Raw genomic sequence first — 165840 nt, 5'->3', positions numbered from 1 at the left:
GAACGAATAACGCACGCCCAGGGTCGCGGTGTGATCCTGGTAGTCTACGTCATAAGAACCAGCGGTCCCTGCTTTGCCATCAAAGTTGAGGTCTTCAACAGTGAAGTACTTGTAGCCGACGTCCATGGTGAGACGCTCAGACAGCTTGAAGCCGACGCCCAGCAAGCCCTGATAGGCGATGCCGGAAGCTTTGTCGGAGAAGCCGTTTGCTGCGGCGCCAGCCGCAAACGTACGGTTGGATGCTTTTGCATCCACGCGCGCGCCACCAACACCGAGACCGATGTAAGGCTGGATCGAGCCACCTTTGTTGAAGTCGTAAAGGCCATTGACCATCAGGTCAGTGACGCTGGCGTAGCCAGCAGGCGCAGCCGTTGCGCCGGTCAGCGTGCCGTTGATGCCGTTCGGGACATCAAGATCACCGCCGCGCTGGCCGAGCACGCCCTCAAGGCGCAGACCATTGGCGAAGCCATAACCGAGGCCAACGCTGAGGCCGAGGTTTTCGGAAACCGACGAGTCGCCGACCATCGAGCCGTTGAAGGCTGCCGTCGGATCGTGATCAACAGTGCCGTCGAAGGAATACTGGATATCGGCGCGCGAATACCAGCCGTCTTCGGCGTGCGCCGTGGCGCCAGCAGTCGCAAAAGCGGCCGCGGCAGTCGCGCACAACAGAGTTTTCTTCATACTCAATCCCCTTTTGTGTGCCGAATGACGGGATTGTCCTCGGCCGCAGGTTCATAGCGGGTATCAACCGCATGCTTTGGTGTTAAACGTTTTTTCCGCCGTCCGCGAGCATTTTTAGTCCGATTACCCCCGAATGCGGTGGAAATTTTCGCTTACCGAGACCCTTTTGCAACAGGTCACCATAGCCGTCAAACAACGCATTGTTAACGTACGCTGAACGACAAATCACAAACGCCGTGATCCGGGCGTTGGTTCCAGCCCGGAGACAAATTTTTTGATTTTCGGCCGCATTCCACAGCCTCCGCTCGAGAGACCGGATTTCGTGCCAGAAGCAGATTCGCCGCCGAATCAGCCCTGCAGCCGCTTAACGGCTGAGCCACGACTTCTGTTCCGGAAAGAAGGCTGCTGAAGCGGCAGTGATCGAGGATCCACATCAGGCAAAACCATCGGCCGCCTCGCCGCAGAACAGAGACGGGAAATACCCCGCGCAGCGCTAACCCAAACCCGCATACAGGGTCGGCAACCTAAGCGAGAAAGCTGAGCCCCAGATGGTTCGCCGCCCTGCCCGCGACAGAGCAAGGCGCTGGCCAGACGATCCGGCACTTACATCAACAAAACTGGAAGGAAGGGGAGAGATGGTACCGCCTCTCCGGCTTGAACGGAGGACCTCTGGTTCCACAAACCAGCGCTCTAACCAACTGAGCTAAGGCGGCATCTGTTCCGGCGACATACAGCTACCGGAAAAGGGTTTCAAGCAGAGAGAAGCGGCCCGAAGCCTCTCCCCTGCCGAAAAATGATCAAATCTTCACAACCTGGTCGAACTCAAGATCAACCGGGGTACCCCGGCCGAAGATCGAAACGGTAACTTTCAGGCGGCCATGCGCCTCGTCGATTTCCTCGACAGCCCCTTCGAAGCCCTGGAACGGACCATCATTGACCTGAACCTGCTCACCGATCTCGAAGCTGACCTTCGGACGCGGACGCTCGGCCGAGGTATCGGTCGACTTGCCGAGAATGCGGTCAACTTCCTTCTGACGGACCGGCAGCGGCTTTTTCCCGCCTTCAGCACCGAGGAAGCCGGAAACCTTCGGCGTGTCCTTGACGAGGTGATAGATATCGTCGGTCAGCTGGGCCTTCATCAGCACATAGCCGGGGAAGAACCGCTTCTCGACCGTCTTCTTCTTGCCGCGGGCAACCTCGACGACTTCTTCAGTCGGCACTTCGATCTCTTCGATCAGGTGCAGCAGGCCCTTGCGCTCCGCCTGTTCGCGAATCGTGGCGGCCACCTTCTTTTCGAAGTTGGAATAGGCGTGGACAATGTACCACTTGGCATCAGGCATGGGGCGAACGCGCTCCGGAAAGTCTGTTAGCGTCACGGCAGCCATCAGGCGCCGCGTACGAAATTCACGAACAGGGTTATGACTGTATCGGTCAGGAAAAGGAATATCGCGATCAGGATCGACATGATGAGCACGAAAATCGTCGCCTGGATCGTCTCCTGGCGCGAGGTCCACGTCACCTTGTTACCTTCCGCACGCACCTGGCGCAGGAATGTAACCGGTCCAACCCGCTTTTTCTTTTCCTTCTGGTCCTTAACGGCCATGTCACCACTCACTTGAAAGGCGGGCGATTAGCCCTTTTGGGCGCCCGCGTCCACGGCAAATATGCATGGAACTCCTCTTCAGGAGCGCCAACCCGCTGCAGATGTGCGGTGAGTTGCCCTCCGAAACAAGCCCCGCCCTGCCCTAAACCTTGCCGAAAGCCCTGGGTGGCAGGCCGGGCACATCGACTTCCACAGCAAACAGACTGCCAGAGAGTGGGCGTGCGTCCAGCTGCGGGAAGCTGAGCCCGGTTCTGGCCGTCGTGATGAAAAGGGTGCGCATGTCCTGCCCTCCGATGACGCAGCCGGTAGGCAGCGGCGCGGCGAGGATGATGACCTTGTCGAGCATTCCATCCGGCGCAAACCGTGCCACGCGGGACGCGCCATGCAGGCACACCCAGAGGCCCCCTTCGCTGTCAACCGTCGCGCCATAGGGCAGGCCGCCCAGCTCATGCGTAAACGCAAAGGTCCGCCGCCCTGAAAGCGCGCCCGTCTCGGGGTTCACGTCGAAGGCCAGGATTTCCGCCTCGGCACTGTCGCAGGTGTAGAAGGTGCGCCCGTCCGGCGAGAACTGCAGGGTCTTGGTGACCAGCACCGATGGCAGGCGCAGCGGCGCCACCGTCTTGTCGGGGCCATAGCGGTAATAGACCCCGCTCGGGTCGCGCTCGGCCTCGTCCATCGTGCCGAACCAGAAGGAGCCATCCGGCGCCACGCCGCCATCACTGGTGCGGTTGGTGGGCGGTTCATCCGGCAGGGTGCAAAGCCGCTCATAGGCTTCGTTGGCCGGATCAAAGAACCCGATCTCCCGGTCAGCCGCCATCAGCAGATGGCCGCCATACAGCGCCAGGCTGCTGGCCTTCACCGGCAGGTCATAGCGGCGGGTATTGCCGGTCTTGGGATTGTAGCGGTGCAATTTTGCCCGGCGGATATCGACCCACCAGAGGAAGCCCTCGGAGGGGCTCCACAGCGGCGCCTCGCCCTGCATACAGCCGGTTGGCGCAACGCATTCAGGGGAAAGGATCATGGCGGAGAGACCGTCGCAATGGATGGAAAGGGCGAATTAATCCTCGCCGAGAAGGCCTGCAAGATCGGCAAGTTCAAACAAGCCCTCCCGCAGCGCCTCACTGGCGGAAATTTCATCAACGTCAGCGCCGAGGGCATCCAGGGCGAGGCCATAGGCCTCCCGCAGCGGACCATCAGCCACCAGCAGCACTTCATCGCCGGGATCGTAATGGGCCGCCACATCGGCGCCGATCAGCAGGCCGACAATCGCCGCCGCCTTGCAGGCAGGGTCAAGCTGACCGGTGAAGATCGCCGCCTCGACCGCAAAGACCGGGGGCGCGTCCTCGGTATCGAGCGCGCGCTCTACCCATTCGCGGAAGACGCGCGGATCGAAGATCTGGGCGGGGCTGTCCTTCAGCGCCAGAGCGCCGGCCGTGAGCAGCAGGTCTCGCAGCTCGGAGGTGATTTCGGTGGAGAGGCCAAGGATGCGGCCATGTTCCAGATCATAGTGGCGCGTGTGGCGGCCGGCGATGCAGACAGCGGCGTGATCTTCGCCGAGCCCCGCAAGAATGGTCTCGGAGCCGCACGAGATATCCGGCGGAGAAAGCTGGCGCAGCCAAGGCACAATCCAGATGCCATCGCGCGCCATCAGGTGACCCGGCAGGGCCATCAGGGGACCAGGAATGGACACGTTGGTGACAGATTGGGACAGAATACCCACATCGCCGGACACGATGACCGGCACGTCCGGCCACGCCCCCAGCCATTCGCTGACATGGAAGCGGATGCGCGAGAGATATTCGGACGCAGCGATTCGCTCCGGCTCGTGCATCACGGCAGAGGACAGGATCTCTCCCTCCTCATCATAGGCCCAGGCCGAGAGCCGGGAGCCTGACCAGTCCAGGCCAATCAGCGCGAGGCTGTCTTTCATCTCAACTGCTTTCCGATGACCGACGCATCTGACGTTTCTCATCCGGTGTGGGCCAGCCAATGCTCCGGCGCAAGACGCAAGATGCCCTATTGCTCTTGCTGCGGCGCAGCGGCGGCCTAAACACGGGGTAGCAGGATCAGCCAGGCGGAGCAGCAGCCATGTCTTCAAACGAGTCCAGACCCGCAGAAGCCGCGCAGGCGCTTCTGAAGCTGGTGGACATCATGGCCCGGCTGCGCACGCCGCAAACCGGCTGCCCCTGGGATCTGGAACAGACCTTCGCGACCATCGCGCCCTATACGATCGAGGAAGCCTATGAGGTGGCCGACGCGATCGAGCGCGGCGACATGAGCGACCTGCGGGAGGAGCTGGGCGACCTGCTGTTCCAGGTGATCTTCCACAGCCGCATGGCCGAGGAGGCCGGGGCCTTTGCGCTGGCCGATGTGGTGGGGGCCATCAATGACAAGATGATTCGCCGCCACCCGCATGTGTTCGTCGCCGCCGATGGCCGGGACGCAGAAGGCCAGACGGTGGCCTGGGAAGAGGTGAAGGCCGCCGAACGCGCGGCGAAAGGCAAGAAGGCGGAGGACACCAGCGCGCTGGCCGGTGTGGCGCTTTCCCTACCCGCCCTGCTGCGCGCCGAAAAGCTGCAGAAGCGGGCGGCGCGGACAGGCTTTGACTGGACAGAGGCCGCCCACATCTTCGACAAGCTGGAGGAGGAGACCGCCGAAGTGAAAGAGGCGATGGCCAGCGGGGACGCAGACGCCATCGAAGACGAGATCGGCGACCTCTTGTTCGTGGCCGCCAATCTCGCCCGCCGGCTATCGGTTGACCCAGAACAGGCCCTGCGCCGGGCAAACGCAAAGTTCGAACGCCGCTTCCGTGCCATGGAGGCGGCAGCGGCAGAGGCGAGCGTGGACTTTGCGTCGCTCAGCCTGGAGGAACAGGAAGCTTACTGGCAGAGCGTGAAAAAGGCAGAGCGGGGGTAAACGGGCCTACGATTGCTCCAGCGACGCGCTCGCCGCCAGTTCGGGAAACTCTGCGCGGAACTGGCCGAGGCGTTCAGACGAGACACGGACAGAAACTTCCGTACCGCCATCGTCGAGCTGGTTTTCCGCGGTGACTTCGCCATGCTGATGCAGCCAGGCGCGCGCCTTGCCATCTGCAGGGCTGAGCGTGAGGCGGATTTCCGTCCGCCCCCGGAGAAGTGATTTCTCGATCAATTCCAGCAGGCCGTCGACGCCCTCGCCCGTGAGCGCGGAAACAGCGGCTGCAGGTGGATCATCCGTGATCGCCGCAAGCGCGCACAGGGATTCGGCCCGCTCCGGCGAGAGCGCATCCATCTTGTTCCAGGCTTCAATCATCGGCGGCAACGGCAGGCCGGATTCGGTTTCCAGCCGCTCCAGCACCAGCGCCACATCTTCGGCTTGCTCCATATCCGACGCGCTGGCGCGGTCACGCACATGCACCAGCAGGTCCGCCTGCAGCGACTCTTCAAGCGTCGCCTGGAAACTGTCGATCAGGTGGGTGGGCAGATCGGTGATGAAGCCGACGGTATCGATCAGCGCGGCTTCGCCCAAGGTGGGCAAATCCAGCCGGCGGATGGTCGGGTCGAGCGTGGCGAAGGGCATGTCCTTGGCGAACACATCGGCCCCGGTCAGCCGGTTGAACAGGGTAGACTTGCCAGAGTTCGTATACCCGACGAGCGCAATGACAGGTTTGCCGGAGCGCCGGCGCCCTGCCCTCTGCACTTCGCGGGTGCGCTTTACGTCATCCAGATCACGCCGCAGACGGACGATCTTGTCGTCCAGCATCCGGCGGTCTGCCTCAAGCTGGCTTTCGCCGGGACCGGAGAGGAAGCCCCCGCCGCCGCGCTGGCGCTCAAGGTGGGTCCAGGTGCGCACGAGACGTGAGCGCTCGTAAAGCAGGCGCGCAAGTTCCACCTGCAGGCGGCCCTCTTTGGTGCGCGCGCGCAGACCGAAGATTTCGAGGATCAGGCCAGTCCGGTCGATCACCTTCACGCCGAGGCGCTTTTCAAGGTTGCGCTGCTGAACGGGGGTCAGCGAGGCGTCGATGACGGCGAGCGTGGCGTTCGTCTCGGCAATGTCATTCGCCATGCGGTCAAGCAGGCCACCCGATAGCAGGAAGGAAGAATTCACTTCACGGACATGATCAGGCCGGATGAAGCCCAGCTCACAACCAAGGGCTTCGACGAGACCGGCGGTTTCGGACAAACGGTCCGGACCCGGCCGGTCCCTCGGTGTGAACCACGGGATCACGACGCCGGCAATTTCCGGCGCCGGAAGGCGGTCAATCAGTTTTTCAGTCAAACGGGATCAGTCTCCGTCCATTTCCTCATCGAAGAGCTGGACCGGCGCGCTGGGCGCGATGGTCGAGATGGCATGCTTGTAGACCAGCTGCGGCGGGCGTCCGTCACCCCGGAGGAGGATGCAGAAATTGTCAAACCATGTGACAACACCCTGAAGCTTTACACCGTTGACGAGGAAGACGGTGAGCGGGGTGCGCGATTTGCGGACGGCGTTGAGGAAAGTGTCCTGGAGGTTTTGCTTCTTATCGGCGGACATCAGTTTTTTCTTTCTTGTTTTTTGTTGTCTTATCCTGCGCAGCTAATGTCATTGTTTACCCTGCGCAAGGGTGTTCCCCCTTTACCCCCGCCAGAAGCTTAGGGAAAGAGCCGGTAACACGGTCAGAATTTCAACCCTGCCTAAAACCATGGCAATACTGAGCAGGATCTGACCCACCGGACCCAGATTGTCTGTAGCCTGCCCAATCAGCCCGCCAGAGCTGGTCAGCGCGCCGATGGAGAGCCGAATCGACTCCTCGAAAGGCACGTTGAGGAAGGCCAGCACCGCGATCACCGAGAAGACCGCCCCCGCATAGACGATGAAATACACCCACACGCCGATGACGCTGCGCTCGTCCAGCTCGCGGTCGCGGAAGCGGAAGCTGAGGATTGAGCGGCGATAGCCGAGTTGGCGGAACTCCTGCCCGGCACGCTGCCCCAGCACGATGAAGCGCGCAATCTTGATCCCGCCCGCCGCCGAGAGGGCCGAGCCTCCGATCAGCGCGGGCAGCACGGCAAGCGTCAGCGGGATCTCCGCGTCGCGCGCCCCGGCCGAGAGCGGGATGCCGGACGTCGACAGGCTGGACAGGGACCAGCCGAGGCCATTCATCATCGACACGCCGAGCGGAAGGGTTGCGGCCGCAAAGATCAGCATCAACAGCAAAAAGACCACCGTTTCGGGGTCCGTGATCGCGGAACGCACAGCGCCGATACGCAAGGGCAGCCACACGGCCAGGCCCAGCGCGCCGATGGCCAGGCCAACGGCCAATATGAAGCTCGCCACCGGATTGGGCGGCAGGAAGGTTTCCGCATCCGGCAGAACAAGGCCGGTAGAGATGACACTGACCGCATCAGCCAGCGCCCGCACAGGCGGCACGCCCGCCATCAACAGCAGCAGCAGGATGAAGCTGACCGAAATGCCCAGCATCAGGCCGACGCCGGCGCAGATGCGGGGCATGGCATCGAAATAGCTGGCGTCCGGAACGGTGAACAGCACCGTGCGGTGAACGCCGGGGCCGCCGAGATTGATCGCCGCGAACACGCCGGCTGCCATCACGACGGCCGCATAGGTGCCCAGCAGGTGCAGGATGCCGCGCCAGTAAAGCAGGCTGATGGGCCAGGAGGCTTCGGAAAAGCCCAGAATGGAATGCCCCGTGGTGGTGAGACAGGAAGCTGCCTCGAACAACGCGACCGCAACGGAATTGTTGGCCACGCCGAACACGAAGGGCATGGCTGCTGCCACCGGCGAGAGAAACCACCAGAGCAGCACAACGGCCAGGGCATCAGACGGGCGCGCGCGGCGGGATGGTTTTGGCGCCAGCAGCAGAACGCTGGACGCGAAAACCGAAATGCCGAGCGCGGTGGCACCGAAGGAAATGATCTGCTGGGTTTCGCCCATCGCCCAGGCCAGCAGGGCCGCCGAAGCCGCGCAGCCTGCCAGGATAAGCATCAGCAGGCCAAGAACACGGACGACCGACGAATAATTCATGGATCAGAAATAATCCGGGTTAACCCGGAAGAACTTTTCGACCGTGCGCACCATCTCGGCCTCATAGAAGACGATGAGATGATCTTCCGGGCGCACGGTCACGTCTTCATCGGCCATGATGATCTGGTTGCCGCGCACCACGGCGGCCGCCGTCATGCCTTCGGGAAGATCATCATAGCCGAGCGGCTTGCCGATCAGCGAAGAGGTTTCCAGCGTGATGCCCTCGGCCACTTCCGCCATGCCGTCTTCCAGCGATTGCAGGTTGAGGATACGGCCCCGGCGCATGCGCATCAGGATCTGTGAAACAGTCAGGGCGCGCGGGTCGAGCACGGTGTCCACCCGCATGTCGGAGGCAAGGCCGGCAAGTTCGGGCGAATTGATGAGGGCAAGCGCCCGTTTGGCACCGGCGCGCTTGGCGAGGTTGGAGATCAGGAGGTTCGCCTTGTCATCATCGGTAATGGCGATGACGAAATCCGCCCGGTCCACGCCGCCTTCGGCGAGAATGTCCGGGTTCAGACCATCGCCCTGGATGACGATGGAGCGCTTGACGGCGGCCACGGCCTTGTTGGCGCGCTCGCCGTCCCGCTCGATCAGGCGGACGCGGATATGGCTTTCCTTCTCCAGCATCTTGGCCACATGCAGGCCGACATTGCCGCCGCCCACAATGACGACGTGATCGAGACGGCTCTGTTCGGTGTTGAAGATGGAGGTGAGGCGGCTGGCATGGGCATCGAAAACCGCGATATAGGCGCGGTCGCCGGGCTTGAGCACATCCTTGCCGCGCGGGGCGTGAACCGCGTCCCCCCGGCCGATGCCGATGATGCGCGCGGAAAGATCCGGGAACAGACCTTTGAACTGGTCAACCGCCACATCGATCAGCGGATTGTCGGCACGCAGTTCGAAGCCGAGCAGCTTGATCTGCCCGCCGGCGAAATTCGCGCTCATGATCGTGCCGGGCGTGCGGAACCGCTGGAGGATGGCGTCGCCCACTTCAGCCTCCGGCGAGATCACCATGTCGATGGGCAGGCCCTCGCGGGAGAAGATGTTCTTCCAGGCCGGCTCCAGATAGGACCGGTCGCGCACGCGGGCGATCTTGAAGGGCACCGAGAACAGCGTGTGGGCGATCTGGCAGATCACCATGTTGATTTCGTCGAAATGCGTGACGGCGATGATCATCTCGCAGTCTGCCGCGCGGGCGCGCTTGAGCACATCAGGATGCGCCGCATGACCGACAATCCCCCGCACATCCAGGTCAATGGACACCTGATCCACAAGATCGGCGCTTTCGTCGATAATGGTGATCTCGTGCTTTTCCCGAGCAAGGCGGCGGGCAATGCCCTGCCCTACCCGCCCGGCGCCGCAGATCAGAACGTGCATATCTTCAAGCCTTCAGCGTCTGGCTCAGGAATCCTGACGAACGCCCGTCGATATCCCCAAAGCCTTTAATTTTCGGTGCAGTGCTGACCGCTCCATACCGATGAACTCGGCAGTTCGCGAGATATTTCCGTTAAAACGGGTGATCTGCAGGGTAAGATATTCCCGCTCGAACTGCTCGCGCGCGTCGCGCAGGGAAAGGCCAACCAACTCTGCAGAGCCTGCCTTGGCCGCCGGAGACGGCCCCCGGCCCTGATCGCGCGGCAATTCGTCCACGCTGATCGGCCGGGCGGAATCGGCGGGCGACAGGATGAGGATACGCTCCACCAGGTTGCGCAGCTGGCGGATATTGCCCGGCCATTCCATCGACTGAAGCACGGCGAGCGCTTCCTGGGTAAAGCTGCGATAGGTGAGGCCGGACGTTTCGGCGATGCGCTCGCAGAAATAGTTGGCGAGTTCCACGATATCGTCCCGCCGCTCCGACAGGGAGGGCACGCGCAGCGGCACGACGCTGAGGCGGTAGAACAGGTCTTCGCGGAAATTGCCGGCGTCGATTTCGGCCTTGAGGTCTTTCGTCGTCGCCGCCATCACGCGGACATCGACCGTCACATCAGACCGGCCGCCCACACGCTGGAAACGCTGCTCGGTCAGCACACGAAGGATCTTGTTCTGTGTGCCGATGGGCATGTCAGCCACCTCATCCAGCAGCAGCGTGCCCGTATGCGCGCGCTCGAACAGGCCGACACGGACGGTGCGCCCCTGCTGGTCCTCTTCGCCGAAGAGGGCGATCTCCATCTGGTCGGGCGCAATCGTGGCGGCGTTCACTACCACGAACGGCCCATCGGCCCGGGCGGAGTTCTTGTGGATGAGACGGGCGGCGAGTTCCTTGCCGACCCCGGCCGGACCGGAAATCAGAACCCGGGAATTGGTCGGCGCGACCTTGTCCAGCGAGGCGCGCAGGGCAGCGGCGGCCTGGCTGTTGCCGATCCAGCGCTCCTCATCGCCCGTGCGGTTGCGCAGCGCGGCGTTCTCATAGCGCAGGGCGGCGGCCTCAATGGCGCGCTCCACCACCAGCATCAGACGATCAGCCTTGATGGGTTTTTCGATGAAGTCGAATGCGCCGCGGCGGATGGCGGCGATTGCCGTTTCGATATTGCCGTGGCCGCTGATGACGATGACCGGGAGGATCGGGTCGATCGACTTCAGATATTTCAGCACGGAAAGACCATCCATGCCGCTGCCCTGAAGCCAGACATCAAGGATCACGAGCCGGGGCGTGCGCGAGCGCACTTCCTCCAGCGCGCGTTCGGCCGTGTCAGCGGTGCGGACGGCATAGCCTTCATCGCCCAGCACACCGGCCATCAGTTCACGGATATCGGGCTCATCATCAACTACCAGGATGTCGAGTGCCATGCACGTCTCTCCTCTACAAATTCAACGGGTAGGGCACGCGGCCTTCGGCGCCTGCCTCTTCTATCGACATGTCTTCAAACTGCATCGCCAGCGCGCCATTTTCCGGCAGCAGCACGCGCACACGGGCGCCGCGCAGGCCGTCAGGACGGTTCTGCAGGGAAATTGAGCCACCATGATCGACGATGATGCGGTTCACGATGGCAAGGCCAAGCCCCGTGCCCTTCTCGCGCGTCGTCACATAGGGCTCCAGCAGGCGGTTGCGCACCTCGGCCGGGAAGCCGGGGCCGTTGTCCTCGATGATGATCTCCAGACCGCGCGCATCCTTCTGCAGGATGATACGGATATTGCCGGACACATCATCTCCCACCGACTGGCCTTCGATGGCCTCGGCGGCGTTCTTCAGGAGGTTTCCGAAAGCCTGGCCCAGCAGGCGCTCATCCCCCAGGAAGGGCGCGGTTTCGAGATCTGTATCCATCTCGATTTCGATGTCGGGCGACACGACGGTCTGCGAGAAGATCGCCCCCTGCAGCAGCGGGCGCATGTCAAACGGCGCCACGCTCGGCTTGGGCATCCGGGCGAAGGAAGAGAACTCCTCCACCATGTGTGCGATGTCATCCACCTTGCGCAGGATCGTCTCGATACACCGATCAAACACGCCATCGGGATCATCGATCTTCGGGCCATAACGGCGCTTCAGACGCTCCGTAGACAGCATGATCGGCGTCAGCGGATTGCGGATCTCATGGGCAATGCGGCGCGCCACGTCTCGCCAGGCCAGCTGGCGCTGGGCATTCACGAGGCGGGTCGTGTCGTCGAAGGTGATTACGCAGCCGCCCTCCGGCCCCATGGCCGTCTTGAGGCGAATATTGCGGGTTTCACCGCCCACGGTGATGTCCAGCGTGGCGTCCACCGGTGCGTCCCGCTCGATCGTGTCGCGCACATAGCGTTCAAATTGCGGTGCCACGTCCGACAGCGGCGCGCCTTCCATCTGCCCCGTGAGGCCCAGGAGTTCCGCCGCCGACCGGTTGGCCAGGCTGATAAGGCCATCGGGACCCACGCGCATGACCCCGGCGCCCAGTTCTGCCAGCAGGGTCTCGACGAAGCGGCGGCGGTCTTCCTCATCGTTCCGGGCACGGATGAGGTCTTCCCGCTGGGTGGCGAGCTGTTCGGTCATCGCGTTGAAGGAATGCGCCAGGGCGTGCAGTTCATCGACTGGCCCGGTGACCGGCACGCGCACGCTGAGATCGCCGTCGCGCACGGTATGCGCCGCCGATGCCAGGCGTCCGATGGGCCCGGTGACCCGGCCCGCCGCCTCAAGCCCCAAACGCCCCGCCAGCAGCAGCACAAGACCGGCAATCTGGGCATAGCCGATCACGAAGATCAGCTGCAGCCGCCCGCCGCTGCGCTTGGCGGCGTAGTATTCTTCCAGCGCCGCTTCCGCTTCGCGCAGCGAGCGCGCCGCGTTCCGGTCGAATACCTTCACGGCATAGATGTACCCGTCCGTGGGCGCCGAAATGCGGATCAGCGCGGTGGCAATGCCGCGCGCCTCGTAAAGCGTGGTTGCCACCGAGCCCTGATCGGCCTCGACATAGGCAGACTTGGGCGGCAGCAGCAGGATCGGCTCCTGAACGCTCGCCTCGGCCACAAGGTCTACCCCGTCGGCGCCGAGAATGGCGATGGTCAGGAATTCCCGGCTGGCCAGTTCCGAGCGCAGCCCGTCAAAGAAGGTGGCCGAAGCATAATCATAGATCGCCCCGTCGCCGTCTTCGGTGGGCGGGGCGATTTCGAGGCTCTTGTCCACCTGCCGCGCGAAGCTTTCCACATCCATGGCCGCCAGGCGCATGTCGGAATCGAAGGTGGCCTGGAAGTTTTCCACATAGGTGCGGAAGATTTCCGCATTCTGCTCCATCAGATGATCGACGCGCTCCCCCAGCCAGCGGTCGAGGCCGCGGGTGATGAAGGTGCCCATGAAGACCGCAACCACCATGGCCGGAATCAGCGCCGAGAAGCCGAACAGCAGCACGAAGCGGCGGGCGAGCTTGCCGCTGCCATCTTCCTTGCCGACACGGATCTGCAGGTATTCCCGCGTCACGATGATGGCGAGGACGGTCAGGAGGATGAAGTTCAGCCCCAGCAGCCAGGGGGTGGCGCCGGCGGTCGGGTCGTCGGGAACAACGCCGGAAATGGCAATGAACGTCGCAAACACCGCGACCAGGGCCGCGATGATGAAAAGCCCTTCAAACAGGGCCCAGCTTGCCTTGTTGGCCTGTGAGTTAGCTGTGGTCGACACTCAGTTCCGGTTCTGTTGGGGCCCCGCCCCGTTGCAAACGGGACACACTATCAGTGTCCCGCCCGCAACAGTGGTGCACTAAAGCCACAGATCGGTGTGTCGTCAATCAGTCTTCTGCAATGCCGAGGGCGTTGATCTTGGCCCGCAATGTGTTGCGGTTCATGCCCAGGAGCTGCGCCGCGCGAACCTTGTTTCCGGAGGTAACTGACAGAGCGAGCCGGATCAGCGGGCGCTCAACACGGTTAACAACCGATTCGTGGACATTGGAGTCTTCACCCTCACCGCCAGAGACGAGATCGCCCATCACATAGCGGTGCAGCAGGCCCTCGATCTCAGCCTCAAAGCCGAGGCTCGCGCCGGTCTGCTCGGCCACGCCCATCCGCATCTCGCGCTCGACATCCATCACCGTGATGACCGAATCGGAGCTGAGCACAGCCAGGCGCAGGACGAGGTTCTCCAGTTCGCGGACGTTGCCGGGCCAGTCATAGGCGGCCATCAGGTCCAGCGCCGACTTGTCGAAGGTGCGGGCGGCCAGGCCCTGACGCTGGGCGCGGATCAGGAAGGCCCGGGCAAGCTCGGGAATATCCTCCTTGCGCTGGCGCAGCGGCGGAATGGAGAGGCGCATCACATTGAGGCGGTAATAAAGGTCTTCCCGGAATTTGCCGTCTTCCACGAGCCGGCCAAGGTTGCGCCGGGTGGACGCGATCAGGCGGGCGCCGCCGGGTTCGCGCAGCAGCTTCACAAGCTGGGCCTGCGCTTCGGCTGGCAGGTCGCCGATCTCATCGAGATACAGTGTGCCACCCTTCATGTGGACGGCGCCGCCATTGCCATCGGTGCCGAAGAGTTCGCGGTTGATTTCGGCAGGCGGCATGGCCGCAAGGTCGAGCGCCACGAACTGGCCGCGCTTGGACTGGCCAAGCTGGTGGATGGCGCGGGCGGCGAGTTCCTTGCCGGTGCCGCTTTCGCCCTCGATCAGCACGGTGAGATCGGTATTCATCACCTTGGCGATCAGGCGGTAGACTTCCTGCATCGCGTCTGACCGGCCGATCAGCGGCAGCCCGGCATCGGCGACCGCCTTCTGGGCGTCGGGATGGATTGCCCGCTCCGGCGCCGGGGCCGCCTTCAGCGCGCGGCGGACAAGGCTGGAGAGGACATCGATGTCGAACGGCTTGGGAAGATAGTCGAACGCCCCATGCTCGGCAGCCGAGGCCGCAGTGAGGATGGTGTTCTGGCCGCTCATCACGATGAAGGGCAGGTCTGGCCGGGCCAGCTTCATGGAGGGCAGGAGATCGAAGATCGACGTGTCGCCGAGATAGACGTCCGTGACGACGACATCCCCTTCCCCGTTGCGGACCCAGCGCTGCAGCGCATCGGGCGAGCTGGTGGCCCGCACCTCATACCCGGCGGAAACCAGGGTCTGGTTCACGACGAGCCGGATACTGGCATCGTCTTCTGCGAGGAGTACGGTCTTGTCAGCCATGAGATTTTAAGCCTCCGAAAGCGGCAACAGGATGGTGAAGCGGGTAGCGCCGGGCTGGCTGTCGACGCGGATCTGCCCGCCATGGGCATTGATGACCTCGCTGACGATGGAGAGGCCGAGGCCCCGCCCGCCGGATTTGGTGGACTGGAACACATCAAAGATCGTGGCCTGATGCTCGCGCGGGATGCCCTGGCCATTGTCCTCGATGGAAATCAGCATGGCGCGGCGCAGGCCCGAACCGAGGCGCGCCTGCCGCATGGCAAGGCCTGCGGCATAGGCGGTGCGCAACACCACCTCGCCCTTGCGGCCCCCTTCGGAGGCAGCTTCGGCGGCATTGCGGACGATGTTCTGGAAGGCCTGCTGAAGATGGTCAGGATCACACATCATATCCGGAAGCGAGGGGTCAAAGTCGCGGCGGTATTCCACCCGCGCGCCCATGGCCGCGCGCTCGGACGCGATCACCTTGTCCAGCAGCGCATGGACATTGCAGGACTGCATCCGGGGCGCAGAGAACAGCTCGAACGCAGAGAGGCGATTGACCAGACGCTCGATCCGCCGGGCTTCGTCCTTGATGATATCCAGCAGTTCGGACTGGCCGGGATGGGCCTGACGCTCCAGCAGCTGGGCGGCGCCGATGATGCCGGCCAACGGGTTTTTCACCTCATGGCCAAGGATACGCCCGAAGCCAGCGGCCCCGGCAACACCCTCGCCGGAATCGCGCGAGGGTGCCTCGGAAAGCGCCAGGATGAAATTGCCGCCTTCGACCGTGCGCAGGCGCACATCGCAGATCGTGCGCATCTGCATAGACGGGCCGGAGACCGGCGTGGACGGCGCGGTGATTTCGGCGGGGTCGCGCTCGGCCCGGTCGATCAGTTCGAACAGGATGGAATCGTGGAAGACAACCTCGCTGAGCGGCCGGCCGACGAGGGCGCGGCGCGACAGCTTGAACAGGTCTTCTGCAGCGGGGTTCACATTTGCAACGCGGCGGCGCTGGTCAATGTGCAGCAGCGCGATGGGGGAGAGATCGGCGAGGCCTGAGGGCCGCTCACCTGTCAACGTACTCATAACTATACTGCCTTTTCCAGCGTCTGGCCGAGATAGACTTTCCGCAGCGCGGCGATCAGCTCTCCGGCGTCCCCAATACGGCAGAGATCAGCGCGCAACTGCCGGCGCTCGGCAGCCGGCAGATCGGTTTCGAGTTCGTCGATGGCGGCAGAGACATGCTTGCGCACCATCTTGAGGCCAAGGCTGGCCCCATAAAGATCAAGGGAATCAGAGATCTGCTCGCAAAGGCTGGCGAGCTGTTCGCCGAGGCCCGGCTTGCGCCAGGCGCGCCCCTCAAGGGCAGCCGCCACCGAGCCCAGCAGCCAGGGCCGGCCCATGGCCGCGCGCCCGATCATCACGCCATGCGCGCCGCTCTGGCGCAGCGCCTCTTTCGCCGAGACCAGATCGCAGATGTCGCCATTGACGATCACCGGCAGGCTGACCGCTTCAACAGCCGGGCGGACGGCGGCCCAGTTGGCCGCGCCTGTGTAAAATTGGCAGCGTGTGCGGCCATGGACGGTGAGCATCTGCACGCCCTTGGCTTCTGCCATGCAGGCGAGTTCGGGGGCGTTGTGGTTGTCGTCGTCCCAGCCAAGGCGCATCTTGAGGGTGACCGGGCGGGCGCCTGCGCCCTGAAGGGCGGCGTCGATGATCTCCCCCGCCAGCGGCAGATCCCGCATCAGGGCGGAGCCGGACTGGCCGCCAGTCACCTGTTTGGAAGGGCACCCCATATTGATGTCGATCACATCAACGCCCGCTTCGGCCATCAGCACGGCGCCGGCGAGCATATCCTCGGGGCGGCGGGCAGCGAGCTGGACGATCCAGGGGCCTTCGCCTTCATGGCGGCAGGTGCGGCGGACCACATCGGGGCGGGCCTGGGCCAAGGTTTCCCCGGCGACCATTTCCGACACGACCGCCGGGGCGCCGAAATGCACCGCCTGCCGCCGCATGGGGGCGTCGGTTGCGCCGGACATTGGCGCCAGCCAGACCCGAGGTGCCTTAAAATTGGTCATATCCTTTTCTTTCCCACTTTTCATTTTTTCGCAAGCGCACAAATCATGGGCAAATAATTCCCCTTTTCGGGACATTCCGTGGAGTAGCCAGCCGCGCGCGGGTCGCTTACAAGCCGGATCATGACTGAGGCTGTAGCAATCATCGTGGCCGGAGGCACTGGCCAGCGCGCAGGGGCCGAGCGCCCGAAACAGTGGCAAACCCTGCTGGGAAAGCGGGTGATCGACTGGTCGATCGACGCATTCTATAGCCATCCTCAGATCTCGCGGGTGGTCATCGTCGCCGGGCCAGAGCTGGGCGAATTACCGGCTGACGGCAAAATTATTCAGGCAAAACCGGGCGATACGCGCACGCAATCGGTGCTCAGCGGGCTGGCGGCAGCGACGGTGAGCGAGGGCGCCACAGTGCTGATCCATGACGCGGCCCGCCCCGGCATCGATGCAGCGACCATCGCCAAACTGCTGGCGCGGCTGCAGGACCCGTCCGTGTCAGGGGCCGCCCCAGCGCTGCCAGTGGCGGACGCGTTGAAGTCAAATCGCGGACAAAACTGGACAAATGTGGACAGAACCGGCCTCTTCCGGGTCCAGACACCGCAAGCATTCCGCCTCGGCGAGATACGCGCCGCCCTCGCCGCTGCCGGGCCCGACCTTGTGGACGACCTCTCCGCCATCGAGGCTGCCGGGGGCACGGTTGCCATGGTGCCCGGCTCGGCCCGCCTTTCCAAGATCACCTATCCGGAGGATTTCGACATGCTGGCCCGCCTCCTCGCCCCCGCTGGCACCCCGCGTATCGGCAAGGGGTATGACGTGCATGAGTTCGAGGCGGGGGATCATGTGACCCTGTGCGGGGTGGCCATTCCGCATATCGCCAAACTCAAGGGCCATTCGGACGCCGACGCGGCCTGGCATGCGCTGACCGATGCGATCCTCGGCGCGGTGGCGCTGGGGGATATTGGCGACCATTTCCCGCCATCGGACCCGCAATGGAAGGGCGCCGAGAGCGGCATCTTCCTGAAGGAGGCCCAGAGGCTCGCCGAGGCGAAGGGATACGTGATCGCCAATTGCGACATCACGGTGATCTGCGAAGCGCCGAAGGTGAAGCCCCACCGCGAAGCGATGCGGGCACGGACGGCGGAGCTGCTCGGCCTGCCGCTCGACGCTGTAAGCGTGAAGGCGACGACGACCGAGGGGCTGGGCTTCACCGGGCGGCGCGAGGGGATTGCGGCGGAGGCGGTGGCGCTGCTGGTGCCGAGGGGCTGACCTTTAAGGGCTGTATCCAGCCTCAATCCCCCTCCGTCCGCCTCACAGGGAGGATGAAGTCGCGCCCGGCGAAGCGCCCTGCCCTTACCTCGCGGCATTATTTTCAAGGCTTCGGCTTCATGAGAGCTTTCCGGCCAAAAGAAGACCGGGAGGAAGGCATGGACGATATTCTGATCACCGAGAAGCGGGGGCATGTGACGGTGCTGACGCTGAACCGGCCTGAGGCGATGAATTCGCTCGACTATGAGCTGTATGACGCGCTGGAGCAGGCGGTGCGCACCTCGGATGCGCGGGCGATTGTGATTACGGGGTCGGGAACCCGCGCCTTCTGCGCCGGGGATGATGTGAAGAAGATCCTCTCCAAGGGCGCGCCGGTGACGCCGGAGCGGGCGGCCAAGGCGAAGGAGACCGGCGGGCTGCCCCCCGCGGCAGACGCCCTTCTGCATACGGATATTCCGGTGATCGCGGCGATCAATGGCTTTGCGCTTGGCTGGGGCGCGGAGCTGGCGATCATGGCGGATATGCGGGTGATGGCGGACACCGCGAAGTTTGGCGAGATTTTCGTGACGCGGGGGCTTTGCTGCGACGCGCCGGGGCTTGGGCGGCTGGCGCAGCTGGTGGGCCGGGAAAAGGCGAGCGAGCTGCTGTTTACCGGGGATGTAATCGACGCGGCCGAGGCGAAGGCGATTGGGCTCGTCAGCCGGGTGGTGAAGCCTGAGGAGCTGATGCCGACGGCGCTGGCGCTGGCCGAGAAGATTGCGGCGAACCCGCCTCAGGCGGTGCGGTCGCTGAAGGCTGGTCTGCGCCGGACGCTGGACCCCGATTGGCGCGACACCGGCAAATGGGCGATCACCGAAATCCGCCGCCTGATGCAGACGGCCGACGCGAAGGAAAGCGCCGCCGCCTTCATCGAGAAGCGAAAGCCGGTCTTCACGGGCAACTGATCGGGCGCTAGACAGGGTTTCATGTTTCCAGATCGCCTTCGCAACCTCGCCATGCTGGTGCTCGACGATGCCGAGCGCGCCCGCCTGAAAATCGCCACCGCCGAAAGCTGTACCGGCGGCCTTGTCGCCGCGCTGCTGACGGAGATACCCGGCTCGTCCACCGTGGTGGAGCGGGGCTTTGTGACCTATTCCAACAAGGCCAAGGAAGAGATGCTGGGCGTGCCCGGCGATGTGCTGGCAGACTTTGGCGCGGTTTCCGAACCTGTGGCGCGGATGATGGCCGAAGGGGCGCTGGCCAACAGCCGGGCGAACATTGCCGTCTCGATCACCGGGGTGGCCGGGCCGGGAGGCGGTACACGGATGAAACCGGTGGGCACCGTTCACCTTGCCTGCGCGCGGGAGAACCGGGCCGTGCTGCACGAGATGTTGCAACTGGGCGACATTGGCCGCGACGCGATCCGGCTGGCGGCGGTGGAAGCGGCGCTGAATTTGATTCAGGCGCAGACGCGGTAGGCTGAAATGCTGGGGTTTAACGCATCGCGCAAGGCGTTCCTTCCCGCCATTTCGTGCCCGGAACTATCCCCACTCGTCACCCTCGATGCGCGCAAGCGCATCTGAGGGCCCATCATCTGAAAATTCAGCATGCGCGTGGGGATGAGGCTGGAGATGGGCACTCAGACGGGCTGCGCCCGTCGAGTGTGACGAAGACAAGAGCGCAGGGTTTTGTTTCACGCAGCAGTTTTGGCCGGACGCAGCGGGGGCTGGCCGGTGTTTTGGGCTGAATTCGGGGGATTGTGGGTGCTAGGAGGTGTCGGCGGTGGCCGAGAGGGCGCAGGCCCCCTTCGTCAGGGCGCTGAGCGCCCTGCCACTTCCCCCGCGCGTGCGGGGGCAGAAAAGAAGTCGCGCCTTGGGGAGAAGGTCGATCGGGATCGCCGAGGACCAACTTGGATCATCCCACGCTTTGCGTGTGGGTTCTGCTGGTCTGTAGGCGGAAGGATCGGGCCTCTGGTCGCCGAGATATTCGATTCGGACCCTCCCCCACCAGCTGATGCGGATGAGCGCGCCCGTGCGGCCGGCGGCCTGGACGTGTTTTGCGGCGATCCACATCTGCCAGACGAACACCCACCAGAAGAACGGATGCACGAGCGCGAAATACTCCGCGAGCGCTGGTTCCTTGCTGAGACGGGCGATACTCATCATGGGACGGAGGATACGCCCGGCGCGGGAGGGGGTGGACAAGGTTTGCGGGATTTATTTTTAAGGCGTTGAGGGGATTGGGGATTTTGGACGCGGAGGGGGCGGGATTTGGGGGATAGGTGTTGCGGGCCCACTCTATCCTTCGACTTCGCTCAGGATGAGCTCAAAAAACGCTGTGCCAGAGAAGCTCATCCTGAGCGAAGTCGAAGGATGGGCGGGGTGGAAGACCCTCACCTCCAATCGCTTTGCGATGGCCTGCTCCGGGCGTTTGCAGTGCAAACGCTGGTCCTCCGCAGCCTCTCCTACTTCGCGGGAGAGGGGTTAAGGGGTGTCAAGCCGATGGGGTGGAATACCGCCGCCTCGCTTCTTCCAGGAAAGCGCTCAGGATACGGTCGACCGCCAGATCATGATTGGCGGCGGCGAGGAAGGCGATGACGGGGTTTCGGAACTCGTAATTGATTTCGAGGGACACGTCCGAGGCGCCCGCAACGCTTTCGGTGATGCGCCATTCAGCGAAGAGTTTGCGGAACGGGCCGCGCACGAGGGAGGCGGTGACGCGGGCGGCAGGCTCATCGGCGACGACGCGGGTGGTGAAGCGCTCGGTGAAGCCTTTGAAGCCGACGACCACCTCTCCCAAGCATTCGTTCACGCCGGGCCCGGCGGCGCGCTGGTCCGACACGCGCAGGGCGGTGATCCACTTTATAAAGTCCGGATAGCGGGCAATATCGGAGACCAGAGCAAAGCACTGCTCCGGCCCGTAAGGCACCCGCATCGTCTTGGTGAAACGCGGCACGCCTTATGCCTTGCGGGCGGCGAGCCAGGCTTCGCGGGCGGCGCGCAGCTGGGCGAAGTCTTCCCCCGCATGGTGGCTGGAGCGCGTCAGCGGGCTGGCCGAGACCATGAGGAAGCCCTTGGCGCGGGCGATCTCTTCATAGGCCTTGAATTCTTCGGGCGGCACGAAGCGGTCAATCGCGGCATGTTTGCGCGTAGGCTGAAGATACTGGCCGATGGTGATGAAATCGACGCCAGCCGAGCGCATGTCGTCCATCACCTGCATCACCTCTTCCTTGGTTTCGCCGAGGCCGACCATGAGACCGGACTTGGTGAATTGGGAGGGATCGCGGTCCTTCACTTTCTGCAGCAGACGGAGGGAATGGAAATAGCGCGCGCCGGGGCGGATGGAGAGATAGAGGCGCGGAACGGTTTCCAGATTGTGGTTGAACACATCCGGCTTTGCATCAATGACGCGGTTTTCCCAGCCATCCTTGCGCAGGAAATCCGGCGTGAGGATTTCGATGGTCGTGTTCGGCGCGGCGGCGCGGATGGCGTTGATCGTGTTGACGAAGTGCATGGCGCCGCCGTCTTCCAGATCGTCCCGGTCCACCGAGGTGATGACGACATGGGAGAGGCCCATTTCGGCCACGGCCTCAGCCACGCGGCGGGGCTCGTCCTCATCCACGCCGGGTTTTGGCTTGCCGGTGGCGACGTTGCAGAAGGAACAGGCGCGGGTGCAGACCTCGCCCAGGATCATCATGGTGGCGTGCTTCTTGTCCCAGCACTCGCCGATATTGGGACAGCCAGCCTCCTCGCAGACGGTGACGAGGCCCTTCGACTTCACGATATTGCGCGTCTCGGCATAGCCCTCGGAGGTGGGCGCCTTGACCCGGATCCAGTCCGGCTTGCGCAGCACGGGCGTATCAGGACGCGCCTGCTTTTCGGGGTGGCGGGGACGCGGGGCGCCGGTGCGGGTGTCGATGAGGTTGGCCATGGCCGAAAAATGGCCCTTCTGCTCGATTCCATCAAGCGGAACCCTGTGCAGACGACCCATGCACCGGCGGCTGGACACTGGCAATAACTGTTGCAGATATGACGCAACATGACAGAATATTACACAAATCGGCAGAGACCGTAGCGATTCAGGGCGGAAACCTATGCAGCAATCCATCCAGCCACTGGTGCCCGCACCGCTTGACTATAAGCCGCAGCGCACCCGGACTGACGTATTCTCCGCGCTTATTCGCGCCTCGCGCGAGTTTGGCGGGAACAAGGTGATCCTTGTTGACGGGGACGAGCGGGAGCTGACCTACAAGGACATCATCAAGGGCGCCTTCGCGCTCGGCTCGGCGCTGAAGAAGGGCACGAAGAAGGGCGAGGCTGTGGCCATCATGCTGCCCTCGGGCGCCGGATCGGTGATCGCCTTCTATGCCCTGTCGGCCTATGGCCGCGTGCCCGCGATGCTGAACTTCACCGCCGGATCGAAAAACCTCAAGGCGGCGCTGAAGGCGGCCAAGGTTTCGCGGATCGTGACGGCGCACAAATTCGTGGAGCTGGGCGGGCTGGACGCGCTGGTGGCCGATCTCTCCACGGTGGCAGAGATTGTCTATCTGGAGGATGTGCGGGAGACCCTGTCGCTCAGCAACAAGCTGTCGGCGGTGGCGGGGATGCTGCTGCCGGGGCTGGTGGCGGCGGGGCCGAGCCACAAGAAGCCGGGCGTGATCCTCTTTACCTCCGGCACCGAGGGCGAGCCCAAGGGCGTGGTGCTGAGCCATGAGAATGTGATGGCGAATGTTGAGCAGGTGCGCGCGCATATCGGTCTTGGTCCGGACACGGATGTTCTGTTCAATCCCTTGCCGACGTTTCACTGCTTTGGCCTGACGGTGGGCGCGGTGTTGCCGCTGGTGGCGGGCATCAAGGTGCTGTTCCACCCTTCCCCGCTGCAGCCCAAGGAAATCGTGCGGCGCATCCGGGAGAGCAAGGCGACCCTTATGCTGGCGACGGATACCTTCATTTCGCAATATGCGCGCACGGCTGGCGACGGCGATCTCGACAGCATTCGCCTGGCGGTGTGCGGCGCGGAGCGCGTGAAGGACGAGACGCGCAATTATGTGCGCCGGAAGTTCAATATCGAGATACTGGAAGGCTATGGCGTGACGGAAAGCTCGCCTGTGGCGGCCGCCAACAAATGGGAGGATAACCGTCCGGGCACGGTGGGTGTTCTGATGGCCGAGATGGAAACCAAGCTGGTGCCGGTGGACGGCATTCCCGATGGCGGGCGCCTGCACATCCGCGGGCCCAATGTGATGATGGGCTATGTGCGCGCGACCAATCCCGGCGTGATCGAGCGGCTGATCGATGGCTGGCATGACACTGGCGACATCGTGAACATCGATGAAGACGGGTTTATCCGTATCCTTGGCCGGGTGAAGCGGTTTGCCAAGATCGGCGGGGAGATGGTGTCGCTGGCGGTGGTGGAGAATTGCGCGGCTGCCGTGTGGCCGGACAATATGCACGCCGCCGTGACCCTGCCCGACCCGAAGAAGGGTGAGCAGGTGATCCTGCTGACCGATGCGCCGGGGGCGACGCGCGATCCGATCCTCACCTGGGCGCAGAACCACGGCGTTCCGGAAATCTCCGTGCCGCGCCGGGTGTTCCGTGTAGATGCCATTCCGGTGCTGGGCACCGGCAAGGTGGATTATGGCGCCGTGCGGATCGAGGCCGAGCGGTTGATGAACGACTGAGCTACGCCGCGTCGCTCAGCGCAGCTTCGCCTTCGTCCAGGAAGCCCTGGATGATCGCGGCGGTTTCGTCTGCGCGGGTGACCAGGAAGAGGTGGCCGCCGCCTTCGATCACTTCAAGGCGCGCATCCGGCAGGGCGAAGTTCAGGATGTGGCCATTGGCCAGCGGCACGATGGTATCGGCGTCGCCCATGATGACGAGCGCCGGCATCCTCAGGAAACGGATGAAAGGCAGGCTGGACCAGCCCGCGAAGGCGAGCATCTGGTAGAGATAGCCTTTGGGATCTGGCGGCATGAGACTGTCGATATGGCCACCAGCGGCGCCATCGGCGGCGTCACCATAGAGTTTGGCGAAATTCTCGCGCATGAATTCGGGATCGGAATAGCGGCGCGTATCGACCATCTTCGACAGGGAGGCCGGGCGGCCGGGGATCATGGTGACGCCGGCCGTGGTGGCGCAGAGAATGAGGCGCTTGACGCGGCTGCGATACTGGAAGGCAAACTGCTGGGCCAGCGCGCCGCCCCAGGAAACGCCCATCACGTCCATCTCGTCGATGCCGTAACGGTCCACCAGCTTGCGGATCCAGCGGGCGAGCATCCAGTGGCGGTAGGGCCATTGGGTGACCGGGCTGCCGCCGACGCCGGGAACGTCCAGCGTGAGGATTTCCCGATCCGGGAACATGTCTCCCAGGCCGCTTGCCAGCTCCAGATTGGCGCCGATGCCGTTGAAGAAGACGAGCGGGCGGCCAGCGCCCTGCCCTTCCACCGGCCAATGGGCGACCCGCAGGAGGACGCCATCGACATCTTCCATCGTGATAAGGGGGGTGCGGACGTTCGATACCATCAGACTTACCTATTCCTGCCGGTTTCTGATTTCCATAGGCGCTCAGCAGCGGCGCAAGGTAGACCGCAGCGCATCCTGAGCGAAGTAAAAGGAAGGCTGAGACGGGCCCCGGCCCCTTCGACTTCGCTCAGGATGAGCCGTCCGATGCACGGGCGCGGGGTCATTTTTGCCTATCTCTAGTCGTTGAAGACGTAGCGGCCCGGCGCTGCATAGATGGGGGGGAAGGCTTCGTTTCCAAGCTCTTTGGGTGCAGCTTTCAGCGGGCCGGAGCGCTCTTTCAGCCACTGGCCCCAGAGCGGCCACCAGGAACCGGTCTGTTCTTCGGCGCTGGCCGCCCATTCATCCGCCGTCGGCTTGATTTCCTTGCCACGGAAATACTTCGCCTTCGGATTGCCCGGCGGATTGATCAGGGACTGGAGGTGTCCGCTGGAGGAGAGGATGAATTCGACATTTTTCGAGCCGAGCAGCGCGGGCGTACGGTAACAGGCTTTCCAGGGCGTGATGTGGTCTGTGACACCGGCCACGACGAAAGCATCTGCCGTGACCTTGCTGAGGTCTGCCATATGGCCGGCCACTTCCACCTTGCCCGGATTGTCGAAGGGCTGGTTCAGGGCCACGTCGAGATAGTCCGAATGCAGGGCCGCGGGAAGATTCGTGGTGTCGTTATTCCAGAACAGAACGTCATAGGGCGGAGGATCTTCGCCCATCAGATAGTTGTTGACGACATAGTTCCAGATGAGGTCGTTCGGACGCATCCAGGCGAACATGCGGGCAAGATCATCGCCCTTCAGGATGCCGCGCGATTTTGAGTATTTCCGCGCGATTTCGAGGCTGCCATCCGACACGATCTGGCCGATGTCGCTGTCATCCCGCTGCGGGTTAAGGACGCAGACCATGAAGGTTAGCGAGTTGATGCGCTTGTCGCCTGCGGCGGCCAGAAGGCTGGCGAAGGTGGCGGTGGTGATGCCGCCTGAGCAGGCGCCGGAGACGTTGAGCTTTGGCGATTTGGTGATCTTGCGGACGACTTCGCTGGCCTGGATCAGGCTGTCGATATAGTCGCCAAGGCCCCAATCCTTGTGCTTTTTCGTGGGGTTGCGCCAGGAGATCACGAAGGTTTGCTGCTCCATGGCCAGCAGGAACTGGACCATTGACGTCATCGGCGTCAGGTCCATCGCGTAGAATTTGTTGATCTGTGGGGGGATGATCAGGATCGGCGTCTTGTGGACCTTCTCGGTGAGCGGAGCATACTGGATCAGCTCCAGCATCTCATTCTTCCAGACCACCTGCCCTTTCGAAATGGCGAGGTTTTCGCCGACCTTGAAGGGGCGCTTGTCGACCTGCGCGGGCAAGCCGCCATTCTTGGTGAGATCCTCATAGAGGTTTTTCATGCCCTTGAGCAGCGACAGGCCGCCGGAATCGACCACGCGCTTGGCAGCGGCAGGATTGCCCACAAGGGTGTTCGTTGGCGCGATGGCATCGGTGATCATGCCCATCACGAATTTGGCACGGGCCTGTTCCAGCTCGCCCATCTGGATCTCGTTGACCCAGTTGTGGAGGTGTTCCTGCGTGGCGAGGTAAGACTGCATGCCGCGCTTGTAGAAGGGGTTATGCTCCCAGGCGGGATCCTTGAAGCGGCGGTCTTTCTTGTCGGCCTCGCGCTTGGACTTGCCGAGAATGATTTCGGTGTTCTCGCTGGTGATCTTGCTGACCATCCTTGCGGTGGTGACCGGGTTGGTCATGGTCGAGCGCAGCATCATGGCGACGGCGCCGAGCAGTTCCTGGCGGTTGAAGCCGCCCAGCAGCGGGTTCAACGCTGCCGTATTTTCAGCCGCATTACGGGCGATTTCGTCTTTCGGTGACGTCACGTCTATTCCTCCCCAAGATCTTCCGGACTGTCACCGGGTTTCTGGCCCAGCCGCCGGTTTTTAACCATGATCCCTTTCTTTTCCTGAAAGAGAACACGGTGAAGTTTATGATAAAATTCGTTTCACAGTCAGTTTTCTCTGTCAAACTGCTTCACTGGCCATGAAAACGCGCGACCGTATCCTTCAGGTGAGCCTGCTTCTCTTCAATGAAGAGGGCGAGGCGCAGCTGTCTTCTGTAGATGTCGCCAATGCGCTGGAGATCAGCCCCGGTAACCTCTATTATCATTTCAAGGGCAAGGACGCGATCATCCGGGCCCTTTATGACCGGTTTGAAGAGGAGATGCGCGTTATCCTGCGCGGCTCCAGCGGGGGTGTTGCCTCGATCGAGGACAACTGGGTCTACATCTACATCCTGCTGGAAGAGATATACGACTTCCGTTTCTTCTACCGGGATCTTGCGGGGATGATGTCCCGCTACCCCGACCTGGCAGGCCGCTTCCGCGCGTTGAGTGCGGAGAAACGGGCCACCATCCAGCGCATCCTTGACGACCTGGCGCGGCTCGGCGTGATCGACATTGATCCGCGCCTGAAGCCGCCCCTGACCCAGCAGATCATCACCACACTGACCTTCTGGCTGGCCGGTGATGCCCTGGCAAAGGAAGCGCATGACGGCCCTGCCCTGATCCACAATACTGTGTTCCAGGTGATGTGCCTCATCGTGCCCTATATGGGCGCGGCGGGGCCTGCCGCGCTAAGCGGCATGATCCGTCATTTCGAGGAAACAAAGTCCTGACCCGGACGGGTTGACCTTTGCCAGCCAATGGCCCGGCAGCATCCTCCCGTCTTCCCGGTTTTGGGCCGAAGGCACAAAGACCGGGATCCAGCTTTCCTGAGGCTCTGGGTCCCGGACATTGCCTGCGGCAATTCCGGGAAGACGGCGGAGAAGGCGCGCTCCTCCGCCTCTTGCCCAAAAGCGTTTAGCTGGCGAGGGCTTTCGCCTGTTTCGCCCAGTCGCCCTTCAGCACGCGGCCACGGGCGCCGATCTGAATGTCGAGCGCTTCGAGTTCGGCTTTCTTCATGGCGGCGATCTGCGCAAAGCGGGTGATGCCGGCTTCGTTCAGTTTCTTCGCCATGGCCGGGCCGACACCGGTGATCTGCGTCAGATCGTCGGCAACTTCGGCTTCGATCGGCTCCATGGCAGCCTTGACGGCCTTGGAAGCGCGGGTGGCGACGCGTTTGGCAGTCTTGGCAACGTCTGCGCCGGTTTCGGTGGCAACCGCTTCGATCTCGGCAGTGAGACGGGCGATACGCTCTTTCAGGTGCAGGTCGCTGGCCTTGGTGCGGGCCTTGGCGGTGACGCTGGCGACTTCGTCTTCCAGCTTGTCGACGCGGCGGGCGAAGGCTTCACGGGCGGTGCCGAGGCCTTTGACGCCGAGCAGGTCGCGCATGCGCTCCATGCGGGCTTCAAACTGGGTCTGAGCTTTCGACTGGAATTCGCGGGCGGTTTCGACCGCCTTGGCGACATTGCCGGAGGCTTTGGTGAAGCCTTCATTACCGGCGAGGCGGGCGCGGACATCGTGCTCGATTTCAGCGCCGCGTTTGACGAGGTCTTCGAACACTTCGGCAGACTGCTTGTTCACGACGGTCGCGCCGGCAAGAGCGGAGTCGTAGGCTTTGCCATAGGCGCCGACGCCGGCGAGCCAGATCTTGTAGGCCATCTCGGTGGATTGGGCCTCGATTGCCTTGCCAGCGGCCTGAGCTTTGGCGCGGGCGGCAGTTTTGGTGGTCTTCTTGGCCATGAGTATCTCCCTGGCGGCTTGGTCTATGACGCCGGATGTAGGGAAAAAGTCTAGAAAGCGCATACTAATCGCGGCCCGGCGCTTGAATCCCGCTGGGGAAGCCCTCTATCCACTGGGGCAGACAATCAGAGGAGACCTCCCATGAGCGCAGTTGATTACCAGGTGGACGGCAAGACCTATGAAGGCTGGCTGGTGAAACCCGAAGGCAAGACGAACGCCCCTGTGGTGGTGATCGCCCATGCCTGGGGGGGCCTCACCGATAATGAGAAGCAGAAGGCCGCCATCGTGGCGAAAGAGTTCGGCTATGCGGCCTTCGCCATCGATGTTTACGGCAAGGGCAAGCGCGGCGAGACCGTGGAACAGTGCCAGGCGCTGATGAACCCGCTGGTGGGCGACCGGGCCGAGCTGCAGAAGCGGCTTGCGGGCGGGCTGGCGGCGGCGAAAGCTCAGGACGGCGTGGATGGCTCGAAAGCAGCTGCCATCGGCTTCTGCTTTGGCGGGCTCTGCGTGCTGGACATGGCGCGGGCGAACCAGGACGTGCTGGGCGTGGCGTCCTTCCACGGCCTCTTCCGCCCGGCGGAGAATATTCCGCAGCCGAAGATCAAGGCGAAGGTGCTGATCGAGCATGGCTGGCTCGACCCGATGGCGACGCCGGAAGATTTCCTGGCGATTTCCAAGGAGTTTGCCGGCGCGGACTGGCAGGCGCATGTGCACGGCCATTCCTACCACTCGTTCACGACTGTGGGCGCCAACAACGCCGAAATGGGCACGATGTATAACGCGGACGCCGACCGGCGCAGCTTTGCCTATCTGAAGACGTTCCTGGCCGAACTCTTCGGCTGATCCTTCATCGGATAGTCCGGATACGGAAAAGGCGGAAAACCCATTTGGGCTTTCCGCCTTTTTCTTGGCCGGTTTTTTTGGGGGGACGCCAGCGGCGGCGGTGCCCTGCCCCTAGCGTTTGCGGCGCTCGTGGCTCGGCAGGTTGCGGGTGGGCCACACATAGTCGCTGTCGAGCAGCGTTGCGTCGACCGCTTCCACGGTCAGCTCAAGCTCGCCATCACCGGCAAAGAGCAGCGTGACCTTGCCGCCCGGCGGCTCGGCATCGGGCGCGAACTCGATATTCAGCAAGGAGAGGATCAGCTCGGGATCGGCCTTGGTGATGCCGCGCGTTTTCACCGCCATCACGCCATCAAAGCCAAGGATGGAGCGCACGCGCTCGCCCGGCTGGCCCTTGCGGGTGGGCGCGGTTTCCCAGCGGTAGCGGTTGATCTCCAGGCTGAAGCGGCGGTGTTTCTGCTCGTATTTCAGGTTCCCGGCCTTCACGACCGAATCCTGCACAGCGGCCGCGATGATCTTCAGGTCTTCGGCTTCTTCGGTGAAGAGGCGGAGGGGTTTGGGGTCGGTCATCGGTTCTCCCAGCGGAACTTTGGCCTTGAATTTGTTCATTGCCGCATTCGGCGGGGAACCTCAACGGAAAGATGAAGCCATGAAGCCCCTTCTCCTGAGGGAGAAGGGGTTGGGGATGAGGGGGCGCAACGCCTCTACGACTCGCAACGCTTACAGGTCGCTCTCCCTCACCCCCAGCCCTTGCTCGGGAAATCGCAGTGCGATTTCTTTTCATCGCAAGCCCAAGGGAGAGGGGTGGACATCGTGCCATGTGGAAAGATCACTCTTCTTCCCCGGACCGCCGCTCAATCCTTGCGCCGCAATTGCCCAGCTTTTCTTCCAGGCGCTCAAAGCCCCGGTCGAGGTGGTAGATGCGGTTGACGATGGTTTCGCCCTGGGCGGCGAGGCCGGCGATGACGAGGGAGACCGAGGCGCGCAGGTCTGTCGCCATCACAGGCGCGCCGGTGAGCTGGGCGACACCCTTCACGACCGCTTCCTGGCCGCGCACGGTGATGTCTGCGCCGAGACGCGCCAGCTCCGGGGCGTGCATGAAGCGGTTTTCGAAGATCGTCTCGCGGATGATGCTCGTCCCGTTTGCCAGCGTCATCAGCGCCATGAACTGGGCCTGCAGGTCTGTCGGGAAGCCGGGATGGGGCTGGGTGGACAGGCTGACAGCTTTCAGCGGCGTGCCGTTGCGGCGGATGCGGAGGGTGGCGGCGGCCTCATCGGCGTCGACCGTTACGCCCGCTTCGCGCAGCTTGGCGATCATGGCGCCGAGGGCCGCCACGGGCGCGCCTTCCAGCGTGACATCCCCGCCGGCGGCGGCGGCGGCCATGGCGAAGGTGCCCGCCTCGATCCTGTCCGGCATCACGGGATAGGTGGTGCCTTTCAGCGATTCGGCGCCCTTGATACGGATGATGGGCGTGCCTGCCCCGGTGATCTGCGCGCCCATAGTGTTGAGGCAGTGGGCGAGATCCTCAATCTCCGGCTCGCGCGCGGCGTTCTCCAGGATGGTTTCGCCCTTGGCCAGCGTGGCGGCGAGCATGGCATGTTCGGTCGCGCCGACGGAAACTGTGGAAAAGTTGATATGCGCGCCCTTCAGGCCGTGGATGGCGGCGGCCTTCACATAGCCCTGCTCCACCCGCAGGTCTGCGCCCATGGCTTCCAACGCCTGGAGGTGAAGGTCCACCGGACGCGCGCCGATGGCACAGCCGCCGGGCAGAGACACGGTGGCATGGCCCGAGCGCGCCACCAGCGGCCCGAGCACATTGAAGCTCGCCCGCATCTTCCGCACCTGTTCATAGGGCGCGATGGTGGATTTCAGCTCCGCTGCGTTGAGATGGCAGGTGGATGAGCCCTTGGGCCAGTAAACCTCCACCCCCAGCGTTTCCAGCAGCTGCGCCAGGAATCGCGTGTCCGCCAGATTCGGCATATTGGTAAATTCCACCGGCTGATCGGTCAGCAGGCAGGCGACCATGAGCTTCAGCGCCGAGTTTTTCGCGCCGGAGACGGGAATGCGGCCGCTCAGGGGGCTGCCGCCAATGATGTGAAGACGATCCATGGCGGCAGATATACCGTGCTTCGCGGCTTTGTAAGGGCCGGATTGTGAAGGGAAATGCGTTTTAGGCGCAGATTTATGGCGCCGCGTGTTCGGGCCGGGGTCTCACCCGCCAGAATCGCCGGATTTGGGTGGGGCAGCGGCCCCTTCCTTGCGCGCGGCAGCCTTGCGGCGGCGCAGATTCGCCCGCAGCGCCTCGGCCCGGCGGGCCTCGCGCTCCTGCTGTTCGGTTTTCTTCGAATTGTCTGTCATATTCAGCGGCAAAATGGTCTTTTCATATCGGCAGGCTTACGCTAAAGCCCCGGAACCCAACCGGCAATGCCGCCTTAGCTCAGGGGTAGAGCGCATCATTGGTAATGATGAGGTCGAGAGTTCAATTCTCTCAGGTGGCACCAGCCCTTCCACATTGAAATGCGAAATGCCCGGTCCTTCAGGAACCGGGCATTTGCGTTTTCAGGGGCTGTGGAATTCTTACTTCCGCACGCGGTCTGCCTTGCCGAAGGTGGCGTCCAGGCGGGCGACCAGTTTTTGCAGGGCGGAGCCCACGGCCTCTTCGGGGGTGGCGGCGCGGTCGCTGGCGGTCAGCGGATCGCCATTATAGGGCCGCGCTTCGATCACCGCTTCGATGCCGTCTGGTCCTTCGCGGCGGGTGCCGTCCGTATCGCGGACATGCACTTCGATGCGGGAGAGGCGCGGCTTGAACCGCTCCAGCCGCTCGCGGAAGCGGGTTTCGAAATGCGCTTCCATGCGCGCGTCACCGTCCACCTTGTTACCGGTATTGAACTGGAAATCCATCAGCGCACCTTCCGGCTGCGTTCGAGAACCGGGCGATGGCCTTCCGCGTCCAGCGCGCCCATGGGCGGCTCATCGGCGCGCGCTTCGTGGATCTGGCCTTCGCCAGCCGTGCGGGATTCGGGCGTCTGGGTTTCGCGCTCGCGCTCAGCCTTCTGTTTCAGCTCAAGCGCGTGGCGGGCGTGATCGGCCTGGGTTTTTTCGTCTTTTCCGGATGAACTGGAGTTGCTCATGCAGTGCCTCCCGTTTTGGCGTCATGCCGCCCTTGTGGCGGTCACTGTAAAGGCAACGCGGGAGGCGCGGCGGGGTTCCCGCGGTTACGCACGCTTCAGACGCGCTGCCTGCCAAGCAGCGGCAGCACAGCCAGCCCCACAATCAGCACGCCGAGGCCGAAGAAGGCCCCGCCCTGCACATAGAGCACCGCCGAAACCAGCATTGCCGAACTGGTGAGGATGAACAGCAGCGGCAGCAGCGGATAGAGCGGCACGCGGAAAGGCCGTTCTGCTGCAGGCTCTTTCATGCGTAGACGGATGAGCGCGGCGCCGCTGGCGATCAGGAACACCCAGTAGACCGGCGCGGTATAATCCACCAGCGTTTCAAAGCCGCGATAGGCCGCGCCAAAGCCGACGAGCAGAAGGGAGATGATGCCCTGCGCCAGAATGGCGTTGCGCGGGCTGCGGGCTTGTTCGTCCCAGCGGCCGATCCATGAGAGGGCGGGCAAACGCGCGGCGGCGGCATAGGTGGTGCGCGCGCCCACGAGGATGGTGGCGTTGACCGAGGTGGCCGCCGCCGCGACAACGGCGAGGGCGAGGATGACGCCGGCCTTTTCCCCGAAGGCGAGGGCCATCAGGTCTGCTGCGGGGGCAGACGCGCCGGAAAGACCATCCAGCCCCAGGCCGCGCAGCATGGCCCAGGCCGTCAGCAGATAAAGCCCGGTGATGAGGACAATGGCGATCACCAGGCCGCGCACCATGCCGCGCTGGGCATCTTTCACCTCCGCCGAAAGGGTGGCCGATTCCGTCCACCCGCCAAAGGCCAGCAGCACGAAGACGAGGCCATAGCCGATGCCGCCCAGGCCGGGCATGTAGGGCGATCCCGGCGCAAGCGGCGGAGTGCCCTGAAGGGCAATCTTGACGCCGGCCGCCACCAGCACCAGAAGACCTATGATCAGTATAATGACAAGGCTGCTATCGCTCGCCTCCCCTGCAGGCCGCAATTTCAGGGCTGTGAGGCCGATGACGCTGGCGAAGGCATAGATCGCCGGGCCGTGGGGGCCGAGATCGATCACGCGGTTCATATAGTCGCCGATCACGAAACCGAGCAGCGCTATGGCGCCGGTATTGATGACTGCGAGGCGCGCCCAGGCGAAGAGGAAGGCGAAGTGCCGCCCCCAGGCCCGCTCAAGGAAATGATAGTCCCCGCCCGCATGGGGAAAGGCGGCGGCAAGTTCCGAATAGCAGAGCGCGCCCATCAGAGAGATGAGCCCGCCGGCGATCCAGAGCAGGTAGACCGCCGCTTCCGACCCCGCATTGGCCGCCACCAGCGCCGGGGATTTGAATATGCCCGCGCCCACAACCATCGCGATGGTCACTACCACGATATACCGCGTTGTCAGATTGCGGGTCGGGGAGGACGGCGCAGGCGCTGCCATTCTCAGGTCAACGCGCGGTGAAGGGCGGCCTGCCACCCTTTCAGGAGGCTCTCGCGGGCGGCGGTGTCCATGCGGGGCTCGAAGCGTTTGCCTGGCACTTCGCGGGCGGCCCAGTCTGCCGCGCTCAGCCAGCCGATCTGCATCGCCGCCGCTGCCGCTGCGCCGAGCGCCGTCATCTCGCGATAGTCGGGCCGCAGAACGGGGAGCGCGCAGATATCGGCCAGGAACTGCATCAGCCAATCATTCCCCACCATGCCGCCATCGACGCGCAGTTCCGCAATCGGGGCGCCGTCACCAGCGAAGGCGGCGAGCAGATCGTGTGTCTGGTAGGCAACCGATTCCAGCCCTGCACGCACGAGATGTGCCGCTGTGGCCGCGCGCGTCAGCCCCGCGATGAGGCCGCGCGCCTCTGCATTCCAGTGCGGCGCGCCGAGGCCCGTGAAGGCCGGCACCATATAGACCCCGCCATTATCCTTCAGGCTGGCGGCGGCCGCTGCGCTTTCGTCCGCCCTCTGAATAAGCCCCAGATCATCGCGCAGCCATTTGATGACCGTGCCCGCATTGAAGATGGAGCCTTCCAGCGCCATCGCTGCTGCCCCCGGCAGCTCATAACCTACCGTGCCCAGCAGGCGGTTTTCCGAGACGGGCCGCGCCGCGCCGGTATTGGCGACCAGGAAGGCACCGGTGCCGAAGGTGATCTTTGCCTGGCCGGGCTTCAGGCAGCCCTGCCCCACGAGCGCTGATTGCTGGTCTCCGAGGATCGAGGCCACCGGAATCTCCCGGCCAAACAGCGCCGCCTCGGCCATGCCGAAATCCGCCGCGCTGGGCTTCACTTCGGGCAGAAGCGACTGGGGCACGCCCATCATCGCGGCCATTGCCGGGCTCCAGCCGCCCTCCCCGCCAAGGCCCAGCCGGTAAAGCAGCGTGCGCGAGGCGTTGGTGACATCGGTGGCGTGGACCTTTCCGCCCGTCAGGCGCCAGAGCAGGAAGCTGTCGATTGTGCCGAAGGCGAGGTCTCCAGCCTCTGCCCTTTCCCGCGCGCCGGGCACATTGCTCAGTACCCAGTTGATCTTGGTGCCGGAGAAGTAGGGGTCCAGCAGCAGGCCGGTTTCGGCCTGAACATCGGCTTCATAGCCTTTCTCTTTCAGCCCGTCGCAGAAGGCCGCCGTGCGCCGGTCCTGCCAGATGATGGCCGGGGCGAGCGGCTTGCCGGTCTTCCGGTCCCAGACGAGCGTGGTTTCCCGCTGATTGGTGATGCCGATGGCGGCGATGCGCGCCGCCCCGCCCGCCTTGGCGATCACCGCGCGGCAGACCGACAGCGTGCGCGTCCAGATCTCCTCGCCATCCTGCTCCACCCAGCCATCCTGGGGATAGCCGAGCGCCACCTCTTCCTGGGCGAGGGCCACCTCGCGGAAATCGCGGTCATACACGATGGCCCGTGTAGAGGTCGTGCCCTCATCCATGACGAGAATAAAATCGCTCATTCGCCCTGCCTTTTTTGAGCAAAGCCTAGCACCCAGCCAGCCACCCGCAAGCGAGTCGTTTGAGTGCCGCTTTTAATACACAGCACACGAGTAACCTGGCGGCCGACGACAAACGCCCGGGAATACAGCTGCACTGCTTTGCGATTGCAGAATTTTCTTGAGAGCGTGCGGTTGCCTGTGCTCTATAAAATCCATCAGAAAGAGAATCAGTTCTGATTTCATCTGTCAAAATCTAATTGAGGCATAAAATAAGGGCGCGGTCGCAGTAGAGTTTGCCGGACGAAACTTCTTCATTGCTGAAGCAGATGGCCGGGATCAGGTCGCCAATGCCATTCGCACTGGCGCGTATGAGTCGCCCCTGCCTATACTCGTCATTGAAATGATGGCCCGACTGGACGGGGCATTTCTGGATGTCGGCGCCAACACCGGACTCTACACAGTGCTCGCGGCCAGCGCGCGAAATGACTGCATTGTCCACGCCTTTGAACCTTACGAGCCCATCATCAGGGTATTTGAGGATAACGTACTCGCCAATCAAATTCAGGACCGTGTCCGGCTGCACGAAGTCGCGTTGAGTGATGAACGGGGAGAAGTCACGCTGTATCTGCCTGACGCCAGCCATGGAATGCTCGAAACAAGCGCCTCGCTGGAACCCGAATGGGGCGATGGCCCCAAGAGCAAAATCCAGATTGAGCGGATACCACTCGACGATATCGAGCTGCCGAAAATTTCCCTCGTCAAAGCGGACATTGAAGGACACGAAGCCACCTTCCTGGCCGGCGCCATGAAGATGGTGCAGAAAGATCGGCCTATCATCCTGATCGAGATTCTTCACATCGCAAATTTCGAAAAGCTTGCACAGTTTCTGGCAGACAGCGGCTATCTGGATTTCCGCCTGAGACCGGATATGGCCATTCAGAGCTTCTATCCCGCCTTTGATCCACAAAGCTGGAACCACGCATTCGTGCCACCAGAAAAACTTCCATTTTTCATGGAAGTCTGCGAAGCGAGCAAGCTTGAGGTCGTCACTCCCCTCACTCTTCCAGAACCGGAAAAGAAATCTTTCTGGGCCCGTTTGTTTGGAAATTGATGCGTAGCGCTTGCGGCACCGGCACGCCCACGGCGCAGGATATGACCCCTCGCCAAGCACACCCAACCATCCTGCGGATAGCGCAGCGCTACGCGTTTCTGGGCGAGAATGACGTCTCGCGTTTCCCTGCTGTTCACGCGCTGGTTTAGACTGTCAGCCCCGCCGCTTCCAGCAGCGACGCGAATTGCAGCGTGGTGCGGTCTCCATAGGGCGCGCCGATCAGCTGGAAACCGATGGGCAGGCCGCCGGCGCTCTTGGCGACGGGCACACAGGTTGAGGGCAGACCGGCGAACGTAGCAATCGCGGCCCAGGCAAGCTGCGAGCCATAGGGCAGCACTGCCCTATCAATCTCTATGGTCCGCTTGCTCCAGTCCGGTTCTTCCTTGTGCGGAAAGGCGGGCGTGGAGAAGGCCGGCGAGAGGAGAATGTCCACACCCTCGAAGAAGGCGGCCCATTGCCGGGTGATGGCGAGTTGATAGTCCTGAAGGTTCATCCAGTCATGCGCGCTGATCGGCGCCGCTGCCGGGTCTCCGCGCGAAATCACAGTCATCAGCATGCGCACATAGGTAGGCACCATTTCGGCGAGGTCTGGCACCCCCGCCATTCCCTCGCTCACGGTCACGCCTTCTGCACGCAGCGCGTTCACCAGCCCCGTAAGCCCCGCGCGCGTATCCCCGTCTACCGGCACGCCCGGCATTTCGGCAATCACGCGCACGCGAAAATTCTTGAGCCCTCCGGTCCGCGCTTCCGGCAGGTCCAGCCGGTATCCACTGCCTTCTTCAGGCCCGGCGATCACATCAAGCGCCGCCACAAGATCGCCTACGTTCCGCGCCATCGGCCCGACCACGGCGAGGGGCGCATCACACCCATCCGTCCCGGGGAAAAGATGCCCGCGCTGGGGCACGATGCCATAGCTGGGCTTGTGCCCGAACACGCCGCACATATGCGCCGGAAAGCGGATGGAGCCGCCAATGTCCGATCCGATCTCCAGCGGCACCATTCCGGTGGCCAGCGCCGCCGCCGCCCCGCCGGAGGAGCCGCCGGGCGAGCGGGCATGGTCAAACGGGTTTACCGTGCGCCCATAGATGGGGTTCACGCTCTGCCAGTCTCCCAAGGCCACGGGCACATTCGTCTTTCCAAGGATGATTGCGCCTTGCGCTTTCAGGCGCTCAACCACCAGAGCGTCCCGCGCCGCGTTCAGATCCTTGAACTGCTCAAAGCCCCAGGTGGAGGGCAGGCCCGCCACGTCATTGGATTCCTTCACAGTCATCGGCACGCCCAGGAAGCGGCGCGGATCGCCGGGCTTGCGGCTGGCGTCCAGCGCTTTTGCCGCCGCCCGCGCCCGCTCGAAATCGCGCACCACTACGGCGTTGATGGCCCCGTCCACGGCCTCGATGCGCGCGATGGCCGCCTCGGCCGCCTCCAGCGCGGAAATCTCTCCGGCGCGTACGGCCTCTGCCGTTTCCAGCGCGCCGGCCTTTGCGAGATCGGAACTCGTCTTTGCGGCCATATCGTCCTCCCTGTTGCGGGCGAGCCTAGCACGGGGGCAGAGAAGCTCAACGCATATGCCCGCTTGCGCGGCGCATCTGGTTCATATACGAAACATATATATTTCAGATAGTGAGGCCGCCATGGGCATCGTGAATATAGAAGACGACCTGCATGATCAGGTGCGCAAGGCGAGCGCGGTTTCCTGCCGCTCGATCAATGCGCAGGCCGCCTGGTGGATCCGCATCGGCAAGCTGGCCGAGATGAACCCCACCCTTTCCTTCAACGAGATCGTGCAGCGGGAGATGGCGGCTGCCGGCGTCACGCCTGATCCCCTGCGCGCGCACGCGGCATGATCAAGAGCGCAGAAGAACTGGCGCTGATGGCGGAGTCGGGGCGCCTGCTCGCCTCGGTGTTCGGGCTGATCGACCAGATGCCGCTGATTGGCATGAATACGCTGGAGGTGAACGACCGGGTGGAGCGCTTCATCCGCGAGGATCTCAAATCCCGCCCTGCAAGCCTTGGCCAGTATGGCTTTGAATATGTCCTCAATTCATCCGTGAACGATGTGATCTGTCATGGTGTGCCTTCTGCCAAGGATATCCTGCGCGAGGGCGACATCGTGAATTTCGACATCACGCTGGAGAAGAATGGCTATATCGCCGATTCCAGCAAGACCTACATGATCGGCACCGTGGCCACGCCCGCCCGCCGCCTGGTGCGCACCACTTATGAAGCCATGTGGAAGGGCATCCGCGCCGTCCGCCCCGGCGCCACGCTGGGCGACGTTGGCCACGCCATCGAGCGCCATGCGAAGCAGGCCGGATACACGATTGTCCGCGACTATTGCGGCCACGGCATCGGCCGCGAAATGCATGAGGAGCCCTCGGTGCTCCACTTCGGCAAGCCCGGCACCGGCCTCCGCCTGCGCCCCGGCATGACGTTTACGATTGAGCCGATGGTCAATGAAGGCAAACGCAGTTCGTATACAGAAGAGGATGGCTGGACCGTGCGCACCGAAGACGGAAAACTTTCGGCGCAGTTCGAGCATACGGTGGCTGTGACGGAGACGGGTGTTGATGTGCTGACACTGAGGCCGGAAGAGGCGCATCTGGTGAGGGAAGCGGCCCGCAGAATGGGTTAGCCGCAGGCGTAACCCGCCACACTCACAACGCCGACCTCGTCACTCTCGACCGGCGCAGCCGGTCTGAGAGCCTATCTCCTGCGCTCTCCCGTTCACCACAGCAGAGAGCGCGAGATGGGCTCAGATGGCCTTTGGCCATCGAGTGTGACGATAGAAGGGAGGCGCAGGAGAAATCTCCCTCACCTTCCCTTCTGTCCCCTGTCCCCGAACCACCAAAGCGTGGCTGCGGTCGCCGCGAAGGTGGCGGTTTCGACGATGCCCATGCGGGCTTCGGTGGTGGCTCCGAGATAGACGAGGCCGGTGATGATCCAGAGCAGCAGGGTGAGCAGCGGCCGGGTCAGCGCGCGGACGGCGTTCACCCAGCGATAGCTGTCTCCGATCGCGGCTTCGGCTTCCATCGAGGCGGCGAGGCCGCGCCAGGCGCCGGCAGCGTCGGCGAGCTTGATCTGCGCTTCTGTGGCCGCTGCCAGCTCGCGCATGCGCGCCTCCTGCATGGCCGCGTCATGGGCCCAGCGGGCGCGTTCCTGGGTGTTGTCCTGCCGCCGCTCGATCAGCCCTGCCACGCGGCCGATGACCGTGCCCACAAGGCCGAACACGCCGCCACCCGCTGCGCTGGCGGCAAGGCCGATAATGTCGCTCATGACAGATCTTCCGCCCTCGGATAGGTCCAGCGTGCGGCCGTCTCGGCGGTCAAGATGCAGGAAGGATCTGGCAATGCCGATGCCGGTAAAGCCGAGGCGTTCTGCCGCCGCCACCATCGCGCGCCGGTCATGCCTGCCGAAGGCAATGTCCACCGCCATGCGGCGATGCTCCGAATTCGGCACGCCGCCAACCACGGCATTCCAGATGGCGCAGCGATGGCCCGAATTGATCTTCAGGGGACGGCCCATTTCCGCGCGCAGGGCTTCGAGCGCGTCGAGAAAGGCTGCGTCATGCCAGTAAGCGCCCCGGCAGCCGCGCCCGCCGCACCGGCAGGCAAGCTCCTGAGGGGTGAAGTGGGGCCAGCGCCAGCCAGCGCGCGAAACGTCTCTGTAAGATGCGTACAACATGGGGCGAAGTTTGCCCCTGCGCCCTACCCCGGCGAATTCGAAGGGGCCGATTTCCTGTGACCGTCGCAGGAAGCGTGTTGGACAGGGCCAGCGCTGTACCCCAGCGGCGCGGCGCAGATCTGTCCGGGCCTGTCCGGATTTGTCCGGAAGTGTCCGCAAAGAAAAGCTCCCTGCCATAGGAATGACAGGGCGCCGGTGTTTTCAGAGGGGTGAGGCGCCGCTTACTCGGCGGCGCGCGAGAAAGCGAGGCCCTTGGCCAGTGCCGCGCGGGCGTCGTTATACTCACGCTCCAGCTGGTCGACATAATCGCTGACAGGACCACGCTTTTTCACCGCGCCAATACCCTGGCCACAGCCCCAGATGTCCTTCCAGGCCTTGGCCTCGGTGTTGCCGCCGGAACCGAAGTTCATCTTGGAGGGATCGCTTTCCGGCAGATTGTCCGGATCCAACCCAGCCGCCACGATGGACGGGCGCAGATAGTTACCATGCACGCCGGTGAAGAGGTTTGAATAGACGATGTCTTCGGCGCCATAATTCACGATGGCATCCTTGTAGCCTTCCATCGCGTTGGCTTCGTCGCAGGCGATGAAGGCCGAGCCCATATAGGCAAAGTCCGCCCCCATCGCGAGAGCAGCGGCAATGGCCCCGCCATTGGCAATGGAGCCCGACAGTGCCAGCGGGCCATCAAAGAATTCGCGGATTTCCTGAATCAGCGCGAAGGGCGAGAGCACGCCGGCATGGCCACCCGCGCCGGTGCAGACGGCGATGAGGCCATCGGCGCCCTTTTCCAACGCCTTCTTCGCAAAGCGCGTGTCGATCACATCATGCATGACGATGCCGCCATAGGAATGGATGGCGTCGTTCACATCCTGACGCGCGCCCAGCGAGGTGATCACGAACGGCACCTTGTATTTCACGCAGGCTTCCATGTCGTGGTCGAGGCGGTTGTTGGTCTTGTGGACGATCTGGTTGACCGCGAAGGGCGCAGCCGGGCGGTCCGGATGCTTGATATTGTGCTCGCCAAGCTCGTTGGTGATCTGGTCCAGCCATTCATGCAGTACAGGGTCGGGTCGCGCATTCAGCGCCGGGAAGCTGCCGACGATGCCGGCCTTGCACTGGGCGATGACCAGTTCCGGTCCGGAAATGATGAAGAGCGGCGATGCGATCACCGGCAGGCGCATCTTGTTGAAAATAGGCGGCACGGTCATCGGTTGTTTTCTCCCACGATAGTTCTGGGAAGGAACTTATATGGGCGGAAGGGCGCGGCAAGCATGACCTTGAGGAAGGCCAGGAGAGCCTTGATTTCCGGCTGTAAAATCCGCTCCGCAGGCCCGAATTTCCATATCAATCCGATATGGGACGCAATTTTCGGGGTCAAATCACATGCGTTTGACGCACTCAGCTTAACGCACGTTCAGGGCGCTAGCGATTCGCAGCGCGTCTGGATTGCTGGCACCTGGCAAAAAGCCACCCCCGGCCCTTTCGGGTCAGGAGTGGTCAAGGCGGAGCTCAGCAGCTCTACAGATACAGAGTTGGCGCAAACCTGAGCTTCCCTGCCCGCACCGGAGCCTGCCCCTTCCCACGCACCGGAAGGGTGTGGATGAGCTGTCAGCGACGAAAGCAGACATCCACCAGCAGAACTACGCGGAAGTTTGGCTACCCGTGAGAGGGTGGGTGGCCGTGCGACAGGAGGCCCCGCCAGGCCGCCTGCCGGTGCAGGAGGGAAATCAGGTCATCCGGATCGCCATCGGCGATCAGGGCGTCGAGAAAGAGACCGGGACCATGATCATTTGCGGGTTGGCCGCAAAGCTGTGCCGGTTGCACCTCGGCATGGGAGGAAACGCTGGAGGAGCGGTAGAATGGCGACGCCTTGAGCATGGTCTCGGTCTCCGTCTTGCGACTAATTCTCATTTGCATTTTGAGCCCGGAGGGTCAAGCCTCAAAATATTACAATCGGCAAAGATGGGGGGGACGGCCTGTGGAATTCGGGCTGGCGCGCCGCGGCCTTTGCGCAACTTGCTGCAATGCAGAAGGCCCATGCAGGAATGAAGGTCACATACCCTTAAGGAAGCAGTTCACAAGCCGGCCCGGATTGCCCTAAACCGGCAGCATGGCCGATGACATCCTCCCCTTCAGTTCCGCATTTCCCGCAGCCACCGAAGCCGAATGGCTGAGCGCAGTTGAAAAGGCGCTCAAGGGCAAGGGCGTCGACACGCTCACCCGCAAGACCGCCGATGGTATCGGCATCAAGGCGCTCTATCGCGAAAGCGACTTTGCTGCCGCGACCGACCCGCTGGGCGTTCCTGGCGAGGCGCCCTACCTGCGCGGCCCGACAGCGGCGCCCGACAAGTGGCGCCCCTGGGACATCCGCCAATTGTTCACCCACCCCTCGGCAGAGGAAACCAATGCCGAGATCCTGCGCGACCTGGAGCGCGGCGTTTCCTCGGTTGAGATCGCGCTGGACTGCACCGGCCAGCAGGGCGTTCAGATCACCACGCTGGAAGACTTTGAGACGGCGCTCAGCGGCGTGCGCGCGGACTATGCCGGGGTGGCGCTCAGCCATCTCAACGCCTCGGGCGTGACGGCCTCTGCCCTGCTCGCCCTCTGGGCGGAGAAACAGGAAAACGCGGCAGACCTCGCTATCGATTTCAACATGGACCCGCTCGGCGCACTGGCCCGGTCCGGCAAGCTCTCCGGCGGCCTCGACGCGGCGTTTGAACGGCTGACGTCCGTGATCGGGCCGCTCGGCCAGAAATTCCCCAAAGCGGGCCTTGTCCGCATTGACGCGACCAGCGTGCATGAAGCGGGCGGCTCAGAAGCGCAGGAACTGGGCGCGCTGATCGCTTCGGCCATCGACACGCTGCGCCGCCTGGATGGGAAGGCAGACATCGCCGCGCTGACCAGCCGTATGAGCTTCGCCGTCGCGCTGGATGCCAACTATGGTATCGGCATCGCCAAGCTGCGCGCGGCGCGCCGCCTCTGGGCGCGCTGCCTGGACGCGCTTGGCCTTGCGCCGGCGCCGATGCGCCTGCAGGGCGTGACCTCTGCGCGGATGCTGACAAAGTATGATCCGTGGACGAACATGCTGCGCGTTACCTCCGCCGTGTTCGCAGGCGCGGCGGGCGGCGCGGACATTGTGACCTCGCGCGCATTCAACGAAGCCCTTGGCCGGCCGGAAGAACTCGGCCGCCGAATTGCACGCAACACCCAGATCATCGCCATGGAAGAAAGCCAGCTTGGCCGCGTGGCAGACCCGACCGGCGGGGCCTGGTTCACCGAGACGCTGGCCGATGACCTCGCCGAAGCAGCCTGGGCAGAGTTCCAGAAAATCGAAAGCGAAGGCGGCTATGGCGCCTCACTCGTTTCCGGCGCCTTTCAGGCCCGCGTGAAAGCGGTGCGCGACGCCCGCGCCAAGGATATTGCCCGCCGCAAGATACCGCTGACGGGCGTTTCGGAGTATCCGCTGCTGGACGAGATCGCGGCGCCGGTTGCCGATGTGGATATGCCCCGTGCGCGGGATGGCGTATCCGATACGGGCCTGAAGGCGCTCGTCAAAGGGCCGCTGGCCAGCGGGACGGACGCCACCGCCGAAGCGCTTGCGCCTATCCGTCTGGCGGCCGCCTTCGAGGCTCTGCGTGACGCGGCAGCCGGCGCGCCCAAGCGGCCGGAAGTGTTCATCGCGACGCTCGGCGCGCTGGCCGAATTTACGCCGCGCGCGGACTTTGCGCGCAACATGCTGGCCGCTGGCGGCATCGCGCCGAAGGAGGCCGTTGTGCCGCCCCGTGACGCCGCCGAACTCGCGGCCGCGTTCAAGGCTTCGGGCTGCCGCCTCGCGGTGATCTGCGGCACGGACAAGGCGTATGAAACCGGCGCAGCGGAAGCTGCAGATGCTCTGAAGAAAGCCGGCGCGCAAAGCGTCTGGCTCGCTGGAAAAGCCGAAGCGCCCGGCATCGACCTTAACATTTTCGCAGGCTGTGACGTGCTCCACGCGCTCCAGGTTGCTCATGCCGAGCTGGGAGTGTCCAAATGACCAAGTTCCCCGATTTCACCAAACTTGACCTCGGCACGCCCGGCGCAAAAGCTGAAAAGCCGAAACTCGGCGAAGCCTGGGAGACGCCTGAAGGCATTGCGGTTCAATCCGCCTACACCGCAGCAGATCGCGCTGGGCTGGATTACCTGGATGATTATCCGGGCCTCACGCCCTTTGGCCGGGGCCCCTACCCCACGATGTATACCAATCAGCCCTGGACAATCCGTCAGTATGCGGGCTTTTCCACGGCCGAAGATTCCAACGCCTTCTATCGCCGCAACCTGGCCGCCGGCCAGAAGGGCCTTTCTGTGGCATTCGATCTGGCCACCCACCGGGGCTATGATTCTGACCACCCGCGCGTAACGGGCGATGTGGGCATGGCGGGCGTGGCGATCGACTCCATCCTCGACATGCGCACATTGTTCTCCGGCATTCCGCTGGATCAGATGTCGGTCTCCATGACGATGAACGGCGCGGTTCTGCCGATCCTGGCGCTATACATTGTCGCTGCCGAGGAACAGGGCGTGCCGCCGGAAAAACTCGCCGGGACCATTCAGAATGATATTCTGAAAGAGTTCATGGTGCGGAATACCTATATCTATCCGCCCAAGCCCTCGATGCGGATCATTTCGGACATTTTCGCCTTCACCTCGGAGAAGATGCCGAAGTTCAACTCGATCTCGATTTCCGGCTATCACATGCAGGAAGCGGGCGCGACGGCAGACCTTGAGCTGGCCTATACGCTGGCCGATGGCATCGAATATATCCGCGCAGGCGTCGCCGCCGGGCTGGATGTGGACGCCTTTGCGCCGCGCCTGTCCTTCTTCTGGGCAATCGGCATGAACACCTTCATGGAAGTTGCCAAGATGCGGGCCGCGCGCCTCATCTGGGCAAAGCTCGTGAAGGAGAACTTCAATCCGAAGTCTGACAAATCCCTCAGCCTGCGGACGCACTCGCAGACCTCCGGCTGGAGCCTGACGGCGCAGGACGTTTACAACAACGTCATCCGCACCTGCCTGGAGGCCATCGCCGCCGCTGGTGGGCAGACGCAGAGCCTGCACACCAACAGCTTCGACGAAGCCCTGGCCCTGCCGACAGACTTCTCCGCCCGCATCGCGCGCAACACGCAGATCCTGCTGCAGCAGGAAGCGGGCGCCTGCCAGTCCATCGACCTGTTCGGCGGCAGCTATTACGTCGAGCGGCTGACGCATGATCTTGCGGCCAAGGCGCTGAAGCATATCGAGGAAGTCGAAGCGATGGGCGGCATGGCGAAAGCCATCGAAGAAGGCCTGCCGAAACTGCGCATTGAAGAAGCCGCCGCCAACACCCAGGCGCGCATCGACAGCGGCACGCAGACTGTCGTGGGCGTCAACAAGTTCCTGCTGGACGAAGAAGAAGACGTCCCGGTACTGAAGGTGGACAACGCCGCTGTGCGCCGGATGCAGCTGGAAAAACTGGCGCGCCTGAAGGCCGAGCGCAACGAAGCCGAAGTCACCGCCAAGCTGGACGCCATTGCCGAAGCCGCCGCCGGCACGAAGGGCAACCTCCTCGCATTGGCCGTGGACGCAGCCCGCGCCAAGGCCACCGTGGGCGAGATTTCCGAAGCGGTCGAGCGCAGCCAGGGCCGCCATCAGGCCGTCATCCGCTCCATCAAGGGCGTCTATGGCAGCGGCGTGAAGGGCACGGACAAGGCCAACGAAGCGGAAAGCCTGGCGCAGGCGTTTATCAAAAAAACCGGCCGCAAGCCGAAGATCTACATCGCCAAGATGGGTCAGGACGGACATGACCGTGGACAGAAGGTCGTCGCCTCTGCGCTGATGGACCTTGGCTGGGAAGTCGAGATTGGTCCCCTCTTCCAGACGCCGGAAGAAGCCGCGCGCGACGCGCGCAAGGCGGGTGTGGACATTGTCGCCGCCTCATCGCTGGCAGCGGGCCATCTGACGCTGGTGCCGGAGCTGAAACGCGCCCTTGGCAATGAAGGCGCGGCCAACGCGCAGATCATCGTCGGCGGCGTTATCCCGCCCCAGGATTTCGATGCCCTGCGCACCGCAGGCGCCGCAGCGATCTTTCCTCCGGGCACAGTGATCGCCGACAGCGCCATCCGGATGCTGGAGCTTCTGCTGGGAGAAGATGATCCCGCGCGGACGGCGGCGGAGTAGTCTTCAACGGAGAGACAACCATGATCCTCACCACCACCCACACGGTTCAGGGCCGGGATATCCGGGAATACAGAGGCGTCGTGTGCGGGGAGGTCGTGATTGGCGCGCATCTCGGCAAGGATATTCTGGCGGGCTTTACCAACCTCGTGGGCGGGCGGTCAAACGCCTATGAGAGCACCCTGCGCGAGACGCGGGACGGCGCGCTGGCGGAGATGATCGAAGAAGCAACCCGCCTCGGCGCGGACGCCATCGTCGGGGTCAAGTTCGATTACAGCGTCATCGGCCAGGGCGGCTCGATGATGATGGTGGCCGTCTCCGGCACGGCCGTAACGCTCGCATGAGCGCGCTGACGGCCATCGCGCCCACCCTCGACGAAATGTATCTGACGGCGGAAAAAAGCTTCGCTGACCTGCCCGATTTCATGCGCAAGGCTGCCGGCGATGTGCGCATCATCGTCATGGATTATGCCGAAAATGAAACGCTTGACGAGATGGGCATCGAAGACGCGCTGGAGCTGACCGGTCTCTATGTGGGTATTCCGCTCACCATTGAAAGCGTCACAAACCCCTCCGAATACAGACCGCTTATCTATCTCTACCGACTGCCCATCCTGTTTGAATGGGCAGCCCGGGGAGACGTGACGGTCGAAGAGCTTGTGAGCCATGTTTTCATTCATGAGCTTGGCCATCATTTCGGCTGGTCAGACGAGGAGATGGACGCCAAGCTCGAGGAAGATGACTAGGCAGGATCAGACAAGGAGATCCTCCTGCTCCCGCTTCCCGGCCTCTTCATCCTTCGAAGCAAGCGCGATGCCGAAGGTGAGAATTCCAACGCGGCCTGCAAACATCAGAAGAATAACGGTGAGCTTTCCAAAATCGCTCAGCGAGCCGGTGATGCCCATAGACAGGCCAACCGTGCCGATGGCGGAGATCGCCTCAAACAGCAAAGCCTCGAAATCCTTGCCGGGCTCTGTGAGACAGAGAAGGAAGAAGGCAGGCGTCATCAGCATCACAAAGTAGGCTGACGACGCCATTGCCAGTTGCAGCCGCGCAGGCGCAATCACGCGATTGAAAAAGGTAATCTCCGGGCGCCGGCGCACTGTCGAGCGCACAAGCCCGATCATTGCCGCGAAAGTCGTGGTCTTGAGACCGCCCCCTGTGCCTGAAGGCGAGGCGCCAATGGCCATGAGGAAAAAGAGCAGCACGATTACAGCGGGCGTCAGTGTACTGATCGGATGGGTGTTGAAGCCGACCGTTGTTGTAGTCGTCATGGTCTGAAAGAAGGAAGCGAGCAGCCGTTCACCAGATGGGAGCGCTGCGATTCCTGGCTCCGACACGAAGATAACGGCTGCACCGACAAGCAGAAAGGCCCCCGTCAGCTTCAGGATCACCTTGCTGGTAAAGCTAAGCGCGAAGCTGCGGCGCGTCAGCCCCCGCCAGACATCCCAGGCGATGAGGAAGCCCATGGCGCCAAGTATCGACAGCGCCGAAATGGTTGCATTGACCCCTACGTCGCCCCGGAAATTTTCCAGGCTGTTGGGATTGAGGCTGAAGCCTGCGGTGCAGAAGGCGGAAACGGAGTGGAAGATGGAACTCCATACAGCGTTATCGACGCCGCTTGCTGCAAACTGGAGGTAGAGCAGACAAGCCCCTACCAACTCGATAACCAGCGTGTAGATCACGACCGTCCGGATGAAGCTCCCGACACTGACGTCCTCAGGCAATGTGAAGGCAGTGCGGGCGAGGCGTTCACGCAGAGGCGACAGGTGCTGCGCTGTTGCCATCATGACGAACGAGCCGAGCGTCATATATCCGATACCACCTGCCTGGATCAGCAGCAGGATCACCAGTTCACCCAGGAACGTATAGGAGGTACCCGGATCGACGGTCACAAGCCCTGTGGTGGATACGGCAGAGACAGCCGTGAAGAGATTGTCCAGCGGCACGACGGGCACTGACTGAGAAACGGGCAAACACAGAATAGCCCAGCCAAGCGCCATGTAGAACGCATAGCCGGCAAAGATCAGCTTGGCCGGGTGGATCCGGCGCATAAAGCGATGGACGTGCAGAGAGGCAACCGCAAGAAACTTGCGGGTGGCCCCGATCATTCGCGTAACGCGCATGATGAAACCTTTGAGCATGTTGAGGGAGTGGTTTGGAAACTACGGCGCACGGCGCCTGTTCAGTCGATCCGTTCCTTGTTCAGCACCGCTGCGGCTTTCGCCGCCCTTCGGCTGATGCTGCAGTGCGATACCATTCTTTTTTTCCGCTTGCCAGCCCCGTTCCGTTTGCAGGAACCCAACAATCCCGTAGATTGGCGCTGACATCACAATCATTACAAATAAATCAGGGAGATAGAGGGCATGAAGGCATATTCGGAACATGATGGCCTCGGGCTGGCCGAGCTCGTCAGGACACGGCAAGTATCACCTGAAGATCTTTTGGAAACCGCAGTCGCTCGCGCCGAATCTGTCCAGAGCCAGATCAACTGCTTCGCCGCGCTTTATCCCGACCTTGCCCGGGAGCAACTCAAGGCGGGCGGCATTGAAGGGCCCTATGCGGGCGTGCCCTTTGTGGTGAAGGATCTGGGCGTGGAGGTGAAAGGCGCGCCAGTCACGTCCGGCAGCCGCGCCTTCAAGGGGAATGTTGCCAGCCGGGATTCCACACTGGTGGAGCGTTTCCGCAAGGCGGGCCTTGTCTTCTTCGGCGCGACCACCACGCCGGAATTCGGACTGACGCTCACCACAGAATCGACCCTCTACGGACAATCCCGGAATCCCTGGGACACGACGCGCACGACAGGCGGTTCCTCCGGCGGCGCAGCGGCGGCGGTCGCGGCGGGAGTATTGCCGGTTGCCCATGCCAGCGATGGCGGCGGATCAATCCGTATCCCGGCAGCCTGTTGCGGGGTCTTCGGCCTGAAGGCGTCTCGCGGACGGATGCCGATGGGGCCTGCCAAGACCGAAGGCTGGAATGGCCTTTCCACGGTCGGCGTCGTCAGCCGCACAGTGAGGGATACCGCCGCGCTGCTTGACCTGACCCACGGCCCCGAAACCGGCAGCCGCTACGGCGCGCCTGCCCCTGCCCTTTCTTATCTGTCCGAACTTGAGCGCGATCCCCGCCCCTTGCGCATCGCCTTCTGGCCGGTAGCGCCGAACGGCACGAAACCGGACGCCGACGCGGCTGAAGGCCTCGCCAACACGGTCAAGCTGCTCGAAAGCCTTGGCCATATTGTAGTCGAGGCCGCCCCCATGATCGATGGCGAAGCGCTGGCGAAGGCCGGGCTGTTCACGATCTCGGCGAATATCGCCGCGTTGGTGGAGGAGCGAGGCATCGCGCGGGGATCTCCCGTGGCGGATGATGAACTGGAGCCAATCACGGCGTCGATGGTCCGCCTCGGGCGGACAGTGCCGATGATGGAGCTTGCCAAGGCAAATAACGCCTTCATCACGGCGGCCATCATCTATGAGCACTTCCTTGATGCAGGGCAATTTGATCTGACGCTTTCCCCCACCCTTCACCGCGCACCAGACCTGCTGGGCACGATGGCGCTGACCGCAGACCCCGGTGCTATGGGCGCGGCGGTGGCCGGCTTTGCGCCCCATTGCGCATTGTTCAACCAGACCGGCTGCCCGGCCATGTCGGTGCCGTTGCACTGGACGAAGCCGACCGCCACAGCGCCGGCGGGCCTGCCTATTGGCATGATGTTCGGCGCGCGCTATGGCCGCGAAGATCTGCTGCTGTCGCTGGCAGGACAGTTGGAGCGCGCCGCACCATGGGCACACAAGAAGCCGCCGGTCTGGGCCGGCTGACGGAAGACAATCGCAAATGGTACAGCGGCGGCTGTCACTGCCGCGCTGTACGGTTTGAAGTTGAGCTTCCCGACGCTTTCGAGGTGGAAGACTGCAACTGCACCATGTGTGCGATGAGCGGGAACATCCATGTCATCGTGCCCGGAAGCCGTTTTCAACTTCTTCAGGGAAAGGATAATCTCAGCCAGTACACCTTCAATACCGGCACGGCGAAACATCTTTTCTGCAAGACCTGCGGCATCAAGAGTTTCTACATTCCGCGCTCCAACCCCGATGGCTTCGCCATCACCTGGCGGGCGCTGGACGATTGGATGGACTTGAAAGTAACGGTCGTTCCGTTCGACGGGCAGAACTGGGAAGCCAACGCTGCGCGGCTAGCCCACAAATCAAAAGACTAACGCGGCGGCGGACCATCTTCTGGCGGAGGCGCCGGGCTGTCCTTGTCTTTGTTCTTGTGTTTGCGGTGATTGTTTTCCTTCGGCCCGGACAATATCCACGCGACCCAGGCGCGCTGTTCGGGAGAGAGCTCGCTGATACCGCCCAGCACTTCTAGACCAATCCGGTCACGGAGCATCACGTCCGCATCGCGCAGCTCTCGCAGGGCCACTTCAGCCGCCGCGCGGTCAAACGGGTCAGCCGCCAGAACTTCAGCAAAGCGCTTCTCAGCCTCCCGGCGGGCAGCCAGTTCGGCCTGAGAAGATTCAAACCCGCGCCGCATCAACGCGCGCACTTCCCGGCGATCATCGCGGGAAATTTCAGGAATGCCTTCGGGGCGCTCGAAAACCGGGCGGCCCTCGCCTCTCTGCAGTTTTGGAGGCTCAGACCTCAAATGCTGGCCAGCAACATAGCCGCCCAGCGCCAGGTTCACGAGCAGGGAAACGCCCAGCGCCGCCGGCGCAAGCCAGTTAGGCAGTCCGCTCATTCCACATCCTCCACGGCGTAGTTTGCCGTATCAAAGCCAAGGGCCGACACGACAAGTTCCTGCACCTCTACAGTCATATCATCATCCGCGCTTGCCACCGGCGCGACCGTCAGCCCCATGAACAGGCCGAGCGCGGCAGCCGCAAAGCCGCTCGCCGGCGCCCAGGGGGTTTTGAGGCCAAACCATTTCTGGATATTTCCCCGCGCCGCTTTCGGGCGCGGCGCGGCGGCAACAATCGCTTCGGTCAATGCACGTGGCATATCCGGCTCTGGCAGGGCGCCCAGCATCAGGCCCAGCGCGCGTGCCTCTGCCAGCGCGCCGGCGAAGCGCTCGGGATGGGCGCGCAGCAAGGCCTGGCCCGCGGCGCGTTCGGCCTCCGGCCAGGACGCAGGCTCTGCACCCCAGATTTCGATCAGCTCGATCAGGCGGTCATCGGTCATGCTGTAGGTCATGAGGCATTCCTTCCTTCGAGCAATTCTGCACGCAGCGTTCGCCGCGCGCGCGCCAGCAGGCTTTCCAGAGCCTCTACACTGACATCCATAATCTGCGCTGCTTCGCTTTGGGAGTGTCCCTGCAGCGCGCACAAGGTCAAGGCAGCAGACTGGCGTTCGGGCAAACGGGCAATGGCGGCCTCGACGGCCTTTACCCGCTGGGTCTGGTCGAGCCTGTCCTGCGGCCCAAGCGCGGTATCAGCGCGATCAGGCAATTCATCCGGCAACAGCTCCCGCCGCTTGCGCAGGCGATCATAGCAGAGGTTCAGCGCCACACGGTGGAGCCATGTGGAGAATTTCGCCCGCGGCTCCCAGGTGGGAAGCGCTTTCCAGGCGCGGATGAAGGTCTCCTGAGTCACGTCTTCGGCCTCTGCAGTATCGCCCAGCATCCGCGCCGCAAGCGACAGAACGCCCGGGCTGTAGCGGTTGACGAGCGCACGAACGGCCGCAGCGTCTCCGGCCGCGGCGCGTGTGATCTGGTCGAGGTCTGATGTAAACGCCACGGCGGGATGTTTAACTGAGTCCGGGCCGGAGTCCCGAGTGACAATCGCAGGGGGGGTGATTTGATTGTCTCAAGGAGATGCCGGCCCGTTCCCATTTCAGACCTTATTCGCCAGCATTGGCTTTCTTCTTGTCGCGCCATTCGCCGCGACGCTCCTTCTTGCTGGCCTTGGCCGCATCAAGCTCAGCCTTCGTGATGGTGCCGTCATTGTTGGCATCCAGCTTGTCGAAGAACTTGATGTGCTCGGCGGTGAATTCGGCAGCGCTCAGGCGGCCATCGCCATCGGTATCCATGGCAGCCCAGTGTTCAGCGGCTTTTTCAGTCCGCTTGGCTTGCCATTCAGCGGCCTTGGCGGGATCTTTCTCGCCTCTCGGCTTACCCTCGCGGGCCGGTTTGCCTTCGGCGGCGCGTTCAGCCTTCTTCGCTTCCCAGTTCGCCTTCATTTCAGCGCGCTTTGCCTCATGATGAGCTTTCATCTCATCCTGGGTGACAAACCCGTCTGAATTGGCATCAATCTCGGCGAAGCGGGCCGCGAGGGAGGCTTCTGCCTCAGCTCGGGTGATATTTCCGTCAGCGTTGGCATCCATCTGCATCAGATGGCCAGCGTGGCCGCGATGTCCCTTGCCGGGGCCGGCCTGAGCGGCGAGCGGCATGGCGAGCGCAATTGCGGCAATGCTTGCAAACGCGAGTGTCGAACGTTTCATCTCTGGTCTCCAGTTTCATCTCCCAGCGACAATGAAACGGGGGGGCGTCAGGATTCCGTCGTTTTCAGCTGCAGTTTTTCACGCGCCATTGAATGTACGCGCCTTTTTACCTCCCGGAGACGGTCTTCGAGCACTTCAAACCCGTCTTCCTCGGCTGCCGCACGGCAGAAGCGGTTTTTCAAACCCTCGGGAATGGCCGCATCTTCACCCTCCGCATCCCCCAGCGCCAGCCGCTGGATCTGCTGCAGTGAAGAGAGCAGATGCAAGGCCGCACGCAGGAAATACCAATCTTCCGCTTCGTCCGGATGCTCACTCTCATCCGCCTCGGCCAGTCCCGACAGGGCAAGCGCCGTGGCTGGACGGATGAGGTCAGCACGGGCACGGAGCAGCATTTCCTTCTGTGCCATGAACTCGATATCGATGAGGCCGCCCTCAGCCGTCTTCAGATCCCATAGCCCCTTCCCCGGCTTTTCACGGTAAAGCGTGGCGCGCATGTCTGCCACATCACCGGGGATCGCCTTGCGGCGGTCGCTGCGCGCGCGCGCGGAGATGGCATCGGCAGCGATACCCAGCACTTCGGTGCCCAGGGTGGCATCCCCGGACACAAACCGCATCCGCGTCAGCGCCATATGTTCCCAGGTCCACGCCTCTTCATTCTGGTAGTGGCGGAAGGCAGGCAGGCTGACGGCGACAGGGCCAGCGCGGCCAGAGGGGCGAAGCCGCATGTCCACTTCATACAGCGCGCCTTCTGCTGTGGGCGCGGTGAGCGCGGTTATCAGACGCTGGGTGAGCCGCGTGAACCAGGTCTGCGCATCATCCGCCTGCGAATCATAGATCAGGATGATGTCGAGATCAGAGCCCGCCGTGAGTTCACCGCCGCCGAGCTTGCCCATCGCAAACACCGCCCAGCGGCCCGGCACCGCGCCATTTCGGCGAGTGGTTTCGGCCTCTGCAGCAGCCGCCATCTGACGGATGGTCTCATCGGCAAGGCTGGTCCAGGCTTCGGCTGCCTGGTCCGTCGGCAACAGACCGTGCAGCAGCCGGTGGCCGATCAGGAAACTCTGCTCCCGGTGATACCGGCGCCAAGCATCCATCGCCGCATCGAAACTCACCGAAGGTGTTAGTTCGGGGGCACGCGGGATGGCGTTGGAAACAAGGGCCTCCAGAAGATCTGGCCGCCGGGCAAGGATCTGCGCAAGGCGCGGCGCCAGCGCGAGTGTCGAGACGAGATCATCCAGAAGGTCCGGCCGCGCGAGCAGCATCGAGAGCGTCTGCACACCTGAAGAGAGCCCCTCGAAGAAGCGGGAAAACCAGCGAAATGCCTCGTCCGGCTCGCCCGTCGCGCCCATGGCCTTGAGCAATCCTGGGAGAATGGAGGTGAGGATTTCCCGTCCGCGCCCGGTGCGGGTTGCGGGCACGCGGCCCCGGTGCCAGTTGCGGATGGTATCAATGGCTGAAGACGGATCGGAGAAGCCCAGATCGCTCAGCGTCTTCACCGTACCCGGATCATCATCCACGCCGGTGAAGACCAGATTCCCCAGGCCATGGCTCTCCGCGGCGCGGTCTTCCTGAGCGAACAAGGCGTCATAGGCGGACTGCACGATGCGCCGGGTTTCCAGAAGATCGCGGTCGAAGTCTGCCAGGTTGCCATAGCCGCAGAGCCAGGCGACCGCTTCGCGCTCGGCCGGGTCTGCCGGAACGGTATGGGTCTGCTCGTCCTGCCGCATCTGGATACGGTGCTCGACATTGCGCAGCGCCTTATAGGCCGTCGTCAGCTCGGAAGCCGTCTTGTCAGACACGACGCCCGCCGCGCGCAGCGCTTCCATCGCGCCCAGCGTGGAATTGTCCCGCAATGCCGGTTCGCGCCCGCCGAGGATCAGCTGCTGGGTCTGCACGAAGAACTCGATCTCGCGGATACCGCCGGGCGAGAGCTTCACATCGGGGGAAACCGAGGCAAACCCGTCATCGCCGACCTTGGTGTTGATCATCCGCTTGATGGCCTGGATGTCGCCTATGGCCCAATAGTCCAGATTGCGCCGCCAGACATAAGGCTCAAGCCGCTTCTGGAAACGCTCCGCCGCCGGAATATCCCCCGCCGTGGGCCGGCCCTTGATCCAGACCATCCGCTCCCAGTTCTGACCCTGGCTTTCGTAATAGACGTCTGCCATGTCGGTGGACACGGCCACCGGCGTGGAGCTGGGATCAGGGCGCAGGCGCAGATCGGTGCGGAACACATAGCCGGCACCAGTTGTCTCCTCCATGATCCGAACCATCTCGCGGATCACGCGCTGGGCGGCGTCGCCGGGATCCCGGTCTCCCCCGTCAAACCGGCTGCGCTCATAAAAGGCGCAGACATCTATATCGCTTGAATAGTTGAGCTCGAACGCGCCCATCTTGCCCAGAGCAATGACGAAGATGCCCTCAGAGTTTAGCCCCCGCGCCGCCAGCGCCGATTGCAGCGCCGCTTCAAGGCTTCCCCCGGCAAACTCCGTGAGGTGACGGGTCACCTCCATCACATCCAGGGTGCCAGCGAGGTCGGCCGCTGCCAGTGACAGGTGGGCTGAAGCCTTTGCCTGCCTTAGCGCCGTCATCACGTCGGCCACGGGCATATCCCTCGGCAGGGTGGTGGCCGCTTTCAGCGCGGCGCCAAAGTCCAGCCCGGCCCCGCGATCGGCCAGCCGGCGGAGATAGGGCGCATAGTCAGCCGCTGCCGCCAGGGCCGCTTGGGGGGTCGACTGAATCGGACGGATAGTGAGCATACCCAATGACTTAGCCGAGGCGCAGGGTGGCGACAAACCAGTTCGCAACCTTTCGCCGGGTCATGCGTCTTGGACTTATTACATCCCGGACGCAGAACCGTAGCAAAGCCTTGCTATGGGGACCCCACAAAAATACGGAGTGCCACACGATGGCCGAAACTCGCGAAGAGACGCTTCGACGCTTCTTTCAGCAGTATGCCAAGGCGACCCGGGAGGGGGATACTGAGATCATCGCGACTTCCTACGCGCCAACTTATATCGAAACCTCGCCGGATACCTTTGTAGCCTGGAAGGTCGACGAGCAGTATCGCAAGGCGCTGGTGGAACGACACACCATGCTGCAACAGCAGCTTGGGCTGCAGGCACTCGATGTGGAAATCGTGTCGGCCGAAGAAGTCGCCCCCCTGCATTACATGGTGCGGGCACGCTGGAAGATGACGTTTGCCAAGGCCAGAGCAGGCAACGTCACTTCCCTGTTCGACATCACCTATATGGTGAAAATCGCCAGCAAACCGCAGATCCTCGCTTACATTTCGCATGAATCCGAAGAGGCGGTGATGCGCCGGGACGGGGTGATCTGAGCCGGATCAGCGCGGCTCCACCTGAGACATCACTGAGCCTTTCCCCATCAGGCTTGCGTCTGCTAGGCTCCCCACAACATGAAAGCTCTGCTTGCCTCCCTCCTCATTGCATTTGCCGCCGGCGCGCCGCTGGAAGATCCGGCCGAAGAAATGCGCGCGCAGGCGCTGATGCGGGAAGTGCGCTGCGTGGCGTGCGAGAATGAGCCGGTTTCCCAATCCTCCGCCCCCATTGCCGAGGATATGCGCGCCCGTATCCGCGAAATGGTCGCTGAAGGCGCCACCGATGCGGAGATCCGGGACTGGTTTGTCAGCCGTTATGGTGAATTCGTGCTGTTCCGTCCCCCGGCACGGGATCTGGCCAGCTGGCTCTTGTGGGCCTTTCCCTTCATCCTGCTGGGCGCGGGAGTGGGAATTGGTATTGTCCTCGCTATCAATGCGAAGCGGAAATCCGGCGAAGTAGAAGCTGAAGACGTCTGAAAAGCGTTCGCCGGGTCGCCTTTTTATCCGGCCGATAGCCTTCAAGCTGCCGTGATTACACCTAACTGTCTTTTAATGCCCACTCTCGGTGTGGCATGTTTATGTTTTGGTCTTGCGCTGATACTGGCGCAAAAACAGCGATCTGGAGAGATAGATGCGCAAATTCGGGATTTCGGCCCAGGCACTCATAGCTGCTGCCTTCGGAGCTGCAATCATGGGGGGCGCGATCTCGGTACCGAAACTTATCGCGCCCGAAGCCGGCGCTCAGCCCATTGCCATTCAAGCGCCCCCTGGAGCGCCGCTGAGCTTCGCGGACCTGATTGAGAAAGTAGAACCGGCGGTCGTCAGCGTAAACGTGATTGCCACTCAGGATGTCGGACGCCTTCAGGACATGGAAGGCTTCCTTGAGCAGTTCCGCGGCGTGCCCGGCCTGGAAGAATTCTTCCAGCAACGCCCCTCCCCGCAGGAAACACCCCGCCAGCGCGAATCGCGCTCGCTCGGCTCCGGCTTCTTCATTTCCGAAGACGGCCTTGTTGTCACCAACCACCACGTCATCGACCGCGCCACCCAGATCCAGATCGTCACTTCTGACGGCAAGGAACTGGAAGCCGAACTCGTCGGCACTGACCGGCAGACGGATCTCGCCGTCCTGCGCGTGAAGGAAAAGGGCAAATACCCATTCGTGAAGTTCGGCAGCTCGAAGGCGGTCCGCAAAGGTGACTGGGTTGTCGCCCTGGGCAACCCCTTTGGCCTCGGCGGCACGGCCACTGCAGGCATCCTCTCGGCCGATGGTCGTGAACTTGGTGCCGGCAGCCCGTATACGGACTTTATTCAAATTGATGCCCCTATCAACCGCGGCAACTCCGGCGGCCCGACCTTCGACCTGCAGGGCAATGTGATCGGCGTGAACTCGCAGATCCTCTCGCCCACCGGCGGCTCGGTCGGTATCGGCTTTGCCATCCCGGCGGAACTTGCCCAGGAAGTGACCGATACGCTGATCAAGAATGGCCGTGTTTCGCGCGGCTGGCTCGGCGTGCAGATCGGTGATCTGACCCCTGAATTCGCCGAAGCCCTTGGCATCGAAGATACCAAAGGCTCGCTTATCGCAGATGTGACGGCTGGCAGCCCGGCAGAGAAAGCCGGCCTGCTGCGCAACGACATCATTCTTTCCGTGAACGGCCAGAAGGTTACGGACGCCACTTCCACCACACGGATCGTTGGCCGACTCATCGCCAACACCTCGAACAAGTTCGAGATCATCCGGAATGGCAAACGTCAGACGATAAACGTCACCGTGGGTGAGCGCCCGGATGATCCGAATGCAAGCGTGGGCAACCAATCCTCGCCAAATTCAGGTCGCGGTGAACAGTCGTCCGGTGTGCCGGGCACGTTCCTTGACGATTTCGGTGTCCGGATGGTTCCGATGACGAATGAAATGCGTCAGCGTCTCGGCCTGCGCCCAAGCGACACCGGCCTCGTGATTACCGAACTGGCGCCTGACGGCGTGTTCGCCAAGGCGGGCTTCATGAAGGACCTCGTCATTCTGGAAGCCAACGGTCAACCTGTACCGACCGTCGAAGCCTTCGAGCAGGTGGTGAAAGAAGCACGCGCGGCCAATCGCTCGAAGATTCTCCTGGCCGTCCGCGCCGGGCAGGCAACAACTTATAGTACAGTAGATTTGCCGGCAGGCTGAAGGAGCCAACATGACGTTGATGGAGACCAGCATGGTCGAGACTGAATCCACAGCATCGCTGAAAGTTCTCGTCATCGAGGACGACAATGAAATGGCGAGCTTCATCGAAAAGGTGCTCGCCGATGCCGGGCACAAGGTGGAGCGCGTCGCTGATGGCGCCTCCGGTCTTGCGCGGGCACGGGCTTCGGAGTTCGACGCCCTGATCGTGGACCGGATGCTTCCGGAGAAGGACGGGCTGACCCTGCTGCAGGAATTCCGCGCAGCCGGCGGCACCACCCCGGCCCTCTTCCTCTCCGCACTGGGCGATGTTCAGAACAAGGTGCAGGGCCTGCGGGCCGGCGCCGAGGACTATCTCGCCAAGCCGTTTGCCCCGGCAGAACTGGCGGCCCGTGTCGAAGCCCTCGGCCGCCGCCAGACCAGCGCCGAGCCGCCGGTGACCGTGCTGAAGGCCGGCGACCTGGAAATGAACCTCCTCACCCGCAAGGTCACCCGCGCGGGCAAGAAGATCGATCTTCAGCCCCGCGAGTTCCGCCTGCTGGAATATCTGATGCGTCATGCCGGCCAGGTGGTGACGCGCACCATGCTGCTCGAAAAGGTGTGGGACTATAATTTCGACCCCCAAACCAACGTCATCGATGTTCACATCTCCCGCCTGCGCGCCAAGATCGACAAGGAGTTCGCCGAACCGCTGCTCCAGACCGTTCGCGGCGCCGGCTACCGGCTGCAGAGCCAGGGCTAGACCTTTTGGAGCGGCGCTGGCACCTAACGCGCCATGAAAACGCCGCTCCAACTTCCCGCATGGCTGGCCCCCAGGGTGCCTGACCGGGCGCAGGTCCTGCGCCCCTTGCGGATTATAGGCAAAGGCATGCGCGCCGGCTGGCGGGGCCTGGGCAAGGCGTGGTCCAGCCTGCCCTTCATGGCGCAGATCAAGAAGGCCATGCCGGCCTTCGTGCGCACCACTACCTTCAAGCTGACCATCCTCTATTCGGCCATCATCGCGGCCTTTTCCGGCGCGCTGCTTGTTTATCTATATTATTCAACGGTTTACTATATCCGCGCCGAGTCCGAAAACCGGATTACGGTGGAATTCGAACAGCTCGCCAATGCCTATTATACCGGCGGCATGGAACGCCTGAGCCAGTCGGTCTTCGAGCGGATGACCCTCTCGGGCTCACAGTTCTTCTATTATCTGGAAGACTCGTCAGGCCGGAAGATCGCCGGGCATTTCCCCCGCCTGCCTGCGGAGCCACCCGCCGCCGGCATGAAGACAGTCTACTTCGATTTCGAACTTCCCCAGGCAGATGGCACGACCGCCCTGCGCCCGGCAGCGGGCCGCATCGTGCGCCTGCGCGACAATGGCGGCGCGCTTATGGTGGCCTTCGATACCGCCCAGCAGACCGTTATCGTGGGCCGTATCCGCAACGCGGTCTATGTGGCCCTGCCCATCGCGCTGATCCTGTCACTGGCCGGTGGCCTGCTGATCTCCCGCGGCGCGGCCAAGCGCGCCGATGAACTCGCCAAGACCACCGAAGCGGTCATGGGCGGGGAACTTGGCCGGCGTATGCCCGTGCGCGGCACCGGCGACGAGTTTGACCGACTGGCGCAGCGCCTCAACGCCATGCTCGACCAGATCCAGAAGCTGGTGGAATCCTCCCGCCACACCGGAAACGCCATCGCCCACGACCTGCGCTCGCCCCTGACGCGCCTGCGCAACCGCTTGGAAATATCCCTCAGCCAGCCGCTGTCAGAGGAAGCGGCAAACGAAACCCTCGGCACCACGCTTCAGGAAGTTGACCGTGTGCTCGACACGTTCAACGCCATCCTCCGGCTTGCCCGTCTCGATGCCGGCTCGGAGGGCACCCTCACCCGTATGGACCTCAGCGCGCTCGCCGAAGAACTGGCCGAGCTGTTCGATCCGGCCTGCGAGGAAGCCAACCTCTCCTTCAAGAGCCAGATCGCGAAGAGCCTCGTCATCCTTGGCGACAAGGACCTGATCGGCCAGGCCCTCGCCAACCTGCTGGACAATGCGGTGAAATACACCCCCGAAGGCGGCAGCATCAGCTTCTCCGCCAGCCGGACACCTGACGGCAAGATCGACCTGACGGTCATCGATTCCGGCCCTGGTATCCCGCTGGAAGAGCGCGACAAGGTTACCCAGCGTTTCCACCGCCTTGATTCTGCGCGCACACAGCCCGGCTCCGGCCTCGGCCTCGCGCTGGTGGAATCGGTGGCAGAGCTGCACCGGGGCGAGTTGATCCTCGACTGCGGAAACGGGCCGCCGGAACAGCCCGGCCTGAAGGCTACGCTTCGCTTGCCGCGGGCTTGATCGCGCGCTTCTCCGGCCACATCGCCAGCAGTCCGCCAAGGCCGATCAGCACCACGCCAAAATAGAGAAGGTCCACCATCGGGTTGTAATAGACCCGGAAGACCCAGCGCGCCTGCCCCTCCACTTCGCGCTGTTCGCCCAGCGCCACATAGAGGTCACCGGTGCCGGTCTTGTGGATGGCTGTTTCCGTCGTCGGCATCATCGCGGCCGGATAGAAGCGCTTCATCGGCAGCAGCTCGGCGCTCGACCCGCCCTTGCGTGCAGTAAGCACGGCCTTGTCGGCGTACCAGTTCGGCCCCTCGATCGCGCGCACTTCCTTAAGCGTGATTTCCCACCCCGCCACCGTGCCCGTGCCACCCTCGGCCAGCGCCAGTGTTGCCTCATAGCGCCCGCTGGTCTCGATCACCGCGCCGATCACGAACAGGCCGAGCCCCACATGCGACAGCGTCATTGCCCAGACGCGCGCCGGCATCTTGAACACCCGGCTGAGCGTCATCGCCCGCCGCTTCATTTCCCAGACGCCGCCGAACACCAGCCACACGCCCACCGCCACGCCAAACGCCGCGCCCAGCGGAATGCTCATCACACCAGCGCCCAGCAGCAGGAACACCGCCGTCAATGCCGCCCCGCCCATCGCCCAGCGGGTCCAGGTCTTCAGGTCCGCCTTGCCCCAGGCCCAGGCCTGAACCACTGGCAGGAGGATCAGGATCAGCACAAGGATCGGCACGAAAGTCAGATTGAAATAGGGCTCGCCCACCGAAATCGTTCGCCCGAACGCCTCGGCGATCAGCGGGAACAGCGTGCCCAGCAGAACCGTCAGTGTCGCGACGATCAGCACGACATTGTTCGCCATCAGCGCGCCTTCGCGGCTGAACAGCTGCCACGGCTTGCCCCCGGTCAACGAGGGCGCCCGCATCGCGAAGAGGCCCAGGGCAAAACCGCCATAGGCCAGCAGCCCCAGAAGCAGCAGCGTGCCGCGCTCAGGATCTACGGCAAAAGCGTGGACAGAGGTGAGCACGCCGGAGCGCACAAGGAACGCGCCAAGAATGGAGAACAGGAAGGAAAGCACCGCCAGCAGCGCCGTCCAGGCCGCAAAGCTCTGGCGCTTTTCCGTCACGATCACCGAATGCAAGAGCGCCGCCCCGATCAGCCAGGGCATCAGCGAGGCGTTCTCCACCGGGTCCCAGAACCACCAACCGCCCCAGCCGAGTTCGTAATAGGCCCAGTAGGAGCCGAGCGCGATGCCAAGCGTCAACGGCGCGAACGCTGCCAGTGACCAGATGCGCGCTTCCTTGGCCCACACCCGGTCGATCCGCCCTTCCATCAGGCCCGCCGCTGCCAGCGCGAACACGAAGGAATAGCCGACATAGCCAAGGTAGAGCATCGGCGGGTGCAGCGCGAGCGCGGGGTCCTGCAACAGCGGGTTCAGCCCCGCCCCCTGAAACGGCGCCGGGTCGAGCCGCAGGAAGGGCGAGGACGCAAACAGCAGATACGCCAGCGACCCCACCGCGAGCATCCCCTGAACGCCCAGCGCGCGCGCCTCGAAGGTCTCTCGCCCCGTGCGCATCGTGGCGGCGGCAATCGCGCCAAAGCCGATGGTGACGAGACACCACAGCGCCATCGAGCCTTCATGGTTTCCCCACGCCCCGGCGATCTTGTAGATCATCGGCTTCAGTGTGTGGGAATTGTTGGCCACCAGCGCCACGGAGAAATCCGAGCGCATGAAAGCAAAGATCAGGATCAGGAAAGACAGCGCCATCACGCCGAAGCCGGCCACGGCGGCCAGCCCGGCCAGACGCCGCTCTCCCTTCAGGCCGAATACCGCCTGCGCCAAAGAAAATCCCAGCGCCAGGAAGGCCGAAAAATGGCCGAGTTCGATCATCCGCCCGCCTCGAGCGGTTTCAGCTCGCGCGGCTGGTAATTCTCGTCATGCTTGGCCAGCAGTTGGCGCGCGGTGAACTCGCCCTCCGGGCTAAACCTACCGGTTGCCACCACGCCCTGTCCCTCGCGGAAGAGGTCTGGCGCCACGCCGGTGAAGCTGACTGTGATGGTGTTCGGGCTGTTGTCGATCACCGTGAAGCGCATCGTTGCCCCGCCATCGGCATAGCTCAGCGAGCCCGGCTCCACCCAACCGCCAACCTTCACCTCACGCCCCTCCTTCGGAAGGCCTTTTTCCGCAAGGATTTCAGGCGTGTAGAAAAGGTTTGCGTTCTCGCGCAGCGCAAAGATTGCCAGCGCCGCCGCCGCCAGAATGAGAAGGGCGGCGATGCCAAAAGTATAAAGCCGTCGGGTCCGTGCACGCATAACAGAGTTTATAAGCTGCCCCGCCCCGATTGGGGAGTGCGGCAGATGCAGCGCTATTCCGACTCCGCCGGGGCCTCCTGTCCGATGGCTTCAATCATCGGCCGGAAGCGCTCCCGCCGCGGATCGTCCTCCGGCAGGCGGGAATAGATATAGCGCATGGCCTGCTCGGCCTTTTCCTGGTCGCCCGCCTGCGCCGCGCCCATGGCCGCGCGCATGCCGGCGCTCACCTGCGTCTCGTCCAGCTGATAGGCGCGCGCATAGAGCCGCGTTGCGTCTGGCCCGATGCCCCCTTCGGCCAGCTGGGTCAGCACATCGGCCAGCCCGATCAACGCCGGCACAAAGTCCTGATCCCGGCGCAGCGCCGATTGATACGCCCGCACCGCGTCTTCGGCCCGCCCCTGCGTGCGCAGCATTTCGCCGATGAAATAATGCGGCTGCGGATCGTCCGGCTTGTCGATCACCGCCTGTTCCAGCCGGGAAAGCATCTCGCCCTCGGTCAGCGATTGCGGGTCCAGCCGCACCTTCTCTGCCAGCGCCACCTGCCTCTCGGCCATAGGCTGGTCCGCCATGCCGGGCTTACCGATCAGCAGATAGCCGCCCACGCCAAGCGCGAGACAGCCGCCGAGAATGATGAGGTTCAAAGCTTTCATGGCCTGGGAAATCTGAGGGTTGCCTTGAGGCCGCCAAGCGCAGCATCGCCGAGTTCGAAACTGCCCTTATGCAGCTCGGCCAATTCTGTAACAATCGAGAGGCCAAGCCCAGTCCCCGGCGTTGTTTCATCTAGCCGCACCCCGCGCTTCATCGCGCCCGCGCGCTGTTCGGGCGTCAGGCCCGGCCCGTCATCTTCTACGGTAATGACCAGTTCGCGGCCACTGTCACGGATGGTCACCAGTACTTCACTGGCCGCCCATTTGCAGGCGTTTTCCATCAGATTGCCGGCCATTTCCTCGAAATCCTGCTGTTCCCCCCGGAAAATCGCGGCGTCCGCGCCAGTAACAGTCACTTCAATTCCGCGCGCATCGAACAACCGGTTCAGCATCCGCGCCAGCCCATCCAGCACAGGGCGAATATCCGTCCGTGCACCAATCGCTTCGGCCCGCGCCGCCATACGGGCGCGCTTTAGGTAATGCTCTACATTGGTCTGCATCGCCTCGGCCTGCCGGCGCACAACATCGTCCAGCTGCGATCCGCCCTTGGCCTCATTGCGCAGCACCGCGAGCGGGGTCTTCAGCGCATGTGCCAGATTGCCCACATGCGTGCGCGCCCGCTCCACCACTTCGCGGTTGTGCTCGATCAGCTTGTTGAGCTCTTCCGTCAGCGGACGGACTTCCGCCGGATAGTCTCCGGCCAGCTTCACCGCCTCCCCTTCGCGCACCTTCGCCACATCCGTTTCCAGCCTGCGCAGAGGGTTCAGCGAGTAGCGCACAGCCACCACCATCGCCGCGAACACGCCGCCAAACAGGGCAATCATGGTCACCAGCAGCATATCGCGGAAGCGCGTCGCGGCCGCATCGTTGGGTGTGCGGTCTGCCGCAGCGATCAACACCAGCGGTGTCGAACGGTTCTCCACGATGATGGCCATCGCCCCCACGCGTGACACCTGCTCCAGTGGCCCCGGATAGTTCGCATACTGCGCAACCCCCGGCAGCTCTACCGCGCGCGCGATCAGTTCCGGCGTCACCGGCACAGCTTCATCCCACAGGCTTCGCGAACGGAAATCTCCGGCAATCTCGCCGTCCGGTGTCAGCCCCACCACAGCCCAGTAATGCCCGGAATACTGCGTCTGGAAACGGGAATCGTTCGAGAAGAAGTTGCGATTGGTATCAGTCACCCGGCCATCGGCCAAGAACGCGTCCTCCCGCGTAAGCTCGCGGGAGAGCGTCACCAGCGTCTGCTCCAGGTCGTCCTCGATCAGGGAAAGCGTCTGCGCCCGGTAAATGGCTGAGAGCGCCACAGCGCCCCCGATCAGCACCAGCAGGCCCCAGACAAGCGCTGCAATCATGACGCGCCGGGCCAGCGAAACGCTGGACCAGCGGTCAATCAGGCTGCGTTTGGGGGCGGAGACCTCACTCATCAGCGAGCTCTAGCCGCGTTCGGCGTCAACCTGCAACGCGTGCTTCGTCCTCAGGCACGATCAGGCGGTAGCCAAGGCCACGTTCGGTCTGAATGCGGTCCTGACCGATCTTCCGGCGCAGGCGCCCGATGAAGACCTCGATGGTGTTGGAGTCGCGGTCGAAATCCTGATCATAGATATGCTCGACCAGCTCCGTGCGCGGCACCACGCGACCCTGATGGTGCATCAGGTAAGACAGCACGCGGTATTCATGCGCCGTCAGCTTGATCGGCTCACCATTCACCGTCGCGCGCGCGGCGCGGGTGTCCACCATCAGCTTGCCGCATTCGATCGTCGCCGCCGAATGGCCCGCCGCCCGGCGCAGCAGCGCGCGCAGGCGTGCCAGCAACTCCTCGGTGATGAAGGGCTTGGTCAGATAATCATCGGCCCCGGCATCGAAGCCTGACACCTTCTCGCTCCACTGGTCGCGCGCGGTGAGGATAAGCACCGGGAAGGTCTTGCCCTCCTTGCGCCAGCTTTTCAGCACGCTCACCCCGTCGATCTTGGGCAGGCCCAGGTCCAGCACCACGGCGTCATAGGGCTCGGTCTCGCCCAGGAACTGGCCGTCTTCGCCATCGGCGGCAAGGTCTACGGCATAGCCGGACTGCGAGAGCACATCGGCCAGCTGCCGGCGGAGGTCTGCATCATCTTCAACAACCAGGATACGCATGTCTCTTCTCCAGCAAGTCTTTCAAACGGTTAGCCGCCACGGCGGTTCATCACTGAGCCGCTCTGCGCGTCCACGGTGAAATGCGCCTTGCGGCCGTCTTCCGTCATCCAGTCGATTTCATAGAAAGTGGTGCCGTCGTCGCGGGAGTAAAGCTCCGCGCCCAGCTGATAGCCGCCATATTCGCGTTTCAGCTGCTGGAATATCTTGCTCAGCGGCACGGTTTTCCCCTCGCGCACGGCCTCGCGGGCCTGTCCGGGGGAAAACTGGCTCGCCCAGGGATTGCCGCCCTGCTGCGCCATCGCGCCGGGGGCAATCGTCAGAGCCGAGAGGGCAAATATCGTCAGAATGCGTTTCATACCGCCCCCTATGACGCTCCAGCTCTGAACATGAAGTGAATGATACAGTTCAGCGACAGTCACCTTACCGCCAGCCTCCGATGATCGCCCCCGCCACCAGGAAACCAAGCAGCAGATGGACACCATCCATCAATAAGAGTCCAATCTTTTCCGGACTGTAAACAAAGGCATACAGCCGCACAGGCATGGCAATGAAGAACCATATCTGGATTGCAAGCACCACCCCAACCGCCAGATTATCCACCCGCGTCAGCTTGAACAGGATGGCAAGGCCAATCGCCGTGAGAATCGGCATCACCGGCGAAATCGCCATCTTCCACATGTGGGGTGTCAGTTGCTCCCGGCTATAGCCAGAGAGCTTCAGCCAGAGCCCCGAAAAGAACATCCCGTAGATCAGAAAGCCGATGGCATAAATCGCCGCTGCCGCCGCCAGTATGGCAAGCCAATTGTCGCCTGCAATAATTCCGGATTCCGGCATATGTCCCTCCCCAGAGAAGCCTGAGGAAAGCGTACGTCCGCCAAGCAGGTAAGTCGAGCCGGCCTACCGGCCCTCCGCCCAGCGCTTCAACCCCTCATCTTTCGGGTCTGCCAGCACGATTTCCAGCCGCACATAGAGGTCTCCCGGCGGGCTCACCTGAACGCCCTTGCCCTTCAGGCGCAGCTGCGCGCCGGTATTCGACCCCGCTGGCACCTTCAGCGACACCGAACCCGTAGGCGTTTTCACATCCACACTTCCGCCCAGCACCGCCTTTTTCAGATCCACCGGCACGCTCATGCGGAGATTATTGCCCTCGCGGGTCCAGACCGGGCTGCCTGCTACTTCCACCTCCAGCAGCGCGTCGCCGGGCGGGCCATCCGTGGGCGAGGGCTGTCCCTGGCTTTTCAGGCGCAGCACCTGGCCGGTCGTGATACCGGCCGGGATGTTCACGTCCAGCGCGCTGCCATCAGCCATCGTCATACGCCGCCGCGCGCCGGTCACGGCATCCTCAAAGCTGATCTCCACGCGGTAGCGCACATCGCGCCCCTTGATCGGGCCGGGATTGCGCCGCCGCCCGCCACCGCCGAACATGCCGGAGAGAATGTCCTCGAACGGATCGCCCTGCGCCCCGCCCCGCGATTCCCAGCGGAACCCGCCCCCACCGGGAAATCCTTCGCCCGCGCCTGGCCCACCGCCGGCAAAGCCGCGCGGATTTCCGTCCCCGTCGATCTCGCCCCGGTCAAACTTTGCCTTCTGCTCCTTGTCGCCGAGGATGGCGAAAGCGGCAGAGGCCTGTTTGAACTCCTCTGCCTTCTTCTCGTCATTGGGGTGCAAATCAGGGTGCAGCGCCTTGGCCTTGGCGCGGTATGCTTTCTTGATCTCGGCCTCGGTCGCCGTTCGCGGCACACCGAGCACCTTGTAAGGATCGAGCGCCACAGAGGGCTCCTTCGAAACGCTAAAACTGTTCCAGCACTTACAGGTAAGGTGATCCGGCCGGGATTGAAAGCCATTCCCCGATGCGTCCGTCTGTCCCTGTTTCGGCAATGCGCAAGGTAAAGGCGCCTGCAGGCCACGCTGCCTCGGTCAGCGCCGTTTCCGTGCGCTCTGCGAAGCCCGCCCCGAAGTCTGCTTCCATCGCATAGGTTGCCGCCCGTGCCGGATCGGGCAGATCCCAATATCCGGCATATCCCGCCCCCGCTCTTGCCCCGCGCACAAATCCGGGCGGCGCTGCCAGCCGCACGGGCTTCCGGGGCAAGCCCGCCCGGTGCTCGAACACGGCATGTGTCGCCTCGCCCAGCGGCTCCAGCCGCACGTCGATATCCTCGCCAAACGGCTCGTCCAGCCAACAGGAAGGCGCTCCGGCAAAGCGCTGCGCCAGCAGAACGGTCATCCGCCAGAAGGCCGCGTTCGCCTCACGATAATTCGCATACGTATTATCTCCCAGGATCCCCAGCAGCATCGGTGGCCCACCAAGTGCCAGCGCAATCTCCCGCGCCGCCATCGCCCGCGTTTCCTGAAAATCCATTTCGGCAGGAGAAAGCGACAGCGCCTGCCATTGCAGGCCGCCCTCCAGCAGCATTGGCCGCCCCGCATTACCCGCCCCGGAAAAGCTCTGCGCCAGTTCCTCTTTCAGCCGGTCAAACTGGTCAGCCGGAATTCGCCCGCCCCCGCCATACACCAGCGCGCCCGAAGGCTTGGCCGCATTGTCGATAAGGGCCTTTGCCCAGTCTGCCCCCGCATTGTGCAGATCCAGCGCCCGGCGCGCCGCGGCCAGCGGGGGCAAGCCCATCGCCTCGTCGGCGGGATTATAAGGCTTCACCTGCATCATCGGGCACCAGCCGCTCGCCTCGCGTCCCACGCGCCGCTCCCGCCCCTGGCCCTTTACGGCCCAGGTCTCTACCCAGCCGGCAGCGTCCTTCACAGGGCGCACCCGGCCCGTGCGGATGGGAGCCAGCGCCGCCGCGGCAGTCTCTCCCGGCAGGCGCACAGCCTCGACGAACGCGTTCCCCGTCAGCAGAAGCTCCGTATACACAGCTTCCACAAAGCCAGCGGTTGCCGCTTCCGGCATCGGCTGACGTATCAGGCGCGCCACACCCTCATGGCCAGATTTCAGCGGAATGGACGCCGCCGCCTCGGCCACCATGCGGACACAGCGATAGGCCACCGCGTTCTTGAGGTATCCGTCCCGCGTCAGCGCGCCTGCCTCACGGCTGCCCCAGCTTGCTGCGCGCGGCTCACTCAGCGCCACCAACGGCCATTCAAGATGGCCCGCCGATTTCAGCGCCTGCCTTGATTTTGCGAATGGCCAATTCCACGTCAAAGGTCTGCGCCTCAGGTCACTGCCGGCTTGTTCCGACAGTCCTGATTGTCGGCGCACGCAGCCCCCTGCCGGATTGGCCGGCACAACTTTCTGCAGGCTCGGCGCGCTGCCCCCCTGAATCATTGACGATTTTTTATTCGGTGGCGGTGTTCAAAAGCAGGGATAGCGGGTGGCCTTGTCCCCCCAAATCTGGCAAGAGCCGGGGGCTCTGAGCTGAGACAGGAACAGAAACGCAAAATGTCTGCCCGCGTCATTTCGATCGCCAATTCCAAAGGCGGTGTCGGCAAAACCACCACCTGCGTCAGCCTCGCGGAGGCCTTCGCGGCTTCGGGTATGCGCACCCTGGTGATTGACCTCGACACCCAGGCCAATGCCTCGCTGTTGATCTTCGGCAACAATGGCGACGAACACCTGTTCGAGGCCATCAACGACTATATGACCATCTCTGACTGGCTGCTGGAGAACTTCTTCGCGAACGAGCAGCGCCGTCTGGGTGAATTCATCATCACGGATGCCAGCGACGTCACCTTCAAGGGCAAGCCCCTGCCGCTGGATCTCATCCCCTCCTCACCGCGCCTGCGGAAGACAGAGCGCGAACTGATCTTCGAGCTGACCGCCAAGGGCTATGCCATGGAGGCCCTGCAGAATCAGGTCGGCAAGCGCCTGCGGGACGATCTGAACCTCCTGAAGGCGCAGTATGATGTCATCCTCTTCGATTGCCCGCCCGGCATCTCGGTGATGACCGAAACCGTCCTCGCGGCCAGCCATCTGATCATCGTGCCGACAATCCCGGATTTCATGTCCACACTGGGGCTCGACCTCTTCACTGGCGACATCATGAAGAATCTGCGTAACCGGGATATCGAAACGCTCCCGGTTGTCCTGGCCACCCGCTATGATGGCTCCTCCCATCAGCAGGTTGTGCTCGGCGCGATGCGGGAAGCGTCCACTGCGGCGGAAACCGAATTTGCGATGTTCAAGACCGTGATCCCGATGAAGCCCGGCTTTGCCTCCAACCCCATCGAGCTGGGACCGGAGCCGACGCTGCAGGCCAAATGGTCGGGTGAAGCTCTCCAGATCATCGAACAGCTTCTCGCCGAAGTTCGGGAGAAGGTTGCATGACCGCAGACGGCGAAGTGTCCGGCATCCAGGCGGTCAACGCCCTTCTCCGCCTTCAGGAAACGCTCGGCGTCTCCGACAAGGACTGGGCTGCCGCCGCCGGCATGATCGCCAAGAAGCTGTTGCTTTCGGCCGGCCAGACGCCGGAAACCCTCACCCAGGTGCGCGCCGCCATCGGTGAAGAGGCGTTCAACGTCCAGCTCAAATCTCTCACCCACCATCAGGCTCGCCAGCTCGCCCGCCGGCTGGACAAGCGCGTACCGGACTTTGAAGTCTCCACCGCGTCGGCCGCTGCCGCGCATGTGCGCAAACTGCTCGCGGCGGTAAAGCTGCCAGAAATACCGCAAGAGCCGGCAACAGAGCCAAAGGCCGAAATCAAGCCGCCGCCCCGGCCGCTGCTTGATCGCGTATCCGACAACGTTCCTCCACCTCCTGCGGAAGACAAGCCAGAGGCTGCCGCTGAAAAACCCAAAACGGAGCCGGAATCGGAAGAGAAAAAAGACGCTTGGGGCGCAGGCACCGTTCGGCTGACGGACGATACCGAAACCGCGACCGAGGAGGAAACCGAAACGGATTCCACCAGTCCGCCCCCGCCGCCGCCCCCCGGCAGCGCCTATTTCGGCCGCAAATCCTTCCGCACCTGATCCCTGCGGGCCAGCCCCCCGGAACCGGGGGTGCCCCCACCCTGAAAACCTCCCTAACACCCAAGGCACGCCTATCCCGCACTCACATAGGGAGCCTGCCTCATGCGCCTTCTCACCCTCGCCGCCTTAGCGGCCACCCTCGCCTTCTTTGCCGCCCCCGCCAGCGCTCAGACCGAGTCCGAACCCGCCTGCACCGCCGGTGACGCAGAGGCCTGCTTCTACACCGGCGCCGAATACGCCCAGGGCATCGGCGCCCCGGAAGACAAGCAGAAAGCCGCCTCCTTCTTCCTGAAATCCTGCGACATGGGCATCCCCGATGGCTGCACCACCACCGGCTATTTCTATACCAACGGCGATGGCAACGTGCCCAAGGATGTCGTCAAGGGCGTCGAGTACATGGAGCGCGCCTGCGCGATGGGGCATGTCGATGGCTGCGACAAGAGTATCGGCCACCGCCTCAGCGCCACCTCGCCCGCCCATGATTTCACCAAGGCCGTCGCCACCGCCAAGGCCGCCTGCGAAGCCGGCGTGGAAAACCCCTGCTTCTGGGGCCTCTACTGGGGCTGGGATGGCAATGAAGGCAAATACCCCGCGATGATCAACATGGCGAACGCCGGCTGGTTCGCTGAGCGCACCTGCAACAAGTATCACGACGAAATGGGCTGCAGCGTCGCCGCCCGCGTCTACGCCGATCCCGGCGCGCCCACCTTCGACGCCCAGAAGGGCCTCACCTATTCCCTGATCCGCTGTGACGAACAGAACAGCGGCGGCGACTGCCGCAATGTCGCCGGCGTCTACCTGGACATCGAGGAGTATGAACTCGGCGCGCTGTATCTCCGCCACGCCTGCAACAAGGGCCACACAGACTCCTGCGACCGCGCCACCGAATGGGAAACCTACAACAAGGAACTGGCCGAATACGAAGCCTGGATGGCCGAAATCAAGGCCATGATCGATACGCCGCTGGCCGAAGGCCGCTATGGCGATGCCGTCAGCGCCGCGATCAACTCGGCCGGTTCAAAATCCCTTGCCGAGAGAACCATTCTCGCCACCAAGGCCGCTGGCCGCATGGATCAGGTCTCCACGACCGACCTCTACGCCGCCGCCCTCTGGTTCCAGTCTGGCCCCGTCCGCGCCGCCGCTGATGCCGAATTGTCCGCCCGCGGAACAGGCCTGCAAGGTACCTTCGGCACCGGTACCAACGAGCCCGGCATGGCCGACGCCCGCTGGAAAGAACTCTACGGCGCCTCCGCCCCGCGCTACACCTCCAGCAGCCCCTCCTTCTCGCCCCCGCCGATGAAAAGCGCCTCGCAGATCTCGGCGGAAACGAAAGCGAAATACCGCTACGCCCACTGCACCATGAGCGGCAGCAACACCAGCGCCAAGGTCTGCCGATAGGCGGCTCGGTTAATCCCCTCCTGCGCCGCTACGCGCGGGGGGACCACCCCTCCAGTCTGACCCCACGCCCTCAAAACAATTGACACGAATAATGTCATATGCTCCAACCTCCCCACAAAAAACACCCGTGGGAGGGGCATATGCGGATCGTGAAATGGGCGGTTATCGCACTGGCCGTCAGTGTCCTGGCGCTGCTGGCGGCGCGGCAGGTTTTCGCGGTCCAGATCGGCGAGGCGGTCTTCCGCCGCGCCGTGGCTGATAATGTTGGGAAAGACCCCTCCGCCGCCCTTCCCGATGGCCTCCACCTTTATCTCTGCGGCAGCGGATCACCCTTACCGGACCCTGCCCGCGCGGGGTCCTGTATTGGCGTCTTGGCGGGTGATCGCGCCTTCATTTTCGATGTTGGCGGCGGCTCCATCCGGCGGCTCACACGCATGGGGTTTCCCACAGGCCGTACCGAAAAGCTCTATCTAAGTCATCTGCATTCGGACCATTTTGACGGCCTTGGCGAACTCATGGTCGGCGCCTGGGTCGGCGGCAGCCGGTCCACGCCCCTGCCCGTCGCGGGTCCTATCGGTGTTGCCGAAATCACCGATGGCTTCAACGCGGCGTACCGTATCGACAGCACCTACCGCATGGCGCACCACGGCCCTGCTGTTGCCAACCCCGCCGGCTATGGCCTTGCCCCGGAGGTAATCGACCTACCCTCCGGCCCCGGCGCCCGCGCCGTGCTGCTGGATGAGGGCGACCTTCAGATCACCGCCTTTCTGGTCAATCATTCTCCGGTCGAGCCGGCCTATGGCTTCCGTATCGATTACAAAGGCCGATCGGCCGTCATCAGCGGCGATACGGTGTATTCGGACAATCTTGTCAGCGTGGCTGAAGGTGCCGATATTCTCTTCCATGAGGCACTGAACGCGGAAATGGTCGCCGCCATGTCGAAGGCGGCCGGCGAGGCGGGCGCCGCCCCGCTGTCAAAGGTGTTTGCCGACATTCTGGACTATCACGCGTCTCCAATGGACGCCGCCCGCGCCGCTGAGGCTGCCGGGGTAGAGCGGCTGGTGATCTACCATATCGTTCCGCCGCTCCCGTCGAAGCTGCTCTACCCTGTCTTCCTGAAGGGCACGGGTGCGGCCTATTCCGGAAAGATCGATATCGGCGAGGACGGTACGCTCTATTCGCTTCCGGCTGCCGGTGGGTTGAACAAGAAAACCGTGACCAGGTGAGTACCCCTGATAGCTTGGTACTGACCGGATTTGTCCGTATCTGTCCGGAACTGTCCTCAAATTGACACGTTACCCGCGCAAGTAGGGCTATCCTTGGGAAGCCTGAAACAAAGGGAAATCACATGACCAGCCTCCGCCTCCTTGCCCTGGCTGCCGCCAGCGGAATCATTCTCGCCGCCTGCGCGCCCCCTGCCGAACAGACCCCCGCCGCAGAGCCTCCGCCTGTTCCGGCCGCAGAAGGCGACATGGCCGTAATCCCCGAATCGGCCCCGACGCCCGAAGCTGCTCCGGCCGAAGAATGCGCCGTTCTGGACTCGCGCGACTGGGAAGCCTGGATCGACCGAATGCCCGGCCCCGACGCTTCGCCAACAGTGCATGTCATCGGCAAGGTTGATGTCAGATCAGGGGGATATACCTTCAATTGGGAGGTCGGGCCGATGGACCGCTCAATGACCCCCGCTCTCAACCTGAAACTCATCCCGGTCGCGCCCACAGAGCCCGCCACGATGGCCATCGCCACCGAGGAAGTCCACTATACCGGCCCCCTCGCCGGCAGCAGCTATAGCCGCGTGACCATCACCTGCGGCGGCCAGACCCTCGGCGAAATCTCCGAGGTCACCGACGCGCACTAACCCTCCGGCCCCAGGCCTCGCCGGCTCAAACCAGCGAGGCCTGTCCCGGTGCTGTCTCGGCAAGGGTAAACCCGCTCTCGCCATGTACCGCCAGCTGGCTGAGCCGCGCACGATCGAGAATATCGATCCGGCTGCGGGAAATGCGGATTACATCCGCCTGCTCCAAATGCTGCAGAAGACGGTTGGTCCACTGGCGCGATGCCATGATCGACAGGGCGATCTGATCTTGTGTCACCGGGCTGATGAAGGAGGATGTCGCCCGCCCACCATGAGGCTCGCTCGTCAGATCAATCAGGCGCCGCGCCAGCCGCTGCAGCGGCGTAAAGGCAAGGCTTTCCACCACCTGCGAATAGATCGCCCGGATGGAGGCCATCTCCGGCAATACGAAGCGGCGGAAGTTCTCGGCGTCTGACAGGAACAGCCGCTTCACCGCCGCGAGCGGCAGATGCATCACTTCGCAAGGCTGGCTGGCGATCACGGAAAAGGTGTAGGGCCCCTCGTCAACGCAGGCAAGAAAGCCCGTCCAGTCGCCCGGTCGATAAACCGCCACCAGAATGTCGAGCCCGGCAAGCGTTGTACCGATGATCTGGGCTTCCCCGCCCACCAGGCCATAGATACCGCTGGGGGGATCTCCCTGCCGGAACACATGCTTGCCCCGCCGCAGCTTCTGCCGCGTAGCGTTTTGCAAAATCTCTTCCTGCAACGCCTCCGGCAAAGCCGAAAACCATCGGCCCCGCTGCAGGTCGATCGTACTGGTTGTCTTCATCGGCGATACCTCCCCAGTATGCGCCAGTCTGTTACCCTCAGCGGAGAGATTAGCAGCTTCCACCGGCATGGAAACGGCCTTCCGCACCCAGCCAGCCGTGTCGTAGAGTAAGAGGACGTCAGGCTTGCCATAATGCCGCCTTGCTGATGCCATCCCTTCGGGGAATCTGCCGCAGCGGCAGGCGCAAGCCGGTCCGGATATCCGGCAAGTTGATCCGAAGGGAGGCCTGAATGGCATATGGAAAATTCTACAAGGCGGCGCTCGTACCGCTTTTTCTCATCTCGGCCGCGCCCATACTCAGCGCCTGTCAGACACCGCCCACGGCCCTGTCCCCGCAAGAGGAAGCCGCCGTGCTGACCGTGACCGGTTCTGCCACCTATCGCGAGCGGATGGCCGCCCCTAAGGGCTCTGTTCTCAAGGTGGAACTGTCAGACACCTCCCGTGCCGACGCGCCCGCCATTTCGCTGGCAGACTGGTCGGACAGCCTGGATGATGGCGGCGTGCCGAAAAACTTCATTCTGCGCGTCAATCAAACACTCGACCCGCGCTTCACCTACACCCTGCGCGCCACCGTCACCGGGCCGGATGGCACCCTCCTTTGGACCACCGATACCGTTCACCAGATTGAGGCTGTCAGCGGCAGCGTGAATGCCGGAACGTTGGTGATGGTGAAGGTCGCGCCCGCGCCCGCCGCTCCGTCCCCTGAAGCGCCCGCCATACTGAAACTGACCGGCAAAGACTACCGCATATCCGCCATTGGCGGTCAGCCAGTCTCCGGCCAGCGCCCGATGACTGTCAAATTCGGTGAAGATGGCCGGGTCGGCGGCTTTGGCGGCTGCAACACCTATGGCGGCAGCTTTGGCGAAAGCGATGGCAAGATAACCTTCGGAGACCTCATCTCCACCATGATGGCCTGTCTTGATCCCAGAGCGGGCGCGCAGGAAGGCGCGCTTTACGCCGCCTTCAAGGGTACAGCCACCTTTGCCCCCGGCGCCGACGGCAAAGTCATCCTCACCGGTGAGAATGGCACCGAGATAGAACTGACTCCCTCCGGCCTCAAACCGCTGGCGGGCACCCGCTGGCAGGTCGAAACAACGGGGGGCACCGCTGTTGTCGCCGGCAGCGAGCCGCAGATCAATTTCGAGGCTGACGGCAAGATCAATGGCACCACTGGCTGCAACCGCTTCTTCGGCGGTTATGCGCAGACGGGCGCCGAGCTAGCCTTCACCGGGGTTGGTATGACCAAGATGGCCTGCATGGCAGACGGTGTGATGGAGCAGGAATCTGCTTTCGGCGCTATCCTCTCAGGCAAGACCGAAGGAAGCATCGATAGCTTGGGGAACCTCGTTATCCGGGGTGAAGATGGCGTCTCCTTCACGGCCCGTCCGCTTCCGGCTGAAGGCGACGTCGTTGAGGGCGACCCCGCCACACTCGGCGGCGGTGCCTGGACGGTGGAAGACCTCAACCGTGGCGGAGTGATCGACAACACCGTCCTTACCCTGACATTTACTGAAGACGGTAAGGTTTCCGGTTCCACCGGCTGTAACAACCTCAGCGGCAGTTACACCGCCACCGGCACAAGCCTCACCTTCTCGCCACTGGCCATGACACGCCGGGCCTGCCTTACGCCGGCGTTGAACAATCAAGAAACGAAGTTCACCGCCGCCCTGCAGGGCGAAATGGCCTGGCGCATCACCGCTGATGGCGCCCTCGAACTGACGCGCGAAGGCGGCCACCGCGTGCTTCTGCGGCGTTGAAACTGAAGCAGAGGCGCGGCCTTATCCCCCGATCGGGCCGCCGCCCTGTTTCGTTACGACGACCACGCTTGGGCGCGGCGGCATGGCAGGCTGGAAGTCCGGCCAGCGCGTGCCGGGCGCCTCGTAAGTGGCGCCATCCGTATCTCCCGGATGCTGGACTGCCAGGAACAGGGCTTCGCCTGTCTCGTTAAAGCGAGGGCCGCACATTTCAGCGCCCACGGGACAACGGAAGAAATGCCGCCCTGTGCCGCGCCGCTCGCCCTCCGTCTCCAGCGCCCAAAGGCCATCGGCCGCGCCGGAATCTTCGTTGCCGTCGGTTGAAACCCACAGGCGCCCTTGCGGATCAATGGCGCAATTGTCCGGGCTGGCAAACCATCCATTATCTGTAGTCAGAGGGTTCCAGAGCGCGCCAACAGGCGCAATGGAGGGATCGCCGCAGCGCACCAGAATTTCCCAGCGCGAGGTTTCGGAGGTGAAATCTCCCTCCGGTTCGATGATCTCGATGATATGGCCAAACCGGTTTGAAGCGCGCGGATTGGCGGCGTCCACCTGCGCTTCCGTGCGGCGGTCATTATTGGTCAGCATGACGTAGACGCGACCTGTCTTGGCATTGGGCTCCACGTCCTCAGGCCGGTCCATGGGCGTGGCGCCCAGAAGGTCACCCGCCCGGCGCGTTTCGATCAGAACGTCCGCCTGCGAGGCAAAACCATTTTCTTCCGTCAGCGGACCGGTTCCATAGACCAGCGGCAACCACGCCACCGTGCCATCGGCATCAAACCGCGCCACATACAGCGTGCCCTCATCCAGCAAGTCGCCATTCACCGTCCAGTTTCCAGGCTCAAACTTCCCCTTGGTCACAAATTTGTAGACATAATCAAATCTCTGATCATCGCCTGAATAGACCACCACGCGGCCATCAGGTGCTACAACGCTTTCGGCACCCTCATGCTTGAACCGGCCCAGCGCGGTGCGTTTGCGCGGAACATGGTTGGGATCCGTGGGATCAACCTCAACGATCCAGCCGAAACGGTTGGGCTCGTTGGGCTCCTTGCTGACATCGTAGCGGTCGAAGAAACGGCCCCATTGATACCAGCCGGAGGGAACGCCATAACGCTTGTGATTCTCTGCCTCCGGATGATTTTCCGGCAGCTCGCCGAGGAAGTTCCCGTTGAAGTTCTCCTCCGCCATAAGATATGTGCCCCATGGCGTGATGCCGCCAGCGCAGTTGTTCATTGTTCCGGAAACCACCACGCCGGTAGGGTCTTCCGTCGTCTGAAGACGTGGGCTTCCGGCAGCTGGCCCGCTCACTCTCATTTTGGTCGTATCAGCCGTAATGCGCCTGTTGTAATAGGAGTCTGTTACCGGCTTCCACACGCCGTCTTCCTTGCGGATTTCAACGACGGATCCACCATGGGCCGCCATTTCGATTTCGCACAGCTCCCGCGTCATCGATGCAGGATAGCCAGCCGCCACACCCGGCAGCATGATGTTGGTCGAGGTATATTCGTGATTGACGCAGAGTAGAGCCCGCTCGCGCCCCTCGCTGTCGGCCTCCAGCGGAACATAACCGATGAAGTCGTTGTTGTACCCGAACTGCCGGCGCTGAGCCTCAGCCGTCTGGTTAGCCGGGTCGAATACCGGGCTGTCAGCAAATAGCGGGTCTCCCCAGCGGATCAGCACATCGGCCCGGTAACCCTCCGCGACATGATGCGTCTCGTCCATGCCTCGAGCGATTTCGTCGAAGCGAAAAGCCGGTATGTCTGCGCTGACCGCCTCCCGGCTGCCAACCGGGCCTGGCGCCTCGCCGCCGCGCGTACATCCGGCCAGCGCGAGGCCAGATACCGCGCCTAGCCCACCCAGAAAGCCGCGCCGAGACAGCCGGTGGCCGATCACATCGCCGATAGTGGCCACACCTGCGGCAATGCGGGGGTTTACGGGCTTGTTCTCGCTATCGTCCATCATCGCCATAGGGGCGGCCTCCTTCTTGTGCATGTTCCCCCGCCATAGGACAGTTTTGTAACAGAGGCATGGCACTGGGTGAAAGGACGGCTGGACTGAGCGTGCGGACGCGCTAAGGGTGCAGAAGGCATACCCGCGGGGGCAAGACCACATGTCCGACAAGGCCATCATCGGCATCGACCTGGGCACAACCAATTCACTTGTGGCAGTATTCGAGGCGGATGGCCCAACACTGGTGCCAAATGCGCTGGGCGAGGTGATGACGCCGTCTGCTGTGGGTTATGGCGATGACGGCGCCGTGCTGGTGGGCCGCGCCGCCCGTGACCGGCTACTGACCCATCCAGATCTCACCACCGCCCGCTTCAAGCGCTATATGGGCACCAATCATGAAGTGAAGCTGGGCAAGAAATCCTTCCGGCCGGAAGAACTTTCCGCCCTGGTTCTCCGCAGCCTGCGGGCCGATGCTGAAGCTCATCTTGGGCGGAAGGTGGAAGAAGCGGTCATCTCCGTGCCTGCCTATTTCAACGACATCCAGCGCAAAGCCACCATCACCGCCGCTGAATTTGCCGGGCTGAAGGTCAACCGCCTCGTCAACGAGCCGACCGCCGCCGCCCTCGCCTATGGCCTTCAGGACAAGGAAGCTGAATCCACCTTCCTCGTCGTCGATCTCGGCGGGGGCACCTTCGATGTCTCGATCCTCGAGATGTTCTCAGGCGTGATGGAAGTGCGCGCCTCGGCCGGTGACGCGTTCCTCGGCGGGGAGGATTTCACCGACGCGCTGGCGACAGAACTCGGCCGCCAGTTGGGCATCCAGCCCAAGGATGTCAGCCGCGAGGAAGGTGCCCGCCTGCGCGCCCTCGCCAACCGGCTGAAGCACCAGCTCTCGGAAAAAGCCGAGGCCACCGGCGAATATGTGATCAAGGGCGAGGCCCGCCCCGTCTCCATCTCGCGGGAGAAGTTTGACGAGATCACCGATGAGCTTCTCAAACGCCTGCGGATGCCCATCCAGCGCGCCATCTCTGACGCGAGCCTCCGGGCGGACGACCTGCACCGCATCATCACTGTCGGCGGCGCCACCCGCATGCAGGCCGTACGCGGGCTGATCACACGCCTGTTCAAACGCTTCCCGGAACACTCGATCGATCCCGATCATGTCGTCGCCCTTGGCGCAGCGGTCCAGGCCGGTCTCGCCGCCCGCCATGCCGCGCTTGACGATGTGGTGATGACAGACGTTTGCCCCTTCACCCTCGGCTACGAAGTCTCCGTGCCGCTGGGGCCGAACCAGTGGGAGCCGGGCCATTTCTCGCCGCTGATCGAGCGCAACACGGTGGTGCCCGCCAGCCGCGCCAACGAAATCAGCCCGCTGGAACAGCACCAGCGCGAGATCAACCTGATGATCTATCAGGGAGAAAGCCCCTTCGTGCGCGATAATGTGCGCATCGGCCAGCTGCGCGTGCCCCTGCCGGCAGACCTGAAGGCCGACAAGACGGTGGAGGTGCGCTATACCTACGATACTTCCGGCATCCTTGAGGTCGAGGCCACACCGGTGGCCACGAAGAAAACCCTCCGTCTCGTGATCGAAGGCACACCCGGCACGATGACCCGCGCCGAGATCGACAAACGCCTCAAGGAACTCGCCGCGTTGAAAATCCACCCGCGCGACGAACAGGAAAACGCCGCCATCATCGCCCGCCTGCGCGCGGCCTATGAAAACAGCCTCGGCGAGCTGCGCCAGCAGATCGGCCACATCCTCGCCCAGTTCGAAGCGGTGCTGCACACCCATGACAAGCGCCAGATCCAGGACGCCCGCGCCCAGATCGAAGAAATCCTGAGCCGCGTCGAGGGCGAGGATGTCTTCTGACCCCTTCACCCTCCTCGGCCTAGATCGCAAAACCGCCACCGAAGCCGACATCCGCAAGGCCTATGCGGAGCGCCTGAAGGTCACCCGGCCCGAAGATGACCGGGCGGCGTTCATGGCCCTGCGCGAGGCTTTCGAGCGCGCGCGGCAGGAGGCGCGCTGGCGGGCAGAATATCCCGCAGATTATGAAGAGGATGATGAGGACGCTGAAGTCGAAACCGGAACGGAGGCCTGTTCTGATCCGTCAGGGGACGGACACAGCGAAACGCTGACAGAACAGGCGTCAGATACGGCTACCCGCACTGCCCCGCTGGCCCCGAACGCTGAAGATGACCAAGATGCAGATTTCGATGAAGAAGAAGAAGAATACGTCCCCACCGATTTCGACCGGCGCATCGACGCGGCCATGCAGAAGCTGCACGAGGCACTGATCTCCCCCTGGGGTCCGCCCTCGCGCGCCGATCTCGACGCGCTGTTCAACGCGCCGGATCTGGAAGGCATCGATGAATACCGCGCCCTGCAATGGCAGGTGCGCAACTATCTCTGCCATGCAACCGGCTATTATGCGCAGTCGGGAAATGTGCAGCTGCCTGCCTGGCTGACCCTGCGCCTCTTTGATGATCTCGACGCCCAGTTCGGCTGGGTGCGCCAGCCTTCCAGCCACCCGGCTGAGCGGCACATGAACGCCTGGCTGCGCCGGGTGCGCGAAAGCATCGAGTGGCACGAAACGCCCCAGGAAGTGCGCAAGCAGCGCGAGCTCGACCGCCTGTTGGGCCGGACGCCGGAAAACCCCAAGGGCACATCAGATGGCAGCAACACCTGGCTGTATATCGGCGCGGGCATCCTGCTTTTCGTGGTGCTGCGCGCGCTGACGGGCTTTGGCGGCTGACGCAGGGTGACGGCTGTTAGCGGCTGAAAATCGCGGTTAGTTTCTCTCATCGGACGAGAAATGACGGGCAGAGATCCCGCATCCGTACCTGGGAGGAATAACACATGGCTGACGACGCCGCCCTTGATCTGGGATTTGACCCCAACCAGCTGCGCGACCGCTACCGGGCCGAACGTGACAAGCGCCTGCGCAGGGATGGCAATGAGCAATATGTGAATGTTGCCGGCCAGTTCGCCCATTATCTGGAAGACCCGTATACGGAGCGCGTCGCCCGCGCGCCGGTGACCGATCATGTCGAGGTGGCCGTGATCGGCGGCGGCTTTGGCGGGCTTTTGTCTGCGGCGCGCCTGCGCAAGGCGGGCTTCAAGGACATCCGCATGATCGAGACCGGCGGCGATTTCGGCGGCACCTGGTACTGGAACCGCTATCCCGGCGCGGCCTGCGATATCGAGAGCTATATCTACCTGCCTCTGCTGGAAGAGACCGGGTATATTCCAAAGGAAAAATACGCCAAAGCGCCGGAAATCCTCGAGCATTCGGCCCGCATCGCCAAACACTTCAATCTCTATGAAAACGCACTTCTGGGCACGTGCGTGACCGGCATGGAATGGGATGAGGACCGCAAGGTCTGGATCATCATGACTGACCGGGACCACCGCTTCACCGCGCAGTTCGTCATCATGTCCAACGGCCCGCTGAACCGGCCGAAGCTGCCGGGCATTCCGGGCGTTGAAAGCTTCAAGGGCCACAGCTTCCACACCAGCCGCTGGGATTATCAGTATACGGGCGGGGACAGCACAGGCGGCCTCACCAAGCTGAAGGACAAGGTCGTCGGCATCATCGGCACGGGCGCGACCGCCGTGCAATGCGTGCCCCATCTCGCCGAAGGCGCCAAGCATCTCTACGTGTTCCAGCGCACGCCTTCTTCAATTGATGTGCGCAATGACCGGCCGACCGACGTGGAGTGGGTAAAGAGCCTTCAGCCCGGCTGGCAGCGCCGCCGCATGGAGAATTTCAACACGCTTGTTTCCGGCGGGTATGAGCCGGAAGATCTGGTGCAGGATGGGTGGACGGACATCATCCGCAACATTCTCTTCATCGCCAGCTCCGGCGACAAGAAGGGGCTCTCGCCGGAGCGTCTGGCAGAACTCGCCGAACTCGCAGACTTCAAGAAGATGGAACAGGTGCGCGCCCGCGTCGACGAGGTTATCAAAGACCCGGAAACCGCCGCCAAGCTGAAACCCTGGTATCGCCAGTTCTGCAAACGCCCGTGCTTCCATGATGCGTATCTCAATTCCTTCAACCGGCCGAATGTGACGCTGGTAGACACTGGCGGCCAGGGTGTTGAGCGGATCACGGAGGATTCGATCATTGTCGATGGCATCGAATACAAGATCGACTGCCTCGTCTATGCCACCGGCTTTGAAGTGGGCACGGACTATACCCGCCGCGCGGGGTATGATCCTGTCGGCAAGGGCGGCGTGACCATGAAAGATCATTGGGCGGACGGCATGCGCAGCCTGCATGGCCTTGCCGTCAATAACTTCCCCAACATGTTCCTGATGGGGCCGGGCCAGGCCGGCTTCACCGCCAACTACCCTCACCTGCTGGACGAGCAGGCCGAGCAGATCGCCTACATCCTCTCCGAAGTCTCTGCCCGCCAAGCTGGGACTTTCGAGGCAAGCCCGGAAGGCGAAGCCGCCTGGGTGCAGCAGATCGTCGAGAAAGCGGTGATGCGCCAGCAGTTTCTGGAAGAGTGCACGCCGGGCTACTACAATAATGAAGGCAAACCGAGCGACCGGGCCGCGCAGAACAACTCCTATGGCGAAGGCCCCAACGCCTATTTCCGCATCCTGAAAGCCTGGCGGGACAGCGGCGAGCTTGAAGGGCTGGAGCTCAGCTAACCCCCTACTCTTCCACCAGAGACACCAGCAGGTCGCCCTCGGCCACCTGCTGGCCTGCTGCGGCGTGAACCGCTTCGACTACACCATCGCGCGGCGCGGCGAGGGCATGTTCCATCTTCATGGCTTCCAGAACGGTCAGCGTGTCTCCGCGCGTCACCACGTCGCCCGCTTTCGCCGTGATGGTCAGCACCTTGCCAGGCATCGGCGCCTTCACGGCATTGCCGCCCAGCGCGGCGTCGGCATCGGCGCTGTATTCGGGGATCGTTACCAGAAACGTGTCGCCGCCGCAGGTAACGGCATAGCGGCGCGGAGAAATATCCGTCACCAGAGGAAATGGAACATCCTCCGGCATCGGAATGCCAGCCTCCACCATCTCCGCCTCGCCATCAGCGGCCAGAACAATCGTGCGGCGCGGCGCGGCGTTCAGGCGGAAACCGTCATTGATCGACCAGGGGGAAAGGCCGGGCGCCTCATCCAGCACAAGGCTCGCCACTGCGTTCAACGAAGCCTCGCGATGTTCCTCCGGCACAGCGGCCAGCGCGTCAAGATTGTCGCCGATCCAGTTCACATGATGCGCACCGGTCTGAAACGCATCCGACATAGCGCAGCGACGGAGGAAACCGGCATTCGACGGCACGCCCGCAAGTTGCGTATGCGCTAGCGTATCCGTCAGGCGTTCCAGTGCCTCGTCCCGATGATCTCCGTAGACGATCAGCTTGGCGATCATGGAATCGTAATTGGACGGCACGCGGTCACCGGTCTCAAAACCGGTATCCCAGCGGATGATGTCGCCATCGGGCTCATTCAGCAGGCCGAACTCGAGGATCACGCCTGCGCCTGGACGGAAGCCTTCTGCCGGATCTTCGGCGCAGATGCGCGCTTCGATGGCATGGCCATTCAGCGCGATCTCGTCCTGCGCCAGCGGCAGCGTGCCGCCCGAAGCGACGATGAGTTGCCACTCCACCAGATCTTGCCCGGTGACCATCTCCGTCACGGGATGCTCCACCTGAAGCCGCGTATTCATTTCCAGGAACCAGAACGTGTCCACCGCTAGAGGCTTTGATCCGTCCACGATGAATTCCACCGTACCGGCACCCTGATAGCCAACAGCCTTGGCGAGCTTTACCGACGCCTCTGTCATCGCCTTGCGCACGTCTTCGGGCATGCCGGGCGCGGGTGCTTCTTCGAGCACCTTCTGGCGGCGGCGCTGCAGCGAGCAGTCCCGCTCGAACAGGTGCACCACATTGCCGTGGGCATCGCCAAACACCTGTACTTCGATATGGCGCGGCTGCAGAACCAGCTTCTCCAGCATCACGCGGCCATCGCCAAAGGCGCTTTCCGCCTCGCGCACGGCGCTGATGAGTTCGGCGTCCAGCTCAGCCTCTTTGGACACCTGCCGGATACCGCGTCCACCGCCGCCTGCGACCGCCTTGATGAGCAGCGGATAGCCGATCTTCGCGGCGGCCTTCTTCAGCGTGGCAATGTCCTGCGCCTCGCCGCGATAGCCGGGCAGCACGGGCACGCCCGCCTCCTCGGCAATGCGCTTGGCCTCATCCTTTGGCCCCATGGCGCGGATGGCGGACGCCGGCGGGCCGACCCAGATCAGCCCGGCCGCGACCACAGCCTCGGCAAAGGCAGCGTTCTCGGAGAGGAATCCGTAGCCGGGGTGGATCGCATCAGCGCCCGTTTCCATCGCGGCGGCAATGATCGCTTCGGCACGCAGATAGCTCTCAGGCGCAGGCGCCGGTCCGATGCAGACCGCCTCATCGGCTTCGCGCACATGCTTGGCGGCGCGGTCCGCCTCGGAAAAGACGGCGACGGTCTCGATGCCAAGCTCGCGGCAGGTGCGGAAAATACGGGCGGCAATCTCGCCCCGGTTAGCGACGAGCAGCTTGGTTATGGTCACTGGTCTTGCCTCCCCGGCCCCAGTGCACGCTGGCTACCAGGACGAAACTGATGATCATCAGCAGATACCATGATCCGAGCTTCGATAAAGACACCATTTCCCAGCCATTTTCTTGCCCCGGATAGGTCCAGGCGCGTGCAAATGTTCCAAGGTTCTCGGCAAACCAGATAAACACTGCCACCAGAAAAAAGCCGATCAGCAGCGGCATCGGCCTGTGGATTTCATCCGGCCGGAACCAGACCAGCGTGCGCAGGTAGATCAGCGCGGTGGCGGCAAAGAGGCCGTAGCGGATGTCTACTGTCCAGTGATGCGCAAAAAAGTTCACGTAGATCGCCAGCGCCAGCAGGCCCTGCAGCCAGAGCGGTGGAAACCGCGTGAAGCGGAACTCAAAGATGCGCCACACGCGGGCGAGATAAGAACCGACCGCCGCATACATGAAACCCGAAAACAGCGGCACGGCGCCAATCCGCAGGAAGCTCTCCTCCGGATAGATCCAGCTGCCGGCGCCGGTCTTGAACAGCTCCATGACCGTACCCACAACATGGAACACGAAGATCACCCGCGCTTCTTCCCAGGTTTCCAGGCCGCTGAGCAGCAGCCCAGCCTGCAGGGCCACCGCCGCAATCACCAGGAAATCATAGCGCGAGAGCGCCGCCCCCTCCGGATAGAAAAAGTGCGTGAGGAGCAGCAACCCCAGCATTGCCCCGCCAAACAGGCAGGCCCAGGCCTGCTTGATGCCGAAACTGACAAACTCGAATACACCAAGGCTCCACGGCCCTTTCACATAACGCGCACGCAAGCCCTCCCGCGCGGCGTGGAGGCGGGCGCGAAGGCGGGCGGCGTGGGAAACGTTTCCATCTGGCGTCATGGCTGTTTCCCTTCGCGGCAAACCGGGGCGGCAACATGGCAGCCGGAGTACCGGATGACGGTAAATTTCTGGCTTTGTGGGGCCCGCGCAATCGCGTAATGCTTAACCGGTCTGAAACCAAGGGGGACCCCATGGCCTACAATTCCGGAACCGGGCTCGCCAGCCTGGCAGGCGTCATCGGCGGCGGCATCGGCGCCTATCTCGGCTATAATCAGGGCCTCGTGACGGACGGCATTTCGCCGATACAGGGCGCGCTGATCATGGGCGCCATCGGCCTCGTTATCGGCAGCGCAGGCGCTTTCATTCTGAAATCGCTGATGCAGTTTATTGTCTACATCATCATGTTCGCGCTGCTGGCGTACATATTCCGAGGACAGATAGAAGCGCTAACCGGGGTCAATCCGGTCACGGCGCTTGAGGTCACGTTGAGCAATTTCGGCCTCAATGTAGACCTCTCCCCCGACTGACGAGGGCGCCCGGTCACCTCTTCCAGGAGGGGGCGCGCTTTTCGAGGAAAGCGGCGATGCCCTCCTTCCCCTCTTCGGAGACACGGCGCGCCGCGATCCGCTTGGCGGTGGTGTGCATCAGAGAAGTATCGATTTCCATTCCGGTGACATCTACGACCAGTTGCTTGGCATCGGCCACAGCCCCGGGAGCAGCCGAGAACACCAGCCGCGCTATATGCTCCTGAAGCTCGCCCATCTTCACGTCGTCTTCGGCCACATAATGCACCAGGCCGATTTTCTCCGCATACGCCGCATCAAAACCATCCGCCGTCAGAAACAGCGCCTTCGCCCAACGCGGGCCAATGGCCTGCACTACAAAGGGGCTGATGGTGGCCGGCGTGAGACCGAGGCGCACTTCGGAAAAGCGGAACTGGGTACCCGCCTTGGCAATTGCCACATCGCACGCCGCCACGAGACCCGCGCCCCCGCCCATGGCCGCGCCCTGCACCAGCGCCAGTGTCATTTGCGGCATCTCATAGAGGCGCCGCAACATCTCGGCCAGGCGCAGCGCGTCCGTCTCATTGTCGTCACGCGAATGCAGCGCCGCGCGCTTCATCCAGTTGAGGTCTGCGCCCGCAGAAAATGAAGGCCCCTCACCACGCAGGATCATCATGCGAATGGTCGGCTGTTCCGAAATCATCGTGAACACATCCGTCAACTCGGCGATCAGTTCGGCATTGAAGGCATTATGCACATCAGGCCGGTTCAGCGTAACGACCGCAAGCCCCTCTTCCGTGGCTTCAAACCGGATCAGATCATATTCTGAGTCACGCATTGGGATTTTCCTGTTTCAACTTTCTCTGGCCACCCTGCGATAGTGGCTGGACGGGCGCAAGGCAGGCTTCTCGACAAGGTGCCACAGCGCGAAGCTGGCGGCGAGGGTCAGCGCTGTCGCAAGGGCAAGGTAAGCCGCAAGTCCCAGGCTGGTAGCCAGCCCGGCGGCGGCGAGGGCCTGCAGGATCGGAAAGTGGGTTATGTAGAGCCCATAGCTGACATCACCATAGCGCGCCACATTGAGCTTTGGCCCCGGCGCCCAGGCAATCGCGCCGATGACTCCGGCCAGCGCGAAAGCTCTCAGCGGCTCCAGAAACGGATAGAGAAAACTTGCTCCGAGAAGTGCCGTGCCGCACAGCGCCAGCGCCGCCCAGCGCCCTTGTATGCCGGGGGAAGCCTTCCAAAGCGCAATGCCCATGGCGAAAAAGGCCATCTGGCCCGGCAGCTGGCGCCCCAGCTCGGGCCCATACGCGCCCGGCGCCAGTTGCGGCACAAAATAGGCCCATGCCTCCCCGGCCGCGTAAATCACCGCGATCAGAACCCACCAGAACGCCCCAAATCTCCTCAGCACAAGGAGGATAATCGGCAGGGCGATATAGAACATCACCTCGATTTTCAGCGTCCACAGCGCGCCGTTCACCTCCGGAAAACGGTTACCCTCAAACAGCCCCGGAAGCGTGGGCGAGAGAAAATTCAGGAAGACAAGATTGGCCCCCAGATAGCTCGCAACGCCCTGAACATCCCGCATCATGGCAAGGCTGATCGCCGCCGGCACAAGGATGATCGCCGCATAGGCGGGATACAGGCGGCGGGCTCGTTTGCCCACATAATCCAGAAGGCTCGAGGCACGCTCAAAAGAGCCTGCGACCAGCAGACCAGAGACAATGAAGAAGCCCTGGATCGACAATTCGGCAATATGGGAAAGCGACCACTCCAGCGGCCCGAAGGGCTGCGCCGCGCCGATCGCAGTGCCATGATAGACGAACACACCGGCAGCGAGCGCCAGCCGGATGAAATCAAATCGATTCGCCGTCTCGGGCATGGGTGGTACACTCTTACGCAGCGTTTCGGCGGCGCAAGAAGCCGCTGGTTCCCCATCGACTTCAGCCGGGGGGAAATGTCCAGTAGCTGCGTTGGGAAGCTGGTCCATTCCTGAGGAAAACCCGCACCCGCCAACGCGACGAAGGCCTGCCTCTCAAAGAGAGACAGGCCCTGTCATGACGCTGAAAGGTCATGTCATATCTGAAGATCGAGACGGATGGGATCTTCAGACTGGTAGGATTACCAGTTGGTATCACCCGTGGAGTCGGCTTTGTCGGCTTTGCGCTCAGCCTTCATCGCTTCCCAGTCGGCTTCGGTGATCTGGCCGTCCATACCGGCAGCTTCCTCGAACTTCGCGGCAGCTTCCACTTCGGTATATTTGCCGTCAGCGGTCTTGTGAGCGATGAACTCCGAAGCGCTGATCACGCCATCGGCATTTGTGTCAACGTCGGCAAACGTCGTCTTTTCATCGGCGTAGGCGCCCATGGCACCAACAAGAGCAGCAGCGGAAATCAGGGTTACGCGGATCATGTGTTTCACTCCTTTGACTGACACCGGGTTGGCCGGCGCCTTGCATGAAGGACGCATGAACGCGAACATCGATCCGTTAAAAGCCTGTCAGTCTGAAGGCTATTTTGTGGCAGGATTAACGCCTCTGCAGTCTATGCTGCAGAATGCCCGAGTTCCCACATCTGGCTTTTCCAGGCATGGAACCGCTCAGACGAGACATCCGCAGCCCCACCAAGGATGGTATGGCGAACCGGACGGAAGCCGGAAAGGCCCAGAATCCCGCGCTCAAGTGCCTTCAGGCTGCCCGCATCCATGAGCACGCGGTAAACCGAGCCGGGCATTCCCATGGTGATCACGACACGCGCCGATTTGCCCGCCATCATCTGGCGCGGCCAGTTCCCCGCTTTCTCCGGATCTGCCACAAAGAACCCGCCTCGCGCCGCCTGCTCGAAGAAGGCCCGCAACTTTGACGGCATCCCGCCCAGCCAGAGCGGAAATAGGATGACGATATGATCAGCGGCCGTGATTTTCTCCCGCTCGCTCAGGATCGGTTCAGAGGGCGGGGTGAGGAAATCCTCATTCTTTTCCAGATGCGGGATCTTCAGTTCCCAGATGTTGATGCGGGTGACCTCATATCCCGCCGAAATGGCGCCCTCGGCATAGGAGGCCGCCAGCGCGCGGCAAAGCCGGGCGGGGTCCGGGTCAGGATGTCCGTCGATGATGCAGATGGTCTGGGTCATGACTGAGCCTCCTCTGGAGACAAGCGCTACCCGCAAAATCCGCTCAGGTTGATAGGTAGGTGTCCTTATACATCTTTCCGGACCTTCAGAACACGGGGCCCCGTCCTCCCCATGAGGGAACATGCGCGCACACTCCGCGTTGGGCAGGGACATCCCAAGGAGAGCGATATGGCCAATCTGAAGAAATTTGAACAGAATCCGCAACGCCAGCTGCTGGAAGAAATCAAGGGTAGCCGGTGCGTCATGCTGGGCTCGCCCGATCATGATCAGCATATGCAGCCGATGGCGCCGCAGGTGGATGAAGAAGCCGGCATCATCTACTTCTACTCAGACAAGACCAGCGAACTTGGGCAAACAGTCCTCCAATCGCCCGGCATGGTCCATATGTGCCACATCGACAGCGACTATCAGGCCTGCGTGCGCGGGGAACTTGCTCCGCACCATGACAAAGCCACCATCGAGAAATTCTGGGGCCCAATGGTCGAAGCCTGGTATCCCGACGGCCCTGAAGACCCCAAACTCATGATGTTGAAATTCGTGCCGCATGATGCTGCGCTCTGGGCATCGGACAAATCCGCCCTCGGCGTGTTCTTTGAAGTCACCAAAGCCAACATCACGGACGAGCAGCCAGACCTTGGCAAGAGCAAGCACGTCCAGCTCTGAACCAAGCAGGCACCCTGCCCTTTCAAAAGCGCCCCTCCCGCAGACATGCGGCGAGGGGATCGCTTACATCCGGAACACACCAAACCCGCGCTCGCCAAACGGCGCGTTGAGGCTGGCCGAGAGCGCCAGCCCCAGCACGCGCCGCGTGTCGGCAGGGTCGATGATGCCATCATCCCACAGCCGCGCGGTGGAGAAATACGGATTGCCTTCGGTCTCGTAGAGATCGCGGATCGGCTGCTTGAAGCTGTTCTCCTCTTCCGCACTCCATTGTCCGCCGCGCCGCTCGATGCCGTCGCGCTTCACCGTCGCCAGAACGCTCGCCGCCTGCTCGCCGCCCATCACGGAAATCCGCGCATTCGGCCACATGAAGAGGAAACGCGGTGAATAGGCACGCCCGCACATGCCATAATTACCCGCGCCAAAGCTACCGCCAGTCACCACGGTGAATTTCGGCACGCTGGCCGTGGCCACCGCCGTCACCATCTTGGCGCCATCCTTGGCAATCCCGCCGGCTTCATATTTGGAGCCCACCATAAAGCCGGTGATGTTCTGCAGGAAGACGAGCGGAATGCGCCGCTGATCGGCCAGCTCGATGAAATGCGCCGCCTTCTGCGCGCTTTCGGAGAAGAGGATGCCGTTATTGGCCAGGATCGCCACCGGCATCCCATAGATATGCGCAAAGCCGCAGACCAGCGTTTCGCCATAGAGCTTCTTGAACTCGTGGAATTCTGATCCGTCCACCGTGCGCGCAATCACTTCACGCGCATCATACGGCTCGCGCACATCCTGCGGCACCAGCCCATGCATCTCGCGCGGATCATAAAGCGGCTCTGCCGGCGCCTGAATTTCAAATGGCTGCGGCTTCGTCTTTGCCAGCGTACGGACAATTGAGCGCACGATGGACAGCGCATGGGCATCATGCGCGGCATAGTGGTCCGCCACGCCCGAGCGGCGGGCATGCACATCCGCCCCGCCCAGATCCTCCGCTGAAATCTCCTCGCCCGTCGCCGCCTTCACCAGCGGCGGCCCGCCCAGAAAGATCGTGCCCTGCTTGCGCACGATCACCGTTTCGTCGCTCATGGCGGGCACATACGCGCCCCCGGCAGTGCAGCTTCCCATCACGGCGGCAATCTGAGGAATGCCCTTCGCGCTCATCTGCGCCTGATTGTAGAAGATGCGGCCGAAATGCTCGCGGTCGGGAAACACTTCAGACTGATGGGGCAGGTTCGCGCCGCCGCTGTCGACGAGGTAGATACACGGCAGATGGTTTTCCATTGCCACTTCCTGCGCCCGCAGGTGCTTCTTCACGGTCACCGGGAAATAGGCCCCGCCCTTCACCGTCGCGTCATTGCAGACGATCAGGCACTCGCGCCCTTCCACCCGGCCCACGCCCGTGATCAGGCCCGCGCCCGGCGCCTCGCCATCATACATGCCATGGGCTGCCAGCGCGCCGATCTCCAGGAACGCGCTGCCCGGATCGATCAGCCGCTCCACCCGCTCACGCGGCAGCAGCTTGCCGCGCTCTGTGTGGCGCCTGCGGCTGTCTTCCGGGCCGCCGAGGGCAGCCTCTGCCGTCTTTGCGCGCAGCTCCGCTACGAGCTTTTCCATGGCCGCGCGATTTGCAGCGAATTTGGCGCCGGAAACATCCAGCGCAGATTTCAGGACCGGCATGGGCCCTCCCTTACTTTTCGTTGCGGCAGGATTAACCGCCCGGCTTCGGGCTGTCACCCGTTGGTAAACTCTTTTGTGCTAGAGGTCTTGCAGCTGCCCTCTCGAGAGTTCAGGTAACACCGGCATGTTCGGCCTCCTACGCAAGGAAATTACCCCCGATCTGAAGACGATCCCTCTTCTGAAGGACGTCTCCCAGCGGGCTATGCGCTCCGCCGGCAAGGAGGCCCGCTGGTTCGCCCTGCCCGCCGGCCAGCCGCTGTTTCTGGCTGGAGAGCCGGCTGATTCCATCTATTTCGTCCTGTCGGGCGCGCTCGGTGCCTTCGGCGCCAAAGGCGAGTTCGTCGGCCATATCCGCCCCGGCGAGCCAGTCGGCGAGATGGCTCTGTTCCTGGGCGGTGTAGGCAGCAATACCGAGGGCGAAGGACAAGACAGGCCCCATTCAGGCTCGGTCTATGCCCTGCGGGATTCTGAGGTCATCGCCCTGTCGCGGGCAGGCTGGAAGCTGCTGGTCAAGTCAGAGCCCGAGCTTCTGGAAGGCATGATCCGCATCATCCTGCGCCGTCTGGGCAGGGGGGATCAACGCACCGGCGAAGCCGCCCCCAAGGTTTACACCCTCCTCTCCACCTCCCCCACCATCGACCTTGGCCTGCGCGCCCGGGCGCTGAAATCCGCTCTTGCCCGCTTTGGGAAGCGGGCCGTCATTGTTGAGGAGACCGAAGGGAGCGAAAAGCCCGCCGCCTTCTTCGACCAACTGGAAACCGAGTATGACGCGGTCATCCTGATCGCCGCGATCGGCGACACGCCCTGGTTCCGCCTGTCAACGCGCCAGGCAGACCGGATCTGGGTGCTGGCCCGCTCTGATGCGCGCCCGTCTACCCCGCTGATGCCCGAAGACACTTCTCCTGCCCAGCGCCTCAAGCTCATCGACATTGTCCTCATCCATCCGGGCGCGGAGCGCCGCGCCTCCCGTCCGCAGGAATGGCTGCAGGCGGCAGGGGCGAAGCGCCTTTTCCACTGGCAGGGCGATAATGGCGCCGATGCCATGCGCCTGGCCCGCATCATGACTGGCCGGTCTGTCGGCCTCGTACTCTCTGGCGGCGGCGCGCGGGCCTACAGCCATATCGGCGCCATCCGCGCCATCCGTGAACTGGGCATCCCGATAGACTTTGCCGGCGGGGCCTCCATGGGGGCGGTTGTCGCCGCCTGTGTCGCCATCGGCTGGAGTGACGAGGAAATCGACCGGCGTATCCGCAAGGCCTTCGTCGAAACCAATCCCCTGGGCGACTATACTCTGCCCGTGGTCGGCATGGTGAAAGGCAAGCGCGTCAACCAGCGCCTGCAGGAACACTTCGGCGAGATTGACATCGGCGACCTGCAAATCCCCTTCTTCGCCCTTTCCACCAACCTCACCGACGGTCAGGCCAAGCTGCACCGCTGCGGTCTGCTGCGCACAGCCCTGCGCGCCACCATCTCCCTGCCGGGCATCCTGCCGCCCTTCGTCGAAGGGGAAGATATCCTCGTCGACGGCGCCGTACTCGACAATTTCCCCGTCGAATCGATGCGGGAACTGCATCAAGGCTTTGTCATCGGCTCGGATGTATCGGCCATCCGGGATGGTCTGAACCGGGAGGAATTCGTCCATCCCGAAAATTTCTGGCAATGGGTGTTCAAGCGCGGTTTCTCGTCTCCGCCACCAATCGCCGGCCTCCTGATGCGCGCCGCCACCATCCGGGATGACCGTCTCACCCCGCGCGACAAGGCCGACATTCTGATTCTGCCGGAACTGCCTGACATAGAACTGCGAGACTGGAAAGCTTATGAGGCTTCTGTCGAAGCTGGCTACAAAGCAGCCATGGATGCCCTGAAGGGCCACGAGATCCTGAGTCTCTGCTGCCCCGCCTGAAGCAAAACCACGCCCCAAAAGCGCGAAATATCAACGCTCCGTTAAGCTTGTACGCTGATGTTTCCTTAAAAAGAAATAGATGGCCTAAGGATTCGCTCGATGGATGCACGTCTGTTTGACCTGCTGCCAGTTGTCGTTTGTGAAATTGCTCCGGTGCGTGACGAAAATGGCGCGATCATTGATCTTCAATGGATCGACGCCAACCGCTTGATGAACGAATCAATCCTGCCGGGGGGCGGCAGCGTCGTCGGTATGCGCGTCTTCGAGTTCGACCCCGCCTATCGGGAGTCTGAGATGACGAAAAACGTCATCAAGGTGATCGAGACCGGTGAGCCGATCACTTACATGACCGGCCATGGCCGCGCCGCGAAGATGCTCGGCAAGGTGATGAAAACCGTCATCACGCCGACGGAAAATGGCGCCCTGGCCTGTTCCCACGAGGTTACAGAACTGGCTGAGGAACGCGACGCGGCACAGAAGCGCTTCGAGCTTGCCCGCGCCGCCTGCGATCATGCCATCCACGGCATCGTCATCACGGACCGAGTGAGCCGCATCCACTACGTCAACCACGCCATCTGCGAACTTCTTGGCTATTCGGAAGAAGAACTGCTCGGCAATGATGTCGGCATCCTGTTCGGCGTGAAAATCTTCGAGCCGCAGAAATCCCTCGGCAACAAGGTCGTCTCAGACATCGAAGATGGCAAGCTGATCCGTCATGTGTCCGACGCCGAGGCCTTCACGCAGAGCGGCGAGAAGATCCGTGTGCAGGCCTCCACATCCAGCGCCCGTTGGGGCAGCGACGATGAGATGGTATTCATCACCTATATCCGCGATGTGCGCGAGGAACGCCGCAAGGCCCACGAACTGCGGGACGCTCTCAACCGCGCCGAGCAGGCCACGCGCCTCAAATCGGAATTCCTGGCCAATATGAGCCATGAAATCCGTACACCTCTGAACGGCGTCCTCGGCATGGCGCAGGTGCTCGCACATAGCAAGCTGACGGAGACGCAGGCCGAACAGGTCGGCGTCATCCTCGACAGCGGCAATACGCTGATGGTGCTGCTGAACGACATTCTGGACCTGTCGAAGATCGAAGCCGGCCGGATGGACCTCTCCCCGGTGCCGGGCGATCTGCGCCACAAGCTCAGTGGTCTGTTCAAATTGCATGAAGCCGCCGCCCAGGAAAAGGGCATCAATATCCGCCTGTTTGTTGACCCCAGCGTACCCTCGCGCCTGATCTTCGATCCGGTACGCGTGCGCCAGTGTGTCGGCAATCTGGTTTCCAACGCCATCAAGTTCACCAGCCAGGGGGAAGTGATGATCGTGGTCACTTCCGAACCGCAGGAAAATGGCGCCCACCGCGTCGTCATCCACGTCTCCGATACCGGCGTCGGCATCGCGGCAGACAAGCTGGACCGCATCTTCGAAAGCTTTGCCCAGGAAGATGGCTCCACCACCCGCAAGTTCGGCGGCACAGGCCTTGGCCTGTCGATTACCCGGCGCCTCGCCCGCATGATGGGCGGCGATGTTACGGCCGTCAGCCAGGCAGGCCGCGGCTCCATCTTTACACTGAAGTTCATGGCCCAGCCCTCCACCATGAGCGTGGGCGACACATCCAACATGGTACACATGCCCGTGCGCACGCCTCGCACCGGCCTTACCGGCTGCCGCGCGCTGGTGGTGGACGATAATGGCATCAACCGCCGCGTCGCCCGCTCTTTCCTGGAGTATTATGGCATCGTCATCCGCGAAGCCTGCGATGGCAACGAAGCCCTCGAGATCATGAATCGCGAAACCTTCGACATTGTGCTGATGGACATTCACATGCCGGGTCTTGATGGTGACGAAGCCTTCAAGCGGCTGCGCACTTCGGGTAGCCTCAATCGCCTCGTCCCGGTGGTCGCACTGACCGCAGACTCGATGCATGGAGACCGGGAGAAATACCTCGCCAAGGGCTTTGACGGCTACGTCTCCAAGCCTATCGAGGAGCGCACGATGATCACTGTCATCAGTCAGATTCTTTCCGTCCCGGCGGAGGAAACAGAGGCCCTTCTGGCGGCAGGCTGACGCTGCGGCCTGACGTGGCGTGAGCTCAACAAAAGGCTCACCCGTCCGTAGACGGCCGGACGAGCGTGCCTATACTCTCCGTGAAGACCCACCGCTTCAGGTATATTGGGGAGAGCAAGCCATGGCCAAGTCGCTGAAAGTTCACAAATCCGTCGGCGAAGAATACCTCGCCACCGCAAAGCAGGGCAGCGCTGTGCACCGCTATCCCTTCCCGCCGGAAATGGTGTGGAACGCGCTGCTCGACGCCGAGACATGGACCCTGTGGCTGCCCATCACGAAAGTCATCTGGACCAGCCCCAAACCCTGGGGACCGGGCACCACGCGCACGGTTGAGATCGGCCAGCAGAAAGTAGAAGAAACCTTCTTCGCCTGGGAAGAAGGCCGCCGCATGGCTTTCCGCTTCGAACGCTCCACCCTACCCGTCTCAGCCGCAGTGGAAGATTACCGCGTCGTGCCCGTCGAGGGCGGCTGCGAAATGCGCTGGTCCGGCAAGGCCAGCGCGCCTCTCTTCCTCGGCGGGCTCATCACCGCCCAGCTCACCAAAGGACTCCTCCAGGGCCAGCCCAAGCTGGAAGAGCTCATCGCCGCCGACCCGGACAAATACAAATAGCCTTCAGGGCGCCGCCGTTTCCGCCTGCGGATCAGGGCGGCAAGCAAAACTATATGCTTCTGAATAGGGCTTTTCAAAGCAAGCAATGAGCCCTTCAACGACGTCCAGGTTGACGGGCCAGACAGGAGGTGGCTGGTCGGGATAGTTCGCCAAAAAATGCTCCACACCCTTTTTAAAGCCTTCCGGCGCCGGCAAGGCGGCGAGTCTGCTCCTGGCGGCAAGCAACCCGTCATAGTCTCTGGCAAAAAAGGCAAGCTCGGCCTCGTGATAAGCCTGCATCTCCGGCGAGAGGGCAAAGCCCAGAACATCTCTGGCAAGATCCGCCGCAGCGCCATACTGCCCTGCCGCACCACGCAACTGCATCTCGTGATGCATCAGACTCAACCGTTGGCCATCCACCTTCATTGTACGGAATTTATGGATCAGGTCTGCCGTCTCGGCTTCGCAACCCGGCGTGCTTCCCAGTATGCGCCAGCCACCCTCAAGGTCCTGATCGAACGCTTCAAAATCAAGGCGCATCATCTCGCTGAAATCGTAGCTGCAATCAGCTACCGCTTCAGCCCTTACTGGCGCAGCAGCCGGTGCCGGCTCGTCTGCATGTGCACATCCGGAAGCAACAAAGCAGAGCCCGACTACAAAAGTGCGCATATTACCCCCCCCTCTTTCGACTAAGCGTAGAAAATGGGCGCAACCACCTCAAGTTACAGATTGTTGAGCCAGCAGTGCGAACGGGGCAAGGCCAGCGCGCCTCTCTTCCTCGGCGGCCTCATCACCGCCCAGCTCACCAAAGGCCTCGTCCAGGGACAGCCCAAGCTGGAACAGATCATCGCCGCCAACCCGGACAAATACAGATAGCCTTCAGGGTGCCACGCCCGGCCGCCGGTTACATTCCGGCGCGCCGTAGGCCTCCTTATAGCTGCGTCCGAAGCAGGCGATCAGCCCATCCAGAACACCCAGATTGAGGTCGCCATAGCCGGGTGAGGTCTTGCCGGCCATCGCTTCTCGCGCGGCCTCCAGCGCGCCCAGATCGCTGCGCAGGAAGGCTATGCTGCCCCGCACATACTCATCCCAGCCATAATGGCTCGTCTCGGGCGTATTCAACGACTGCTCGAACAAATAAGCCGCCCCCTCTTCGTCGCCCGCAAACGCGCGCAGCTGGCCTTCATGCCAGTAGAGAATGGACATCTCCCCAGTCTCACTGATCGGCCATTCCTCGTCATTTGGCACGGTGATCATCACGGGCGCGCCCCTGGCGCGCAGCGCGGCGTGATAATCCCGGTGAAGATCAGCGGCGACAAGCTCGCACCCTGGCGTGGCCATCACAGACCGAATACCTTCCGTTCCCTGATCGAATTCCCAGTAATCGAGCGCCATCAATGCCGCCCGGTCCGCCACACAAGGGCTGCCCTCTTCTGCAATGCGCGCAGGCTCCGCCGCATGCGCGCAGCCCGCCATAAGCACGCCCAGAAATACCGTCAGGTATTTCATTCCCCGGAAGCCCCCGCCAGAAAATCCGGAATCACCCCTCGCAGGTCGCCGTGATGGCCGAGCAGCAGATGACCGCCGGTATCGTAACGGATAAATTCCGCATGGCTGATCCGCGTCGCAATCGTCTCGCTGATGGCAACAGGGTTGAGCCGGTCATCCGCCGCGTGGACGACCAGCACCGGCGCGCGGATCGTTTCCAGATCATACTCCGCCTGCGGATCGACAGCAGCAATTTCGTTGCGCAACCCCGCCAGCCTTCCGGAAGCGGGCTGAAACCCCTCAACCAGCCGGTCCACAAAATCAATATCCTCCGCCGCCTCCAGCAGCTCGGGCCGCGCATCAAAGGCTGCCCGCAGCGTGCCCGGCGCCAGCCGTTTCATCACCCAGAAGCCGACATCGCTACCCGCAATCGCCGTATAGACAGCCGCCGGAACGGGCCGCCCCTCCACATCCCCGCCAAAGGGCGTAAACGGCGCCGGCGACAGCAGCACCACCGCGCCCACCCTGTCCGGATGCAGCGCCGCCAGTTGCAGGGCTGGCGGCGCCCCGCCCGACATCGCCAGCACGCCCACCCGATCGATCCCCAGCCCCGCCAAAAAGTCTGCCAGCGCGTCCGCCTGCGCCGCCGTAGATGCCTCCCCCGGAAGCGGGCTTCTGAGATACCCGAACCGCGACACGGAAATCCAGCGCCGCCCCGGCCCGCCCACGGCGTCCGCCAGCAGCAGCCCCTGATCAAACCCGCCGCCCGCGCCGTGGATCACCAGAACCGGTGGTCCCTCGCCTTGGATGGCGTATTCCACCGCGCCGTGCGGCGTGCGCGCCACCTCGCTCTGCCCCGCCAATGCCTCGGCGCGCTCCATTGCCTCGGTCCGCGCCAGTGTCAGCGCCACGCCCGTCAGGACAACCAGAACAGCGGCCAGCAACCCGAAGACCGCCACCGCCCGTTTCATGGCGCGGTGCCCGTCAGCCGCCCGCGCAACGCATCCGCATCCGCATCCGGTAGGAACCAAACTGCCTTCCCCTTGTTGGACTCATAGATGAAGTCCCGCAGCGCGCCGCTCTGTGCCGCAGGCTGGGTCACGTCACCAAGGATCACGAGCGGGATACCATAATTGACGAACTTCTGAATCGCTTCCCCGGCCAGCCGTGTACTGAGCTTCAGGAAATCCGGACCGAGGCGGGAAAGCGGAATGGCGGTCATGTCCGCGTTCTGCGGCCATACATCGGAAATGAAATCATTCGTGTCTCCGGTCGATGCCAGCAGGCGGCCTTCCTCCGCAAAGAAAAGCACACGCCGCCCGGCAATCTCCTCAACGCGCATGGCCCTTCAGCGATCCTTACGCCGTCTCCGCAAACAGCTCCCGGCCGATCAGCCAGCGGCGGATTTCGCTCGTCCCCGCGCCAATCTCATAGAGCTTGGCATCGCGCAGCAGGCGGCCAGTCGGATATTCGTTGATATAGCCGTTCCCGCCCAGCAGCTGTATTGCATCCAGCGCCAGCTTGGTAGCCGTTTCTGCCGCATACAGAATGGCGCCCGCCGCGTCCTTGCGCGCCGTCTCGCCCCGGTCGCAGGCCTTGGCAACGGCGTAGACATAGGCCTTGGCCGCATTCATCTGGACATACATGTCCGCCAGCTTGCCCTGCACCAGCTGGAACTCGCCGATGGATTGGCCAAACTGCTTGCGGTCATGAATGTAAGGAATAACCACATCCAGACACGCCTGCATGATACCCGTCGGCCCGGCCGAGAGCACCGCGCGCTCATAGTCGAGCCCGCTCATCAGGATGCGCGCGCCCGCGCCCACCGGCCCCATCACATTCTCTTCGGGCACTTCGCAGTCTTCAAACACCAGCTCGCCGGTTTCCGATCCGCGCATGCCGAGCTTGTCGAGCTTCTGAGCCACCGAAAAACCCTTGAAGCCACGCTCGATCAGAAACGCCGTGATGCCCTTCGATCCGCCATTCGGATCGGTCTTGGCATACACTACCAGAGTGTCCGCATCCGGAGCATTGGTGATCCACATCTTGGTGCCGTTCAGCACATAGCGATCGCCCTTCTTGTCGGCGCGCAGCTTCATCGAAACCACATCCGAGCCTGCCCCGCTCTCGCTCATCGCCAAGCTGCCCAGATGCTCGCCGGAGATCAGCTTCGGCAGGTAGCGCGCCTTCTGGCTGTCATTGCCCCAGCGGCGCAGCTGGTTGACGCAGAGGTTTGAGTGCGCGCCATAGGACAGGCCCACAGAGGCCGACGCGCGGGAGATTTCCTCCATCGCCACGACATGCTCAAGATAGCCGAGCCCGGTGCCGCCCCATTCCTCCTCTACCGTGATGCCGAGGAGACCAAGCTCCCCCATCTTCGGCAGAAGATCGCGCGGGAACTTGTCCGTCCGGTCTATTTCGGCGGCGCGCGGCGCAATCTCGTTCTGGGCAAAGTTTTTCACGGTCTCGCGGATCATGTCCGCAGTTTCACCGAGATCGAAGTTGAGCGTGGGATATGTGTTCGTCAGCATGGCCCTTTCCTAGCAAGGGCCTGCCCGCCTGTCACCGGCTCAGTCGTCCTGCGTCATCGCCCGGTAGAGATAATAGGTCGCCACCACAAACAGGAACCCGCCACCCAGCGAGAGAAGCGGCCCCAGCCAGGTCTCGCCTTCATACAGCGCCGGTTCGGCGGCCACATCCACCAGCTCGCGCACGCCCAGAACCAGGCTCACCAGCCCGAGGCCCGACAGCAGCGCATAAGGCACCCACCGGCCCAGCGCCTCAGCGCCCGTCAGGCGCTGGCCGCCGCCATTCTCTTCCAGCGCCCGCTGGATGCCATTCTGGTCGATTTCCACAGGCGCCAGATCGTCCACGATCACGCCCTCTGCCGGTGGCAGCGGCGCTTCAGCCACCGGCGGTTGCGGGGTCTCAGGTGCCGCGCTGACTGTCGCTTCCGGCACAGGCGCCGCCGGCGCGGGCCGCGCCGCGCGCCGCCGCTCGATGCCATCGGGAGGGCCTTTGACCACGCCCGGCGGCTGCGGCAAGGGCTCATCCTCCGCAGGCCCCGCCAGATCGGCGATGGCGCGGGTAATATCTTCAACGCTGGGGCCTTCTTCGCCCGGCTCCAGCGTCCTCGTCGGCCGCGATGGCGGCGGCGGCGGGCTCTCGCCCAATATCCGCGCAATCCGTTCACTCACCGCGCGCGCGGCGGCCTGCGGCCCGCTATCCCCCCCACGCGCCCGTACCGCGGGGCGCTCATCCTCTGCCCGCGCCTCGATGATCACAGCCCGCTCCGGCGGCTGCGGGAACGGCTGCCCGCCATCTTCCGGAATCGGCCGGATCAGCGCACCCGGCACGGCAGCCGGCCCCGAAGGATGCGTCAGGAACAGCGAAATTTCCGCCGCTCGCCGGCGCACCAGCGCGTCGATGATCTTCACCTCGCCGCTCACCCGTCCCCGGCGCCACAGCCACATGTCGGACGCCGCCGCCAACCGGTCGCCCTCATTGAGGTTCGACAGGACGCCGGAAGACTGGAACGCGCCCGGCCCGATATTCCAGGCGAAGGAGACCAGCGCATCAAATTCATTCTGGGTCAGCGGGGCGAGCACTTCGTCCTGGATCAGCTGCTCGATGGGCGGCAGATCGGAATGCACCAGCACCAGTTCGGCGTCCCGCGGGCTCACCGCAAGGCCCGGCCGCGCCGTGCGCGTGTGACCATAGCCCACGATCCATCGCCCATCCGGCAGCCGGCTGGCGCGCGGCCGGAAGCCCTCGAAGCCCTTGATCAGGTCGAGTCCCCTGGCAGATGTGCGAAGCGGACCACCCAAAGTCCGTTGCTCCCATTCTGGTACAACTGGCAAAATGCCTACAGGGGCGCCCTGCAAAAGGCGCGCCTTTTCGCCTGAAAGGTGAGATTCGACGTGATTATGGCCAATTTACAAGAGGACGATGCTGGCAAGACCGAGGAAGCTGAAGAAAGCCATCACATCGGTCAGCGTCAGAACGAACACGGATGAGGCCACCGCCGGGTCTGCCCCAAGGCGTTTCAGCGTCAGCGGCACAAGGATTCCCGACATTCCCGCCCAGATGAATGTGCCCAGCATCGCGATCGCAATCACGACAGCCAGCGCCACATCCTGGAACCACAAGAGCGCCGCCGCCCCGACGCCCACGCCGATGATCAACCCGTTGATAAGCCCCGCCAGCGTTTCGCGCAGCACCGCCCGGCGCGCTGCGTCGCCGTCGAGTTCCCGTGTCGCAATCGCGCGCACGGCCACGGCCAGCCCCTGGCTCCCGGCATTCCCGCCCAGCGCCGCCACAACCGGCATCAGGATCGCCAGCGCCACAATCTGCTCAATCGCGCCCTCGAACACCGATATGATGCCGGACGCGACAAACGCCGTGATGAGGTTCACCCCCAGCCACGGCACGCGGGCCTTCACCGTCTCGAACACCGTATCGGACGCATCCGCCGACGACACGTTCGACAGGGCCAGCAGGTCTTCGGAATGCTCTTCCTGGATAACATCGACCATATCGTCGACCGTGATCATCCCCACCAGTCGCCCAGCACTGTCAGTCACCGGCGCCGAGGCAAGGGAGTATTTCTGGAAGCGGAACGCCACCTCTTCCTGGTCAAGGTCCGGCGTCAGGGTCGTCATGGGGTCTTCCATGATGTCTTCCAGCGCCGTGTCGCGCGGCTGGCGCAGCAGCGCCGAAAGCTGCACAATTCCCAGCAGCCGGTGCGCCGGATCGATCACATAGATCTCGTAGAATGTCTCCGGCAGCTCCTCACCGCGCCCGCGCGCATGGTCGATGGTTTCGCCCACCGTCCAGAATTCGGGCACCGCCACGAATTCCGTCTGCATCAGGCGGCCGGCCGAATCCTCATCATAGGCCAGACTGCGTTCCAACTCGGCCCGGTCCACCGGGGCGAGGTCTTCCAGAATGCGCTCGCGGCGGTCATCCTCAAGGTCTTCAAGGATAGTCGTCGCATCGTCGGAATCGAGTTCGTCCAGCGCCTGCGCGACCGCCTCGTCAGGCAGCACGTCAACCGCGCCTTCGCGATACGCGTCGCGCAGCTCGATCAGGATTTCAGACGGCAGATCCTCGCCGAGCAGGCCAACAGCCTCCTCGAACGTGTCATAGGGTAGCGTTTCCAGCGCATCGGCGGCGTCCGCCGGGTGCATTCGCTTCAGCGTGCGTGACAGCCAACGCGTATCGCGCTCATCGATGGCATCAATGAGATCCTTGAGCAGCACGGGATCAAGCCCGTCAGACTCCTGCTGGATGGGGGCGCTGGTGTCGGTCATGTGCGCCTGTCATGCCGGGGTTGGTGTTCCCCGGCAAGAGCAGGCGCTCATACAGGCCTCAACTGTAACGGAATTCTTCCCCGTCGAGGTCGATCTTGGGGAACTCGTCCTTCTCGCGCCAATAGTCCTGCGTGTGCTGCCACTCGCGCGCGGTGCCGCGTTTCGGCATCAGATGCATTGAGCGGGTCAGATAGCCGGGGTTGAAGTTGTCGCCGTCGATCCAGGGCAGGATTTCCATATTATGGTCCTGCGGGCGCAGGGCCACCTCCACCTGCTTCACCTTCTTCTCGTCCATACGTTTCAGGAGGCGGCAGACGAGATCGCCCATCATGTCCACCCGCAGGGTCCAGCTTGCCCGGAAATAGCCGAACACCCACACAAGATTGGGCACGCCGGTAAACATCATGCCCCGATAGGTGATCGTGTCAGACCAGTTCACCGGCTTGCCGTCCACCTCGAACGGTATGTTGCCCAGAACGGAAAGATCAAACCCCGTCGCCGTAATGATCACATCGGCTTCCAGTTCCGTGCCGGATTTCAGCAGGATGCCTTTCTCCGTAAACCGGTCGATATGGTCGGTCACCACGCTTGCCTTGCCCGCCTTGATACCTTCGAAAAGGTCCGCCTCCGGAACGAACGCGATGCGCTGCTGCCAAGGCCGGTAAGCCGGGGTGAAGTGGCTCATATCGAAGCCTTCCGGCAGACAGGCCTTCACCCCATCCAGCAATTCCTGGCGCAGCGCCTCAGCATCCTCAAAAGAGCGGCGCGTGAACTCGGCCTGGTCATGATTGTATTTCCGGCGTACGATCTCATGGATCCACGCCTCGTCTACGCCCAGCATCCGCAGCTCGTCGGCCAACACGTTTTCATTCCGTGCCGGGATGAAATAAGTGGGCGAACGCTGCAGCAGTGTCACATGCTCACACTGGCCGGCAATCGCCGGCACCACCGTCGCCGCCGTTGCGCCAGAGCCGATGCAGATCACTTTCTTGCCCGTCAGGTCCAGGTCTTCCGGCCACGTCTGCGGGTGAATGATCTGCCCTTTGAAATCGGCCATGCCTGGCCATTCGGGCGTGTAGCCCTGCGCATGATTGTAATAGCCTTGGCACATCCACAGGAAGTTCGCCGTGAAGGTCAGCACATCCCCGGTCTCAAGGTTTTCCGCCTTCACCGTCCACTTCTTCTTCGCGGTCGACCAGCTGGCCGACCGGATCTTGTGGCGATAGCGGATATGCTGGGCAAGATCGTTCTCTTCGATCACTTCCTGCATGTATCTGAGAATCTCTTCCCGGCTCGCAATCGGCGGGCCCACCCAGGGCTTGAACCGGTAGCCGAATGTATAAAGATCCGAGTCCGAACGAATGCCGGGATAGCGGTGCATGTGCCAGGTGCCGCCAAAGGTCTCATACGCCTCAAGCACCACGAACTTCTTCTTCGGCATCTGCGTTTTCAGATGATACGCCGCCCCGACGCCGGAAATCCCCGCGCCGACAATCAGCACATCGAAGTGTTCGGTCTTTGCCTTGGGTTTGCGTTCTTTGACTGCCGCCGTATCCGCCATGCATTCCTCCCTGGGCCCCGTCCACTTGCCGCGGGGCCATCAAATCACGTGCAAGTTTTGCCCTGGGAGGAAGGCAGGTGAATACGTAATCGGCCCTAGATGACCCAGAGGCAAGCAAGCAAAATCAACCGCGCGGCTGCTTCCGCCGCCGCCTCGGCAGAAGTGCCAGCCCCAGCGCCGCTGTCAGGAAAATCACCCCCACAGTGGTCATCAGCAGATAGTCCCGGTTCTTGGTCCCGATGGGCCGCAGGAATTCCCATTTGTGCAGCACGTCAAAGCTCCAGCCCTCGGCCTTCTGCAGCGCGCTCTTGCGCGGCGCCGCCGCAATCAGCCCCTCGCGCACATCCACAAACACCGGCCCCTCCGGGCCCTCAACGCGCATCACCGGCAAGCGCTTGTTGGCAAAGCTGTAGTCCCGGCCAAACCGCGTCACCAAGGACACCGCCGCCTCCGGCCCCGCCCCGGCAATCGCCCGTGCCCGGTCTGCATCGCTATGGCCTGTCGCTGCCCCCTGATACGCAATGCCCCCGCCCGTCTCGATCCGCCACACCGGCTTGCCATCCGGCCCCGCTGTCGCGATCAGCCCATAGAGCGATCCCGGCCCCGGCCTCGGCGCCGCAAGGTCAGCCAGGCTGAACACACCTGGCGGCGGAAGCGCCTGCCCCGGTCCCATCGTCACGAACAGATGAAACATCCCGGACACCGTGAATGTCAGGATGAACGGCAGCGCCGCCCAGGCCGCCAGCGTATGCGCCTTGCGCAGGCCCCGCCCCTTCGCCTTCAGCAGCAGCGCCGCCCCGATCAGGCTGGTTGCAATCACACTCAGGATGAGCCCCGCCAGTAAGGCCACACGCAACGGCTCGGCAAAGCCCAGGAACTTCAGCGTATGCGCATTCTGGAACACCCAGAGCAGCGCCCGCCGCCGCCCATCGGTCACCGCCGCCAGCCGGTCGGCCCCGGTGTCCACATACACCGCCAGCCCCTCAGGCGTCTCAAACGCCACGCGCCACACCGGCAGCAACCGGTTGATCTGCGGATACTCGGTATTGAATCGGTCGATGATTTCCACAGACCGGACCCCAGCCTCCGGCAACGCGGCATAGTGCCGGGCCAGCGCAATTGCATGGGCCTCCTCAGCCTCCGGCGCGGCCTCTCCAGTGAGGGCATCGGCCACCGTCTTGCGCGTCATCGAAGGGTCGGTCGACATCCAATAAGGCCGCCCGCCAATGGTCACCAGCCTTACCTGAACTGTCCGGATCTGTCCGGATTTGTCCAGAAACTGTCCGGGAATGTCCGGCAGTGTCCGGATCTGACCGCCATATGGGGGCGCCTGCACCGCCGGGCGCGGCGCCGTCCAGCTCATCACAGGATGCAAAAAGCCGGTCAGCGCCCAGGCCATCGCCACAAATGCCGCCACCCAGCCAATCTGGCGATGCAGCGTCCGCGCCGTCGCCGGGCGCTTTGTTTTCATTTCATTTTTCACTTGGTTCGTCTCTGAAGTCAGGCCGCGCGCGGGCGTGCTCATGGTCTCGCCGCGCGGCCTCCAAAAGGCGCGCGCAACAGCGGATCAGCTCAGAGAAATAGCAGGTGGCCCGGTCGGATAGGGCGGCGGCGCTGCCAGGCGGCTTGCCAGCTCAAACGCCACAGGATGGTGCAGCCCCGCCTCGCGGATCACCCGCAGCTGCTGCAGGTCCGGCATGTCCGGCGTGGGCACGGCACTCTGCGCGCCCGCTGCAAAAACACAGCCTTTCAACATTTTCTGCGCGTCACCAGAGGGAGTGTCTTCGGCCGCCTCCACATAGTTTCCGGTCGACAGGTCAAGCGTGCGGCTGACCACGCCCTGCTCCGTGCAAAGCTCGATCCGGATCTGCCCGGAGGCGTCCTCCGCCAGCATGTACCCCGCCGGAACAGCCACCCGCACGGCCACGGCCAACACCAGCAGCATCCCTGCCAGTGCCCGCAATCCGCCCGAGAGAAACCCCATGCCGCGCATGGCGCCTGTCTCTCAAAGCCCGGCGTCCGCGTCAAATCAGGGAAGCGGAAACAGCCCCGGCGCGCTGAACTGACGCGCCCCTGCCCAACATTCGTTGGCGGGAAAAATCTGCAGGGCCAAAGAAGCGAGAGAGGCGCCCCATCAGCCCCGCAGAAGAAGTGTCATCAGAAGCAGGCGTCAACTTGGGCCCACGTGCGTCCCCCCGGACCTGTGGACCAACTAACACTCTAGGCCGCGCCGGATTTTCCGTCTTCCCCCTGTTCCGGGGTGACCTCCACAAAGCAGCGCGCCTGATCCAGCTCCTCCGGTACACACGGGCGGCCCCGGCCCGGCCCAAATCTTAGCGTCACAGCCGGATTTGCCTTCCGCGCCCGCCTTGCCAGCGCCGTCACCAGCCCCAGAAAGCTGGCGCGCCGATGCTCGCGGACGCCCCAACGATGGCGCTCTGCCCCGGTCCAGCCAAACCAGTAGTCATCCGAAAAACGGTGCAGCGTGCCCTCTTCCGTGCGGATGGTGCAGCGCGCTGTTCCATACCTGGCGGGCGGCAGGATCACCTGCACGCAGGTCACCTCGCTCAAACTCATCCGCCCGCCTTCAACCCCGTTGCGCCAATGCAGCATGTGACCATCCAGCCAATAAGCACGATCACGGCTGAAGGGGCTCGGCCGGAACAGGTGCCCCAGTCGGCTGTTTTCCCTCGCATCGGTCATTCCGGTCACCCAGCTATCCTGTGACGGGAAATGCCACGTTTTGGCGGGAAGTGTCCTCCCCCCTGTTCCGGTGGGTCGGCAAGACAGGCTATTGAAGATAATATGACGCCATCTCTTCTACGCCCCGTAATGGAATGTATGTCACAGACGGCGAGGAAAGGCCCAAACCGTGAAAAGCGTCCTGATCCTTGAAGATGTCGCGGAAACCCGCGACTGGCTTTGCGAGATCGCGCGGGAGGCGTTTCCCGGCTGCGCCCCGCATGAGGAAGGCAGCGTGCGCGGCGGCCTCACGGCGGCCACCGGCGCAAGGTTTGACCTTGCCATGCTGGATCTTGGCCTGCCCGATGGTTCCGGCCTCGATGTGCTGCGCAAGGTGAAGCAGGAAAGCCCCGAGACGATCTGCGTGATCACCACCGTGATGGGGGATGACGCCTGGATTGTTGGCGCGCTGTCTGCCGGGGCAAACGGCTATCTCCTGAAAGACCAGCCACAGGACACCCTCGTGCGCCAGCTTCGTCAGATTGCGGATGGCGTTCCCGCGCTCTCCCCATCAATCGCCCGGCGCATCATGGATCATTTCCGCCTCACCGGCCCCGCCGCGCCGGATGACGATCTCACCGCCCGCGAGCGCGACGTACTCGCCCTTATCGGCCGTGGCATGCGCAATGGCGAAGTCGCCCGCGCGCTGGACCTCAGCGAGAACACCGTCGCCAGCTACATCAAGGGCATCTACCGCAAGCTTGGCATTTCCTCCCGCGCGGAAGCCTCCTGGCATGCCACCCGAATGGGCCTGACGATAGACCGCACCTGAGCGACTACTCTGCCGCCATCTCGAACACGGGAATGCGAGCCAACAGGCTGGTGCCCGCCCCGCTCTCCAGCGCCATCTCGCCGCCAAAGCTCTCGACACGGATCTTCATGTTGCCAAGGCCATTACCTAGCGAGGCCTTCTGCGCCGGCAAGCCCTTGCCATCATCGGCCACCTTCAGTTCCAGCCAGTCGTTTCCCAGACGGATGGTCACCTCCACACGCCGCGCCCCGGCATGCTTGATCGCATTGCTCACCGCCTCGCGAATCAGCGCCCGCAAGGCATGAACCTTCTGCCGGGACAGAAGCGCGCCCGACGCCGCATGCAGGGTCCAGCCAAGTGCAATGCCATGCGGCTCCAGCCGGTCCGCCGTCTCCGCCCGCAGGTCGGCCAGCACATCCTCCATCGGCGCTTCAGAACCCTGCGCGTTGTTGATCACATCGCGAATGTCGGTCAGCGTCTCGCGGATCATCGCGTCCTTCCGTCCCGTCTCGCGTGAGTGCAGCGCGCGGAGAAGCTGCGCCCCGATATTGTCGTGAATGTCCCGCGCAATCCGCGCCCGCTCCTCCGAAACGCCGCGGTCATAGGCGTTCCGGTTCTCCTCGGCATAGCGCATCAGCTTCACGATCTGCGCTGCCAGCGTCACATCCTTAGGCGAATAAAGCCCGCGCCCGCCATTCTTGTAGCGCAGGCTGAGCGGCGGGGAATCGGCCACCCCCGGCAACACCATCAGTGTGCCTTCATCCTCCACCCGCACGCGCGCGACCGCCGCCTCCACTGGCTTCACCTCCAGCGGCCCGAAAATATCCCGCATCAACCTGCGCCACTGCCCGGCCCGCTCCTCGCCGCTCGGGCGCAGCGCAATGTCGATCACCGCGCGGAACAGTTCAGCCTCATCCGGGCGCGCCTGCCCGGTCAGTTTGCGCCAGGCAAAGCTGCGCATCGGCAGATACACCGCCGCCGCCGCCAACAATGCCACGGAAAACGCCGCCCCCGGCTCGAAGGAAAGGATGCCGATCAGTACCAGGTCCAGCACCAGCACGGTCAGCGCCGCCAGGAAGTGAAACATCAGCTGGAACGCCCAGCCGCCCAGCCCGAACACGCGGAACCGCATCAGGCCAACCGTCAGCGCCACATAAATCAGCAGGAAAAAGCCAAACGCGATATTCTCGTCCAGCAGCGGCGCAAACCCGAACGTATGCGGAAACGCGACGGTCGAGATAAATCCGCCCGCGCCCAGCACCACCGCCGCGCCCAGCCACAGCGCAATCGACCGCTGCACCGGATCGTCCCGGGTCGCAAAGATCTGCCAGCCCACCAGCACGAAGATGCCCACCATCTCCCAGAAGGTGATGGGATGCACCAGCATGAAATCCGCCGCCGGCCCGAACATCACCCAATACGTAACCGCGCCAAAGCCCAGCACCGTCGCCACCATCATCCAGCGCCAGCCCGGCAGCTTCACCGGATAGATCATGAACAGGCACATCATCACGATGCCAAAGCCGGAAGCCCCAATACAGTTGATGATCCCCGCCAGCAGATAACCCGCCTCGCTCAGCGGCATGGCAAACAGCCAGACCACCGCCGCCGCCGAGAACATCAGCGTCGTCAGCCCGCTCACCGCAAACAGGATCGCCGCCGGGTCAGCCGGCTTCAGCGCCCACACCCAGGCCGACACCAGACACGCGCCAAACCCCACCAGCAGTGAAACCCACGCGCCCGCGCCCACCTCCAACGGAGAGCGCCAGTTCCCCACAATGTCAGTCGGCCCGCTTGCCGGCTGCAGCACGGCCAACGTCATCATCCCCGTCACCGCCACCACCAGCAGCGCCGGCACGGCAAACCGCACGAGCGGCGTATTCATATCCTGCACTCTCATGCCTGGACGCCCCCTTCTTCCCACCTGCTCCATAGAGGCTGCCCCGCTGCGGATGTAAACCGCCCCCCCCCACCAGCCGATGCGCGCTTTCCCGTCTTCCCCCGGAACAGGGGGGCGGCGCACACGCCCCTCAGGCGAGTGTGAGGTCCATGCCACACTATCACTTTCGATAGCTTGTCTCCGGCCCCGCCTTACAGGAACCGTGCAGCATTACAGAAGTCTGCCGCCCTCCCAGAGCAGACGTTGCGGAGGAAATCCATGAAACGTCAAAAACCCTTTAGTCGAATTGTATTCGGCGGTGCCTCGGCGCTGGCCATCACCCTGTCAGCGCCCGCCCTTGCCCAGGAAACCACGCCGGAGACCACGCCCCCAGCCGCAGCCCAGCCGGCAAACTCCGACTCCGACCTGAAGCTCGGCTCCATCACCGTCACCGCGACCCGTCGCGAAGAGTCCGCCCAGGACGTTCCGATGGCCATCCAGGCCTTCAGCGAAGACACGCTGAACCAACTCAACATCAATTCGGTGGAAGACCTCACCACCGTCGTGCCCGGCTTCTCGGTGTCCCAGTCCTATCAGGGCGTGCCGACCTACACGCTGCGCGGCATCGGCTTCAACACGATCAACCTCTCGGCCACCTCCACTGTCGGTACTTATGTTGACGAGGTTGCCTACCCCTACCCGTTCATGAACTCCGGCCCGGTTTTTGACGTCTCCCGCGTCGAAGTCCTCAAAGGCCCGCAAGGCACCCTGTTCGGCCGCAACACCACCGCTGGCCTCATCAACGTCGTCACCAACAAGCCGGTCGACGAATTCCAGGCCATGGCCAAGGCCGAAGTCGGTAATTACGATACCTGGAACCTCGAAGGCATGGTCAACCTGCCGATCTCCGAAACCGTCCAGGCCCGCTTCGCCATCCGCAGCGAGAACAGCGACAAGGGCTGGCAGCGCTCGATGTCCCGTCCGGATGAAGACCGCGGCACGGTCGACAAGCTCGGCTTCCGCGCCGCCCTCGCCCTTCAGCCGACGGATAAGCTGGACGTGAACCTCAGCTATAACGGCTGGATCAACAAGTCTGACACGATCGCTGCCCAAGGCATCGGTCTCACCCCCAGCACCGATCCGACCTTCATCGTTCCGGGCACGAGCGGCCCGTCTTCGACCGCCGGCTTCAACGCCCCGGGCCTCATTGCCTTCCTCCAGAACAACCGCCCCAGCAGCTCTAAAGACGCAGACTGGGTGCCTTATAACGTCCGCTCTCAGACGATTGGCGGCGTTCCGGGCATGACGGACGACAATAAGGAAGACTCAACCTTCCATGCCTTCCGGGCCGGCATCAACTACACCTTCGACAACGATCTGACGCTCGTGTCGCTCACAGGCTATAACAAGCTGGAGCGTGAGGCGATCCTCGACTTCTCCGGCGCGCCCTACCAGATCCTGAACCAGGACATCGACGGCGAGATCAAGTCGTTCAGCCAGGAACTGCGCCTGGAAGGCCAGACCGACCGCATCAACTGGCTCGTCGGCGCCTATTATGGCAAGGATGAAACCGTCGACACCAACCGCACGATGCTGCGCGATAACGCCAATTCGAATTTCATTTCGACGGCGGCTTATCTCCTCACCGTCAACCCCGCAGCGCTCGGCTTTGACCCTGCCACCGTTGGCCCGCTGGTTGCCTTCGTCAACCGCGATCCGGAAACCGGCCTGCCCTATACGGCTGCCGAGCTGCTGAACTCGTTCCAGACCTATCGCGACAGCGGTGACTTCGAGACGACCACGCAGAGCATCTTTGCCAATATCGACTGGGAAATCACACCTGAATTCTCGCTCACCACCGGCCTGCGTTACACCGAAGACAAGCAGAACTATGTTGGTTGCTCGGCAGACGTGAACGGCTCCATGCAGCCCAACGTCAACGTCTTCAACCGCGTGTTCTTCACCGGCATCTATGGCCTGTCAGCACCGCCGCCGGCGCTGCAGGAAAATGGCTGCAACACCTATGACGTTGCCACCAACACTTTTGGCCCGGTCACCTCCAGCACCAAGGAAGATAACGTCAGCTGGCGGATCGTTGGTAATTGGACCCCGCGTGACAACATGCTGCTGTTTGCCTCGGTCACCCAGGGCTACAAGTCGGCCTCCACCCCAGTGAACGCGGCCTCCAAATCCGAACAGAACGCACCGGCCACCCAGGAAGGCCTGCTGGCGTATGAAGTCGGCATGAAGGCTCAGTTCTTCAATCAGCGCCTTCAGTCCAACAGCTCGTTCTTCTTCTATGACTATGAAGACAAGCAAGTGGCCTCCTTCTTCCCGGACCCGATCTACCGCGCTCTCTCGCGCCTTCAGAACGTGCCGAAATCGGAGGCCTATGGTTTCGAGACGGAGCTGACCTGGCTCATCAACGAAAACCTCACCGCGATGGGCGGTGTCACACTGCTGCAGACCGAGATCAAGGAATTCGATACCTCCGACAGCTTCGGCCTACCAACCAGCCGCGCGGGCGACCCCTTCCTCTACAGCCCGGAAACCAGCCTCAGCCTCGCCCTTCTCTACGACCGTCCGGTTACGGATCGTTACGGCCTGCGCGGCTCGCTCAGCGGCCGCTGGCAGAGCGACTCCACCGCCGGCAATCCGGATGATCCGCTGTATGACATCGACTCCTATGGCGTCCTGAACGGTTCGATCGGTCTCTACACGCTGAACGATACCTGGGAGTTCTCCATCTGGGGACAGAACCTCACGGACGAGTATTACACCCAGCAGGTCACGACGAACGCCAACGTCGTCGTGCGCTACGGCAGCAAGCCGCGCACCTATGGCGCGGCCCTGACCTACCGCTTCTAACAGGGTTTCTTCCTGTAAACCGGCCGCAGCTTCACACCGCTGCGGCCGGTTCTTTTTTGCCGTAAACTTGGCCTGCGCTGTCAGCCTGCGGAAAGTGTCAACTCACCTGCCCGCCCGCTTTTGCCGCGGTCTGCGCGCGCCACAACCAGCGTACGTGCCTCATAGTCGCGCGAGCGCACCGTGCTCATCCCGATATATTCCGCCTGCGCTGCCTTCCGGGTCAGCGTCAGCAAGACAAATCCCTTGTCCTTCACATTGGCAAAGCGCACGCCCCGGTTTTTCGCGGGAATGGCGCTCGCCGCTATCTCAAAGATGCGCGGATCACTTGTGATGTTTTCATATCCGCCGGGCGAAGTGATGCTGCCTGTGGCAAACTCCACGCCCGCAAATCTCTCATCGCTCTGCCGGTAAAGGTCGCTCGCCCAGAACATGTGGCTGTCACCCGACAGCACCACCAGATTGGCCTGCGCCGAAATGGCTGAGGAAAGCAACCGCTCCCGTGCCGCCGGATAGCCGTCCCAGGCATCGAGGTTCACCGGCAGGCCCAGCTTCGAGCGCTCCACCCAGCGGGCCGAATAGCCGCCCTTCTGGCGCACGGCCTCAAGAATGTCCTCCGGCAGAAGCGCGGTGTAATCCGGGGTCCGCATCGGCGCCATCACGGTCTGGTTGCCCAGCACCTGCCAGGCGGTGCCCGCCGCGGCTGAGCGCTTCAACTCCCCGTCCAGCCAAGCTTCCTGCGGCGCCCCCAGCATGGTGCGCGCAGGGTCTGCCAGCGGCCCAGCCTCGAAGGCTTCGGGGTCCGTCACCCCGCCCAGGCTCAGCGCCTCGCCGCGCCCCGTCAGCCGCGACTCGATCAGGATCAGCGAGGCAATCTCGCCAAACTCATAGGTCCGGGTGAGCGTCCTTGCCGCTTCCCCCCGCTTGGGGTCGCGCATCGGCATCCATTCAAAATAGGCCTGCAGCGCCGCCTCGCAGCGCGCCGCCCAGCTCCCCTGCTTGTCTTCCTTGTGATTGGCCGCCCCGCCCATCCAGCTGTTATTGGCCGTCTCGTGATCGTCCCAGACGGTAATGAAAGCGGCCGCCGCATGGGCTGCCTGCAGGTCGGGATCACGCCGGTAGGCGGCAAAGCGGGCGCGGTAATCCTCCAACGTCACCGCGTCATGCGCAGGCTCGGCAAACCGACCCAGCATCCGGCCGGTCTCGCCGTCATACCCGTCAGGGCCATACTCATAAATGTAGTCGCCCAGATGGATCACGGCGTCGATGCCCGGCGTCTCTGCGATCGTCCGGTAGGCATTGTAGAAGCCCGAGCCGAAATTGGCGCAGGAAGCGACCGCCAAGCGCACTTTCTGTCCGGATTTGTCCGGCAGTGTCCGGAATTGTCCAATGTCTGACACCGCCTGTCCGGCCCGGAAGCGGTAAAAATACCTGCTGCCGGCGGAAAGTGATTCGATATCCACTTTCAGCGTATAGTCCCGTGCTGTGGCCGCCAGCCCCGTCCCCTTGCGCACTATCCGGCTGAACTCGGCGTCTTCAGCCACCTCAAATCCCACCGGAACCGCGACCACATCCGGGTTGTAGGCCCGAGTCCAGATCACCATCGATGTCCCTGTGGGGTCGCCGCTCGCTACGCCAGAGGTGAACACTGCATCAATATCAGCCACCTTCTGGGTTATGGCGCAGCCGCCCAGAAGTGTGAATCCGCCCCCCAGCCCAAGCAGCGCTTCGCGCCGGCTAATCCCTGAATTATTTAATTTTTTGGATGGGCTTTTCGTCATCAGGTCACTCCGGCGCGTGGCGTATCAGGCGGCACGCTGCAAGCCTTACACGCCATATGCAACACTGAGATGTTAGCTGATATGTTTGACTTTTGCCCCCTGTGCGCCAAGTTGCCATCCAGCGACGCCTGTGCGCAGCAGCTAGGCATCTCCACAGAATAAGGCGGGCCCCATCCGCTCAATTGGAAGATGGGCTTGCCACAACCAGCACGATAACAAAGCCTGCCAACATAAATAATGCGCAGGCATAAGGGAGTAAACGACATGGGCACGCAAACAAAAACAAGGCCCAGGGAAGATATGGTTCCGTTTCACCAGCAGGGTTTCAGCGACGTTCGCCACACGGAAGACTGGGCGCCGGACCTTCAGAAATCGAAGGCGTACGAGCAGATCCTGCTGGACATCATCCTGGGTGTCCTCCCGCCCAGCGCACGGCTGGATGAGCTGGGTCTCGCCAAGCAATATAATCTCGGTGTCGCCGGTGTGCGTGATGCGCTTGCCCGCCTGTCGCTTGAGGGCATGGTGCTGCGCCGCCCCCGGTCGGGCACCATCGTCGCTTCCATCGATGTGCAGGAAGTGCAGCAGGCATACGAAGTTCGCTGCCTGCTGGAGCCCCAGGCCGCCCTCCTCGCCGCCCAGCACGCCACCCGCGCCGAAATCGACGAAATCCTCACCGCCTTCGATGGCGCAGAAGCCGCTGCCAAGCGCCGGGATTTCCGCGCCATCATCGCCATGGACCAGAAATTCCACCGCGCCGTCGCCATCGCCAGCCACAATCTCAGCCTCGCCCGGATTGTCATCAACCTTCACAACAAGGCGGCGCGCTACTGGTATTATTCGATGACGACCCGCCCCGATGAAGACCGGCTGGAAGACATCTCCAACCACCGCATCGCGGCCAAGGCGATTGCCAAGGGCGATGGCCCCGCCGCGATGAAAGCCATGCTGGTGGTGATGGGCTCCAAGACCGCCGACTGATCCTTTCGCAATGTCAGGCGCCCGCCCGCCAGAACCGCACAGGTTTCGGGCAGTCATTTATTTGATCACCGTCCAATCGAATGAAGCGCTTTTGCCGTGGGCTGAGCGTGGCTCTTTATAAGTATGTTTCCGGAGGGGGGCTTTTGCGGGCCAGCGCGGCACTGCCAGCCTTGTGCTTTGCCGGAAACCCAGCCCCCGCAAATTGCTGCACCGCACGATTGCTGGGCGGCCGCGCAGCAGACCTGCTGATAATTTGAACATGTTAACTGAAATGTTAGTTCAAATATCAGATGGCGCTGTTTTTCTGGCCCCACCGCCCTGAACTGACCTCATAGCCAACCCGCCGCAGCCTATGAGGGGTCCAAGACATGCGAGCACTGTATTATCTGACAAGCGTTCTGACAGCCATTGCCCTTGCCAACAGTGCCTGGGCTGAAGACGGCCCTGCTCCGGCCACGGAGGATACGGCTGATGAAACCGCCGTACTCGACACTATTGTCGTCGTCAGCGACCGCGTGGGCCTTCTGGAAAAGTCCAACAGCGAAAGCGTCTTTGGCATGGGCAAGTCCCTCCTCGAAACGCCGCGTTCGGCGACGCTGGTCAGCGATCTCACTCTGGAACGCTACGGTATTGAGGAAGTTGACGACCTGATCGCCATCGCGCCGGGCACCTTCACCGGCAGCTATTACGGCGTCAAAGGCGCTGTGAACGCCCGCGGAACTCTGGCGGAAAGCTACTTCAACGGCTTCAAGCGTGTAGAAAACCGGGGCACCTATCCTACGCTTCTGGGCGCTGCCTCTCAGGTCGATATCGTCCGTGGTCCGCCCACCCCGGCATTCGGCCCCGGCAAGGTCGGCGGCCTTATCAACGTCATCCCCAAAACCGGCCGCGCCGGCGGCAGCGATGAAGTTACCGGCCAGGCTGAAGTCACCGTCGGATCCTATGGCAAGTTCAACACCAACGGCCAGGTCGGCATCCCCATCGGCGATCGGGGCGGGGTCTATGGCTATGTCGAATATGAAGACTCGGACTCCTACTACAGGGGAATTTCGCCGGAACATCTGATGATCCAGCTGTCAGGCGAATATGATGTTACCGACACGCTCACCATCACCATGAGCGGCCAGTATTTTGACTCGGACGGGTACGTGCAGACGCCCGGCTGGAACCGCGTCACCCAGGACCTGATCGACAACCAGACCTACATCACCGGCCGCAACACCGCCGTCGTTGATACCGATGGAAACGGCCGCATCACGCCCAACGAGGCCGGTGGCAGCTTCGTCGTTGGCTATTTCGGCTTTACGCCTTCCGTCAATCCGCGCTTCCAGCTCACCGAAGGCGTCGGCACCGCAAAACTCAGCCCCCGTACGGTTTTCATCTCGGATGCAGACTTCTCCAAGACGACCACCAACACGCTCTATTTCAAGGCCAAACAGGAAATCGGCGAGAGCGCGCTGAATGTCGAGCTATTCTATGACGACATGGAAAACCAGCGCTTCGTCAGCTATGGCTTCCCGGCAGATTATGATGCCTGGGCCGGCGAAGGCCGCATCAGCTATGACTTTTCCACCGGCACGGAAGACAGCTTTATCCGCTCCACCAACAAGGTGGGCTTCGGATACCGCCGCCAGGATGCCATCAAAAAGGAAACCTACAACTCCGGCTACATCTCGCTTGATCGCCGCGACATCATCTATGGCGCCACAGCCGCCGACACCATGGATGATCCGTTCTCGGTTGAGCCCGGCAATATCGGTATCGGCTGGGACATGACCGTCGACTCCAGCTGGACCGACACGAGCATCTTCGGCCTGACGGACATCAGCTTCGGCAAATATGTGAACCTGCTGCTGGGCGGGCGCTATGACTGGTATGATGCCACCTCCATCGATACTGGCGGCCTCTGCTACTGTCCGGCCAACATCGAATTCGATGCGTCCCAGGAAGAATTCAGCTACAGTGCCAGCCTCAGCTTCAATACGCCATTTGGCCTCTTCCCCTATGTCACCTATGCCGAAACCGCCGCCCTCGAAATCGGCCAGGCTGGCGACATTACCCCCGGCCTGATCAGCGGCGATCAGTGGATCTCCGACTCCGAGCTTACCGAAGCCGGTATAAAGTTCGAACTTCTCGGCGGAACGCTGGTGGGCAGCCTTGCCGGCTATGAACAATCCCGCACACGCCTTTCGATGTTCGATAACGTTGTCGCCACCGAGGCAAAGGGCGTCGAGTTGGAAGCCCGCTGGCTTGCCACTGACAACCTCTCCTTCACCTTCGCGGGCAACACTCAGAAAACCACCGTCAAAGGCCCCGATGCCAGCTTCGGATACATCCCGGTCTGGGCAACGGGCCTGAACCCCATTGATGGCTATGGCGCCGCCTATGCCGTCTACAATCTCGCCACGTCGCCCGTCGGCCAGCCAGGCGACTATGAGTTCCGCCTTGTGCCACAAACCGTCGTCAGCCTGTTTGGCTCCTATGTGTCAGACGCCTATGAATGGGGCCAGTTCGGCGTAACGGGCGGTATCACGAGTGTCTCGGAAACCGCCGGCAAGCTCGCCAATCCGGTGATCCTGCCCGCTTATGAAACCGTGAACGTGTCTGCGTTCTACACCATCCAGGATTATGAGATCGCCTTCAACGTCGACAACCTGTTCGATGAGCTCTACTTCCAGCCGGTGACAGACACCTATTCTGATATGGCGGTCCTGCCCGGCCGCGGCACGGAATATCGCGTCACCTTCAAGAAGAAGTTCTGAGAACGGAAAAAAGCTCCCCGCCGGGGACCGGTCCTGCTGCCTTCCCCATGCCCTCCCGCTGGGCTTGCAGGACCGGTACTCGGCAGAGGAGAACGAAAGGGAGTGTCTGCAATGAGGAATGCCTGTGAAGCCGAAACCCGCCTATCCTGATACCCTCGCCGGCTGGGTCGCGCCCGAGCGGGCCGCGGTCATCGTGGTCGATATCCAGGTCGATTTTGCCTCACCGGAAGGCGTGCTGGGCCAAGCCGGGCTGGATATGAGCGTCGCCGCTCCCGCCGTGGCCACGGCCACGCGGCTGGTTGACGCCGCCCGCGCCGCAGGCACGCCCGTGATCTTTGTGGGCCTTGCCACCACGCCCGCCACCGACTCGCCCGTCTGGGGCGAATGGCGCCGCCGGCGCGATGGCGAAGACCGGGGCGGCGCCATCTGCCGCGCCGGAGAGCCGGGCTCCGCCTTTGTCGGCCCGACCCCGCAAGCGGATGAAACCATCATCTGGAAATTGCGCTATAGCGGCTTCTTCGGCACCAGCCTTGACGCCGCATTGCGTGCGCGCGGCATCGACACGCTGATCGTCTGTGGACTGACCACTGAATGCTGCGTCGATTGCACTGTCCGCGATGCCTTCCATCTCGATTATCTGGTTTATGTGCCAACCGACGCCTGCGCGGCCTATGATCCCGGCATCCATGAAAGCGCGTTGCAATCACTGGCGCTCAACTGCGCCACGCTGGTCTCCACAGACGAAATTTGCGCCGCCTGGGTTGAATAGAAACAAGAAAGTATCCCAATGAGTAACGTGTTCAAGAATTTGCCCGAGGCGAACTATACCGTCACGGAAGAGGACGCCGCCGCGCTCGCCGCCGCCATCGACAAGGAAGAGATGACAAAGGTTGCTCTGGAGCTGGGAAACATTCCCAGCCCCGCGCGGGGCGAAGCCCAGGCCGCCGAATATGTCTATCAGTGGCTGGCCAAAGAGGGCTTTCGCCCGCGCAAGGTCGGCGCCACGCCTGAGCGCCCGAACATCATCGCCACCTATGGCGGCAAGGGCGATGGCAAAAGCCTTCTCTATACGGCTCACCTCGACACCGAAAGTCCCACCTGGAACCCGGACGAAGACGCCTACAAATTCCGCCCGGAAACCCTCGAAGTGCGCGAATGGAACGAATGCTGGCTGGAGGACGGCGCCTTCCACGGCTTCCCCATCGCCAATGATCGGGGGCCCATGACCTGTTTCCTCTTCGCCGCCAAGGCGTTGAAGCAATGCGGCTTTGATCTTGCCGGCCGCCTCTACCTCACCGCCTCCCCCGGCGAAATCGGGCCCGAGCCCATCGAAGAAGCCCGCGGCATAGATTTCATGGGCAAGGACATCGGGACGCACTACGTCTTCAATCATGGCGGCGTTTCGCCAGATTACGCCATCGCTGCCGAGGGCTGCGACTATGGGCTCACCTGGGTCGGCTGCGGATATGCTGTCTTCCGTATACGCCTCTATGGCGAGGCCGTCTTCACACCCCTCCTCAACTCACCCAAACTGGCCGCCCAGCACCCAAACCCCATCTACCGTATGGGCGCCGCCATCCAGCCGATCCTGGACTGGAGCCTGAAATTCGAAGCCGAAAGCCGCTACGACACGCCCGGCGGCTCCGCCTATCCCAAAGCGCAGATATCTGCCGTGCGCGGCGGCGTGCCTCATGCCTTTGGTGCGGGCACGGAGGTCTGCGCCCTCTATCTGGAAGTTGGACTCGCTCCCAATCAGGAAATTGGCGCAGTTCATCGCAACCTCGAAAAATTTCTGCGCGGAGCAGGGATCGGCGAGTTTGATGTGGAGCCCGTCGTCGTCCGTCATGGCTTTGAGGCCGATGCCGGAAAGGTTGCCCCGCTGGTCAGCGCAGTCGATGCCGCCACGCGCCTCACGCTGGGAAAGCCGGTCGAGCGCGCCGCGCCTGTCTATTCCAGCATGTGGCGAGACCATAACGTCTTCAACATGAACCGTGTGCCCGCCATCACCACCGGCTTCAAACGCTGGCGTCCGACCCCGGACGATCTGGCCAAAAGCGCGCTGATCTATGCCCTCACCGCTCTCGCCCTTTGCGGTAAGGCCAGCAGCGAGGCCATGACAAAGCGCACCAAGCCGGTCTATGGCGACAACCCGTTCGGCTGAGAGGAGACGGCACATGACCCATCCCATCGATGCAGGCCTCTGGCGCGAAGCCATGGGCGGCTTCCTCACCGGCGTCACCGTCGTCACCACGCTCAGTGGTGACCAGATCGCCGGCACCGCCGTCAATGCCTTCTCCGCCGTCTCGCAATCCCCGCCCCTGCTGCTTGTCTGTCTCGACCGGTCGAGCCGTTCGCTCGAAGCAATCCGCAGCGCCGGCTTCTTCGCCGTCAACATCCTTTCCAAACCGCATATGGATGTCGTCCGCCGCTTCTCCTCCAAGAGCGCGGAAGATCGCTTTCAGGGAGTCGCCCACGCCCCCGCTACCACCGGCGCGCCGGTGCTGACGGAGTCGGTCGCCTGGTTCGATTGCCGCGTTCACGCCATCCATGAGGGCGGCGATCACGAAATCGTCGTCGGCCGCGTGTTGCAGCTCGGCTCCAATAAGGCTGCCGCGCCGCTTGCCTATCACCGCGGCAACATCTGGTGCCTTGATCCTCGTGAACCCGTTCCCGAAGGGCGCTCATGAGCCCTCCTGAAAAAGCCGGCGGCCCCCACCTCACCGGCACAGCCGCCCTCATCCGCGTCATGGCCGACACGGCCTATCGCAGCCTGTTCCTCGCCTCCACGGCCATGATGGCCAGCCAGTGGATGCAGCGCATCGCGCTTGGCTGGATCATGTGGGAACTTACAGGCTCCACCACCTGGCTCGGGCTGCTGGCCAGCGCAGAGCTGCTGCCCGGCCTGTTCTTCGGCCCGCTCGGCGGGGTGCTGGCAGACCGGATGAACCGCAAGCGGATCGTTCTTGTTTGCCAGACGGCGGCGCTGCTCATCTCCGTCGCCACGGGACTCGTTGTTTTCCTCGGCCTCTCCGCGCCGCTGCTGCTGATGGCGCTCACGGCGGCGGGTGGCATCGCCGCTGCCCTCCAGGAATCGGCACGCACCCTGCTGCTGCGCGATGCCACCCCGCGCGACTGCCTGCCGACCGGCATGTCGATGACCGCCATCTCCGTCAACGTCACCCGTTTCCTCGGCCCGGCGCTTGCTGGTCCGCTGGTCATCTGGCCCGGCCCCGCCTCGATCTTCTGGATCAATGCCGCCGTCTCCCTCGTGATGATCGCGACTGTTCTCAGCCTGCGGAAGCTGCACGCCGCCAGCGCCGCGCCCGCCCCGCGCGAACCCTTCCTCCGCCAGCTCTGGACCGGCCTGAATGCCGCCTCGAGCCACAGCGTTGTCACGCCCGTACTGCTGATCTTCGCGGCCACCGCCTTCCTCGTCCGCCCGGTTTACGAACTGATGCCCGCCTTCGCAGACCGGCTATTTGGCGGCAATGTGCAGGATTATTCCTACCTCATCATGGGCGTCGGCGCCGGGGCGGTTGTCGGCGCCGTCATCGTCACGCTGAATGCTCCCGCCCGGCCCGCCATGATGTTCTTCTGGTCATCGCTTGCCGCCTGCCTCTCCCTTGTCGCCTTTTCGGCCACGCCGGGCATCCTCTCGGCCACGCTGGCGGCCACCATCCTCGGCTTCTTCATGTGCATCAGCGCGGCCACCTCCCAGCTCGTGATGGTTCTGGATACGGACGAAGCTGTCTCCGGCCGCGTGCTCAGCCTTTGGGGCGCCCTGATGCGCGGCGCCCCGGCGCTTGGCGCACTGGCCACCGGCGCAGTGCTGGACGGGATGGGATACCGCCTGCCGCTTGCCCTCTCCGGCCTCGTTGCCGCGCTGCTCACAGGCGCTGCCATCTTCCTCTTCACCCGCAGCCCCGGCGCCCGGCCGGGCGCTGCCTGATCCGGAAATCCCGCCATGCCCGCCCAATGGTCAATTGATAGGCAACCTGAACCATATCTGACGCAGTTTCTAACATTTTGTCTGAAATGTCAGATTTTGATCTGCTGGCCCGCGATCTGCAACGCAGCCCCCGCTACAAAGAATTGAAGAGCAAGAGAGAGACAGATGCTGACTTCCGGAATCTTCAAATCCGTCCGCTCCGTGTCTCCTCTGGCAGGGGGCCATCTGGCCACACTCAGCACGCTGGACCTGCTGATCAGCGCCGCCACCTTCTCCTCCCTGGGCATCGTCCTGCCTCATATGGTGTCAGAGCTTGAGTGGAGCTGGTCCCAGGCCGGCCTCGGCTTCACCATCCTGGGCGCCGCCTGCGGCGGCTCCTCCCTCCTGCCCACCCTGCTGATCCGCAAGTTCGGAGTCCGGCTCGCGCTGATCTGCGGCGCCCTGCTCATGGCGCTCGGTCTCTACATGATGAGTTCCGTCAACAGCCTGCTGCAATATTTCATCGCCGCAGCCATCTGCGGCGTCGCCTACCAGATGCTTGGCACCATTCCGTCCACCTTCGTCATCAGCCGCCACTTCAAGAACCGCTCCACCGCCCTCGGCCTCTATTTTACTATCGGCGGCTTTGGAAACGTCTTCGGCCCGTGGATGGTGATGGCCGTGCTTTCGGTGGAAGGCCAGGTCTGGCGCGATTACTGGGTCTACCAGTCCCTCCTCCTCCTCGCCACGGGCATCGCCGGCGCGCTCATCATCGGCCTCGACAAACGCTTTGCTCAGCCTGCGGAGCGCGAACTGACAGAGCCCGCCATCGAGACAAAGATCGAGTCTGCCCCCACCCCTGGCACCACCTGCGAAACAGCTGCTGCCGCAAAGCCTTCCCGCGTCTACGTCACCCCGGTTGACTGGGGCGTGAAGGAAGCGATGCGCACCCCGCAATACATGATCCTCGTGGCTGCCTATTTCGCAAACCTGATGGCCCTGGTTACGGTCACCAGCCTCTCGGTCGGCCATCTCGTCGAACGCGGCGTCTCGAATGAAACCGCCGGCGCTATGCTGAGCCTGGAAGCCTTCATCGCGGTGCTCACGCGCATCGGCGGCGGCTTCCTCGGCGAACGGGTTGACCCGCGTTATCTGATGATCGTGTCGCTCGCCGCCACCTCCATCGGATGCGCGGTCCTCGCCACGTCAAACTCCCACTCCATCCTGCTGATCTACGCAATCGGCACCGGCATCGGCTTTGGCCTCACCGCCCTCTCCTGCACCGTGCTGATGATGAACTATTTCGGCCAGCGGCATAATCTGGAGCTTTTCTCCTCCATGTGCCTCGTTGGCGCTGCGTCCGCCCTCGGGCCGACGATTGGCGGCGTCATCCGTGATCTGACGGGCAACTTCATCCTGATGTTCCTCATCCTCTCTGCCGTGGCCGCCATCGTCTGGGTGGCCGTGGTGATGATGCGTGCTCCGAAGCGCGGCGAAACACCTGAAACCACCGGCGCCAGCCCTGCCCTCGATACTCCGGCCATCGCCGAAAGAACCGCCTGAAAAAACCAATACGTGGAGCTCCAAAACCATGTTGCCCAATCACAAACTGTTCGGTGTCTTCCTGCCCATCGCCAATGGCGGCTGGATCATCTCGAAGAACGCGCCCCGGCTGGATGGCCTTTACCAGACCAACCGCGAAGCCGCGATCATTGCAGACCGCATCGGCCTGGATTTCATCATGTCGATGTCAAAGTTCCGGGGCTTCGGCGGCGAAACGAACCATTGGGCCACCTCGATGGAATCAATGACCATGATGGCGGGCCTCGCCGAGGTGACAAAGAATGTGAAGGTGTGGGCCACCATGCACGCCCTGCTTTCCAATCCCGGCGTTGTCGCCAAGATGGTCACCACGCTGGACCATATCTCCAATGGCCGCGCGGGCCTCAACATCGTCGCCGGGGCTTACCGCGAAGAGTTCTCCCAGATGGGCGCCTGGGACGACACCCTCACCCATGGAGACCGTTATCAGCTCACGGAAGAATGGATCACCATCATCAAACGCCTCTGGAGCGAACCCAACGTCACCTTCAAGGGCCGCTTCTTCGACATGGAAGATTGCCAGTCCGATCCCAAGCCGCTGTCAAAGCCGCGCCCGGATCTGATCGCCGCCGGCCAGTCCGATCGCGGGTTTGACTTCTCCACCACTCATGCCGATGCCTGCTTCATCGGCGGGCGCAGCATTGAGGAACGCCGGGGCTTCAGCAAGCGCGCCCGCGAAATCGCCGCCGAGAAGGGCAAGACCATCCGCGTCTGCTCCATGTGCACCGTCATCCATGACGACAGCGACGCCAAGGCCGAAGCGATGCTGCAACGCTTCGAGGATGGCAAGGATCTCGGCGCCATCATGGCCCAGATGAAAAGCTGGGGCCTGGCGCCAGACAGCCTTGCCGCCGCCGCCCGCAAAATGGGCGCCAGCCAGAACCACACGGTCGCCGGCTCTCCGGAAACCTGCCGCGAGAAGATCGAGCACTATATCGAGACCTGCGACCTTGACGGCGTGATGCTGATCTTCCCAGACTACAAGACAGGCCTGGAAATGTTCGGTGGCATCCTGCCGAAACTGCGTCAGCGCTTCCCGGCCACAAGCCACGAACCCGCATAATCAGATAACAGAACAAGGGAGAGGGAAACCCCATGGCTGACGGATTGCTGGACATGGCGCTTGGCGCCGGGATCGACCCGGAAGATGTAAAAGCCATTGCCGATGCCATCGACATCGAAGAACTGACGAAACTCATCCTCGACCTGTCGAACATCTACAGCCCGTCAACCGGCGAAGCGGAAGCCTCGGCCTTTGTCCATGACTGGATGGAGCGCGAGGGCTTCCGCCCGCTCAGCGTGGGCGCCGTGCCGCACCGCCAGAATGTCATCGGCAGCTATGGCGGCAATGGCCCTGGCAAAAACCTTCTGTTCACGGCCCATCTCGATACCGAGAGCGAGCCTGCCGATCCCGTCATTCTCGCCAAGACGCGCCGCCCCGAAAGCGCGAAAAACCGCGAGTGGCGCGAATGCTGGCTCGAAGATGGCAAGTTCTATGGCTATGCCGTCGCCAATGATCGCGGACCGATGTCCTGCATGCTGATGGCCGCCAAGGCGTTGAAAAAAGCCGGGTACGAACTCGCCGGCCGCATGTATCTCACCGCCTGCCCCGGCGAATGCGGCCCCGAACCCATCGAGGAGCATGGCGGCATCGACCGTATGGGCAAGGAAATCGGCGCGCATTACATGTTCCATCACGGCGGCGTCGCGCCTGATTTCGCAATCGCCGCCGAAGGCACCGATTTTGGCGTCACCTGGCTCGGCTGTGGCGGCGCCATGTTCCGCATCCGCCTATATGGCCAGTCGATCTTCCGGCCCCTCCTTAACGCGCCCAAGGCCACTGCCGACCATCCCAGCTCCATCTACAAGCTTGGCCCGGTCATCGAGGCGCTACACGCCTGGTCGCTCGACTACGAAACAAACAACATCTACCGCGCCAAGGGCGGCACCTCCATCCCGAAGGCGACAATCAGCTGCGTCCAGGCCGGTTTCCCCCATAGCGGCGGCACCGAAGTCGCCGCAATCTATGTCAGCTGCGACCTCACCCCGAAACAGAAAGCCGCCCAGGTCCTGCATGAGCTGGAAGCGGTCATGCGATCCCTGCCAAGCATCGAATTCGAGGTCGAACCCGTCAATGTCAGCCATGGTTATGAAGCCGACGACATCGAAGTCGCGCCGCTCATTGCCGGTGTCGATGGCGCCGTCCAGGCTGTCCTCAACCAGCCCGTCGAAATTGCCAAACCGGTCTATTCCAGCATGTGGCGCGACCATAACGTCTTCAATATGCACCGCGTGCCCGCGATTACCTTTGGTCCGGTCCGCTGGCGTCCGTCTCCTGACGATTTCTTCAAATGCACGCTGATGTACGCCCTCACTGCCCTGTCCATCTGCGGCCGTGCCACCGGCGATGTATATCGGCGCGCCGGCAAGACCGTCTATGGTGACAATCCCTTCGATTAGGCCGCCGGGCCAGGCGGCGGATCGTCCAGCCCCAGATACTTCATCAGCATGTCCTGGAACACCTGCTTCATCTCGTCGATATAGCCCGGTTCCCTGGAAACCATTTCGATATAGGCGCCGCGATAGAAGGCTGCCATCACGGCGATCAATACGCCGGGCACCTTCATGCCGGAAAGCTCCGGAAAGAAATCATCATACCCTGTAACGATTTCCTCGATCCGCGTTTTCGAAGACCGTTTGTATAGCGCCAGCAATTCCTTGTCCGACCGCAGCGCCACGATCAGCTCGAAGGTGATGGGAAAAATCTCCTGAAACTCACCCCATAGAATGTCGAGACGGGCGCGAAGATCAAGGTCCGTCTTGCCCTCAAAGGCGCCGTAGACCTTTTCGTACCGCCATTGCACGAAGTGTTGGATCGCGGATGAGGTCAGCTCGATTTTGCTGGCATAGTGATGGGTAATTGCCCCCCTCGAAACCCCCGCCGCATCAGCAATGTCCTGTAGGGAAACTCCGATATACCCCTGCTCTCCTATGCATCTTAGCGTTGCGTCCAAAACCCGCCGCTGCATGCTCTCGCTGCGGTCTTTCTGGGTTCTTCGTTCGCGCCTCTCAGGCATTTGGTCCGCCATCGGATGATCTCCGGATGAGTGTTGGATTTCACTCCAAGTGATCCGGGCAACCAGCTTGGTCACTCAGGGAATCTACGTAATACTATATGCACGAAGAACGAAAGCTCAAACGAAAAGCGACGTCAAATTCCCGCATCCTGTTGCATTAGCAACAGATCCAGTGATTTTGCGTCTTGCCCATGGGGAATTCCCACCATCGGCAGTGTTCTGAACCGGCACACCTCCTCGATGAAAGCGCCGGGTTGCCCTCCGGAAACGAAGGGTTGCGAAACCACCAGTGCGGCGATCTCCAGACCGCGTGCCTGCAGCGCATCAATTGCCGTCAGCGTATGGCTGATGGAGCCAAGATAGGGTGCTGTAACAAGAATAACTTTCAGTTGCAGGTCGGCCATCAGGTCGATTTGCAGCGTCTCATCTGTCAGGGGCGACATCACCCCGCCGGCCCCCTCCACCAGATGCACATCCGCGCCCACAGCCAGCCGGCGCTCTACGAAGCTACGGATTTCATTGTAATTCTGCACTATTCCCGCCTGCCGCATGGCCACGTTCGGCGCCAAGGGCGGCGCCAGCCGGTGCAGGCAGATCTCGGAAACGGATGCGGGCGTCACCACTTGGCCCATTGCCAACAGCAATCGTCCGGCATCGGACTGTTCCAGCGCGTCTTCGGCAAAGCCGCTCATCAAAGGTTTTGTCGCTTGGGTGACAAAACCTCTGCTCCGCCAAACCTCAATGAGCCGCGCACTGATATATGTCTTGCCGATATCGGTGCCGGTGGCTGTTACAAAGTAACCGCGCATGCCTGCTCCATGATGTCTTTTAGCGCCCCGGCAAACGCCCGAATGTCGGCTTCCTCATGCCCCGACGCAAAGGTTACCCTGAGTCGCGCCGTGCCCGCCGGCACGGTCGGCGGGCGTATGGCCGTCACTAGGTACCCCCGCTCCAGCAGAGCACCAGACACCCGCATGGCTTCTGCCTCCGGCCCAATGATGATCGGCACGATCACGCTCGAAGGCACGGGCAGCCCCATAAGCTCGCAGAACAGCGCGGCGTGTCTACGCGCCTTCGCCGTCCGCTCGGGTTCTGCCTGGATGATGTCCAGAGAGGCGATGGCCGCTGCCAGCACCGAAGGCGGCAGACCAGTGGTATACACAAAGCTGCGCGCCCGGCTGGTCAGCAGCTCCATCAGCGCGGCAGGCCCGCAGACATAGCCGCCATACCCGCCCACCGCCTTTGACAGCGTGCCCATCTGGATCTGCGCCGGATTGTCCTGTTTCGTGATGCCCAGCCCATGCGCGTCATCGGTCATCAGCCAGGCGCCGGTGCGCTCTGCCAGCACGCCAAGCTCAGATAAGGGCGCCACATCCCCATCCATCGAAAACACCGTTTCGGTCAGCAGCAGCGCCTGCCCCGGCGCCCCTTCCAGAAGGCGCGCCGCATCGGCCACGTCATTATGCCGGAAGAGGCGCATCTCCGCGCCCGAAAGCCGCGCCCCGCCATGCATGCAGGCATGGGCCAGCTCATCCATGACGATGGTGTCCCCTTTGCCCACCAGCGCCGGAATGGTCCCCAGATTGGCCAGAAAGCCTGATCCGAACACGCGCGCCCCTTCGGTGCCCTTCAGCGCCGCCAGCCGCGCCTCCAGCGCGCTGTTGAGCGGGTGATTCCCGGTAATCAGCCGCGACCCGCCGCTGCCCGCGCCAAATTTCAGCGCCGCATCGGCGGCGGCCTGCATCACGCGCGGATCGTGGGAGAGGGAGAGGTAGTCATTGTCGCAGAAAGAAATCACATGGCTCCCGGCCCGCACGGCCCGTCCGCCCGCTTCGCGCGCTGTTTCCGTGAGGCTCCGGCGTTGTCCGCTGGCCTCCAGCTGGGCCAGCTTCTGCTCCGCATAGGCATTCAGCCGTTCAAAAGATGTCATCGCGCCTACAATCCTCTGGCCGTTCTGCCGCGCCTGTCCTAGGGGATGCACGCGGGCCCTGCCAAGGGGCGAATACCCGCAGCAACGGACCCTTTAGGAGCGCTGAAGATGGCAGACCCGAAAGACTGGTTCACCGAGGGGCTGGAACATATCTGGCTGCCCTACGCCCAGATGCGCACCCTACCCGCCCCGGTTGCAATTTCCCGAACGGAAGGCGCCCGGCTTTACCTCGCCGATGGCCGCGAACTCGTCGATGGCGTCGGCAGCTGGTGGACCAGCGTTCACGGCTATAACCGCGCCGAGCTTCTGAACGCTGCCCGCGCCCAGATGGAAAAGATGCCCCACATCATGCTCGGCGGCCTCGCGCATGAGCCGGCCTACCGTCTTGCCAGCCGCCTTGCCGCCCTCACGCCGGGCGAACTCTCCCGCGTCTTCTTCACCGAATCCGGCTCCGTCGCCGTCGAAGTCGCCATGAAGATCGCCATCCAGTATTTCCGCAACACCGCCGGTGCCTCACGCACCAAATTCGTCTCCTTCCTCGGCGGTTATCATGGCGACACGCTGGCCACGATGTCGGTCTGCGATCCCGATGAAGGCATGCACCACATGTTCCGCGGCGCCCTGCAGGAACAATATGTCGTCGCCCTGCCCGAAACGCGCGACCAGATCCGCGCCCTCGAAACCCTACTCGCCACCGACAAGAAAATCGCCGCCATCCTGATCGAGCCGCTGATCCAGGGTGCAGGCGGCATGCGGATGCACAGCCCCCAGGTGCTAAAAACCCTCCGCCGCCTCTGTGACCAGGCCGGCGTACTGCTGATCTTCGACGAGATTTTCACCGGCTTCGGCCGCACCGGCGAAATGTTCGCGGCAAACCGAGCCGGCGTCACGCCCGACATCATGTGCCTCGGCAAGGCCATCACCGGCGGCATCACCCCGCTCGCCGCCACCATCGCTTCCTCAAAGGTCTATTCGGCTTTCCATACAGACAATCCAGACCACGCCCTGATGCACGGCCCCACCTATACCGGCCACGCCCTCGCCTGCGCGGTCGCCAATGCAGGGCTGGATCTCTTCGCCGATGGCAGCCTCATCAAGCGTGTCAAGAAACTCGAAGCCTCGCTCACCAACCTGCTGGCCCCCGCCAGGGATCTCGACAGCGTCGCCGATGTGCGCATCCTCGGCGCCGTCGCGGCGGTGGAAATGGCAGAGCCCTTCCCGCTGGAAGCGGCCCGTAAATGGTTCATCGATCAAGGCACCTTCATCCGCCCCCTCGGCCGCACAGTCTACCTCTCCCCCGCCTACGCCATCGGCGAAGACGACCTGTCCCGTCTGACAGGCGCCATCCTGAAGTTCGCGAAAACAGGTATATCCGACATTGGATGATCAAGCCCCGGTGGGGTGACCTTCTCTCCGCGCGTTTCCAAAACCCCAAGAAAAACTTCCCGGCACAATCGGCTTCCGCCCCGTGGCCGGGAGAACAGCTTCACCAGAGATCAGCAGCGCCGCCCGGGAGTTCCAGCCCCCCCCTGTGCTGCCCCAAACAAAAAACCCCTCCGTCTCCGGAGGGGTTTTCAGTTCATCTGACAGCCGCATCAGCCTCGGCGCATGAACACTGTCTGCGCCTGGCAGAATTCCAGTAGCCCCTCCTGCCCGCCTTCGACGCCCACGCCCGACTGCTTGTGCCCGCCAAAGGCCGCATGCGGGGAAAGATGCTGGCTCTCATTGATCCAGACCGTGCCGGCCTGAAGCTGCGCGGCCAGCGCCTGCGCCCGGACGAGATCCTTGGTCCAGATCGAGGCACCCAGACCATAAACCGTCGCATTCGCGCGCCCGACCACTTCATCAATGTCGTCAAAGGACATCAACGGCAGCACCGGCCCGAACTGTTCTTCCTGTACGATCCGCGCATTTTCCGGCGGGTTGTCCAGGATTGTCACTGGTACGAAATATCCCGGCGCGGTCGAGGCATTGCCGCCAATCAGGAATTTGTAGCCCTGGTCCTTGGCGTCCTGAATCAGCTCCAGCACCCGCTCATACTGCGCCTTGTTCTGCACCGGCCCAATCTGCGTGCCCTGCTCCGAGCCATCGCCCACCTTCACGGTCTTGGCATGCTCGACAATCGCGGCCTTCAGTGGTTCGTATACGTCCTTGTGGATATACATCCGCTTGGTGGCGATGCAGATCTGCCCGGCATTGCGGAAGGCCGCCCAGAACAGCTCCTGCGCCACCTTTTCGACATCCACATCCGGCATCACGATCGCCGCGTCATTGCCGCCCAGCTCCAGCGTCACCTTCTTCAGGTCTTTCGCCGCGCTGGCCATCACCTTCTTGCCGGTTTCGGTCGATCCGGTGAAGCTCACCTTGTCGATGTCCTTATGCGCCGTCAGCCAGGGGCCAAGGCGGTCTGAGCCGGAGATCACGTTGACCACGCCCGGCGGCAGGATGCCCCGGATCAGCTCGCCGATTTTCAGCGTCGTCAGCGGCGTTGTCGGCGCCGGCTTCACCACCACGGTGTTCCCCGCCAGCAGGGCCGGGGCCAGCTTGAACATCATCAGGATGATCGGAAAGTTCCACGGCACGATCGCTGCCACCACGCCAATCGGTCCATATCGCGTCACCGCCAGCCGCTCCGGCGAATCCTCCGAAACATGTTCGGGAATATCCAGCTTCGTTGTTTCCATCAGCCAGTGTGCGCCGCCCATAACATCGCCCATGGCGTCAGGATGCGGCTTGCCCTGTTCCTGCGTCAGCAGGCGCGCAAGCTCCTCGCCATTCTGCGCAATGATGCCGGCAATTGCCTGCAGCGCCTCGCGGCGTTTCTCGATAGAAGTTCCCTTCCAGGACGGCAGCGCCGCGCGGGCGGCTGCCACCGCTTCGTCAAGCTGCGCTTCGGTGCAGTCAGGGGCCTGGGCGAAGACAGCGCCTGTGGCCGGATTCTCGACGCCAAAGGTCTCGCTGCCCGAAACCGCCTTGCCATTGATCGTCATCGTGAAAGTCTGGGACATCTGGTTCGTTTCCTCGCTCTGGTGTCTTTATTGGCGCACGCTAAGCCAGACAAAATCAAAACCGAAGACCAAATCTATCACGCTCTCCTTGGGGAAGGCCTCCAACGGAAACGGCGCGGGAAGCAAGCTTCCCGCGCCAGGCACCATCACAAAAGCCGGCTATTGAAGCCTGACTCCCCTTACTGTGGCGTGCCGTACTCGTCAGTCGGTTCTTCGGCGGGCACAGCCGGGTCAAGGGTTCCCGTCGTTGTGTCGCCACCGGGAATCCCGGGGGTCGGTTCCGGTTCCATGACTTCCGGGATTTCTCCCGGTTCAGACCCGACGGGCGGCACTGCCTCTGTGTCGGGAACAGTTGTGCCCGGAACGGCAGGTTCAGTCATGTCGGGGTCGGTGGACTCAGTCGTCCGGTCGAAAGCTGGCTCAATCGGGCCAATTGGCTCGGGCTCATTTCCGCAGGCGGCCAGCGCGACGCCGGCAAACAGGGCAACGCTCATACCAAGTGCTGCTTTACGCATTGTTCCGCTCCTTTTACGGCTATATGGCAACAACGCGCGGTGTACTGATCGGTTCCAGCGTTTTGATATCCCAGCTTCCATGAGTTCCTTCGTGGAAGTGCCCATCCTGAAACGTCTGTACGTTCAGCGTCAAAATATCGTCCCGAACCTCCAATATGTTGAAGGCAGGCGGCTGCGTCCGAAGCCGCGTGGACAATGTGCCGGCAGTGATGGCGATGTAGCCGCCCTCCCCTTCCCGGATCAATTCGGCGTGCGGCGTATGCACATGGCCCGTCAACAGTATCTGCACCGGGCTTGCGGCAAGCCGCCGGCTCGCTTCCTCTCCGCGTTTGGTCGCTGTTTGAAGCCCGGCTTTGGCGGGTGAGATAAAGGGATGGTGGCAGACAATCATATGCAGGCCTTCTGCATCCGAATTGGCAATCATTGCATCGAGATCCTCGAGATTTACCCGTCCCTCGGCCCAGTTCATACGCGTCTGCCACCCACGGGATGTATTCAGCCCCCGGATGGAAACGCCGTCAATCTCCAGCGGGCCGGCGCGGCCGCTGAAATACCGGTCATACCGGCCAAAAGCATCCGACGCGCGCGCAGGCAGATTAAGCAGCGGCGTATCGTGGTTTCCCGGTACACACAGGATAGGCGCGCGGAAGCCGGAAAGCCATTCCTGCGCCGCCTCAAATTCTTCCCGCTTGCCGCGCTGGGTCAGATCGCCCGAAACGACAATCGCATTCACATCCAGCTCACGAACCAGATCACCGGCAACGCCCAGGGCTTCTTTGTCTTCACGGCCGAAATGCAGGTCCGCAAAGTGGGCGATCTTCATGCCTCACCTCCAGCCACCAGAACGCAGGCCGCCTTCGGGATGTAAGAAATTGCCAGTACGTCTCCTGGCTCACAGGGCTCGCCATCTATCGTTGCAGGGATCGCCCTTCCCTCCGTGTGTCGCATCCGTATGGCCATCGCGCCTTCGGCATGGAAATGCGCGCTTTCCCGCCACCCGCGCGCCAGGGCGTCCATGGCAGATGCGGCGAGATCCAGATGATTGTCCGGCGCGATGACTGCGATCTCCAGGCCCTCCTGCTCGGCGGGAATAACAGCCACTGCGGTCGCCGGGCATTCTCTCACCATGTCGGGCTGGTCCACTTCAACCTGGATATTGCTTTCAATGTCCAGCGTGGCGCGATCCGTCAGAATGCTGACCGCTTCCAGGATTGCCCCATCCCTTACCGCTTCGCGGGAAGCCCCAATATGCGTCAACTGACCAAACAGCGCCGCAACATAGAAGCGCTGACCACCCACCTCTCCGGCAGATATCCAGCCGGGCTTGGGATTTGCCAGAACGCTGTGAACAATTTTCTTCCAATCAAGCTCGTCATTGTGAAGACGCTTGGGCAGAAGGTTCATTGTGCCGCCCGGCAATACCAGAACGGGCACAGCCCCATTCGCAGATTGGAGCACTGCGCAGATTGTTCCGTCGCCGCCCCACACCGCGATAGCATCAGAACCAGCTGCCACAAGGCCTGCCACCTGATCTTCGAGTCCGGCGCCGATATCCAATGGCAGAATAGGCTCGTGCCCCTCTTCCACAAGGAAAGCCGCGAGCTGCTCGCGGCCATCTTCCGGAACAGAGCCGGATTTTTCATTGACGACAATGCCGAGTTTCATCTGTCAGGTCTCCCGCATACTCAACGCATGGATGACTGGAATGTTCCGGTTCGGGATTAATCGGAAATAATACTTATCGGTTCGGGAACTCACCTCACGGCCGTGCGTTTTGACAACATCTGCAGCTCACAAAGGAATGCAAAATGAAAAAGTCGATGAGTATCCCCCTTCTCGCTCTGGCCACTGTTTTCCTGGTGGCCTGCAATACCGTCAGAGGCGTTGGCGAAGATGTGCAGGCAGGCGGTGAAGCCATCGAGGACACGGCTCGCGGCACGCAGGAAGAGCTTTCTCAATAAGCGGACCAATACCCCCCTCCCATTGATCCGCAAGGCGCGCCTCGAAAGGGGCGCGCCTTTTCAATTACTTGAATGAAATTTTTAATCAGTTGGGGAGCTCGGTAGGAGCCATGTGACTGACGAAAAACGCCAGTTCGATGGTGATCTCGGTTTCCGATCCATTTTCCACAGACACGCTGCCCCCGATCTGACGGGCAAATGCCGAAAGGAAAAGGCTAGTGTCGCGGTCTATCTCGCCCTCGCCTCCCGTCCCATCACGGCCACAGGTGAGCTTCAGCCGGCAATTGCCGTTGTCCCGGTCAAAATGCAGCACAACATCAGCATCATCGTCATCGGGGCATAGAAGCCCAACGGCCTCAAGCACGAACATGCCCAGCGGCACAGCCATATCCGCCGGCAGCGGCCCCGGAGACACATCTGGAATAATACTGCGGCCGCCCTCAACCCAGCCCTTCTGCTCGTCTACCTGATTGCAAATGGCATTGAAGAGATCGAGCGCTTCAACCGTATCCAGATTGCCTTCATTCAACAGGGTGTGATGAACCGCCGCCATCATGGCCACCCTGTGCGCCGCTACCTTGAGGGCCGCCTGCGTTTCCGGTAGCGGCTCTCCCCGCCCCTGCAGTTTCAGCATACTGAGCATCACCTGGAGATTGTTCTTCACCCTGTGATGCACCTCCCGGAAGGCTGCCTTCATCTGGACGAGTGCGCGCTGCATATCCGATTCATGAGTGGTTATGCGGCTGGTGAGATCGTCAAAGGCTTCGGCCACCTGCTGCATTTCCCGCGGCGCGCGGGAAAGCTCAGGCGTAAGCGGCATATAGCGCGCCGAGCTGCGCATATCCTGAATACGGATGCGGATACGCTCCAACCAGCGCAGCACCATGGCATCGGCAATCCAGCTGGCGGCGAGAAGCGCAGCCAGATAGGCAAGGATTGGCACGAGGAAGGCGAGAGTGCCCTCCACGCGCTGCGGGGGCGAGGGCGATGCAACCATCAGCCACAGCCCCTCCGTTCTCAACGGCAGAAGCACGATATCCATGGCCGGCCCCTGATCCGGGGTAAGATGATGTATCCGCCTGTTGAGGCTAGCCCCTTCACTGATCCATTCCATCGGCACACCGGCCATGATGTTCGAGCCGATCACCTCGCCGCCTGGAACGACCAGAGCGATGGTTGCCGAGCTGGATTCGGTTGCTTCAGCCAGCCGCGCAGCAATGTCCACAAGTGACATGCTGAGACCGATGGAGCCCGCAAAATTTCCCTGGGGATCATTCAAACGGCGCAGCATGAAGATGGAGGGATCGCCCAAAACCCTGCTGCGCGGGCCACTGGTCTCGATGGCCTCGACGCCCTTGCGCATCCGGTCGTTCCATTCCAGCTGCGACATGGGCGTTCCGACCACGCCTTCACCAATCTCACTGCAGGTCACGATGCCATCTGCATCAAATCGGACCGTGTTGCGCAGCGGCAGATCCAGAACCGCCATACGATGAGTAATCTCGCTACAGGAAAAGTCGGCGCTTTCTGCGGTGATCATGCGCAGCGCCGTGCGCGTGCGCACGAGTATTGTATCAACCTGCCGGAAACGATCCTGCGCGGTCTGTTGCAGCTCGTGAAACCGAATTCTCTGAGAAAACTGCTGTTCGCTCCAGGCGTTCATCGCGCCCATGATCAACAGGGGGCTGAGGACGACCGCCATGGCGGAAATCACCTGTAGCCGAAGGCTCAGGCGTTTCCGCGTGGCACGTCCTTCCCCACCCGCTTGCGTCATCCGTTGTGCCGGCTCAACACGTCGACCTGATCCATGATGTCGTTAAACGCTGCTTCGCCCGACGTGACGTTGGAGCCGCTGGTGCCGGCCGGCCCCCCGTCTTCCGCGTTAAGCAGTTCGGCGAGGGCCTTCCGCGCGCGGCTCACCCGGCTCTTGATCGTTCCAACGGCACAACCGACGATTTCCGCGGCTTCCTCATACGCCATGCCGCCGGCACCGATCAGGATGATCGCTTCGCGCTGGTCTTGGGGCAGATGCTCGAGCGCATTGCGCAGAGCAACCAGCTCAAGCCCTTTGTCGGGATTGTCAGACGCGATGAGCGTCGCCTCGGCAACACCGGGCTCAAGCCCTGTCGATCGCCAGCTGCGACGCTTCTCCGAGTAGAAGGAGTTACGCAGAATGGTAAACGTCCAGGCTTTGAAACTGGTGTTTTCCGTGTAGCTCTCGCGGGCATTCCAAGCCTTCAGCAGCGCATCCTGCACAAGATCATCAGCTTGAACTGGATCGCCGCAAAGGCTGCGCGCAAAGGCACGCAGATGAGGCGTAACCTCCATGAGGGCTGCCTTGAAGTCCGAAAGGGACAGAGCCTGGGTGGCGGTCATGCTTCACCATCAGGTCGCGATTTTACCCCCGCTTTAGCTTTCGCCTCAGCCTGCTCAAGCAGTTTGAAGAAGTCGTCCGGAACGGACTCCCCCACCACGCCATCGTACATCTCACGGAGACGCTCCCCGATAGCGCGATTGCCAAGGCGGCGCTGGCCGCGCCGCCCCTCGGGGTCTTTATTATTCACTTTTCCGGACTCACTCATCTTCAAGCCTTAAATTCCATTCCCTCGCCGACCGATAAACCAAAAAGGGCGAAGTGGTCATATTCGTGCCATAAACGCCTCGACCATGGATAGGTTCCATGGCACACTGTACTTGGTGAATTAATTCTTCAGCACGTGAAACCAATCTGCATCCCATGCGTTGTAACGCTCAGATAGCATAGAGGTTCCATTATGAGTCTGATCGCCCAATACGGCCCCCATCTCCCTTTTCTCCGCCGCTACGCGCGAGCCCTTACAGGGTCTCAGGAGAGTGGTGACGCGTATATCCGGGCCTGCCTGGAAGCCCTGAGCGAAGACCCCGGCATGATGGAGGAGGCTTCCTCTCCTCGCGTGACGCTGTATCGCTTTTTCCACGCGATCTGGTCAACTACCGGCGCCCGGCTGGAAACGGTGGGCAAGGCGGGCGGCTCCACGCCGGAAGCGCGCCTGCGCAAGCTGGCTCCGATCCAACGGCAGGCCTTCCTCCTGACCACTCTGGAAGGTTTCAGCCGACCAGAAGCCTGCGAAATTCTCAACAAGAGCTCAGACGAACTGGACCAGTTGATCGATGCAGCCCATCAGGAGATCGAGCAGCAACTGTCGACCTCGGTTCTGATTATTGAGGACGAGCCAATCATCGCAGCTGACCTTGCCAACCTGGTCGAAGATCTGGGACATACTTTTGCTGGCAATGCCGCCACTCGTAAACAAGCCGTGGATCTCGCCCGCCGCGCGAAGCCTGGCCTCATCCTCTGTGATGTTCAGTTGGCGGATAATTCTTCAGGCATCGATGCCGTGCAGGATATTCTGACTGATTTCGACCTGCCAGTTATCTTCATTACAGCCTTCCCGGAGCGGCTTCTGACTGGCGAACGGCCTGAGCCCACCTACCTTATCACCAAGCCGTTCCAAGATGATACAGTGAAGGCGGCCATCAGCCAGGCCCTCTTTTTCCACGCCCAGCCTGAACCGCAAAACTGACGGCGGACCCGGAACTAATCGCTTTCTCCTTCGTTGATCCTGTGAGGACACTGAAAGGAGAAAGCGATGGCTACCCCCCAAACTTCAAGCCGCCGTTCGCGCAGCCGCGCCAACGGTCATGACAAAAAAGCAGTGGCTGCGGCCGCAGCCGCCCGTAATGATCTTCATGCTGCCCAGGAGGCTGCAGAGACATTCGTATCCGCCGTCAAATCGTCGGCTAATCATTTCACGGAGCATCTTGGTCGCGCCGTTGGTGAAAAGGTTGTCAAGGCACAGCACGGCGCAGAATCTGTTGCCGAGAAGGCAGTTGATGCCCGCCACCGGCTGGAAGACACGATCCGTGAACGCCCGCTGATGGCCGTTGGGGCCGCAGCTGGCGCAGGCATCCTTCTGGCGCTGCTGTCTCGCCGCTAAACATGGCTGCCAGTCTCAAACATCGCGCTATTATGATGGCCGGCGGGTCCGTTATCGGGCTCGCCGGTGCTGGCGCACTCACTTGGGCCGGCGTTGTTGCCTTGGCGCCTTATATGGGGCTGGCATCGGCCGGCGCCGTTGTTGGCGGGCTTCTCATTCTTGGGGCGGCCTTTGCCATGTGGAAAGCAACACGCCCGGCCATTCCCATGGAAGAAGAGTTTGCAGGCGTAACCGCCGCAGCCGTCAACACTGCGGCATACATCCGCGATGATACACTCGACACCTTGACGGGTATGTCCATTAATGTGGTCGGGAATATGGTTGAGAAACGCCCCCTTCTCACATTGCTCGGTGTAGGCGTTGCGGCCTACGCTGTGGCGCGCGCCCCGAATACGAGCGCTGGAATAGTGGATCGTATGCTGTCCCGTCTGGTCTGACGGGACACATCTGGGGGCACAAAATGACACTTCCGCAAGCGGGCATCTTTGCTATTCTTTCCATGACTGCCCTGCTCTTCATCTGGGGCAGATGGCGACATGACTTGGTCGCCCTCGGCGCGCTCATTGCGTGTATACTCGCCGGGCTCGTGCAGCCCGGCGATGCCTTTTCCGGCTTCGGAAATCCTGCGGTCATCACAGTTGCATCCGTCCTTATTCTGAGTTTCGCGCTGCAGACGACAGGCGTTGTCGATACATTAACCGCGCGCGTCTTGCCTTCCAGTTCCGGCAGCACAGTCTCAATTATCGCCCTCTCGGCGCTCGCCGCCGGGCTTTCTGCCTTCATGAACAATGTCGGCGCCTTGGCGCTGCTGATGCCTATCGCCATCAAGACTGCCGGACGCCTGGGCGTCGCGCCCGGTCGCGTCCTGATGCCGGTCTCCTTCGCCTCTATTCTTGGCGGCATGACCACCCTTACCGGCACACCGCCGAACCTGATCGTTGCCGGTTTCAGTGGTGAGGCCGGTAGCACGGGGTTCACGATGTTTGATTTTGCGCCGGTTGGTCTTGCTGTTACAGCGGGCGGCCTTCTGCTGATTGCGATCGGCTGGCGGCTCGTTCCGGCGCGAGAGCGCGCCGATCTCACCAGCTTTGAAACCGCGCCTTATATAATCGAGGCGCGCATCAAGCAGGATTCTTCCATCATCGGCCAGTCCCTGCGTGACATCGAATATCAGCTCGACACCACCGATGCTCAGATCGTGGGCCTCCTGCGGGACGACCGCCGCATATCAGCGCCCAGCCCCTACCGTGAGGTGCGCAGCGGCGATGTGCTGGTGATCGAAGCCGACCCCAAGGCCATCGGCGACGCTCTCTCCAAGCTTGGCCTGAGCCTAGACACCATCGAGAAGGCCGAAGAAGAAAAGCGAGAAGAGAAGGAGAACGCAGAAAATTCGGGTAAGGAGGAGAAAGAGACCCAGCAGGAAAGCCGCCTCCAATCGGGCGATGTGATCCTGATGGAGCTTGCCGTTCGCCCGAACGCGCTGCTGCTCGGGCTTACCATCAAGCTCATCGAACTGCGGCGGGAGTTTGGCGTGAACCTTATTGCGCTTTCGCGGGACGGCAAGGAGTCGATGGCGCGCCTGAACTCTACGCCCATCCGCTCTGGCGACGTATTGCTGGTTCAGGGAAACCCCGACGCGATCCTTGAATTTGCAAACCGTTATGGCTGCGTGCCTCTTGCCGAACGTCCGCTGAAGATCCCGAACACACGCAAGGCATTCCTTGCCGCCGCCATTATGGTGCTAGCCGTTGCCGGCGCAGCCTTCGGGCTCCTGCCTGCGGCAATCACCTTCGCGGCCGGTGTCCTGGCTGTTGCCGTTTTCAAGGTCGTGCCCCTACGCAAGCTATACGAACCGATCGATTGGCCGGTGATCGTTCTGCTTGGCGCGCTCATTCCTGTCGCAGGTGCCATGTCGACCACGGGCGCAGCCGACCTTCTGGCCCAGGGCCTCATTACCGCATCAGGCGGCGCCAACCCGGTCTACACGATGATCATTCTACTGATCGTTACAATGACGCTCTCGGATTTCATGAATAATGCCGCAACTGCAGCTGTGATGTGCCCGATCGCCTTGGGCGCCGCTGCCCAGCTAGGGGTTAATCCGGACACTTATCTCATGGCGGTGGCGGTGGGGGCATCCTGCGCCTTCCTCACGCCCATCGGCCACCAGAACAATGCCCTCATTCTTGGGCCAGGCGGCTTCCGCTTTGGCGATTACTGGCGCCTTGGTCTGCCGATGGAAATCGTGGTGATCTGCGCCGCTACGCCCATGTTGCTATGGGTATGGCCTCTCTAATGACTGTGCCATGATGAAGAAAGCTGCGGAACCTCGGAAGCTCAAGCGCGTTCCCTTTTCACAGACCGAAAGAGTGGTCATTTGACAAAGGAGACTTCCATGCTTGGTTGGGCACTGACATTCTTTATCCTCGCAATCATCGCAGCCCTGCTTGGCTTCGGTGGCATCGCTGGCGCCGCTGCGAGCATCGCGCAAATTCTGTTCTTCGTCTTCCTGGCGCTTCTGGTGGTGACCTTTGTCGCCCGCGCGCTCCGGGGCCGGAGTATCACCTGACACATCCCTGTGTGTAAACATCCCTGCACCTCAAAGGGCGCCCTTCGGGCGCCCTTTTTTTTTAAAGAAAGCGGTCCCCGCCTTACGATGTTGGAAGCCACACGGAATATTTCGAACTTCCCCGGGAACTGAATCAATCTGGGCACGTTTCTTAGGTGTACAAAGCAAACAATTCGATCATCGAATGGAGAGCGCCATGACTAACAAGAATACTGTTAAAGGCGTTGGCAATCAGGTTGCCGGCAATGCCAAGGAAGCTGCAGGTAAAGTCTCAGGCAACAAAAAGCTCGAAGCCGAAGGCCGCCTTCAGGAACTGAAAGGCGATGCACAACGCGCCGCTGGCAAAGTTGAGGACAAGGTCAAGAAATCGGCGGACCAGAACCGGAAATAATCCGGCAAGTCCGCTTCAGGATACGGAGGAACTACAGGCGCCGCGTCAGCGTCCCCCCACCCCCCACGTGAGGCGCCTGTTCCGCCACCCAACCAAGGTTGGGTGGCGGTTTCCGTTTTGCCGCTGATGCGCGCGAAAATCCGCGATGCGGCAGCGCCTTCAATCAGCGCCCTCGTCCCCCAGCTGGTGCACCAGCGAGAAATCAACCCGCAGGCCGTCTTGGTTCATCACACGTGAAACCTGCCCACCTGCCGAACTGACAATTCGCTGAATGACCGTCAGGCCTGTACTCGTCGATGAAGATGCTTCGGAGGCAACGTCTGGCACATTTTCCAGCGGTTCGATCCAGGAAAGGTGCAGCCAACCATCCTCGATGCGGCCCTCACAATGGATCTCACCCCCGTTGCGCAAGGCGCCATACTTCAGCGAGTTTGTCGTCAGTTCTCCGATCACCACAGCAATCACACGCATCTGCGCTTCATCGACCAGGCAATCGGGCATGCCGCAGACATCAATTGTTTCTTCCGAAACGCCAGCGGCATCCACAAGGTCAGCCACCAGAGACCGCAGCGGGAAATCGCTCGACGCCTCCACCAGCTTTCCCTGCGCCACAGCCAACGATGAGAAGCGAGCCACCAGTTCCTCGGCAAAGCGCTGATGCTCCGGGGTTTGCCGCGCGCTGATCTTGGCAATGGCGCTGGCCACGGCAAAAGCGTTCTTCAACCGGTGACGCATTTCCAGAGCGATGGTGTCATACATCTTCCGGTTGGTAACTGCATCGGTCACGTCCTTGGAAACGACGAGCACACCTGTCACCTCCCCGTCACCATCCCGGATCGGCGAGACGCGTACGTCCCACCATTTTGGCCGGCCGCGGGCCGTCGGGCAAAAGCCGCGAAAGTCGGTTGTCTCTCCAATGGCCCCCTTCGCGGTGGCCTCCTGCACGACAGGATGAGAATCCTCCGGCCAGAGATCCCACCAACGCCGGCCGACCACATCCATCTCCGCATTCAACTGGCGCGCCACCAACCCTGCCGGGTTCATGTAGCGGATGCGGCCGTCGGTATCGAGGACCTTGATGCAATCGCGGCTACTCTGAAGCAGAGCAGCGAGAACGGGATCGGAAAGACTCCCTGAAAGATCGTCCAGAGAGACGGCCCGCAAAGCGCCATCTGGTGCCGGGCTGCGATGCATTGCACCATACTCCTCGCTCGGTCCCACGGCAGAATTGCCCACTTGCACTTCCCCCACACCAGAAAGAAGCGGAAATGTCTGCTTTGCGCAAGCCCTGGTTGCTAGTTCCGGCACAATTGGGGCAGCTTGGTTAACAGCGTGCAAACCAGGTGGCGCAACCATGCCCCCTGCGTGATTCTGGGGCAACCGTCCTTGGAACCGATCGAAAATGCTCTCTATGCGGATTTTGATGACACAGCCCCTGTTATCCCGGATTCAACCCATGATGAGCTTCGTGAATCGACCGGCTCAGGAGACAAAAAGACACAAAAACTTTTACGCAGATGCCTGGCAACCGGATTTCAAATCAGCAATATTTTTTGCAGAGGCCCCTCTTTGTCGTCTGGGAGACAGAAAGGGCACTCCCCTACTCCCGCATGACGCGGAGAACTTCCAACTCGTGATCGCGCCCATCCGCGCCGCGCCACGTCATGGTATCCCCCGCCCGCAGACCGATCAGCATCGCGCCCACCTGCGTGAGCACAGAAATCCGCCTAGCCGCTATATTCGCCTCATTGGGATAAACCAGCGAGAAATCGTCATAGAGAGCGCCATCATAATGGAAGCGCACCCGGTCATGCATCCGCACCACATCAAGCGGCACGTCTTCCACAGGAGCAATCAGCGCCCGCGTGAGTTCTTCGATCAGGGTATCAGCAGCAGGCTCGCGGCCCTGAACAGCATGGGCAAGGTCTGACAGGCGTTCGAGTTCTTCATCCGTCACATAGACGGGCGGGCGTTTGAATTTGGACATGTGTATTCCAGATGCATGAAAGCGCCACCGCCGGCACGGGCGGAGCGGGTTGATGATTTTAAAGGTGAAGGCCAGTCTCTCCCCTGATTGCGCCCAGGTTACAGGCAAAATCAGGGGTTAGCGGCGTGCGGCAGCACGCGCAGCGGAAATGAAAAGGAGAGCCGTATTCAGCGTCATGGCTGCCAACATGGCCACGCGGGCGGCCTAGTCAAGCCGTTCAGTCAGTGAGGCGGCCGTCCCACGCCCCCTTGCGGGCGCCCGGGCCGGGATGGGGCACCACATCTCGCGGGCTGACCGCTTCGCCGCATTCGGAGCAAGTCAGCACGCTGTGGAAGTCGTGCCCGCAGGTCTTGTGCCGGTGCAGCAGCGGCGGCCCCTTCTTTCCGGCATAATATGCATCCCCCCAATGCACGAGGCTGATAATCACCGGATAGAGCCCCAGCCCCTTCTCCGTCAGCCGGTATTCGTAGCGCAGCGGTGTCTGGCTGTAGGCAACCTTCTCCAGAACGCCATGATCGACGAGATGCTTCAGCCGCTCGGTGAGCACGCGCCGGGCAATGCCCAGATTCTCCTGGAACTCATCGAACCGCCGTACACGGAGAAAAGTTTCCCTCAGCACCAGTAACGTCCAGCGGTCACCTACCACCGCCATCGCGCGCGCCAGCGAACAATTCTCCCGATCAAGATCCTGCCACTTCATACCACCACTTTAAGCATTGACTTGGTCTTAATTCAAGACTTACCTATCCGTTAACAGAGGGAGGCAGTGATGCCAGACCAGAAAATACCCGAGCGGAACGCCACCTGCGCCATCATCGGCGCCGGAGACTTCATAGGGTCTGCCATCGCGCGCAAATTTGCGGCTGAGGGCTACACCGTCTTCGCGGGCCGGCGCACGGCAGATAAACTGGAAAAGCTGAAGACAGAGATCGAGGCGGCCGGCGGTCAATGTATCGCCCGCGGCCTGGATGCTCGGAAAGAGGAAGATATTACCGCCTTCCTTCAGGAGGCAGATGCCCACGCGCCGCTGGAAGTTGTCATCTCCAATCCCGGCGCCAATGTCTATTTTCCCCTGCTCGAAACAAGTGAGCGTGTTTTCTTCAAGGTGTGGGAGATGGCCTGCAAGGCCGGCTTCCTGACGGGACGCGAAGCCGCCAGGCTGATGCTGGCGCGCGGCAAGGGCTCCATCTTCTTCACAGGCGCCACCGCAAGCCTGCGTGGCGGTATGGGTTATGCCGCATTCGCCAGCGCCAAGGGCGGCCTGCGCCTGATGGCCCAGGCCATGGCCCGCGAACTCGGCCCGCAGAACATCCACGTCGCCCACCTCATCATTGACGCAGGGGTAGATACCAATTTCGTCAGAGAGCGGATAAAATCATCCCGTGGCGAGGATGCCATCAGCAACCTTGCACCCGACACCCTGATGGATCCCGCCTCCATCGCGGATGCCTACTGGTATCTGCACCAGCAGAAACGAGACGCATGGACCTTCGAAATGGACCTGCGCCCCTACAAGGAGACCTGGTAATGAAGACCGTTGAGTTTCAGTTCGATTTCGGCAGCGCCAATGCCTATCTCGCCCACAAGGTCGTGCCGCAGATCGAGGCTCGCACCGGCGCCCGCTTCGATTATGTGCCCGTTCTGCTCGGCGGCGTCTTCAAGCTGACAAACAATCAGTCTCCCATGCAGGCCTACGCCAACATCCCCAACAAGCTCGCCTATGAACGGCTGGAGATGGACCGCTTCATCCAGCGCCACAATATCCCATTCGTGATGAACCCGTTCTTCCCGGTCAACACGCTGCTGATGATGCGCATGGCAACCGCTGCCGCAATTGATGGCGGCCTGATGGAGCTGGTTAATGCGACCTTCCCGCTGATGTGGGAGCAAGGTCTGAACATGGGTGACCCCGATGTCGTGGCAACACATCTCTCTGCCGCTGGCATAGATGCTCCTCGCCTGATGGCCCGCGCCCAGGAGGATGACGTGAAGCAGCGCCTGATGGCCACGACGGAGAACGCCGTCAAACGCGGCGCCTTCGGCAGCCCAACCTTCTTTGTAGGCGGCGATATTTATTTCGGGAAAAACACCCTGCCGGAGGTGGAAACGCGCTTCTCGGCCTGAGTCGCCGGCGCCTCATTGGAATACGATACGGGCAGGCCAGGGGCTTGCCCGTTTTTTTTGCGGCGCCGCACAAAGAAACTGCATTCGCCGTCCGAACCGCAACAATCTCTACAGATCGTCGCCTAAGGATTTGCGCCAGCCCCTGCCAGGCGCTCACTGACCCTGCTCTGCAGAATCGCATGGAGGGACCATATGCTGCAAACGATCCGCAAGACGATGAAATCTCAGATCAGCGTGCTGGCACTCATCAGCGCGGCGGGGATGCTGCCGGCGCTTGCGCAGGCTTCAGACGCTCCCGCCACGGATGATCAGGCGGTGATGGAGGCAGTGGTCGTCGAAGGGCGCCGCGTATCGCAGACGGATCTTGCCATCGGGGTTGGCGAAGCGACCAACACCGTCGCCGTGACGCGCGAGGAGCTTCTCTCCGCGCCGGGCGGTATCTCCGGCCTTAAGATGCTCGAGACCCTCCCCGGCTTCAACGTCCAGACGGATGGCGCCCTGGGTCTCTATGAGTTTGGCAACTCGGTGACCGTTCGCGCCTTCAACCTTCAGCAGATCGGCTTCGTGCTCGACGGCGTCCCCATGGGCCGCTCTGATGCATTTGGTGGCAGCCCGATATTCCGCTATGTAGACAATGAAAACCTTGGCTCGGTGGTTGCCTCGCCCGGCGCGGGCGACGTCTCGCTGCCCAGCTACGCCTCACTTGGACCGATCGTTTCCTACCACTCCATTCTGCCCAGCGACAAGATGGGCGGTATGGCCGCCATCACCATCGGCGACGACAATCTCCAGCGGACATTCCTGAAACTCGAAACCGGCCGCATCGGCGGCTTCTCCGCCTATCTCAGCCGCTCCAAGACGGACAGCGACCTCTGGCGCGGCGCCGGCTCCATCGACCGGGAACACCTCGAAGGCAAGCTGCGCTACGACTTCCAGAACGACGCTTTCCTCCAGCTCGGCTATGTCAGCAACGACTTCTTCGACTACGACTCCCCGTCGATGAGCCGCACGCTCTATGAAGCCCAGGGCCGCGAGTATGGATATATCGGTTACATCCCCGACAGCTGCATCTCGCCCCGGCCGGGCGTCTACGATTTCAACGGCGACAATGTCATCAACGCCAGCGATTTCACGCCCGTCTTCACGCAGGGCTCCTGCATGGATTACTATGAAGACCGCATCAACATCCGCGATGACGTCCTCTATTCGCTGAACGGCGGCATGGCCCTCACCGACAATATCAGCCTCACCGCCACCGCCTATTATGAAGACAAGGACGGCTACGGAGTATCTCCTGACAGCTATTCCAACACGCTCGGCATCTACAACCGCCAGCGCGCGGCGGGACTGGATGTCGTTCATCCGCGCGGTGTTCAGTATGGCCTCTCCGGCGTCGGCGGCATCCGCAAGGGCATCGTGGCTGGCCTGAGCTGGGAAATCGGCAAACACACGCTCGAAGTGGGCGGCTGGACCGAGAGCGACGATTATCACCGCACCCAGCTGCGCCTCAACAAGACCGGCGGCACCGCCGATGGCGACGTGATCTGGGATGAGGTCGCCTATTATCGCCGCGACTACGACTCCCTGCGCGAAACCCGCCAGTATTATATCAAGGACACCATCCGACTGCTCGACGAAAAGCTCGCCTTGGAGCTTGGCCTGAAGATGCTGGACATCGACTATTCGCTGAACGGCTTCCGCGACTATTACGACTATGAAGTCACCGGCACGCCGGTCTTGATCTCGGCCAACTACAAGAGTGATCCCCTGCCCATGATCGGCGCGGTCTACTCGCTCAACGCCACCGACCAGATCTTCGCTTCCTACTCGCAGAACTATGCCCTGCCGCGCGGTACGGATGATATCTTCTCGACAGCGGTCACCTTCGACGCGCCCAAGCCGGCCGCAGAGGAAGCCGACAACTTCGAGCTTGGCTTCCGCACCAACCGGCCGACCTTCAACGGCGCGGTCTCGGTATTCTATACCAGCTTTGAAAACCGGCTTGTCGCCGGCAACGTCCAGAACCCGGAAACCTTCGAGAACGAGACCTTCTATATCAACGCCGGCGGCACCACCGCTTACGGCGTCGAACTCTCGGGTGTCTGGCAACCGGAAATCTTCGACAACAAGCTCTATGGCGACGTGAACCTCACCTACAACCACGCCGAGCTTGATGATGGCTTCGCCGGAAACCCCGCCGGCAGCCTGCTAGCCGACAGCCCGGAATGGCTGTTCACCGGCGGCGTCACCTGGGAGCCGACTGAATGGCTCGTCGCCAACGTGTCCACCAAATACACCGGCGAGCGCTATGCCGACTTCCGCGAAGCCGCCTCTTCAGCCGGCAACAAGATGGAAAGCTACTTCATCTGGAGCGGCTATGTGGATCTCGGCGGCCCGAACAATTTCGGCCTCCCGGAAAATGTCAGCCTGCGGTTCAACATCGACAACATCTTCGATGAAGACACTCTCGCTTTCACCTTCACCACCACGGGCTCCGGTGCGGCCACCTTCCGCCCTCTCAATCCGCGCACCGCTCAGGTGACGCTCACGGCGAGGTTCTGATCATGCTTCTCCCATCAAGGATCTCTGTCTTATGATCCTGACGCCTGAAACACTTCTCTTCATTGCGGCGATGCTGGCGGCGGGGGCGCTGGCGGGGTTCGTGGCTGGATTGTTCGGGATCGGGGGCGGCTTTGTCGTCGTCCCCGCCCTCGCCTCGGTGCTTACCATTCTCAGCGCCGGGTCGGACGCAATTGCGCCCGACAAGATAATGCACGTCGCCATCGGCACATCGCTGGCCACCATCATCTTCACCTCGATGCGCTCGGTCCAGGCGCACGCAAAACGCGGCGCCGTCGATTTCGAGATATTGCGAAGCTGGACCCCGTGGGTCGTGATCGGCGTGGTGCTTGGCCTACTGGTCGCGCAATACTTGGATGGCCACGCCCTCAAGGTCACCTTCGGCGTCGGCGTTTTCATCATGTCCTGGCACTTCCTGTTCCCGGTGCTCACGCGCCGGGGCCCGGTATCTACGGAAATGCCGAAGGGCTTCATGCGCGGTGGCCTCGGCAGCGTGCTGGGCGGTTACTGCACGCTGCTTGGCATTGGCGGAGGCACGCCTGCCGTCCTTATCATGACCCTCAGTGGCCAGCCGATGCACCGCGCGGTGGCCACCGCTGCCGGCTTCGGAACGATCATTGCCGTACCCGGAACAATCGGCAGCATCATCGCCGGCTTCGGCCAAACCGGCCTGCCTTTCGGGTCGCTCGGCTATGTCAACGTGATTGCCGCCCTCGCCATCACATCGATGAGCGTCATCACCGCCCCATGGGGCGTGGCCGTAGCGCACAATCTTAACGCTACCCACCTGCGCCGGGCGCTGGGTCTTTACCTGCTCGTCACGTCCAGCATCATGCTGGTCTCTGCCTTCTCGCCGCCTCCGCGCAGCGTCACCCCGTTTAACGTCGAAACCGCTCCGGCGGTGTCCACTATGAGCGCCGACATTTCGGTACAAAATCTGGAGCAAGATCATGGGATATAGACTCACACGCCGTAACCTGTTTTCGGCTGGCGCCGGCGCGGCCGCCGTCGGCCTCGCGGGCTGCGCAACCACCACCTCAGCGACGGCTTCGGCTGCCGCTGAGGCCCGCGGCGCCTTTCCGCCGGAGCCGAAAGAAGCCAGCCTCTTCGGCCCGGAACCCGGCCTTGCGCTGCTCTCCCGCAACGAAAATCCCTACGGCCCGGCGCCCTCCGCTCTGAAGATGATCGAAGCAGCCGCCCGCAAAGGCGCTTACTACACCAATGAAGAGGCCACGAAGACGCTGGCAGGCATGATTGCCGAACGCCACGGGGTCTCGCCGGAGCAGATCGTCATCACCACGGGTTCAGGGGAAGCGCTCAGCGCGCTGGCCCTCATCTATGGCCCCAAAGGCCCCATCGTGGCCCCGCGCCTCTTCTGGGATACGACCGCGCTCTATGCCGCCAAGCTCGGCCTGGCAGAAATCACACGTATTCCGCTTACGGAAGACATGAACATGGACCTGCCGGCCATGGAAGCGGCCATCACGCCGGAAACCGGCATGGTGCAGCTGTGCAACCCGAACAACCCGACCGGCATCGCCATGCCCGGTTCGGTCATTAGGGCTGCTGCCTCCAGCATGGCAGCAAAAACCACAGTGGTTGTCGACGAAGCCTATATTGAGCTTGTGGATGACGAAGCCTCAATGACCTGCATTCCGCTGATCAAGGAAGGCAAGGACGTTATCGTCACGCGCACCTTCTCGAAGATCTATGGCATGGCGGGTATCCGCGTCGGCTACACCATCTCTTCGGCAGAAACGGCCGCAAAGATCCGCTACACGCAGATGTCCTGGACCCCGTGCACGTCCATCGCCGCCGCCATCGGTTGCTACAATGATGAGGCATTCATCGCCGGCTCCAAATCGAAGATTGTCGAAGCCCGGGAAATGATCACCACCACGCTCGATACCCTCGGCTTGCCCTATCTGAAGTCCCAGACCAACTTTGTCTATTTCCAGAGCGGTATGCCCGCCAACGACCTGCAGAAAGCCATGGCGGCCGAGCAGATTTCCATCCGCGGCCAGTACATGGACTATACGCCCTGGAGCCGCGTTTCGACCGGCAAGCTGGAAGATGTGGAGCGTTTCTGTAAGGCCCTGCCCCGAATGGTCAACGCATAGAGGCCACCCGCCTGCGGGCGGATTTACGATTTGCCCGCAGAATTTAAGAAACACATGTCCGGAAATGTGCGTGAATAACCCGGATCGATCAAATTTGATCGGTCCGGGATATCCGGAATTCAAGGACGGGTATGCATAACGGCACGGTAACCAAGATGTCCGGGGGGACGCTTTATCCGTGCTCAGCTATCCACCACCACGCTTTGAACAGCAAAAATCCGAAGTGCTTCAGCGCTACCGGATTCTAAGAAGTGAAGATGTTCACAACGCGGATCACATTGCTCGGGCGGCTTCCCTGGCGCTCGGCGCGCCCATCGTGATCGCCGCCCTCAACGAACGCTATCGCAACTGGTATCGCGCCGCTCACGGCGTTTCCGAAGGCAAGTTCGACAGCCTGCAGACATTCTGCGCCTCCGCAAACCTGTCCGATGAAGCCTTCGCGGTTACCGATGCGCGGCTTGAGTCCTATTTCGCGCGCGAACCCGCCGTCACAGGCAGCCCGAATGTCGTCTTCTTTGCCGGCGCCCCACTCAGCGATCCTGATGGCAAGCGCTTCGGCACGCTTTGCCTCATCGACAGTCAGCCGCGAACCCTCACACTCGAACAGCTCGAGCTTCTTAAAAGCATGGCGCATATCGTTAGCCAGGATATCTGCGTCTGCAGCGCCGGGCGCTATGCCGTGCAGGATCTGATAGACGCCGAGGAGGAGCGCTGCGCGCTCTACGATCTCGCCGTCACCGATCCACTGACAAAAACGCTGAACCGCCGCGCCTTCTTCCGCTTCGCGGAGCGTGAAGTGCAACGCGCACATCGTCACAACCATCCCATCAGTGTACTAATGTTCGATATTGATCACTTCAAACGGGTCAACGATATCCACGGTCACGCAGCGGGCGATGAAGTCATCGTGCGCCTGTCGCGCTTGGTGGCCGATAGCATCCGAGACACAGATCTGCTCGGCCGTCTCGGCGGCGAGGAGTTCGGCGTTATCCTTCCCGAAACTGGTATTGAAGCTGCGCTCCTTCTGGCAAACCGCCTGCGAGAGTCCGCACGGGGCCTCAGCTTCAAGAGCGCCGAAGGCAGCTTCAACATCACCATCAGTATGGGCATCAGTCAGCCGGAGATGGGGGAGACAGATATCAATCTCTCTCTGGAGCGGGCAGACAAGGCGCTCTATCGCGCTAAACGCCTGGGCCGCGACCGGGCCGAGCTGATGTCCGCCAGCCCGGAGGGGGCCCAGATCATTCCGCTCCCGCTCCCCCGCGGAGCCGCCGGCGCAGCCTGACACCCGTCCTCATTCGGCGCGGCGCGGGCTGCAATCGTCGGTGCGCTTGCGGCTTGTTTCCTTGCCGGAGGAAGGGTGGAATTTCAGCTCCAGGCAATGCCCTGTCGCCGTCAATCCGGTCACTTCAATGCGCCGGCCTTCCGCCTCATAGCCGATCACTTCAAACCCCTGCTCCGCCAGCTGCCGGCTCGCTTCCTCAAAGCCGGCGGAATGGCCGATGGCATACCTGGCCGGCGTCGGCATCATACCGCGTTCAGCCCCGGCTTCGGTCTGCGCGGCACTCTTGCCTGCGCCAAGGGTTCCGGCGGCAATCATCGCCATAACAAGGGTGGCCACAACATACGGTGTGCTTTTCATAGGATGGTCCTATCGCTAAGGGTTGGCCCTGTCTGCGGTTTGCCGAATGCCGGCTGACAGGCACCTGCCCCTTCCTGTCAGGTTTCTGTCAGCGCGGGTTCGGGATATGACCGGACGTGTCCGGAAATGTCCGTCTAATGGAGCTGTCTGTCCCCGTGTTGTCCCGATTTGTCTTGAAATGGCTGCTGGTTGCCTGCTTTCTGCTGGCCCTTGCCGCGCCCGCCTTGGCGGACTGGGACGATGGCGATGATGATGACGACCGTTACAGCCGCGATCAGGACATCGTCTGGAATGCCCGTAAAAGCGGAGAAATCCTGCCGCTGGAAGTGATCCTCGGCTCCATACTGCAGCGCTATCCCGGCGAAGTTCTGGAACTGGAACTGGACGATGATGACGGCCAGCTCATCTATGAGATAGAAATCCTCACCCGCCGGGGCATTGTGTTGGAAATGGAAGTCGATGCCCGCACTGGCCGCATACTCGAAATCGAGGAAGACGACTGATGCGCGTCCTTCTCGTTGAAGATGAACCCCTGATTTCAGACGATATTTCCGCCGCGTTGCGCGATGCCGGCTTTATCGTGGATCTCGCCCGCGATGGCGAAGACGCCTGGTTCAAGGGGGATACCGAATCCTATGACGCCATCATCCTGGACCTTGGCCTGCCCCGCATGGACGGACTTTCGGTCTTGAAACGCTGGCGCGCGGCCGGCTTGGTCACACCCATCCTGATCCTCTCGGCCCGCGGCAGCTGGATGGAGCGCGTCGACGGCATCGAGGCCGGCGCCGATGACTACCTGCCCAAACCCTTTGAAATGGCGGAGCTTATCGTCCGTCTGCGCGCCCTCATCCGCCGCGCCGCGGGCATGGCCCAGCCTGTCCTTCAGGCCGGGGACCTGATGGTGGATACCCGCCGCATGACCATCGCCTATGCCGGCCAGCCCGTTCGCGTCACGCCTCTGGAGTTCCGCCTCGTGGACTATCTCGTCCACAACATGAACCGCACCGTCTCTGCGGGTGAACTCGCCGAACACCTCCATGGCATGGAAGATACCGGCGACACCAACGCCATCGAAGCCATCGTCTCGCGCCTGCGCCGCAAACTTGGTCCCGGCGTTATCAACACCCGACGCGGCTTTGGCTACGTCATCGAAGCGGACGCGTGAAACCTTTACGGTCCATCCGGTTACGCCTGCTGGCTGGCGGCGCGTTGGCGGTGGCGGTTGCCCTGCTGATTTCCTGGTTCACACTCGTCCTGCTCTTCGACAGCCATATCCGGCGCAACACCGAAGATGACCTGATCCGCCACGGCCGCGCCATCGTCAGCGCGCTCACCTTCTCTCCCGCGGGCTTCTCAGCAGACACATATCAGCCCAGCGACCTGCGCTTTGACCGGCCGGCCAGCGGCCTCTACTGGCAGGTCTCGCGCGGCGACAACATCATCCGTTCCCGGTCATTGTGGGATAATGCCCTTGATGTACCCGTGGGTGTGGACGGAACGGATTGGCACAGGGGCACAGCGGCCGGCCCCTTCGGCCAGGATCTTGTCCGCGTGGCCCGCACAATCCAGGAAAACGAATCCGCCGAACCGGTCACCCTGATCGTGGCGGCTGATCGCGCCAGCCTGATTGATGCGCGCCAGGAATTTGCCCGCGAACTGGCAATCTTCCTGACGCTGCTCTGGGCCACGCTCAGCCTGGCAGCCTGGTTCCAGGTAACGATTGGCCTTCTCCCGCTGCGGGCGGTGCAGTCATCCATCAGTGAACTGAAGTCCTCTCCCGCCTCGCGGCTTTCTCCCGGCCGGTTTGCAACCGAGGTGACGCCTCTGGTCGACCAGATCAACGAACTGGCCGATGCGCGCGAGGCTGATCTTCGCGCCGCCCGCGACCGCGCGGCAAACCTTGCCCATGGCCTGAAGACGCCCCTCTCCGCACTGCGTGCCGTCGCCCGGCGCGTGCGCGAGGCCGGTCAGGGCGACATGGCCGACGGGCTGGAACAGTCAATCCTCGCCGCCTCCGATGCAGTAGACCGCGAACTCGCCCGCGCGCGCACCGCTGCCAGCCTTGACCGGGGCCCAACGGCCCCCGCGGCAGTCATCGAGCGGCTCGTCTCCGTTCTCTCCCGCACAGATCGCGGGGAGCGCGTTGCGTTTGAAATGGATTGCCCTCCCGGCATCACACTTCCGGTATCGGCTGATCAGCTGATGGAAATGGCCGGGCCGCTGCTGGAGAATGCCGCCCGCTATGCCGCGTCCGTCGTTCGCGTTACTGCCCGCCCCCGGGATCTGGTGATCGAGGATGATGGCCCAGGTCTCGGCACGGCAAACCGGGAGCGGGTTATCCTGCGCGGTCAGCGCGCGGATGAACGGCCCGGTGGGCATGGCCTTGGCCTTGCCATTGCCAACGATCTTGCTGAGGCGACAGACGGCCGGCTGGACCTGGGCACATCTGACCTCGGTGGGCTGAAGGCCCGGCTAGTCTGGTGACAAATCTTCCGGCATCGGGTCAAGGCGGCGCATACCTGCCTCAAGACCAGCAAGCGCGAGATTCTCGCGGATAGTGGCGCCTCCAATCACCTTCTCCGGCGCAATCTCGGCCAAGGGCGCCAGGACAAAACTCCGCAGAAGCATACGCGGATGCGGCAGGATCAGCCGGTCCCCGGCCATCTCCACATCATCATAATACAGAACATCCACATCCAGCGTGCGCGGCCCCCAGCGCAGGCTGCGTTCACGGCCATGGTCCCGCTCGATGGCAAGGCAGGCCTCCAGCACCTCCATGGGCGCAAGCGACGTGTCGATCAGGACGCAGGCATTGAGAAAATGCGGCTGGTCCTCGATGCCCCAGGGCGGCGTTTCCCAGAGAGACGACACCGCCAACACCCGGATACCGTCCCAATCTTTCAGCGCCCGCACGGCGCCCAAAAGATGCGCCTTGCGATCTCCAAGATTGGAACCGAGACCTAGCGCCGCTTCAGCCATGGCGTTCCCGCTCTATGGCTATGCCGACGTGATTGACGATATGGCGGATCGGCGCGCGGGGCTTGCGGATCTCGACACGGATTTTCTGGATGGGCGGGAAATTTGCAAAGATTGCCGCGGCAATCCGCTCCGCCAGCGTTTCGATCAGATTGAACACTTCTGTCTCAGAAACGCTCGCAACCAGATCACAGATCTCGCCATAGCAGACGGTATCTTCCATCACATCGCGCGGCGGCACGTCGGTGTGCATGTCGCAGGTAATATCGACCTCGAAAATCTGGCCTAATGCCTTCTCTGCTTCCTTGAGGCCGTGATAGCCGTGGATGCGGAGATTGCGGATGATAATCTCAGTCTTCATGCCCTGCCCCTTCGATCGCCTGATACAGGCGCAACATATCGGTGTGCTCAGCTACATCATGAACCCGCAGCACGCGAGCGCCCCGCTGCAGCGCCATCAAATGAGCCGTGAGCGTGCCAGCAAGGCGATCATTTACGGCCCTGCCAGTGACACGGCCGATAAAGCTCTTGCGGGAAAGCCCCACCAGAACAGGGCAGCCATACGCCGCCAGCGTGCCCAGCCCGGCAATCACCTCAAGGTTCTGCCGGGGCGTCTTGGCAAAGCCCACGCCAGGGTCCAGCCAGATATGCTCCTTAAGGATGCCATGACGCGCCGCCGTCTTGAATGCCCGGTCAAAGAAGGCGCGCATATCGGCCACCGCGTCCACGGCGTCGTCGGCCGTTCCGCGATGATAGGTGATGACGATAGCTGCGCCGGTCTCCGCAACGGTTGCAGCCATTTCCGGATCGCCGGTCATGCCGGTGACATCATTAATGATCACCGCTCCGGCCTCGACCGCCGCGCGCGCAACGGAGGCTTTTACCGTGTCGATGGAGATCGGCGCCCTGATGCGCGCGGCAAGATGCCGGATTATGGGGATGACGCGGACAAGCTCTTCCGCCGCAGATACCGGCGCGGCGCCGGGCCGGGTGGACTCTCCGCCGATATCAAGAATGCCGGCGCCTTCGGCGAGCATCCGCATGGCCTGAACCTCAGCCGCGCCGAGCGTATTATGCCGTCCGCCATCGGAAAAGCTGTCTGGCGTAACATTCAGGATGCCCATGATCACCGGTTCAGCGCGCACGCGCGCCAGAATCTGGTCTCGGCGTTCCGCCTCAATCATCGAAACCTCCTTCCAGAAGTGTCTGGCCAAGCCCGATCAACGCAGACGGCAAAGCTGCATCAAAGGAGCGGCCCGTAAAAGCGCTGACAGGCTGGAATATCCGCAGGCTGTTGGTCAGGAAAATGCCGTCTGCTTCTGCAAGGCGTTGCAGCGTCAGGCTTTCCTCGCCCGCTTCAAACCCGGCGCCCAGCGCCTCTTTGAGCAGCCAGCCCCGCACGATACCCGGCATCGCGCCGTCAGAAACGGGCGGGGTCACCAGACGATTGCCAAACTGCGCAAACACATTGGCCGCAGACGCGCAGGCGATCTTCCCTTCTGGCGAGAGCATCAGCGCCTCATCCGCGCCGGCCGCCACTGCCTCGCGCAGAGCCATGATATTATCCGCATAGGATAAAGTCTTGTGGCGAGCGGTCGGTGAGGTCGGGTTTCGCCGGATTGTGCTGACGCCAATACGAACCGGCGCCATCGGATAGAGCATCTCCATCGGCGAAAAACGCGCCATCAGGGTGGGCGCGCCGGCTGTCTCTCGCCCCAATCCGCGCGCGCCGGGACCGCGGGTAACCGTCAGCCGCAGCGCGCCATTTGCACCATCAGGAACAACGTCGTTGGCGAGAACTTCCAATTGCTCTTGGGCAACATCAATTCCAAGAGCCGCAGCATCTCCCGCGAGGCGCGCCAGGTGCAGTCTTTTCAGGATAATCCGTCCACCCACGACACGCGAAGTGTCAAACACACCATCCGCCAGCAGCAGACCGCGATCTGTCAGGTCGAATGGCTGAACATTCTCAGCCTCAGAGACGGATTGGTTCAGCCGGATCATGTCTGCCTCCAGGCGCGGGCGATGTTGAGAAAGTTCTGCAGCAGTTCGGGCCCGTATTCAGTGAGAATGGATTCAGGGTGGAACTGAATACCATAGACCGGCAATTCCCTATGCGACAGAGCCATCACTTCACCGGAGGGCGAAATAGCATCGACCATCAACTTGCCTTCCGCCTCTGGCGCCTCGGCAATGAGAGAATGATAAAGCCCCACATCAAAAGCCGGCGGCAGCCCTTCGAACAACCGCAACCCGCTATGCCGGATGCGCGCCGGGCGGCCATGCGCGGGCGATTTCGCTCGTGTGACAGGGCATCCATATGCCGCCGCGATCGCCTGATGTCCGAGGCAGACGCCGAGAATGGGTACGCGCCCACCAAACGCGCCGATCGCCTCCAGCGAAACACCCGCCTCTGCAGGTGTGCACGGACCCGGCGAGATGACCAAGGCTTCCGGCGCCATTGCCGCGATTCCGGCAACGGTAATCCGGTCACTGTCCACTACCTCAATCCCGCATCCAAGCTCACGGAAATAGCGCGCCAGATTGAAGACAAAGCTGTCCCGATTGTTCAGCACAAGGATCATGATACCTCCACCGGCTTAGCCGCTCCGATAATCCGCTCTGCTTTCAGGCGGATTTCCGCATGCTCCGCCTCCGGATCAGACAGAAGGGTTATTCCCGCCCCCGCCCATAGCCGTGCCTCCCCCGGCAACACTTCCAGCGTCCGGATCAGGATGGAAAAATCCATCGCGCCATCATGCCCCATCCAACCCAGGGAGCCGCAGAAAATGCCCCGCGCCGCCGGTTCCAGTTCATCAATAATCTCCATCGCGCGCAGCTTCGGCGCGCCGGTGATGGAGCCGCCGGGAAACACGGCCGCCAGCAGGTCTGCTGCCGTCTGCCCCGGCGCCAGTTTCCCCTCTACCGTCGAGACAAGGTGGTGGAGATTTGCAAAGGTCTCTAGCCGGCAGAGCGATGAAACGGAAACCGAGGCAGAGGTGCAGACCCGCGAAATATCGTTGCGGAGCAGGTCCACGATCATCACATTCTCGGCGCGGTCCTTCTCCGAGGCGAGCAGCGCTGCGCGGGCGGCAGCGTCTTCGGTCACATCTTCGCTGCGCCGGATGGTGCCCTTGATGGGTTCGGCCTTTACCCGCCCCTCACCATCAGCGCTGATCAGACGCTCCGGCGAGAAACTTGCGATGCTCCTCCCTTCAAACACGCCGAACGCGGAAAAAGGCGCAGGCGAGCGGGCGCGGCCCTGAAGGTAATGCGCAAACGCGGCCTCCCGGCAGAGCGGCCCGGTTGTCCACAGGCCGGAAATATTGGCCTGATAGATATCCCCCTCGCGAATATATTCCCGGACACGCGCAACACCGGCCTGATAACTGCCCGGCGCGCTGTGCGGCGTCCAGTTGAGGGCTTCCGGCTGAGGCGGCGGCGAGACCGGCGCAGCCAGCCGCTCCTTCAGGCGTCTGATTTTCTCCTTCGCCCGTTTTGCGTCCGGCGCAGTATCTGCTGCCTGCAACCCCGCAGAATAAATATGGGCCATTCCGGCGCCATGATCGAAGGCGATGACGGTGTCATAGAGGCCAAACTCCAGCGCTGGCGACGGGCTGGCGCTGTGGTGAGACTGGAACCGGTCGATGAAGGCGGGCGCAAAGTCGTAGGACAAATATCCCGCAGCCCCGCCCTGAAACGGCGCGCCGCCCTCGACCCGGGCCAGTGGGCGCGCGCCTATCCAGGCACGCAGTTTTTCGACGGCCTCGGCAGATGTTTCCAGCCGCAATCGATCCACTGGCCAAACGCAGATATAGGAATACCTCGTCCCCGGATGCTCGGGCGCGGCGCTGTCGAACCAGATGAACCCATCTTCCCCCCGCAAAGCCATTGCGACGGCAACAGGATCAAAAGACGATAGGGCGACTGCCAGCATGGCGCTTATCTAGCCTGCCGAAGGAACTGCGGAAAGACGCAGATATGCCGGATTGGCGATGCAGCTTTGGTATTTGAGCCCCTGAAGCGCCCTTTACGCAGCTTCCAGCTTCGCGGGAGCAAGCGCCGAGCTCGACGCGCAGCCGCCGGTGGCAACCACCCCAAAGTTACCGGTCCGGCACTTCCAGGCCGCAACGGAGGAGGCAATCCCACGCCTCCTCCGGATCATCGGCGAACTCGAACAACTTCAGATCGTCTAGGCTGATCATGCCGGCCTCGGCGAACGCCTCGAAATTGATGATCCGTGTCCAGAAATTCCGGTCATAAAGCACGATGGGCATATGATGGCCCTTGCCGGTCTGGCTGAGAGTGAGGAGTTCGAATAGCTCGTCCATCGTGCCGAAGCCGCCAGGGAAGATCACCAGCGCGCGGGCGCGCATGGCCAGATGCATCTTGCGCATGGCGAAATAGTGGAACTGGAAATTCAGGTCGGGCGTGATGTAGGGGTTGGGGAACTGCTCGTGCGGCAGCTGGATATTGAAGCCGATGGTGACGGCGCCGGCATCGCGCGCGCCGCGATTGGCCGCTTCCATAACGCCGGGGCCGCCGCCCGTGGCGATGACATTGTCGCGCCACTGCCGTCCATCACAGAGAGCGCCGCCCCGCTCGGATGCGATGCGTCCGAAGGTGCGCGCCGCATTGTAGATGCGCGACTGCCACTCGCCGCCATCTTCGCGGATACGGGCCGAGCCGAAAGCGACGATGGTGGAGCGCACGCGCTCGCGCCGGAGAAACTCCTCGGCCTTGCTATATTCCATCAGGAAACGCGCGCCGCGCATGGAATCGCCCAGCACGAAATCCTGATCGAGCGCGGCCAGCCGGTAGACCGGGTTATCGCTGTAATTGTCCTCGGCCATGCGAGCCCTCCTGCCGGAATTAAAGGCCCCTTTTTAGGGCATTCTATTCTTCAGGACAGCGGGCAATCACTTTGATCTCGAAGTCGAAACCTGAAAGCCAGGTGACCCCGACAGCGGTCCAGTTCGGATAGGGCGCATGAGGGAAAACGCGGTTCTTGACTTCCATCACTGTTCCGAACTGGGCCTCAGGATCGGTGTGAAAGGTGGTGACATCCACAATGTCGCTCAAACTGCAGCCCGCCGCATCGAGCACTGCCTGGAGATTATCGAACGCCAATTGCACCTGTTTGGCGAAATCGGGCTCCGGGGAACCGTCCGGGCGGCTGCCTACCTGGCCAGAGATAAACAGCAGGTCACCGGAACGGATCGCAGCCGAATACCCGTGCTGTTCGTAGAGGGCATGGCGGTCCTTGGGAAATACCGGTTCGTTTCGGGGCATGTCGCTGTCCTTTCAGGAAGGCGCGCTTTGGTCGCGGCGTTGGTCAACGGCATGTAGGATCGATCGGGCGCAATGCGACCCTAATTCGTCACAAGGCGGCGCTGAGCGCCCGCCGAGCCAGCGCACTTTTACAGCCTTATGGCCGAGCTGACTGGCCTTGCGCCTAGGAGGCGGAGCGGTCCTGAGCAGCCGTTGAGGGCAGCAGGTGGCCTCCATTTAGCACGGCGCGACTCAGCGGCCGGCCGGATGCGGAGAAGGTGGCGCTGACCGAGGCGAGATCCCGGCAGGAGTTGAGCAGCGCAATCTTCTCGCCCTTGCTGAGCGCGGCGACGTATTCGGCGGCGGACTCGGCCGTCTCCGTACGTGCCCGGGCGATAGCCAGCGGCGTGTGAACCTCGTGGCGGCCAAGCGACCAGTGGGTATCGACCAAGGCGCAGCGGCGCTGCTGTTTCACCTGATCGAGCAGCAGGGTGTAGAGGTCTGCCGGGCGCAGATCGCGGAACACGGCCTGGGCCTCCTGCGCGGCGGCGAAGGACGCAGGCACGGCGACTTCCGCCGGAGAGACCAGCGCGCCCGCCTTTCGGAAGGCCTGACCGGCCGAGCGCTTGGCAGTCCAGTAGGAAAGCGGCACCGACAGGATGAGACCGATCGTGGCTGGCGCAAGCCAGGCGGCGTAGACCGGCGAGATGATCATGGCCGCCACCGTGAGCACCACACCCAGCGTCATGGCCGGCGCGCTGTGGCGCAGGGTGGCCATCAGGGAATAGCCATCCTCGGTGCGCTTCTGCGGCGACCAGCCGGAGTCGCGCCCCGTCAGCACGCTGATGACGGCGCTGGTTTGGGTGACCATCATGATCGGCGCGATCAGTACCGAGAGGAATGTCTCTGTCAGAACGCCCAGCGTGGTGCGGAACATGCCGACCTGCTTGCGCCAGAGCGGGCTGATCAGGCCATAGATGAGGCCGTAAATCTTGGGCGCGAAGAGGATGACCATCGTCACGATGAAGAGGTTCAGCGCGCGCACGGAGTCGATCACCGGCCAGGTTGGGAACAGCGAGAAACCATCCCCGAAATAGGACGGGCGCATGAAGCTGTTCTGCAGCGACAGGGCCATACCAACCGTGATGAAGATGAGCCAGAGCGGCGAGGAGAGGTAAGAGAAGATACCAGTGATCAGGTGGAACCGGCTGGTCCAGGCCAGGCCGCGCGTTTTCAGCAGCACCAGCATGTGCTGCATGTTGCCTTGGCACCAGCGGCGGTCGCGGATCACGAGGTCGATGATCGTCGGCGGCCCCTGTTCGTAGGAGCCGCTCAACGCCGGCTTGATCTCCACATTCCAGCCGGCGCGGCGCAGCAGTGCTGCCTCCACAAAGTCGTGGCTGAGGATGTGGCCGCCAAACGGCGCGCGGCCCGGCAGTTCCGGCAGGCCGGCCGCCTGTGCCATTGCCTGCACACGGATGATGGCGTTGTGGCCCCAGAAATTACCTTCCTTCTGCGCCCACCAGGCAATGCCATGGCCAAGCACCGGACCGTAGAGGGCAGCAGCGAACTGCTGGATGCGGGCAAACAGGCTTTCCCCGCCCACCAGTTGCGGGATGGTCTGGATGAGACCGGTGCGCGGCGCTTCTTCCATCTGGCGCACGAGTTCAATCAGCGTGTCGCGCTCCATATAGGAGTCGGCGTCATAGACGATCATATAATCGTAGCGCCCACCCCAGCGCGTGAGGAAGTCGCGGATGTTACCCGCCTTGCGGTGGTGGTTGATCGTGCGGCGGCGATACCAGATGCGGACATCGCCCGGTGCTTCCTGGCGGATACGCTCGAAAGCGGCCTCCTCAGCAAGGGCCACTTCCGGGTCGGTCGTGTCGCTGAGGATGAAGCAATCAAACCGGCCAGGCGCGCCAGACATCATCTGCGCAGTGGCCAGCACCGTGCCGAAGATATGCTCGACATTTTCATTGTAGATCGGAAAAGCAATCACCGTCCGCGTGTTGCGCAGATCCGGCCCTGCATCGGCGCGCGGCTTTTTCATCAGCGAGCCAATGGCGGAAAAGAAGCCCATGGTTGCGTTGATAAAGGCGTAGCAAACCCAGACGATATTGATCGCAAAGATCGCCAGCAGCGCCCACTCCAGCAGCGTCAGCCCGGAAACCGACAGCACTTCGTGCATCTCATAGGTCGCCCAGGCCGTCAGCCCAAGAGACGAGACCAGAAGGAACAACTTTCGCCAGATCGCCGAAACGGGGCGGCGGCCAGACACGGCGACGGGACCGGCCAGGGACTGGCTCGGCATGTCAATCGGGAACTCGGTGGGACGTGCGCGCAGCAAGGTCATTCCTTCCGCCAACGGTAAAGCCAGGTTTCAGTGATAGGCTTTCCCCCCTTCGTGAGCAGGGCGCGAAGCTCTGCCACGTCGATATTTTGTGCTTCGAGTTCGAAGCTGAGCCGGATTTTTCCGGTCTCGGGATTTGTCTTGATTACAGGATTGAGGATCTTCCCGGCCGAGGTGGAAATGTCGGCTTCCACACCGTTCAGCAGGGCTTCAGGGATCTGCTCATAGTCGATCACGAACAGCTGCTGGGTGGCGGCCGGCTTCACGCCCGCAAATGTCTCAGCCACCGTCGCCACATCTGGCACAGACGAGGTCAGCAGGCTCCACTTCATGTCATAGGACACGGTGTAGGCCGTACCCGGCTGCCAGGCGGTTTTCGGCTTCCAGTAGGCGACGATGTTGTCGTTGTATTCGTTGACCGTGGGGATCTCGACCAGAACCAGCTGGCCCTCGCCCCATCCGGCCTTGGGCTGCACCCAGACGGTCGGGCGATGATGATAGCCAGCCTCGATATCGGAATAGTCGTCGAAATCGCGTTTGCGCTGGACCAGCCCGAAACCGAGCGGCGGGCGATCAGCCAGCACGGACTCCTGCAGCGTCTTGGGGTTGAACAGCGGCCGCCAGACCCACTCGCCATTGTACATTTGGATCGAAAGGCCCTCGGAATCATGTACCGCCGGGCGGAAATCGTTGGGATGCTTGCGGATATCGTGCGGCGAGAAGAAATACATCGAAGTGAGCGGCGAGATGCCAACCGTTGACAGCGCCTTACGTGGGAACAGCGTGGCCGTGATCTGCATCTTCGTTTCAACGCCGGGGGTCACTGAGAACTCATAGGCGCCGGTGATGCTTTCCCCGTCGAGCAGTGCATAGATGCGGATCGTGTCAGTGCCCGGCGCAGGTTTCTGCAGCCAGAATTCGCGGAAATACGGGAATTGCTCCCCTTCCGGCGACGCGGTGCCGATGGAGATGCCGCGCGCCGAGGCGCCATACAGATTGCCAGCCCCCAGGGCACGGAAGAAACTTGCGCCGCGGAAGCTGATCAACTCGTCCCATTTGCCCGCGATATTCAGGGGCGTCACAACCCTGAAGCCGGCAAACCCCAGCAGACGCTTGGCCTCATCGGGCAGCGGCAGATCATAAAAATTGAAATCGTCTGCCGAATAGGGCCGGGCAACTTCCTCGCCCTCCTCAACAAAATTGAGGCGGACGGCATAGTTGAAGAGATAGCCGCGCGGGTCCGGCAGGATGCGGAACTTGTCCGAGCTGTCCTTCCAGAAAGCAGCGTCCTGACGCAGTTGGATGCGGCGATAGCCATCATAATCGAGCGCGGCAGCTTCTTTCGGAATGCCGGGGGGCGTCTGGAATGGGCGGCTGGCGAGGATTTCGGCCTTGCGGCGCACATCTTCAAAATCAAATTCCGGCGTGGCGGGGGGTGGAGGCGCTGCGGAGGGATCTTCCTCTGAAGCGGCCAGAGCCGCAGCCGCTTCCGGGCTCAGCGTTTCGACCACAGCCTCAGGCGCCACCGCCGTCATCGGCTCAACCGGCGCCTCGCTTTGAGCGGCGGGGTTTGCCGGAGCCGGCTTTGCCGGTGCCTCGGGCGCCGGATCAGCAGAGGGAGAACAGCTGGAAATCAGAAGTCCGGCCATCGCAAGGCCGCACACAATCCTCACAGAGACGCTCGATAACACCCTCAAGCGCACACTCCTTTACCAACACCTTCCCGAGGATCCGGGAGCCGCTTTGTTGCGGCGCGACATACCCGAAGCCTGTCTAACGAACGTCGCCGCGATTGGTTGCCCATGATCTTTGCTGGTCCCGCAGGGCAGCATGGATCAGGATACAGGCAGGATCAGAAAATGGGGCACGTTGTCAGATGGGAGGGAAACAGGGCCCGTTTTTCATGACAATGCGGCAAACCAAAGGCAGATTTGTGACCCCTGCACCGCGTTGCTGTCGTAGATGTGTCGTGAACGATCCGGCTGCAGCGCTGCCCGGAATCCGGTCACTGCGGCCAACACGAGCCGGGGCCTCAACCTGGGAAAAAGAGAGGGAGCGCCGCGAGGACAGGCAGTGTGCGGCGCTCCCAACCGGGGATTGTCAGGACGGAGAAGACTCCACCTGAATGGTCCCGGTATGCTGGTGGCGCTGGGCCAGGTTGCCCAGCAGCAGAAGGATCGGCGCCGCAATGAAGATCGACGATGCGGTGGCGATGAGTACGCCAAACACCATCGGCAGGGCGAAGTTTTCCACGGCCTTGCCACCCCAGATGGCCATCGGCACGATCGCCAGCAGGGTCGTCATCGACGTGAAGATACACCGCGTCAGCACCTGGTTGATGCTGGTGTCGATGATCGTTCGCAAGTCATATCGCTTGGCGAGGCGGATATTCTCCCGCATCCGGTCATAGACCACCACCTTGTCGTTCACCGAATACCCGATGAAGGTCAAAAGGGCGGCGATGGCCGTGAGGTTGAAGTCCAGCCCCATGATGACGAAGAAGCCGATCATCTTGGTAGTATCGAGCGCCAGCGTCAGGATCGCGCCAACGGCGAAGTTCCACTCGAAGCGCCACCAGATGTAGAGCAGCATCGCAAGGCTTGCGAGGCCGACAGCAATGGCGCCGTTGCGCGCAAGCTCGCCGGAAACTTTCGGTCCGACGACCTCCGTGCGCTCCACCGAGATTCCCGGATCGATCTCTGCCAGCGTCTTGCGAACGGTGTTGATGGCAGCGGTCTGCGCCGTCTCCCCACCTTCCTGGCGTTGGACACGGATCAGCACTTCGTTCTTTCCGCCCAGCTGCTGAAGGGACACTTCGCCAAGCCCGAGCCCGCCCAGTTCCGAGCGAAGCTGGCCCAGGTTGGCAGCCTGCGGCGTGGCGATCTCCACCTGGATGCCGCCGGTGAAATCGATGCCGTAATTCAGCCCCGGCTTCATGAAGAGGCCAACAGAGACAAGCGAGAGAAGGATGGAGCTGGCGATGCCGAAATACCGCGCCTTCATGAAGGAGATTTTCGAGCCATCCGGCACCACCCGGAACAGCGGCTCGATATTGATCTTCTTCATCTTGCGATAACGCACCCAGGTGGTCATCAGGATACGGACCACGGTAATGGCTGTGAACATCGACACGGCGGTGCCGATCACCATGGTCACGGCAAAACCTTTCACCGGACCAGTGCCGAACATGAACAGCAGGGCTGTGGCGATCAACGTGGTGATGTTGGCGTCAAGGATGGTCGAATAGGCAATCTTGAAGCCCCGATCGAGGGCGGCAAGCGCGCTGACGCCCTTGCGACTTTCCTCCCGGATGCGTTCGTTGATCAGGACGTTGGCATCCACTGCGATGCCAATGCCCAGGATGATACCCGCGATGCCCGGCAGGGTCAGCGTTGCGCCCAGAAATGTCAGGATACCGATGGTCAACGCCACATTGAGGAACAGCGCCACTGAGGCAATCATACCCCAGCCCCGGTAGAGCAGTGTCATGAAACCCACCACCAGCGCAAAGCCGATCACGCCGGTATAGAGGCCCATATTGATCACGTCGGCGCCAAGGTCGGGGCCCACCGTGCGTTCCTCGATCACCGTCAGCGGCGCCGGCAGGGCTCCTGCCCGCAGCAGCGCAGAGAGAACAACCGTATCTTCAATCGTGAAGTT

157 protein-coding genes, 2 tRNA genes and 1 pseudogene are annotated in these 165840 nt (G+C 62.4%); 65 read left to right on the top strand and 95 right to left on the bottom strand.

Features of this window, described 5'->3' with window-relative positions; all coding sequences use genetic code 11:
• The 6 genes from HPO_RS08630 to HPO_RS08605 form a co-directional block, all read right to left on the bottom strand.
• Positions 1 to 681: outer membrane protein (locus HPO_RS08630; RefSeq protein ID WP_035597171.1), on the bottom strand; the 681-nt coding region annotated here is incomplete at its 3' end.
• 636 nt (positions 682 to 1317) lie between these two features.
• Positions 1318 to 1394, bottom strand: a tRNA-His gene (locus tag HPO_RS08625).
• A gap of 84 nt (positions 1395 to 1478) precedes the next feature.
• Complete coding sequence (gene nusG / locus HPO_RS08620) at positions 1479 to 2021, bottom strand: transcription termination/antitermination protein NusG (RefSeq protein ID WP_035597054.1); 543 nt, start codon at positions 2019 to 2021, stop codon at positions 1479 to 1481.
• Positions 2022 to 2065: 44 nt separating this feature from the next.
• Complete coding sequence (gene secE / locus HPO_RS08615; RefSeq protein WP_035597051.1) at positions 2066 to 2284, bottom strand: preprotein translocase subunit SecE; 219 nt, start codon at positions 2282 to 2284, stop codon at positions 2066 to 2068.
• Positions 2285 to 2426: 142 nt separating this feature from the next.
• A complete protein-coding gene (locus tag HPO_RS08610) occupies positions 2427 to 3305 on the bottom strand; it encodes an SMP-30/gluconolactonase/LRE family protein (protein WP_035597048.1) in 879 nt (292 codons plus the stop codon).
• A gap of 36 nt (positions 3306 to 3341) precedes the next feature.
• Entirely contained in the window at positions 3342 to 4214 is an 873-nt protein-coding gene (locus HPO_RS08605; protein ID WP_035597045.1) for a 2-dehydro-3-deoxygalactonokinase, read from the bottom strand.
• Between the two features lie 158 nt (positions 4215 to 4372).
• On the opposite strand from HPO_RS08605, the gene mazG reads away from it, so the two are divergent.
• Positions 4373 to 5200 (top strand): nucleoside triphosphate pyrophosphohydrolase, encoded by an 828-nt coding sequence (mazG, locus tag HPO_RS08600; RefSeq protein ID WP_035597042.1) that lies wholly within the window; start codon positions 4373 to 4375, stop codon positions 5198 to 5200.
• A 6-nt stretch (positions 5201 to 5206) separates the two neighbouring features.
• Here the strand turns inward: mazG and hflX are convergent, their stop codons facing one another.
• The 9 genes from hflX to HPO_RS08555 all read right to left on the bottom strand — a co-directional run bounded on the left by hflX (position 5207) and on the right by HPO_RS08555 (position 16898).
• A complete protein-coding gene (gene hflX, locus HPO_RS08595; protein ID WP_035597039.1) occupies positions 5207 to 6541 on the bottom strand; it encodes a GTPase HflX in 1335 nt (444 codons plus the stop codon).
• 6 nt (positions 6542 to 6547) lie between these two features.
• The gene (gene hfq / locus HPO_RS08590; RefSeq protein WP_035597036.1) at positions 6548 to 6796 is read right to left on the bottom strand and encodes an RNA chaperone Hfq; all 249 of its coding nucleotides are present in this window, start codon (positions 6794 to 6796) and stop codon (positions 6548 to 6550) included.
• Positions 6797 to 6877: 81 nt separating this feature from the next.
• On the bottom strand, positions 6878 to 8284 hold the full coding sequence (locus tag HPO_RS08585) for a potassium transporter TrkG (RefSeq protein ID WP_035597033.1): 1407 nt from the start codon (positions 8282 to 8284) through the stop codon (positions 6878 to 6880).
• 3 nt (positions 8285 to 8287) lie between these two features.
• The gene (gene trkA, locus HPO_RS08580) at positions 8288 to 9661 is read right to left on the bottom strand and encodes a Trk system potassium transporter TrkA (RefSeq protein WP_035597030.1); all 1374 of its coding nucleotides are present in this window, start codon (positions 9659 to 9661) and stop codon (positions 8288 to 8290) included.
• A gap of 24 nt (positions 9662 to 9685) precedes the next feature.
• Complete coding sequence (ntrX, locus tag HPO_RS08575; protein WP_035597027.1) at positions 9686 to 11071, bottom strand: nitrogen assimilation response regulator NtrX; 1386 nt, start codon at positions 11069 to 11071, stop codon at positions 9686 to 9688.
• A 13-nt stretch (positions 11072 to 11084) separates the two neighbouring features.
• Positions 11085 to 13361 carry a HAMP domain-containing histidine kinase gene (locus HPO_RS08570; protein ID WP_051612463.1) on the bottom strand — a complete coding sequence of 759 codons (2277 nt, stop codon included), beginning with the start codon at positions 13359 to 13361 and terminating at the stop codon, positions 11085 to 11087.
• A 106-nt stretch (positions 13362 to 13467) separates the two neighbouring features.
• A complete protein-coding gene (locus HPO_RS08565; RefSeq protein WP_035597025.1) occupies positions 13468 to 14841 on the bottom strand; it encodes a sigma 54-interacting transcriptional regulator in 1374 nt (457 codons plus the stop codon).
• Between the two features lie 6 nt (positions 14842 to 14847).
• Positions 14848 to 15906 carry a two-component system sensor histidine kinase NtrB gene (locus tag HPO_RS08560; RefSeq protein WP_035597022.1) on the bottom strand — a complete coding sequence of 353 codons (1059 nt, stop codon included), beginning with the start codon at positions 15904 to 15906 and terminating at the stop codon, positions 14848 to 14850.
• Positions 15907 to 15908: 2 nt separating this feature from the next.
• On the bottom strand, positions 15909 to 16898 hold the full coding sequence (locus HPO_RS08555) for a tRNA dihydrouridine synthase (RefSeq protein WP_035597020.1): 990 nt from the start codon (positions 16896 to 16898) through the stop codon (positions 15909 to 15911).
• A 120-nt stretch (positions 16899 to 17018) separates the two neighbouring features.
• Here HPO_RS08555 and HPO_RS08550 point away from each other — a divergent pair, with 120 nt between their 5' ends.
• The 3 genes from HPO_RS08550 (at position 17019) to HPO_RS08540 (ending at position 19612) form a co-directional block, all read left to right on the top strand.
• Complete coding sequence (locus tag HPO_RS08550; RefSeq protein WP_035597017.1) at positions 17019 to 18155, top strand: bifunctional 2-C-methyl-D-erythritol 4-phosphate cytidylyltransferase/2-C-methyl-D-erythritol 2,4-cyclodiphosphate synthase; 1137 nt, start codon at positions 17019 to 17021, stop codon at positions 18153 to 18155.
• Positions 18156 to 18313: 158 nt separating this feature from the next.
• Positions 18314 to 19099, top strand: a complete 786-nt coding sequence (locus tag HPO_RS08545; RefSeq protein ID WP_035597165.1) for an enoyl-CoA hydratase/isomerase family protein — start codon at positions 18314 to 18316, stop codon at positions 19097 to 19099.
• A 21-nt stretch (positions 19100 to 19120) separates the two neighbouring features.
• Positions 19121 to 19612 carry a CinA family protein gene (locus HPO_RS08540; RefSeq protein ID WP_035597015.1) on the top strand — a complete coding sequence of 164 codons (492 nt, stop codon included), beginning with the start codon at positions 19121 to 19123 and terminating at the stop codon, positions 19610 to 19612.
• Between the two features lie 288 nt (positions 19613 to 19900).
• Here the strand turns inward: HPO_RS08540 and HPO_RS19725 are convergent, their stop codons facing one another.
• The 3 genes from HPO_RS19725 to lipA all read right to left on the bottom strand — a co-directional run bounded on the left by HPO_RS19725 (position 19901) and on the right by lipA (position 22064).
• On the bottom strand, positions 19901 to 20299 hold the full coding sequence (locus HPO_RS19725) for a hypothetical protein (protein ID WP_051612461.1): 399 nt from the start codon (positions 20297 to 20299) through the stop codon (positions 19901 to 19903).
• A 328-nt stretch (positions 20300 to 20627) separates the two neighbouring features.
• Positions 20628 to 21089: a type II toxin-antitoxin system RatA family toxin gene (locus tag HPO_RS08525; protein WP_051612460.1), complete on the bottom strand. Its 462-nt coding sequence runs from the start codon at positions 21087 to 21089 to the stop codon at positions 20628 to 20630.
• 3 nt (positions 21090 to 21092) lie between these two features.
• Entirely contained in the window at positions 21093 to 22064 is a 972-nt protein-coding gene (lipA, locus tag HPO_RS08520; protein ID WP_035597159.1) for a lipoyl synthase, read from the bottom strand.
• Positions 22065 to 22227: 163 nt separating this feature from the next.
• On the opposite strand from lipA, the gene HPO_RS08515 reads away from it, so the two are divergent.
• Complete coding sequence (locus HPO_RS08515) at positions 22228 to 23814, top strand: AMP-binding protein (protein WP_051612459.1); 1587 nt, start codon at positions 22228 to 22230, stop codon at positions 23812 to 23814.
• Position 23815: 1 nt separating this feature from the next.
• On the opposite strand, the gene HPO_RS08510 is transcribed toward HPO_RS08515, so the two are convergent.
• Both HPO_RS08510 and HPO_RS08505 read right to left on the bottom strand, forming a co-directional pair.
• Positions 23816 to 24655 carry an alpha/beta fold hydrolase gene (locus tag HPO_RS08510; RefSeq protein ID WP_035597008.1) on the bottom strand — a complete coding sequence of 280 codons (840 nt, stop codon included), beginning with the start codon at positions 24653 to 24655 and terminating at the stop codon, positions 23816 to 23818.
• A 176-nt stretch (positions 24656 to 24831) separates the two neighbouring features.
• Positions 24832 to 26520, bottom strand: a complete 1689-nt coding sequence (locus HPO_RS08505) for an alpha/beta fold hydrolase (RefSeq protein ID WP_035597005.1) — start codon at positions 26518 to 26520, stop codon at positions 24832 to 24834.
• Between the two features lie 160 nt (positions 26521 to 26680).
• On the opposite strand from HPO_RS08505, the gene HPO_RS08500 reads away from it, so the two are divergent.
• Positions 26681 to 27313, top strand: coding sequence for a TetR/AcrR family transcriptional regulator (locus HPO_RS08500; protein WP_051612458.1), 633 nt, complete (start codon positions 26681 to 26683; stop codon positions 27311 to 27313).
• 184 nt (positions 27314 to 27497) lie between these two features.
• On the opposite strand, the gene HPO_RS20875 is transcribed toward HPO_RS08500, so the two are convergent.
• Positions 27498 to 28319: a phasin family protein gene (locus tag HPO_RS20875; RefSeq protein ID WP_051612457.1), complete on the bottom strand. Its 822-nt coding sequence runs from the start codon at positions 28317 to 28319 to the stop codon at positions 27498 to 27500.
• A 141-nt stretch (positions 28320 to 28460) separates the two neighbouring features.
• On the opposite strand from HPO_RS20875, the gene HPO_RS08490 reads away from it, so the two are divergent.
• A complete protein-coding gene (locus HPO_RS08490) occupies positions 28461 to 29162 on the top strand; it encodes a dienelactone hydrolase family protein (protein WP_035597001.1) in 702 nt (233 codons plus the stop codon).
• A gap of 111 nt (positions 29163 to 29273) precedes the next feature.
• Here the strand turns inward: HPO_RS08490 and HPO_RS08485 are convergent, their stop codons facing one another.
• The 3 genes from HPO_RS08485 to HPO_RS20815 form a co-directional block, all read right to left on the bottom strand.
• Positions 29274 to 29768, bottom strand: a complete 495-nt coding sequence (locus HPO_RS08485; protein WP_084324240.1) for a DUF2948 family protein — start codon at positions 29766 to 29768, stop codon at positions 29274 to 29276.
• Between the two features lie 220 nt (positions 29769 to 29988).
• Positions 29989 to 31269: a UDP-N-acetylglucosamine 1-carboxyvinyltransferase gene (gene murA, locus HPO_RS08480; protein WP_035596998.1), complete on the bottom strand. Its 1281-nt coding sequence runs from the start codon at positions 31267 to 31269 to the stop codon at positions 29989 to 29991.
• A gap of 102 nt (positions 31270 to 31371) precedes the next feature.
• Positions 31372 to 31518, bottom strand: coding sequence for a hypothetical protein (locus HPO_RS20815; protein ID WP_199285906.1), 147 nt, complete (start codon positions 31516 to 31518; stop codon positions 31372 to 31374).
• Between the two features lie 68 nt (positions 31519 to 31586).
• Here HPO_RS20815 and HPO_RS08475 point away from each other — a divergent pair.
• Positions 31587 to 31661, top strand: a tRNA-Thr gene (locus HPO_RS08475).
• A gap of 76 nt (positions 31662 to 31737) precedes the next feature.
• Here HPO_RS08475 and HPO_RS08470 read toward each other — a convergent pair.
• From HPO_RS08470 to glpK, 4 genes are all read right to left on the bottom strand, one after another.
• On the bottom strand, positions 31738 to 32061 hold the full coding sequence (locus HPO_RS08470; RefSeq protein ID WP_035596995.1) for an HPF/RaiA family ribosome-associated protein: 324 nt from the start codon (positions 32059 to 32061) through the stop codon (positions 31738 to 31740).
• The gene (locus HPO_RS08465) at positions 32061 to 32291 is read right to left on the bottom strand and encodes a hypothetical protein (protein WP_035596992.1); all 231 of its coding nucleotides are present in this window, start codon (positions 32289 to 32291) and stop codon (positions 32061 to 32063) included. Before HPO_RS08465 ends, HPO_RS08470 begins: the two co-directional genes overlap by 1 nt.
• A 95-nt stretch (positions 32292 to 32386) precedes the next feature.
• The gene (locus tag HPO_RS08460) at positions 32387 to 33709 is read right to left on the bottom strand and encodes an APC family permease (RefSeq protein ID WP_035596989.1); all 1323 of its coding nucleotides are present in this window, start codon (positions 33707 to 33709) and stop codon (positions 32387 to 32389) included.
• Between the two features lie 2 nt (positions 33710 to 33711).
• A complete protein-coding gene (glpK, locus tag HPO_RS08455) occupies positions 33712 to 35193 on the bottom strand; it encodes a glycerol kinase GlpK (protein ID WP_035596987.1) in 1482 nt (493 codons plus the stop codon).
• A gap of 382 nt (positions 35194 to 35575) precedes the next feature.
• Between glpK and HPO_RS19710 the strand changes: the two genes are divergently transcribed.
• Positions 35576 to 36283, top strand: a complete 708-nt coding sequence (locus tag HPO_RS19710; protein ID WP_162174028.1) for an FkbM family methyltransferase — start codon at positions 35576 to 35578, stop codon at positions 36281 to 36283.
• Positions 36284 to 36428: 145 nt separating this feature from the next.
• Here HPO_RS19710 and HPO_RS08445 read toward each other — a convergent pair whose 3' ends face one another.
• Positions 36429 to 37793, bottom strand: coding sequence for an amidase family protein (locus HPO_RS08445; protein WP_051612454.1), 1365 nt, complete (start codon positions 37791 to 37793; stop codon positions 36429 to 36431).
• A 121-nt stretch (positions 37794 to 37914) separates the two neighbouring features.
• Between HPO_RS08445 and HPO_RS08440 the strand changes: the two genes are divergently transcribed.
• On the top strand, positions 37915 to 38127 hold the full coding sequence (locus tag HPO_RS08440; protein ID WP_035596984.1) for a ParD-like family protein: 213 nt from the start codon (positions 37915 to 37917) through the stop codon (positions 38125 to 38127).
• A complete protein-coding gene (map, locus tag HPO_RS08435) occupies positions 38124 to 38915 on the top strand; it encodes a type I methionyl aminopeptidase (protein ID WP_035596982.1) in 792 nt (263 codons plus the stop codon). Before HPO_RS08440 ends, map begins: the two co-directional genes overlap by 4 nt.
• A gap of 179 nt (positions 38916 to 39094) precedes the next feature.
• Here the strand turns inward: map and HPO_RS20975 are convergent, their stop codons facing one another.
• The 3 genes from HPO_RS20975 to HPO_RS08410 all read right to left on the bottom strand — a co-directional run bounded on the left by HPO_RS20975 (position 39095) and on the right by HPO_RS08410 (position 41842).
• Complete coding sequence (locus tag HPO_RS20975; protein WP_241767885.1) at positions 39095 to 39964, bottom strand: D-Ala-D-Ala carboxypeptidase family metallohydrolase; 870 nt, start codon at positions 39962 to 39964, stop codon at positions 39095 to 39097.
• A gap of 221 nt (positions 39965 to 40185) precedes the next feature.
• The gene (locus HPO_RS08420) at positions 40186 to 41172 is read right to left on the bottom strand and encodes an NAD(P)H-dependent flavin oxidoreductase (protein ID WP_035596980.1); all 987 of its coding nucleotides are present in this window, start codon (positions 41170 to 41172) and stop codon (positions 40186 to 40188) included.
• A 448-nt stretch (positions 41173 to 41620) separates the two neighbouring features.
• Complete coding sequence (locus tag HPO_RS08410; protein ID WP_035596975.1) at positions 41621 to 41842, bottom strand: hypothetical protein; 222 nt, start codon at positions 41840 to 41842, stop codon at positions 41621 to 41623.
• 232 nt (positions 41843 to 42074) lie between these two features.
• Here HPO_RS08410 and HPO_RS08405 point away from each other — a divergent pair, with 232 nt between their 5' ends.
• The 4 genes from HPO_RS08405 to HPO_RS08390 are packed head-to-tail and all read left to right on the top strand — an operon-like array spanning position 42075 to position 46895.
• Entirely contained in the window at positions 42075 to 43994 is a 1920-nt protein-coding gene (locus tag HPO_RS08405; protein WP_035596972.1) for a methylmalonyl-CoA mutase family protein, read from the top strand.
• The gene (scpA, locus tag HPO_RS08400; RefSeq protein ID WP_035596969.1) at positions 43991 to 46153 is read left to right on the top strand and encodes a methylmalonyl-CoA mutase; all 2163 of its coding nucleotides are present in this window, start codon (positions 43991 to 43993) and stop codon (positions 46151 to 46153) included. The genes HPO_RS08405 and scpA overlap by 4 nt, the downstream gene beginning before the upstream one ends.
• 20 nt (positions 46154 to 46173) lie before the next feature.
• Positions 46174 to 46494: a YbjQ family protein gene (locus HPO_RS08395; RefSeq protein ID WP_035596966.1), complete on the top strand. Its 321-nt coding sequence runs from the start codon at positions 46174 to 46176 to the stop codon at positions 46492 to 46494.
• A complete protein-coding gene (locus HPO_RS08390) occupies positions 46491 to 46895 on the top strand; it encodes a metallopeptidase family protein (RefSeq protein WP_035596962.1) in 405 nt (134 codons plus the stop codon). Before HPO_RS08395 ends, HPO_RS08390 begins: the two co-directional genes overlap by 4 nt.
• A 6-nt stretch (positions 46896 to 46901) precedes the next feature.
• On the opposite strand, the gene HPO_RS08385 is transcribed toward HPO_RS08390, so the two are convergent.
• Positions 46902 to 48275, bottom strand: coding sequence for a TrkH family potassium uptake protein (locus tag HPO_RS08385; RefSeq protein WP_035597130.1), 1374 nt, complete (start codon positions 48273 to 48275; stop codon positions 46902 to 46904).
• 240 nt (positions 48276 to 48515) lie between these two features.
• On the opposite strand from HPO_RS08385, the gene HPO_RS08380 reads away from it, so the two are divergent.
• A complete protein-coding gene (locus HPO_RS08380; protein WP_035596959.1) occupies positions 48516 to 49964 on the top strand; it encodes an amidase in 1449 nt (482 codons plus the stop codon).
• Complete coding sequence (locus tag HPO_RS08375; RefSeq protein WP_051612453.1) at positions 49928 to 50362, top strand: GFA family protein; 435 nt, start codon at positions 49928 to 49930, stop codon at positions 50360 to 50362. The genes HPO_RS08380 and HPO_RS08375 overlap by 37 nt, the downstream gene beginning before the upstream one ends.
• Here HPO_RS08375 and HPO_RS08370 read toward each other — a convergent pair.
• From HPO_RS08370 to HPO_RS08350, 5 genes are all read right to left on the bottom strand, one after another.
• Positions 50359 to 50886 (bottom strand): periplasmic heavy metal sensor, encoded by a 528-nt coding sequence (locus HPO_RS08370; RefSeq protein ID WP_035596956.1) that lies wholly within the window; start codon positions 50884 to 50886, stop codon positions 50359 to 50361. The two genes, HPO_RS08375 and HPO_RS08370, sit on opposite strands and share 4 nt — an antisense overlap.
• Positions 50883 to 51338 (bottom strand): hypothetical protein, encoded by a 456-nt coding sequence (locus tag HPO_RS19705; protein ID WP_051612452.1) that lies wholly within the window; start codon positions 51336 to 51338, stop codon positions 50883 to 50885. The genes HPO_RS08370 and HPO_RS19705 overlap by 4 nt, the downstream gene beginning before the upstream one ends.
• Entirely contained in the window at positions 51335 to 51880 is a 546-nt protein-coding gene (locus HPO_RS08360; protein WP_035596953.1) for an RNA polymerase sigma factor, read from the bottom strand. Before HPO_RS08360 ends, HPO_RS19705 begins: the two co-directional genes overlap by 4 nt.
• Positions 51881 to 51983: 103 nt before the next feature.
• Positions 51984 to 52583: a CREC-EF hand family protein gene (locus tag HPO_RS08355; protein ID WP_051612451.1), complete on the bottom strand. Its 600-nt coding sequence runs from the start codon at positions 52581 to 52583 to the stop codon at positions 51984 to 51986.
• 47 nt (positions 52584 to 52630) lie between these two features.
• The gene (locus tag HPO_RS08350) at positions 52631 to 55342 is read right to left on the bottom strand and encodes a bifunctional [glutamine synthetase] adenylyltransferase/[glutamine synthetase]-adenylyl-L-tyrosine phosphorylase (protein ID WP_051612450.1); all 2712 of its coding nucleotides are present in this window, start codon (positions 55340 to 55342) and stop codon (positions 52631 to 52633) included.
• A 149-nt stretch (positions 55343 to 55491) separates the two neighbouring features.
• Here HPO_RS08350 and HPO_RS08345 point away from each other — a divergent pair, with 149 nt between their 5' ends.
• The 5 genes from HPO_RS08345 (at position 55492) to HPO_RS08325 (ending at position 60419) form a co-directional block, all read left to right on the top strand.
• Complete coding sequence (locus HPO_RS08345; RefSeq protein WP_035596947.1) at positions 55492 to 55923, top strand: hypothetical protein; 432 nt, start codon at positions 55492 to 55494, stop codon at positions 55921 to 55923.
• Positions 55924 to 56001: 78 nt separating this feature from the next.
• Positions 56002 to 56400 (top strand): cytochrome c-type biogenesis protein, encoded by a 399-nt coding sequence (locus HPO_RS08340; protein ID WP_035596945.1) that lies wholly within the window; start codon positions 56002 to 56004, stop codon positions 56398 to 56400.
• A gap of 154 nt (positions 56401 to 56554) precedes the next feature.
• Positions 56555 to 58093 carry a Do family serine endopeptidase gene (locus HPO_RS08335; RefSeq protein ID WP_035596942.1) on the top strand — a complete coding sequence of 513 codons (1539 nt, stop codon included), beginning with the start codon at positions 56555 to 56557 and terminating at the stop codon, positions 58091 to 58093.
• A 31-nt stretch (positions 58094 to 58124) separates the two neighbouring features.
• A complete protein-coding gene (locus tag HPO_RS08330) occupies positions 58125 to 58832 on the top strand; it encodes a response regulator transcription factor (RefSeq protein WP_114107044.1) in 708 nt (235 codons plus the stop codon).
• 33 nt (positions 58833 to 58865) lie between these two features.
• Positions 58866 to 60419, top strand: coding sequence for a HAMP domain-containing sensor histidine kinase (locus tag HPO_RS08325; protein WP_051612449.1), 1554 nt, complete (start codon positions 58866 to 58868; stop codon positions 60417 to 60419).
• On the opposite strand, the gene HPO_RS08320 is transcribed toward HPO_RS08325, so the two are convergent.
• The 9 genes from HPO_RS08320 to HPO_RS08280 form a co-directional block, all read right to left on the bottom strand.
• Positions 60394 to 62301, bottom strand: a complete 1908-nt coding sequence (locus tag HPO_RS08320) for a heme lyase CcmF/NrfE family subunit (RefSeq protein ID WP_035596939.1) — start codon at positions 62299 to 62301, stop codon at positions 60394 to 60396. The two genes, HPO_RS08325 and HPO_RS08320, sit on opposite strands and share 26 nt — an antisense overlap.
• A complete protein-coding gene (locus HPO_RS08315) occupies positions 62298 to 62723 on the bottom strand; it encodes a cytochrome c maturation protein CcmE (protein WP_035596936.1) in 426 nt (141 codons plus the stop codon). Before HPO_RS08315 ends, HPO_RS08320 begins: the two co-directional genes overlap by 4 nt.
• A 53-nt stretch (positions 62724 to 62776) precedes the next feature.
• Complete coding sequence (locus HPO_RS08310; RefSeq protein WP_035596933.1) at positions 62777 to 63373, bottom strand: tetratricopeptide repeat protein; 597 nt, start codon at positions 63371 to 63373, stop codon at positions 62777 to 62779.
• Positions 63370 to 64797: an ATP-binding protein gene (locus HPO_RS08305; protein WP_051612448.1), complete on the bottom strand. Its 1428-nt coding sequence runs from the start codon at positions 64795 to 64797 to the stop codon at positions 63370 to 63372. The genes HPO_RS08310 and HPO_RS08305 overlap by 4 nt, the downstream gene beginning before the upstream one ends.
• Before the next feature lie 25 nt (positions 64798 to 64822).
• Positions 64823 to 65506, bottom strand: coding sequence for a response regulator transcription factor (locus tag HPO_RS08300; protein ID WP_011646324.1), 684 nt, complete (start codon positions 65504 to 65506; stop codon positions 64823 to 64825).
• 29 nt (positions 65507 to 65535) lie between these two features.
• Complete coding sequence (locus HPO_RS08295) at positions 65536 to 65862, bottom strand: PepSY domain-containing protein (RefSeq protein WP_035596930.1); 327 nt, start codon at positions 65860 to 65862, stop codon at positions 65536 to 65538.
• 64 nt (positions 65863 to 65926) lie between these two features.
• Positions 65927 to 66340, bottom strand: coding sequence for a DUF1761 domain-containing protein (locus HPO_RS08290; protein ID WP_035596927.1), 414 nt, complete (start codon positions 66338 to 66340; stop codon positions 65927 to 65929).
• Between the two features lie 63 nt (positions 66341 to 66403).
• Positions 66404 to 67276: a DnaJ C-terminal domain-containing protein gene (locus HPO_RS08285; RefSeq protein ID WP_035596924.1), complete on the bottom strand. Its 873-nt coding sequence runs from the start codon at positions 67274 to 67276 to the stop codon at positions 66404 to 66406.
• Between the two features lie 37 nt (positions 67277 to 67313).
• On the bottom strand, positions 67314 to 68660 hold the full coding sequence (locus HPO_RS08280; RefSeq protein WP_051612447.1) for a phage portal protein: 1347 nt from the start codon (positions 68658 to 68660) through the stop codon (positions 67314 to 67316).
• Positions 68661 to 68897: 237 nt separating this feature from the next.
• Between HPO_RS08280 and HPO_RS08275 the strand changes: the two genes are divergently transcribed.
• From HPO_RS08275 to HPO_RS08255, 5 genes are all read left to right on the top strand, one after another.
• Positions 68898 to 69782, top strand: coding sequence for a ParA family protein (locus tag HPO_RS08275; RefSeq protein ID WP_051612446.1), 885 nt, complete (start codon positions 68898 to 68900; stop codon positions 69780 to 69782).
• Positions 69779 to 70423, top strand: a complete 645-nt coding sequence (locus HPO_RS08270; protein WP_035596922.1) for a hypothetical protein — start codon at positions 69779 to 69781, stop codon at positions 70421 to 70423. The genes HPO_RS08275 and HPO_RS08270 overlap by 4 nt, the downstream gene beginning before the upstream one ends.
• Positions 70424 to 70525: 102 nt before the next feature.
• The gene (locus HPO_RS08265) at positions 70526 to 71821 is read left to right on the top strand and encodes a tetratricopeptide repeat protein (protein WP_035596919.1); all 1296 of its coding nucleotides are present in this window, start codon (positions 70526 to 70528) and stop codon (positions 71819 to 71821) included.
• Between the two features lie 140 nt (positions 71822 to 71961).
• Complete coding sequence (locus HPO_RS08260; protein ID WP_035596916.1) at positions 71962 to 73047, top strand: MBL fold metallo-hydrolase; 1086 nt, start codon at positions 71962 to 71964, stop codon at positions 73045 to 73047.
• Between the two features lie 122 nt (positions 73048 to 73169).
• Positions 73170 to 73679, top strand: a complete 510-nt coding sequence (locus tag HPO_RS08255) for a hypothetical protein (protein ID WP_035596913.1) — start codon at positions 73170 to 73172, stop codon at positions 73677 to 73679.
• Between the two features lie 25 nt (positions 73680 to 73704).
• Here HPO_RS08255 and HPO_RS08250 read toward each other — a convergent pair whose 3' ends face one another.
• Complete coding sequence (locus tag HPO_RS08250; protein ID WP_035596910.1) at positions 73705 to 74445, bottom strand: Crp/Fnr family transcriptional regulator; 741 nt, start codon at positions 74443 to 74445, stop codon at positions 73705 to 73707.
• 230 nt (positions 74446 to 74675) lie between these two features.
• Here HPO_RS08250 and HPO_RS08245 point away from each other — a divergent pair, with 230 nt between their 5' ends.
• Positions 74676 to 76202 carry an META domain-containing protein gene (locus HPO_RS08245; RefSeq protein ID WP_035596907.1) on the top strand — a complete coding sequence of 509 codons (1527 nt, stop codon included), beginning with the start codon at positions 74676 to 74678 and terminating at the stop codon, positions 76200 to 76202.
• Between the two features lie 21 nt (positions 76203 to 76223).
• Here HPO_RS08245 and HPO_RS08240 read toward each other — a convergent pair whose 3' ends face one another.
• The gene (locus HPO_RS08240; RefSeq protein WP_241767884.1) at positions 76224 to 78194 is read right to left on the bottom strand and encodes a PhoX family protein; all 1971 of its coding nucleotides are present in this window, start codon (positions 78192 to 78194) and stop codon (positions 76224 to 76226) included.
• A 118-nt stretch (positions 78195 to 78312) separates the two neighbouring features.
• On the opposite strand from HPO_RS08240, the gene HPO_RS08235 reads away from it, so the two are divergent.
• The 3 genes from HPO_RS08235 to HPO_RS08225 all read left to right on the top strand — a co-directional run bounded on the left by HPO_RS08235 (position 78313) and on the right by HPO_RS08225 (position 82812).
• Positions 78313 to 80022, top strand: a complete 1710-nt coding sequence (locus HPO_RS08235; protein ID WP_035596901.1) for a molecular chaperone HscC — start codon at positions 78313 to 78315, stop codon at positions 80020 to 80022.
• Positions 80012 to 80908 (top strand): J domain-containing protein, encoded by an 897-nt coding sequence (locus tag HPO_RS08230; RefSeq protein WP_035596898.1) that lies wholly within the window; start codon positions 80012 to 80014, stop codon positions 80906 to 80908. Before HPO_RS08235 ends, HPO_RS08230 begins: the two co-directional genes overlap by 11 nt.
• A 104-nt stretch (positions 80909 to 81012) precedes the next feature.
• Positions 81013 to 82812: a flavin-containing monooxygenase gene (locus HPO_RS08225; protein ID WP_035596896.1), complete on the top strand. Its 1800-nt coding sequence runs from the start codon at positions 81013 to 81015 to the stop codon at positions 82810 to 82812.
• A 4-nt stretch (positions 82813 to 82816) separates the two neighbouring features.
• Here HPO_RS08225 and HPO_RS08220 read toward each other — a convergent pair whose 3' ends face one another.
• Positions 82817 to 84718 carry an acetyl/propionyl/methylcrotonyl-CoA carboxylase subunit alpha gene (locus HPO_RS08220; protein ID WP_035596895.1) on the bottom strand — a complete coding sequence of 634 codons (1902 nt, stop codon included), beginning with the start codon at positions 84716 to 84718 and terminating at the stop codon, positions 82817 to 82819.
• Complete coding sequence (locus tag HPO_RS08215) at positions 84690 to 85586, bottom strand: DUF817 domain-containing protein (RefSeq protein ID WP_051612445.1); 897 nt, start codon at positions 85584 to 85586, stop codon at positions 84690 to 84692. Before HPO_RS08215 ends, HPO_RS08220 begins: the two co-directional genes overlap by 29 nt.
• A gap of 131 nt (positions 85587 to 85717) precedes the next feature.
• On the opposite strand from HPO_RS08215, the gene HPO_RS08210 reads away from it, so the two are divergent.
• On the top strand, positions 85718 to 86053 hold the full coding sequence (locus HPO_RS08210; protein WP_035596893.1) for a hypothetical protein: 336 nt from the start codon (positions 85718 to 85720) through the stop codon (positions 86051 to 86053).
• Positions 86054 to 86066: 13 nt separating this feature from the next.
• Here the strand turns inward: HPO_RS08210 and HPO_RS08205 are convergent, their stop codons facing one another.
• The 4 genes from HPO_RS08205 to HPO_RS08190 form a co-directional block, all read right to left on the bottom strand.
• Entirely contained in the window at positions 86067 to 86867 is an 801-nt protein-coding gene (locus HPO_RS08205; RefSeq protein WP_035596891.1) for an enoyl-CoA hydratase-related protein, read from the bottom strand.
• 15 nt (positions 86868 to 86882) lie between these two features.
• Complete coding sequence (locus HPO_RS08200) at positions 86883 to 87908, bottom strand: acyltransferase family protein (protein ID WP_035596888.1); 1026 nt, start codon at positions 87906 to 87908, stop codon at positions 86883 to 86885.
• Between the two features lie 239 nt (positions 87909 to 88147).
• Positions 88148 to 88438: a hypothetical protein gene (locus HPO_RS08195; RefSeq protein WP_035596885.1), complete on the bottom strand. Its 291-nt coding sequence runs from the start codon at positions 88436 to 88438 to the stop codon at positions 88148 to 88150.
• A gap of 131 nt (positions 88439 to 88569) precedes the next feature.
• Complete coding sequence (locus tag HPO_RS08190) at positions 88570 to 89157, bottom strand: NAD(P)H-dependent oxidoreductase (protein ID WP_035596882.1); 588 nt, start codon at positions 89155 to 89157, stop codon at positions 88570 to 88572.
• 168 nt (positions 89158 to 89325) lie between these two features.
• Between HPO_RS08190 and HPO_RS08185 the strand changes: the two genes are divergently transcribed.
• Positions 89326 to 89820 (top strand): pyridoxamine 5'-phosphate oxidase family protein, encoded by a 495-nt coding sequence (locus HPO_RS08185; protein WP_035596879.1) that lies wholly within the window; start codon positions 89326 to 89328, stop codon positions 89818 to 89820.
• Between the two features lie 63 nt (positions 89821 to 89883).
• Here the strand turns inward: HPO_RS08185 and HPO_RS08180 are convergent, their stop codons facing one another.
• Positions 89884 to 91491 (bottom strand): carboxyl transferase domain-containing protein, encoded by a 1608-nt coding sequence (locus tag HPO_RS08180; protein ID WP_035596876.1) that lies wholly within the window; start codon positions 91489 to 91491, stop codon positions 89884 to 89886.
• A 124-nt stretch (positions 91492 to 91615) separates the two neighbouring features.
• Between HPO_RS08180 and HPO_RS08175 the strand changes: the two genes are divergently transcribed.
• The 3 genes from HPO_RS08175 (at position 91616) to HPO_RS08165 (ending at position 96071) form a co-directional block, all read left to right on the top strand.
• Complete coding sequence (locus HPO_RS08175; protein WP_035596873.1) at positions 91616 to 93394, top strand: patatin-like phospholipase family protein; 1779 nt, start codon at positions 91616 to 91618, stop codon at positions 93392 to 93394.
• Positions 93395 to 93493: 99 nt separating this feature from the next.
• Complete coding sequence (locus HPO_RS08170; RefSeq protein WP_035596871.1) at positions 93494 to 95461, top strand: ATP-binding protein; 1968 nt, start codon at positions 93494 to 93496, stop codon at positions 95459 to 95461.
• 121 nt (positions 95462 to 95582) lie between these two features.
• On the top strand, positions 95583 to 96071 hold the full coding sequence (locus tag HPO_RS08165; RefSeq protein ID WP_035596868.1) for an SRPBCC family protein: 489 nt from the start codon (positions 95583 to 95585) through the stop codon (positions 96069 to 96071).
• 3 nt (positions 96072 to 96074) lie between these two features.
• Here HPO_RS08165 and HPO_RS08160 read toward each other — a convergent pair whose 3' ends face one another.
• Positions 96075 to 96719 carry a hypothetical protein gene (locus HPO_RS08160; RefSeq protein WP_157532745.1) on the bottom strand — a complete coding sequence of 215 codons (645 nt, stop codon included), beginning with the start codon at positions 96717 to 96719 and terminating at the stop codon, positions 96075 to 96077.
• 33 nt (positions 96720 to 96752) lie between these two features.
• On the opposite strand from HPO_RS08160, the gene HPO_RS20505 reads away from it, so the two are divergent.
• Positions 96753 to 96926: a hypothetical protein gene (locus tag HPO_RS20505; RefSeq protein ID WP_199285905.1), complete on the top strand. Its 174-nt coding sequence runs from the start codon at positions 96753 to 96755 to the stop codon at positions 96924 to 96926.
• Between the two features lie 3 nt (positions 96927 to 96929).
• On the opposite strand, the gene HPO_RS08155 is transcribed toward HPO_RS20505, so the two are convergent.
• From HPO_RS08155 to HPO_RS08110, 10 genes are all read right to left on the bottom strand, one after another.
• The gene (locus HPO_RS08155; RefSeq protein WP_051612443.1) at positions 96930 to 97559 is read right to left on the bottom strand and encodes a hypothetical protein; all 630 of its coding nucleotides are present in this window, start codon (positions 97557 to 97559) and stop codon (positions 96930 to 96932) included.
• On the bottom strand, positions 97556 to 98509 hold the full coding sequence (locus tag HPO_RS08150) for an alpha/beta fold hydrolase (RefSeq protein WP_051612442.1): 954 nt from the start codon (positions 98507 to 98509) through the stop codon (positions 97556 to 97558). The genes HPO_RS08155 and HPO_RS08150 overlap by 4 nt, the downstream gene beginning before the upstream one ends.
• Entirely contained in the window at positions 98506 to 98880 is a 375-nt protein-coding gene (locus HPO_RS08145; protein WP_035596865.1) for a DUF4180 domain-containing protein, read from the bottom strand. The genes HPO_RS08150 and HPO_RS08145 overlap by 4 nt, the downstream gene beginning before the upstream one ends.
• Positions 98881 to 98896: 16 nt before the next feature.
• Complete coding sequence (locus tag HPO_RS08140; protein WP_035596862.1) at positions 98897 to 100069, bottom strand: isovaleryl-CoA dehydrogenase; 1173 nt, start codon at positions 100067 to 100069, stop codon at positions 98897 to 98899.
• Positions 100070 to 100108: 39 nt separating this feature from the next.
• Entirely contained in the window at positions 100109 to 101365 is a 1257-nt protein-coding gene (locus tag HPO_RS20500) for a lysozyme (protein WP_051612441.1), read from the bottom strand.
• A 108-nt stretch (positions 101366 to 101473) separates the two neighbouring features.
• Complete coding sequence (gene mgtE / locus HPO_RS08130) at positions 101474 to 102850, bottom strand: magnesium transporter (protein WP_035596859.1); 1377 nt, start codon at positions 102848 to 102850, stop codon at positions 101474 to 101476.
• 58 nt (positions 102851 to 102908) lie between these two features.
• Positions 102909 to 104411: a flavin-containing monooxygenase gene (locus HPO_RS08125; RefSeq protein ID WP_035596855.1), complete on the bottom strand. Its 1503-nt coding sequence runs from the start codon at positions 104409 to 104411 to the stop codon at positions 102909 to 102911.
• A 124-nt stretch (positions 104412 to 104535) separates the two neighbouring features.
• On the bottom strand, positions 104536 to 105882 hold the full coding sequence (locus HPO_RS19695) for a hypothetical protein (RefSeq protein ID WP_157532741.1): 1347 nt from the start codon (positions 105880 to 105882) through the stop codon (positions 104536 to 104538).
• A 96-nt stretch (positions 105883 to 105978) separates the two neighbouring features.
• Complete coding sequence (locus HPO_RS08115) at positions 105979 to 106404, bottom strand: DUF2946 family protein (protein ID WP_035596849.1); 426 nt, start codon at positions 106402 to 106404, stop codon at positions 105979 to 105981.
• Positions 106405 to 106631: 227 nt separating this feature from the next.
• Positions 106632 to 107114, bottom strand: coding sequence for a hypothetical protein (locus tag HPO_RS08110; protein ID WP_157532739.1), 483 nt, complete (start codon positions 107112 to 107114; stop codon positions 106632 to 106634).
• 169 nt (positions 107115 to 107283) lie between these two features.
• Between HPO_RS08110 and HPO_RS08105 the strand changes: the two genes are divergently transcribed.
• Positions 107284 to 107925, top strand: coding sequence for a LuxR C-terminal-related transcriptional regulator (locus tag HPO_RS08105; protein WP_035596844.1), 642 nt, complete (start codon positions 107284 to 107286; stop codon positions 107923 to 107925).
• Positions 107926 to 107929: 4 nt separating this feature from the next.
• On the opposite strand, the gene HPO_RS08100 is transcribed toward HPO_RS08105, so the two are convergent.
• Positions 107930 to 109789 carry a sensor histidine kinase gene (locus HPO_RS08100; RefSeq protein ID WP_051612439.1) on the bottom strand — a complete coding sequence of 620 codons (1860 nt, stop codon included), beginning with the start codon at positions 109787 to 109789 and terminating at the stop codon, positions 107930 to 107932.
• 273 nt (positions 109790 to 110062) lie between these two features.
• Between HPO_RS08100 and HPO_RS08095 the strand changes: the two genes are divergently transcribed.
• Positions 110063 to 112651, top strand: a complete 2589-nt coding sequence (locus tag HPO_RS08095) for a TonB-dependent receptor (protein ID WP_035596842.1) — start codon at positions 110063 to 110065, stop codon at positions 112649 to 112651.
• Positions 112652 to 112731: 80 nt separating this feature from the next.
• Here the strand turns inward: HPO_RS08095 and HPO_RS08090 are convergent, their stop codons facing one another.
• The gene (locus tag HPO_RS08090) at positions 112732 to 114429 is read right to left on the bottom strand and encodes an alkaline phosphatase D family protein (RefSeq protein WP_051612438.1); all 1698 of its coding nucleotides are present in this window, start codon (positions 114427 to 114429) and stop codon (positions 112732 to 112734) included.
• Positions 114430 to 114729: 300 nt separating this feature from the next.
• On the opposite strand from HPO_RS08090, the gene HPO_RS08085 reads away from it, so the two are divergent.
• The 9 genes from HPO_RS08085 to HPO_RS08045 all read left to right on the top strand — a co-directional run bounded on the left by HPO_RS08085 (position 114730) and on the right by HPO_RS08045 (position 126159).
• Positions 114730 to 115407 (top strand): GntR family transcriptional regulator, encoded by a 678-nt coding sequence (locus HPO_RS08085; RefSeq protein WP_233349072.1) that lies wholly within the window; start codon positions 114730 to 114732, stop codon positions 115405 to 115407.
• A 368-nt stretch (positions 115408 to 115775) separates the two neighbouring features.
• On the top strand, positions 115776 to 118169 hold the full coding sequence (locus HPO_RS08080) for a TonB-dependent siderophore receptor (protein WP_035596838.1): 2394 nt from the start codon (positions 115776 to 115778) through the stop codon (positions 118167 to 118169).
• 118 nt (positions 118170 to 118287) lie between these two features.
• A complete protein-coding gene (locus HPO_RS08075; protein ID WP_035596835.1) occupies positions 118288 to 118938 on the top strand; it encodes a cysteine hydrolase family protein in 651 nt (216 codons plus the stop codon).
• An 18-nt stretch (positions 118939 to 118956) separates the two neighbouring features.
• Positions 118957 to 120330, top strand: coding sequence for a zinc-binding metallopeptidase family protein (locus HPO_RS08070; protein WP_035596832.1), 1374 nt, complete (start codon positions 118957 to 118959; stop codon positions 120328 to 120330).
• 13 nt (positions 120331 to 120343) lie between these two features.
• Positions 120344 to 120856, top strand: coding sequence for a flavin reductase family protein (locus HPO_RS08065; protein ID WP_051612437.1), 513 nt, complete (start codon positions 120344 to 120346; stop codon positions 120854 to 120856).
• Positions 120853 to 122118 (top strand): MFS transporter, encoded by a 1266-nt coding sequence (locus tag HPO_RS08060; protein ID WP_035596829.1) that lies wholly within the window; start codon positions 120853 to 120855, stop codon positions 122116 to 122118. The genes HPO_RS08065 and HPO_RS08060 overlap by 4 nt, the downstream gene beginning before the upstream one ends.
• 165 nt (positions 122119 to 122283) lie before the next feature.
• Positions 122284 to 123660, top strand: a complete 1377-nt coding sequence (locus HPO_RS08055; RefSeq protein WP_241767883.1) for an MFS transporter — start codon at positions 122284 to 122286, stop codon at positions 123658 to 123660.
• Between the two features lie 28 nt (positions 123661 to 123688).
• On the top strand, positions 123689 to 124762 hold the full coding sequence (locus HPO_RS08050; RefSeq protein ID WP_035596826.1) for an LLM class flavin-dependent oxidoreductase: 1074 nt from the start codon (positions 123689 to 123691) through the stop codon (positions 124760 to 124762).
• Positions 124763 to 124794: 32 nt separating this feature from the next.
• Positions 124795 to 126159 (top strand): M20 family metallopeptidase, encoded by a 1365-nt coding sequence (locus HPO_RS08045; protein ID WP_035596823.1) that lies wholly within the window; start codon positions 124795 to 124797, stop codon positions 126157 to 126159.
• Here HPO_RS08045 and HPO_RS19690 read toward each other — a convergent pair.
• The 4 genes and pseudogenes from HPO_RS19690 to HPO_RS08030 form a co-directional block, all read right to left on the bottom strand.
• Positions 126156 to 126563: a hypothetical protein gene (locus tag HPO_RS19690; protein WP_241767882.1), complete on the bottom strand. Its 408-nt coding sequence runs from the start codon at positions 126561 to 126563 to the stop codon at positions 126156 to 126158. The genes HPO_RS08045 and HPO_RS19690 overlap by 4 nt on opposite strands.
• Before the next feature lie 36 nt (positions 126564 to 126599).
• A pseudogene (locus tag HPO_RS21210) lies at positions 126600 to 126728 on the bottom strand (helix-turn-helix domain-containing protein); the annotation flags it as partial.
• A gap of 182 nt (positions 126729 to 126910) precedes the next feature.
• Positions 126911 to 127585: a dethiobiotin synthase gene (bioD, locus tag HPO_RS08035; protein ID WP_035596821.1), complete on the bottom strand. Its 675-nt coding sequence runs from the start codon at positions 127583 to 127585 to the stop codon at positions 126911 to 126913.
• Positions 127567 to 128706, bottom strand: coding sequence for an aminotransferase class I/II-fold pyridoxal phosphate-dependent enzyme (locus tag HPO_RS08030; protein ID WP_035596819.1), 1140 nt, complete (start codon positions 128704 to 128706; stop codon positions 127567 to 127569). The genes bioD and HPO_RS08030 overlap by 19 nt, the downstream gene beginning before the upstream one ends.
• A 108-nt stretch (positions 128707 to 128814) precedes the next feature.
• Here HPO_RS08030 and HPO_RS08025 point away from each other — a divergent pair, with 108 nt between their 5' ends.
• Positions 128815 to 130092, top strand: a complete 1278-nt coding sequence (locus HPO_RS08025) for an adenosylmethionine--8-amino-7-oxononanoate transaminase (protein WP_035596817.1) — start codon at positions 128815 to 128817, stop codon at positions 130090 to 130092.
• Positions 130093 to 130301: 209 nt separating this feature from the next.
• Here the strand turns inward: HPO_RS08025 and HPO_RS08020 are convergent, their stop codons facing one another.
• From HPO_RS08020 to HPO_RS08005, 4 genes are all read right to left on the bottom strand, one after another.
• Positions 130302 to 131714, bottom strand: a complete 1413-nt coding sequence (locus HPO_RS08020; RefSeq protein ID WP_035596815.1) for an aldehyde dehydrogenase family protein — start codon at positions 131712 to 131714, stop codon at positions 130302 to 130304.
• A 179-nt stretch (positions 131715 to 131893) separates the two neighbouring features.
• Positions 131894 to 132229, bottom strand: coding sequence for a hypothetical protein (locus HPO_RS08015; RefSeq protein WP_157532734.1), 336 nt, complete (start codon positions 132227 to 132229; stop codon positions 131894 to 131896).
• Between the two features lie 19 nt (positions 132230 to 132248).
• Positions 132249 to 133052 carry a metallophosphoesterase family protein gene (locus HPO_RS08010; RefSeq protein ID WP_051612435.1) on the bottom strand — a complete coding sequence of 268 codons (804 nt, stop codon included), beginning with the start codon at positions 133050 to 133052 and terminating at the stop codon, positions 132249 to 132251.
• Positions 133049 to 133894 (bottom strand): diacylglycerol/lipid kinase family protein, encoded by an 846-nt coding sequence (locus tag HPO_RS08005; protein WP_035596809.1) that lies wholly within the window; start codon positions 133892 to 133894, stop codon positions 133049 to 133051. The genes HPO_RS08010 and HPO_RS08005 overlap by 4 nt, the downstream gene beginning before the upstream one ends.
• Before the next feature lie 155 nt (positions 133895 to 134049).
• Here HPO_RS08005 and HPO_RS19685 point away from each other — a divergent pair, with 155 nt between their 5' ends.
• The gene (locus HPO_RS19685) at positions 134050 to 134190 is read left to right on the top strand and encodes an entericidin A/B family lipoprotein (RefSeq protein WP_051612434.1); all 141 of its coding nucleotides are present in this window, start codon (positions 134050 to 134052) and stop codon (positions 134188 to 134190) included.
• Positions 134191 to 134275: 85 nt separating this feature from the next.
• On the opposite strand, the gene HPO_RS08000 is transcribed toward HPO_RS19685, so the two are convergent.
• The 3 genes from HPO_RS08000 to HPO_RS07990 all read right to left on the bottom strand — a co-directional run bounded on the left by HPO_RS08000 (position 134276) and on the right by HPO_RS07990 (position 136754).
• Entirely contained in the window at positions 134276 to 135892 is a 1617-nt protein-coding gene (locus tag HPO_RS08000; protein ID WP_035596806.1) for a sensor histidine kinase, read from the bottom strand.
• A 68-nt stretch (positions 135893 to 135960) separates the two neighbouring features.
• Positions 135961 to 136566 carry a sigma-70 family RNA polymerase sigma factor gene (locus HPO_RS07995; RefSeq protein ID WP_035596803.1) on the bottom strand — a complete coding sequence of 202 codons (606 nt, stop codon included), beginning with the start codon at positions 136564 to 136566 and terminating at the stop codon, positions 135961 to 135963.
• Complete coding sequence (locus HPO_RS07990; RefSeq protein ID WP_206742140.1) at positions 136563 to 136754, bottom strand: NepR family anti-sigma factor; 192 nt, start codon at positions 136752 to 136754, stop codon at positions 136563 to 136565. The genes HPO_RS07995 and HPO_RS07990 overlap by 4 nt, the downstream gene beginning before the upstream one ends.
• A gap of 210 nt (positions 136755 to 136964) precedes the next feature.
• Between HPO_RS07990 and HPO_RS07985 the strand changes: the two genes are divergently transcribed.
• From HPO_RS07985 to HPO_RS07960, 6 genes are all read left to right on the top strand, one after another.
• Positions 136965 to 137753 carry a response regulator gene (locus HPO_RS07985; protein ID WP_035596798.1) on the top strand — a complete coding sequence of 263 codons (789 nt, stop codon included), beginning with the start codon at positions 136965 to 136967 and terminating at the stop codon, positions 137751 to 137753.
• A gap of 66 nt (positions 137754 to 137819) precedes the next feature.
• On the top strand, positions 137820 to 138167 hold the full coding sequence (locus HPO_RS07980; RefSeq protein ID WP_035596796.1) for a hypothetical protein: 348 nt from the start codon (positions 137820 to 137822) through the stop codon (positions 138165 to 138167).
• A gap of 2 nt (positions 138168 to 138169) precedes the next feature.
• Positions 138170 to 138604, top strand: a complete 435-nt coding sequence (locus HPO_RS07975) for a hypothetical protein (protein WP_035596795.1) — start codon at positions 138170 to 138172, stop codon at positions 138602 to 138604.
• A gap of 23 nt (positions 138605 to 138627) precedes the next feature.
• Positions 138628 to 140463 carry an SLC13 family permease gene (locus tag HPO_RS07970; protein WP_035596792.1) on the top strand — a complete coding sequence of 612 codons (1836 nt, stop codon included), beginning with the start codon at positions 138628 to 138630 and terminating at the stop codon, positions 140461 to 140463.
• A gap of 99 nt (positions 140464 to 140562) precedes the next feature.
• Positions 140563 to 140736, top strand: coding sequence for a DUF1328 domain-containing protein (locus HPO_RS20245; RefSeq protein WP_035596789.1), 174 nt, complete (start codon positions 140563 to 140565; stop codon positions 140734 to 140736).
• Positions 140737 to 140932: 196 nt separating this feature from the next.
• Entirely contained in the window at positions 140933 to 141127 is a 195-nt protein-coding gene (locus HPO_RS07960; RefSeq protein ID WP_035596786.1) for a CsbD family protein, read from the top strand.
• Between the two features lie 159 nt (positions 141128 to 141286).
• Here the strand turns inward: HPO_RS07960 and HPO_RS07955 are convergent, their stop codons facing one another.
• The 3 genes from HPO_RS07955 to HPO_RS07945 form a co-directional block, all read right to left on the bottom strand.
• On the bottom strand, positions 141287 to 142321 hold the full coding sequence (locus tag HPO_RS07955; protein ID WP_035596783.1) for a PAS domain-containing protein: 1035 nt from the start codon (positions 142319 to 142321) through the stop codon (positions 141287 to 141289).
• 406 nt (positions 142322 to 142727) lie between these two features.
• The gene (gene rnk / locus HPO_RS07950) at positions 142728 to 143114 is read right to left on the bottom strand and encodes a nucleoside diphosphate kinase regulator (protein WP_035596779.1); all 387 of its coding nucleotides are present in this window, start codon (positions 143112 to 143114) and stop codon (positions 142728 to 142730) included.
• A gap of 217 nt (positions 143115 to 143331) precedes the next feature.
• The gene (locus HPO_RS07945) at positions 143332 to 143814 is read right to left on the bottom strand and encodes a winged helix-turn-helix transcriptional regulator (protein ID WP_035596776.1); all 483 of its coding nucleotides are present in this window, start codon (positions 143812 to 143814) and stop codon (positions 143332 to 143334) included.
• A gap of 84 nt (positions 143815 to 143898) precedes the next feature.
• Here HPO_RS07945 and HPO_RS07940 point away from each other — a divergent pair, with 84 nt between their 5' ends.
• The 6 genes from HPO_RS07940 to HPO_RS07915 all read left to right on the top strand — a co-directional run bounded on the left by HPO_RS07940 (position 143899) and on the right by HPO_RS07915 (position 151223).
• Complete coding sequence (locus HPO_RS07940) at positions 143899 to 144642, top strand: SDR family NAD(P)-dependent oxidoreductase (RefSeq protein ID WP_035597075.1); 744 nt, start codon at positions 143899 to 143901, stop codon at positions 144640 to 144642.
• Complete coding sequence (locus HPO_RS07935) at positions 144642 to 145238, top strand: 2-hydroxychromene-2-carboxylate isomerase (RefSeq protein ID WP_035596772.1); 597 nt, start codon at positions 144642 to 144644, stop codon at positions 145236 to 145238. The genes HPO_RS07940 and HPO_RS07935 overlap by 1 nt, the downstream gene beginning before the upstream one ends.
• Before the next feature lie 192 nt (positions 145239 to 145430).
• Complete coding sequence (locus HPO_RS07930; RefSeq protein WP_051612433.1) at positions 145431 to 147800, top strand: TonB-dependent receptor; 2370 nt, start codon at positions 145431 to 145433, stop codon at positions 147798 to 147800.
• Between the two features lie 31 nt (positions 147801 to 147831).
• Positions 147832 to 148779: a sulfite exporter TauE/SafE family protein gene (locus HPO_RS07925; RefSeq protein WP_035596769.1), complete on the top strand. Its 948-nt coding sequence runs from the start codon at positions 147832 to 147834 to the stop codon at positions 148777 to 148779.
• On the top strand, positions 148769 to 149938 hold the full coding sequence (locus tag HPO_RS07920) for a pyridoxal phosphate-dependent aminotransferase (protein WP_035596766.1): 1170 nt from the start codon (positions 148769 to 148771) through the stop codon (positions 149936 to 149938). The genes HPO_RS07925 and HPO_RS07920 overlap by 11 nt, the downstream gene beginning before the upstream one ends.
• Positions 149939 to 150116: 178 nt before the next feature.
• Complete coding sequence (locus HPO_RS07915) at positions 150117 to 151223, top strand: GGDEF domain-containing protein (RefSeq protein WP_035596763.1); 1107 nt, start codon at positions 150117 to 150119, stop codon at positions 151221 to 151223.
• Between the two features lie 9 nt (positions 151224 to 151232).
• Here the strand turns inward: HPO_RS07915 and HPO_RS07910 are convergent, their stop codons facing one another.
• Positions 151233 to 151580 carry a PepSY domain-containing protein gene (locus HPO_RS07910; protein ID WP_035596761.1) on the bottom strand — a complete coding sequence of 116 codons (348 nt, stop codon included), beginning with the start codon at positions 151578 to 151580 and terminating at the stop codon, positions 151233 to 151235.
• A 158-nt stretch (positions 151581 to 151738) separates the two neighbouring features.
• On the opposite strand from HPO_RS07910, the gene HPO_RS07905 reads away from it, so the two are divergent.
• The 3 genes from HPO_RS07905 to HPO_RS07895 are packed head-to-tail and all read left to right on the top strand — an operon-like array spanning position 151739 to position 154064.
• Positions 151739 to 152083: a PepSY domain-containing protein gene (locus tag HPO_RS07905; RefSeq protein ID WP_206742138.1), complete on the top strand. Its 345-nt coding sequence runs from the start codon at positions 151739 to 151741 to the stop codon at positions 152081 to 152083.
• Positions 152083 to 152745, top strand: coding sequence for a response regulator transcription factor (locus HPO_RS07900; protein WP_035596758.1), 663 nt, complete (start codon positions 152083 to 152085; stop codon positions 152743 to 152745). The genes HPO_RS07905 and HPO_RS07900 overlap by 1 nt, the downstream gene beginning before the upstream one ends.
• Positions 152742 to 154064: an ATP-binding protein gene (locus tag HPO_RS07895; protein ID WP_051612431.1), complete on the top strand. Its 1323-nt coding sequence runs from the start codon at positions 152742 to 152744 to the stop codon at positions 154062 to 154064. The genes HPO_RS07900 and HPO_RS07895 overlap by 4 nt, the downstream gene beginning before the upstream one ends.
• Here HPO_RS07895 and folK read toward each other — a convergent pair.
• The 11 genes from folK to secF all read right to left on the bottom strand — a co-directional run.
• Positions 154053 to 154559, bottom strand: coding sequence for a 2-amino-4-hydroxy-6-hydroxymethyldihydropteridine diphosphokinase (gene folK / locus HPO_RS07890; protein ID WP_035596755.1), 507 nt, complete (start codon positions 154557 to 154559; stop codon positions 154053 to 154055). The genes HPO_RS07895 and folK overlap by 12 nt on opposite strands.
• The gene (folB, locus tag HPO_RS07885; protein WP_035596753.1) at positions 154552 to 154917 is read right to left on the bottom strand and encodes a dihydroneopterin aldolase; all 366 of its coding nucleotides are present in this window, start codon (positions 154915 to 154917) and stop codon (positions 154552 to 154554) included. Before folB ends, folK begins: the two co-directional genes overlap by 8 nt.
• Positions 154907 to 155740: a dihydropteroate synthase gene (gene folP / locus HPO_RS07880; RefSeq protein ID WP_035596751.1), complete on the bottom strand. Its 834-nt coding sequence runs from the start codon at positions 155738 to 155740 to the stop codon at positions 154907 to 154909. The genes folB and folP overlap by 11 nt, the downstream gene beginning before the upstream one ends.
• Positions 155733 to 156560, bottom strand: a complete 828-nt coding sequence (locus HPO_RS07875) for an aminotransferase class IV (RefSeq protein WP_051612430.1) — start codon at positions 156558 to 156560, stop codon at positions 155733 to 155735. The genes folP and HPO_RS07875 overlap by 8 nt, the downstream gene beginning before the upstream one ends.
• Complete coding sequence (locus HPO_RS07870; protein WP_035596748.1) at positions 156557 to 157141, bottom strand: anthranilate synthase component II; 585 nt, start codon at positions 157139 to 157141, stop codon at positions 156557 to 156559. The genes HPO_RS07875 and HPO_RS07870 overlap by 4 nt, the downstream gene beginning before the upstream one ends.
• Positions 157138 to 158493 (bottom strand): anthranilate synthase component I family protein, encoded by a 1356-nt coding sequence (locus tag HPO_RS07865; RefSeq protein ID WP_051612429.1) that lies wholly within the window; start codon positions 158491 to 158493, stop codon positions 157138 to 157140. Before HPO_RS07865 ends, HPO_RS07870 begins: the two co-directional genes overlap by 4 nt.
• Positions 158494 to 158659: 166 nt before the next feature.
• The gene (locus HPO_RS07860; RefSeq protein WP_035596745.1) at positions 158660 to 159409 is read right to left on the bottom strand and encodes an LOG family protein; all 750 of its coding nucleotides are present in this window, start codon (positions 159407 to 159409) and stop codon (positions 158660 to 158662) included.
• 43 nt (positions 159410 to 159452) lie between these two features.
• Positions 159453 to 159848, bottom strand: a complete 396-nt coding sequence (locus tag HPO_RS07855; protein ID WP_035596742.1) for a RidA family protein — start codon at positions 159846 to 159848, stop codon at positions 159453 to 159455.
• A 163-nt stretch (positions 159849 to 160011) separates the two neighbouring features.
• A complete protein-coding gene (mdoH, locus tag HPO_RS07850) occupies positions 160012 to 162183 on the bottom strand; it encodes a glucans biosynthesis glucosyltransferase MdoH (protein WP_035596739.1) in 2172 nt (723 codons plus the stop codon).
• Positions 162180 to 163829: a glucan biosynthesis protein G gene (locus tag HPO_RS07845; protein WP_051612428.1), complete on the bottom strand. Its 1650-nt coding sequence runs from the start codon at positions 163827 to 163829 to the stop codon at positions 162180 to 162182. Before HPO_RS07845 ends, mdoH begins: the two co-directional genes overlap by 4 nt.
• Before the next feature lie 451 nt (positions 163830 to 164280).
• On the bottom strand, positions 164281 to 165840 hold a 1560-nt coding region (secF, locus tag HPO_RS07840), incomplete at its 5' end, for a protein translocase subunit SecF (protein WP_035596736.1).

The organism is Hyphomonas polymorpha PS728 (assembly GCF_000685315.1).
In the GTDB taxonomy this organism is placed as follows: domain Bacteria; phylum Pseudomonadota; class Alphaproteobacteria; order Caulobacterales; family Hyphomonadaceae; genus Hyphomonas; species Hyphomonas polymorpha.
Note: the sequence above shows the minus strand (reverse complement) of the source record. Positions and strands in the feature narration are given on the sequence as shown.

Excerpts from the sequence above, each read along its gene's own strand:
- HPO_RS08190 (WP_035596882.1), bottom strand. The coding sequence starts at position 89,157 with ATGACCCAGACCATCTGCATCATCGACGGACATCCTGACCCGGACCCC.
- HPO_RS08375 (WP_051612453.1), top strand. The coding sequence starts at position 49,928 with ATGGGCACACAAGAAGCCGCCGGTCTGGGCCGGCTGACGGAAGACAAT.
- map (WP_035596982.1), top strand. The coding sequence starts at position 38,124 with ATGATCAAGAGCGCAGAAGAACTGGCGCTGATGGCGGAGTCGGGGCGC.
- HPO_RS08055 (WP_241767883.1), top strand. The coding sequence starts at position 122,284 with ATGCTGACTTCCGGAATCTTCAAATCCGTCCGCTCCGTGTCTCCTCTG.
- HPO_RS08215 (WP_051612445.1), bottom strand. The coding sequence starts at position 85,586 with ATGACGCCAGATGGAAACGTTTCCCACGCCGCCCGCCTTCGCGCCCGC.
- HPO_RS07900 (WP_035596758.1), top strand. The coding sequence starts at position 152,083 with ATGCGCGTCCTTCTCGTTGAAGATGAACCCCTGATTTCAGACGATATT.
- HPO_RS08440 (WP_035596984.1), top strand. The coding sequence starts at position 37,915 with ATGGGCATCGTGAATATAGAAGACGACCTGCATGATCAGGTGCGCAAG.
- HPO_RS08565 (WP_035597025.1), bottom strand. The coding sequence starts at position 14,841 with ATGGCTGACAAGACCGTACTCCTCGCAGAAGACGATGCCAGTATCCGG.
- HPO_RS08095 (WP_035596842.1), top strand. The coding sequence starts at position 110,063 with ATGAAACGTCAAAAACCCTTTAGTCGAATTGTATTCGGCGGTGCCTCG.
- HPO_RS08270 (WP_035596922.1), top strand. The coding sequence starts at position 69,779 with ATGACCGCAGACGGCGAAGTGTCCGGCATCCAGGCGGTCAACGCCCTT.
- HPO_RS08045 (WP_035596823.1), top strand. The coding sequence starts at position 124,795 with ATGGCTGACGGATTGCTGGACATGGCGCTTGGCGCCGGGATCGACCCG.
- HPO_RS07945 (WP_035596776.1), bottom strand. The coding sequence starts at position 143,814 with ATGAAGTGGCAGGATCTTGATCGGGAGAATTGTTCGCTGGCGCGCGCG.
- HPO_RS08345 (WP_035596947.1), top strand. The coding sequence starts at position 55,492 with ATGGCCGAAACTCGCGAAGAGACGCTTCGACGCTTCTTTCAGCAGTAT.
- mdoH (WP_035596739.1), bottom strand. The coding sequence starts at position 162,183 with ATGACCTTGCTGCGCGCACGTCCCACCGAGTTCCCGATTGACATGCCG.
- HPO_RS08410 (WP_035596975.1), bottom strand. The coding sequence starts at position 41,842 with ATGCTCAAGGCGTCGCCATTCTACCGCTCCTCCAGCGTTTCCTCCCAT.
- HPO_RS20815 (WP_199285906.1), bottom strand. The coding sequence starts at position 31,518 with ATGACAGACAATTCGAAGAAAACCGAACAGCAGGAGCGCGAGGCCCGC.
- HPO_RS20875 (WP_051612457.1), bottom strand. The coding sequence starts at position 28,319 with ATGGCCAAGAAGACCACCAAAACTGCCGCCCGCGCCAAAGCTCAGGCC.
- HPO_RS08075 (WP_035596835.1), top strand. The coding sequence starts at position 118,288 with ATGCCTGTGAAGCCGAAACCCGCCTATCCTGATACCCTCGCCGGCTGG.
- HPO_RS08140 (WP_035596862.1), bottom strand. The coding sequence starts at position 100,069 with ATGCTGACGAACACATATCCCACGCTCAACTTCGATCTCGGTGAAACT.
- HPO_RS07865 (WP_051612429.1), bottom strand. The coding sequence starts at position 158,493 with ATGCTGGCAGTCGCCCTATCGTCTTTTGATCCTGTTGCCGTCGCAATG.
- HPO_RS08185 (WP_035596879.1), top strand. The coding sequence starts at position 89,326 with ATGGCCAATCTGAAGAAATTTGAACAGAATCCGCAACGCCAGCTGCTG.
- HPO_RS08100 (WP_051612439.1), bottom strand. The coding sequence starts at position 109,789 with ATGAATACGCCGCTCGTGCGGTTTGCCGTGCCGGCGCTGCTGGTGGTG.
- murA (WP_035596998.1), bottom strand. The coding sequence starts at position 31,269 with ATGGATCGTCTTCACATCATTGGCGGCAGCCCCCTGAGCGGCCGCATT.
- HPO_RS08340 (WP_035596945.1), top strand. The coding sequence starts at position 56,002 with ATGAAAGCTCTGCTTGCCTCCCTCCTCATTGCATTTGCCGCCGGCGCG.
- HPO_RS08020 (WP_035596815.1), bottom strand. The coding sequence starts at position 131,714 with ATGTCCCAGACTTTCACGATGACGATCAATGGCAAGGCGGTTTCGGGC.
- HPO_RS08610 (WP_035597048.1), bottom strand. The coding sequence starts at position 3,305 with ATGATCCTTTCCCCTGAATGCGTTGCGCCAACCGGCTGTATGCAGGGC.
- HPO_RS08050 (WP_035596826.1), top strand. The coding sequence starts at position 123,689 with ATGTTGCCCAATCACAAACTGTTCGGTGTCTTCCTGCCCATCGCCAAT.
- HPO_RS08290 (WP_035596927.1), bottom strand. The coding sequence starts at position 66,340 with ATGCCGGAATCCGGAATTATTGCAGGCGACAATTGGCTTGCCATACTG.
- HPO_RS08395 (WP_035596966.1), top strand. The coding sequence starts at position 46,174 with ATGATCCTCACCACCACCCACACGGTTCAGGGCCGGGATATCCGGGAA.
- folB (WP_035596753.1), bottom strand. The coding sequence starts at position 154,917 with ATGAAGACTGAGATTATCATCCGCAATCTCCGCATCCACGGCTATCAC.
- glpK (WP_035596987.1), bottom strand. The coding sequence starts at position 35,193 with ATGAGCGATTTTATTCTCGTCATGGATGAGGGCACGACCTCTACACGG.
- HPO_RS08305 (WP_051612448.1), bottom strand. The coding sequence starts at position 64,797 with ATGAGTGAGGTCTCCGCCCCCAAACGCAGCCTGATTGACCGCTGGTCC.
- HPO_RS07920 (WP_035596766.1), top strand. The coding sequence starts at position 148,769 with ATGGGATATAGACTCACACGCCGTAACCTGTTTTCGGCTGGCGCCGGC.
- ntrX (WP_035597027.1), bottom strand. The coding sequence starts at position 11,071 with ATGGCACTCGACATCCTGGTAGTTGATGATGAGCCCGATATCCGTGAA.
- HPO_RS08300 (WP_011646324.1), bottom strand. The coding sequence starts at position 65,506 with ATGCGTATCCTGGTTGTTGAAGATGATGCAGACCTCCGCCGGCAGCTG.
- HPO_RS08240 (WP_241767884.1), bottom strand. The coding sequence starts at position 78,194 with ATGCACAAGAAGGAGGCCGCCCCTATGGCGATGATGGACGATAGCGAG.
- HPO_RS08370 (WP_035596956.1), bottom strand. The coding sequence starts at position 50,886 with ATGAGCGGACTGCCTAACTGGCTTGCGCCGGCGGCGCTGGGCGTTTCC.
- HPO_RS19725 (WP_051612461.1), bottom strand. The coding sequence starts at position 20,299 with ATGATGAGTATCGCCCGTCTCAGCAAGGAACCAGCGCTCGCGGAGTAT.
- HPO_RS07860 (WP_035596745.1), bottom strand. The coding sequence starts at position 159,409 with ATGGCCGAGGACAATTACAGCGATAACCCGGTCTACCGGCTGGCCGCG.
- HPO_RS08315 (WP_035596936.1), bottom strand. The coding sequence starts at position 62,723 with ATGCGTGCACGGACCCGACGGCTTTATACTTTTGGCATCGCCGCCCTT.
- nusG (WP_035597054.1), bottom strand. The coding sequence starts at position 2,021 with ATGCCTGATGCCAAGTGGTACATTGTCCACGCCTATTCCAACTTCGAA.
- HPO_RS19695 (WP_157532741.1), bottom strand. The coding sequence starts at position 105,882 with ATGAAAACAAAGCGCCCGGCGACGGCGCGGACGCTGCATCGCCAGATT.
- HPO_RS08015 (WP_157532734.1), bottom strand. The coding sequence starts at position 132,229 with ATGCGTAAAGCAGCACTTGGTATGAGCGTTGCCCTGTTTGCCGGCGTC.
- HPO_RS08060 (WP_035596829.1), top strand. The coding sequence starts at position 120,853 with ATGAGCCCTCCTGAAAAAGCCGGCGGCCCCCACCTCACCGGCACAGCC.
- HPO_RS08515 (WP_051612459.1), top strand. The coding sequence starts at position 22,228 with ATGCAGCAATCCATCCAGCCACTGGTGCCCGCACCGCTTGACTATAAG.
- HPO_RS08155 (WP_051612443.1), bottom strand. The coding sequence starts at position 97,559 with ATGAAATACCTGACGGTATTTCTGGGCGTGCTTATGGCGGGCTGCGCG.
- HPO_RS20975 (WP_241767885.1), bottom strand. The coding sequence starts at position 39,964 with ATGTTGTACGCATCTTACAGAGACGTTTCGCGCGCTGGCTGGCGCTGG.
- rnk (WP_035596779.1), bottom strand. The coding sequence starts at position 143,114 with ATGTCCAAATTCAAACGCCCGCCCGTCTATGTGACGGATGAAGAACTC.
- HPO_RS07935 (WP_035596772.1), top strand. The coding sequence starts at position 144,642 with ATGAAGACCGTTGAGTTTCAGTTCGATTTCGGCAGCGCCAATGCCTAT.
- HPO_RS08225 (WP_035596896.1), top strand. The coding sequence starts at position 81,013 with ATGGCTGACGACGCCGCCCTTGATCTGGGATTTGACCCCAACCAGCTG.
- HPO_RS08115 (WP_035596849.1), bottom strand. The coding sequence starts at position 106,404 with ATGCGCGGCATGGGGTTTCTCTCGGGCGGATTGCGGGCACTGGCAGGG.
- HPO_RS20245 (WP_035596789.1), top strand. The coding sequence starts at position 140,563 with ATGCTTGGTTGGGCACTGACATTCTTTATCCTCGCAATCATCGCAGCC.
- scpA (WP_035596969.1), top strand. The coding sequence starts at position 43,991 with ATGACCAAGTTCCCCGATTTCACCAAACTTGACCTCGGCACGCCCGGC.
- HPO_RS08555 (WP_035597020.1), bottom strand. The coding sequence starts at position 16,898 with ATGACCAATTTTAAGGCACCTCGGGTCTGGCTGGCGCCAATGTCCGGC.
- HPO_RS08355 (WP_051612451.1), bottom strand. The coding sequence starts at position 52,583 with ATGAAACGTTCGACACTCGCGTTTGCAAGCATTGCCGCAATTGCGCTC.
- HPO_RS08245 (WP_035596907.1), top strand. The coding sequence starts at position 74,676 with ATGGCATATGGAAAATTCTACAAGGCGGCGCTCGTACCGCTTTTTCTC.
- HPO_RS08385 (WP_035597130.1), bottom strand. The coding sequence starts at position 48,275 with ATGCGCGTTACGCGAATGATCGGGGCCACCCGCAAGTTTCTTGCGGTT.
- HPO_RS07855 (WP_035596742.1), bottom strand. The coding sequence starts at position 159,848 with ATGCCCCGAAACGAACCGGTATTTCCCAAGGACCGCCATGCCCTCTAC.
- HPO_RS07925 (WP_035596769.1), top strand. The coding sequence starts at position 147,832 with ATGATCCTGACGCCTGAAACACTTCTCTTCATTGCGGCGATGCTGGCG.
- HPO_RS07870 (WP_035596748.1), bottom strand. The coding sequence starts at position 157,141 with ATGATCCTTGTGCTGAACAATCGGGACAGCTTTGTCTTCAATCTGGCG.
- HPO_RS08500 (WP_051612458.1), top strand. The coding sequence starts at position 26,681 with ATGAAAACGCGCGACCGTATCCTTCAGGTGAGCCTGCTTCTCTTCAAT.
- HPO_RS08545 (WP_035597165.1), top strand. The coding sequence starts at position 18,314 with ATGGACGATATTCTGATCACCGAGAAGCGGGGGCATGTGACGGTGCTG.
- HPO_RS08550 (WP_035597017.1), top strand. The coding sequence starts at position 17,019 with ATGACTGAGGCTGTAGCAATCATCGTGGCCGGAGGCACTGGCCAGCGC.
- HPO_RS07955 (WP_035596783.1), bottom strand. The coding sequence starts at position 142,321 with ATGCATCGCAGCCCGGCACCAGATGGCGCTTTGCGGGCCGTCTCTCTG.
- HPO_RS08295 (WP_035596930.1), bottom strand. The coding sequence starts at position 65,862 with ATGAAACGCATTCTGACGATATTTGCCCTCTCGGCTCTGACGATTGCC.
- HPO_RS08445 (WP_051612454.1), bottom strand. The coding sequence starts at position 37,793 with ATGGCCGCAAAGACGAGTTCCGATCTCGCAAAGGCCGGCGCGCTGGAA.
- HPO_RS08150 (WP_051612442.1), bottom strand. The coding sequence starts at position 98,509 with ATGAAACGGGCGGTGGCGGTCTTCGGGTTGCTGGCCGCTGTTCTGGTT.
- HPO_RS08010 (WP_051612435.1), bottom strand. The coding sequence starts at position 133,052 with ATGAAGATCGCCCACTTTGCGGACCTGCATTTCGGCCGTGAAGACAAA.
- HPO_RS07910 (WP_035596761.1), bottom strand. The coding sequence starts at position 151,580 with ATGAAAAGCACACCGTATGTTGTGGCCACCCTTGTTATGGCGATGATT.
- HPO_RS08310 (WP_035596933.1), bottom strand. The coding sequence starts at position 63,373 with ATGAAAGCTTTGAACCTCATCATTCTCGGCGGCTGTCTCGCGCTTGGC.
- HPO_RS08170 (WP_035596871.1), top strand. The coding sequence starts at position 93,494 with ATGGATGCACGTCTGTTTGACCTGCTGCCAGTTGTCGTTTGTGAAATT.
- HPO_RS20505 (WP_199285905.1), top strand. The coding sequence starts at position 96,753 with ATGGGCGCAACCACCTCAAGTTACAGATTGTTGAGCCAGCAGTGCGAA.
- HPO_RS08275 (WP_051612446.1), top strand. The coding sequence starts at position 68,898 with ATGTCTGCCCGCGTCATTTCGATCGCCAATTCCAAAGGCGGTGTCGGC.
- HPO_RS08605 (WP_035597045.1), bottom strand. The coding sequence starts at position 4,214 with ATGAAAGACAGCCTCGCGCTGATTGGCCTGGACTGGTCAGGCTCCCGG.
- HPO_RS08250 (WP_035596910.1), bottom strand. The coding sequence starts at position 74,445 with ATGAAGACAACCAGTACGATCGACCTGCAGCGGGGCCGATGGTTTTCG.
- lipA (WP_035597159.1), bottom strand. The coding sequence starts at position 22,064 with ATGGCCAACCTCATCGACACCCGCACCGGCGCCCCGCGTCCCCGCCAC.
- mgtE (WP_035596859.1), bottom strand. The coding sequence starts at position 102,850 with ATGACCGACACCAGCGCCCCCATCCAGCAGGAGTCTGACGGGCTTGAT.
- folP (WP_035596751.1), bottom strand. The coding sequence starts at position 155,740 with ATGATTGAGGCGGAACGCCGAGACCAGATTCTGGCGCGCGTGCGCGCT.
- HPO_RS08265 (WP_035596919.1), top strand. The coding sequence starts at position 70,526 with ATGCGCCTTCTCACCCTCGCCGCCTTAGCGGCCACCCTCGCCTTCTTT.
- HPO_RS08165 (WP_035596868.1), top strand. The coding sequence starts at position 95,583 with ATGGCCAAGTCGCTGAAAGTTCACAAATCCGTCGGCGAAGAATACCTC.
- HPO_RS08510 (WP_035597008.1), bottom strand. The coding sequence starts at position 24,655 with ATGGTATCGAACGTCCGCACCCCCCTTATCACGATGGAAGATGTCGAT.
- HPO_RS08025 (WP_035596817.1), top strand. The coding sequence starts at position 128,815 with ATGGCAGACCCGAAAGACTGGTTCACCGAGGGGCTGGAACATATCTGG.
- HPO_RS08490 (WP_035597001.1), top strand. The coding sequence starts at position 28,461 with ATGAGCGCAGTTGATTACCAGGTGGACGGCAAGACCTATGAAGGCTGG.
- HPO_RS08260 (WP_035596916.1), top strand. The coding sequence starts at position 71,962 with ATGCGGATCGTGAAATGGGCGGTTATCGCACTGGCCGTCAGTGTCCTG.
- HPO_RS08350 (WP_051612450.1), bottom strand. The coding sequence starts at position 55,342 with ATGCTCACTATCCGTCCGATTCAGTCGACCCCCCAAGCGGCCCTGGCG.
- HPO_RS08325 (WP_051612449.1), top strand. The coding sequence starts at position 58,866 with ATGAAAACGCCGCTCCAACTTCCCGCATGGCTGGCCCCCAGGGTGCCT.
- HPO_RS08465 (WP_035596992.1), bottom strand. The coding sequence starts at position 32,291 with ATGAGCAACTCCAGTTCATCCGGAAAAGACGAAAAAACCCAGGCCGAT.
- HPO_RS08230 (WP_035596898.1), top strand. The coding sequence starts at position 80,012 with ATGTCTTCTGACCCCTTCACCCTCCTCGGCCTAGATCGCAAAACCGCC.
- HPO_RS07985 (WP_035596798.1), top strand. The coding sequence starts at position 136,965 with ATGAGTCTGATCGCCCAATACGGCCCCCATCTCCCTTTTCTCCGCCGC.
- HPO_RS08330 (WP_114107044.1), top strand. The coding sequence starts at position 58,125 with ATGGTCGAGACTGAATCCACAGCATCGCTGAAAGTTCTCGTCATCGAG.
- HPO_RS08175 (WP_035596873.1), top strand. The coding sequence starts at position 91,616 with ATGTTCGGCCTCCTACGCAAGGAAATTACCCCCGATCTGAAGACGATC.
- HPO_RS19685 (WP_051612434.1), top strand. The coding sequence starts at position 134,050 with ATGAGTATCCCCCTTCTCGCTCTGGCCACTGTTTTCCTGGTGGCCTGC.
- HPO_RS08205 (WP_035596891.1), bottom strand. The coding sequence starts at position 86,867 with ATGCGTGACTCAGAATATGATCTGATCCGGTTTGAAGCCACGGAAGAG.
- HPO_RS08000 (WP_035596806.1), bottom strand. The coding sequence starts at position 135,892 with ATGGCGGTCGTCCTCAGCCCCCTGTTGATCATGGGCGCGATGAACGCC.
- HPO_RS07995 (WP_035596803.1), bottom strand. The coding sequence starts at position 136,566 with ATGACCGCCACCCAGGCTCTGTCCCTTTCGGACTTCAAGGCAGCCCTC.
- HPO_RS08145 (WP_035596865.1), bottom strand. The coding sequence starts at position 98,880 with ATGCGCGTTGAGGAGATTGCCGGGCGGCGTGTGCTTTTCTTTGCGGAG.
- HPO_RS08460 (WP_035596989.1), bottom strand. The coding sequence starts at position 33,709 with ATGGCAGCGCCTGCGCCGTCCTCCCCGACCCGCAATCTGACAACGCGG.
- HPO_RS08090 (WP_051612438.1), bottom strand. The coding sequence starts at position 114,429 with ATGACGAAAAGCCCATCCAAAAAATTAAATAATTCAGGGATTAGCCGG.
- hfq (WP_035597036.1), bottom strand. The coding sequence starts at position 6,796 with ATGTCCGCCGATAAGAAGCAAAACCTCCAGGACACTTTCCTCAACGCC.
- HPO_RS08335 (WP_035596942.1), top strand. The coding sequence starts at position 56,555 with ATGCGCAAATTCGGGATTTCGGCCCAGGCACTCATAGCTGCTGCCTTC.
- HPO_RS08070 (WP_035596832.1), top strand. The coding sequence starts at position 118,957 with ATGAGTAACGTGTTCAAGAATTTGCCCGAGGCGAACTATACCGTCACG.
- HPO_RS08200 (WP_035596888.1), bottom strand. The coding sequence starts at position 87,908 with ATGCCCGAGACGGCGAATCGATTTGATTTCATCCGGCTGGCGCTCGCT.
- HPO_RS08390 (WP_035596962.1), top strand. The coding sequence starts at position 46,491 with ATGAGCGCGCTGACGGCCATCGCGCCCACCCTCGACGAAATGTATCTG.
- HPO_RS08210 (WP_035596893.1), top strand. The coding sequence starts at position 85,718 with ATGGCCTACAATTCCGGAACCGGGCTCGCCAGCCTGGCAGGCGTCATC.
- HPO_RS08180 (WP_035596876.1), bottom strand. The coding sequence starts at position 91,491 with ATGCCGGTCCTGAAATCTGCGCTGGATGTTTCCGGCGCCAAATTCGCT.
- HPO_RS08160 (WP_157532745.1), bottom strand. The coding sequence starts at position 96,719 with ATGCGCACTTTTGTAGTCGGGCTCTGCTTTGTTGCTTCCGGATGTGCA.
- HPO_RS19705 (WP_051612452.1), bottom strand. The coding sequence starts at position 51,338 with ATGACCTACAGCATGACCGATGACCGCCTGATCGAGCTGATCGAAATC.
- HPO_RS08255 (WP_035596913.1), top strand. The coding sequence starts at position 73,170 with ATGACCAGCCTCCGCCTCCTTGCCCTGGCTGCCGCCAGCGGAATCATT.
- HPO_RS07930 (WP_051612433.1), top strand. The coding sequence starts at position 145,431 with ATGCTGCAAACGATCCGCAAGACGATGAAATCTCAGATCAGCGTGCTG.
- HPO_RS08420 (WP_035596980.1), bottom strand. The coding sequence starts at position 41,172 with ATGACCGTGCCGCCTATTTTCAACAAGATGCGCCTGCCGGTGATCGCA.
- HPO_RS19710 (WP_162174028.1), top strand. The coding sequence starts at position 35,576 with ATGGCCCGACTGGACGGGGCATTTCTGGATGTCGGCGCCAACACCGGA.
- HPO_RS08380 (WP_035596959.1), top strand. The coding sequence starts at position 48,516 with ATGAAGGCATATTCGGAACATGATGGCCTCGGGCTGGCCGAGCTCGTC.
- HPO_RS08085 (WP_233349072.1), top strand. The coding sequence starts at position 114,730 with ATGGTTCCGTTTCACCAGCAGGGTTTCAGCGACGTTCGCCACACGGAA.
- HPO_RS07975 (WP_035596795.1), top strand. The coding sequence starts at position 138,170 with ATGGCTGCCAGTCTCAAACATCGCGCTATTATGATGGCCGGCGGGTCC.
- HPO_RS07960 (WP_035596786.1), top strand. The coding sequence starts at position 140,933 with ATGACTAACAAGAATACTGTTAAAGGCGTTGGCAATCAGGTTGCCGGC.
- HPO_RS08125 (WP_035596855.1), bottom strand. The coding sequence starts at position 104,411 with ATGGCGGATACGGCGGCAGTCAAAGAACGCAAACCCAAGGCAAAGACC.
- HPO_RS08005 (WP_035596809.1), bottom strand. The coding sequence starts at position 133,894 with ATGAAACTCGGCATTGTCGTCAATGAAAAATCCGGCTCTGTTCCGGAA.
- HPO_RS08065 (WP_051612437.1), top strand. The coding sequence starts at position 120,344 with ATGACCCATCCCATCGATGCAGGCCTCTGGCGCGAAGCCATGGGCGGC.
- HPO_RS08405 (WP_035596972.1), top strand. The coding sequence starts at position 42,075 with ATGGCCGATGACATCCTCCCCTTCAGTTCCGCATTTCCCGCAGCCACC.
- HPO_RS07845 (WP_051612428.1), bottom strand. The coding sequence starts at position 163,829 with ATGGCCGGACTTCTGATTTCCAGCTGTTCTCCCTCTGCTGATCCGGCG.
- HPO_RS08110 (WP_157532739.1), bottom strand. The coding sequence starts at position 107,114 with ATGACCGATGCGAGGGAAAACAGCCGACTGGGGCACCTGTTCCGGCCG.
- HPO_RS07980 (WP_035596796.1), top strand. The coding sequence starts at position 137,820 with ATGGCTACCCCCCAAACTTCAAGCCGCCGTTCGCGCAGCCGCGCCAAC.
- folK (WP_035596755.1), bottom strand. The coding sequence starts at position 154,559 with ATGGCTGAAGCGGCGCTAGGTCTCGGTTCCAATCTTGGAGATCGCAAG.
- HPO_RS07970 (WP_035596792.1), top strand. The coding sequence starts at position 138,628 with ATGACACTTCCGCAAGCGGGCATCTTTGCTATTCTTTCCATGACTGCC.
- HPO_RS08030 (WP_035596819.1), bottom strand. The coding sequence starts at position 128,706 with ATGACATCTTTTGAACGGCTGAATGCCTATGCGGAGCAGAAGCTGGCC.
- HPO_RS08560 (WP_035597022.1), bottom strand. The coding sequence starts at position 15,906 with ATGAGTACGTTGACAGGTGAGCGGCCCTCAGGCCTCGCCGATCTCTCC.
- HPO_RS08470 (WP_035596995.1), bottom strand. The coding sequence starts at position 32,061 with ATGGATTTCCAGTTCAATACCGGTAACAAGGTGGACGGTGACGCGCGC.
- HPO_RS08235 (WP_035596901.1), top strand. The coding sequence starts at position 78,313 with ATGTCCGACAAGGCCATCATCGGCATCGACCTGGGCACAACCAATTCA.
- HPO_RS07875 (WP_051612430.1), bottom strand. The coding sequence starts at position 156,560 with ATGATCCGGCTGAACCAATCCGTCTCTGAGGCTGAGAATGTTCAGCCA.
- bioD (WP_035596821.1), bottom strand. The coding sequence starts at position 127,585 with ATGCGCGGTTACTTTGTAACAGCCACCGGCACCGATATCGGCAAGACA.
- HPO_RS08080 (WP_035596838.1), top strand. The coding sequence starts at position 115,776 with ATGCGAGCACTGTATTATCTGACAAGCGTTCTGACAGCCATTGCCCTT.
- trkA (WP_035597030.1), bottom strand. The coding sequence starts at position 9,661 with ATGCACGTTCTGATCTGCGGCGCCGGGCGGGTAGGGCAGGGCATTGCC.
- secE (WP_035597051.1), bottom strand. The coding sequence starts at position 2,284 with ATGGCCGTTAAGGACCAGAAGGAAAAGAAAAAGCGGGTTGGACCGGTT.
- HPO_RS08195 (WP_035596885.1), bottom strand. The coding sequence starts at position 88,438 with ATGATCCGCGTAACCCTGATTTCCGCTGCTGCTCTTGTTGGTGCCATG.
- HPO_RS08585 (WP_035597033.1), bottom strand. The coding sequence starts at position 8,284 with ATGAATTATTCGTCGGTCGTCCGTGTTCTTGGCCTGCTGATGCTTATC.
- mazG (WP_035597042.1), top strand. The coding sequence starts at position 4,373 with ATGTCTTCAAACGAGTCCAGACCCGCAGAAGCCGCGCAGGCGCTTCTG.
- HPO_RS08540 (WP_035597015.1), top strand. The coding sequence starts at position 19,121 with ATGTTTCCAGATCGCCTTCGCAACCTCGCCATGCTGGTGCTCGACGAT.
- HPO_RS08320 (WP_035596939.1), bottom strand. The coding sequence starts at position 62,301 with ATGATCGAACTCGGCCATTTTTCGGCCTTCCTGGCGCTGGGATTTTCT.
- HPO_RS08485 (WP_084324240.1), bottom strand. The coding sequence starts at position 29,768 with ATGAACAAATTCAAGGCCAAAGTTCCGCTGGGAGAACCGATGACCGAC.